Consider the following 230686-nt stretch of genomic DNA (forward strand, 5'->3'; position numbering starts at 1 on the left):
TTTTGAGGGTACGAAGTACAACTCAATTATAATCAGGTGATTATTGCGAAGAGGTCACACCCGTTCCCATACCGAACACGGCAGTTAAGCTCTTCAGCGTCGATGGTAGTTGGGGGTTTCCCCCTGTGAGAGTAGAACGTCGCCTGGTAATCAAAAACATCAGCTATTAGGCTGATGTTTTTTTGTGTTCAAATATGGAAATGTCAGTACTTATCATGACTTTACGTATCGAGAGAATAAATCTGAAGTCTAAAAGACAAACTTAAGAATCACCAACAAGTTCCGATAAAAATAAAAAGGTTACTTTACTTTTGCTAAAAATAAATAAAGTAAACAATAATATTAATGCTGGGCAAACACCCTTAAATATAAATCTACATAACCTAGATTGAATGGAGGGAAAAAGATGAGAGGAAAAATACTCAATTATTATGCAGGAGGTAATACTGCAAAAGGGTTTTATAATCTCTATGACTCAGCTTTAGAGGATTTAGATAAACTATTCATTCTAAAAGGTGGTCCAGGTACTGGGAAATCAACTTTAATGAAAACAATTGGAGAATTGATTGTAAATAAAGGAATCGATATTGAATTTTTACATTGTTCTTCAGATACCAATTCAGTTGATGGCTTAATTATCCCGAAATTTCAAATAGGTATAGTGGACGGAACAGCACCACATGTAATTAAACCAAAAGCTCCAGGCGTTATTGAGGAATATGTGAATTTAGGTGTTGCTTGGGATTCTAAGAAATTATCCGTACACAAGGAAGCAATACTATCTCTAAATGCTGAAATTTCTAAGAAGTTTCAAACAGCATATAACACATTTGCGGCTTCATTAAGGGCTCATGATGAGATTGAAGAAATTTATATTTCCAATATGGACTTTTTAGAAGCTAATAAACTGACTGACGAATTGATAGCGTTATTTTATGGTAATGACAATAATACTGAAAAAGACTCCAAAGTAAAACATAGATTTTTAGGTGCAGCAACTCCAAGTGGTGCGGTTGATTATATTCAAAATTTAACAGAAGAAATCGAAAAGCGATATTTTATTAAAGGTAGAGCTGGTTCTGGGAAATCAACAATGTTAAAGAAGATAGCAGCTGCAGGAGAAGAGAGAGGCTTTGATGTAGAGATATATCATTGTGGATTTGATCCAAACAGTCTTGACATGGTAATTATTCCAGAAAAAGGAATTGCGATCTTTGACAGTACAGCACCACATGAATATTTTCCCGATCGTGAAAATGACGAAATTATTGATATGTACGAAAGATGTATTACGCCAGGAACAGATGAGAAATACGCCACTGAAATAGAAAGAACAACTAATTCTTATAAAGATAAAATGAAAGAAGCAATATCGTATTTGGCGGAAGCTAAAGTCCTTAGAGACGAATTAGAAGCGATTTATATAAGTGCTATGGACTTTTCAAAAGTTGAAAAAATACAGTCTGAATTGATAGAGGAAATTGAAAGTATGATTAATAATTAAGGTTTTATAATTTGGAAAAGGTGTAACCACATTGGTGCGCCTTTTTTATTTTGGAAGAGATTCATTATAAAACTATTAGTACTTTCTAATCATTTTTTACTGAGGTATTCGAGAAGATGGATTAAATAAATTGAATTTTCTTTATATTTTCACAAATCAAGTTTTAAATTAATCTATTTAATAAAAAAAATTCGACGCTTTATTAGATTTTTCGTCTTATTATTTATCATTTTTACAACTAAGAATACCATTATAAAATTTTTTTGTAATTATTTGTAGAAAAAAGGCACTTCATTTCATAAGAATTTCCCCCAATTTACTTCGTTATATGTTGAATGTACATTTAAATTGTATTTTATTTTCTTACTTAATGGTAAGGGCTTAGGTTTAACCCAAATTGATCTCATTCTATATTTATTAAACTACTAACCTCTTAATCATAGTATTAAAGCAAATACATACTCGAATCAATACATTCGCAAAAAGGAGAGGAATAAATGAAATTCACTAAAATTATACCGTTTAAAGTAATGACTTCAGTGGCAATCTCATCTTTGATTTTCTCATCTTATACAGCACTTGCTGAAAATAATGATTCAACAACTCAAGCGGTTGAGGATCAAGTACCTCAATTACTAGACCAAAGTCCTAATGGTAAAGGAGACTTATATAAAGATAACCAAAAAGAAGTTTCTGAGAAAACTTATAAACCTACAGATAAAGTTCGATTTATTGTAGAAATTGAACAACCATCAACTTCCGAAACTTCTACAGTAAACAAAAAATCTCTATTTAAAGAAAAGCAAGACAAAGTAATCGAAGAAATTACAAAAAATAATAAGGATAAATCAAATTCACCTAAATTAAAACAACGCTTTTTTGAAGGGTTCAATGGATTTAGTGTGGAGACGGAATATCAAAATTTAAAAGAGATTAAATCGATTCCTGGTGTAATGAACGTAAGCGTGGCAAGAACATTCCACGAAACGATGGCTGCAAGTAAAGAGTTAGTACAAGCACAAAAAGTTTGGAATCAATATGGTTATCAAGGAGAAGGTTTACTTGTAGCAGTTGTAGACTCTGGTATCGATTATACTCATAAGGATATGACTTTGACTGAAAAGGGTAAACAAAAAGAGAAATTAACTCAAAGTGGAATTAAAGGTAAACTAGATGCTACATCTGTAAATGATGTTTGGTACACAGATAAAGTACCAACAGGCTATGATTGGGCTGATCATGATACAGATGTTATTCCTAGAGGCGATGGAAGTCCACACGGTACGCATGTAGCAGGTACGGTTGGTGCAAATGGTAACGATGCGACTGGCGGTGTTCAAGGAATCGCTCCTGGAACGCAATTATTGGCTGAGAAAGTATTCTCCGATACAGCAGGTGGTGCTTATGAGGATGACATTATCGCAGGTATAGAGCATGCAGTTACAATGGGTGCTGATGTAATCAATATGAGTTTAGGTGTTGATGCAGGTTTCGTGGGTGAGGATTTTGATCCGGTTCAAAAAGCAATTCGTTTAGCAACTGAACAAGGTACGCTTGTTGTAGTTGCAGCTGGTAACTCATCATATAGTACAAAGCATGGATTATTATATCCTTCAGCAATGCAGCCATATGCAGATAATCCGGATATTGGAACAGTAGGTGCACCCGGAGTAAGTCCATATGCTTTATCAGTTGCTTCTTATGAAAATACAAAAATGCATTTAAATACTCTAGGTGATGCTAATGGATTTAAACTACCTTTCCAAGACCAAACTATGTTTGCACCAAGTAAAAACTTTAAACTATCTAAAAACTTAACCCCAGGTCAAGAGTATGAAATGGTTTATGTAGGTGAAGGATCAAAGCTTACTGATTTTAGTACAAAAAATGTTGAAGGTAAAATTGTTGTAGCAAAAATGAATAATCAATATACATCATATTCGTTTGTTCAATTTAATGCCGCGAAATATAAAGCAAAGGCTGTTATTGTCGTTCCACCTACTAGTATGGGTGATTATCCATATATGAAATTTGCGGTTACTTCTATACCAGCTGCAACAACTGGTAAAGCTGTAGGACAAGAATTAATCGATAAGTTATCTAATAATCAAGTTGTAAAAATGAAACTTGCCGGAGATACTTGGATTGATAACCCAATTAAAGATACGATGTCTTATTTTTCATCATATGGAGCTCCAAGTACATTAGATTTTAAACCAGAAATGTCTGCTCCAGGTGGTAATATTTATTCAACTGTACCTGGAAATGATTATGAAGTAATGAGTGGTACATCAATGGCAACTCCTCATGTTGCAGGTGGTTCTGCGTTAGTATTACAGTCACTTTATGAAAAAGGATTACAACATTCAGAGAATACAGCTTTAAAAGCAAAAATTGCTTTAATGAACACATCAAAAATTGTAATGGATCCAAAAACAAATGGAGAAGTTCCGTATTCGCCTCGCGTACAAGGCTCTGGTTTAATGCAAATACAAAATGCAATCAATACCCCAGTCGTTGTTACAAGTAGAAATACACCATTAGAGCAAGCTGGTGCAGTAGCTTTAAAAGAAATTGGACAAAACACAAGCTTTAAACTAAATGTAGATGCATTTGATGCTCCTAAAGGAAAAAATAATAGTGCTGATATCGAATACAATGTATACGTAGATTTGTTAAAAGATAAAACAGAAACGAAGCAATTTGACTTAGACAGTGATGGCACACTTGATTCTAAGGATTATTTAACTTTAACTAGTGAACGCATTGACGGTGCAGCGATTACAGTAAATGATAATAAAGTAACTTATAAAGATGGCTCGTTGCTTAAAATAAAGCCAGGTCAGTCAAAGATGCTGACAATTAATGTAAATCTACCAGAATCATTAGCGAAAAATAGTTTTGTTGAAGGATTCGTGCGATTAGTTCCGGTGGCAAAAGACGAAGATAAGGCTGTACCAATTTCAGTTCCTTACATGGGCTTTTATGGAAAATGGGATGAACCAAGAAATATTGATGCTCCTGCATGGGAAAAAGATGCATTTTTAGGATACACAGCTCTTTGGGATGGAACTTCAGAACGTTATCCTAAAGGATATAATTCTACAACGGGTACATTTGATCTTAGCAAAATTGCCATATCACCAAACTTCCATTTAAATGGAATTTATTCTTCATTTACAGCATTACGGAATTTAGCAAAAACAGAAATGTATATTGAAAATCAAAATGGTAAAGTGGTTAAATATTTAGGTGATTTTAGTGAATTTAACGGAACTCCATATAAATTCAGGAAAAATGTCATGTCGTTTGGAGATACAAGTTATAATGAACTTTATGCTTGGGACATGAAAGATGAGTCAGGAGAATTTGTTCCAGACGGGGATTATAAATATGTTATCCGAACAACTTTAGATTATCCAGGTGCAAAACCTCAAGAAGTGAAAATGCCAGTAAAAGTTGATTCAGTACTACCTAAAGTCACAGATATTAAAGTTACTCCTAAAGATGGTGGTAAGTATGAAATTTCCTGGAAGGGTACAGATGATGATAGTGGATATGCTGCATCAATGGTTTGGGTCAACGGTAACTACTATACACCAGGAGCAGCGCAATCAATGATAGTTAACGTTGAACCTAAGAGCATTGTTATTGGTGGAGCTGACAACGCATTTAATCACTCATACACAACTTGGGGCGATCAAAGTTCAAAATATATGAGTGAATGGATGGTTCTTTCAAACGGTAGCGTATATCCGACTAACAATATAAGTAAAAATAGAGTAGCATCAGTCGACTTCTTTGCTCAAAACAGAGTAGATTGGAAGTTCAATGTAAAAGATGCAAGTGGAAATATAGTAGATACTTTCGAATATAAAAATGAAAAAGAAATTCATACAAAGTGGATGCCAAAATCAGACTTACCAAACGGTACGTATTACATCTCTGCTGATGTCACAACAAAAGATGGATTCAAAGTAACTTCAACTCCGACTAAAGTAACAGTTCTTCAATAAAAGTCAATAATTGAAAAAGCTATCTTTCCCAATTATTATAGGGATAGATAGTTTTTTTGTTTTTCAATGATTCATTCGTTGTAAAAATCCGAATAAGAAATAAAAACATTATAGTTGCTATCAGTAATTTAATAAAAATAGACATCATAGAATGTAAAAAACCGAGCAAAACACGAACATTAAAATATTTTTTAAGAAAAACATTCATATTTTATTGAAAAAAGAGTTATAAATTGATACTATAGAGATAGGAAATTTAGCAAACCTCATATAAGTTTGGGAATATGGCCCAAAAGTTTCTACCTAGTAACCTTAAATTACTGGACTATGAGGGGAAGTTAATCACACGTGTACGTATTTAAGTATACGCCTAAGTAGATTATCTTTCCTCACCATAGAGGGATAAATCTATTTAGGCGTTTTTTGTTTAAAATTTATGATAAACATAAAAAAATAGCGAATAAACTTGGGGGATAAGCAGATGAAACCGGTGGTTGGTGTCATTATGGGGAGTACAAGTGATTGGGAAACAATGAAACATGCTTGTGATGTGTTAGAAGAGTTGAATATCAACTATGAGAAACGAGTTGTTTCGGCACATCGTACACCAGATTTAATGTTTGAGTATGCAGAATCAGCTAGAGAACGTGGTATTAAAGTAATTATTGCAGGTGCAGGCGGGGCTGCTCACTTACCAGGAATGGTAGCAGCAAAAACGACACTTCCAGTAATTGGTGTACCAGTACAATCAAAAGCTTTAAATGGATTAGATTCATTATTATCAATTGTACAAATGCCAGGTGGAGTACCTGTTGCGACTGTTGCAATTGGTAAAGCAGGTGCGACGAATGCAGGCTTACTTGCAGCTCAAGTATTAAGTATCCAAGATCAAGAAGTTTATTTAGCATTAGAAACTCGTCGTGAAAACACTACTAAACAAGTTCTAGAAAGCAGTGAGTCACTATGAATAGCAAAGTAATTCTACCAGGACAAACAATAGGAATCATCGGTGGAGGCCAACTTGGAAGAATGATGGCGCTTTCAGCGAAAGAGATGGGCTATAAAATAGCTGTTTTAGATCCTACTCCAAACTCGCCTTGTGGGCAAGTATCTGATATAGAGATTACGGCTGAGTATTCTAATATAGAAGCAATAAAACAGCTTGCGAAAGTAAGTGATGTTATAACATATGAATTTGAAAATATAGATGTAAACGCACTTGAGTATTTAGATGAACATTCTTATTTACCTCAAGGTAGTGAGTTATTAAAGCTAACAAGAAATAGATTAACTGAAAAAACAGCTATTCAAAATTTAGGCATTAAGGTTGCTCCATTTCGACTAGTAGAAAATGAAGAGCAATTTTCTGAAGCAGTTACGAAAATAGGTTTACCAGCTGTATTGAAAACGACAACAGGTGGTTATGACGGAAAAGGGCAAGTTGTTTTAAGATCTGAAGAAGACTTTGTTGAAGCGTTAGAACTTGTTAAAAAACAGCAATGTATTCTTGAGGGCTGGGTTCCTTTTGAAAAAGAATTGTCAATAATTGTCGCAAGAAATAGTAATGGAGAGGTAAGTACGTTTCCAATAGCAGAGAATGTTCATATAAATCAAATTTTGCATACTTCATCTGTACCGGCAAATACCTCAAAATTAGTAATAGAAACAGCAGAAAGCTATGCAAAAAAAGTAGCTAGCTCATTTCATCTTGTAGGTGTTTTAGCAATTGAGTTATTTGTAACAGAAGATGAGCAAGTTTATATTAATGAATTAGCTCCGCGTCCACATAATACAGGACACTATACAATGGAGGCAGTTGAAACTTCACAATTTAAGCAGCATATTCGAGCGGTTTGTAATTTACCATTAGGGAATACGGAATTACTAAAACCAGTTGTAATGGTGAATATATTAGGTGAACATGTTGAAGAAGTATTGAAAGTAATGCAAAATGATAGTACATTAAATGTCCATCTTTATGGTAAAGAAGAAAGCAAAAATGGCCGTAAAATGGGACATATTAATATAATGGCAGCATCAACAGAACTAGCGATGCAAAAAGTACAAGAGTTAGGGATTTGGGAACAAAACCCGGTGGAGGTAAAAATATGATTGAACGTTATTCACGCCCAGAAATGGCAGCAATTTGGACAGAAGAAAACAAATTTAAAGCTTGGTTAGAAGTTGAAATCTTAGCATGTGAAGCATGGGCTGAATTAGGAGATATTCCTAAAGAAGACGTAAAGGTGTTACGAGAAAAAGCTTCTTTCGATATAAACCGAATTTATGAAATTGAAAAAGAAACACGTCATGACGTAGTTGCATTTACACGTGCAGTTTCTGAAACATTAGGCGACGAACGTAAATGGGTACATTATGGCTTAACATCAACAGATGTAGTAGACACGGCACTTTCATACTTACTACGTCAGGCAAATGATATCTTATTAAAAGATTTAGAGAATTTCATTGGAATTCTTGAAACGAAAGCTAAAGAACATAAGTACACAGTAATGATGGGACGTACTCACGGTGTACATGCAGAACCAACTACTTTTGGTTTAAAACTTGCATTATGGACTGAAGAAATGAAACGTAACTTAGAGCGATTTAAGAATGCGATTGAAACAGTTCGAGTAGGTAAAATCTCAGGCGCTGTTGGAACTTACGCAAATATTCCTCCATTTGTTGAAGAATATGTTTGTGAAAAGTTAGGAATTCAAGCAGCTCCAATTTCAACTCAAACTTTACAACGTGATCGTCATGCTCACTACATGGCAACATTATCTTTAATTGCAACTTCAATTGAAAAGTTTGCAACTGAAGTACGTGGATTACAAAAAAGTGAAACACGTGAAGTTGAAGAATTCTTTGCAAAAGGTCAAAAAGGCTCTTCTGCAATGCCACATAAACGTAATCCAATTGGATCTGAAAACATGACAGGTTTAGCTCGTGTAATTAGAGGTCACATGGTAACGGCTTATGAAAATGTATCACTTTGGCATGAAAGAGATATCTCACATTCATCTGCAGAAAGAATCATCTTACCAGATGCAACAATTCTTTTAAATTACATGTTAAATCGATTTGGAAATATAGTTAAAAACCTTACAGTATTCCCTGAGAATATGAAACGTAACATGGATCGTACTTACGGATTAATTTATTCTCAACGTGTACTTCTTGCTTTAATTGAAAAAGGAATGTCACGTGAAGAGGCTTATGATACTGTTCAACCAAAAGCAATGGAAGCTTGGGAAACTCAAGTTCAGTTTAAAGAGCTTGTAGAAGCAGAAGAAAAAATTACTTCTTTATTATCTCAAGAAGAAATTAATGATTGCTTTGACTACAGCTACCACTTAAGTCAAGTCGATACAATTTTTGAACGCTTAGGATTAAATTAATAAATATTGTTTGGCTAAGATTAGAGAAAAAAATTCTTAGCCAAACAATTCAAATAACAGATAAAGCAGAAATCTATTGGGTGTTTAAATGAGGATATGGGAGGCATTGTTAGCATGGCAGAGCAAGTAATGTTATATGAGGGAAAAGCAAAAAGAATTTTCTCAACTGAGAATCCTGAAATTGTAAGAGTTGTGTACAAAGATTCAGCAACTGCATTTAACGGTGAAAAGAAAGCAGAAATTGCCGGTAAAGGTCGCTTGAATAATGCAATTACTAGTTTACTATTTTCAAAGTTAATGGAATCAGGTATTGCATCTCATTTCGTAGAAAAAACATCAGAACTTGAACAACTTGTAAAACGAGTAACAATTGTACCAATTGAAGTAGTTGTTAGAAATATCGTTGCTGGTAGCTTATCGAAACGCATGGGTTTAGATGAAGGTGTTAAGTTAGAAAAGCCAATCATTGAGTTTTATTACAAACGTGATGACTTAGGTGATCCAATTATTAATGAAGATCACATCGCTGCACTTAAACTAGCAACAACTGAAGATCTTGAAACAATTAAAGAGATTGCTCTCCGTGTTAATGATGTACTAGTAGAACAGTTTAATGCATGTAATGTTCGATTAGTTGATTTTAAATTAGAGTTTGGCAAATTAAATGATGGAACAATTTTGTTAGCAGATGAGATTTCACCAGATACTTGCCGATTATGGGATAAAGATACAAACGCAAAATTTGATAAAGATGTATTCCGTAGAGATTTAGGTAACTTAACAGATGGATACGAAGAAATTTTAAAACGCTTAGGGGGATTATCATGTTCAAAGTAAGAGTATTCGTTACATTAAGAGAAAGTGTTTTAGATCCACAAGGAAATGCAGTTAAAAATGCACTTCATAGCATGAATTTTAGCGAAGTTCAAGATGTTCGTATCGGTAAATATATGGAATTATTAATTGATAAAAATGTTGCAGATTTAGATACTACAGTAAAAGAAATGTGTGAAAAGTTATTAGCAAACATCGTAATTGAAGATTACCGTTATGAGGTAGAGGAGGTAGTCGCACAGTGAAGTTTGCAGTAATTGTGTTCCCGGGCTCAAATTGTGATGTTGATATGTATCATGCAATCAAAGATGAGTTAGGCGAAGAAGTAGAATACGTATGGCATGATTCAACGAATTTAGATGAATTTGATGGTATCTTATTACCAGGTGGCTTCTCATATGGAGATTACTTACGCTCTGGCGCAATTGCAGGTTTTGCAAACGTGATGGATGCCGTGAAGAAAGCTGCTGCTGAAGGTAAACCAGTATTTGGCGTTTGTAATGGATTCCAAATCCTAACTGAAGCAGGTCTACTACCAGGTACTCTTAGACGTAATGAGAAATTAAAATTTATGTGTAAACAAGTTGAGCTTGTTGTTGAAAACAATGAATCAATGTTTACAACTGGTTATGAAAAAGGTCAAGTAATTACTGTGCCAATCGCACATGGTGAAGGAAATTACTATTGCGATCAAGAAACATATGAATCACTTAAAAATAATAATCAGATAATTTTCCGTTATCAAAATAATCCGAACGGTAGTTTAGATGATATCGCAGGAATTGTTAATGAAAAAGGAAATGTATTAGGTATGATGCCACACCCTGAGCGTGCAGTTGATGCATTATTAGGTAGTGCAGACGGACTTCAACTATTTCGTTCGATTGTAAGAAACTGGAGGGAAAACCATGTCGTTACTTCTTGAGCCAAATCCAATTCAAATTGAAAATGATAGAATTTATGCCACTATGGGCTTAACTGATGAAGAGTTTCAATTAGTCAAATCAATTATTGGTCGCAATCCGAACTATACAGAGCTTGGATTATTCTCAGTAATGTGGTCTGAACATTGTAGTTATAAAAACTCAAAACCTTTATTACGTAAATTCCCAATAAGCGGTGAGCATGTTTTACAAGGACCAGGTGAAGGAGCAGGTATTGTTGATATTGGCGATGAGCAAGCTGTAGTATTTAAAATCGAAAGCCATAATCATCCTTCTGCAATTGAACCATACCAAGGTGCTGCAACTGGTGTAGGTGGAATTATTCGTGATGTATTTTCAATGGGAGCACGTCCTGTTGCACTTCTAAATTCTTTACGATTTGGTGAATTAGAAACTCCAAGAGTTAAGTATTTATTTGAAGAAGTAGTTGCAGGTATTGCTGGATATGGAAACTGTATTGGTATTCCAACAGTTGGTGGAGAAGTAAACTTCGATCCATGTTACGAAGGCAATCCTTTAGTAAATGCAATGTGTGTTGGATTGATCAATCATAAAGATATTAAAAAAGGTCAAGCGCACGGTGCTGGAAATACAGTAATGTACGTTGGTGCTTCTACTGGTCGTGACGGAATTCATGGTGCAACTTTTGCTTCTGAAGAGTTATCTGATGCATCTGATGAGAAACGCCCAGCGGTACAAGTAGGCGATCCATTTATGGAAAAGTTATTACTTGAAGCATGTTTAGAAGTTGTTCAAAATGATGCTCTTGTTGGTATTCAAGATATGGGCGCAGCTGGATTAACTTCTTCATCTGCTGAGATGGCTTCAAAAGCAGGAATGGGAATTGAGATGAATCTTGATTTAGTTCCTCAACGTGAAGCGGGTATGACAGCTTACGAAATGATGCTATCTGAATCTCAAGAACGTATGTTACTAGTTGTAGAAAAAGGTAGAGAGCAAGAAATCGTAGACTTATTTGAAAAGTATGATTTACATGCTGTTTCTGTAGGACGCGTTACAGATGATAAGATGCTTCGCTTACTTCATAAAGGTGAGGTTGTAGCTGAATTACCTGTAGATGCTCTTGCTGAAGAAGCTCCAGTATATCATAAGCCATCAACTGAACCTGCATATTATGGTGAGTTCCAAGCGATGGAAAACTATATTCCTGAAATTAGTGATTCAAAAGAAACGTTAAAACAATTACTTTCTCAACCTACAATCGCAAGTAAAGAGTGGGTTTACGGTCAGTATGATTATATGGTTCGTACAAATACAGTAGTTGCTCCAGGTTCAGATGCTGCAGTAATCAGAATTCGTGATACTAAAAAAGCTCTAGCAATGACAACTGACTGTAATGCACGCTACTTATATTTAGATCCTGAAGTTGGTGGGAAAATTGCAGTAGCAGAAGCAGCTCGTAATGTAGTTTGTTCAGGAGCTCGTCCACTTGCAATTACAGATTGCTTAAACTTCGGAAATCCTGAAAAACCTGAGATTTTCTGGCAGTTAGAAAAAGCAACAGATGGTATGAGTGAAGCTTGTAATGTATTAAGTACTCCTGTAATCGGTGGTAACGTATCATTATATAACGAAACAAATGGTGAAGCAGTTTACCCAACTCCTGTAGTTGGTATGGTAGGTCTAATTGAAGACGTCGAGCATATCACGACTCAAAACTTTAAAACTGCTGGCGATTTAATTTATGTAATCGGTGGAGCAGAAGCTGAATTCGGTGGAAGTGAGCTTCAAAAATTATTAAATGGCAAAATCTTTGGTAAAGCACCAAGTATTGATTTAGCTGTTGAATCTAGTCGCCAAGAGCAAATTCTTGCTGCTATTCAAGCAGGTGTAGTTGCTTCAGCACACGATATTTCTGAAGGTGGTTTAGCTGTAGCGATTGCAGAAAGCACATTTGGTCCGTCAGAAGTTGGTGCAACGATTACGATTGAAGGAAATGAAGTAGTTTCATTATTTAGTGAAACTCAATCACGTTTCTTACTTTCAGTTAAACCTGAACATAAAGAACAATTCGAAGCATTAGTAGATGCAAAGTTAATCGGTACAGTTACAGAAGAAACATCAGTAACAGTTCGTAATGAAAACAATGAAACAGTTCTTCATGCTTCGGTTGAGGAACTGAAACAAGCTTGGAAAGAGGCGATCCCATGCTTGCTGAAATAAAAGGACTAAACGAAGAGTGTGGAATATTTGGAATTTGGGGGCATACTGATGCTGCCCAAATCTCCTACTATGGTCTTCATAGTTTGCAACATAGAGGCCAAGAAGGAGCTGGAATTGTTGTAACGAATGGAAATGAACTTGAAGGTGCAAAGGGGCTTGGCTTAATAACAGAGGTTTTCAGTAAAGGTCAATTAAATGATTTACACGGAAAAGCTGCTATTGGTCATGTTCGTTATGCAACTGCAGGCGGAGGCGGTTATGAAAATGTTCAGCCTCTATTATTCCAATCGCATACTGGAAGCATTGCTCTTGCTCATAATGGTAATTTAGTAAATGCTTCAAGATTACGTAAAGACTTAGAGATGCAAGGTAGTATTTTTCAAACTACTTCTGATACTGAAGTTCTTGCTCATTTAATTAAACGTAATGGCTCTGCTCCATTAAAAGATAGCATTAAAGCATCTTTAAATATGATCAAAGGAGCTTTCGCTTACTTAGTTCTAACAAAAGATGCAATGTATGTTGCACTAGATCCAAATGGCTTTAGACCTTTGGCGTTAGCTAAACTAGGTGACGCTTATGTTGTAGCTTCAGAGACGTGTGCATTTGATGTAGTCGGAGCAAAATATATCCGTGATATTAATCCGGGAGAATTACTGATTATTTCAGACAATGGAGTGGAAACTGATCAGTTTACTTCATCTGTTAATCACACAATTTGTAGCATGGAATATATTTATTTCTCTCGTCCTGATAGTAATATTGATAATATCAATGTTCATGCCGCACGTAAAAATATGGGGCGTGTATTAGCTAATGAAGCTCCTGTTGAAGCAGACGTAGTAATCGGTGTTCCCGATTCAAGTATTTCTGCAGCAGTTGGTTACGCAGAAGAATCTGGTATTCCATATGAACTTGGATTGATTAAAAATCGCTACGTAGCTCGTACATTTATTCAACCTTCTCAAGAACTTAGAGAGCAAGGGGTTAAGATGAAACTTTCTCCAGTTCGTTCGATCGTTGAAGGGAAACGAGTAGTAATGGTAGATGATTCAATCGTTCGTGGAACGACAAGCCGCCGAATCGTACAAATGTTACGTGATGCAGGTGCAAGTGAAGTTCATGTTCGTATTGGCGCACCACCATTGAAAAATCCTTGCTATTACGGTATTGACACTTCAACAAGAGAAGAGTTAATTGCTGCAACTAATACAATAGAAGAAATTTGCGAAGAAATTGGTGCAGATTCATTAGAATTTATTAGTTTAGAAGGATTATTAAATGCAATTGGTCGAAATCATGAGGGACCAAATAGAGGGCAATGTACTGCTTGTTTTACAGGGAAGTATCCAACAGTAATCTATGATGAAAATGAGTTAGTACATTCTCATAATTAATAGTAAAAAACAGAGGCGGTGAGCAAAGTCGCCGCCTCTTCTCAATTGAATCTTTTCATAAGGAACTGAAAGGGGAAATCATCACATGGCGAATGCATATAAACAAGCTGGAGTAAATATCGAAGCTGGCTATGAAGCAGTGAACAGAATGAAGAAACACGTTCAAAAAACAATGCGTCAAGAAGTTCTTGGTGGATTAGGAGGATTTGGAGGAATGTTTGATCTTTCCAAATTCAACTATAAAGAACCAGTTCTTGTATCAGGGACAGATGGAGTAGGAACAAAATTAAAATTAGCTTTCCAAATGGACCGTCACGATACGATTGGCATTGATGCAGTCGCGATGTGTGTGAATGATATTGTGGTTCAAGGAGCGGAGCCTTTATTTTTCCTAGATTACTTAGCAGTGGGCAAGGCTGTACCTGAACGAATTGAGCAAATTGTAAAAGGTGTATCTGATGGCTGCGTCCAAGCAGGCTGCGCTTTAGTCGGAGGAGAAACTGCAGAAATGCCTGGTATGTATCCAGAAGATGAATATGACGTTGCTGGTTTTGCAGTAGGAATTGCTGACAAGTCGAAGCTTGTAACAGGTCAAAACATTAAAGAAGGAGATATCTTATTAGGAATCTCATCAAACGGGATCCATAGTAATGGATATTCTCTAGTTCGTAAGGTTTTATTAGAAAAAGGTGGCTTAACACTTGATCAACATATTGATAAATTAGGTCATACTTTAGGCGAAGAACTACTACGTCCAACTAAAATTTATGTAAAACCAATCTTAAATGTACTAAAAAAGTTTGAAGTAAAAGGTATGGCACATATTACTGGCGGTGGGTTTATTGAAAATATCCCAAGAATGCTTCCAGAAGGAATCGGTGCAGAAATAGATTACGGTTCATGGCCAATCCAACCAATCTTTGATTTATTAGAAGAGATTGGTGAATTGAAGCGCGAAGAAATGTTTAATATTTTTAATATGGGTATTGGTATGGTTCTTGCGGTTAGTGAAGAGAACTTCCATGACACTATTAAACTATTAGAAGAAGACGGAGAAAAAGTATTTATTATCGGACGAACAAAAGCAGGTGAAGGTGTAACCTTTGGCGGAGGTTCTCTGTAATGAAGAAGATTGCCGTATTTGCGTCAGGAAATGGTAGCAACTTTCAAGCCATTCTTGATGCAACTCTAAGCGGAGAAGTGAATGCTGAAGTGAAATTACTTGTTTGTGATCGTCCAAATGCATTTTGTATCGAGCGAGCAAAGCAAGCAAATATACCATCATTTATATTTTCAGCGAAAAACTATGAATCAAAAGAGCAATATGAAGGTGAAATTATTGCCCATCTAAAAGAGTTAAATGTCGAATTTATCGTATTAGCTGGCTATATGAGATTGATTGGTCCGACAATTTTAGACTCATTTCCTGGGAAAATAGTAAATATTCATCCTTCATTTCTACCATTATTTCCTGGAAAAGACGCAATTGGACAAGCTCTCCTAGCAGGTGTCGAATCGACAGGTGTAACGGTTCATTATGTCGATGAAGGAATGGATACTGGTCCAATTATTGCGCAAGAAGAAATTCTGATTGAAAAGGGAGACTCTAAGGAGTCTCTTGAGCAGAAGGTTCATAGTGTCGAGCATGTTTTATATGTGCAAACACTAAAAAAATTGTTTAGTTAATTAGATTAGATATAGAGCATGAAATCGATTAGATAGGGGAATGTATATCATGAAAAAACGAGCTTTAGTTAGCGTTTCAGATAAACAAGGGATTATTGAATTTGTAAGTGGATTAATTAAACATGATTTTGAAGTTATTTCAACAGGTGGAACTTATAATTTATTAAAAGATGCTGGATTAAATGTAATTGGTATTTCAGAAGTAACTAACTTTCCAGAAATTATGGATGGTCGTGTAAAAACATTACATCCTTCAATTCACGGAGGTTTACTAGGTGTTCGTTCAAATGAAGAACATATGCGTCAAATGAACGAGTTAGGTATTCAGCCAATAGATTTAGTTTGTGTAAACTTATATCCGTTTAAAGAAACGATCATGAAGCCTGATGTTACATTTGAAGATGCAATTGAAAATATCGATATCGGTGGCCCTACAATGCTTCGTTCAGCAGCTAAAAATCATGAATTTGTATCTGTCGTAGTGGACCCAACAGATTATGAAGTAATTCTAGCTGAGTTAGCTGAAAATAATACGGTTTCTATTGATACGAATCGTCGATTAGCTGCTAAAGTTTTCCGTCATACTGCAGCTTATGATTCATTAATTTCTAATTATTTAACAGAGCAAGTAGGAGAAGAAAATCCTGAGAGCTATACTGTTACTTACGAATTAAAACAATCTTTACGTTATGGTGAAAATCCTCACCAAAAAGCGACATTCTATCGTGCTCCAATGCCAACAGTTTCGTCTATTGCTTATGCAGAGCAATTACATGGTAAAGAGCTTTCTTATAACAATATTAATGACGCTAATGAAGCATTAAATATTGTACGAGAATTCTCAAATCCAGCTGTTGTCGCTGTAAAACACATGAATCCTTGTGGAGTAGGCGAAGGCACTACAATTGAAGAAGCTTATGATCGTGCTTATACTGCAGATCCAGTTTCAATTTTTGGAGGAATTATTGCGACAAACCGTGAAGTTGACGCTGCAACTGCTAAGAAAATGCACGAATTATTCTTAGAAATTATTATCGCTCCTTCATTCAGTGAAGAAGCTTTAGAAATCTTAACTAGTAAAAAGAACTTACGTTTATTAACAGTAGACTTAGAGACTAAACCTACGTTTGCACCTAAATTAACGACAGTTCATGGTGGCTTATTACGTCAAGATATGGATACATTTGGATTAGATGATGCAACAATTACAGTTCCTACAAAACGTCAACCGACTGAAGAAGAGTGGGAGAATTTAAAATTAGGTTGGAAAGTTGTAAAACATGTTAAATCAAATGCAATTGTTTTAGCGAAGGATCATATGACAATCGGTGTTGGTGCAGGTCAAATGAACCGTGTTGGAGCTGCAAAAATCGCGATTGAACAAGCTGGCGAAAAATCAAATGGCGCGGCGTTAGCTTCCGATGCATTTTTCCCTATGAATGATACAGTAGAAGCAGCGGCTAAAGCTGGTATTACAGCAATTATTCAACCGGGCGGATCAATCAAGGATGAAGATTCAATTAAAAAGGCTGATGAATATGGAATTGCAATGGTCTTTACAGGGGTTCGTCACTTTAAACATTAAGAAATAAGGAGATGACAAGATGAAAGTATTAGTCATTGGTCGCGGAGGCCGTGAGCATACAATTGCTTGGAAGGTAAATCAATCGGAGAACGTAACAGACGTATTTGTTGCTCCAGGAAACGATGGAATGATTGATGTTGCAACACTTGTCAATATTGATGAAAGTGACCATGAAGCACTTATTGCATTTGCAAAAAAGGAAGAAATTGATTTAACAATCGTTGGTCCTGAAGTGCCTTTAATGAACGGAATTGTAAATGATTTTCGTGCTGCTAATTTAAAGATATTTGGTCCAACTAAAGAAGCGGCAATTATTGAAGGAAGTAAAAGCTTTACAAAGGATTTAATGAAAAAATACGCTATCCCGACTGCAGCATATGAAACATTTACTAATTTTGAAGAAGCAAAAGCATATGTTGAAAAAGTTGGTGCACCAATCGTTATTAAAGCTGACGGTTTAGCAGCTGGTAAAGGTGTAGTTGTAGCGATGACAATTGAAGAAGCAATCATAAGCCTTCATGACATGCTACTTGATGAAAAGTACGGCGATGCAAGTGCATCTGTAGTAATTGAAGAATATTTGGAGGGCGAAGAATTCTCGTTAATGTCGTTTGTTAACGGAAATAAGGTTTATCCTATGGTAATCGCTCAAGACCATAAACGTGCTTATGATGGAGACAAAGGACCTAATACGGGTGGTATGGGTGCTTATTCGCCAGTACCACAAATCTCAGAGTCAGTTGTTGAACAATCTTTAAAAGAAATAGTAGTACCAGTCGCAGAAGCAATGATTTCTGAAGGAAGGGATTTTACTGGAATACTTTATGCTGGTTTAATGTTAACAAGCCAAGGACCTAAAGTAATCGAGTTTAATGCAAGATTTGGAGATCCAGAGACTGAAGTTGTATTGCCTCGTTTAGAGAGTGAGTTAGCTGAAGTGTTATTAGGCATATTGAATGAAGAAGAAATCCATTTAGAATGGTCAGAGGAAGCTGTTGTTGGAGTTGTACTTGCTGCAAATGGATATCCTGAAGTTCCTGAAAAAGGCGCTGTAATATCTGGATTAAATAATGTAAGTAATGAAACAATGGTTTTCCACGCAGGTACAAAGCTTGAAAATAATGAATATGTTACAAATGGTGGAAGAGTATTAATTATTGCACATAAAGGAAGCTCCATTAATGAAGCTTGCGAAAATGTATATAAGCAAATTGATACGATTCAATCAACAGGTTTATTCTATCGCCACGATATAGGGCATAAAGCAATTAAAGTAAATAATTAGCAAGAAAGGGTCGTCATTTATGATTAATGACGACCCTATTTCTTGTTAAAATAAGAACTAGTGTTCTATTTTTATCTATACAATCTACTCCATTTTTGATAAACTACTTTTATGAAGGTTGAATATAATCTTCGAATGTATCTCCCTCGTCGTGTTTATCTGCCATAATCTTACATTTCTTACCTAGAGCAGTCATTGGGCAAAAACGTAATACTCCCTCTGCAACTTTCATGGCACCGATTATGATTAAAATGATGACAGAATTACTACATCTTCTGCGTGTGAGCTTTGCTGTGCCGTAAGCTAAAATTGTTAAGCCAGCAGTTATACGTATAAGTGCATTTATAATGCTAATATTTGGTCTCAAAAGAAACTCCCCTTATAATAAGTATCAGTGACTACATCACTCTTTACCATTTTTCCCTTTAATTGTTTCAATATCATAGGAAACAATTAGCATTAATTACTTAAAATGGGGACGTAGGGTTACTTTTCCTTTTTAATAAGATACAATACATTTATATTTTTGATAAAAAGTACTTAATAAAAATAGATATATTAATGTTAAAAAACAATTCCGGAGGACAAAATGTACGATTATTCACAATGGAATCACATATTTAAATTAGATCCAAACAAAGAAATCTCTGATGATGAATTAGAAAAAATTTGTGAGTCAGGAACGGATGCAATTTTAGTTGGTGGAACGGACGATGTAACGTTAGATGCTACGATATCTTTACTAGTTAGAATAAGACGCTATGCAGTACCATGTATTTTAGAGGTATCAAATCTTGAAGCCGTAACTCCAGGTTATGATTTCTATTTTATCCCGACAGTTTTAAATAGTAATGATCCAAAGTGGATTATTGGAATGCATCAACAAGCAATGAAAGAATTTGCTCATTTAGTTCATGCTGAAGAATTGGTGATGGAAGGTTATTGTATATTAAATGAAGATTGTAAAGCTGCAAAGCTGACAAGTGCAGTGACAGATCTTTCAATAGAAGATATTGTAGCTTATGCGGAAGTTTCTGAGCAATTATTAAAATTACCAATTTTTTATTTAGAATATAGTGGCACATATGGTTCACCCCAGGTGGTAGAAGAAGTATCAACAGTATTAAACAATACGAAATTATTCTATGGTGGGGGAATATCATCAGCTCAACAAGCAATTGAGATGAAGCAATTTGCTGATACGATTGTTGTTGGGAACATTATATATGATAACTTACAAGAGGCTTTACTTACTGTGAAAGCTGTGAAAGAAGGAGCGACGAAGTAATGAAAACAGCAGAAGAATTATTGCAAGGTTTAAATCCAATGCAAAAAGAAGCCGTTAAAACGGTTGATGGTCCTTTATTAATTATGGCTGGAGCAGGTTCAGGTAAGACTCGAGTACTAACTCATCGAATTGCGTATTTATTAGGCGAAAAAGGTGTTGCTCCTTGGAATATACTTGCAATCACATTTACAAATAAAGCAGCTAGAGAGATGCGAGAGCGTATATTTAATCTAGTTGGAAAAGATGCAGAAGATATTTGGGTTTCAACATTCCACTCAATGTGTGTGCGAATTCTTCGTAGAGATATTGATCGTATTGGCTTCAATAGAAGCTTTTCTATATTAGATACAACTGACCAATTAACAGTCATAAAAAATATCCTTAAAGAGAAAAACTTAGATTCAAAGAAATTTGATCCACGTAGCATTTTAGGTTCTATTAGTAGTGTAAAAAATGAACTACAAACTGCTACAGATTATTCAAGAGATGCTTTTACTCCATATGAAAAAGTTGTTGGAGAAATATATGCATCTTATCAAGATCGACTACGTAAAAACCATTCTTTAGATTTCGATGATCTAATTATGATGACAATTAATTTGTTTGAACGCGTTCCAGAAGTATTACAATATTATCAACGAAAATTTCAATATATTCACGTGGATGAGTATCAAGATACAAACCATGCCCAATATAAAATTGTAAAATTACTTGCCGAGCAATTCAAAAATATTTGCGTGGTAGGTGATTCAGACCAATCGATTTATCGCTGGCGTGGAGCAGATATTTCTAATATTCTTTCATTTGAAAAAGATTATGATAAAGCACAAGTAATTCTGTTAGAACAAAATTACCGTTCGACTCAAACCATTCTTGATGCTGCTAACGCGGTTATTACGAACAATTCAAACCGTAAAGCGAAAAAGCTTTGGACAGAAAATGGACAAGGCACACCGATACATTATTTTAGAGCTGCCTCAGAACAGGACGAAGGATATTTTGTAGCTGGAAAGCTAGCCGAGTGGAAAAAAGAAGGAGTTCATCAATATGGTGATGTTGCTATTCTTTATCGTACGAATGCGCAATCACGTGCAATGGAGGAAGTTTTAGTTAAGTCTAATATTCCTTATAAAATGGTCGGCGGAGTAAAGTTCTATGATCGTAAAGAGATTAAAGATATACTTGCTTACTTAAGATTTATTGCCAATCCAGATGACGAGATCAGTTTTTCAAGAATCATTAATGTGCCAAAACGTGGTGTAGGCGCGGCGTCTGTAGATAAAATTATTAACTATAGCATAATGAATGACTTATCTTTATCTGATACGTTAGAGCAAATTGATTTCGTTGGATTAAGTGGAAAAATTACGAAAGCAGTTGGAGATTTCCATGCTATGGCGAAAAACTGGCAGCAAATGTTGGATTATTTATCAGTTACGGAGCTTGTTGAGGAAGTTCTTGATAAAACAGGTTATATCCAAGTGTTAAAAGATGAAAATACTATTGAATCTGCTTCTAGAATCGAAAATATTGAAGAGTTTTTAACAGTTACAAATGCTTTTGAAGAAAGCAGTGAGGATAAAAGTTTAGTATCATTTTTAACTGATTTAGCATTAGTATCTGATATCGACCAAGCGGATAAAGAAGAGTCACAAGCGGATGAAGTTATCCTTATGACGCTTCACTCTGCAAAAGGATTAGAGTTCCCAGTAGTCTTTCTAATCGGATTGGAAGAAGGTATTTTCCCGCATAGTCGTTCTTTAATGGACGAAGAAGAAATGGAAGAAGAAAGAAGATTAGCATATGTAGGTATAACACGTGCGGAAAAAGATTTATATATTACGAATGCACAAACACGTACACTTTATGGTCGTACTAGTGTAAACCAAGAATCTCGCTTTATTAATGAAATTCCTGATGAACTATTAGATCGTGCTAATAAGAAAGTAGTAACAGAGCGCCGTGCAGTTTCTAGACCAGCAGTGGCAATGAAAACAACAGGTGGAGAGTCACTCGGTTGGAGAGTTGGAGATAAAGCCTCTCATGGTAAATGGGGAATTGGTACAGTTGTAAGTGTAAAAGGAGAAGGCGAAGCAATGGAGTTAGATATTGCATTCCCAAGTCCAGTTGGTATTAAGCGTTTATTAGCAAAATTTGCTCCTATTACGAAAGCATAGAAGGGATGGAGAGCTCATGGATCAAAAAATCATTGATAGAATTGAAGAACTAAGAACAAAATTAAATCAATACAACTATGAGTATTATGTATTAGATCAGCCATCAGTGCCAGATGCCGAGTATGACTTACTATTACATGAATTGATAGGATTGGAAGAACAATATCCTGAAATTTTAACACCAGATTCTCCATCTCAACGTATAGGTGGACAGGCAATTGATTTGTTCGAAAAAGTCGTTCACAGTCATCCTATGTTAAGCCTTGGAAATGCGTTTAATGAAGGAGATTTAAGAGATTTCGACCAAAGAATTAGACAGGATTCAGCGGGAGTATCTTATGTTTGTGAACTTAAAATAGACGGTTTAGCTGTTTCCTTACAATATGAAAATGGATTGTTTGTCAAAGGTGCAACTCGTGGTGATGGTACAGTTGGAGAAGATATTACGCATAATTTAAAGACGATTAAAGCCATTCCATTAAGACTTTCTGAGCCAATTACAATAGAGGCTCGTGGTGAAGCATTCATGCCAAAAGCTAGCTTCGAAAAGGTAAATGAATCGCGTGAAAAGAACGGGGAAGAATTATTTGCAAATCCAAGAAATGCAGCGGCAGGTTCATTGCGCCAACTTGACCCGAAAATTGTTGCAAAGAGAGATTTATCGTTCTTCGTTTATGGATTCCCTACAGCCGAGGAATTTTCAATTCAAAAGCATAGCGAAGCATTGGACTATCTTCACAAACTTGGATTTAAAACAAATACTTTCCGCAAAACATGCCATACAATTGAAGAAGTAATTGAATACGTTGAGGAATGGAAAGAAAAACGACCATCATTGCCTTATGAGATTGATGGAATTGTCATAAAAGTGGATGAATACAGTATTCAGAAAAAGTTAGGTTCAACAGCAAAAGTACCAAGATGGGCTATTGCATTTAAGTTCCCAGCTGAAGAGGTAGTTACAAAATTAGTAGATATCGAATTAAGTGTTGGACGTACAGGTGTAGTAACACCAACTGCAATTTTAGAACCTGTTCGTGTTGCAGGTACAGTAGTAAAACGTGCATCGCTTCATAATGAAGATTTAATTAAAGAAAAAGACATTCGAATTGGTGACTCAGTCGTTATTCGCAAGGCTGGAGATATTATTCCTGAAGTAGTAAATGTTCTACTAGATCGTCGTACTGGTGATGAACAGCCTTTTGCAATGCCAACTCACTGCCCTTCATGTGATCATGAGTTAATAAGAGTCACAGGTGAAGTAGCACTACGTTGTGTAAATCCTTTCTGCCCATCTCAAATTCGTGAAGGATTAATTCATTTTGCGTCTCGTGATGCAATGAATATCGAAGGTTTAGGCGAAAGAGTAGTAGCGCAATTATTCGATGCTAATTTGATTAAGACATTTACAGATCTTTATCTTCTAACGAAAGAACAATTATTATCACTTGAACGATTTGGAGAAAAATCTGCAGATAAATTAATTTCTGCAATACAAGCTTCTAAAGAAAATTCACTTGAAAAATTATTATTTGGTTTAGGTATTCGTCATGTTGGAGCTAAAGCAGCAAAAACATTAGCCCAGCATTTCCAAACAATTGATCGACTGATGGAAGCAGCGGTTGAGGAAATTACCGGAATTAATGAAATTGGTTCTAAAATGGCCCAGTCAATTAATGATTATTTTTCACAAGACGAAGTAAAAGAACTTATTTCAACGTTTCAAACGGTTGGAGTAAATACTGAGTATAAAGGGATTCAAGTAGAAAATATGAATATGGATTCTCTTTTTGCTGGTAAAACAGTAGTATTAACTGGTAAGCTAGAACAGATGACTAGAAGTGAGGCTAAAAAGCAATTAGAAGCACTCGGCGCAAAAGTAGCAGGAAGTGTTAGTAAGAGTACTGATTTAGTCATTGCAGGTGAGGCTGCTGGATCGAAATTAGATGCAGCACGTAAATTAAATATCGAGATTTGGGATGAAGAAAGAATGATTAAAGAGCTTCAACCACAATAATAGTTCAATCAACAAGAGGGCGGATTAATGAGGTAGTGGTTCGTTCACTTAATAAGTAGAAGGTGTGAGTTAGATGAAAAAACGTATAGGAATGCTCCTATGTTGTCTTTCGCTCATCTTATCTGGCTGTTCATTATCAATAAAGAATGAAGATAAGGTTGTACAAGAGAGCAATAATAAAAAAGGGGAAGACGCAATCATACCCCGCTATTCAATTTCAAATGACTACTACAAGACAATACTTCCATTTAAACCAAGTAAAACAAGAGGTGCTGTCGTTGCAAATATCGATAATAGACTTGATATTAGTGAATTTGAATTAGGTTTAATGCGAATTGTACAAGAGCAATATTCAACAAAAGATTACTTGTATCAAGAAGGACAATTATTAAGTAAAAAAACAGTGGAATCTTGGCTAAAAAGGAAGTATACTCCTTCACAATTTAAACAAAAACAAGATGCACTTAAGAGCGCAAATTTAAAGCCAAGTTCAATTACAAATGATGGATTGAATCCAATTCAAACGGATACAAAAAATCTTACGGAAGATCAAAAGGCTAAACAAGCTCCGATATTTTTAAATTCTATTTTAGAACAGGATTATCTAAAAAAGGACGGAAAAGAAGTTAAAGTTGAGGGTGTAGCAATTGGTTTAGCAATGAACTCTGTTTATTATTATCAAGAGGAGCACGGCTACCCAAGAGAGCTTAAAATTCCTCAAGATGAAATGATTAAACAAGGTAAAGCGATCGCTCAAGAAATTTTGACGCGAGTGCGAAAAATGGATGAATTTAAAGATATACCAATTACATTTGCTATTTTCCGTCAGCAAAGCCAATCATCTGTAGTACCTGGAAACTATGTTGCAATGACTTCAGTTTCTGGAAATGACTTCTCAATTAGCAATTGGGATAAAATAAATGAGAAATACTATTTATTCCCTTCAGCCGCTGCAACTGCAGATTACCGAGATGATGCTATGAAAATGGTTAATTTTAAATCAGATATAGAAAATTATTTTCCGAATTATACTGGTGTTGTAGGCACTGGTTTTTATAAGGATAATGAATTAATACAACTAAAAATTGATATACCTATGCAATTTTATGGTAAGGCAGAAGTCATAGCTTTTACTCAGTATGTAGCAGGACTTATGATGGACCATTTCCCTTCATACTTAAAGGTTGAGACGAATATATTCTCATCAAATGGACAGGAAGCACTCATCGTAAAAGAGGTAGATGCTAAGGAACCAAGTGTGCATATTTATAACTAAAAGGAAGAGGACTACTCTTCCTTTTTTTTAATATAAGGGAAGAATCTGTAAGCGTTTCATATTTGAAGAATATATAGGAATATTGTATTATGTATATGTGAGTTTTTTATAGAGTAGTTATTCTACTAGCAATTGACTGAAAAAACTGAATGAAAAACGGTTACAGTTGTTGCTATTTTCAAACTAAAGGGGGATTTATTCAATGGTTATACCTTACAAACATGAGCCATTTACTAACTTTGGCTTAGAGGAAAATCAAGAACAATACAATCAAGGATTAGCAAAAGTTTCATCTTATTTAGGTGAAAAATATCCACTAATCATTGGTGGAGAGCGTATCTTTACAGAAGAACAGATCGTATCTGTAAATCCTTCAAATCATAAAGAAGTTATTGGTTCTGTATCTAAAGCAAGCCGTGACTTAGCTGAAAAAGCTATGCAAATTGCTGATACAACTTTTAATACATGGAAAAAAGTTAAACCTGAAGTTCGTGCTGACATCTTATTCCGTGCGGCTGCAATTATTCGTCGTCGTAAACACGAATTCTCAGCTTTATTAACTAAAGAAGCTGGTAAACCTTGGAATGAAGCTGATGCTGATACAGCTGAAGCAATTGATTTCTTAGAGTTCTATGCTCGTCAAATGTTACAATTAAAAGACGGAATTCCTGTTGAAAGCCGTCCTGGTGAATATAACCGTTTCAACTACATTCCATTAGGAGTTGGCGTTGTAATTTCTCCTTGGAACTTCCCATTTGCAATAATGGCTGGAACAACTGTAGCTGCTGTAGTAACAGGTAACACTGTTCTATTAAAACCAGCAAGTACAACTCCAGTAGTTGCTTACAAATTCTTAGAAGTATTAGAAGAAGCTGGATTACCTGCAGGAGTAGTAAACTTCGTACCAGGTAGTGGTGCTGAAGTAGGAGATTACTTAGTTGATCACCCACGCACTCGTTTCATCAGCTTTACTGGTTCTAAAGAAGTAGGTATTCGTATCTATGAGCGTGCTGCAAAAGTAAACCCAGGTCAAATCTGGTTAAAACGTGTTATCGCTGAAATGGGCGGTAAAGACACAATGGTAGTTGATAAAGAAGCTGATTTAGAATTAGCTGCTAAATCAATCGTTTCATCTGCATTCGGATTCTCTGGTCAAAAATGTTCAGCATGTTCTCGTGCAGTAATTCACCAAGATGTGTATGATCAAGTTCTTGCTCGTGCAATCGAATTAACAAACGAATTAACTGTTGGAAACCCAGAAGACCGTTCAACTTACATGGGTCCAGTTAATGACCAAGCTGCTTTCAATAAAGTAATGAGCTACGTACAAATCGGACGTGAAGAAGGCCGTGTAGTAACAGGTGGAGAAGGAGACGACTCTACTGGTTGGTTCATCAAACCAACAATCGTTGCTGACGTTGCTGAAGATGCTCGTTTAATGAAAGAAGAAATCTTTGGACCAGTTGTAGCATTCTGCAAAGCTAAAGATTTTGATCACGCTTTAGAAATTGCTAACAATACTGAATACGGATTAACAGGTGCTGTTATCTCTAACAACCGTGCAAACATCGAAAAAGCACGTGAAGACTTCCACGCTGGTAACTTATACTTCAACCGTGGATGTACTGGTGCAATCGTTGGTTACCAACCATTTGGTGGATTCAACATGTCAGGTACTGACTCAAAAGCAGGCGGACCAGACTACCTAGTTCTTCACATGCAAGGTAAAACAACTTCAGAAATGCTTTAATAGATTAAAAAATGGCTTGTCTTATGGACAACCTATAAAAGAGTAAACCCACGAAGAAATTTCTTTGTGGGTTTCTTTTTATATTTTAAATGTTAGGAAAAAATGTATAATCGAACGTAATCAGAAACGGTTCACATTATTGGAGAAGACATAACATAAATATTTCCAAGCAAAGCCCTTCCCCATATTATTATGCTATAATTTTATATAAATGATAGTGAACAGAGAGAAGGGATATCATGCAAATTTTACAGAGAATTATTCAATTAGTAGATTCAATTCCATTAGGAACTCGTGATGATTGGGACTCTTATTTTTTAGGACAGGCATTTATAACTTCTCTTCGTTCAACTTGCGGAAGTAGAAGGGTTGGAGCAGTTATTGTAAGTGATAATAGAATAATTGCTTCTGGATATAATGGATATCCGAAAGGAGCTAAGCATTGTATCGATGGGGGATGTCCACGCTTTGCTGCTCGTCAAGAAGGGTTATTAGATAGTGGTAAATACTCAGATCAGTATCCTTGTGATGCTTTCCATGCTGAAGAAAATGCAATTTATCAACTAGTACAATCAGGAATTCAAAAAACGAAAGGTGATAATTGGACAATCTATTGTACAACTGCACCGTGTCGAGCTTGTGCAAAAATGATAAATGGAGCGGGGATTACTAGAGTTGTATATAATGTAGGGTATCCGGATGATTATTCAATTGAGTATTTTAAAAAATATGGAATTGAACTAACAAGAATCCCTGCTGAATAAACTTTAGTCCAAATTTAAACAAACGTTTGATTAATTGTATATGTAAGAATTTGATGTACAGACTGTTTGGAAGCGAATGTCTTTTGAGGTTCGTTTAGCCTAATGAGGAGCGGAGTTATCCTATACGATAATGAGCTTCAGTTAGGTGAGTAACGAAGAAAGAGACCGTTTGGCGGACAGTCTGTAATTATTTTGCTTGTATTTAAGTGGAATGTTGCCCGACACATGGGAAATTTGGTATTATCAGTATATTGTATGTTGTGCGAATAATATGGAGGTGCATATAAATGTCAAAAATTACAATGGAGCAAGTTAAGCACGTTGCTCATTTAGCGCGTTTAGCGGTGACTGAGGAAGAAGCAGAGAAGTTTTCAAAACAACTTGGAGCAATTTTAGATTTTGCTGAGCAGTTAGGTGAACTTGATACAACAAATGTGAAACCAACTACACATGTCCTAAAAATGCGTAATGTATTACGTAAAGATGAGCCAGGTAAAGGTTTACCAATTGAAGAGGTACTGAAAAATGCACCAGACCACAAAGATGGACAAGTTAAAGTACCGTCAATATTGGATTAAGGGGGGAAATTAGAATGTCATTATTTGAATATACAGTTTCAGAATTACATAGCAAATTAAAATCAAAAGAGATTAAGGTAGAAGAATTAGTAAATGAATCTTATGAGCGAATCTCTGCAGTTGATGGTGAAGTAAAATCATTTTTAACTTTAAATGAAGAGCAAGCGCGTCTACAAGCTAAAGCACTTGATGAAAAGCCTTGGGATGAGTCTCGTGGAATCCTTGCTGGTATGCCTATTGGTGTAAAAGATAATATCGTTACAAAGGGTCTTCGTACTACTTGTGCGAGTAAAATTCTTGAGAACTTCAATCCAATTTATGATGCGACAGTTGTAACGAAATTAGCTCAAGCTGAAAGCATTACGATCGGAAAATTAAATATGGATGAATTTGCAATGGGTTCATCTAATGAAAATTCTGCGTTCGGTGGTACTCGTAACCCTTGGAATACTGAATACGTACCAGGCGGAAGTAGCGGTGGGTCTGCAGCTTCAGTAGCTGCTGGAGAAGTATTATTCTCTTTAGGTTCTGATACAGGTGGATCAATCCGTCAACCAGCTTCATTTTGTGGAGTTGTTGGTTTAAAACCTACATATGGTCGTGTATCTCGTTCTGGTTTAGTAGCATTTGCTTCTTCACTAGACCAAATTGGACCAATTACTAGAAATGTAGAAGATAATGCATTGTTATTACAAGCAATTTCAGGATTAGATGCAAGTGACTCAACTTCAGCTAATGTAGAAGTTCCTTCATTTGCTAAGGCGTTAACAGGTGATGTAAAAGGTCTTCGTATCGCTGTACCTAAAGAATATTTAGGAGAAGGCGTTGGTGAAGAAGCTCGTGCATCTGTTATGGCTGCTTTAAATTTATTAGAAAGCCTAGGTGCTACTTGGGAAGAGGTTTCATTACCACATTCTAAATACGCATTAGCTACATATTATTTAATTTCTTCATCTGAAGCATCTGCTAACTTAGCTCGTTTCGATGGTATTCGCTACGGTCACCGTGCAGCTGATGTAGAAAACTTAATTGATCTTTATAAGAAAACTAGAGCTGAAGGCTTTGGAGACGAAGTAAAACGTCGTATCATGTTAGGTACTTATGCATTAAGTTCTGGTTACTATGATGCTTACTATAAAAAAGCTCAACAAGTTCGTACATTAATAAAAGAAGATTTCGAGAAAGTATTTGAAAACTATGATGTTATTATTGGCCCAACTACACCAACTCCTGCATTTAAAGTAGGCGAAAAAGTAAGTGATCCAATGACAATGTACGCAAATGATATTTTAACGATTCCTATTAACTTAGCGGGTGTACCTGCGATTTCTGTTCCTTGTGGTTTCCATAATGGTCTTCCATTAGGATTACAAATTATCGGTAAACATTTTGATGAGTCTACAATTTACAGAGTTGCCCATGCATACGAGCAAGCAACTGACTTTACAAAACAAAGACCACAACTATAAGGAGGCGCGGGAAAGATGAATTTTGAAACGATAATCGGTTTAGAAGTACACGTAGAATTAAAAACAAAATCAAAAATCTTCTCACCAAGCCCTAATGCGTTTGGTGCAGAACCAAATACAAACACTGGTGTAATTGATTTAGGTTACCCAGGTGTGTTACCAGTATTAAATGAAGAAGCTGTAAACTTTGGTATGAGGGCAGCAATGGCGTTAAATTGTGAAATTGCAACTGAAACAAAGTTTGACCGTAAAAACTACTTCTATCCTGATAATCCAAAAGCTTACCAAATCTCTCAATTTGATAAGCCGATTGGTGAAAATGGATGGATTGAAATTGAAGTTGGTGGCAAAAAGAAACGTATCGGTATTACGCGCGTTCATTTAGAAGAGGATGCTGGAAAGTTAAATCATACAGATGAAGGTTATTCATTAGTAGACTTTAACCGTCAAGGAACTCCATTAATTGAAATCGTTTCTGAGCCGGATATGAGAACTCCTGAAGAGGCTTATGCATATTTAGAAAAACTTAAGTCAATTATTCAATTCAGCGGTGTATCAGATGTAAAAATGGAAGAAGGATCACTTCGTTGTGATGCTAATATATCTTTACGTCCATTTGGACAAGAAGAATTCGGTACAAAAGCAGAATTAAAGAACTTAAACTCATTTGCTTTCGTTCAAAAAGGACTAGAGCACGAACAAGTTCGCCAAGAAAAAGTATTATTATCTGGCGGAGTAATCCAACAGGAAACGCGTCGTTACGATGAAGCTACAAAGACTACAATCTTAATGCGTGTAAAAGAAGGATCGGATGATTACCGTTACTTCCCAGAGCCAGACTTAGTTGAACTATACATTGATGATGAGTGGAAAGAACGTGTTCGCCAAAGTATTCCGGAGCTTCCAGATGCTCGTCAAAAACGCTATGTAGACCAATTAGGTTTACCAGCATACGATGCAATGGTATTAACTTTAACAAAAGAAATGTCTGATTTCTTCGATGAAACAGTAAACAATGGTGCAGATGCAAAATTAGCATCTAACTGGTTAATGGGTGAAGTTTCAGCGTACTTAAATAAATCACAAAAAGAACTACATGAAGTTGCTTTAACGCCTGAAAACTTATCTAGTATGCTTAAGTTAATTACAGACGGTACAATCTCTTCTAAGATTGCGAAAAAAGTATTCACTGAGTTAATCGAAAACGGTGGAGACGCAAATGAAATTGTAAAAGCGAAAGGTTTAGTACAATTATCTGATGAAGGCGCTCTTCGTAAAATCGTTATCGAAACTCTTGATGCTAACCCACAATCAATTGAAGACTTTAAAAATGGTAAGGACCGAGCTATTGGCTTCCTTGTTGGTCAAATGATGAAAGCGACTAAAGGCCAAGCGAATCCACCACTATTAAATAAGATCTTAATGGAAGAAATTCAAAAAAGATAAGATTTTCAATACAAAAAACTACGGACTATAAGCTCCGTAGTTTTTTTGTACATTTAAAGTCAAAATGACTCAATAATATGGTTGGCTTGTTGGTGCATACAAAAGGATATCCACTTTACTGTTGGATCGTTATATAATCCTGTTACATGAATTAATAAAGAAAAACAGCCAGCACCTAGTATATTTCCAATGTAAGTTATAAGCCACAAATTTAGCACCTCAAGCCAATTCATTCTTCCTCTTATGGCAGTATAGGCAAAATAAAATATGTTTCCTATAAATAGATCAGCTCCACCGTATGCAATAAGAAGAATGGCGACAGTAATTGTTATAGCAGCCATTGGGTAGGCAAAAGGTGTATACGTAGCATGAAAGAAATTACTTGATTTAAATGCTACGATAACCCCGAAGCCTATAAACATACTAGCCATTATTGCTCTTAATAAAAAACGCAAAACACTATCTCGATAAATTTTTAACTTTTTTAGAGCAAAATACTCTACATTCACGAACGGTTTGTTATCCATCTCATTATCAATCCTTAATTCTACTTTAATGTTTTTATCATCAATATGTACTATAATGATTAAGTTGTTCAAAACGGTAGAAAAATATAGCAAAGAAACGAATGTAATATAAATTTAATATAATATAATATTGCTTTTCAATATGGGTTTGAACATGCTTTAGAAAGGTAAAAATAGATAAGTAAATGGAAAAAGTTTACTACAAAATCTTTTTAGGTTAGGATATAAGTTAGAGAACTTAAATAAATAAGTAGGATGGTTAATGATGAAACGTGCAAGAATTATCTACAACCCTACTTCTGGTCGTGAAATTTTTAAGAAAAAGCTTCCCGATGTGTTGCAATTGTTCGAGCAAGCGGGTTATGAAACCTCTTGTCATGCAACAACTGGTGCAGGTGATGCGACAATGGCAGCAAGAGAAGCATGTGAACGAAAATTTGATTTAGTTGTAGCTTGCGGTGGAGATGGAACACTTAATGAAGTCATTAGTGGTATGGCAGAACAAGAATATCGACCAAAGTTAGGATTAATCCCAGTTGGGACAACAAATGATTTTGCTAGAGCAATTGGTGTGAATGTTTCAATTATGGAAGCGGCTGAAGTCATAACAAATGGGCAAACTGTGCCTCTTGATATTGGAAGAGTTGATGATAAATATTTTGTAAATATTTTAGCTGCCGGTAAAATTACAGAATTAACATATGAAGTACCTAGTAAACTAAAAACAATGTTAGGACAGCTAGCATATTATTTAAAAGGTATTGAAATGTTACCAAGAGTTAAGCCTACACGATTAAAAATTGAGTATGATGGAAAAGTATTTGATGAAGAAGCATTTTTGTTCTTATTATCGAATACAAATTCTGTTGGTGGATTTGAAAAAATTGCACCTGAAGCAAGTATTAATGATGGACAATTTGACTTATTAGTCTTAAAGAAATCAAATATAGCTGAAATCATCAGAGTATGTGCTCAGCTATTAAGTGGCCAGCATGTACAAAATGAACATGTTCTTTATACTAGAGCAAGCCATTTGAAAATTATGTCTGATGATAAACTACTATTAAATATTGATGGTGAGTACGGTGGAGAAACACCATGTACTGTCGATATGCTTTACAACCACCTAGAAATCTATGTACCATAATAAGTGAAATAGTAGTAAATACTAGAAAAAGTAACCACGGTAGTTAACGTGGTTATTTATTTTGTATAATGAAATGGTTTAATAAAAGGTTGAAAGGTAGGTAAGGGACTTGTCGAAAAGAGTGTTACCTGTAGAAAAGAATCAATTAATAGATGTTGAATTTATCGATTTAACTCATGAGGGACATGGAGTTGCAAAGGTGGATGGATATCCGATTTTTGTACCAAATGCACTCCCTGGTGAAAAAGCACAAATTAAGGTGCTAAAAACAAGTAAAGGCTTTGGGTTCGGTAAAATCATTGAATTCCAAAAAGAAAGTGATGTTCGAGTAGAACCGATTTGTTCGATTTACAATCAATGTGGTGGTTGTCAAACTCAACATATGAGCTATGAAGGCCAACTTGAGGCGAAACATAAACAAGTAGTAGAGGTTGTAAAAAGAATTGGAAAACTTGATGACGTAGTAATCCACCCAGTGTTAGGCATGGAAAACCCATGGAGTTATCGTAACAAAGCACAAGTTCCTGTAGGGGATCTAGAAGGTGGATTAGTTGTTGGTTTCTATCAAAAGAGAAGCCATGAAATTATTCCAATGAATGAATGCTACATTCAAGGAAAAGAAAATGATGAAATGATCCAAACTGTGAAGGATCTTTGTGAAGAATTAAAAATCGAGCCATACGATGAAGTTGGCCACAAAGGACAATTGCGTCATATTATGGCACGCTATGGTTACTATACAAATGAATCAATGCTAGTTCTTGTTACTAATAAAGTGAACTTTGCTCAAAAAGACGAATTAATAGCTAGAATTGTTGAAAAATATCCAACAATTACAAGTATTATTCAAAATGTAAATAATGAAAAAACAAATGTGATTCTTGGAAATCAAACAATTGTATTATACGGAAGTGAAACAATCAAAGATAAAATTGGTGATATCACTTTTGAAATATCAGCTCGATCATTTTATCAAGTAAACCCTACACAAACTAAGGTTTTATATGATAAAACACTCGAGTATACAAACTTAAACGGTAGTGAAACAGTTATTGATGCATACTGTGGAATCGGTTCAATATCTTTATTTTTAGCTCAAAAGGCTAAAAAGGTTTATGGTGTTGAAATTGTACCAGAGGCAATTGAAGATGCGAAACGAAATGCTATGATTAATGAGATGACAAATGTTGAATTTGAAGTAGGGAAAGCTGAAGAAGTTATACCTAATTGGTACAAGCAAGGTATTACAGCTGAAGTATTAGTTGTAGATCCTCCAAGAAAAGGTTGTGACGAGGCTTTATTAAATACAATCATTGATATGAAGCCAGGCAAAGTAGTTTATGTATCATGTAATCCTGCTACATTAGCAAGAGATTTACGAGTACTTGAAGACGGTGGTTATAAAACAGTAGAAATACAGCCAGTGGATATGTTCCCACATACTAGTCACGTGGAAGCTGTCGCAAAATTAGTACTAAATTAAGGGAACAGACACTAAGTTTTTGAACCTGATGTCCTTCTAAAGTTCTTCAGTTTTGTAGCAAAACCTTTATTAACTTGGATCACTGGATTGCTATTTGATGGCGTGGAGATAATAAGGGAATGAAGATACAAGTGTAAGCAAGGGCTTCTTGCTTTTTAATTTTGGGATAGGAGAATGGACTGGAATCCCATAATGAGAGGATTTGAAATTTAATATGAAAGATAATTTTTGGCGCGATTTACCGCGACCGTTTTTTATACTGGCACCAATGGAAGAAGTAACGGATGTTGTATTTCGTCACGTTGTAAGTGAAGCAGCCAGACCAGATGTGTTTTTCACAGAGTTTACAAATAGTGAGAGTTATTGTCACCCAGAAGGAAACAAAAGTGTGCGTGGGCGTTTGGCTTTTACAGAGGATGAACAGCCGATGGTAGCTCATATATGGGGTGATAAACCTGAATTTTTCCGACAAATGAGTATTGGTATGGCAGAACTTGGGTTTAAAGGTGTGGATATCAATATGGGCTGTCCTGTACCTAATGTGGCAGGGCACGGAAAGGGAAGCGGCCTGATTCGCCGTCCAGAAGTTGCAGCAGAATTAATACAAGCAGCAAAAGCAGGAGGATTACCTGTAAGTGTGAAGACAAGGCTTGGTTTCTCTGAGGTAGACGAATGGCGCGACTGGCTAACTCACATTTTGAAACAAGACATTGCCAATCTGTCAATCCATCTTCGTACAAGAGATGAAATGAGCAAAGTGGATGCACATTGGGAATTAATACCGGAGATAAAGAAACTTCGTGACGAAGTGGCACCAGATACACTCTTAACGATCAATGGGGATATTACTGACCGTCAAATTGGTTTAAAGCTCGCTGATCAATACGGTATTGATGGGATTATGATTGGCCGCGGTATTTTCCATAATCCGTTTGCTTTTGAAAAGGAGCCGACAGAACATAGCAGTAAGGAACTACTTGATCTCTTAAGATTGCATATGGATCTTCATGATAAATATTCACATTTAGAGCTCCGTTCGTTCAAGGCTCTTCATCGCTTTTTTAAGATATATGTCCGTGGGTTTAGAGGGGCAAGTGAATTAAGAAATCAATTAATGAGTACATCATCAACAGATGAAGTACGTGCAATGCTTGATAACTTTGAGTCAAAGTATCTTGATGGAATATTGGAACTGTAAAATTGTCAGCCCTAGTGTTGTCAATTACAGTCTGCACATATAAATACAGATAAAAAGTACTCTTTAGAGTAGACACTTAAAGGTCTAACTATAGGGTACTTTTTTTGTTTTCATTTATATAATCTCCAATTCTAAACCTTGACGAGTTGTTCACATTGAATAAGTGGTTTTTTTCCTTTACATGAAGAAAATATCCACCTAGTAAATGAGAAATGTTTATTTTACAATTAATGCAACTATACATCCATAACAAATTTGAAAAATTAAGATGAAATAAGAAACGAAGAAGAATGAATTTAAAGCTACATGTAAAAGTAGATTGGTACGATAACTTATTAGCTTAACGAAAGGGTGGATCAACACATAATGAATAGATTGATAATCGGAATGGACGGCGGAGGAACGAAAACGAGAGTGGTGGTCAAAGAACGCTTAAACGGAGAAACATTATTTGATAAAAATTTTGGAATGTCCAATTATAACAACATCGGCGTAGAAGGGCTTAGACCAGTATTTAGTGAAATATATGAATCGCTTGTTTCTTATTTTGGAGAGCGCATACAAAATGCGATTCTTGTATTAGGCTCTGCGGGGGTAGATCGACCGAAAGATATTGATATCTATTTGAATGCATTAAAAGAAAGTGGTTTTACTTGTCAGTTAGAAGTAGTGAATGATGCAGAAATTGCTCTTGTTGGTGGGAACGGAGATCGAAAAGATGCTTTGATGATTGCTGGAACAGGCTCCATTGTTATGGGAGTAGACTCAAAAGGAAATACAATACGCTCAGGCGGATGGGGCGGATTAATAAGTGATGAGGGTGGAGGTTTCCAGATTGGTTTACTTGCAATCGCGGCTGTTATGAATGAGTACGACAAAGTAATTGCTCCTACTTCATTTACCGAAAAATTGCTCGCTCATTTTAAGTTGGATTCTCCGGAAGATTTTATGGATTTATTATACTTGGAAGATACAATTCCCGTAGATAAGGTAGCTTCATGTACCCCAATCGTTTTAGAGGCATGGGTAAAAGGTGACGATGCTGCTCGTACAATTGTTGAAGGAGAACTAGATAAGTTGGTTCGTTTAGTCATTGGAATCAGCCGACAAATGGGTTCAATTAATTTTCGCCTATCTGTGGCAGGAAGTTTGCTGACGAAATCAGCTGAGTATTTCGATACACTAAAGGATAAGTTAAGTGTGGCTTTACCCCAAGTTGAACTTTCTGCACCTCTTTATGATCCAGTTTTCGGTGCCATCATTATTGGTGAGAAATACAAGTAATTCAAAATAAAAATAAAGGAATGGCGATCGAATATGCGTGAAATAGGAATTAGTGTATATCCCAACTTTTATCCTTTAGATCAAATCAAAGATTATTTAGAAAAGGCACAATCATTAGGCTTTAAAAAGGTATTTGTTTCACTGATTTTAAATAATCATGGTTTTGAAGGTGCAATAAATGTAAATGCGGACACTTGGAATGAATTATTTAGTTATTGTAATAAACTAAATATGACTGTGTCAGCTGATATGAATGATGAAGTTTTCAGTGAATTAGGTTGTACATTAACTGACCTTACAGCTTTACAGAATATGGGCATCACAAGGCTCCGCATCGATGGAGGGTTCACGAGTGAAGAAGTTGCGCTTCTTTCAAAAAATAAACAGGGAATTCAAATAGAAGTAAATGCTTCAATGTCTTCTTCTAATAATCAAAATGGAAACGCTTTACGCGAATGTCGTGAGTTTTTAGAAACAATCGAACGAGAAGGAAATATCGGACAACTAACAGCTTGTCATAATTTTTTTCCTCTACCAGATACAGCATTGTCTTTAGAAGACATACGCTCCATTAACAATATGTTTGCTTTATTCGGTGTGCCAGTCGGAGGGTTTGTTGCTTCGCAGCTTTCTCCTAAAGATTTACACCATTTAGGTCATGGAGTTTGTACAATTGAAAAACACCGCTTCTTGCCTAGTCATATTGCCATGCTAGAGTTATTTGCAAATTGTTTTAATGATGTGTTAATTGGAGACTCATTTGCAGATCTTTCAGAGCTCAATGAAATGGCTAGATGTTACAAACAAGATTATATAGAAATTCCAGTTGTTTTTAATCAGTTTGTTCCCGAACAGACAAAGGTGAAAATTAGCGAGCAGGTTCTTATTTCAAGAGTAGATCAACCAGCAAATCTCATTCGTGCAACTGATACAAGGGGAATGGAAGTACCTCATTGCTACTGTGCTCCAAGAAAGAAATATACAGTTTCTATTTTAAATAATCGAAGTGCACAATATGAGGGAGAGGTACAAATTTCATTAAAAGATTTAGGACAATCTGTTGAACATAATGTCATTGGATTTATTCATCCTTTTGCATACGATTTAATGCCTTATTTATTAGCAGGCAAAAATAAATTTCGATTAGTTGAATATAAGTAAAAAATTTTTATAGTCGAGGTATTAGAATGGTAAAAAGTGCAGTAATTCTTGCGGCAGGCAAAGGGAGTAAACTAAATCCTTTCAACGCAGTTCGCTCCAAAACAGCAATAAAAATCGCTGGTAAACCATTAATACGTTTTAATATTGAATCCATTGTAGCAATGGGGATAGAAGAGATTGTTGTTGTCGTTAATGAGGAACATCAAAGAGAGATTGAGAATCTTCTATTCGACATGGATAATGTTAAATTTGTAGTTGATCAATCAAATTTAGGAAGTGCAGAAAGCTTAGTTATGGGAGTTGAGAAACTTTCAAGTACTAAGGAGTTTCTTGTTCTTTACGGTGATACAATCGTCGAACAAAAGGATCTTGAGCAATTGGCTAATTCGAACAAACCTACTGTTTTGTTGAAAAAATTAGAAGAATCATCAAGGAATTGGATTGGTGCGAGTATAAAGGATGGATTTGTTCAGTCAATCGGTGCTCATTACCGTGGTGACAGTATTACCCATCAATTCGCGGGATTTCTTTTTGATGAGTCATTACTAGATGATGCGAGAAGAACGCCCGACTATTTTCCGAATGTCAAAGTAGGAGTGGGTGTTCCGAAAGAACGATACGTCGAAGCTGCTCTTCTAAAATCACTTGAGAAAACAAAATTACAAGCGATTGAGTGTAATGGCTATTTCTTTGATATCGATAAGCCTTGGCATATGTTAGAAGCGAATGAATATATGGTGCATCATTTTTGTAATGCAATAAAAGAAAACGAACTAGCAGAAGGCGCGACGATTTCTAAAAATGCAACCATTCATGGTCACGTAAAGCTTGGTAAGAATTCCTCAATTGGTGATCGGGTTGTTATTCACGGTAACCTAATTGTAGGTGATAATACAATCATCGATAACGGTGCAATTTTCAATGGCAATGCTGTTATTGGCGATCATACTGCCATTCGTAATTATTGTATGATTTATGATGGAGTTGCAATTGGATCACATTGTATTTTCGACCACTGTGCAGAGTTCCTTGGCGGAATGGTAATGGATAAAGTATATCTTTACCACTATGGCGAGTTTTATGGCGCAATAGGCAGTCATACGGATATTGGTGCAGCAACGGTTTGTGGGACATTACGCTTTGATGACGGTGAAACTGAGCACTCAGTAAATGGACGGAAAGAAATACCCTTACATTTTTCAAATGCAGCTTATCTTGGTGATTATTGTAGAACTGGTGTGAATACGATTATTATGCCAGGATGTAAAATAGGGGCTTATAGTGTATTAGGAGCAGGTGCAATCATCGATAAAGATATTGAACAAAATAGTCTTGTTTTCGTAAAACAAGATTTAGTTATAAAAAAATGGAGTGAAAAGAAGTACGGTTGGTAAATTTATTAAATCAAAGAAGGTATTTATTTATGGAGAATTATTTTAAGTATGTGATGGCAAATCTCGAAAAACTCTATACGACACAAAATCAAAACATTGACCATGCAGCAACTTGTATTTTTGATGCCATTCAAAATGGTGGCCGCTTTCTTGTTACTGGTTCGGGTCATTCACATATGTTTGCAGAAGAATTTTATGTAAGAGCAGGTGGATTTGCGGATGTCTCTCCAATTTTGCCGAATGAGTTTTTTTTACATGACCATCCATTAAAAAGTACTGTAATCGAACGAATAGAAGCTTATGCAAAGGTAATTTTTGATTTATACAAAATAAGCTCAAAGGATATTCTTGTGATTGCTTCCAATTCGGGGAGAAATGGAATGACGGTTGAACTTGCAAAAATGACACAGGAATGCGGTGCAAAGGTAATTGCTTTTACAAATCCAAATCATCCAGAAGGCTCAAAATCAAGACATAGTAGTGGAAAATATCTTTGCGAATTTAGTGATGTAGTTATAGATAATTGTACCGGTCTTGGGGATGCTGCCTTTTATGTAGAAGAAGCAAATACAGGTATGGGTGCAACTTCCACAATGGCTGGAGCTTTTGTTGCTCAATCCATTTCTATATTATTAGCAAAAAAATATCATCAAGCTGGATTAAAACCACCTGTGTTTAAAAGTTCGAATGTAGATGGTGGAGATGAATGGAATAAAGAGTTGTTTGCTAAGTATTATGGTGTTTAATAATTAATCGAATAGCTAAAAGATTGATCTTACTTATTAGCTCGCTTTTGCGTTCTCAGTTTATGGGAGCGCTTTTTCACGTTTGAATGGTCATAAAGTGTTAACCTCGTCTTACAGAATTTCTAATACAACGTTAAGAAATGCTTAAAACAATAAAAAGCCAAATTCCTTGATCTTAGTGCTTTTATGCTAAGATAAGGATTTTTTTTGTATACAAAAGAATTAGAAACGATTGGTGCTAGTAAAATGTTCCTGTATTTTGTAGTAGGGCTTAGGTCGTATCATAGCATTGTAAGTATATATGACATATGAACTACGCTGGTTTGTTTTAAATTGCGAACTATTTTGGAAAAATTCAAACTGTTAAATAGATTTACTGGAAAGTAAACTTAAAATACTAGATTAGGCATCTAGGGTGGTGAGGTAATGTATGCGAAGAGATTTAATTTTGCAATATTTGTATCAAAAAGGAAAATCACTAACTTCACAGGAACTTGAATCAGAATTCGCTATTTCAAATCGTACATTACGAAATGAATTGAAAGAATTAAACGCGATTGGAGAAAAGTCTGGATTTGTGATTCAGAAAAAACGTGGTGAGGGCTATTTACTTCATATAGAAAACCAAGAGTTGGTCCAAACATATATGAAAGAAATAGACGGGGCATTAGCACCAGATTTACCTCGTGTTCGAGTGAATAATATTATTATGCTTTTGCTTCAAACGACTGAGTTTCAAACGATCGATCTGTTTGCTGATAGTCTAATGATTAGCAGATCGACAGTTTTTACCGACATGATTGAAGTTGAAAAGCAAGTAAGGATTTTTGATTTAAAAGTAGAAACAAAATCACGTTATGGAATTCGTTTACTTGGGGATGAAACGAATTTTAGAAGAGCGTTTTCCTACTTTCTAAGTCAAAAAGAAACAGGGTTATTAAAGAAGTCAAATTATCAAACTTTTGAGAAAGCGTTTCCGTTTGAGGAAATTCGAGCTGTTTTGAGTGAAGAAGTACAGAATAATCAATTGAAATTAAGTTATTTTGCACTTGAGAATATTTTAGTGCATATCCAAGTACTCTCGTTTCGAGTAACTCAACACAACTTTATCTTGCCTAATCAAGAAAAAAAGTTAGATGTTTCTCTAATTAAACCGTCATTTATGAATATAGCAAAGAGAATTTGTGAAATTCTTTCTGAACTATATCATGTCGTATTACCAGGGAGTGAAATAATCTATTTAGCTGCCCATATAAGTGGTAAATCGAGTGTAGACGATATTGAGGAACATGAAAAAAATGACTTAAAACAAAAACTAAAGAATTGTTTAGAAAGATTAGATCAAACATTCTTAACTCAGTTTTCAGGTGATCAGCAACTTTTAAATACGATGATCATGCACATGTATCCACTGTTAAGAAGATTATATTTTAATTTAAAGCTTACGAATCCTTTAATAGATGATGTTTATAGTAGGTATTCGGATGTGTTTATGATTGCATTAAATTTTTCTGAAATGATAAAGGAAATATGGGGATTTGAACTTTCTAGTGACGAAATGGGTTATATTACAATGCATTTAGCAGCTCATGTGGAAAGGGAGAAGCAAAAACAATTAAGTTCTTACAAAAAAATTCTACTATCTTACGGATTAGGAGCAGGGTCGGCTGATTTAATGAAAATGAAACTTGAGACACTTTTCCAAGGGGCAAAAATTGACGTCGTTTTGTATAGTGAGCTTCAATCGTTAAAGTTAGAAGATTATGACTTATTAGTTTCATCGACTTCGATTCCATTTGATAATATTTCGATTCCGTATATTCAAGTAGCACCAATACTAACTGAAACGGATGTTCAAAGAATTCGTCGAACGCTTACTAGATACCCGGCTAATAAAGTTAAAGAAGATGTACCGACACTTTTATCTTTATTTCATCCAGATTTGTTTTATATAGAAGAAAGCAAAGAGTCGTTTGACTACAAAGCATTTATTAAAGAAAAGGCAAAAAGCGTTGTTGAACTAGGATTTGCAGCACCTAACTATCCAGCTTTAGTTGTCGACCGTGAAGAAAAAATATCGACGATACTGCAAAATGGAATTGCTGCGCCACATGCATTAAAAATGGTTGCGATACAGGATTCGATCAGTGTGGTGATTTTTAAAAATCCGCCAACAATCGATGGGAAAGTTGTACAAATCTTATTTTTGATTAATCTTCGTGCCGGAGACTTGTTTTTACACAAAGAGTTAAGTCGATTATTTTTACATTTAATGGACCACCCCGAGACGAAGCAGAAAGTATTAAAATCAAATAATTTTAACGATTTTCAGTATGAAATTTCAAAAATCTTGTTTCAATATGGTTCGTAGCAGTTTAGCGATCATTCTAACAATCAAAGTAAGTAGGATGATCGCTAATAGAAACGAATCAACTTCATGCTATCATTTGTCCTTTTTAGATAATCTTGAAAACGGTTACTTAATTAAAAAAGGTGTTCTTCGATTAGAAAATTAATTAAATAAATTATTTTGGAGGAAGATAAATGAAAAGAAATAAATGGTTTTTAGGTAGAGCACTTCCAGCTTCTGTACTAGCGGCATCAATGTTTGCAACTCCATTTAGTGGCGTTGTTGCAAAAGCTGCACCAACTATTACTACTCAATCAGTAGCGCCAATCTCAACTGGCACTAAGATTTTTATGAATACTACACAAATCACTCATGCAAAACCAAGTGGATTAGATACAACCAAGCCAGTAAAATGGACAACTTCTGATCCTTACGTTGCATATGTTGATACGATTGGTAACGCAAAAGGTGATTATAGTGGAAAGATTTTAGGTGTATCTGGTGGATCTGCAATTATCACAGGTACTGGAGTAGATTTAAGTGGTAATGCAGCAACTGTGAATATTACGGTTTCTGTAATTGAGACGCAGGCATCTACTAATCTTGAAAAGGTAGTTTACTATTACAATGCGGGAGATTCGAAAATTCCTGCTGCTCTTTCATCATCTAATTTGCAAACAACAAATATTCCAACTGCTCCATCAGGAACTAAGTTTCCGTCTAAAAACTATGTTGGCTATGTTAATGGAGAAAATGGCGTAAAATGGTTAGTTTCAAAGGATACTTTAATTAAATCAAATGGCAACGTTAATTTTGGTGAAGAAAAAGATCATCCTGTCACTACTGGTATCGTATCCGATGCAATTACACTATATGATCCAAACTTAGCTCCAGCTGATCAAATTCAATATTTACAAGGTGGAAGATATATTCCTCAAACTGGTGAAAATTCAGGTTCAGGAGTCGATAAAAACGGAAACCCGACTCAATTTAACGCCAAAGAAGTAATTACAAACATTATGTCTGATGGAAATAATGGTCTTTGGATTCTAGGCGAGAAAGGAAATGCTACTCATATTGTAAGAAAGCAAATGTCCCTAATGGGCAAATCATTAGTTCAAGAAGAAATTTCTAGAAACTACGCAGATCGATTTGGATTCCAATCTGGTTCTATGAGTTTTGCTAATAAGGATAATATGATTAAAGCTCTTATGACTGCAGATAAAGATGCTATAAGCTCAATTTCTGATACAGATAATGATGGTTTATGGACAACAATGTACGCTTCAGGTGAAATTTGGAGATACAACTACATGAAAGAAAATTTTGGTGAAAAAGATGCTAGAACAATAGATGCAAAAGCTTCTGCAATTCGTGCTGTTGAAGCCATCGTAACGCTTGGTTATGTATCTGGAACGCAGTTAAAGGTACCTTCAAAAGACAATGTTAACGATGTTGTTTATGTTGTTAACTCACTTGGTGGAAACGTAAAGACAATTGACGAAGGAAAAAAATGGCTTGCAGATAACGAAGGTAAACCAGTATTCGTTGACAATGATGGGAAGTATACGTTAGACACAACAGGAAAACCTGCTTCTGCTGGCTTCTTTGCTAGATCATATAAAGTAGAGGGCAGCAACAATGGTTCTACGACTGCAGAAAGCAAATCATGGGACCAAGCTTGGCTTCAAAAAAGTGCAGGAACTACGACTGATGTTAACGGAAATACAGTTAAATATTCTGTTCCAGGTAAAATCAGTGGAGGGACTGCTGGAATCAAAGCGTATGACACTGTTGCTGTACCAAAACGTTTAACGAATATTGTAAATGAGCAAAATCCTAATTTAGATGATGCAACAAAAGCTTTAGACTCAAACAAAGTCTATTATAAAGCAACAACGTCTACAGACGAATTGGTAGGTCATTACTTCACATTAGACCTAGCTTATAACACGTTTAAAGATAGTGATCCTGAATTAGCGGCTCTTGTGAAAAATGATTTAATTAATCATACAAATGCAATGGTTTTAAACAACTATTATCAAGTAAGTGTTACTGGGGAGAACCCAATTGAATCTCGTTTCAATGGAACAGCTCCTGGAAATGGATTAAATGCTCCTTCAGCACCAACTAAATGGGCTAATTTAAATCCAGAATTCCTTGACGGTGTATCAAATGCATGGGGTAGAAATGACTATGAAGATGGTCCATTAAATGCAACATTAGCATTACAAATGCTTGTAGCTGCAAGAGATATGGGCGGTTATACGCCAGAAGAAAAAGCTGCACTTGAAGCACAAGGTGTTGCAGTAATTTCTCCACTTGATTTTGCAAACGAATACAAAGTAATGAATGGTGTCAAAGCGTCTACAACAGCTTCAGAGCACAATGATTATGAAACAAGATATCCAAAGTCTTATAACTCAACTTCATTACTTGATATGTCATTACAGTACCACTCTAGATACTTTGGTATTTCTGCTCATAACGGAGACGATATTGGCGTAAGTGGTGTATCTTACGAGTCATACATGAACTATTCTGATGAAGAAGAAGCTGCACTATCATACTACACATTATCTCATCATGCTGAGAAAGAGAACGCTAAAGGGATCTTAGATGGTATGAACCAATGGTGGTTCAATGAAAAGAGAGAGAAAAATCCATTTATGTCAACTTTCTACGCAGCTTCTCTAGGTGCATTGAAAGAAAAAGGATTTAGTATAGGAAGTTCAACGGTTGACCTTGCAGGTTCAACATGGCAAATGACACGTATTCCAAATAACTTCATGAACTGGGATGTTCTTTCTGCAAACAGAAATGACGTAACGCACGTGACACCTGATTTAATGGTTGATCAATTAATTCCACGTGATGAAGTGATGATGTCTAAATACAATACAAATATTTTCGGAACAATGGATCGTAGAACAATTGATTCTGGTAACAGCTTATCAATGGAATCATCAACTGTAACATCTATGCCTTATTGGTTAACTCAAAACCCTGAGGATGCTGTATATGTAGAAGGTTTAGGTTCAAAAGTTACTGCGCCAGTAAATAACGGAACAGAAAGTATTAATTATCCAACGAATGTAGCAGCTATGAATCCAAATGCTAAATATAACGAAGACACACATACATTTACGATTAATGTTGGTGACTCTGTTAAATTGGATGCTAAAACAACAGGATATACTAACAATGTATCTTGGTTAACGAATTCTTGGGATTTAGCTGGATATAACAATGGATTACCAACGCAAATCAATGCTGATTCAAATGTATCTCAAGTTCTTGATTTAAGAACTTTAGCAGCTTACGGTGAAGTTGGTAATGTAAGTGCAGCAGGAATTAGTGTAGATGGTGTGCACTATGGTTCATACGCAACTGCTTTAAGACCAGGAACTAGTACAGTTACGGGCTATGTGATCGACGGATTCTTTAGAACACCGAAAAAAATCACTTACACAATCAAAGTTGTTGATCCAATGAAGTCAGCTGAAAAAATTGCTCCGACTGAGCTTGACAAGAACGCATTTGCATATCCAACTTGGTTAAAAGATGCAATGGCTGAAAAAGGGCTTAATACAGATGGAAACAAATATGTAGAAGTTAGTTACGAATCATCTTCACCAGACGATGTTGTTGTTGATGCGGATGGAAAAGTAACATACAACACTGATAAACCAGCAAACATTACTGCAACGGTTGTATACTCTGGAATGACATTGAACGGAGATCCACAATTTGCAAATGATAGCCACGTGATGACTTTTGTACGCACAGTTTCTAAAGATGCAAAACAAACAGTATCATTTGATTCACAAGGTGGGTCTGCAGTAGATCCAATCACTGCAACTTACAATGAAGCAATTACTTCTCCAACACCAACAAAAACAGGATATACATTCCTTGGTTGGTATAAAGATGCTTCATGTACTCAAGCTTGGAACTTTGCGACTGATAAAGTAACAGCATCTACTACACTTTACGCTAAATGGGGTATTGGCAAATACACAGTTACATTTAACAGTAAAGGTGGATCTAATGTAGCTACTATAACAGGAAACTATGATTCTATCATTGCGAAACCAGCTAATCCAACGAAAAAAGGATTTGTCTTTGCTGGATGGTACAAAGATGCTGGACTTAAAACTGCATGGAACTTTGCAACTGATAAGGTAAAAGAAAATACAACACTATACGCAAAATGGGATGTTGCTAAAGCAACAGGACTAAAAGCAACAAAAGCAAGTACAACTTCAATTAAAGTAAATTGGACTGGAGTAAGTGGTGTATCTGGTTATGAAATCGTTCGTGCTACTAAAAGCGATTTCTCTGACCAAATAACAAAAACAACTACAACTGGAACATTTAATGCAACAGGATTAGTTAAAGGTAAAACGTACTACTTTAAAGTTCGTGCTTTCACTCTTGATGGAAAAGTTAAAGTTTACGGTAGTTACACAACTGTTATACAATTCAAACTTTAAATCTTAAATATTAAAAAGAAATAAATTCTAAAAGGGATCTTGGTATATAGGGAATTACTGATTTACCAAGATCCTAATTCCTTAGAGAGGGGATAACGTAATGAACAGCAGCTTTTTTGAAAAAAAATTCTTACCGATCGCTTCGAAAATAGGTAATCAAAGACACTTACTTGCTTTGCGTGATGGTATTATGTTTGCAATGCCACTAATGATCATTGGTTCATTTTTCATTATCGTAGCTTGGTTAGAAGCAGATTGGTATCAAAACTTTATGTCAAAAGTATTTGGTGAAAATTGGAATGCATTTGGAGATATCGTTTATAACGGTTCAATGGGGATTATCGCATTAGTTGCAGTATTTGGCGTAGCTTATTCCTTAGCAAGTAGTTATAAGGTCGATAAAAAGAATATTGATGGAGTTCCAGCTGGGGTATTAGCATTAGCAAGTTATTTAATTGTTAATATTATGAGCACTTTCAAAGATGGTAAGGAAACTGTATCAGCATGGTCACCTGATCTTTTTGGTGCACAATACTTGTTTGTTGGATTAATCATTGCAATTATTACTGCTGAAATTTATCGTTACTTCTTACAAAAGAAGATCATCATCACTTTACCAGATACTGTGCCGCCTACAGTTTCACGTTCATTTACGGCTCTTATTCCTGGCTTTGTGATTATCCTTTTCTTCTTACTAGTTCGATACGGATTTAGTCATACTGGTTGGGGAGATTTTGCAACGTTTGTTCATAAAGTTGTGACACAGCCATTTACAATTTTAGGATCAACTTATGTTGGTACACTTGTCGCATGTTTAATGGAACACCTTTTGTGGAGTTTTGGTATCCACGGTTCATCAATCATCACGTCTGTTATGGAACCAATTTGGATTACAAATGCAGATGCAAACTTAGAAGCACTTAAAGCAGGTAAAACATTACCACATATCATTACGTATACATTCTATGAGAATGGAATTTGGATGGGTGGTTCTGGTGCTACTTTACCAGTTGCAATCTATATGACATTTTTAGCGAAGTCAAAACTTCTTAAGAAGGTAGGACGTCTAGCAATTGGGCCATCTATCTTTAACGTTAATGAGCCAATTATGTTTGGTGTTCCGATTGTTTTAAATCCATTTTTAATGATCCCTTATATTCTAGCTCCAGTAGCAGTATTAACAGTAACGTACTTTGGTACGGCAATGGGAATTTTCCCACATACAACTGGAACAATCATCCCTTGGACAACCCCATATTTCATAAGTGGTTATCTAATGACGGGTGGTAAGATTATGGGTGTAGTTATGCAATTGGTAGCTTTTGCAGTGGCTTCGATCATTTGGTTCCCATTCATTCGAATTTGGGATAAGAAAAATTTAGAAATGGAGAAAGCTAGTAAATAATTCTCCCAAGCAAATAGATAGATAATTGATTAGAAGAAGGGACTAAATCTTATGGAAAATCGACAAAAAATTATAACTTCGTTTCGATTGAAAAGAATCGGTGCCTTTGCCATTGATGCAATAATTGTTTCAATCATCTTGTCAATTGTGTATCGAATCACGGGACTTCCAAACTTTCCAGGAGTTCTAGCAAATATGATTGAACTTCAAAAATCAACTGCTAGTCAAGATGCAGCAGTAAAGGTAATGGCTCTTTTTAATGAAGCATTTCTCCAATCGCTTATAATCTATTTTTGTTATGACGTCTTAACAACCTTATTGTTAAGAGGATCGACAATTGGAAAGAAGATCTTTCGATTGAAGTTAACACGCATCAATAATAAAAAGGGAATACTTCCTTATGTATTACTAGTGATTGTTAGAAGTTTCTTTAAATTTTTGACGATGTTTATTTTTCAAGGTCTTCCGTTCTTTTTATCAGTTATTAGCATGTTTGCTAATAAAAAGTCATTAGCTGTGCACGATCGAATCGGTCGATTTATCGTTATTAATAAGAATGAAATATAAAAAAACTTACTAAAGAAAGAGGAAATCATCATGAATATCTTACTTTGCTGTGCTGCAGGCATGTCAACAAGTCTAATCGTTTCTAAAATGGAAAAAGTTGCTGAATCAAAAGGGATTTCAGCACACATTTGGGCAGTTTCAGAATCAGTTGTTCGTTCAGAAATCGATGAAGCTGATGTGTTATTGTTAGGTCCACAAGTACGTTTCCTTTTAGAAGAAATGGAAGAAATCTGTGAAGAGAAAAACATTCCAGTTGAAGTAATTAATATGATGAATTACGGCATGTGCGATGGTGAAGCGATTTTAGAGCAAGCGATCAGTTTAATTGAAAACAAGTAGTAATTGTTGAGAAACGACTTTTCTGATCTTTGCTCAAGAAAAATACGATGAATACCTTAAAGGTAAAATTAGTAACCGTGGGGTTATGACGATAAAAAATTTTATTAATAAAGAGAGGAGGGCAGTTTCATGGTAAAAAATGAAACGGAAATTTTCACACTGATTCTTCATGGGGGAAATGGTCGAAGTGCTGCTATGGAAGCGATTCAAGCAGCAAAAAAACAAGACTTCGATTTAGCTCGCAAGAAATTGAAAGAAGCAGGTGATGCATTAAATGAGGCACACCATATCCAAACAACGCTTATTCAATCAGAGATTGGTGGCACTCCAACTGAGATTTCACTTTTAATGATTCATGCTCAAGATCACTTAATGAATGCAATGACTGTAAAAGACCTGGCAAAAGAGTTCGTTGACATGTATGAAAGGGGCCAAAAATAATGTCAAAGAAATTCAAAATCGTGACAATAGGTGGGGGCTCAAGTTATACACCAGAATTGGTTGAGGGAATTATTAAGCGCTATGAACAAATTCCAGTAACTGAGCTGTGGCTTGTTGATGTCGAAGCTGGACGCGAAAAATTAGAAACAGTTGGTGCACTAGCAAAACGTATGGTCAAAAAAGCAGGCGTACCAATGGAGATTCATCTTTCGTATGATCGTCGTGAGGCCCTTAAAGATGCTGATTTTGTTACAACACAGCTTCGTGTTGGACAACTAGCTGCACGAGCACTTGATGAAAGAATTCCACTTAAACATGGCGTAATCGGACAAGAAACAAATGGTGCAGGTGGATTATTTAAAGCCTTACGTACAATTCCTATTATTTTGGATATTTGTAAAGAAGTTGAGGAGCTATGTCCAAATGCTTGGATCCTAAACTTTACAAACCCTGCTGGTATGGTTACAGAAGCAGCATTAAGATATTCAAATATTAAGAGATTCATTGGTCTTTGCAATATACCGATCGGAATGGAAATGGGTGTTGCAAAACTATTAAACGTAGATCATTCGCGTGTTCGTATTGATTTTGCAGGTCTAAATCATATGGTATATGGTACAGAGGTTTATTTAGACGGAGTTAGTGTAAAAGAGCAAGTACTTGAAATGATTATGGATCCTGCTAATGCTAGTTTTGTAAAAAATATTGATGCTGAAGAATGGGCACCTGAATTCCTAAAAGCAGTCAATGTCATTCCTTGTTCTTATCACCATTACTATTACAAAACATCTGAAATGCTTGAACGAGCATTAAAAGATTTTGAATCGAATGAAACGCGTGCAGAAGTCGTGCAAAAAATTGAAGCATCTCTTTTTGAAAAATATAAAGATGAAGCGCTAGATATAAAACCACCTGAGCTAGAAAAACGTGGTGGAGCTTACTATTCTGATGCGGCTTGTCGTTTAATTTCATCTATCTATAATGATACGAGAGATATCCAACCATTAAACACAATGAACAAGGGAGCTATTTCAGGCTTACCGTATGACGGAGCAGTAGAAGTTAGCTGTGTCATTACAAAAGATGGTCCAATTCCACTGACAATCGGGGAATTACCAGTTCCAGTTCGAGGATTAATTCAAACGATTAAATCTTTCGAACAAACGGCAATTGAGGCAGCAGTTGAAGGAAGTCGCGAAAAAGCAATTCTTGCATTGACTATTAATCCACTTGTAGCAAATGATAAAGTAGCTGTAGCGATCGTTGACGAAATGCTAGAAGCGCATAAAGAATATTTACCAAGGTTTTTTAAATAAAACAAATGTTTACGGCAGTAAATCCATTGGGATGTGCTGCCTTTTTATTTTTTTAGCTTTTTTAATATATTTTGCTGCTTTAATAGAACCATTACCTAAACTGATTATTTGTCGAACAAACACTTCAATAGACTTAGTAAAGCCTTCATTATGTTCAAAAAATTCTATGAGTATATATCTAGAAAAATATATATGTCTAGAACTTTAAATCTATAAAAAATACTCCAAAATGATAAATTTTTACATGATTTTACATATTTTTATTAAAAATACAAAAAAACTTTAAAAATTTTTAAAATATTAGGAATTTTATAAAGGGATTTTGACTCAAAAAAAGAATTATTTAATTTATCTATTATTCCTTAGAAACTTTATTAAAAAAAAATTAAAAAGTATAGGTATTAATAGGATCAATAACTGAAAGGAGATATTAAGGGGTTATCTGGAAAAGAAGATTTTCAGAGGTAATTTGACATGTTTTTGATTGAGAAGTTTTTTCAATGAATCTGTCGATATTCCTCGAATTACTATTTAAAAAACAGGGGAAGTTTTTTAAGAAAGTTTGTACTAATCTATTTTATATAAAATTTCTGGAGAGGAACTGAGAAATGACTAACAAAAAAAATCGTAAAATAACTACATATGCTTTAGCATCTGCTCTTGCTCTTTCTAATTTAGCATTTGTTTCACCAACTTCAGCTGAATCTTACCGACCAGGTGACTTAGCATCAAAGTTGGAACAAATTAAACAATCACAGGAAACAAAAGAACTACAAAATAAAAACAACTTATCTGATGCGAAAGCAAACTTAAAAGCTTCAGATAAAGTGCGTGTCATCGTAGAATTGGATGGACAATCACCAATTGAATACGCAACTAAACAAGGTAAATTGTTTAAAGACTTATCTGAAAGTCAAAAGTCTAGTCTTTATGCAAAAGTAGATAGTCAACAAAGTTCGGTAAAATCAAAGTTACAATCAAAAGGAATCAACATTAATTATAAAAAACAATTTACAACTGCATTTAATGGTTTCAGTGGTGAAGTTCAATTTGGTGATGTAGCAAAAATTGAAGCTACTTCTGGTGTCAAAAATGTCTATTTAGCAAATGAGTACAACCGCCCTACAGCTGAACCATCTACTCCAGATATGACGAAGAGTCATCAATTTATCCAGTCGAAAGAAACTTGGAAAGACACTGGATTTGATGGAAAAGGTATGGTTATCTCCATTATCGATACAGGGATTGACCCTACACACCGTGATTTTAAATTAACGGATCCTTCAAAAGAGGACTTAACAAAAGATTCAGTAGCTCAAATTGTAAAAGATAAAGCTTTACCAGGTAAATTCTACACTGATAAAGTTCCTTATGGTTATAACTATTATGACCAAAACAGTATCGTAACGGACCTTGGACCTGGTGCTTCAATGCACGGTATGCACGTAGCAGGTATTACGGCTGCTAACGGTGACGAAGCAAACGGTGGTATTAAAGGAGTTGCACCAGAAGCGCAAGTTCTTGCGATGAAAGTATTCAGTAATGACCCAAGTTATCCATCTACATGGTCTGATATTTATCTTGCAGCGATCGACGATTCTATTAAACTAGGTGCAGATGTACTAAACATGAGCCTTGGTTCTGTAGCATCTTCTTATGAGCCAAATAGCGCAGAAGATCTTGCAATTACTCGTGCAGTTGACAATGGTATTGTGTGTGCTGTTTCTTCTGGTAACTCGAACCATATTGGTTATGGATGGGGAGACCCTCTATCACAAAATCCTGATATTGGTGTAACTGGAGCTCCTGGTCTTAATAAAGACACAATCTCAGTAGCTGCTTCTGGAAATGAAGCTTATCTATATGAACATGCGATCACTGTTGATGGTAATAACGATCTTAGTGTAGTTGGTAAGGGAATAGATGTTTGGAAAGATTTATCAGATAAATTTGGTGGAAATATTCCAGTTGTAAACCTAGGTAAAAAAGCTGATGGAACATACAAATTAGGTGCACCAGATGATTATAACGGTGTAGATGTTAAAGGGAAAATCGTATTAGTAGCACGTGGTTCTTTAACTTTTGCTGATAAAACGAAATACGCTGCTCAAGCAGGCGCTGCTGGTATTATCGTATGGAATGCAACAAACGGTACTCAATACGGTGACCAAGGCGGATGGGATGTTCCTATTATGCTTGTTAACTCAAAAGCAGATGGTGAAGCATTATTTAATTCGATTCCTGATACAGGAACAATTCATGTTAACCAAACAGCTAAAAATGAAAGTCCTGAAATGGGCCGTATGACAGCCTTCACTTCATGGGGAGTTACGCCTAGCCTAGAGTTAAAGCCTGAAATTACAGCTCCTGGTGGAAATATTTATTCAACAGTTAATAACAACCAATATGAAGTAATGAGTGGTACTTCAATGGCAGCTCCACACGTAGCTGGTGGATCTGCATTAGTACAAGAGTACTTAAAAAGTGATAAACGTTTCAGTTCTTTAAGCTTAAGTCAACGTACTCACTTAGCAAAAGTATTATTAATGAATACTGCAAAGGTTATTAATGACTTAGATGGTCACCCATTCTCACCACGTCGTCAAGGTGCAGGAATGATGCAAATTGAAAATGCTGTTACAACACCAGTTTACTTCTATAGTAAGGCAACAGGTGAAGCGAAATACGAATTGAAGGATTTCCAATCTAAGCAAGTATCAATGACTTTCACTGCTAAAAATATTTCTGATAAAGATGCTGAATATAAAGTTGATACAAATGCGTTAACAGATGAATTCTATCAAACGGCTGATGTTAATCGTAATGCGTTACAAACAGGTGCTTTAGATGGTGCAAAAATAGAAGCTCCTGAAACGGTTAAAGTTCCAGCGGGTCAATCAGTTGATTTCACAGTGAAAATTGATTTAACTGATGCAAAAATTCCTGGATTCGATAAGAGTGGAAAAGAGATTTCTGTACCACTACATGACAATATTTTTGTTGAAGGTTCTGTAAATCTGATCAGTACTGATGGTCATCCAAATCTAACGACTCCATACGTAGGCTTCTACGGTAAGTGGGACAGTCTGCCAATCCTTGATGGATTCAAAGATCTTGGTGAAACTCGTTACTTTGATTTAGCAAGGGCTTATAAAGGTGCACATGACATGGCAACTGATGGCGATAGTACATTCTGGGAAGCGGCTCCTGGTAAGGATGGAGAGAAATATTACGCGTTTTCACCAAACGGAGATAACAGTGGTGATGATATCAATGCTCTTCCATCTTTCTTAAGAAATGCATCAGAAGTACAATATAATATCCTTGACCAGGGTGGTAAATTCCTTCGCCGTTTAAGTGCTCAATCTGATGTTACTAAAAATAATTATAACAACGGTAAAGGCGAAATCATGAAGGATAGTGAGTCAACTATTTGGGATGGTAAAGTAAATGGTCAAGTTATGCCAGACGGAAAATACTATTACGAGATTAAATCTGTAATTGGCTATGATAATGCAAAGTGGCAGTCTAAGAAGATTCCAGTTTATATTGATACTAAAGCTCCAAGTATTAAAGCAACTTATGACCCTGATAAGAAAATTGTATCTTGGGAAGGTTCAGATGACGCAACAGGAGTCAAAGTATATGGTATTTTCGTAAATGGTAAACTAGATGGTACAACTGATGGTACGAAGTCTTCTTATGATCTTTCTAAAGCTCCTGCTAAAGCAGTAGTAGAAGTAGTTGCTATAGACTACGCAGGTAATGCAGCAGAAGATACTGCGGCAATCGATGACGTGGATCTTCCATTAGTGTACATCACTGATGGTACATCAGATGGTGCTGGAGGATACGTTCCTAACTCACCAGAGCCATGGGGAGCTTACAGTGATAACACAGTTCCGGTTAAAGGTTTCGTAACAGATGATATCGGTATTAAAACAGTTAAGGTTAATGGAAAAGAAGTTCCAACTACTTTTGATGCTAAGACTGGACATTACAACTACTCAACAACTGTAACATTTGACCAAGATGGACCATTCACTGTTCAAGTAGAAGCAACAGATTATGCTAACAAAAACTTCTCAGTTGCGCGTCATATTTATGTTGATACTCACGCGGCAGAAATTAATGTACTAAATGCTCCTACTCGAGTGGATAAAAAGGTAGATGAAGTTACTTTTAAAGTAAACTTAAAAGATAACTATAGCTACTTAAACTTCTTCGTTGGTGAAAACCACGAATTTGAAGTACCATTAATCAGTCCAGTGGATGTTGTAAAACCACTAAACAAAGACTATGAAGTAACTGTCCCATTAAAAGAAGGACAAAATAAAATTACGTTAAGAGCGACTGACCTTGCTGGTAATGAAACAGTGAAGGAAGTAGTAATTAATCGTGCAGATGCTCCGGTTAAAACTGGATGGGTAGTAGAAAATGGTAAAAAATATTACTACATCAAAGGTGTTAAAGTAACTGGTATGCAAACAATTAGTGGTAAAAAATATTACTTCGATAATAGTGGAGTAATGAAAACTAGTTGGGTAACGTATAACGGCAAGAAGTATTACTTCGATAAGTATGGAGTAATGAAAACTAGCTGGTTAGTATTAGGAACTAAACACTATTACTTTGATAAATACGGAGTAATGAAAACTAGTTGGTTAGTATTAGGTAATAAACATTATTACTTTGATAAATATGGAGTAATGAAAACTAGTTGGTTAGTATTAGGTAATAAACATTATTACTTTGATAAATATGGAGTAATGAAAACTGGTTGGTTGGTATTAGGTTCTAAACACTACTACTTCGATCCAAACGGAGTAATGTTTAGCAATGGCTGGAAAAAGATAAGTGGTAAATATTATTACTTCAACAAATCTGGCGTAATGGCTGTAAATACTACAATTGGTAAATATAAAGTAGGTAAAGACGGAGCAAGAAAGTAAGCTTTTGAATTAATAGCTTACTAGAATTCGAGAAATTTTTTAGCATGTATTCGATTTAAGATCGGATACATGCTATTTATTTTGACAGGATTTATTGGAAATTAGGAAAGAAAGGGATACTTGTCATAACGAAAAAAACCACAAGGAAAATAATTTCCCTTGTGGCAATGGCTTTTTTAATAGTCTCTATAAATTTTAGCGGCTTAGCTTATTTTAGTTTTATTATTGTTGTTGTTCGCATTCCCAAGTACACTTCGTTTCTTACCATATAAACCATACACAACAAGTCCTATAGCCATCCAGACAATAAAACGAATAAATGTAATTCCTGGAAGACTTGCAATTAGATAAGCCGAGAATCCAATCCCGATTAATGGAATAATTGGAACTAATGGCGTTTTGAATCCTCTTTTTAAGTCAGGACGTTTTACACGTAATACAATAATAGAAGAACAAATTAAAATAAATGCTGTTAACGTTCCGATATTAACTAATTCTGCGACTTCGTTAATTGGCGTAACACCTGCTACAAATGCCGTAATTAACCCAATTAATAAAGTAGGACGATAAGGTGTTTTATATTTAGGATGTAATTTTGTAAACCATTTTGGTAATAGACCATCTCTACTCATTGAGAACCAAATACGTGATCCAGCAAGCATAAATGAGAACAATACTGATAGAATACCTGCTATAGCAGCGGCAGAAATGATGATTGTAATCCATTTCATGCCGATATTACTAAAGGCTTTTGCTACAGGAGCTGCGTTATTAAGTGTTTCATACGGAGCCATACCTGTAATAATAAGTGACATAGCAACATACAAACATAAAGCGACAGCTAATGAGATGATAACTGCAAGTGGTAAATCACGTTGCGGTCTTTTTGCTTCTTCTGCTGCTGTAGTTAATGTGTCATATCCAAATACTGCAAAGAATACTAGAGCCGCTCCACTCATTACGCCATGAAAACCAAAAGGCATGAAAGGATGCCAGTTAGCTGAATTAATATGAAAACTTCCAACTGCAATAACTAAAAGAATAATACCTAATTTGATTATAACCATTAATGAATTAAATTTAGAACCCATTTCTGTTCCTAATGTAAGTAAGCCTGCAATTCCAAGACTAACTAAAACGGCAATTAAGTCAACTTTGTGACCTGCTCCAGTACCAGGCGCGCCTTGTGCCCATACAGGAATATGAACACCCATTTGTAGTAAAAACTCTTGCATATAGCCAGACCATCCAATGGCTACTACTGCAACAACTAGGGCGTACTCGAGTAACAAATCCCACCCGATTAACCAAGCTGTACCTTCTCCTAAAACAGCATAACTGTAAGTATAGGCACTTCCGGCTACCGGTATTAAACCAGCAAACTCTGCATAACACAGTGCTGCTGCTGCGCTAGCTAAACCAGCAATAATAAACGATAAAAGAACTGCCGGACCAGCGTGTTCAGCTGCTGCTACACCAGTTAATACGAAAATACCTACACCTATAATCCCGCCTAAACCAATGGCAGTCAGTTGCCATAAACCTAGAACGCGATTAAGTCCGGTATTTTTAGCCCCATCCTGTTGAAGCTGTTCAATCGACTTTTTCCTGAAAAAAGCATTCATCCAAAGACTCCCCCTTTTTATGAATAATCTGTATTTTTAGTAAATAAATACACACTGCTTAAAAGAGTGCGTAGTAACTAATCAATTTGTAACGGGAGAGTTGTATCAATTCCCATAATTGAAAGAAAAAGACTTTTAATTCCTCGAAATTATCGTAAGCGTTTTCCAATGCGTATAAGAAATACTTTTAGTAGAAGAAAAATCCTTTTCTACAAAGATATTTTTTGTATTGTAACATAGTTCAATAATACTACGCAATAATAGTATGAATGTTTTAAATTTTATACTTTAATCTAATAAAATCTAAATTTTAATTAAATTAATGAAAGTATGTGCGAAAATACATAGATTTATCAAAGGGTTCTGTGACTTTTTTAGTAGACACTAATTATTCGTTTTTTCGGGTAAAAATTAAAATATTAACAATAAAATTATTTTTTTAAAATTAAAATTTGAATATTCTGAAATAATATAAATCTGCCCAAATCAACCTAATAATCCATTCAAAAGGACAAATAGATTGTTTATTAAAAAAAACATATCAAATATTTATCATTTTCTAAAAAATCTCCTTGAAACGCTTTTTAAAACAATAGACAATAGATATAGGAGAAGTCGTATTAAGTTTTTGGCAAGATAAGGAAGGGGCAAGAGTTTTATGGAAACGGCGAAAAGAATTGACGAAGAAAAAGAACAAGTAAAAGTAATTACGCCACGTCAGAAGAAATTTATTTTAATGGGGATCATTGTTCTTTTAATCGTTTCTGTGGTTCTTAGCGTAGCGGTAGTAGAAATTAAAAAAAGTAAATCTAAAACATTACAGTTTATCAGTCCAACGGTAAAAAGTTTTACGAAAACTGAAACTGTGTCTGGTCGTGTAGTACAAAGCCATACTGAAACTATTTACGTTAATCCAACTAAAGGTTCTATAAATGAGATATTTGTTAAAGAAGGAGATACTGTCACTAAAGGGCAAAAACTTTTTTCTTATGAAGATACAACTATAGCAGCTGAAATAGGACAAGCAGAAGTAAATAAGAAGCTAGCGGAAACAACTGTTACGCAGAAAAACGACCAAATAGCATCAATAGAGAAAGACATTCAAAATGTTATTTCAGCGTCAACACCAACACCTAATACAACAGATGCAAATAATACAGATAAAAATACAACAAATACAACAAGGACAACAAGTACTCCGGAGATTCAATCCCTGCAAGCTGAACTTAATACTGCAAAGGAAGAGCTTAATGCTGCACAGCTAAAAGTAGAACAATATACTCTAGAAGCTGAAAAGTTGAAAGCACAACAAGAATCATTAACTGTTAACAGTAATAATGATGGGGTAGTTCTTAATTTGAACAAAAGTATCGGTCAAGGTTATAAAGCTACAGATAAACAGCAAATCTCAATTATGCAAATTGCTTCAAATGAACCGTTTCAAATTGAAGGAAAGCTAACAGAAGAAGAGAAAGCAAAAGTAGAGCCAGGGCAAGCAATTAAAGTCACTTCAAAGGTTGTTACCGATAAGAACTGGAAAGGAAGCGTTTCAGAGGTAAGTAACTATCCTATGAGTGATCAATCTACCAACCAAGCTAAGAATTCCAAAAAAGAAGCTATACCATATTACACTTTTAGAGCAACTTTAGATTCACAAGAGAATCTATATCCTGGCTATGAAACAAATCTTGAAGTAGTAGTACAATCAAAGGAATTGTTAGCAATACCTGAGACGAGCGTTAAAGGATCAGGAAAATCAAAATATGTGTATGTACTTAAAAAAGGAACTATTTATAAACAAAGTGTAAAAACTGGCCAAAAACAAGGGAAATATATTGCCATTCTTAAAGGAGTAAAAGAAGGGGATAAAGTAGGGAAAAATCCATCCTGGACTGTCCGCCCTGGAACTAAAATTGATTTAGATAAGTAATAAGAATAGACGATCACTGTAGAAAATTCATTTTACTATAGTGATCGTCTATTTATTTTCTTAAATTGTTGAAAGGCGCTGCAATCAATCTAAAAATCGAGCTTTTAGTACTTTGTCTACACAAAGAGAGAGCCCATTATAAGCTCTCTCTTCCTTTTTATAAAAGCGTTTTCAAAAAATAGATTAAGCATTTATTTTTTGTGGAGGTAGGGGAACTGCGCGTAGTTCGGTTGCTTCTTCTTTTATAGAAAATAAATAAGCAATCAAACCTAAAAGAGCCGTAATGATTAACATAATAATTGAGGAAGTGAAATTACCTCCTGATGAATCACGTAACCAGCCCATAATATAGCTAGAAAAGCCACCCATTAAGTTTGTAAATCCAATTAAACCTGCTGCACGACCAGCCGTCTCTTGGGTTGAATATTTTACTAAAAACATATTACTAAGATGGAAGACACCACCTTGACATCCCATTGCAAGTCCCATACATATCCCTGCTAATACTGGATTTGGAACAAGAACCGCCGTTGTTAAAAATATAGCAGTCAGTGAAAATAATATGGATGCCATTAAACTTGGGCGTCTTGTTTTATCGGCAAGAAAACCACATACGAGAACAAACCCAAGTGCAAATAACCACGATAGAGAAGTTATGCTTGTCATTCCTTCACGATTAAACCCTTTTGCTTCAATTAAGTACGTTGGCAACCAAATGCTTATTCCGAAGAAAAGGAAAGAACAAACTAACATACCAAACCATACAATCCAGAAACGATAATCTTGAATAAAATTTTTATTCTCATTTGTACTACTTACTTGTTGTGCTACTGAGTCCACTGGACTTTGAATGAGAGCCAACTCTTCCTTGCTAACCCACGGATGGTCCTCAGGTTTATTTCTAGTAAGAAAAATAAACATTGGGATATTGATTAAAAAGTTAAATCCAGCGAGCAAAAAGAAAGCAGCTTGCCAATGAAGTGATGAGATAACAAGTACTAATATGACTGCCCCAATTGCTGGACCTAAATAATTACCCGTAAGCCAAGAAGCTTGAGCGCGTCCTAATTCTCGTTTGTTGAACCAAGCAGAAATAAATTTCCCTGAAACAGGAATCATCATCCCTTCACCAAATCCAAGAATAATTCGACTAATAATAAATGCTTCATATGTAGTGGAGAGGCCAGACGAAAACATAGTAAGAGACCAAACAAATAATCCAGCTATAGCGGTTTTTCTCGCACCAAATTTATCAATAATGAATCCCCAAAATAGATTCGAAACTCCATAAGCAATTGTAAAAACAAATGAAAGAAGACCAATTTTTGCATTTTTGTCAACGCCAGTCATTCCGAGTGCTTTCAAAAACTCTGGATCCGTTTGAATGACAGAAATTCCAACTTTATCAATTTGTCCGAAGAACCAAAAGAAAAAGATTGGTAAAGCAATTAAAATCCATCTTTTTTGTCTATGTAGCATTAAAATTCTCTCTCCTTTTAAAATCAAGTAATTGCGTTTAAAATTTGGAAGGAAAAAGCAGAAACTACGTTTACCTAATAGACATGAAGATCAAAAAAATGTTTTGATACTTCACGTTTTAATTTTGCATGAAATTGTTCGACCACTCCTTTCAAAAAAGTGTAAATGTTTTAAATATAAAACGGTGTTTCGTATTTTAACAATGAAACTCTTTTAAAGATAAAATAATTAGAAAAGTTTGTCAATTGTGATTTTACAGAAAAATTTTCCAGTTTAATGTTCAAATGCAATTATCTATATTTGTCTATCCATTGAAAAATAGAGTTGTTGACAATAAATTCTGACAAATCTATAATTCAAGTTGAAAAACTGTTTTTTATATGAAACACGATGTTTTTGAAGCATTGTGTGATAGTCAGGTTTGTAGATTTTGTGTAAAAAATAGAGTGGAGGTACTATGGATGCCAATTAGTCATTTAAAAGAGTTATCGATTCATTTTCAAGAATCTGGTGAAGGACAAGCCCTTGTTATTCTACATGGATTGGGAAACAATTCTCAGTCATGGAAGCATCAATTAAATGAATTGAAGGAACAGTATAGAGTAATCGTTTGGGATGCTCCAGGTTATGGTGGAAGTTCCGATCTAAAAGAGGAGTTTCGGGATTTTTCTGAGTTTGCTAATGTTCTTAAAGAGTTTTTAGATAGTCTAGGACTAGATTCTATCTATTTACTAGGTCATTCAATGGGATCGGCAATTGCAATTGATTTTACGAGTCGTTTTCCACATATGGTCGATGCGTTAATTATTTCAGATGCAACACGTGGAGCAGCTGGATTAAGTAGAGAAGAAAACGAGAAAAAACTTCAAAATAGATTAAACTCCATTGAAAATCTACATCCAACTGAACTAGCAAGAAAAAGAGTCAAAGCATTACTTGCTCCGAATGCATCGGCTGAGGTTATAAAAGAGGCTGAACGGATTATGTCACAAGTACGTCTATCTGGTTACCGTTCTGTTTCCTACTCATTATCGAACTTAAACCAAATGGAGATACTGTCTTCATTATCTGTTCCAACACTTGTTATGTGTGGGGAGTTAGATCAAGTAACTCCAGTAAGTGAATCCCAAATATTTCACGAGTTGATTCCAAATTCGGAATTTGTTATCGTTCCAAATACAGGGCATCTATGCTATCAAGAAGATCCTAAACTATTTAATCAATCCGTGTTAAACTTTTTAAAGAACCAACCGATAAGTCAAAAGTAGAATTGAATCTATGTATTAGGAGAGGTTTGCTCGATGGATAATGTAGAAAAAGAAAAATATAGCGCCAATTCTTTAGTTAGAGGTTTAGAAATTATTAAGCTTTTTAATGAGGAACATCCTAGTTTGTCACTTTCCGAGATTGCAAAAAAGTTAGGGGTAAGCAGAACAGTACCTTATCGATTACTTTATACATTGCAGTCGATCGGGTATTTAACACAGGATGAAAATACAAAACAATATTCGTTAACTCCGAAAGTTCTTGAATTAGGTTTTAGTTATATAAATAGCTTGAAAATACCTGAAATTGCGCAGCCTTACATGGAATCATTACGTGATGAAATAGGTGCTTCTTGTCATTTGTCAATTTTAGATGGACATGAAGTAGTTTATGTAGGGAGTGCTCCAGTTAGAGGAGTATCAGCAGTTAATGTCAATATTGGTTTAAGACTACCAGCTCATGCAACTGCAAATGGAAAGCTACTGCTTGCATACGAGCCAAAGGATAGTCTTATGCAGCTGTTCCAAGTTACAAATTTAACACCTTATACAGATAAAACGTTAACGACGCCTGGAGAGTTTTTGGATCAATTAGAAAAAATACGTCAAAATGGCTATTCAATGACTAGTGGAGAATTTCACCAAGGTATTCATTCAATCGCTGCACCTATTTATGGTAGGACAGGAAAAGTATTGGCAGCACTGAATATCGTAGCGACTGAATTATCTTATCAGGAAGACTTCATGAATAAAGTTGCATTGCCTAAACTTCTAGATGTCTCTGTTTTACTATCGAACTATATGGGTTACAATGGCAGAGTTTCAAATCAAGTAAAATAGTCTAAGTTAAAAATATGGGTTCCCAAACTAAGGGAATCCATATTTTTTTTTGCAAAAAAAAACTAGTTAGAAACCTTGAAAATACAATGATTTTTTATATTTAACTTTTATGACATATCGAAATTTTCTAAAAACTATGTTGACACAAAGAATAATCCGTCCTAGAATTATTTTATAGATAAAACACTGTTTTGTATATAAAACACATTCGATAGTAAATACAAAACCTTTTGTTTAAAAAAAGAAAACCAATACAGGGAGGATTTTTAAAATGACAAATGAAACTTTTTCAGTTAAAGAATTTGAAAAAAAATACGTGGCTCGCTTAGAAGACCGTACGCTAGATTGGAATGTATTAAAGTTTCAAGAGGAAATTGATCCGAGATATAAACGTGCTCAAATGCGTTATATTGGACGCGGTGCGACAGCGAATAATGACTCAAATGTAATTACAGCAGAACATTTTACATTAAGTACAATGGTTCTACCTCCTGGCTGTATTGGACCTTTACATCTACACGATGATGTAGAAGAAGTATTTTTTATTCTTGAGGGAGAAGTTACTGCTTTAATTCAAGAAGTTGGTAAAGATGAAGTACATGAAATTAAATTAAATGCTAGAGATTGTATCAGTTCTCCTCCTGGTGTTCATCGAGGCATTCGAAATGATGGAGATACTGAAGCACGTATGTTAGTTATGCTTGGCGCAGTGAAACCAAACCTTCCAACTTATCCAGAGGGTAGCGCGCTTGAAGAACTTCGTAAACAACGTGCGAAAGAAAGAGAAGCAATCATCAAAGGTTAATTAAAAAACATGAAAAGGGTCAGCTGCATTTTAAATAAATTGCAGCTGCCTTTTTCAATAGAGTTAATAAAAGAAAGCGCTTTAAATAGATAAGTGGGAGGGATTGTTGGTGCTAGGAATTACTCATTTAAGACATATAAGTTTGATCACACCAAACTTTGACGAACAAGTGAACTTTTACGAAAAGGTTTGGGGTTTGGATCGTGTAAATGTTTCAGATGACAATATTGCATATTTTCGAGGGGCAGGTCCGGAGCATCATATACTAAGCCTTCGAAAGGGCGATAAATGTGGTTTGCATCATATCGCATTTGGTATGGTCGATAAAAATGCAGTTGATCGTGCAGCGGAAATCCTACATTCAAAAGGTGTACATATTGTTGAAGAGCCAGGTTATTTAGATGAAGCTGGTGGAGGATATGGACTTCGATTTGTTGATCCAGAAAACCGCGTAATTGAACTTTCCGCTTGGGTAGAGGTTCAAACATCGATTTGGACTAATAAAAACGTTGATCCCGTGAAATTAAACCATGTAGTTATGAACACAAAAGATTTAGATATGATCGTGGAGTTTTATACTGATGTACTTGGATTCAAAGTGACTGATTGGAGTGAGCACCAAATGTCCTTCTTAAGATGTAATCGAAAACATCACTCGATTGCATTTAACCAAGATGTACACGCTTCAGTTAATCATATTGCTTACGAGGTTGATTCGGTGGATGAACTAATGCGAGGCATTAGTAATGTTAGGAAAGCAGGACTAAATGAGTTATGGGGTCCTGGTCGACATGGTCCTGGTAATAATATTTTTTGTTATTTTCAAGACCTCGGAGGATTTGTCATGGAATACACATGTTATCTTGAAACAATTGAAGATGAAGCTGAATGGAGAGCACGAGTTTGGAAACGTGTGCCACATCTAATGGATCAATGGGGAATTGCTGGTCCACCAAAACCAGAAGCTCGTAAAGCGATGGGCGGAGAGGCGGACATTGGCTGGGTAGATACAAGTGTTAATGTACGTTAAAAATTTTAACTAAAATTGCTTTAAGGAATACGAAACATGAAAGCTTTAATAAGGGGTGACAGGATGGATCTTGGATTAAAGGGAAAAGTTGCAGTAATTATGGGTGGTACCTCTGGTGTTGGACTGAAGACAGCTGAATTATTTTTAGGTGAAGGCGCTAAAGTAGCCATTTGCGGCAGAAGCAAGGAGCGTGCAGATAAAGCATTAAAGCATTTACTCTCATATGGCAAAAGCGAAGATCTATTTGCTGCGACCTGTGATGTTACATCAAAAGAGGAAGTTAATTCGTTTATTCAACAAACAGCAGAAAAGTTTGGTGGAATTGATACGTTAGTGAATGCAGCTGGTCAAAGTGTTATGGGGTATTTTTTCGATATTACTGATGAACAGTGGCAGGAACAAATTCAATTAAAGTATTTCGCAATTATCTATGCAGTTCGTGCAGCTCATCCTTATTTAGTGAAAAGAGGAGGGGGCCGAATTATTAATATAAATGCAACTCTAGCGAAAGAGCCTGAGCGTCATATGGTAGCAACAGCAGCAACTCGTGCAGGACTTTTAAATTTAAGCAAAACATTGTCTCAAGAATTAGCATCCGACAATATTTTAGTAAACTCAGTAAGCCTTGGACTAATTCGAACCGATCAATGGGAGCGAAGAAGATTGAAAAATGCTCCTGATATGGATCCAGAAGAATATTATAAAGATCTTGCGATAAAAAGAAATATTCCACTAGGTCGTGTAGGTGAAGCGGAGGAAGTGGCTAGTGTTATTGTTTTTCTTGCTTCGGATAAAGCGAGTTATGTAGCTGGCTCTACAATTGAAACTGCAGGTGCAATCGGTAAAGCACTTTAAATAAATTATTTGAAAAAGGTAGGATACTAAGATGAAAAATCAAGAAGAAATCGTATTTACTACTGCGGATGCCGTCGTAAAAGAGTTAGTTCAAGCAGGCGTAGAAGTCGCTTTTGGAATTGTAAGTATTCATAATATGCCCATTTATGATGCGATTTTAAGGGATGGAAATATCAAGCTAATCTGTTCACGTGGCGAAAGTGGAGCAGTCAATATGGCAGATGGTTATGCACGTGCCACAGGGAAATTAGGTGTTGTGATTACTAGTACAGGAACAGGAGCTGGAAACGCTGCTGGTTCATTAGTAGAAGCATGGGCAGCGGGAGTTCCACTACTTCATCTAACTGGAGAGGTAGCATCACCTTATCTTGGTACAGGTAAAGGGTACATACATGAATGCAAAGACCAGCTGTCAATGATGAGCGGTGCTTGTAAAAATGCTGTAAGACTTAGAAGACCAGAACAAACAGCTGGTGTAGTAAGAAAAGCAATTGAAGAAGCATTAACTGCTCCAACAGGACCAGTTAGCTTAGAAATTCCAATCGACTTTCAATCAGCAATTATTGAGGACGTTTCAATCGATAAAGTACAGGTAGATATTTTTAAACCGCAACTAACTACTGTTATACCAGATATCGCAATTTCAAAAATTTCAGAAGCACGTCGTCCAGTTATTTGGGCAGGTGGCGGTGTTATTTCTGCCAATGCCTCTAAAGAATTAACAAATTTAGCAGAAATTCTTGGTGCTGCTGTCATTACAAGTCAATCCGGAAAAGGCTCGATACCAGAGGATCATGAGCAATGTATCGGTCATTTTGCAGCCAACGAATCTACAAAAGAGTTTTTGAGAAATGCAGATTTATTGATTAGTGTAGGTGTACGATTCAGAGGAAATGAAACCTCTAACTGGAAAGTACCTGTACCAGAAGAACATATTTCAATTGATGCAGATTTTAATGCAATCAATCGTAATTATAAAGCAACAGTTGGGTTAGTCGGAGATGCAAAAGATATTTTATCGGCTCTAATTAATAAAATTGATGAAAAGTCTATTTCGGTTTTACCTTCTTATATAGAAGAAGTACGTTCATTAAGAAATGAAGTGCGAGGACAACTTCGTAAAACACTTGGTCCGTTCGAACAATTTGTAGATGGTATGAGAGAGATTTTACCGAGGGATACGATTTTAGTTCGAGATGTAACAGTACAAGCAAATGTCTGGGGTAGTAGAATATTCGACATTTATGAACCAAGAACATCAATTCACGCATCCGGTGGCGGGATCGGTCAAGGTCTTCCTACAGCTATAGGTGCTCAATTGGGTTGCCCTCACCAAACGGTCGTATTAATGGCTGGAGATGGTGGGTTTATGGTTAATGTAGGTGAAATGGTGACTGCAGCTGAAGAAAATCTTCCAATTATTGTTGTGTTATTTGATGATTCTGGCTATGGGGTTCTTCGTAATATTCAAGAAGCGGCATATGGACGCCAAGTAGCAGTGAATTTATTAAGTCCAGACTTTGTAAAATTAGCTGAGTCAATGCATTTTGAATCAGCACGTATTGGATCTGGAGATGAATTTGTTACAGAACTAAAGAAGGCAACTGAAAGAAGAAAGCCAACAATGATCGTTGTAGATATGGAAGCAGTTGGACCTATGGCAAAACCTTTTGGTGGACCTCCAGGAGCAGCTGAAAGCTTTAAGCCAAAAAAATTATAAAGGAGATTCAATATGATTTCGACATATCCAGTTGTATCAGGAAGATATCTCATAAATGGTGATTGGAAAGAAAGTAATGAAACATCAAATATTATTAATCCTGCAAATAAGTCGGAAGTAATCGGCAAAGTTGGATTATGTACTGAGGAAATCGTAAACGAAGCAATTAATGCTGCAGCCAATGCATTTAAACTTTGGTCACAGAGTGAGATTCAGGATCGTGTAGAAAGAATGAAAGCAGCGGCGTGGGAACTTTCTAAAATCATTGAAGAAAATGTTTCATTATTTGTTCGTGAAAATGGAAAAACACTAGTAGAAGCTAAAAAAGACTTATTACGCTGTGTGGAAGTAATGAATGGTGGAGCAGATGAACTACTTAAATGGTGGAATCCTGAATTACTTCAAGGAAATCAAAAAGTTCAAGTAAGAAGAAGAGCAAGAGGGGTTACTGCAGTTATTACTCCTTGGAATTCGCCTATGATCTTAACCTTTAAGCGAGTAATACCGGCTGTTTTAGCAGGAAATACAGTCGTCGTAAAACCGGCGACAAATTGTCCACTTACCATTATGACTTGTTTAAAAGTAGTGGCTGAATATTTTCCGCCTGGCGTAATCAATATTGTAACAGGATCAGGAAAAATGATTGGTGACAAGCTTTGTTCTGATTCACGTGTTCGTACAATTGCTTTTGTAGGAAGTACACAAACAGGTAAAGATATTATGAAAAAGTCTTCAGGAAATCTTCAAAAAGTATATATGGAGCTTGGTGGGAATGACCCAGCAATTATATTAGAAGATGCAAACTTAGATGAAGAAGCTATTAAGCGATTAAGAATAAGTATTTTAAAAGCGGCTGGCCAAGTATGTTCGGCGATTAAGCGCGTATATGTACAAGAATCTAGATATGTTGAATTAGTAAAAAAACTAAAGAAAGAATTTGAGCGTACTGTTGTAGGTGATGGTATTCAACCTGATGTAACAATGGGCCCATTAAATAATAAAGCTCAGTATGACTATGTTAACGGATTAATTGAGCGAACTGAAAAAGCAGGTGCAAATGTAATAACAGCTGGAATTCAACTGAATCCTGAAATGTGGGATCAAGGATATTACATCTTACCAACAATTGTAACAGGTGTTGATCAACAAAGTGAGATCGTTCGTGCAGAACAATTCGGACCAGTAATTCCTATTCTACCTTTTTCATCTATTGACGAAGCTATCAAACTAGCAAATGATAGTGAATTTGGCTTAAGGGCTTCTGTTTGGACTGAAAATGAAGAATTAGCAGTTGAAATGGCAGATCGATTAGAAGCAGGCGCAGTTTTTTATAATAATCATACCATCTTTAGTGATTTAGCATTGGATTTTCCAGGTTTAAAAGAGAGCGGTGTTTCAAGAGAAACAAGACACTGTGGATTGGAATTCTTTGCAGACTCATATGGATTTGCAAATTAAGGATGGTGAATACGTATGAAACTAGGACTAATCGGCTGCGGTAATATTGGTCAATTTCTTCTTCAAGCAATTAATAAAGATGGGATGTTACCAGGTGGAAAGATTGTTTCAATTTATACGCGTTGCGAAGAATCAGCCGTTCAGCTTGCTAAAGAATTTGAAACAGAAGCATATCAAAGTGTAGAAACGCTCCTTCTTTCTGATCTAGATTTAGTCATTGAAGCTGCAACAGTTGAAGCAGCAAAGGAGTACGCTATAAAAGTTCTTGAAGGTGGAAAAGACTTATTGCTAAGCAGCATTGGGGTCATGGCTGATTCTGCATTTGAAGAAAGAGTTCGAGAGGTATGTACAAGATATGGTATAAACATTTACTTACCTTCAGGAGCAATAGGTGGATTAGATATTTTAAAATCAGCAAAAGCTGCGAATGGTCTAGAGACTGTTTCTATTACAACTAGAAAACCACCTGGAGCATTATCGGGAGAAGGATTAGATAAAGAAACGATTTTGTTTGAAGGCTCAGCAGCTGAAGCAATCAAGCTATATCCAAGAAATATTAATGTGGCGATTGTATTATCCTTAGCTGGACTCGGTGCTAACAATACAAAAGTGAAGATTATTGCTGATCCGATTGCCGTAAAAAATAGCCATACAATTGAAGCATCTGGCTCGTTCGGGAAACTTAAACTTGAGATCGAAAATGATCCTATGCCAAATAATCCTAAAACAAGTTATTTAGCAGCGCTAAGTGTTTTGGCAAATTTACAAAACAAAGATAAATATGTACAGATTGGATAAAGAATTAAAAATATGAAGGGAGAGTGCGTGTGTGATTATAACAGAAAAAACGTTAGATGAATTGTCAAAAGAGCAACTAGTAAATTACTTAAACGAAACAGTCAAACCAGATGAAGGAATCATCCCTGCATATCTTCTAGGCGACAAGGCTGTTTACGAATTAGAGCATGAAAAAGTATTTTTAAAAACATGGGTTTTTCTTGGACATGAATCTGAAATTCCAAATCCAGGGGACTTTATGACTCGTGAGCTTGCAGGATATTCAATCATTATCTCACGCGAAAGTATGGGAGAAATTAATGCATTTTACAATATGTGTACTCACCGTGGTATGAAGCTTTGCCGTGCCGATAAAGGTAATAAAACTTTATTTACATGTCCATACCATGGATTTAACTTTAAAAATACAGGTGAGCTTGTTGGAGTACCGCTTCAAAAAGATATTTATGGGGAACGACTCGACCGAACTAAAATGGGTCTTCACAAAGTAAAGTTAGAATCATATAAAGGACTTTTATTTGGAAATTGGGACGAAAATGCAGAGCCTCTTGAAGAGTTTCTCGGTGATTTTAAGTGGTATTTAGATATCGTAGTAGGACGTGCTGAGATGGAAGTAATTGGAGCTCCGCAACGATTTATTGTTAAATCAAACTGGAAGGTTGGTTCTGATAACTTTGTAGGAGATTCATACCACACGATGGTTACTCACGGTTCAATTGCAAAATTAGGCATGGTCCCAAATGCAACATATTCGAAGCGCGGTTTTCAAATTCACACTGAAAACGGACACGGATTAAACCTTGGAACACCAAATCCAGACTTTGCTTTTCCTGAAGAATTGAAGGATGAGTATAAAAGTAATTTGTCAGAAGAACAATATGAAGTTCTATCAAACTTAAAAAATATGATTGGGAATGCTTTTCCGAATATGTCATTTTTAATATCTCACACAAAAATTAAGGGCGAATTAATTTCGAATACTTCAATTAGAATGTGGAGACCACTTAGTCATAATAAAATGGAAGTCATTGCATGGTTACTAGTAGAAAAAAATGCTTCTCAGGAATGGAAGAATCGATCAAGAGATTCCTTTATCTTAACATTTAGCCCATCTGGTATTTTTGAGCAGGATGATACTGAGGTATTTACAGACATAACGGAAGCAGCCCAAGGTCCAATGCCATTTCAAAAGAATTTAACTTATAACTATACAATGGGACTACATCGTAAACCCGTCGATTTTATCGGACCTGGGGTAGCCTATGATGATAAATTTACAGAAGCGAGTCAACGGAATTTCTATCAATACTGGCTTGAATTAATGACAAAGTAATAAAGGGGGGAGGAAGGGAAATGAACGTTGAAAAATTATTAGCGAAGTTAGAATTTGAACAGTGGTTAATTGATGAAGCAAAATTACTTGATGATATTGAGTTTGATGATTGGTTTAATTTAATGCATTCGAATTTAATCTATCAAATGCCTGTACGCGTAAATAAAGAAGGAACTGAGCGCCCAGACTATTCTACTGAAATGTTTACATTTAATGATGATATTGAATTATTAAAGCTTCGAGTAGATCGATTGAAAACCGATTATGCATGGGCTGAAATTCCTCCTTCAAGAACCCGCCGTTTTGTAAGCAATATTAGCGTAAAAGAGCTAGTTAAAGAAGAGAAGGCAGTAGTTAATAGTTATTTACTAATCTATCGTAGCCGTAGCACAGATATTCATCATGATCTAATTTCCGGAGAACGTCATGACGAGTTTACATATGAAGATGGGAAGTGGAAGCTTTCCAAGAGGGTATTTATTGTAGATCAAACAACAATTAATACTAGAAATCTTGCAATCTTTGTTTAATAGAAGAAAAAGGAGGCAAAGTGATGTTATTAAAAGATAAAGTAGTGTTAATTACAGGAGGCGCATCTGGAATAGGAGCGGCCGTTACAAGACGATTCATTCAAGAAGGAGCAAAGGTAAGTATTATAGGTCGCTCACTTGAAACACTAGAACAAATGAAAGAAGAATTTAATGACAATCTCCTTATCATTCAAGGTGACGTAAGCAAATATGAAGACAACGAGCGCGCTGTAAAAGCGACTGTTGAACAGTTTGGTAAACTAGATGTATTTATTGCGAATGCAGGCGTTTTCGATGGATTTGCAAAATTCGCTGATGTGACACCCGATGCCCTATCAGATGCATATGATTATCTTTTAAATATAAACGTAAAAGGATCATTTTTTGGTGCAAAAGCAGCTTTAGAAGAATTACAAAAAACAAATGGTAATATTATTTTTACAGTATCTGGTGCAAGCTTCTACCCAGACGGTGGTGGAGTTTGGTACACGGCTAGTAAGCATGCCCAAATCGGATTAATGCGTCAACTTGCTTTTGAACTAGCACCAACTATACGCGTAAATGCAGTAGCGCCAGGAGGGACTTTAACAGCACTAACTGTCATTCCACCTTTACGTACATTTACTAAATCCGTGGATAATGATACAAAAGCTAGCAATATAAAAAGAAGAAATCCACTTCAACTAGCACAAATGCCTGAAGATCATGTTGCAGCATATGTACTCTTAGCATCTGATCAATCACGTGCAATAACTGGTGAAGTCATTTCTAGTGATGGTGGATTATCGGTTCGAGGACTTGGTTAAGAAATTTTTGGTTAAGCATAGGGTGTCTTAAAAGGGTGACTTTTTAAGGACACTCTCTTTTTTTATTAGTGTTAATAAATTGTAAGTGGTAGGAGATCAAACAGTATATACGATAAGTTTTATAGAGACCAGTTATATGATAAGTCGTTTAGAAGAACTGCTTTACGTTTGTAATATAAAAGGATCTAAGTTATTGATTTAGTTGAATAAGGTTTGTTTTTACTGACCTGAATCATTTGGCTTACTAAACAATATTAATAAAAAGCTGATAGCAAGTAAGATAAGAGGTATTCCTTGAATCATCATGAACATAGAGTTAAACTCAGCATCCCCATGACTTCATCATACGTTGCCATAAAAAATGCAATAGGTAACGCCCCTCCATTTATTAATAAAAAAAATAGAAGAACTTTTTTTATTTTACGATTTTTCTTATATGGAGGTTGTTAATCAACAATAAGAGTCAAAAAGAATATAGGAACATTTCGAGAATGATTAAATCTGCATATTTGTTTCAATTATCCACTATTTTTTCTCTACATTAACCTAAATAACCTACTGATTCTTTTAATAAGCACCGAAAACGGTCGTTTATGGATATGAAGCACTCAGAACATAAAAAGCCCTGATTTTTCTGCTTAGCATAAGAAAATCAGCGGCTTTTCCTTCCAAAAAATGTTTTAGCGTATAATATACCAGTTTTGTCGGCGGGACCCCAATAATAGACACTTTTAAATAGATACAACTTGATGTTTTCATTTTCTTTTCCTAAGTTGTATGGGTTAACGCTATGCCCTTTTAATCAAAATATACATATTTATTAGCGATAACTTATGTATGAATTTTCAATACATTATGATTAGTCCAGCCATTTAATCGTTTTTCCTACCTCTTTAAAAAAACGATTAAAGAATGATTCATTGTATATTTGGAATAATACCTTTGTATTTCTTTAGTTAATCAAAAAGGTGGGACCCAAATGGATAATCAAAAATTAGCCGATCATGAATCATTGGATTTACATGAAGTTATTAATTTTAAAACCCTTTGTTTAGCGAAATCAAAACTAATGCAAGGATTGGTATTTGATGATGATTTGAGAGCATTAATGCAAAAAGATGTTGAACAATCCATGCAAGCACTAGGAGAATTACAGTCAATTTATCAACGTGCACCTTTTGAAGCTCCTGTTCCTCAAAACCGCCCAACACCAATAATAGATTAAAAGGAGGCAAATTCATTGAATAATGACTATTTAGACCCAATAAACTCGCTACATGTACCTGAGCTAGCAGATACCACATTTGCGATGGATTTTCTTATTCGCGCTAAAGAAGGTGTTCGCAATATTGCGGTCGCATTAACAGAGTCAGCATCACCTGATGTTAGAACGCTCTTACGAAGCCATTTAATGCAAGGGATTGCTATGCACCAAGAAATTACAGATCTAATGATTAGTAAAAAATGGTTCCATCCATACGAACTAAGTGAACAATACCAATTAGATCAGCTGTCTGCCAACAATACATTAATGATTGGCAAAATGAATCTATTTCCTGCTGATAACAATAGAAAAGGCTTGTTTGACCGAACACCTGATGAACATTAACACTGGAGGCTTGTAACCAATGAAGGCAGTAACTTATCAAGGTATTAAAAATGTAGAAGTGAAAGAAGTTCCAGATCCGAAGATTGAAAAACCAGATGACATGATTATAAAAGTAACAAGTACAGCTATTTGTGGGTCTGATCTTCACCTAATTCATGGCATGATTCCTAACCTGCAGGAAAATTATATTATAGGCCATGAACCGATGGGAATCGTAGAAGAAATAGGCCCAGGTGTGACTAACCTAAAAAAGGGAGATCGAGTAATTATCCCTTTTAATATAGCGTGCGGTGAATGCCATTACTGTAAAACAAATTTGGAAAGCCAATGTGATAATTCTAATGATAATGGTGATATGGGTGCCTATTTCGGATATTCTGGTACGACGGGTGGCTATCCAGGTGGGCAAGCCGAATATTTAAGAGTTCCATTTGCCAACTTTACCCATTTCAAAATTCCAGAGTCTTGTGAAGAACCAGATGAAAAGTTAGCAGTTATTGCCGATGCGATGACTACTGGTTTTTGGAGTGTTGACAATGCAGGCGTAAAGGGTGGAGATACAGTTATTGTTCTTGGCTGTGGTCCAGTTGGTCTTTTTGCTCAAAAATTTTGTTGGCTAAAAGGAGCGAAGCGTGTCATTGCCGTAGATTATGTAGACTATCGTTTGCAACACGCCAAACGTACCAACAAAGTGGAGATTGTAAATTTCGAACACTTTGAAAATGTAGGAATGCATTTGAAAGAAATAACAAAGGGCGGCGCTGATGTTGTCATAGATGCAGTTGGAATGGACGGTAAAATGACTGATTTAGAGTTCCTGGCAAGCGGATTGAAACTTCATGGTGGAGCATTAGGTGCGTTTATCACGGCTACACAAGCAGTTCGTAAAGGCGGGACAATTCAAGTTACTGGTGTTTACGGTGGGAAATATAATGGATTCCCAATGGGAGATATTATGAACCGAAACGTCAATATTCGATCCGGACAAGCACCTGTGATTCATTATATGCCATATATGTTTGAATTAGTGACGACCGGGAAAATTGACCCAGGTGATGTCGTAAGTCACGTACTGCCACTTAGTGAAGCAAAGCGTGGCTATGAGATTTTTGACACAAAAATGGATAATTGTATAAAAGTCCTGTTGAAACCTTGAGGAAGGAGGTATAAAAATGAACTACGCCTTACATGAAGTTCTTGAGGTCCATGAGATAGCTGCATTTAAGACCACTTGTTTAACAAAATCCAAAACGATGAAAGCGTTAGTCACAGATCAGCTATTAAAAGATATTATGCAGCAAGACATTGATCTATCTACTAGACAATTACAAGAATATGCTTCAATCCTTTCCAACGCTAAGAAGTAAATTAGGAGATGAATAAACATGAATCCAATTATTGAAACTTTAACTGGCATGGACGCAATAACGGATCAAGTGGTTGCAATGGATCTACTCATTTCAGCTAAAAGTGGTATTAGAAATTATGCCATGGCAGTTACAGAGGCAGGAACACCGGAAATTAAAGAAATTCTCACTCGCCATTTAGAAGAAGCTCTTAATATGCATGAACAAATATCCACATATATGGCAGAAAAAGGATGGTACCATGCATGGGATACAAACGAACAGATCAGCTTAGATTTAAATAATATCAATACAGCATTGAACTTACCGACATTATAAAAAGTTTCCAGGAACAGTTAAACACTTACCAAATAAACTGTTCCTATTTTTCATTTTGTGTTTATTTAGCAGAAGTAAATACAATTAATACTTCATGTTTACTCGTGCTTGTTTTACAAATTAATTCACTATTTTTATTATGAAAATGTCGGAGCAGGGAATTCATCAATTTTGATACGAAGTAAACTATAAGGTTTTTGTCGTAAGTCTTCTCCATAATGAAATCTAGGCTGTCGATGTAACTGGTTTACAATGAAATACAAATATTGATCCGGACCTATTGAAAAAGTATCTGGCCACAAAATTCTCGGATCATGTGCGATAGTTTCCATTATTCCATTTGGAAATATCTTACGGATACAGTTGTTTTCATAATCTCCAGCATAAACAGTTCCCTTTGCATCTGTGATCATTCCATCAGATGCACCTTTTTCTCCCCAATGCCTCACATGATAAGATATATCCATGTCCGGTATCGTTCTGTCTCTCAGGGTTTCTGTTGAAATCGAGAACAAGTGACGACTGGTTAGTGGAGCAAAAAATAATAAATTTCCATCTGGAGAAATGGCAAGACTATCAGACGCCAATCTAAATGGAGAAGTTGAACCGTCTTTGTTTCGATTCATTAAAATTTGACCTTCTACTTTCGGTAAAAAATTAGGATCAGGCGATGTTGAATTTGCACCATTTAATCGTCTAAACGCGTCTCCATTTGATAAATCTACGACGATAATAGCTCCTGGTCCTCTTGAAGATGAATCCGTTATATAGGCATAACCTGCTTTTCCGACACGAAAATCAAAACGGACATCATTCAGATAAGTTGTAGGCAGTACAACCTCTTCTGTAAAGGTATATACTTTACTAATTGTATTAGTTTCTAAATCTACAGCGACTAATTTTGCCCCTCCTTTAATTGGTTCAGAAAAATTGGGTGCCGCTGTATCTAATATCCAAAGTGTTCCCCTTCCATCAGCAACTACACTTTGGACACTGATGAAAGTCATTGTGATATTCTCGGGGTTAACCAAATTGGCTTGTAAATTAGGATAAGGCTGCAATTTATTTTCTACAATTTCCCCCACCGTAAATTTAACATCGTCTCCCCATTTCGGAAAGCAAATGAAAATACGACCGGTTTCTGAAACAGTAACACCTGTAGGCATAGCTCCATAAAAAGCATAAACTAGTTCTAAATTACCGAAATATTTTTCACTAGGTAACATAGGTTTCATAATATCCTCCTCAAGCATTCAAACGGGATATCACCTATATATGATTTATATTTTTTCTAGTGCATGTTTCTTAATAAGTTTTTCTATACGAAAAGATGATTGAATTGATTGTTTTCGAAATTTAATAAGTCTGTCAGAAAATTCGATTAACGACACTCGAGCTACTTTCAAACTTGGATTAATAATTTTTATTATCTAATAAATTGGTTTAATAGTTGATTAAATTTATCCCGTTCTTCCCAAAATGAACCATGACCACTGTTTTGAAATGGGACAAGTTGTGAATTTCTTATTTTTTGATTAACTTCCTGAGCTTGCGAAAATGGAATCACATTGTCGTGTATTCCGTGAACGATTAAGGTTGGAACCGATATTTTCGGCAGGTCATCATATACATTCTCATCCCTTAGCATAACTACGATTGCAGCAGTTGACCAACCTGCTGCCTGTAAACCCAATTGAAAAAACCAGTCTGAGTATGGATTTGTTATATACTGAAAGAAAAAGGTTTCTGTTATTTCCCGCATCAGCTTTGGCCGGTCATTTAATGCTTGATTAAGCATTTGATTAGCATGATCTTTATTCGCAAAACCAACGGGAGCTGCAGCGTCTATAAGAACAAGATTAGATACTCCGTAGCTGTTGTGTCGAGCCATGTATCTAATTGCTATTGCTCCTCCTGTAGAATGCCCAGCAAGTATAAAGTTATTTAATTGAAGTACGTCGATCACATTGCGAATATCGTCTGCCAGTCGGTCCAGTGTGTACCCGTGAAATGGCTTATCCGAATTACCAAAACCTCTCCAGTCTATTCCTATACAACGGTATCCAAATGAGGGCAGAACATTAAACTGATATTCAAATTGTTTATGGCTTAATGGCCAACCATGTAAAAATACTATAGTCTTGCTCCCCCCAGGATTTATATCCTCCACATATAAATTCACACCTTGATCTACATTAACGTAGTATCCCACGTGGTTACCTCCAAAATTGTTAAAGTAGTTTAAAATATAAATTACTCACTTTAGTAATTTTATATGATTAATTTTTGAGAATAAATTTTAAGTATATTTCGTCACAATCTTTCTATTGAGAACCAAACTGTTATTAAAAAATGTAGTTTGGGACAGATTAGTTATTATAATTATTGATTAAAGTTTGAGGTATAGTTTAATACTGGGGTGATTATGAATATCCAACTAACAAGGAAGAAAGCTACCTATTACTGTTTTAATCTTATTAATCACAGTAAACAGTGTTTTTGCATAACCCCACAAGACTACTAATTTATAAAGAAAAAGTATTTATTGAAACTGTAGATCAATTTTATGAAGCATTAAGGAAGGAGTTATCCTGCTCATCAGAATTTTTACAGAAAACATCTAGAGTTTTACAAAAGACATAAGAATACAAATGGAAGAAATACCTGATGCATCAGTAAATATTAGAAAAAAGTTACTGTTTAATGATGGTCGAAAGATTTAAATAGATAACTTAACTTAATAATCATTTTCAAATCAGAAAGGAAGTATTATTCCATGAATGATGTTATATCGACAATAATTGAACACCGTTCTATCCGTTATTTTGAGGATAAGCCTCTATCGGATGAACAAATAAAAACGATTGTTTCTTGTGCTCAATCAGCCGCAACTTCTAGTTATATGCAGGCATACTCAATCATCGGTGTAAAAGATAAACTCTGTAAGAAAAAGTTAGCTGAGCTAGCTGGTAACCAGGAGTATGTTGAGAAAAATGGTCACTTTTTCGTATTTTGCGCCGATCTTTACCGCCATTCCGTTATAGGAGAAAATGAAAAGAAAAATGTCCTTCCATCAATAGAAAGCACTGAGAATTTTATGGTTGCATTGATCGATGCATCTTTAGCTGCACAAAATGCTGCAATTGCAGCAGAATCCATGGGGCTGGGAATTTGTTATATTGGAGGAATCCGAAATAACCTTGAAGAAGTGAAAACATTGTTAAAAACGCCTGAGCGAGTTTTACCTTTGTTTGGAATTGCAGTGGGATATCCGAAACAAATTACAGACCACAAACCGAGATTGCCGTTCGAACATATTTACCATGAGAACGAATATCAGCAAGATAAAGAAGTCTATGTAAAGCAGTTACAAGAGTTCGATGAAGTAGTCTCAAGTTATTATGAACAAAGAACCGGCGGTAAAAGAAAAGACCGATGGACAGAACAAATGGCAGTTATGCTTGAAAGACCAAACAGAGTGTATATGAAAGACTTTGTGCAAATAAATAAACTGGATCTCAAATAGAAAAGGCAAAAAATCCTTCCTTTATGGAAGGATTTTTGCAGAGTGTTGAAATATAAAATGGTCAATAGGGAAAACGGACATTAAATGAACATTTAATAATGATGAAATTATCATTTTTTTGGATGTTCTTTTAATGGTTTTAAATGTTAATATGTTTACTCATTTAAGAAACGAAATATTAGTCACCCAATTATTTACTATTTTACTCTATCCCATCGTTCAAGCTTATGAATATTTCTAGTAAAAAGCGTTGCGATAAACTTAGGCATACCAAATTCCACGATCTTTTGTTTCACTCTAGCTTTCATTTCATCAACGGTAAGATTAGGTAAAGTGAATTCACCGTTCATGTAGCAATGACTACAATATTTTTCACTTTTCGTTCCATTTCTTTCTGTCCCACTGCCAAGCTCATCTTTTGCTAATGGCATTCCGCAGCTTTGACAATTCTTATATTTTTTCATTTTAACTTTTCCTTTCACGTATGCTAGCTTGTTCCTTTTTCAAAAGTCTCTACTCCTTTTGGAAAATTATACTTTGAATAGATTTAAAAATGAAAGAGGTAATATAATTTAAAATTTAGATTTCAAAATTCCCTTAATTGAGCAATAGCTTTATTCCAAAATATGGTCCAATTACTGAGAAAGCTAATACCGCTTATTCAACTAAATTGCCATTAGTTGAATAAAGAAACTATCGTATATTCATATTTTTGTATAAAATCATCCACACAAAGAGGCCTATAAAATTCCCCTTATTAATTCAAAAGAGGAAGCTTATAGGCCTTTTATATAAAAAATATTAAAAATTACAGTATGCAATTAATTAAAACCAAGAACGTCTTCTACTGCTTTTTATCATATTCCACATTTCTCTTTGGTGATCAGGATCTTGTGGGTTTACGTCACAATTCATTAGCCATTGAGCTGCGTTTTCGCGTTGTTCCGGAGTGATTGATACACTACAGCAATCCGATAGTCTATCAATCATATGGCATGCACCTTCTCGGCTTTTTAAATCATTTTTACGGTATGATCGAAGAATACTATAAATGCGTGGAAACTTGCGAGGATCACAAATTTTACCACAAAATTCTCTCATTAAGCTTGGGTCAAGATTTCCCATAAAGCCACTCCTTTATTGTTTAAACCATTAACTAAAATGACATGCACACAAATATTTTTTCAACAATGTATTATATGCCGTTAAAGAAAATAGGGACGAGGCGTTTAACTAGAAATCATAAATTAGTCACTTGTCTTATACTTTTTTAGATAATGACTTAATGTCAATAAGGGCCAAATATAACGGTAGCTATGGTAATTTATATAAAAATGACCTGGTAATCCTCCACCTGTCGGATAGGTCAATCGCTTATCATGGATATTTAACCAGTTTAAAATGTTTGATATTCCATCGTCAATTTCACTAGTAGGATAATCGTTGATTGAAATGAGCGTATCCACAACCCATGATGTATGAACAATTGTCGAATAAGAAAGAGGGATATACTTTCTTTCTATATCGCTTTTACAAGACTCACCCCAGCCACCATCTTCGTTTTTTATATTGAGTAACCAGTTATTAGCTTTTTGAATGCTAGGGTGATTTGAGGGGATACCGACCGATTTCATACCAGTAATAGCGGCCCATGTTCCATAAATATATGAAATCCCCCAACGACCGTACCATGAACCATCTTCGTGTTGATGATGGATTAACCAATTAACTCCATCATCAATTCTTGGATGAACTTTATTTAATTTTAATTTAGATCCTAGAAATTCGATTGTTCTTCCAGTCAAATCTGCTGTAGATGGATCAACAGCAGTATCAACAAAATTTTGGATAGGAAAGATGAGTTTTAAGTACTTGCTACTGTTTTTTTCAAATGAGGCCCATCCGCCGTCCTTATTTTGCATATCCAATAACCATTTCACCCCAGCGTTCCAAGACTTTCGATAACCATCATCTATTAAAGAGAAATCAGTTGTTGCTCTTAAGACTGCTTGTGTATCATCTACATCCGGATTTTGAGTATTACTTTCCGTAAAACCCCATCCTCCTAAACAAATCCTATGATCTTTCTCGACTACCGTATGTTGGAGGGAGACTAAGTAGTTAGAAGCGGACTCAATCACTTTATCAGTTATTGGCACACCTGCTTCCTGCAATGCATAACTAGTAAGTGCTGTATCCCATATTGTCGAAGGGGAATTTTGGATATGAAGGGAATCTTCCAATTCAAATAGGAAAGATTTTATACCTAAAATAGCATTTTGAATGACGGGAGAAGTAGCTTGATAACCTAATGAAAGAAGTGCATAAATTCCAATAAAAGTAGCGCTGGCATAACTAGATAATGTTCCATCTCCTTCAATATTTTGAAGAATATATTGCTCGGCCTTCTTAATAGCCATTTTGGATAAAGTTTTTTTGAAAGGTATTTTAAAATATGGGAAATTCCGCTTTTTGTTCATCGCTTTAAATTTATTGTTTGTAAATAAATGTTGTATAGTAGGTGTCCATTTATTTTTAATCGTAAATTTTTTATGTCCTAATATTAAAAGTGGAGCAAAGTGGAATCGAACATAAGAACTAAATTTAAAGAAGGAGAAAGGAAGAAACTTTGGTAAATTCATCAAAAGGAGAGGGACTGGAAAAAATCTAGGCCATGGATACAATTCATGTAAGGCAAGCATAAATTTAGTGGAGACGTGTACACTCTCTAATCCCCCATTTTGACGAATGAACGTTTCTGCTTTCTTCATTTTTTTATCAGTAGTTTCTATATAACCCGAGAAAAGCAATGCAGTGTAAGCTTCTACAGTTACCGATAAATTTCCTGAGTCATCATCAAAAAGTTTCCACGCCCCACTGTCGTCTTGCTTTATTAATAAACGATTTACCAGCTTCTTAATTAGTTCTTCATCATGGCATTCAATCGTTCTTAAAATAATAATCATATAGGCATCTGTCATAGGACCGCTCTCGAAGCAATATCTCCATGATCCATCATCACTCTGATCCAATTTAATTTTATCTATTAGACTATCTATCTCAGCTCTAACTTTCTCCGATAAATCCATTTTTGATCTTCACCGCCAACTGATTGTGATACATATTTTTTCTCGTTAAAAATTATAAATTGGCAGCAGGGAATCTTACTCGACGTGGTTGCCAATTTTAGGAGTTAAGTATAAGTGCAACTACGCTTCTGACTTAACCAAAAAGGATCATCAGTCGACGAGTTTTCTTTTATATAGATATGTATATGGCCATCAATTGGGGCGGGCAACTATCTGTACAAATCTTTAGTTAAGAAGTAAAAACAGCTAATTAATTTTTAGTTACAGAGATTAAGTGAAAAAAATAAAAAGGAAGTATCTCAGAAAGCAAGAATACTAAAAAATACCCTCTATTTAAATTTCCAATATTTAGTAGTGTGGCTTTTTGCGTTTTACATCAGGAAGGATGGGGATAAAAAGTGGAAAGAGATTATTTAATTAAACCATTACTTGGCCAGCATTATCCTATGATTTCTCATGGAAAGGGTGTGTACCTATATGATCAAGATGGTAATAGGTACATTGATGGTTCATCCGGAGCAATTACTGTGGGAATTGGTCATGGGGTTGAAGAAATCATTGATGTTATGACTGAACAAGCAAAACAAGTTTCTTTTGTTTATCGTTCACAGTTTACGAGTGAACCTGCTGAGAAGCTAGCAAAGAAGCTGAGTGATATCACTCAAGGTGATTTAAATTGGACGTTCTTTGTTAATAGTGGTACTGAAGCAACAGAAACTGCTATGAAACTAGCGATACAGCATTACCAAGAAAAGGGAATGAAGGGGAAGAATAAAATCCTCTCACGTTGGATGAGTTACCATGGCATAACAATTGGAGCTTTATCTATGTCTGGTCACCCTTTAAGACGTCAAAGATTTGTACCAATTCTGGAGGATTACCCTTCAGTTTCACCACCATATTGCTATCGATGTCCTTTCAACTTAGAACATCCATCTTGTGATTTAGCGTGTGCATCTGAATTAGAAACAGCCATTGATCGAATTGGCCCTGAACATATTGCTGCATTTATTGCTGAACCAATTATCGGTGCTGCAGGCGGTGCGATTGTACCATCTAAAGGTTATTACCAAAGAATTAAAGCTATTTGTGAAAAGTACGATATTTTACTGATTGCAGACGAGGTTATGACTGGTCTTGGACGTACTGGGAAAATGTTTGCAATGGAGCATTGGGGTGTTCAGCCTGATATCGTTACGCTAGGAAAAGGATTAACATCTGGCTATACACCAATGGCTGCAATGATTGCTAGTGATCGAGTTATGGAACCGATTATGCAAGGTTCAAAACTTGTTATGAGTGGACATACTTTTAGTGCTAACCCACTATCAGCTGCTGTTTCATTAGCCGTAATTGAGTATGTTGAGAAACATAATTTAGTACAAGCCGCAGAAGAAAAAGGTAATTATCTGTTGAATAAGCTCCAAGGATTAAAAGAGAAATTTCCATTCATTGGAGATGTTAGAGGAAAAGGTTTGTTAATCGGCATTGAATTTATTCACGGTATTAAATCAAGTTCCTTTATTCAAAAAGTAATGAGTAAGGGGCTACTTTTATACCCTTCTGTTGCTGGAAAAAACGGAAAAGAAGATTCAGCTTTCATGATTGCGCCACCTTTAACGATTACATATGGGGAAATGGATGAATTGCTTCAAATTCTTACAGATGGTTTAAAGGAATTGGAAATGGAACAATCCCATCTTACTTTTACAGCTAAGGGGGAAACAGTATGAATTTAGTTGAAAATACTTATAAAAAAATAGCAACTATAGAACAAATTCTTCAATTTTTTCATGATGACATGACACTAATGGTTGGAGGATTTGGAGGAGTCGGTTCACCGCCAACTTTACTTCAAGCATTATTTGATAGTGGAGTTAAGGATCTTCACTTAATTAGCAATGATACTGGATTTCCGGATATTGGTATCGGAAGGATGGTAAGGAATGAAAGAATCAAATCAATTGTGACATCTCATATAGGATCGAATCCGTTTGCCGGAAAATTAATGACGGAAGGAAAGCTCAAAGTAGAATTTTCTCCGCAGGGTACTTTAGCAGAGCGTATCCGTGCTGGAGGAATGGGACTTGGAGGAGTTTTAGTAGATGTAGGTCTTGATAGTATGACAGAAGACGGTAAAGAGAAAGTGTTTGTAAAAGGTAAACAATTTCTAGTTGAAGAAGCTCTTAAAGCAGAAGTTAGTATTATTTTTGCAAAGAAAGCTGATCCATTTGGAAACTTGGTTTTTGACAAGAGTGCAAGGAATATGAATCCTCATATGGCTATGGCAGGAGATATTACGATTGTAGAAGCGGAAGAAATCGTTCCACTTGGCTCGTTGAATCCTGAGGAAATCGTAACTCCAGGTGTGTTTGTTGATTACATAATTTCATCAGAAGGAGTGAACTGGAAATGGGCATGGGAATAGACTTTCGTCAAAAAATTGCGATGCGAGCTGCTAAGGAAATAAAAAACGGAATGATCGTAAATTTAGGAATTGGAATTCCATCCATTGTTCCCGATTACTTACCAGAAGATGTACATGTTATGTTCCATGCGGAAAATGGTGTTATGGGAATTGGACCGAGTCCCGAAAAAGGGAAAGAGGATGAAAATTTATGTAATGCAGGTGGTTTCCCAATCACTGTTTTAAAAGGTTCTAGCTATTTTGATAGTGCTACTGCTTTTGGCATTATACGAAGAGGTTTACTAGATTTAACGGTTCTAGGGGCATTACAAGTTAGTGAAAAAGGAGATTTAGCAAACTGGATTGTACCTGGAAAGCGTGTACCAGGAATAGGTGGAGCAATGGATTTAGCTCAAAAGGCTAAGAGAGTAATAGTCGTTATGAATCATACCGACAAAGCTGGGAATCCAAAAATTGTGAAAGAATGTAGTTTGCCATTAACTTCTAAGTCTTGTGTTGATTTAATCATAACGGAAATGGCTGTCATTGAAGTAGTCGATGATACTTTAGTGCTTAAAGAACTAATGAGTCCATATACTGTAGAGGATGTAATTGAAAAGACTGGTGCGAAACTAGAAATTAGTACGGATTTAAAAATGTTTATATAGAAAAGGGTGAAGAGGATGAGTCATTACAAAAAAGTTATTCAAGATTATATAAGCAATCATAAAGATAAAACAGTTGATCTTCTTAAACAGCTAGTAATGGAAAATAGTGTGTCTGGTAATGAGAGTAAGGCACAAGCAATTGTCCTTGAAAAACTAAGAGAACTTGATTTGGATTTAGACGTATGGGAACCAGATCTAAAAGAAATGAAAGAGCATCCTTATTTTATTTCAACAAGAGACAGTTTTACTGGTAGTCCTAATATTGTCGCTACGCTTAAAGGAACGAGCGGAGGAAAGTCTATGATCCTAAATGGACATATAGATGTTGTTCCAGAAGGAAATATTCAGCAATGGACATACGCTCCTTACAGTGCAACAGTTGTAGATAACAAGCTTTATGGGCGTGGAGCAACTGATATGAAGGGCGGAAATGTTGCGCTAATTTTAGCAATAGAAGCAATAAAACGAAGTGGTATTACACTAAAAGGAAATGTTTATTTTCAAAGTGTAATCGAGGAAGAGAGTGGTGGTGCTGGTACACTTGCTACTATATTGCGAGGATACTCAGCTGATGGTGTTATTATACCTGAACCAACAAATATGAAATTTTTCATTAAGCAGCAAGGATCAATGTGGTTCCGTCTCAAAGTAAAAGGTAAGGTAGCACATGGAGGTACTCGTTACGAAGGTGTAAGCGCTATTGAAAAAAGCGTACTTATCATTCAACAAATCCAAAAACTTGAGCAATTACGAAATGAACGAATAGCTGATCCGTTATATGATGGAGTACCGATTCCAATTCCAATCAATATTGGAACAATTCACGGTGGAACATGGCCATCTTCTGTATCTGATTTAGTGACTTTAGAAGGAAGATTCGGAGTTGCGCCAAATGAGAGATTAGAAGATGCGAAAATAGAATTTGAGAATTGGATAGATAATATTAAAAATCTTGATGATTGGTTCGTAGAAAATCCTGTAGAAGTAGAGTGGTTTGGAGCAAGATGGGTTCCTGGTACTGTTGAAGCTGATAGTGAATTAGTGCAAACTTTGCAACAAAACTATCTTGAAACAATGAAACAAAACCCAGTAGTTGAAGCTGCACCATGGGGAACTGATGGAGGATTATTTACACAAATTTTAAATATTCCAATGATTGTTTTTGGACCAGGAGAGACAAAAGTAGCTCACTACCCAGATGAATTTATTGATTTAGATCAAATGTTTTTAGCTGCAGAAATCATTGCCTGTACATTAATTGACTGGTGTGGAGTTGAGGGCCAACAACATGAAGGTGAGGGAGCATATGAAAACGAAAAAGTATTATGAAACAATTAAAGTTCAACAGGAAAACTATTATTTCGAAGGTGCTTTAGATTATTTTAATGAGCGAATTCGAGTTGATTTTTACTTAGGGAATGTATCACTACTAATTGAGAGAATAGAAAAATTAGCAAAAGAAAACAAATTTACTAAGCTAATTATTAAAGCAAGAAGTGAACATTTATATTCCTTCTTACAATCAGGATATATGATTGAATCTGCACTGAAAGGCTATTTTCAAGGTAGTGATGGCTTTTTCGTTACGAAATATGCTAGCCAGGATAGAAGAAATAGTCTTTATTGGGACGCTGGAGATGACATTTTAGATGCTGTTTTAAAGAGTGATCGATCAAAAGAAAAGGTAATTCCGAACGATTATGTTTTACGAAGAGCTGAAAAAAATGACTCAACTAAACTTGCTAAATTATATGGTCAAGTTTTTAAGGTATATCCTACACCTTTAAATGAATCCGCCTATGTTGAAAAGACGATGGATGAAGGGACTATTTATTGGGTTTATGAGAAAGATGGAAATATTGTAAGCGCAGCATCTGCTGAAGTGGACTTCAGTCAAAGAAATGCTGAGCTAACAAATTGTGCAACACTTGAAGAGCATCGTAAGCATGGATTGATGAAGGAGCTAATGAAGAAGTTAGAACAGGATTTAGTAAGCCAATCAGTTTATTGCTCTTATACGATCGCGCGAGCATTATCATATGGAATGAATGCAGCCTTTCATCAATTAGGGTATAAGTACACTGGAAGAATGACAAACAACTGCTATATCTTTGATAAATTAGAAGATATGAACGTATGGGTGAAAGATCTTTCAAAAATAGTCTTTTAATGTCAAACTGCCGAAAATTGAGCGTCAAATCGCCAAGTTTTCGGCAGTGAAAGGATGGTTATGAAATGAACGCAACAATTCCAACTAATGAAATGATTAGTGCCATATTAAATAGTATCGATGAATCAATTCACGCAGTCGACAAAAATGGAATGACTATATTTTATAATCAAGTTGCGGCTGACCATGACGGTGTTTCAGTTGAGGAGGTTCTGGGAAAGCATGTACTAGAAGCTTTCCCTTCTTTAACGAAAGAAACAAGTACCTTATTGAAAGTACTAGAAACAAAACAAGCGATTATTCAACAGCCTCAACGCTATGAAAATATTAAAGGCCAATTTATTGATACTGTTAACACGACAATTCCGATCATTTTGGATGATCAATTGATCGGTGCGGTTGAAATTGCAAAGGATTATTCTACAATTAAATCGCTTGGTGAGAAGGTATTAGACTTACAAGCGAGGATTAAAACGCAAGTAAAAAAAGGAAAAGCTAAACAAGTTCACTCATATACGATCACAGATATATTAACAAATGACCCTGCTTTAATGGCCGTAAAAAATCAAGTTGAAAAGGTAGCAAATGCAGACTCTGCAGTACTGGTAGTTGGTGAAACTGGAACTGGAAAAGAACTTTTTGTCCAGTCAATTCACCATAGTTCAAATAGAAGTGAAAGCCCTTTTATTGCTCAAAACTGTGCTGCTTTACCAGAATCATTACTGGAAAGTATACTATTTGGTACGACAAAAGGTAGTTATACGGGAGCGATTGATCGAGCAGGGTTATTTGAACTTGCCGATGGTGGAAGCTTGTTTTTAGATGAACTAAATTCGATGCCATTAGAGCTTCAAGCCAAGCTACTAAGAGTACTAGAGGATGGAGTTGTTCGCCGAATAGGTGATCAAAAGACTCGTAAAGTTAATGTAAGAGTAATCGCTGCAATTAATGAATCACCTTTAGATTGCGTTCAAAACGGTATTATGCGACCGGATTTGTATTATCGTTTGAATGTGTTTTCTTTGTTCATACCTCCGTTAAGAGAAAGGAATTATGATATCGAGCTGCTCACGTCTCATTTTGTTGAGCAATTCAATGAACGTTTTTCAAAGAATATCCGAAATGTAGAACATACTGTATTTGAGTTATTCCATCAGTATAATTGGCCTGGTAATGTTCGGGAACTAAAGCATACGATTGAGCATGCTATGATTATGGTAGAAGGGCATACTCTTACAGTCAAACATCTACCGATTCAACTACAACAAATTAAGAAAAGTACTGAAACAAAAGGAGTTCAGCCTTTACGTTCGGCAATGCAGGAAATGGAAATTTCACTCATTAAACAAGCTTTACTACAAACGAATTCTAATATTCAACAAGCTTCAGCACTACTTGAAATACCTAGGCAAACTCTTCAATATAAGATTCAAAAGTTAAATATCTTAGTATAAACAACAATTTAATCTTCTAAAAAATTTAGTTTTAGCACTTCATTCAATAGCCAAGCCGCCTAATTTTAGGCGGTTTTATTATGTTTGATTCATCTTGGGAAGATACCAACTTAAAATTTTAGCTTTAAAAAATAAAAAAACAGGCAAAATAGTTTGAATTTTCTATATTTGTAGCGTTTTTATTAAATAATTGTAAATTTTTGGCACGGCTCTTGCTATATATTAAAACAAACAGTTTGAAAGGGGATGTAAGTATGGTAAATGCAGTCTATGCTCCAAAAAGACATTGGAAAGAAGTTGAATTATGGAAAGATGTAACAGATGAACAATGGAATGATTGGGTTTGGCAACTTACAAATACCATCAAATCATTGGATGAGTTAAAGCAAGTAATTAATCTCACGCCAGACGAAGAAGATGGGGTACGAATTGCGACAAAAACAATTCCACTAAACATTACCCCATATTATGCATCGTTAATGAATCCGGATGACCCACGTTGTCCAGTTCGTATGCAATCAGTACCAATCTCTGCGGAGATTCATAAAACTAAGTATGATTTAGAGGACCCACTTCATGAGGATGAAGATTCTCCTGTACCAGGTTTAACACATCGTTATCCAGATCGTGTCCTATTTTTAGTAACAAATCAATGCTCAATGTACTGTCGTTACTGTACTAGACGTCGTTTCTCAGGACAAATTGGAATGGGAGTGCCAAAGAAACAGCTTGATGCTGCTATTAATTACATTAGCAAAAATCCTCAAGTACGAGATGTACTTATTTCAGGTGGAGACGGTCTTTTAATTAACGATAATATTTTAGAGTATATTTTAAAAAATTTACGTGATATTCCACATGTGGAAATTATCCGTATTGGTACAAGGGCACCTGTAGTATTCCCGCAACGTATTACTGAAAATCTTTGTAATATCTTAAAAAAATATCATCCGGTTTGGTTAAATACTCACTTTAATACTTCAATTGAAATTACAGAGGAATCGAAACGAGCTTGCGAAATGCTTGCAAATGCTGGTGTACCATTAGGAAACCAAGCCGTAATCTTAGCTGGAATTAACGACAGTGTACCAATTATGAAAAAGCTAATGCATGATTTAGTTAAAATTCGTGTTCGTCCATATTATATTTATCAATGTGATTTATCAGAAGGAATTGGTCACTTCCGTGCGCCTGTTTCAAAAGGTTTAGAAATTATGGAAGGATTACGCGGCCATACTTCTGGATATGCAGTACCAACATTTGTAGTAGACGCACCGGGTGGTGGAGGAAAAATTTCTCTTCAACCAAATTACTTAATTTCTCAAAGTGCTGATAAAGTTGTTCTTCGTAATTTTGAAGGTGTAATTACTACTTATCCAGAACCACAAAATTACGTACCAGGAAGAGCAGAAGCATACTTTAAAGAAATTTATCCTAATATGGATGAAAAACGTTCCAATGCAGGAATCGCTGGATTAATGAATGAAACAAAATTCAATCTTGTACCAGAAGGTTTACAACGTATGGAAGTTCGTAAAACATATGCAACAAATCCAGAGCATGCTTCTTTAAAAGATAAGCGCGATAAACGCGACGAATTAAAAGAAAAGAAATTCCAAGCACAGCTTACAAAAATCCAAGTTAGTGAAAAGCTAGTAGGAAGTGCGCAAGGAGACACTGAATGATGAAATGTCAGTGGTGCGAATCAGCTAACATAGTTGAATCAACAAATACAGTCTACTGGGAACTTCCTGATGGTACGAAGGCAATTGAGATTAAAGAAACACCATGTATCATTTGCTTAGATTGTAAAATAACATATCAAACAGATGATACTGTTAGTGCAATTGAAGAGCAATTATATTTAATTGACACGAAGCTGCTTGGTAAATCGACTTCATATAATGGGTTGATCGAGCAACAAAGATTATTAAAGAGGAATTATTTCGACTTTTCCAAATAAGAAATGAGAAGCGACCATTCGCTTCTCATTTTCTCTAATGTTCAAACTTTTCCTAAACCCGCCAATGGACGTTTAAAAAAAGCAGAAAATTATCGAATCCAAAAAACGACTGAAAAGGAGTATTTTAATGAAAAATACGGTAAACACAATAACAGTCATTGATTCTGAGAGTCATATTCCTTCCATGCCTCAAGAGTTGAAGCGTGGATTAAAACCTCGCCATATTACAATGATTTCACTAGGAGGAACAATTGGAACAGGTCTATTTTTGGCAAGTGGAGGAGCAATCCATAATGCAGGGCCAGGTGGTGTTCTAGCAGCTTACATAGCGATTGGAATAATGGTGTACTTTTTAATGACAAGCCTTGCTGAGATGGCTACATATATGCCAGTTGCAGGATCTTTTAGTACATACGCAACAAAATTCGTTGACCCTGCACTTGGTTTTGCACTTGGCTGGAATTACTGGTATAACTGGGCAATTACGATAGCAGCTGAATTAGCCGCAGTTACAATGGTTATGAAATTCTGGTTGCCACATACATCCTCACTCTTATGGAGTTCATTATTTTTAGCTATTATCTTTCTTTTAAACTATCTGTCTGTTAAAGGGTTTGGGGAATCTGAATACTGGTTTTCTATTATAAAAGTTGTTACAGTAATCATTTTTTTAATTTCGGGATTTTTAATGATTTTTGGAATTATTGGTGGAGATGCAGTAGGGTTTAAAAACTTTACAGTTGGTGATGCTCCGTTTCATGGAGGATTCATGGCGACACTTGGCATTTTTATGGCAGCTGGATTTTCTTTCCAAGGTACCGAGTTATTAGGGGTAGCTGCTGGGGAGAGTGAGGAACCAGAGCGAAATATTCCTCGTGCGGCTCGCCAAATCTTTTGGCGTATTTTATTATTTTACGTATTATCCATATTTGTAATAGGTCTGTTAATACCATATACAAATCATAATCTAGCAAGTGGAGATGTAGCTGTTAGTCCATTTACGCTAGTTTTTGATAAAGCTGGCATTGCATTTGCAGCGTCTGTAATGAATGCAGTAATCTTAACGGCAGTTTTATCAGCTGGAAACTCTGGAATGTATGCTTCAGCTCGAATGCTGTGGGATATGGCTCGCCAAGGGAAAGCTCCAAAAGCATTAGGTAGGTTAAATAAAAGGGGTGTACCTGTTAATGCATTAATCATTACAGCGGCAGTCGGTACATTAGCATTTTTAGCTTCTCTATTTGGCGACGGAGTTGTTTACGTTTGGTTACTTAATGCTTCAGGTATGTCTGGTTTTATTGCTTGGCTTGGAATAGCAATTTGTCATTACCGATTCCGTAAAGCATACGTAGCACAAGGAAAGGATTTAAATGACCTACCGTATAAAGCGAAATGGTTCCCGTTCGGACCAATATTTGCTTTTGTACTATGTGGGGTCGTTATTCTTGGACAAAACTATTCAGCATTTATGGGCAAAGCAATTGACTGGAACGGTGTACTTGTTTCATATATAGGGCTGCCATTATTCCTTATTTTATGGATTGGATATAAACTAATAAAAAGAACAAAAATTGTTCAGCTTAATGAGTGTGATTTGGAGAATGAAGCGTGAATGACATATTTTAATTGATAAAAAGATCTAACTTTTAATTGAATCGTAATTGTTTGGAGATGTAATTCGTATGAGAATTAGCATCTCTTTTTTTATCTGAAAATTCATTATATTTTATAATTTAAATTGCTGATATAGATTTTTTAGCAGACACCAGAGAGTACTCAGTCGTTCATCCAACTGAAGAATTTGGAATAAACTAGCAGAGCAAAATAGTAAAAAGTACACTGGTCTTTATGTATGTATAGCAATCCTATACTCTTACAGAATCAAAAAATAAAAATATCTTGTTAATAAATATGATATTTTTTATAATTATCTGTATCTTATAAGTAAAAGGATTGTTACTGCAATGCAGGCAAAACCTAGATGATTAATGTCTTAATGTTAGACATTGGTTATTTAGGTTTTTTTTACCTATAGATGTAGTAAAATTGACCTGTAAAAAAAGAAGCTTTAGTATAGAAAGAATAAATGGTATCGCAAATAATCCTTCGCAAGAGAGGTGAAATAGATGATCATCCATAAAGTGATTAATAACAATGTAGTAAGCGTTTTGAATGAGCAAAATAAAGAAATGGTTGTTATGGGGAGAGGGCTAGCCTTTAAGAAAAAACCAGGTGATCCTGTTGATGAGCAACTGATTGAAAAGGTTTTCAAGTTGGATAACAAGGATTTATCGGAGCATTTTAAGAAGCTGCTTGAAGAAATTCCTTTACAATATATGGAACTGTCAGATGAAATTATCCGCTTTGCAAAAGAGACATTGGGAAAAAAATTAAGTGAAAGTATTTATGTGTCTCTGACAGATCATATTCATTTTGCCTTATATAGACAGAAAAATGGACTCGAAATCAAGAACCCGTTACTTTGGGAAGTAAAACGACTGTATAAGGAAGAATTTTCGGTTGGTAAACATGCTTTAAATATTATTGAGCAAAAAACAGGGATCCGTTTACCTGAGGATGAAGCAGGTTTTATTGCTTTGCATGTAGTAAACGCGGAATTGAATGAGGAAATGACGAATATTGTAAATATTACAAAGTTCATTCAAGAAATATTAACTATTGTAAAATATCATTTTAAAATTGAGTTTGATGAGGAATCTTTAAACTATTATCGATTTGTCACACATCTTAAATTTTTTGCTCAAAGGATTTTTAGTAAGACATATTTAAATAATGAGGAAGATTTTCTGTTCAATACAATAAAAGAGAAATATAAAGATGCCTCAATATGTACAGAAAAAATCAAAGATTTTGTTCTAAAAAAATATGAATATGAATTAAGTACAGAAGAAAAACTTTATCTAACAATTCATATTGCTCGCGTTGTTAATAGAAATTAATTTTTTGATGAAAGCGTTGACAATGTTAATTTACAGTGATAATATCAAATTATCAATTAAATACATCCGATTTTATAGGATTGTTACTGGTCGTGCAGGCAAAACCTAAATTGTCGTCTCTTATGTTTTTTAAGAGGTTGCAGTTTAGGTTTTTTGTTTTCTTGGGACACTTTTGATCCGGACGAAGGAAGTCAAGATAGGCCAGTTTACATATCGCTGTATTTAATTAAAATTAAATAACAAAATTCAGGATTGTTACTGGTCATGCAGGCAAAACCTAAATTACAAGAGTGTATGATGATTTTTCATGCTTCTGTAGTTTAGGTTTTTTTTATTTTACTAAAATAATAACTAGGAAGATGTTTTAATTATTTTTGAAATTTTCCATAATTTGAGGAGGGGTATTTATGGATTATAAACGAACTGCTAGTGAGATTATTGATTTAGTCGGTGGGGAAAAAAATATAACCAATTTAATTCATTGTATTACTAGGCTTCGATTTAATTTGAACGATGATAGCATAGCAGATAAAAACAAAGCTAAAATCGAAGCAATTGATGGTGTTATGGGAGTAAACAGAAGTGGCACTCAATTTCAAGTAATCATTGGAAACGATGTTGTAAAAGTATTTGATGAAATAAATAAAAGTGCCAATATTAATTCTAGTAATTCAGATGGTAATAAAAAAGCTAAAGGTAAAGGGATAGGAAGTATTTTTGATGTAATATCTGGAACATTTGCACCAATATTACCTGCAATCACTGGAGCGGGTATGATCAAAGCAATTCTTGCAATTCTTTTGACATTCCACTGGATTTCAGACAAAAGTCAAGCATATATCATAATGAATGCAATCGGAGACGGTGCATTCTACTTCATACCGTTCTTAGTTGCTTTTAGTGCAGCGAAAAAATTCGGTTCCAATCAATTTGTTGCAGTTTCAATCGCTGGTGCGATTATGCATCCGTCCATTACAGCTTTATTAAGTAGTGGCAAACCAGTTCATTTTATCGGACTTCCTGTAACGGCTGTAACATATGCTTCGTCCGTTATTCCAATCTTATTGGCAATTTGGATTGCATCTTATGTAGAAAAATGGACTGATCGTGTAACTCCGAGCATGGTTAAACTAATAATTGTACCGACTATTACTCTATTGGTAATGGTTCCGATCACTTTAATTGCTGTTGGTCCACTTGGTGTATTCATTGGTACTGGTCTTTCTAAAGGTGTTACGTTCCTATATGCTCATACAGGTATTTTTGCAGGGCTTCTGCTTGGAGGTACATTCTCTTTAATCGTTATGACTGGTATGCACTACGCGTTTCTTCCAATTGTAGTTGGAAACTTAAGCACAAAAGGATACGATACAATCCTTCCAGCAATGTTCATGGCTAATATGGGGCAAGCTGGAGCGGCTTTTGCAGTATTCTTAAAATCAAAAAATAAATCATTTAAATCATTAGCACTTTCAGTTAGTATGACAGCTTTAATGGGTGTAACAGAACCAGCGATGTATGGTGTAAATATGAGACTTAAAAAGCCATTCATTGGGGCTTTAGTAGGTGGAGCAATCGGTGGAGCTTACTATGCATTGATGGCCGTAAAACTATACGTTATTCCAAGTAACGCTGGTCTACCAGGAATTCCTTTCTTTATTGGTGAAACATTTGTTTATGCGTTGATCGGTTTACCGATTGCGTTTATCGCAGGTACAGTTGCTGCATACTTTATTGGCTTCGAGGATGTAAAAGTAAAAGAAGACAAAAAGGAAGAAAAAGTAGTAAATGAAGTAAAAAACGTTGATCAAAACCGTATTCAAGAAGTAGTAAGTCCTATAAAAGGAAAAGTTGTACCTTTAACTGATGTTAAGGATGCTACATTCTCAAGTGAAGCTTTAGGTAAAGGTATTGCCATCGAACCTCAAGAGGGAAAAGTTGTTTCTCCTGTAGATGGTGTTGTTACAACTTTATTTAGAACGAAGCACGCGATTGGCATTACATCTGAAAATGGAATTGAAATTCTAATTCACGTTGGAATGGACACAGTTAAATTAGATGGTGAATTTTTCACAGCACATATTAGCCAAGGTGACGTTGTGAAAGCTGGGGACTTACTAGTTGAATTTGATTTAGTAAAAATTAAAGAAGCAGGCTACGAGGTTACAACTCCTATCGTTATTACAAATAGTACTAATTATCTAGAAATTAATGCCGTAAATAAAGAAAACGTTAAAGAAAATGAAACACTTTTAACGATTTGTGGTTAATTTAGAAAACGATTCTGACTGCCGTCTTTAAAGTCAGCAGTCAGAATATTTTAATAAAAATTGTGGAGGGGAACATTATGACAAAAAACTATTCATTTCCTAAAGGATTTTTATGGGGCGGAGCAACTGCTGCCAATCAATTAGAAGGTGCTTACCAAGAAGGTGGAAAAGGGTTAAATTTAGCAGATGTTATGCCTGGAGGAAAAGTAAGATTAAAAGTTATTCAAGAACCGGGATTTGATTTTAAAATAAATAAAGAAAAATATGTCTATCCGAATCATGATGGAATTGACTTCTATCACCGTTATAAAGAAGATATTGCACTTTTTGCAGAAATGGGATTTAAAACATATCGTATGAGTATTGCATGGAGTCGTATCTTTCCAAAAGGCGATGAATTAGAGCCAAACGAAGCAGGTTTAGCTTTCTATGATCGTGTGTTTGATGAACTAAAAAAATATAATATTGAACCAGTTGTAACAATTTCTCACTACGAAATTCCATTACACTTAATTACAGAATATGGTGGCTGGCGTAACCGTAAAGTAATCGAATTCTTTAATCGATATGCAACAACATTATTCGAATACTATAAAAACAAAGTAAAATACTGGTTAACTTTTAACGAAATTAATGGTGCAACGCATTTACCACTATTAGGTCTTGGATTTTCTCCTGAAAGTAAAGAAACACAATTGCAGGATAGCTTCCAAGGACTTCATCACCAATTTGTAGCAAGTGCATTAGCTGTAAAGGCAGGTCATGAGATCATTCCGGGTAGCCAAATTGGTTGTATGCTTGTATATGTCCCGACTTACAATTACGACTCAAACCCTGAAAATGTAATGTATGCTCTACAAGAGTCTCGCCTTTGGAATAACTACTGTGGAGATGTTCAAGTTAGAGGTGCATATCCAGCATTTGCAAAACGCTTCTGGAAAGATAATGATATCAACTTAGCTATTCAAGACGGTGACTTAGAAATTATTAAAGAAGGAACAGTTGATTTCATATCGTTAAGCTACTATATGTCTCGCACTGAGAAAAAACATAAAACGAACGAAGAAAGTAGCCAAGGTAATTTAGTTGGTGGTGTTAAAAATCCATTTTTAAAAGAAAGTGATTGGGGATGGGAAATCGATCCAACTGGTCTTCGCATTGGATTAAATCAATTATATGACCACTACCAAAAACCATTATTCATCGTAGAAAATGGTCTTGGAGCATATGATCAAATTGAAGAAGATGGTTCGATTAACGATGATTACCGTATTGATTACCTACGTAGTCATATTGAGGCTATTGGTGAGGCAATCGAGGATGGAGTTGAACTAATGGGTTACACTCCATGGGGATGCATTGACTTAGTAAGTGCGTCTACAGGTGAAATGTCTAAACGTTACGGCTTTATTTACGTAGATAAACAAGATGATGGAAGCGGAACTTTAGAGCGCAAAAAGAAAAAATCATTTTATTGGTACCAAAATGTTATTCAAACTAATGGGGAACAACTTGATTAATTATGAAAGAAAAATAGAAGAAACGTACATATTTTGAAATAAATATGTACGTTTTTTCTATTAATCTATTATTTTATAACTTCATACTTTACACATCCAAATCCTTCTCTAAATTAATACCAATTTTCCCTTCCTGTATTCTAGATCTGAATAGAGCCCAGTAAATAACAATCCCAGCAAGAAATAAATAAAGGATTACTTTAGTTGTTGGTAGGAAATCTTTTGGGAGTGTTAAAATACCAACTTCAAATACTAGCCAAATAATCGCAAGAATCGTAACAGGTAGTCGCCATTTTCCTAGCTTAAAACCATCTGTATCCGGTAAAGTTTTAATTTTAGTAGCGTATGCAATTACAGTAATTAAGTAAATTATGGCCGGAAGTGCCGCAGAAGTACCTATTAATAATGATAGTTTCCCAAAATAGAAAACAGCAATAATGCCTAATACAGAAACTAAAATTATCGCATTGTACGGTACATTATGTTTTTTATCTACCTTTTTAAACACATTTGAAGCAAAAAACACATTGTCTCTTGAAAGGGCATAAATAAGTCGAGATGCAGAAGCCATAATGATTAATCCACAAGCAAAAATTGAAACAATCACTAATGCAAGGAAGAAGTCAGCAACTGCAGTGCCCAAACGTGATTGTAAAATATCAGAAATAGGGGAAGCAGAAGCCATGATACTATTAATATCTTTAATTCCCGAAGTAACAATGATTAAGAAAACAAATCCAATTACACCTGCAAGTAACATTGAGTAAACGATGGCTTTAGGTACGGTTTTATTAGCATCAACTGTTTCTTCTGCTAGATTTGCCGCAGCTTCAAAGCCTACTAAAGTATAAGAGCCCATTACGACTGATAGTACAAATGCTGTTAAATAGCTTCCATTTGAGCCAACTTTGTGAGCAGTGTAAGTTAATAATGAAAAATCTGCTCCTTTGAAAAATAAGACAAAACTTAAAATAATAATAATGCCAATAAATCCAATTACCTCTGTATAAACAGCTGAATTATTAATAATTGTAGCAATCCTTACTCCGTAAATATTTAATAATGCTTGTATAACGATTGTAATTAATACGACTGTTGTAAGAACTGTAGTAGTACTCTTAATACCAATTAAATCAAGAAAAATCGGTGCTACACCATAATCAACAGTAGGTACAACAATAATTAAGTAACATAAAGCTGCCCAACCTGTAAACCAACCAAATCCCCGATTCGTTAAACGGCTAACCCATTGGTATACATAGCCACTTAAAGGAATTTTGCTTGATAGATCTGCAAATATTAAGGCTACAAGTAAATGTCCCACCATAACAAATGGCCAAGTCCAAATACCAGCAGGTCCGGCTGCTCCTAAAGCAAGACTATAAGAGCTAAAAATACCAGTTGTTATTGAGATAAATGAGAATGCAACTGCAAATGAACTAAAAAATTTTAATGAACGCTGTAATTCCTGTTTGTAGTTAAACGATTGTAAAGCATCTGAATCAATACCTTGTTTACTCATAAATCATCTCCTCCAAATTCGAATTTATTTACAGAATTTTCTTATAATTAAACCCATAGTTAGTCCTATTAGATTAACTAAAAGTTTTATTATCGATCGGGTAAAAAATCTACATATTTTCTTGTACCTAAAATTGGGCAGAGTGATAGTTTACCGTTAACAATGCAACTTCCGTGCCAGTCTAATAGATGTGAGTAATTTTAGAGATTCATATAAAAAGAGAAGAAAATCTTATGAGTTCTTGAATAATGTATGCAGTACTGAATAACAACTAGACCAATCATAAAAGTAGATATAAGTAAAAGGAATTTCGTTTTTTCTATTAATACTTATTAATTTCAAAGCAATAGTAGCTGTTCTTTATAACGTTTACAAAAAATTAATAATTTGGCATAAAACTTGCAGTTCTAGAAAAAGACTTATTTAAATATTCAAAAAAAGGAGGTTTCTGTCGGAAAAGTAAGAATTATAAGGAAGTAGTAATAATGGTGTAAGCGCTTAATCTAAAAAACGAAGGGGATATGATAGGTGGAAAATAAAACACAATTAAAAAGATCCTTAAAGTTATGGCAAGTAGTTATGATGGGGTTAGCCTATATGACCCCTATGGTTGTTTTCGACACATTTGGAATTGTCTCTGATGTAACTAATGGTCACGTACCAAGTGCATATATAGTAGCTCTAATAGGAATGTTATTTACAGCTGTTAGCTACGGCAAGTTAGTAAGAGTATTTCCTGAAGCTGGGTCTGCATATACGTACACCCAGAAGGCAATTAGTGGTCACTTAGGCTTCCTTGTTGGATGGTCATCTTTACTGGATTACTTGTTCCTTCCTATGGTAAATGCTTTATTAACTAAAATTTACTTAAACGCACTTTTTCCAAATGTTCCAACTTGGATATGGGTAGTTGGGTTTGTAGGGCTAGTAACTTTCTTAAACTTAAGAAGTATCAATATGCTGGCGAATTTTAATACTCTTTTTGTATTAGTTCAACTTGTGATTATGGTAGTCTTTATCATTCTAGTTATTCAAGGATTACATCACGGAGAAGGATACGGCGGATTCAGTATTAAACCACTTTTTAATGCCGGAATGCATTTTGGTACATTAGTAACTGGTGCAACAATCCTTTGCTTCTCATTTTTAGGATTTGATGCAGTTTCTACTTTATCAGAAGAAGCAATAAACCCTGCAAAAACAATTCCTAAAGCAATTCTTTATACAGCTCTTTGGGGAGGCGTAATCTTCACAGTTACATCATTTTTCATTCAATTATACTATCCGGACATATCTAGATTTAAACATCCAGATGCTGCATCACCAGAGATTGCACTCTATGTAGGTGGTAAATTATTTCAATCAATTTTCTTATGCATTACTTTTATTAACACACTTGCTTCTGCATTGGCTTCACATGCGAGTGTCTCACGTTTGTTATTTGTAATGGGTCGTGACAAAGTTTTCCCAGATAAATGGTTCGGATTTGTTCATCCGAAATGGAAAACACCAGCGTTTAACGTAATTTTTGTCGGTGTGATTTCATTATCAGCAATCTTTTTCAACTTAGTAACAGCTACTTCATTAATTAACTTTGGAGCATTAATGGCATTTACTTTTGTAAATTTATCAGTCATTAACCATTTTTACATTAGAGGAAAACATAGATCATTCAAGGGCTTCTTTTCTTACTTGCTTTTGCCTTTAATTGGAGCCGGCTCTGTAGCAATACTATGGTTTAATATTGAAAAAAGCTCGCTAATAATGGGAACAATTTGGTTCGTCGTTGGGTTATTGTATTTAATTTACTTAACTAAGGCATTCCAAATTGCACCTCCTAAATATGAAGAAGAGGCTGCTGTATAGCAGACTCACAATGAAGAAAAGTCACAAGGAAATTTACTCCTTGTGACTTTTTTGTCTACTCTGGAATATTTTGTTCGTATTTCCCTTTTCTTTGATCATGCATTTTAAGTAATTCAATTTTGAATAATGATTAATGCAAAATTGAATAATTCATGCATTCAATCATATTTTCACTAAATGATTGAATAGGTCATTGAAGGAAAAACACTAAAAAGTTTCGTTCAAAAAAATATACGAAGGTCTTGTAATTGCCTCTCTAATAAGCTTTTGTCTATTTTATCACTTCACAAAATAATGATTTGAATTCAAGTTGGCACAGGAATTGCTATTAAATTTTTAAAATAACTAATGAGGTGTGTAAAATGAGCTCAAATTTAGCTAAAGTAGAACAAAATGAAAAGAGTAGTGAACAGTTAGAAATAGATGATTCCCTTCAGGAGTTTAGAGAAACATTAAATGAAGCAATCGGAATAATGAACTATCCGAGTCAAGTATTTGAATTCCTTAAAACACCAATGCGATTTTTAGAATTTAGTATTCCCGTTCAAATGGATAATGGTGAGACAAAGGTATTTCAAGGATATCGAGCTCAACATAACGATGCATTAGGACCTACAAAAGGGGGAATCAGATTTCATCCTGATGTAACGCCAGAGGAAGTAAAAGCATTAGCTGGATGGATGAGCTTAAAGTGTAGTATTACTGATTTACCTTATGGGGGAGCAAAAGGTGGAGTTGTTTGTGACCCAAGACTATTAAGTATGAATGAGTTAGAAAAATTAAGTAGAGGTTATGTAAGAGCTGTAAGCCAAATTGTGGGACCTACTAAAGATATTCCTGCACCTGATATGTATACAAACGCACAAGTAATGGCTTGGATGCTAGATGAATATGACCATATTAGAGAGTTTGATTCACCAAGCTTTATTACTGGTAAACCTCTAACTTTAGGGGGTTCAGTAGGTCGTGAGACGGCAACTTCAAAAGGAGTATTTTATGCTCTCGAGTTAATTAGTGAAATACAGAAAATCGAGATTAAAAATATGAAGGTCATTATTCAAGGATTTGGAAATGTTGGTAGTTACCTAGCACAATACTTGCATGAAGCTGGAGCAAAAGTTGTTGGGGTTTCAGATGTACTCGGAGCAGTCTATGATCCAAAAGGCTTAGACATTCCATATCTATTAGACAATCGCGATTCATTTGGAGTTGTTTCTAACCTATTTAAAAATGCGATATCGAATCAAGAGTTATTAGAAAAAGAATGTGATGTTTTAATTCCAGCAGCAATAAGTGGAGTTATTAACAACCGTAATGCGGATAAATTGAAATGTAAGATTGTTGTTGAAGCAGCGAATGGACCGACTACTAAAGAAGCCCTAGAAATTCTTGATCAAAAAGAGATTTTAGTCGTTCCCGATATTTTAGCTAACTCAGGTGGAGTTGTTGTTTCATATTTTGAATGGTGTCAAAATATGCAAGGTTATTATTGGACTGAGAGTACTGTAGATGAGAGATTAAAAGAAAAAATGACAGATAGCTTTTTAAAAGTTTATAAAACATCACAAAAATATAATGTAAACATGAAAATAGCAGCTTATATCGAAGGAATTCGTAAAATCGCTGAAGCTTGTCGCTTGAGAGGTTGGGTAAAATACTAAAACAAAAGGAGAGATCTAGAATGATTGATATTATTTCTGAATCAACGGAAAAACAGCTTGTACACCATTATTGTTTATTAACGCAGAACAATCGATATGATTTATCAATTGCCTTTTCAAACCACTTTTATGGAAAATCAATGGTTACATCAATTCAATCTAGTAAAATGGCATTATTATGTTTAGAAGATATTCATTCTGAACATTATTGGGCTCCTAAATTAGGTATAGCTGAAGAGGATATTTCTGAAATCCAAAATTTCTTTAGCATGGTTTTACCATCAAAACACATCTGTGAGCTATAATATCAGGAATTATTTTTAAAGTAGGATCGCTGATTGGCAAGCTTAAAGACGAAGACGTGGGTGAAGTTGCAAATAATCTAAATTACTAAAATTTGTAACTAAGTCGAGACACTTTCTTCGCTACAAATATTACATTCTTAATGTGCAAAAAAAGGAGTGAGCTTTATGTATTATGGAGTCATTGTCAGTGACTACCATGGAACAGTTGAAGAGACTGCTATTCAGAAAGATTCAAGAATTTATGAATGGGAGCCTTTATTCTTTATTAAAACTACAGATGGAATTACAAAAGTTATTCATCAAGGAATAAGTGGCGAAGTTGTTTCATTGGAGGTCTCAAAAGGAGACAAAATAGTTCCTGGAATGGTTCTTGCGTATGTTAAAGAAGATTTGTTTGTTACCGCTAGCGATTGAGTAAAGTGTGATTAAGATTTCTAGGATCTACAAATAACAACTTTGATTCAATTAACGCGTTCTCTTTTCTAACAAATAAAGGGGTGTCTCTGGTCGAATAGACTTAAGAGACTGCCCTTTCTTTTTGTTTTTGTGAAATAGATTAGCAAATTATAATTTTTGATTTTTATGATAAATATAAAAATTCTGCTAAAATAGGAATGTATAATGGTTTAGACATAAGGGGGGAAAGTAATGTTATCAATAAATGAGAAACAAATAAGACCAGTCATCACAATAGATATCGATCAATTTAAAGAAAATGATGAAATTGATTTATCCAATATAAATGAACCCTTTTTATTCTTACGTAAGCAAAATCAGATTGTTGGTTATGTTCAATTAAATAATATTACTCAAAGTAGTAATAAAAAGAAAGATATAGCAATCTCAAAGATTACTAGCCTTTCTCAATCAATTACTAGTGTATATCGCTTAAGTGAGCAAATTTCATTAACGGATCTATTTCAAATTATTGGTGAACCGATCTCAATTGTAAAAGAAGATGAAGACATGCCAATAGGTTACATACTTCGCGAAGATATATTAGCGGAGCTTTTCAAACAAGAAAATAAAAGTGTGGATTTATTAAAGAGCATTTTAACATCGATACCAATGGGAACATTTGTAGTAGATAAAAATAAAGTAATTGTAAATTGCAATGATGCTGGGTTGAAAATGATTAAATCAACATCCGAAAAAGTAATTAATACAAAAGCAGAAACTATTTTTAGCGGTGAACAAGTTGAAATTGTATTTGATACAGGTAAAACAATTCTTAATCAAATCCAAATAAATGATGATATAGGTGTTCTTGTCGATTATAGCCCAATCTTCGTTGATAACGAGGTTGAAGGAGTAATTATTGTTGTACAAGATCTCCCAATGGTTGAAGAAATGGCCTCTGAAATTGAATACGTAAAGGATTTAAATAAAGATTTGAATGCTATTTTATCGAGTATTTATGATGAAATCCTTGTTGTAAACCGTAAAGGAGAACTAATTCGTTACAGTGAGAATATAATTCCTGGATTTTGGAATGTAGATTTAAAGGAATTACTTGGGAAGAGTATCTTAGAATTTGGAAACCAGGGACTTTTTACACCATCAGTTACAAAGTTAGTTTTAGAAAAGAAGAAAAAAGTATCGATCGTTCAAGAAACAATAAATGGACGTAAAGTACTTGCTGTAGGAAATCCGGTTTTTGACGAGAATATGGAGATTGAACGTATTATTATTGCATCTAGAGATATTACGGAAACTTCACGCCTTAAAACTGAATTAAAAGAAATGAAAAAGATTTCTGAGCAATATAAAAAAGAACTTGAAGATATTAAAAGCAAAGATCGTTTTGTTAAAAGACTGATTTATTGTAGCCCTAAAATGGAGCAAATTCTTAATCAAGCAAAAAAGATTGCAGATTTTTCTTCCACTGTATTACTACATGGAGAGTCCGGGGTAGGAAAGGAAGTCATTGCACAGGCGATCCATCAGTTAGGAAATCGTTCTTCAAAACCATTTCTAAAGCTAAATTGTGGTGCAATACCTGAAAATCTTCTGGAAAGTGAGCTTTTTGGCTATATTAAAGGAGCGTTTACAGGAGCAGATCAAAATAAGGACGGCTATTTTAAGCAAGCAGATGAAGGCGTTTTATTTTTAGATGAAATTGGTGAAATGCCACTACATTTACAAGTTAAATTGCTTAGAGTCCTTCAAGAGCAAGAGGTAATTCCGGTTGGAAGTACAAAACCAGTTAAAGTGAATGTTCAAATTATTGCTGCTACAAATAAAAGATTAGAAAAAATGGTTGAAGAACGTACATTTAGGGAGGATTTATATTATCGCTTAAATGTTATACCTTTAAATATTCCACCGTTAAGAGAACGAAATGAAGATATCTCATTATTAGCTTTCCATTTCTTGCAGCAATTAAATGAAAAATATAATAAGAGTTTTCATCTTACACCAGATGCAATTAACGTATTAGAATTTTATTCATGGCCAGGTAATGTCAGAGAACTTCAAAACATCATAGAAAGATTAGTTGTCTCTGCTGAAGATCAAATTATTAATGCAGAAGATGTTAATCAATTTTTACCAAATAGCTATGACTTTAATAAATCTAAACCAGTCATTAATAAAGTTATTCCTCTCCAAGAAGCGATTGATTATGTTGAGGAGCAACTTATCATGCTTGCGATGAAGCAATATAAAACAACAACGAAGGCTGCACAGGTTTTAGGTATTAGTCAGTCCTCGGTTAGTCGTAAGTATCAGAAAATAATGAATGAAAAAAATATGAATAGTGACTTTATGTCATTTAAATAAAAAAACGCACAGAGTGCGTTTTTTTATTTCTCTAAATCCCCTATATTTTCAACATTACTATCAATTACTTCAGTCATACTAACTTGATCCCTCGAGAGACTAATAGCCATGAATATGATGATGAGTCCAACTGCAATGCATGTTCCTGCAAGCAACATAATATCTTCCTCCTTTCATGGTGTTCTAGCCTATGCAATGAATTTTCTTAATATGTCGGTTTACAGAAATAGTTTTAAAAACGTTTAATGATCGCGGAATTTTAACGAGTTTCAAAGATTATGCAAAGTGTAATAGTGTTATGCAAAATTGAATAATAATCTACAGGAGATTGAAGGGAAACCCTTATAAATAGGTGTAATAAAGTTGGCACAGTTCTTGCAATCTAATAAATTGTAAAGTAATTAAGGAGGGTTTATATACAATGGTCGATGTTCAATTTAAAACAATTGATTTAAAGATGTTTATTAATGGCGAATGGAAAGATTCTAGCAATCATGAAAAACGCCCTGTTATTAACCCAGCAAATGGAGAAATCATTGCATATGCTCCAGAAGGAACGGTTGAAGATGCGAAAGAGGCAATTGATGTTGCTCGTAAAGCATTCAATGATGGAAGATGGTCTGATTTATCTGCTCAAGAAAGAGCAACTTACTTATTTAAAATTGCAGACAAAATAGAAGAGTACCAAGAAGAATTAACGAAACTTGAAACGTTAGATAATGGAAAACCAAACCGTGAAGCTGGCTACGATGTAGCTGATGCAGCAGCGTGCTTCCGTTATTATGCGGGGTTAATTACAAAGCCGGATGGGTTTACTTATCATGTAGCAGATCCTATGCAAGCGATGGTTGTTCGTGAACCAATTGGTGTATGTGGATTAATTGTTCCGTGGAACTACCCATTATTAATGAGTGTTTGGAAGCTTGCTCCAGCATTAGCGGCAGGTAATACAGTTGTTTACAAACCATCAGAAGTTACACCAGTTACGCCGAAGAAATTATTTGAGATTTTTGAAGAGGTTGGTCTTCCACACGGTGTAGCAAACATGGTGATGGGTGCAGGTCCAGTAGTTGGAAATGAAATCGCTTCAAATCCTGATGTAGATATGGTTTCATTCACAGGTGGAACAAAAACAGGTAAACATATTATGAAAACAGCTGCCGATACGATGAAAAAAGTATCGCTTGAGCTTGGCGGGAAATCTCCAAACATCATTTTTGCAGATGCAGATTTTGAAACGGCTGTAGATTATGCTCTATTCGGAATTTATGCAGGTTCAGGCCAGGTTTGCTCATCTGGATCAAGAATTTTAGTTGAAGAATCAATTTACGATCGCTTTGTTGAGCGATTTGTAGAGCGTGCTGAGAAAATTAAAGTAGGTCCTGGAGATGCTCCTGAAACAGAAATGGGTCCACTTGTAAGCAAAGAGCATTTAGAAAAAGTTTTAAGTTATATACAAATTGGTAAAGAAGAAGGCGCAAGAGTTGCTTGTGGTGGAAATCGCATTGAAAAAAATGGTTTAGAAAAAGGTTACTTTGTTGAACCGACTGTTTTTGTAGATGTTGAACAAAATATGCGTATCGTTCAAGAAGAAATTTTTGGACCTGTTGTATGTATTCAAAAGTTTAAAACCGAAGAAGAAGCAATAAAACTAGGAAATGGAACTGTTTATGGTTTAGCAGGTGCAGTATTTAGTAAAGATGGAGCGAAAGCTTTAAGAGTGATCAAAAAGTTACGTTCAGGCATTACTTGGATTAACTCATACCACCCAACATACAATGAAGCTCCATGGGGTGGCTACAAACAAAGCGGTGTTGGACGTAGTCTAGGTACATTTGGGCTAGAAGAATTCCAAGAAATTAAGCAAATTAACATTAACTTACAAGTTGAACCAATTGGATGGTTTGCAGATTAATTTTAGGCAGTTATAAGAAGAGACATATAGGAAATAAAAAAATAGATAAAACGACTATAGGAGTGAACAAAATGAGTATCAATTTAAAAAACGAATTAAAAAGTGGAGAAAAAAACGTAACTGAGTACATTAATAAGGTTTTAAGTTTAATAGAAAAAGAGACTGTTACAGAAGAAGATGCTGCATGGATTACAAAGGAAACAGTTGATGGTTTTAGAGAGCATGTAAACCCAGGTTTCCTTGCTTACCGCAAAACTGTTACAGAAGGCGGTCAATTTGCATCTGTTGAATGGTCTGATAGCGGATCTTGCTTTAAAGACGTAAATGGTAAAGAGTATATTGATTGTTTAGGCGGATTTGGAATTTATAATGTTGGGCACCGTCATCCAAAAGTTATCAAAGCAGTTACAGATCAGTTAAAAAGACAGGCACTTCATAGCCAAGATTTATTAGATCCATTACGTGCAATGCTTGCTAAAATTTTAGCAGAGATTACACCTGGTGATTTAAAATTCTCGTTCTTTACAAACAGTGGTACTGAAAGTGTAGAAGCAGCATTAAAGCTTGCAAAAATGTATAGTGAGCGCAGTACATTCATTTCAACTACACGTGCATTCCACGGAAAAAGCTTAGGTTCTTTATCTGGTACTGCAAAAGGAATGTTCCGTAAACCGTTTTTACCGTTAATTCCTGGATTCCGTCATGTTCCATTTGGTGACATTGATATGATGAGAAAAACATTTGAAACTTGCTCTTTAGTAGGCGAAGATGTTGCAGCAGTTATACTTGAGCCAATTCAAGGTGAAGGTGGAATTATTCTTCCTCCTCCAAACTACTTAAAAGAAGTTCGTGAACTATGTGATGAGTACGGAGCTCTATTAATTTTTGACGAAGTTCAAACAGGTATGGGACGTACTGGTAAAATGTTTGCTGCTGATTTATATGAAGTAGTTCCGGACATTATTTGTCTTGCTAAAGCATTTGGCGGCGGAGTTATGCCGGCTGGAGCAGTAGTTGCAAAAGAAGAAGTATTCAAAAGCTGGTTCCCAAATCCATTTATGCATACAACAACATTTGGTGGAAATCCATTAGCATGTGCAGCTGCTATTGCTACAATCAGTGTGCTTCTTGAAGAAAAATTACCTGAAAGAGCAGAAGTAGTTGGGGCTTACTTCTTAGATCAATTAAAAGAAGCAGCAAAAGGACATGAAGATAAAGTTCTAGAAATTCGTGGTCAAGGTTTAATGATTGGAATTGAGTTCCATCAAGATGAAATCGGCTATGAAGTTTCTAAAGGAATGTTTGATAAAGGAATCCTAGTTGCTGGTACATTAATTAACTCAAAAACAATTCGTATCGAGCCTTCTTTAAAAATTAGCTATGAAGAAGTTGATACTGTAGTAAATGCATTTAAAGAAATTTTATCTACTATTGAAGTTTAATACTTTTAGCATGTCATGACTTTAAAATTCATGGCATGCTTTCATTACAGACAATAATCGTTATAGATAGGATGGTGCAATTATGGCAGATCGAAAATTCGTTAAAATCCAAACTTCAATTCCAGGACCAAAATCACAAGAGTTACTTGCTAGAAGAAATATAGTGGTTCCAAAAGGGATTAGTAATAATAGTGAAGCGTTTGTAAAAAAAGCAAAGGGTGCACTTGTTGAGGATATTGATGGTAATACATTTATTGATTTTGCAGGTGCAATTGGAACGTTAAATGTAGGACATTCCCATCCTAGAGTTGTAAGAGCGCTTCAAGCTCAATCCGGTGATTATATTCATACAGGCTTTAATGTCATGATGTATGAATCTTATATTCAACTTGCAGAAAGACTAGCCGATCTTTCTCCTGGTGAGTTTGATAAACAAGTTGCATTTTTTAATAGTGGAGCAGAAGCTGTTGAAAATGCAGTGAAAATTGCAAGAAAGTATACAAAGCGTCAAGGAACCATTTCTTTTACTAGAGGATTCCATGGTCGAACTTTAATGACAATGACGATGACAAGTAAAGTTAAGCCATACAAATATGGATTTGGACCATTTGCTCCTGAAGTATATAAAGCACCATATCCATATGTTTACCGTCGTCCAGATCAAATGGATGAAAAAGAATATAGTAAATTTATCATTGAACAATTTGAACAGTTTTTGATTGCAGAGGTTGCACCAGAAACGATCGCTGCAGTCGTCATGGAACCAATCCAAGGTGAAGGTGGCTTTATTGTTCCTGATCTTGATTTTGTAAAAAGGGTTAGAGAAATCTGTACTCAATATGGAATATTATTTGTAGCAGATGAGATTCAAACTGGTTTTGCTAGAACAGGTAAATATTTTGCAATTGAGCACTTTGGAGTTGAGCCTGATCTAATTACAATTTCAAAATCAATGGGTGCAGGAGTACCTATTAGTGGCGTTATCGGTAGAAAAGAAATAATGGAAGCTTCTGATGCGGGAGAAATAGGCGGAACATACTCTGGTAGTCCACTTGGATGCCGTGCAGCATTAGCAGTACTCGATATCATTGAAGAAGAAGAATTAAATGAACGAGCTGTTGTAATTGGCGAAAAAGTTAATGAGAAAATGCGTGGGTGGGCTAAACAGTTTGAACAAATAGGTGATATTCGCGGAATTGGCGCAATGTGTGCGATGGAGATTGTAACAAATAAGAAAGATAAAACACCAGATAAAGTGACAGTTGGAAAGATTGTAAAAGAAGCTAACAATAGAGGTTTAATGTTGCTAAGCGCAGGTATCTTCGGCAATGTTATTCGTTTGTTAATGCCATTAACGATTACGGATGAACAACTTGAAGAGGGACTAGATATTTTAAGGGAGTCAATTGAAGCGGTATTACTACCAGAATTACAATTGGAGGTAAACTCATGAGCCAAATTAAAGAGAAATATGAAGTCTACCCAATGTATATAGATGGTGCATGGGTTGGGAACGATCATGAATATTATACGAAGGTTACAAATCCTGCAACTGGTGCAGTTGTAGGGGCTATTCCAACGGGTGGAACTTATGAAGCTAAATTAGCTGTTGATGCTGCTCATACAGCATTTAAAACTTGGTCAAAAAAGACAGCAGAAGAAAGATATCATTTATTAATGAATTGGTATCGTCTTATTGATGAAAAGAAAGATGAAATTGCTAAATTAATGACAATTGAGCAAGGTAAACCATTAAAAGAAGCGTTAGGTGAGACTGTTTATGCAAATGGTTTTATTTCTTGGTATGCAGAAGAAGGCAAACGTGTATATGGAGAAACAATTCCTGCATCACAACCTAATAAACGAATTCTAGTTAGGAAAGAACCTGTAGGAGTTGTAGCAGCAATTACTCCTTGGAATTTCCCGGCAGCTATGATTACAAGAAAAGTTGCTCCTGCACTTGCTGCTGGCTGTACAACGGTTATTAAACCAGCTACTCAAACACCTTTAACAGCATTAAAACTTGCGGAGCTTGCTCATGAAGCAGGAATTCCAAAAGGTGTAATTAATGTCGTTACTGGTAAGTCTTCTGAAATTGGCGATGTATGGCTAAAAGATCCGAGAGTAACAAAGATTACATTCACTGGCTCTACTGAAGTTGGCAAAACGCTAATGGTAGGAGCAGCAGAGAATGTCAAAAAGGTTTCGCTAGAGCTTGGTGGAAATGCACCATTTATTGTCATGGATGATGCTAATTTATCAAAAGCAGCGGTTGGCTTAGTTCAGTCAAAATTCCGTAATGCAGGTCAAACTTGTATTTGTACAAATCGTATTTATGTACAGGAAAGTGTAGCTGAAGAATTTACAGCGTTATTTACAAAAGAGCTAGAAAAATTAAAAGTGGGTAACGGCTTAGAAGAAGGAATTGATGTTGGTCCACTAATTGATGATGCAGCTTTAGAAAAGGTAAAAACGCTAGTTGAAGACGCTACTAATAATGGTGGAAAAATCGTATATAGTGGGAATAAACCTTCAGAGGAAAATGGATATTATTATGCACCAACTATTTTAACGGGTATTACGGATGAAATGGCGTGTATGAAGGAAGAAATATTTGGTCCGCTTGCACCAATTACTACGTTTAAAACCGAAGAAGAAGTAATTGAGAGAGCAAATAATTCAAATTACGGTCTAGCTGCATATGTGTATACGGAAAACTTAAGTCGTTCTTTCCGCGTTACAGAAGCACTTGAGTACGGAATTATTGGACTAAACGATGGCACACCTTCTGCTGTACAAGTTCCATTTGGCGGCTATAAAGAGAGCGGTCTTGGAAGAGAAGGCGGTCATTTTGGAATTGAAGAATTTTTAGAAGTTAAATATATATCAATTGGGTTAGACATCTAATAAATCTACTGTTAATACAAAGCGCAGTTGTAAGCCAGTTAAACATTCAATTCAACTATTGTGATTGATCGTTTTACTGGCTTATTAACTAGATTAATAGAGGTGGAAAAATTGCCAGGTGCATTACATGGAATAAAAATCATTGATTTAACAAGAGTACTAGCCGGACCCTTTTGTACGATGATCCTTGGGGATTTAGGAGCAGAGATTATAAAAGTAGAAAGTATAAATAATGGCGATGAAACAAGGGGATGGGGGCCACCTTTCGTTGAAGGTGAAAGCGCTTATTATTTATGTGCGAACCGCAATAAAAAAGGCATAACACTAAACTTAAAAAGTGAGCAAGGAAAAGAAATTTTAAAAAAACTAGTTTCAGAGGCTGATGTAGTTGTTCAAAATTTCAAACCTGGAACAATGACAAAACTAGGTTTTGGGTATGAGGATTTGAAAAAAGTAAAGGAAGACATAATACTGGCGTCCATTAGTGGGTTTGGTAGTGAAGGACCGAATTCAAGTTTACCAGGATATGATTATATCATCCAAGCGATGTCTGGATTAATGAGCATTACTGGTGAGAAAGAGGCAGAGCCAACAAAAGTAGGTGTAGCCATTTCGGATGTTTTAACTGGTCTATTTACATGTATTGGAATTCTTGCATCACTTCAGAATCGAGATCGTACAGGAGAAGGTCAGGAAATCGATATTTCATTGTTTGACTCTCAGCTAGCTGCTTTAGTAAATGTAGCTAGTAACTATTTATGTAGTGGAACTGTTCCTGAACGAATGGGGAATCAACACCCAAATATCGTTCCATATCAAGTCTTTACTGCTAGTGACGGTGAATTAGTCGTAGCGGTAGGTAATGATGAACAATTTAAGAGGTTTGCTTTACTAATTGATGAACCAGACTTATTAGATGAAAAATTTAAGACAAATACTGGCCGTTTACAGCATCGAAAGCAAATAGAGAAATTAATTCAAGATAAGTTGATGATGAAAAGTAAAAATGAGTGGAAACAATTATTAGATCAAATAGGAATTCCAAATGGCCCAATAAATAATGTGAGTGAAGCTCTACAGTCTGAACAAGCTAAATCAAGAGAAATGGTGTTAGATGTAAACCATCCTTTTATAAAAGATCTAAAATTAGTCGGATCACCGTTAAAATTATCAAAAACACCAATTGAAGTATTAAGACACCCACCTTTACATGGTGAGCATACAGAAGAAATAGTAAGTAGCCTAGGATATTCCCGAATTGAAATAGAAGAAATGAAACGAAATAAAACAATTTAAGGAGGAAATAGGAATGGATTTTTCATTATCAGAGGAACAAATTAGTGTAAGGAAAGTTGTCAGGTCATTTGTAGACAAAGAAATTATCCCTTTTATAAAAGAATGGGATGAAAAAGGACATTTTGAAGCTAATATACTAAAACGACTTGCAGATTTACAACTAATGGGTGTATGTATTCCAGAACAGTATGGTGGAGTAGGAATGGATTATAACACATTAGCGATTGTATGTGAGGAATTAGAACGCGGGGATACTGCTTTCCGTACTGCTGTTTCAGTACATACTGGTTTAAATAGCATGACATTACTTCAATGGGGAACTGAAGAACAAAAGAAAAAGTATCTTATTCCTCAAGCACAAGGAAAGAAAATTGGTGCGTTTGGATTAACAGAGCCAAATGCAGGATCAGATGTAGTTGCAATGGCAACAACAGCTGTAAAAGATGGAGATAGTTACATCTTAAACGGATCAAAAACATGGATTTCTTTATGTGATGTAGCTGATCATTTCTTAATTTTTGCGAAAACAAATCATGACTTAAAGCACCATGGAATTTCTTGTTTTATCGTAGAACGTACTTTTGAAGGCGTTTCCACAAAAGCGATCAAAGGAAAAATGGGAATTAGAGCAGGGAATACTGGTGAAGTATTTTTAGATGATGTAAGAGTCCCAGCTGAAAACTTACTAGGTTTTGAAGGTGAAGGGTTTAAAATTGCAATGTCTGCGCTTGATAATGGACGATTCACCGTTGCAGCTGGTGCTTGCGGATTAATCCAGGCATCACTTGAAGCGAGCGTAAAATACTGTAATGAGCGAAAAACATTCGGTAAAGAAATTGGTAAACATCAATTAGTACAACAAATGATCGCGAAAATGTCATCAAACCTTGAAATCTCACGTTTATTAGTTTATAAGGCTGGTTGGTTAAAAAATAATGGAAAGAGAAATACAAGAGAAACATCACTAGCAAAATGGATTTCTTGTAATGCTGCAAACGAAGCAGCAAATGATGCAGTTCAAATTCATGGTGCATATGGATTCTCAAACGAATTCCCGGTAGAACGATACTTAAGAAACTCAAAAGCACCTGTTATCTACGAAGGAACAAGAGAAATTCACACAATTATGCAAGCTGAATATGACCTTGGATATAGAGAAGATAAAGTGTTAAGAAAAATGCTTCCAGCTTGGCCGTTTGAAGAAGTTACGGTTGAAGCGGTAAAGTCTTAAAATTGAATTTTAGATTAAATATATACTAGTAATAAGACTGTCTTTTAAAGACAGTCTTATTTCATGCTGTTGAAAAACAACCTTGTAATTAACTTACCAAATTTTCATAAAGGAGTAGAGTGATGTTGATTTCCACTACAGGATGCTCGCTTTCCATGGGGCGAGATTCTTTAGCCTCCTCGGCAGGCCTGCGGGGTCTCAGCCTTCCCGCTTATCCCATAGGAGTCGAGCACCCCTCCGCTCCAATCAACTTAATCATCAAAAAAAGTCTGCAATAAATCCTAATCAAATAGCCTTTACTTAGAGTATCCTAATGTTGTGTATTAATAAGGTTGTAGGTCAACTAATATCGAACTTTAATTAAACTAATTAACTGAATTTGTTTTTCTAAAAATTAGCACATAATATTTTTAACTTCTGAAAAAAATCATGACTAGTGTTTATTGGAATCATGAAATTGCTCAAAATATTAACATTTAAAAACCATTAATAAATCATCCGAAAAATGAAAATGTCATCATAAAGTTCAATTTGATGCCCGTTTTCCGTATTGATCATTTTATATTTCAACACACTTAAATAAGACTGTCCTTTAAAGACAGTCTTATTTAAGTTATTTAACATAAGTACGTAACGTATTTTGTATTTGCTGTAAAACATCATCAACGTGATCTAGTTCTAAAATGATTTTATCGTATTTGTGGTTATTTAAAGTTAAAACTAAATTTCCCTTATTAGTACTTGTAGCAATAAAATAATTCACTCCGTCTTTTTTAAAATGTCCATATTTAGATGCGCCTAAGTGTGTACCGTATATTTTCCAAAGAAATTCATGTATGTCCTCAAGAGAAACATCACTGATATCACTATACGGAACTTCTATTGAATGTTTTAACCCTAATATTGTTTCGAAACTAGAAAGTGTAATAATTAATTTGTGTTCTTCAAATAATATTGTTTTCATAAAAAATCCCTCCTTAATTCTTATACGATCCGGGATTGAAAATCGTTCATTTAGTTTAATTTAATTATTAATATATCGTTGTACTTTTTACCCAAACCACTTATTTTAAAAACTAAACAAACGTTTAATTAAATAGATAATGCAACAATTATCGTGATTTTAAGTATACTGACTTATAATGGGTATGCTTAGTATTAGTAAAAATCGTAAAAAATTAAACGATAAGATAATTTTTTTTCATAGCAAGTAAATGCTAGGGAATGATATCATCTAGATAAAAGAATTATTTACTATTCTCAAAGAGGTACGTATATGGATCAACAAGTACAAACTTATTTCGAAAACCTTGAATCAACAGACAAGAATTTGCAATTCGAAGCCTTTAACTACATTATTTCCGTTACAAAAGAGAAAGTGGATTGGTCATATGAAGTATGGGATCGATTAAAATCGGATCTAACGCATAAAGGAAATCACAAAAGGTCAAGAGCTGCACAATTTCTCTCAAATTTAGCGATCAGCGATCCAGAGAAGAGAATGCTAAATGATTTTCCAGAAATTTGGCAAGTTACATATGATCCAAAATTCGTTACCGCAAGACACACTTTACAGTCAATATGGAGAGTAGGCTTAGCTGGTCCAGAACAACGAGCAATCGTCCTTGAACATCTAGAAAATCGTTATTTAAATTGCAAAGAAGAGAAGAACTATACATTAATTCGATACGATATTATTCAATGTATGAGAAACCTTTATGACGCGGTTAAGAATGAAGAGATTAAACAAAAGGCTTTAGAATTGATTGGAACAGAAGAGGATCTAAAATATCGAAAAAAGTATATGACGGTGTGGAAGTAAAGCACATTTAAAGTGAAGCGAAAAAGTTAGACAAATAGTTTTATACTGCTAAAGAGGATTGGACTCTGTACTGAACAGGGGACAATCCTTTTTGTTTTATCGTAATAGTATGGAGCGGAAACAGGAGACGTGAGTTATACACGTCTCAATTTACTTGTTAAAATAGTTTTAAATTTAAAATCTATTTTATTCTAGGGTTTCCAGTAGATCGTCGAACAATTAAATGAGGTGTGATTGTAGTTGTTACGGAATTTAATTGTTTGTTTTTATTTTCAATCAAATTAATTAGATGTTCCATAGCCAGATTTCCTAGAGACTGACTTAAATGAGTTCCCACTGTTGTTAATTGAATAGATGCATGGGCAGAAAACTCGATATTATCAATTGCACCAATGCTGATATCTTCCGGTATTTTAAAGCCTTTATTAAGTAGGAAATCTAAGCAAATTAATGCAATAGCATCCGTCGCAGCGACTATGGCTGTTGGAAATTCAATACCTGAAAATAACTCCTTACAGGCTTGGACGATGGATTCTATAGTTGTATCGGTCGTTTTTATCCAATCATCACGAACTGCTATTTTTTGTCTATTAGCCTCTTTTTTAAACCCTTCTAAACGACCGTGAAAAGTAGATGCTTGTAGCGGGCCACCTATATACGCTAGATTTTTATGACCTAATTCGATCATATGATTTGTTATTAGTTCGCCGGCTTTTACGTTATCAATCTCAAAATAGTTTGTCCCACACGAATGCTTCCGATTGAAGGTCACATATGGTTTGCCTTCCAAACTTTCTAAAACGGGAAAAATTGAATCATTCATTAAAATAGAAGACATTATGATTCCATCAACAGGGGCGCTTAATACTTGGTTATAAAGCATATTATCGTTATCTATTTTATTGAAAAATACGAGTACGTTATATCCTTTTTTTGCTGCAATCGATACAATTCCCCGAGTAGATTCTTCGTAAAAAGGATCATGAGTATGTCCTGTGATTAACGCAATCATATTGGTTTTCTTTTTTACGAGATTTCTAGCATTCAAATTCGGATGATAGTTTAATTCTTTAATGGCTCTCTCTACTTTTTCTACCGTTGATTGTCTAATATTTTTAGACCCATTTAATACACGAGAAACAGTAGCTTGAGAGACGCCGGCTAGCCTCGCAACATCGTGTGAAGAAACCAAATAAATCACTCCAAGTTCATATAATATAAAATTTAAAAATAATAGTTAAAATAATTAAAAAAACAATGAATACGGCAGATGTTCTAAATCTTGTTACTCCCAAAACAACATAATTTTTGGAATTTTCAAGTGACTATTTATATTATAACAAATAAAATCGAATTAGATTAGAAGTTTTGTGCAAATTAACGAAATTTTTGTATACGTATTCATAGGAATTTGAATAAGTGTGTAATAATTACGTAGTTTAGATACTTGTTGATAAATTTTTATAATAACTTACTAGATCCAACATATAACCATCATTAAGCACAACTCGTTAGAGAATATAGAGAAGTTTTATAGATGTTGATTAAATATTTATAAAATGCTAAAAAATAAAAATTGTTTGACAATTATTAAAAATGAAGCTTATTATTAATACGTATTCATAAGTTATGGAGGGAAACATGAAAAAGAATATTTGGATTAACGGACAAGATGTGGAAACAGAAAATTATTCAGATTTGCTTTCTCCTTATTCACAAGAAAAAATTGCAGATATTGCTATTGCGAATAAACTACAAACTCAGAATGCAATTCAAGTTGCTTATGATTCTAAAGAAGTAATGGCCAAAATGCCTGCTCATCAACGAGCAGCAATTTTAGAGAAAGTTTCGCAACTTCTTGAAGAAAATTTAGAAGAAGCTGCAAAGGTAATTTCTCTCGAGTCGGCTAAACCACTGATTTTCGCCAAAGCAGAAGTAATAAGAACGATTGAAACATACAAATTTGCATCAGAGGAAGCAAAACGAATTCATGGAGAAACAATTCCTTTTGATGCAGCGGTTGGTGGAGTTGGAAAAATAGGCTACACCATTCGTAATCCAATTGGAGTTATTGGTGCAATTACTCCATTTAATTTTCCGATGAATTTAGTGGCGCATAAAGTGGGACCAGCTATTGCTGCAGGGAATACCGTGGTATTAAAGCCAGCTTCACAAACACCACTTTCTGCATTTTTTATAGCAGATTTGTTCAAAAAAGCTGGTCTACCGGATGGCGTATTAAATGTTGTTACAGGACCAGGAAGAGTTGTAGGTGACGCCATTGTAGAAAGTGATCTAGTTAGTATGGTGACTTTTACAGGAAGTTCCTCAGTTGGAATTGCACTTCGAGCAAAAGCGGGGCTTAAGAAAACAACACTTGAACTAGGATCAAATGCGGCATTAATCATTGATGAGGATATCGATGTAACAAAGGCTATTGATCGCTGCTTAATGGGCGCATTTTCAAACCAAGGGCAAGTCTGCATCTCTTTACAACGTATATATGTACACGAAAAAATCTATGATGAATTTGTTTCGCAGTTTGCAAAAAGTGCTAGCGAACTCAAACTAGGTGATCCTTTAGATCCTGAAACTTATGTTTCATCTCTTATTTCATCGAATGACTTGGACCGTGCTTTAAGCTGGATCGAAGAAGCAAAAGCGCAGGGTGCGACCATTGCAACAGGTGGCAAAACGGTAGGGAATATTCTTGAACCTACAGTTATTTTAGATGTAACAAATAACATGAAAGTATCATGTAACGAAGTTTTTGCTCCAATTGTTTCAATTTGTAAAGTATCTTCGGTTGAAGAAGCAATTGATGCTGTAAATGATTCCCGATATGGACTGCAAGCTGGAATTTACACTAATAGTGTTGTTAATGCACTAAAAGCAGCAGACGATCTGCATGTAGGAGGCGTAGTTATTAATGATGTACCTACGTTCCGTGTTGATCAAATGCCATATGGAGGCGTAAAAGAAAGTGGTACAGGACGTGAAGGATTGAAGTATGCAATTGAAGAGATGACGGAAATGAAACTCGTTATTTGGCACAAAGGATAAATTTTAGACATCATTTAAAATTGTTTTCATTTTTATGTGTACCGTTTAGCTTTATCGGTTTTTTAGACGGTACACGTTTTTAACTGTTTATAGGTTTCTCATACTGGAAGTTGAAATGAGCAAATAGGAAGTTATACATATTACTATGATTAGCTCGTAATTAATTCAGTGATTGAAAAAACAAACATCGTAGAAAAATTTTTATAAAAACGGAGGAATCAAATAATGATTAAGCAACTATCCACAAAAGAATGGCAAGAAAAGCGAGATAAATACGTTGTAAAAGGCGTTAGCAATGGAAATCGAGCAGTTGCTGTAAAAGGCAAGGGAGCTACATTATATGATTTAGAAGGTAATAAGTTTATTGACTTCGGTGCAGCTATAGGAACCATTAACGTAGGGCATTCACACCCAAAAGTAGTAGCAGCCATACAAGAACAAGCAGAAAAAATCATTCATCCTGGCTTCAATGTCGTTATGTATCCGTCATACATTGAAATTTGTGAAAGATTGTGTGAAGCAACTCCAGGAGATTTTGCAAAAAAAGCTATTTTATTAAACAGTGGTGCTGAAGCAGTAGAGAATGCCGTGAAAATCGCAAGGAAATATACAAAACGCCAAGCAGTTGTCACATTTACTCGTGGATTTCACGGACGTACTTTAATGACGATGACAATGACGAGCAAAGTAAAACCATATAAACTTGGTTTTGGTCCTTTTGCACCTGAAGTTTATCAAGCACCATATCCATATATGTACCGTAAGCCAGACGGTATGACTGATGAGCAATACGAAGCAGATGTTATTGCACAGTTTAATCAATTTTTTATAGCAACTGTAGCACCAGAGACTGTAGCATGTATTGTCATGGAGCCGATTCAAGGAGAAGGTGGATTTGTAATACCGCCAAAATCATTTGTAAAACACGTTCGTGAATTTTGTTCAAAACATGGCATTGTAATGGTGGCAGATGAAATTCAAACTGGATTCGCAAGAACAGGAAAATTATTTGCGATGGAGCATTTCGAAGTTGCAGCTGATCTTATGACAGCTTCTAAATCTATCGCAGGTGGTATGCCACTAAGTGCTGTTATTGGAAAAGCAGAAATAATGGATATAGCAGATCCGGGTGAATTAGGTGGAACCTATTGTGGAAATCCACTTGCGTGTGAAGCCGCATTGGCAGTTTTAGAAGTCATTGAAGAAGAAAAATTGTGTGAAAAAGCAGAATGGATTGGAGAGGTACTTGAAAGCCGTGTGAGAAAGTGGCAATTAGAGTATAACTTCATTGGAGAATTCCGTCGTCTAGGAGCAATGTGTGCAGTAGAGATTGTAACGGATCAAAAATTAAAAACACCGAATAAAGATCTTACTACAAAAATTGCAAAAGCTGCAAATGAAGCTGGGCTTTTATTACTTACTGCAGGTTTAGATGGAAATATTATTCGCTTTTTAAGTCCACTAGTGATTACAGAAAATGAGTTAAACGAAGGTCTTGCTATTCTAGAAAACGTATTATCTAACTGCTAAATTTTGTTGAAACTGATCATTTAAAGATTTTCATCTGTTCAAACTTTTTAAAAGTAACGTCCAAATGTGTAGATTAATAGGACTTGCTCGAGTCTTTTACTGCAAGGTTTTTATAAATATTTTTATATTAACGAAAAAAAAGGATAGGGTGAATATGGAGAAACAACACAATGGTTTACAACAAAATCTAAAACACCGTCATATTCAAATGATTTCAATTGGTGGAATTATAGGGGCAGGTTTATTCGTAGGTAGTGGGAATGTTATTCATAGTGCGGGTCCTTCAGCAATTGTTGCTTATGTAATAGCGGGATTATTAGTTGCACTCCTTATGAGAATGTTAGGAGAAATGGCTGCTGAGAACCCAGTAAGTGGTTCGTTTTCAACGTATGCAAAAGAGTCGATTGGCCCTTGGGCAGGATACACGATTGGTTGGTTGTATTGGTTTTTCTGGTTAATTACAATTGCAATTGAAGCGATTGCAGGTGCAAATATAATGAATTCATGGTTCCCAAGTATCCCATTATGGGGATGGGCTTTAATTCTTACATTTGTACTTACACTTACCAATATTTTATCAGTGAAAACATTTGGAGAGTTTGAATATTGGTTTGCCATTACAAAGGTAGTGGCGATCTCAGCGTTTATGATATTAGGTCTTGCAATTTTATTCAAATTAATCCCTACGATTCAGTCTCCGGGATTATCAAATTTAACACAGCATGGCGGATTTTTTCCGAAAGGTATAAGCGCAATATTAGGTGGTTTTATGACAGTTATGTTTGCTTTCTTTGGGTCTGAAATTGCAGCAATTGCTGCTGGTGAATCAAAAGATCCTCAAAAATCTGTTGTTACTGCCATTAATACTGTTGTTTGGCGTGTAGCATTGTTCTACATTGGGTCAGTATCTATTTTAGTTTTATTAATGCCTTGGGACGATGCAAAATCATTAAGTAGCCCATATGTAACGTTGCTTAACAATTTAGGGATTCCAGGAGCTGGAACAATCATGAAGGTGGTTGTACTTTTTTCAGTACTCTCTTGTTTGAATTCAGCACTTTATACGAATTCTAGAATGCTTTATTCTTTGGCGCAGCAAGGAAGTGCTCCGAGAATCTTTACAAAAGTAAATAAAGGTGGATCACCGTATTGGGCAGTATGGGCAAGTTCAGCTTTCGCCTTCTTAGCTGCAATTTTTAACTTTATTTCACCTGATAAACTCTTTTCATTTCTCTTGAATGCATCAGGTTCAATTGCGCTTCTAGTGTATATTGTTATTGCAGTATCGCATGTAATAAAGCGAAGACAAGCTGAGAAAACGGGAAAAGTGTTACGATTAAAAATGTGGGGTTTCCCATATGTTACTTACATTACTATACTAGCGATGATCGTCATCTATTTTTCGATGTACTTTATGGATGATCTTCGCTCTCAGTTCTATTTAACTTCATTAATTACAGTTTTAGTGATTTCTTCCTTCTTTATTTTTAAAATTGGAAAAAAAGAAGAAGTTGATACAAACAGCAGGCGGACTAATATACCTAGTTGATGATAAAAAGAAACAAAAACTGTAATTGTTATGAAAGCGCTTCTAATTAATTACATTAGAAAATTCAAAAATTTCCTTAAAACTAACACAACACTCTTAAAAATGATGAGTCATTTTTAAGAGTGTTGTGTTTTTTGTTTTAACCTAGTAAAAATTTGCTAAATTCATCTATCGTTTCAAAATAAAACTTTGATTCATTTTTCATTTGTTGTTTAATTTCAGGAATGGCATGTGACCAACCTGCAGCTGCGAAGTCTACGTGACAGGATTTAGCCATTTCCAAACCTGGCTTAAGGTCATCTAACATCAATGCGTCTGATTCTTTTAAGTTAAAACGTCTCAATATTTCTTTAATCGGATAAGGAAATGGTTTTCTTTGATGCTCAGGCAGTTCCCATCCAAAGACTGCATCTGGGATAAAACCGCAGTGCTGCAAGTAATCTCGTTCAATTCTGCTTCTCTCAGAATGAGATACTACGGTTATAATACCGCCCCGATCTTTAAACCCCTTTATTGTTTCAGGAAATTTCTCGTAAAAGTCGGGGATTGAGGATGAAGTATAGCTTTGCCAAATTTCTTGTTGAACGATCATTTCAGCTTCATTGAATTTCATTATGTCTGTACATAAAGAATGAAACCCAGGTTCAAAGCAATATCCAACAAACTCTTCAAAAGTAATAGGTTCATCATTTGGACGAAGTTTTTTAATTGCTTCTACAAAGGATGGATAGTGAATTCCAGGTGTACTCATTACGGCAGTATCATCATGATCTAAAATGATACATTTATTTATACTTTAAATTCATATAAACCACTCTCAGTCTAATCTACATAAGTTTCCTATAGTTTAACATGAAAAAAGAGATGTTGTTTTTTAGTTCATCATCTGTTTAATTAAATCACGATTTCGTTGTTTAAATACCTCATTATGAGATGAAACCATTGCTGATCCACTAGCTTCTGGTTGAATATATTGCTTCGCTTTATTAACAGCATTTGCGGCATCTTGAAATGCACCAGCAATTAATTGCAACTTTCCTTCATGCATAAGAATATCTCCAGCTGCGTAAATCCCTTCAATCGAAGTTTCACTCGTTGTATTCCCTTTAATATAGAAATCTTGAATCATTTCTACTTTTATTTCACTGTTATTTAATAAAGAAGTATCTTGTTCATAACCGTGGTTTATGATTACTTCATCAATTGCCAAATGAGATACTTCACCAGTTTCATTATTTGTCAGTTCAACCTTTTCTATTTCTTCATGGTTTTCACCAGCAATTAGTTTCGTAATAGATGTATTGAAAAGACATTCAACTGAACTATTCATTAATTGGGAGACTTGTGCTTCATGACCTTTTAGTGCATCTTTTCGGTAAGTTAAATAAACTTTCTTAGCAATTGGCTCTAACTCATTAGCCCAATCAATTGCAGAGTTACCACCACCAGAAACGATTACAGTTTTATTTTGGAAATGTTTAAGTGATTTTACTGTATAGTTTAAATTTGAAACCTCGAATCTTTCTGCACCATCTATTTGAAGTTTTGTTGGGTTTAATATACCGCTTCCAACTGCAACAATAACTGTTTTAGAATAATGTATTTGGCCTGAAGCTGTATGTAAAACAAAAATGCCATTATCGTCACGAGTGATTGTGTCTACTTTTTCATTTAACACAACAGTCGGATCAAACGTTAATCCTTGCTGAACAATTTGTCCGATAAATCTCTCGCCAGGGATTGGTGGTTGTCCTCCAACATCCCAAATCACCTTTTCAGGATAACAATGAACTTTACCGCCTAATTCAGATTGAAATTCTATAATTTTTGTTTTCATTTCTCGTAAACCACTATAAAAGGCAGAGTAAAGTCCAGCAGGACCTCCTCCGATTACTGTTACATCATAAAGATCGTTCATATTCATTATGTTCTCACTCCAGAAGATTCTGTCATTGATTATCATTCTCAGTAAAATATAAACCATTTATGAGAATTTTTCAATGATTTCACTAAAAATTAATATTGACAATATTAGTAAATGGACTTATATTAACCTAGTAACATTAATTGATAATAATTATCATTATCATTAACAGTTTGAATATTAAATGAATGGAGGTCCGTTTATGGTTCGGTTATATACTAATGAATTGACCATTGGTTATGGTGATCGTTCTCTTGTAAAAGACCTTAATATAAAAATTCCGGATAAACAAATTACAACAATCATCGGTTCAAATGGTTGCGGTAAATCGACTCTTTTGAAGGCGGTTACAAGAATAATCTCTCATCAATCCGGAACGATTATTTTAGATGGAGAAAACATTGCTTCAAAGAATACTAAAATACTAGCTAAAAAAATGGCGATTCTTCCTCAAACACCTTAAACCTTCTTAATTTAAATGAGCCTGTTGCAATCGGGGTAGGGGTCTCATTAGAAAAGGAAAGAATTGTTTTAATGTTAGCAGCAGTTGCATTAGCAGCATCTGCTGTTTCAGTAACAGGAGGAATTGCGTTTATCGGATTAATGGCACCACATATTGCTAAGAGTTTAGTTGGCCCAAGAAATCAATTATATATACCCATTGCAATATTAATTGGTGGATTATTACTATTAGTTGCCGACATAATCGGAAGAAACTTAGTCGATCCAGAAGGAATACCAGCAGGGATTATAGTAGCCTTAATCGGTGGACCTTACTTTGTATATTTAATTTTAAAAAAGGCTTAATTAAGAGAAAAAGACATTGTGAACAACTCAAATCGTTCATACAATGTCTTTTTTATGTTTAAACAGTTAATTCTTCATTGAAGTATTTAATTTGTCCGTCTTTTAAAGATTGAATACGAGCAAGAGATTCAACTCGATAACCACGATCACGTAGAATCTTTCCGCCATCTTGGAATGATTTTTCAATTACGATTCCAAATCCAATTGTTTCTGCCTTCGCTTGTTCCATGATTGAAAGTAATCCAAGAGCTGCCTGTCCGTTTGCTAAGAAGTCGTCTATTATTAAAACTTTATCGCCTTCTTCTAACCATTTATGAGAAATTGAAATTTCATTTTCTTCTTTTTTTGTAAATGAATATACTTTAGCAGTATAAATATCTTGCTGCATTGTGATCGACTTTTTCTTACGTGCAAAAACTAGAGGGACATTTAAAGCAAGTGCTGTCATTAGCCCAGGTCCGATACCTGAAGATTCTATAGTAACTACCTTTGTTATTTTTTCTTCAGAAAATAAACGCGCAAATTCTTCTCCAATTTCTTTCATTAAAACAGGATCCATTTGATGATTTAAGAAAGCATCCACTTTTAATACATCATTTGCTAAAACGATTCCTTCTTGTTCAATTTTTTTTAGTAATAATTCCATAATGATCCCCCTTAATCTAAACAAAAAACTCAAAACATGTACTTCACTGTAAAAATGAGTGAAGTAACACATTTTGAGTCTTTGATTCGCTAGAGCTAAAATGTCTGATGTGTTACCACTCATAGTCGGTAAATTTACGGTTAACCGGTAGAAACTTGTGAGCCATATCCTCACTATTATACGAGTGAAATTTATAATTTTAATGAAACTATAACATGTTAATAGATTCTGGTCTAGCAATTAATAGGTGTAAATTATTAGCATTATTGAATACTACTTAATACAGTTTACAAATAAACTTGGTGAATTCCTTTATTAAATCCTGGTCATAAACGGTACCACTTAGTTTTTGAATTTTTTTTAACGATATTTCAATTGAACATTTTTTTCTATAAGAACGATCATGGGTTAATGCATCAAAACTATCAACTATTCTAATTATTTTCGAATTAAAATCAATTTCGTTACTATATAAGCCTTCATAGCCGGTCCCATCAATATTTTCGTGATGATAACGTACAGCATTTAAAATATCATTATGATATGATAAATTTTTTAATAAATCATGCCCATAAATTGTGTGATTCTTCATTAGATTCCACTCGAAATCAGTAAGAGGACCTCTTTTTGTAACAATTGAATTTGGTATTTTTAGCTTACCAATATCATGTACATAACCAATAAAATGTAATTGATTGGTTTGACGTAAAGTGAGATCTAAATATCTACTGAATTTATAAGATAATTCACCTACACGCATCCCGTGTAAAAAAGTATCATGATCAAGCTGCCTTAATAGTTCAACTAGCTCATTTGTGACGAATGTTGACCTTTCTTTTATCATAAAATCACCTTTGAATGCTTATTCAAAATAAAATTTATTTTAATAAATGGGCGATATGATTAATATCGCGTTGTGAAAGAGTAGAACTAATTACCGCAATTGGAACAATATCGATATCAATTTGAAAATCAGCAATGATAAAGTCCAAACGTAATTCACTAATCGTTTCAGGACTCAGTTCGCCGTTTTGGAGTTCAACAAATTGTATTTTATCTCTAAATTCTTTTATGAGTTTAGTTGTTATATACTGTCTTACACCATAACCTTCAGAACATAACAGTAGTACCCTTTTTTTCACTAATGATAATTTAATGATGATTGCTTGAATATTTAATGTGATTTTAGCAATTACTTCATTATTTACTTCTGGGTATGAAAAGTAATTGCACCAATTGTGAAATACAGTTTTTACTTTATAAAATAACTCTGGATAACGCTTTTTAACGTATTCGGAAATGAGAGAAGATCGTTCAAATCTACCGTTTAAAAAAAGAATTAGGGAAAATGCTTTAAATTGTTTTTGAAGAGTGAGAATAAAATCATTATGATCATGTAATTTTATACTAAGCTTTTTTTCGAGCATCGTAACGAGCTCGTGTAATTCTATATATTGTTTTTCTGATTTATTATGGTAGCTATTTATAATTTTATCTTGAGGTTCATTATCGCTAGAAAAAAAAGGGGATGCAGATATCATTATAGAAAGAGCGTTTAGTTCATTTAATGGAATTGATACTTTATAAATATTTTCTAGCTGTATGCAAATATCAGTTGCAACTGAAAAAAACTTTGAATCCTTAATATTATTAGAAGGATTTAAATCCAATTGTATATCTCGGTCAATTCTTTGAAGCATCGTACCAACATAATAAATATATTTATCTAGAGTAGGTGGAAATAAAAATAAATTATTTTTTTCTGCTGATTTTGTCACTACTTTTTTTATAATAGAAAACGATAGAGAATCATAAGGCCATTTATTAGTATGGGAATATAGACCATACAATACGTCACAGCATAAGATTCTTTTTTGAAACTCATTACCTACAATTTCAAGTGGTGCACGCTTCAAAATTAAATTATACGACTTCAATAAGTTGTCTACTCGTTCGAGAATTTTATAAACAGTATTGTGATGCGTATATAAGACTTTTCCTAAATCACTAATGTGTTCAATTTCTTTTATTAGAATAAACATGATTACCTGAAGCGATAAAGAATTCTTAACAAAAAGTGAACGAACTTGATCAAGCGATGAATTAATTGGATTATTTATATAAATACCTTTTCCTTTTATCGTTTCAATATGCCATCCTTCTGGGAATGTGGAATTGATAATTTGTATATCAGTTCGAATTGTTTTCTCAGTGCAATTTAAATTTTTAGCAAGCTCCTCTGTTTTGAACCATTTTTCTTGACTACTTAAAATATCGATTAAGTGTAATCTTCTTATACTCGCCTTATCCATCTCATCTCCTACTTTGATCTAAATTAATATTTTTACTAACATAAATAAACTAACTAATTTTGTGATAACAATCACAAAAAGTGTTGTTGAGATAATGTTTTCAAAATTATTTTAAACTTAGATGATGAATATGCATATGACTATTTTTACCGTTAAAAACGGTAATAAATATTTATTAATCTGCAATCTTCTTATATCTACCGAAGGGCATACATCTACTCATGAATTTTTATATATTATCTGTTTTTACCTATCAAAACGGTAAAAAAGAGTATTTGAAACGTTAATAAGCAAGGCTATAATTTATTTTGAAAAGGAATCCGTTTAATTTGTAAACGGATGTGATCATGGCTGTTCCTCTAAATGGGGAGATGAGGAGGGAATTGATGGGGATCGTGTTACTTTTTTTTATCCTAGGAAAACTTTTGCTAGTTCAGTCTATGTTACATAGCCGAATTACTTTATTAGGATTATTATTTAGTATTTTTATTGTTGTTTTGCTATATTTACTTCCAATCTTTTTAGAATTCAATAAAAGAGAACGATCTATTGGTTATAGTTTTACTTCATTAGTGGTTGGATTTATATTGTTAATCTGTACGGTTTATGAAAGATATGCTGTGTTTGTATTTTCTACTCTTGATCAAACTGAAGAAATCTCCAATACAATATTCTCGTTTTTTATGATAGGGGACTTACTTTTCATTTTTGATTTTCTATTATTACTATACCTCATACTATTCAAAGTACTTAAAATAAAGCCAGCGAAATTAATTTTTGGAAAAGAAATCAGGAGAAATAAAAAAGCAATTAAAAAGAATGTATTTTCATATTCACCCCTTAATAACATTAAACTTAATGAAGATTAAGGAATACTGATTTTAATGATGAAAAAGTATAGAAAAAAATGAAAGACGTACAAAGAACCTCACTTTTGATGTGAGGTTTTTTTGCACTTTCAATCAGTTCAAAATTTTACTAATGAGTAATAAATTGGGCAATTGAATCGGTAACAATGCCCAAGCACTCGACATATTTTGTTGTTGAGAGTCTGCGTTTTAGTAGATTCAAATTAGGGAATCGTATTTATTTTTTATAAGTACGTTATGTTTTTATTCGCTTTCAAATTTTATGTCGGAGGTTATAAAAATGTATGATTTTCAAAGAGAGCTTCAAGAATTAAACGTTGGACAGTTTCAATCAAGTCAAGTAGTTCCATGGGATTATAATCAGTATCAAACTCAAGATGTACGTATGTGCTTTGGTATTTTCCCTTTTTTTAGTTGCTTTGGATGTGGAGGTTGCTTTGGATGTGGAGGCTGTGGAGGCTGTTTCCGTTGCGGAGGCTGCGGTCACTGCGGTCGCTGTCACCGTTAATTGTAATGTTTCATAAAAACTATTTGTCCATTTAGACAATAAACCCCTACTTAATTTATGTAGGGGTTTTACTAGTTATGTTATGACATAAGGAATACATAAAATACATAGGATTATGAAGAAAGTATTTATGCTATTCAATGTACAACTCACTGGATCGAAGGGGTTGAAAAGGATGTCAAAATTGAATCCATCTACACGGCTAAAGGTTAATCGAGATACTTTTTTTGTACCTGATTCGAATGGAGGTGTCTATTTTAGGAATAATTTAAGTTCATTTCGTATGGAAGGTGCTTCTGTTTATCAGTGGATCGAAAAGTTACTTCCTATGTTTAACGGTGAACACTCAATAGGAAGTTTAACAAATGGTTTGCCAGACCAATACCGAGATCGAGTTTATGAAATTGGTGAGACTTTATATAAAAATGGTTTTGCACGAGACATAAGTAAGGATCATCCACATCAATTATCTGAAGATATTCTAAATAAGTATGCGAGTCAAATTGAGTTTTTAAATTGTTTTGGGGATTCTGGTTCCTATCGTTTTCAAACTTATCGTCAATCCAAGATATTGGCAATTGGTTCTGGAACAATTGTCACTTCGCTAGTTTCAGCATTATTAGAGTCGGGGTTAGCGAAATTCCATCTTTTAATAACGAATACTGAAAATACAGATAAAAAACGAATAAAAGAAATTGTAGACAACGCACGTAGGACAGATCATGAAGTCGAAGTTGAATTAATTAAGAGAAAGAAGCTTTCATTACAAGAGATTGTTTCTACTTTTGATTCGATTTTGTATGTATCAGAAGATGATCATGTTTATGAACTTAAAATGCTCAATGAGATTTGTAAAAGAGAGAAAAAGAGATTTATCCCAGCAATTTCTTCGCAAAAGATTTGTATGGCCGGGCCACTAGTGACATCAAGTTCTGAAGCTTGCTTCGAGTCGGCATGGAGAAGTGTGCATCAAAACATACTCTGTGAAGAAGGAACCAACCAACCATTGTCTTTGATGACATCAGCAATGTTGGCAAATATAATGGTGTTCGAGTTATTTAAGGATATTACAAAGTCACGAGAAACAGAAAAGAATAATCAGGTTTATATTATTAACCAAGAGACGTTAGAGGGCAGTTGGCACTCATTCTCACCTCATCCACTAGTGACTGGAAAAGCGAAAGCTAAAATAGTTCATAATTTTGAGGAAAAGTTAGAGCAAAACAAACCTAGAGGAGATCTAAGTAAGTTAATAACTTACTTAGGGCAGTTCAATTCACAAGAAACTGGATTATTTCACGTTTGGGATGAGGGCGAATTAAATCAACTTCCATTAGCTCAATGTCGGATACAAGTAGTAGATCCTCTGACAGAAGGTCCAGTAAAACTATTAACGAGTACGATTTGTACTGAATTAACTCATGAAGAAGCACGAAGAGAGGCGGGACTTACTGGAGTTGAAATGTATGTATCTCAAATAGCGAGTCAACTTATTAAGAATTCTGAGTCTGATGTTGTAGAGTGTATTGAACCTGGGGAATACATCGCAATCGCTACTGGTCAAACTTTTTCAGAAAGTATTTGTAGAGCACTACAAAAATATTTGTCTGAAGAGCTTAATAAACAAACGAGTGATCATAAAAATCATATTCAAGAAATTAAAGCGATAAAAATTGAAGATAATTGTGCTCAATTTTATTTACAAACATTAAATACAATACATGAATCTCCAAAAATAGCATTAGGAAAAGAGATATGTGGCTTTCCAGTAGTCTGGGTTGGTACAGAAAAAGGCTGGTATAGAAGTGTTGGATTAAATATAACAATGGCCTTACAAGATGCACTAAAACAAGTTCTAAAGGAGTCACAAAATAAGATTCAATTAATTGCATCAACAGCTATTCAAAGTTCGTTAGTTATAGTGGAAGAAAAGCAAATACCCGAAATGATTATTCCTCAATCTAATCGTGCTCAACATACTGATTTATTAATCGCGGCTATAGATATTTTAAAACAGAAAAATATGGAATTACAAACATTGGAGTTTATGCTTGAATCGATTAATGTAGATGAACTAGCGGGAGTTTATGGTGTCTTGTTAAGAGAGGTGAGCTCAACTTGAATTCAACGGTTACCATTTTTGGAGAGGGATTATTAAGTAAGTACACATCCGAAATTCTTTTAAATAAATATAAAGTAGTTCAACAGAAAGATTTAGAGTCTCCGGTTTCCGAGGATACTAGTTTAATACTTATTTTGGATGATGCATGGAACCCTAAGATTTATGAAAAAGCTGATGAAAAGTTAAGGATCGGAACAGTTCCATGGCTACGTGCTTGTGTATCATTTGGGGAGGGTGTAATCGGACCTTTAGTACATCCAGGTCAAAAAGGATGTATAAAGTGTGCCGATTTTAGACGTTTAATGGCTGGTAGAGAGCGCAGAGAAATGCTAGAAATAGATTATCAGTTAGTAGAAGGTGATGGAGTATCGGATGATGTATGGGGTACAAGAACGGGACTTTTACAAATGGCTTACTTAATTTCAGCTGAAGTAGAAAAATTTATGAATGGTAAAGAAACTCGTCTAGAGGAACGAATTTTTTTATTAAATATGAAAACACTCAAGAGCTCTAATCACTTTTTTTTACCGAATCCTTTATGTCCAATTTGTGGTGAATTAGAAGACGATACTTCTGATTCTGCTATTATCTCACTTGAGCCTAGTATGAAAGTTTCTCCAACTAGCTATCGTAGTCGCTCAATGGATGAATTAAAAAAAGTGTTAGTTAATGACTATTTAGGTCAAAAGACTGGATTTTTAAATGGAAAGGCATTTGATCTAACCACGCCATTTGCAGATGTAGTCGTAAACCTACCGTTACTCCAAGGGGATGAAGGAACAGCGGGACGTACACTTTCATATGAATCTAGTGAATTAACTGCCATTTTGGAAGGGTTAGAAAGGTATTGCGGCCTCACTCCAAGAGGGAAAAAAACGGTCGTACATGATAGTTATAATAACGTAAAAGATTATGCAATTAATCCTGAAATTGTCGGTACTCATTCGAATGAGCAATATGCTCTGCCGCGTTTTCCATTTAAGAAGTTTAATCCTAAACGGAAGATTGATTGGGTATGGGGCTATTCATTTATGAAGGAAGAGCCTATTCTTGTACCAGAGTTGCTTTCATACTATAGTCTAGGATGTGGACACGGTTTTGTGTATGAAACTTCCAATGGATGTGCATTAGGAGGCAGTTTAGAAGAAGCTATATTCTACGGTATTTTGGAAATTGTTGAACGGGATTCATTCTTAATGACTTGGTATGCTCAGTTGCCCCTTCCTCGACTTGATCCAAAATCGGCTAAGGATCAAGAACTCGATTTAATGATTGAGCGCATGCGTTTGGTTGGCGGATACGATCTTCACTTATTTAATTCGACGATGGAGAATGGGATTCCAAGTATCGTTGCTATTGCAAAAAACCGTAAAGAACATGGTTTAAATCTTATTTGTGCAGCAGGTGCTCATCTTGATCCGGTTCGGGCAGTTAAAAGCGCAGTACATGAATTAGCTGGAATGATGCTAACATTAGATAAAAAGTTTGAAGAAAATTATGCTAAAAATATGAAAATGCTTTTAGACAATAATCTCGTTAAACAAATGGATGATCATGGAATGTTATATGGGTTGCGTCAAGCAGAGGAACGTCTGAAGTTTTTATTAGATGATAACCGCCCATTAAAGACTTTTGAAGAAGAATTTAAGTGGGATACAAACCATCTGGATTTGACGAATGATCTAAAGGATATTCTACAAGTATTTAAACAATTAAATCTTGATGTGATTGTAGTCGATCAAACTACTCCTGAAATCAAAAGAAATGGATTATCTTGTGTAAAAGTCTTAATTCCAGGAATGTTGCCTATGACATTCGGCAATCATCTAAAACGATTGAATGGACTTGATCGAGTGTTAAAAGTTCCTGTTAAATTGGGCTATACGAAGAAGCCGCTAAAGCCGGAGCAGCTCAATCCATATCCGCACCCATTCCCATAAGTGGTGTTCTAGGAGGTCATTTTGGATGAGTTTACAAACATTTCTACACAATCTTCATTTTGATATTGAAAAGACAAATCAATCGGATTGGGAAGTAGATTGGGAGGATGCCCCACTAACTTATAAGCTTTATAAAGATTTACCTACTATTCCACTTTCTCTTAACGTTCCATTATCATTAAAAGAAAAAAGGGACTTAATTGAGCCGAATTTAGACGAAATAGGCTACTTTCTATGGTATGTATATGGAGTAGCACAGGTTGCTCAAACAGCAATAACTTCCGGTTCCAACGAAATGGTTAATATGATGTCTTCAAACCGAAGATTCATCCCTTCTGGTGGAGGACTGTATCCGAATGAAATATATTTATATCTTAAGTCTGACCAAATCTCTTCAGGGATTTATCATTATGATGTTGCTAGACATTGCTTAGTATTATTAAGAGAAGGAAATTTTGATTCTTATGTATCAAGAGCTTTAGGAAATAGATGTGATCTTCCAAAGTGTTTTGGTACTATTTTTATTTCAACAATGTTTTGGAAAAATTTCTTTAAATACAATAACTTTTCATATCGCCTTCAAGGGTTAGATTGCGGTGTGCTAATTGGTCAGATTATAGAGATGGCAAAACGATTTGGGTTTAAAGCGGGAGTATATTACCAGTTTCTAGATCAAGCGATCAACCATTTAATCGGCATAAACGAACGTGAGGAAAGTGTATATGGAGTCATTCCACTTTCTAATGAAGAATCTACCTTAATTTCAAAAGGTAATGTAAAAAGTAAACATTACAATTCTATCGATTTAAGTAAAGAGCTTCAAACAGTTTCTCATAAATATTTAGTAAAATCGAAAAAGATTAAAGAGTTCCCGATGCTAATTAAACTGAATAAAGTATCGATGATTGAATCGACTCAAACATTTAGAAATGTTGATGAAGCTGTTGATGATTTAGATGAAAGGAATCGAATAATATTACCTAAAGTGGGTCGTCTATCTTATGATTTAGCTACTATATGTAAAGAACGGTTTTCACCTGAACTTGACTTTGTTTTTCGACCTATTAGTCAAAAAAACCTAGCAACACTACTGAAAGAGGCAACAGCATCCTTCTCATATATAAATGATTTAGATGGATCCTTTAAAAATAATAATAACCGTCCAAAATTATATTTATGTTTGTATAACGTTGAAGGCATTAACAATGGTGCTTATTATTATGATGATCATACCCATACGCTAGTACAAACTAAATTAGGCGATCATCGTATGCAACTCCAATATGGAATGAATGCCCATACCGTTAATTTATTCCAAGTACCAATTTGTATACATGTAGTGGGAAATATGGAGCATATAAAATCGACTCATAGTTATAGAGGCTATCGAATCCAACAGATGGAAGCTGGCATAATGGTTCAACGTTTACTAATAGCTGCATCAGCATTAGGATTAGGTGGGCATCCACTACTTGGATATAATGTGAAATTATGCGATGAGCTATATCAATTAGACGAAATAGGAAAAACAAGTTTAATTCAAATTCCAATAGGTCATTATCGGAATCGGCCTTGGTTAAAAGGAAATTTGCATAGTTAATAAAACTTAAAAAGTTTAAATTAAAAACAAGAATACTTTCTGGGTATTCTTGTTTTTTTTTGTTCCAGTTTATAACATATTTATTTGACGGTGTAATTAAGCAAATTGAATCCACAAAACCCAATAGTGGCATGGGTTAAATACTCAATCGACATTTATTCGACATACAAAAGTCTCGGAAATTAGAATGAATAGTACTTTTGACTTAAAATTATATAGTATAATTAATTTTGTTGTTATTTAAATATAAAAAAACCTTCCGAAAAGAAGGTTTATTATTTTATACTTCAGTGTGTAAATTCTTAGATGAATCAGTCTTTTTAGTGAATATTCTCCTAAAGATTATACTTTATTAAATTATATTAAAAAAACTTTAAAGTTGTTTTAAATACTATTTATTAACATAACATATAATTAAAAAAAATGTCAGATTATAAAACTTTTTGTATAATTAAATCGTCTATTTTTAGTAAAACAAATTTAACTATTTTTCTCGTTAGCTTTTGTTTAATCTTAAACGTTGATTATTAGTAGTTTGATTAAAAGAATTCGTGACGATACTAGAATAAAAAATAACTTTATTAATCATCTATCAAATACTTACGACAAACAAACAATTAAAAAAACGATAAAAGGTATAGAAATTATAGGAGGAGAAAACCATTGTCCAGAGCTATGAAAAATCGTAGAAAAAAACCAATTATAGGGATCGCAATTTCCTTAGTTTTAGTAGCTGGAGTTGCAGGTACTCTTTATGAACAAAACAAAGAACCTAAAACGATTGTGATTAAAAAGGATGCTAAGGTTAAAAATGACATTGTACTAAATTTTCCAGATTATTATAAAACTACAAAAGAAGACGAATCTGGATTATTAGAAGTGTTAAACGTTGATTCAAATTTAGTTTTAGTTAATAAAGATCGAAAGTTACCAGATGGTTATGAACCTAACGATCTTATCTATCCATCAATACCACTAAATGGGGCAGTAAAAGAAAAAACTAGAATGAGAAGTGAAGCTGGACATGCATTAGAGAAGTTATTTGCTGGTGCAGCTGCGGATGGCTATACATTAACAGCAATTTCTGGATACCGTTCGTATGATCGACAAGTTGCTTTATACAATAATTATATTTCTGTACACGGTGAGGCGTGGACTAAGGCATTCAGTGCATACCCAGGAACGAGTGAACATCAAACTGGACTAGCGATAGATGTTTCATCACCGGCATTTGGTAATGCTTTAGAAGTAGGTTTTGCCAAAACACCTGAAGGAACATGGCTAGCAGAGCATGCACATGAATACGGCTTTATTATTCGTTACCCAGAAGATAAAGTAGATATAACAAAATATCACTATGAACCATGGCATATTCGATATGTTGGTAAAGATTACGCTACTTATTTATATACGAATCATCTTGCACTTGAAGAAGCGATGCCAGCTAAAAAATAATAATAACAAAAAGGCATGTCCCATTAATATGAGACATGCCTTTTACTATCTATTACTGATTGATTAAAGTATTTGCCATACCTAGTGCTTTACGGGTTTGTTTGCGTTTAAAATAATAGTTAAACAATTCTTTTTCCGAATGTTTGATTAGATAAGCGAATCCTAGTTTTTTAAAAAATGGTAATGAATGCTCCGCCAAAAATTGGTGGTATTCTTGTTCTTTTTCTAAGATTAAAAAGTCTAATAAGATGAATAAATTGATAAAAAGTTTGTCATTTTTTTTGGAAGCAATATCAAATCCTTTACCTACATACTGTAGTAATTCGCCTTTAGGTAATAGTTCTCCAAAATAGGAACTTCGTATATAGCCTTCTAGGGAAAGTAAATATGGTATAGAATTGGTATCCTTCAATTTCATAGACTCAAAATAGTATTTTTTTGCTAACTCATAATTTTTTCTTCGATAATATTCAAAGGCTAAATTATGATATACCCTTGCTTTTCGGTCTGATGATCTACAAATTTCGCAGCTTTGGATTAAGTTTTCAAATCTTTTAATCGTCTCTGAAAATTCTTCATTATCCTTAATTTGTATAAGCATAAGCATTTCGGAGTCGATAACCCGAAGATAAGAATTAATACTTTTGAAATACTGTCGGGCTTTATCAGCATAAAAGTAAGCCATAACAGGTAAATCGTTAGAATGGTAAGCAGAAGCTAAGTGATAATAATATTCCTCATTTGCATATTCTTCATTATTAATTTTCTTTAAAACTTGAATGGCAAGTAAAGGTTCATGATTTGTTAAGTGATAAATACCTTGAACATGTCTAAAAAGATTTACTTCATAAGGCGACAATTTGTGCTTTATTTTTTTTATTTCATTAATGAGTTCTTTTGCTTCATTCATTAAATTCTTCATTAATAAATATCTGATGCGAAGTAATTTATATTGATTAACATAATTTGAAATTTGAATTAACTCTTCTTGCTCAAGTTCTAAGTTGATTTCTTCTATTTCGTCATTTAGCTGCATTGCAATAGACTGCTGCCAACTATTTATACGCATTTTAATATTTTTTAATTTTAAAATCTCATTTTCGATTTTTATTCCAAGTCGAACCGATAGTAGGGCTATAATTTCATTTGCATATTCTGTTTGAGATCTTTCTATTTTACTAATATGCGTACTAGAACAAATTCCTTTCCCTAACTGTTCCTGTGTCATCTGAGATTTTTCTCGATAATATTTTATGATTTTCCCCTCATACATAACAAATTTCTCCCTTTTGTAAACCTTTTTATTAATAGTTTGAGCAGTAGAAAACCATCGATTCCCCCAAGTTTATAATAAAAATTTCTATTGAATTTTAATGGCGTTCTATTCAAACACAATCAATAATTCAATAAATTTAGTAAAATATGTGACTTTAATTCTAAAAAGTTATGATGATTAATTTCGAAATAGGATTATAAATAAAAATTTGGACTGAAATAACCCCCATTTACCACGAAAAATTGCTAAATTACAATTAAATTATTAGATTTATCTAATTATTCTAACTCTAATTTTACATCATTTTTTTAATTGGAGGAATGAATTAGAGCTAGTTTTTTAACTTAATATAGTAGAAGGAGCGCATCGAAATGAAGATTAGAAATAAGAAAATGCTAAACGTAATGGTAACAAGTGTATTAACTACAAGCTTTTTTACATCTTATTTAATGCCTCAAAAAAAATCTTATGCAACTTCGAACTCTGTTGAATCAATCTTAAAGGGACTGACAGATGAGCAAAGACAATCGATTAAGCGTTTAACTCCTCAAGAAGGTTTTGTGATCGACCCTAGTTTATTATCTTTAAAAGATAAAACTGCAAATATAATTGTTGAACTAAAAACTTCACCAATTGAAAATGGTCAAAATGGGAAATTAAAAGAGTTATCTAAAAGTAAGAAAGAAAAAATTAAAGGTGAACAAGCATTCTTTAAAAAGCGATTAACGGAATTATGGAATAAGAAAAACGAAAAAGTAGAAATAACTCAGCAAGCTAAGGAGAAAACAAATCAGTTTCATATTAAACAATCATTTGAAAATGTATTTAATGGAGTGGCAATGACTATTCCGACTGATCAAATAAATTTGCTTCTTCAAATAGGTGTTGTGAAACGAGTATGGAAGGATAATAAAGTTAGTGTACCAATCAATGAGCTTTCTGTTAATTCTTCTGCTAAAAATAAAAGCGTTCCACCAGCTTTACCACTTATGGGTGTGAATCGTTTACATAACGAGGATATAAATGGACAGGGGATTAAAGTAGGAGTTCTTGATACGGGTATTGATTACAATCATCCGGATTTAAAGGATGTTTATAAAGGTGGTTATGATTTTGTAGATAATGACTCGGATCCAATGGAGTCTACACCTGCAGATCTTGTTGCTTCTGGTGAGCCGGCAGAAATTGATGGTCGTCCATTTGTTACTGAGCATGGAACGCATGTTGCAGGTACGATTGCATCAAACCCACGAAATAATGTTGATTATGCGATGACTGGCGTTGCACCAAATGTTGATTTATATGCATATCGCGTTTTAGGGCATTATGGTTCAGGATATGATTCTTGGATTATTGCTGGTATAGAAAAGGCTGTAGAAGATGGCATGGATGTGATTAATCTTTCTTTAGGAAATAGTAATAATTATTCTTTAGATGCTACAGCAGTAGCGATTAATAATGCAGCTTTGCAAGGAGTAGTGCCCGTTGTAGCAGGAGGTAACGCAGGTCCTACGCCAGGGTCCTTAGGTTCTCCTGGTTCATCACCGTTAGCTATTACTGTTGGAGCAAGCGATGTTCCTACAGATATACCAACTGTACAGACGAGTATAGGGGATGTTTCAGTTAAAAATGAGTTAATGGCTCACGGTTTAGGAAAAGATTATTTAAGTATTCTTGATAAAGAATTGAATGTAGTAGATGTAGGAATCGGTGCAAAAGAGGATTATGTAAATAAAGATGTAAGTGGCAAAGTGGCGTTAATATCACGTGGTACTTTATCTTTTGATGAAAAAATACGCCGTGCTCATGAAAAAGGGGCAGTAGCAGTGTTAATTTATAACAATATAGAAGAAGAGATTCCTTTCTTCTTAGGTGAAAACTTTGGATATGTACCGACCTTTAAAATGAGTCAAGAGGAAGGGAAAAGCATTGTTGATGAACTCAATAAAAATCCGGAAGTTAAACTAAAAATGACAGATTTACAGTCAAATATGACATCTGGTGACGTTTTAGCAGATTTTAGTTCCAGAGGACCTGTAAGTAATAATTTTGATATTAAACCAGATGTTGTGGCACCAGGAGTTTCTATTTTCTCAACGGTGCCAGAATATATTAATAATCCTGGGGAAGAAACGGATTACACCACTAGTTACGCGAGTATGGATGGAACTTCAATGGCTACACCGCATGTTGCGGGTGTAGCTGCATTATTACTACAATCTCATCCAGAATATACTGTTGCCGATGTAAAAGCAGCACTTATGAATACAGCGGATCCATTAAAAGGAAGAACATATAATGTAAACGAAGTTGGAGCTGGACGAGTAGATGCTTATGAGGCAGTTCATAACACGACTTTAGTAGAAGTACAAAATAAAACGTACACATTAGATGAAAATGGGTTTAAAAAGCAAATTGATGATGTATCAGGTTCATTACCTTTCGGAAGTATTACACAAACAAGTGAGGAACAAAATCGAACAACATCAATTAGTATTAAAAATTTAAGTAATAATAATGAAACATATCATACAAGAGTAGAATTTTTAACGATCGATGACGTTTCAAAGGATGCTAGTAAAAATAGTGTAAAACTTGATTTACCTTCAAAAGTAACTGTTAATGGGAATGAGAGTGTCAATATAGATGCCAAAGTAACAATACCAAAATCTGCTGAGTTTGGCATATATGAAGGATATATTTATGTAGAAAATGAATCAAAAACACAAGAGTACCAAATACCATTCCACGTGAGATATACGACAAGTGGCTTTGCAAAAGTTGATTTCTTTAAAAATGCAATTACAAGTGACTTAAGTAACTTCCATCCTGATATTCTACCTTTTACACCAGTTACAATAAGATTAAACAGTGAAATGAAAAAAATCGATGTCGTTGTTAGCGATCTATCTGGCAAACCAATTGGTCTGTATGGTACTTTCGATTTAGATGGTGCAAATGTTGATACAGACTACTTAATCATGTACGGCTTTTCAGGTGATGTAAAATTATTTACAGGTGATCCAAATAAGCCATTATCTTTAGAGTATGAATCATTGGATGAGGGCAAATATATTGTTTCTTATATTGGTACAGATGCAGATGGAAAAACCTATAAAGTAGACAATGATATGGTAATTGATAATACACCTCCAAAAGTAGTATTTGATAAAAAGACAGGCATTAATGAAATTTCCGATGCAGATTTGACAACCGAAACAAACCCAATGGATGGTAAAGACTACAAAGCTTACTGGGTCCACGGGAATGTATACGACGATACAATTGATTATCTAAAAAGTAGGGGACATGATTTAACTCAGGAAGCAAACTCAGTTTATGCTTATCAGGATTCTTCATGGCCGACAGCACAATTTTTCCCAACTAAAAATGGTGACTTTAAATTTGGTGTATTACCAGAAGAGTACGCAAATTACCCTACGAACGTAGCAATTTATACTTATGATTATGCATCAGCAGGAAATCCAGTTTTCCCAGATTTTACGATTATGAATAAAGGTGACCGATATTCAACAATTAATATAGAGTCTAGGGAAGTTACTTTAGGTTCAGAGTTTACAAGTACATTTACGATTCACAATGCAAAGGACTTAACAAGTGCCAATGTGACAATAAATATACCAAACTATTATAAAGTTATGAGTGTAAAGCAATCGAAACAATTAGATGAGTTAATGAAGAAAAATAATTGGAGTATACGCATTGGAAAACCACAAATAACAGAGGATACATGGTCAAGTATTACAACATTTTCAATTGATATTAAGGATAAAAAGACGAATTTACCAGTAAAAATTAATGGGAATATTGATTTATTAGATATTAATTTAAAGGTTGTGAGCGACCTTAACTATATGAGGGAAAGCGGCTTTTATTATCAAGAGTCAACATATCAAACAAATGAAGGTAATAAGGTTACGTTACCGACATATGCTAATCGCTTTAAATTCGTCGCCCAACATTCAGTTTTAGAAGGGTATTTCCACGGTGAAGCAGTTAACTTTTATAACTACGATTTAGATTATTCGACGTTAGGTGTAAAAGCATATGTTGTAGATAAAAACGGTAAACAATATAAAGCGGATATTTCAGAAAATGGCTATATGACGATCTTTGATATTCCAGCAACTGAGGATGATTATACATTCGTAGTTAACATTCCAGGACACTATCAATATAGTAGAAAAATTAAATTAAGTAAATTAATAGATGGAAAGGTCCAAGGTATAGACTATTTCGCTTATACTGATACTGCAGCAGCAGGAGATATTAATGGTGATAATGTAATCGATATTTATGATGCAAAGCTTATTGCAAATAAAGCTCAGGAAACTGGCGATAAGTTGAAGGAAGATCTAAATAAAGATAGAGTAGTTGATATCCAGGACTTCAATTATGTTGAAAAGAACTTCATGACAACAAATCCATTTTTCCCAACATCTATTAAACCAGTTGAAAAAGCAGGTAAATTAACGTTAGAAGAATTAAAAAAGAAATTTAACTAGAGTGCAAGAACTTTTCCGATAAAAAGCCACAAGGAATTTACCTTGTGGCTTTTAGAATGTTGAAATATAAAATGGTCAATAGAGAAAACGTACATTAAATGAACATATATTAATGAAGAAGTTATCATTTTTTGGATGATCTTTTAATGTATTTAAATGTTAATATGTTTGATCAATTTTATGATTCCAATAACACTAAAAAAGATTTTTTCAGAAGTAAAAAATTAAGAGCTAATTTTTAGAAAAATAAGTTCAATTGATTTGTTTAGTTTAATTAATATTCGATATAAATCGACCTACAAACTGATTTGTAAACAACTGTTAGATAACTCTAAGTAAAGGCTTCTTGATTAGAATTTATTGCAGACTTTTTTTTATGAATAAGTTGATTGGAACGGAGGGATGCTCGACTCCTATGGGATTAGCGGGAAGGCTGAGACCCCGCAGGCTTGCCGAGGAGGCTCAGGTCTCGCCCCATGGAAAGCGAGCATCCTGTAGTGGAAATCAACATCACTCTACCCCTTTACGAAAATTTGGTAATTTAATTGAAGGTTGTTTTTCAACAGCGTGAAAGCCACAAGGAATTTACCTTGTGGCTTTTCTCTGTTTTAATTAGATTATTTAAATTTAGTTATAAAAAAATGCACCCCTAACATTCGGGGTGCACTTCAAGTTTGACTTGTGTTCTTTTACCATGTTTCTAATTCAACCGGCGTTACTTCCAAGATTCAATAGCATTTATTAGTAATGACGCAAATACTTTTGCACCATCTGGTTTTAAATGAACGCCATCCGGAGAAAAATATGAATTATGATTGGCGCTAGCACTATACCAGTCTACAACTCTAGTATTTGGGTATTTACTTGAACCTTCCCTTAAAGTTTTATTAACAAACGATTCCCAAGGTCTAGGTACTCGCGTGTTAACAAATAAAATTTTTCGATCTTTTCCAATTAACTCTATAAGAGAAGACATTTGTTTTACGGTAAACGGACCGTTTGTACCTAGCTCTATGACAACAGTACTCCCAAGCGAATTTGTGCTTTTTGCTTGTTGAATAATTGCAGATGCTTCAGTAAATTGTCTTCCAATTTTAGCATTAACCGAAAGAGATGGATATGTTTTTTTAAGTTCAGGAATTGAATTAATAACGATAGAATCTCCTATAATAAATACACTATTGTTTGAAACAACCGGCTTATTCGTTTCAGCAGGTTTATTATTATTAGTATTTGGAGTTTGATTGTTATTTACACCTAGTTTAGAATCTTCAGTTGTTTGACCATTATTATTTTGCTTATTTGTATTGTCAGTAACTGGCTTTTCATCTTTATTTTCTGTTTTTACATCTTTATTTTCTTCTGTTTTTACTTCATTATTTACTGTTTTTTCATCATCATTTTGCTGAATTGGCTTAGTTACCTGTTTATCGTGATCAACTATAGTTGTTGAAGGAGGTTTTTTAGTATCGTTTTTAACAGTTTCAGATGATTGCTTTGATACGGATTGAACTGATTCAATTTCTGAGCTTGCTTTTACATCTTTGGCATCAGGAAGAACAGATAGTCCAAAGCTTGCGATACCAGATAGTAAAATAAACGTGCTTATGATAACAATATGTTTATAAAAGAATTCTTTTAAATTAATATTTCCTGCTAGGAAGTTCTTCCAAAGTATACCTAGTTTACCTTTTCTAATTGGATCTTCAATATAGTGATAGGAAAGTGCTGCAAGAACAAATATTAATGTAATTTGACAAATTGCTCTAAAAAGTGAAATATCGCCAGTGTTAACCTTAGGGGATAATAAAATAATTACAGGGTACTGCCATAAATAGATTCCATATGAACGTAATCCGATCCATTTTAACGGTCTCATTGCTAGAAATCTACCAATCTTACTTGTAGGGTGAGCGAGTGCTGCGATTAGCATTGCAGCAGAAATAGACAATAGGAACATTCCTCCGCGATAAAGGAAACTATCATATTGATTTGTTTTACCGACCATAAGTAGAAAAATAAGTAAACCCGTAATCCCAACTAGATCAATTAAAATCTTTCCAGAGGTTGTAACATTATTTGTAAGTTTTCGGCTAGGCCATACTAATGCTAATGATGCTCCTATTAATAAAGAAAAAGCTCTCGTATCAGTACCGTAATAGACCCTACTAGGATCACTACCCGGATGGAATAATATAGCCATCAGTAATGCAGAAATGATTGCACCAACTATTGTATATAAAAATAGGCGATCTTTATTTTTAATATATTTTAAGCCTAATAAAGTAAGAATTGGCCAAATAATATAAAATTGCTCTTCAACTGCTAACGACCAAAAATGATTTAATATTGATGGATTTGCATAAGACTCAAAGTACGAAAGATGATGGAAAATATACCACCAATTACTGTAATAAAATATTGCAGCTACAGAATCTTGTTTTAAATTTCCGATCATTGATGATTTGAATAATGAAACAAATGCAATGACGATTAGTAGTAAGGTGAACATTCCTGGTAAAAGCCTTTTTGCGCGGCGGTACCAAAAACTTTTTAAGTCGATCCTTTGATTTGTACTCCACTCGGCAATTAATAAATCAGTAATCAAATAACCTGAGAGTACAAAGAATACTGTTACACCTAGGAACCCACCAGAAGCCCAAGGAAAATTTAAGTGATATGCAATGACCGATAAAACTGCTAATGCTCTAAGCCCGTCTAATCCAGCCATATAACGAAACGGTTTATTAGTATTAGACATAAGCAGAACCTCTTCGTTTAAACACCTCATAAACGATTTCTTTTTCGAACAAATGTTGAGCTTTTATAAAATTTAATTTCTTAACCGTCTGAACCGCGAAGTTCATTACTAATTTCCCCTTCCCCTAATTTAACTATTTATGTCAGCCTTCTTTATATATTTGGCTTTTTGTTAAAGTATTTTTAAAAGAGAGCCAAATCTAATCAATTAAGAGTGGCTCTTTTATTCGTTTGTTTAAAAGTTATCTAATATAATGATGCCCAACTAAAACTTTTGAAAGAACGTCAGTTGGAATTGTAAATTCAACAACACCCATATAACCAGGGGCAACTTCATATTTATCAAATGAAATAACAAGCTTATGATCTTTATTTATATAAAAATTTTGATTGTCTTTAATGCTTACGAAAGGATCGATTGAATAGTCAAGATTTGCCTCCGGTATCCAGTATACCTTACTTCCATCTTTTTTCATCTGCTCTTTCATTTGTTCTTTAATGTTTTCACTAATTATTTTTACATATGATTTATCTTTAAAAAGAATAGGTAATGACAATAAAATTTCCTTTTTCTTGTCAATTGTGTCAAATTTCATAGTTGTTGAGGAAGAAGCAGCAGTATTAACAACATATCTTTCAATCGACAATATGTCCTCATTATCTGTTTTAACTTCATAACCACTATCAATTCCTAAGTGTGCACCAGAATCTTTTTTTACAGATTCTGTTTCTTTCATAAATTGATCATATAGCTTCTTATTTTCTTCTAAGTATTTTTTGTTTAAGCTTTGCTCTAAATCTTTATTTTTTAAATTTTTAACGGCTGGGACTTTTAAATCTGCCTTATAGGTTGGCTCATCTACAGTATATTCAGTAAAAGTTAGTACATTAACAACATTTCCAAGTATTGGAACATTTGATAATGTCTTTGCAAAAGTCGAACTAGTATTAATTGATAAAACAAATAGCGCAGCAGTAAAAAAACCTGTAATTGACTTTAGAGGGAATCTTTTTTGTATGGAACGTTTAATTGCTTTTTTAACAATAATGTCCAAATTATCAGGGATAGGGACATTTTTATAGTCCGATCTTAATTTTTCTAATTTTTTATCCAACTAATTGGCCTCCCAAAAATAAATTCATTTCATTTTAATCCGGAGTATTTCTAAAGCTTTATATAAACGAGTTTTGATTGTATTTGGACTCTCCTGTAAAATTTCAGCAACTTCTTCAATCTTTAAGTCTTCGAAATATCTGAGGACAATTACAGCCCGATATTTAGTAGGTAAAGATTCTAATGATCTTTCTAAATCAATATCTGTATAATTATCATCCTGTCCTGAAGAATATAACTCAATCGTTTCTTCATCCATTACAGTTACTTTTTTTTGTTTTCTTAAAAAATCTAATGATGTATTTACTACAATTCTATAAAACCAACTTTTTAAAGATTGTTCATTTTTTAATTTATCTTTTGAGGAAATGGCTTTATGAATAGAATCTTGTAATATATCCACCGCATCTTCTGAGTTTTTAACGTAGCTATAAGCTAACCGATAAAAATCATCTTTATTATTAATAATAAAATCTACAAGTTCCTTTTCTAAGTTAGACTTCCCCTTCATTTAAAGAGCTCCTTTTTTGAGATACGTATCTAAGAAGGTACACATTATAAAAGACGTATACCTATTCGAAAAAGTTTTATAAAAAGTAAAAAATATTTAAGGAAATTTTTACTATAAAATTAGCCTAACCGTTTAATGGAAATTTGGCCTAAGTTAGTAGTATACAGATGGCATACCTATTCGTAAACAAACTATAGACAATTAATCAAAAAAAAGAGCCAAGGAGTACTTCTGTTCTAAGCAACTGGCGTTATAAAGCATAAAAAGAACCAAAACAAAAAAAGCAAAAAATCTTAAAATTTTGCTCTTTAATAGTCGGTTTATTTGAAATTGCTGATAGTACAAATGAATCAAGTGGGTAAAATAGCTATTTATTTACATATTGAGATTATAGATAATAGAAATAAGAGTCTGCAAACTGTACTAATCTTACTAACTTAGTTGGAGGATATATGATTAAAGAACACTATAGTTTTAACCCATTTCCAAAAATAAACACGAACCGATTAGTTTTAAGACAAATGAATAATGAAGATCAATATGAAATATTTGCATTACGTTCAAATAAAAAAGTGTCCCAATATATTAACAGACCGATCGCAAAAGAAGTAGATGAAGCACTTCAATATATAAAAATGATTAATGAAGGAATTGAACGTAATGATTGGGTTCTTTGGGGAATTACTTTTAAAGAAAGTGATCAATTAATCGGTACAATTTGCTTGTGGAATTTTTCGGTTGAGCAATCGAAAGGGGAAGTTGGATATGAACTTTCACCAGAGCTTCAAGGAAAAGGAATCATGCAAGAGGCATTAAAAGCAGTGTTAGCATATGGATTTAATACACTTCATTTACAAGTCATTGAAGGAATTGTTCAGTCAGAAAATCAAAAATCAATCCAAATTTTAGAGAGAAATAAATTTATTAATAAAGGCTTGGTAAATAGGGGAACAACTAATGAAGAAGATATACATTCATATACTTTTGAATTAACGAATGAAAAGTATTACTCTAAATAATAGCTTGAAAAATAGAGAAGCAAATGGTTTAAAGTTTAAACAAACGTTTGAATAAAAAAGTAGTCGCTATTAGCGACTACTTTTCTAATTTAAACTAACAATTTTTAAATTTTTTGATTGAAGATATTCAATAATTTGTGGTAAAGCATCTAAAGAAGGTTTCGTTTCGTGAAGTAGAATGATACTTCCAGATTCAGTGTGGCTTTTAACGTAATTTATAATTGTATTTGTATTGCGGTTCTTCCAATCTTCAGTATCTTTATCCCATAAAACCATTTTAAATTGATGTTTTTGCATTAATTCAATAGTTGCTTGGTTTTTTGCACCGTATGGTGGTCTGAAAAGGGTTGTTTCTTGTTTTGTAATATTTTTTATTAAGTTATTTGTTCTAACCAGATCATCTTCTTGATTTTTATAAGATAGTTTTATGAAGTCATCGTGGTGCATGGAGTGGCTTCCAACTGAGTACCCGTTAGAATATGCATATTGTACATTTTCAGGATATCTTACAACGTTATCTCCGATGTAGAAAAAAGTAGCGCCAACTTTATATTTTTTTAAAACATTTACTATTTCCTTCGAATACTTTGAGGGGCCGTCATCAAAAGTAATGGCTACACTACCTTGTGGGATACTATAGCTAACTACATTGTTTAATTTTACAGTCGGATAAATAGATTGAACGGGTTTATTAGGTTCTTGCTTAATTGCATATCTAACATCTGGTTCATTTGTGTGCACATTCGGTTGAGATACATTTTTAATAGCAGTTTTATTTGGATCTTGTTTATCCTGATTTGGTTTTATTTGTTTCGCTGGAGTTTTTATCGTTTGTGCCTTTGAAACACTTTCAGCTTTTGCTGGTTTTTTTCCGCAAAATAAAGATTCTGATTTACAAGTTTGACTCTTATAAGCTATTAAACTAATCGATAGAATACTAATAGCAGCAACAGTAAGCCAACCATAAAGTTTATAACGTTTTGAATTACTCTTTTCTTTTTTTGAACTGGATCGACTAATTGATAAATATGGTAGATCTATTAAAATCCTAAGATCTTTCATATTTTTTATGGAGTGAAGTTGAAGATGAAACTCTTCTGAACAAGGAAAGTAGATTTTTTCACTCTCATTATTGTTTGATTTAGTTACAAAACTAGTAAACTGATTTTTATCTTCATCCAAATTACTACATAAAGAAAGGCTAAACTTATAGTTATCATCAAAAATAATTTTTGATTTCATAAGATTGGCCGTTTCGTTGTCAATTTCCCAATGAAGTTCTATTTCTTGATTAAATAATAGTTTGATATGCAAAAAGGATTTATCGAATTTTTGTTCGATTGATAAAAGCTCAATTAGTTTTTCATTGTAAATTGACATAACTTCCTCCGATCTTATAAAGAAATTACTCATTTGCGTTTATTCTTAAACGTTAAAGACTGACGTAAAAATATACCTTTTGTCATACCTATTTCAACGGTTTTTCTTAAAATATATTAATCTAAAAGGAAAATAATTAGTAAAGATTATCCCTATTGAGGACAGTTTTTTTAATTCGATTAAAATGTGTCGAATATTAAATTTACCTTACATTTTAATTGTAAAGTACTGTAATAAATTGTCAATTGAAGATTTGAAATTAGTCCCTATGGAATAAGAGAATAAGGTTGAAAAGGATAGAAAGAATCAATTTAAAATTTTTAATTGATTGAAATGGCACCTTATTAGGAAAAAAGTACCTTTTAGGTGCTTTTTTTTGTAAATTAACTGTTCCAACATTTTAAATGGACGTTTTAGACATACTTTATTTTATGAATTATATAAGTATAAACAACTTAAGTTATTGATTAGTAAAATTGACATTTTGCAAACAATAACATATTATGTTTGTAAATAAATAAACATTTATAATTAATGTTTGGTAAGTAATAAACAAAAAAGGGTTGTGTTTATTAAGTGGAAAATTTAGATGTTTTTTGGAATGCCGATATAGAAGAATTAAAACAAGGATATATCGAAGAGGAAAATCATTATTTATGTTTACTATGTAGTAAAAGAATTGAAAAAGGAATTATCTATCAAGATTCAGGCATTTTATATGAAGCCGAAAAATACATGAAAGTTCATATAGATCAAAGTCATGACTCTGTTTTCGATTATTTAATCCAACTGGATAAAAAGCTAACAGGATTAACTGAGCATCAAAATCATCTTCTACGTCTTTTTTATCAAGGGAAGAGTGATACAGATATTCAAAAAGAAACTGGTATCGGAAGCGCTTCTACGATTAGGAATCATCGGTTTGTTTTAAAGGAAAAGGAAAGACAAGCAAAATTATTTCTTGTCATGATGGAGCTTTTAAAAGAAAAGGATCAGCATGCGCCAAGTTTTTTACCACTTCATAAAACAGCAAAAATGGTCGATGAACGCTATAACATTACGGAAGATGAAATGGAAAAAACCTTAAAAAAATACTTTCCAGAAGGCATAGATGGATCATTAAAAAAATTTCCTTTAAAAGAAAAGCAAAAACTTGTTGTTCTAAGAGAAATCGTTAAAAGATTTTCACCAAATAAAACTTATACAGAAAAAGAGATTAATGAAGTTCTGACAGCTATTTACCCTGATTATGTCGTGTTAAGAAGATACTTAATTGAATATGGCTTTATTGATCGAAAGTCGGATGGAAGTAGTTATTGGTTAAAAGCTTAGGAAAAGAAAGGTTGGTAAAAATGAGTAGAAAAAAAGAATTAAAAATGCAATATAAAGAAACGAAAGTTCAAGCAGGTATTTATCAAATTAAAAATATAAAAAATCAAAAAGTATTTATAGTAAGTACTAAAAATTTAAAAACAATTAATGGAAAGAAATTTGAATTAGAGGCAGGGTCTTGTACAAATAAAGCTCTGCAACAAGAATGGAATGAATATGGTAAAGAGTCATTTATATTTGAGGAATTAGAAATTTTAAAGGAAGAAGATATTAGTCCATTAGGTATAAAGGGAGATCTAAAAAGACTAGAGGAAAAATGGTTAGAAAAACTTCAACCATATGGTGAAAGAGGATATAACACATATAGTAGCAAGGGTGATCAAACTTGATTACATCAGAGATTAATCCTCAGGAGCAAAAAAAAGTAAAATTTACTTTATTACGCCCAATGATTATGTTTTTAATTCCATTACTTTTAAGTAATATTATGCAGTCTATTGGCCAGGTTTTTAGCATGATTATAGTAGGAAATTGGTTAGGGGAAAATGCTTTAGCTGCAATTTCAGCTTTCTTTCCGATCTTTTTCTTTTTAGTATCATTTATTATTGGAATTGGCTCTGGTAGTTCAATTTTAATCGGTCAGGCACATGGTGCAAAGCTTGAAGAAAAAGTAAAAGCTATTGTTGGAACGACTCTTACTTTTACTCTTATCCTCTCTGTAGTACTTGCGATAATCGGCAATATTTTTATTGAAAAACTTTTGAGTTTAATAGGAACTCCTGAAAATATTCTTCATGTAAGTACACATTATGCTTCTATTTTATTTTGGTCGATTCCCGTGCTATTTATCTATATGGTATATACAACTCTAATGAGAGGTATTGGAGATTCGAAAACACCATTTTATTTTCTTATATTAAGTACAGTTTTAAATGTTGCACTTTTACCGCCATTAGTATTTGGTTGGGTAGGTATACCGAAGTTAGGAATATATGGGGCAGCATATGCATCAGTAGGTTCAACGGTTCTGACAAGTATAGTTCTATTCATATACTTACACAAAACCAATCATCCCCTACGACTTGATACTTCAATAAGAAACTATTTGAAGATGGACCCAAAACTTTTAAAACTAATTTTAAAACTAGGTATTCCAACCAGTATTAATATGGTATTTCTTTCGATTTCTGAGATTGCCGTTATTACTTTTGTTAATCAATATGGCTCAGATGCTACTGCATCCTATGGGGTAGTAAATCAGTTAGTAAGTTATGTTCAAATGCCATCTATTTGTATTGGAATCGCAGTATCAATTTTTGCTGCTCAGTCAATAGGAGCAAATCAGGTTAATCGATTAAACCAAGTTATTAAAATAGGATTATTACTTAACTATGTGCTAGGTGGCATAGTAGTATTACTCACTTATTTTTTCTCAAAGCCTATTTTAAGTTTATTTCTAACGAATGATAGTACTGTACAAATTGCGAATAGTTTATTAATGATTACGTTATGGGGATATTTAATACTCGGACATTCATTTATTTTATCGTCTACAATGCGAGCTAGTGGAGCAGTACTGTGGCCAACTCTTATTAGTATATTTGTAATATGGTGTATTGAAGTACCTGTAGCCTATCTTTTATCTCATTACACAAGTCTCGGAATGAAAGGAATTTGGTTTGGTTACCCGGCAGCTTTTATAGTTGGGCTTGGATTAAACTTTTTATATTATAAATTTTCATGGAGAAAGAAACGTATAGTCCGTTTAGTCAATTAATTTGAAAAAACCACAAGGGAATTCCTTGTGGTTACAGTGTGTAGACAAAGTACTTTAAACTTGATTTTCAGACTGATTGCAAGCGCTTGTCTTTCGAGACGCGAAGCCTGGTGAGGAGCGGAGTTACCCTAAACGGTAATGAGCACCGCAGACAGGCGAAGTAACGAAGAAAGCGAGCGTTTGTCAACAGTCTGAAGCCACAAGGGGATTCCTTGTGGTTATTTGTTTTCCCTTCAGAAATACCGTATACCTTTATTGTTATAGGAACATACTTTTATAGATACAAATTAAAATGCAATTTTACTGATTGTGTTCATAAAATCGTAACATTATCGGTCGTTTGATTAGAATAATTAATTACATTAGACAATAAGATATTACATTATAGGGGGGATTCGTAATGGACTTGGATAATGTCACACTCAGTAGATTACTAACAAGTATGACACTAGTATTTCACATTATTTTTGCAACAATTGGTGTAGGAATACCCTTAATGATCGCAATTGCAGAAGGGTTAGGAATCTTAAAAAAGGATCCACATTACACGTTAATGGCAAGAAGATGGGCAAGAGGTTACACAATTACCGTTGCAGTTGGAGTAGTAACTGGAACATGTATTGGTCTACAACTATCCTTATTATGGCCGAGCTTTATGAGAATCGCGGGTCAAGCAATTAGTTTTCCATTGTTTATGGAAACATTCGCTTTCTTTTTTGAAGCAATATTCCTAGGGATTTATTTATACACTTGGGACCGATTTAAAAAACCTATTTACCATTGGTTGATCATTTTACCTGTTATATTAGGTTCAACTTTGTCGGCATTTTTTATCACTACGGTAAATGCGTTTATGAATACTCCACAAGGTTTTACTTTGAAAAATGGAATAATTAAAACTGTCGATCCGATTGCCGCTATGTTTAATCCAGCTGCTCCTTCTAAAACATTACATGTAATTGTTACTGCATATGTTGCATCTGCTCTTATTTTAACGTCAATTGCCGCTATTCAATTATTGAGAGGGAAGAATACGGAATACACACGAAAAGGGCTTCGATTAGCAGCAACATTAGGATTAATTTTTGCCGTTTTAACAGGTGTCACAGGAGATGTTTCAGCAAAATTCCTTGCTAAATATCAGCCAGAAAAACTAGCAGCAATTGAATGGCATTTTGAGACAGAAAGAGGGGCAGATTTTGTCTTATTCGGAACACTAGATGATAAAACACATGAAGTAAAATATGAAATTCGAATTCCTAAACTGTTAAGCTTTTTATCTTTCTCAGATTTTAATGCACCAGTAACTGGATTAAATGAATTTCCAAAAGATGAGACGCCACCTTTGTTCATACATTATTTATTTGATATTAAGATGACATTTGTCGGCTTAATTATTTCGATGACCTTCATATTTGTTGTGTTTTCTATTAAAAAGAAAAATTGGATGCATAATAAATGGCTTTTACGTGGACTAGCGCTGACTGGCCCATTAGCGATGATCAATATCGAACTTGGATGGATGATTGCTGAAATTGGCCGCCAACCATGGATATTAAGAGGATATATGAAGGTTTCAGAGGGAGCCACAACTGCCCAAGGACTAGGTAGTATGTTTTGGTTATTTTTTGTATTGTATGTTTTTTTAGGAGTCTTTTGTACAATCGTTATTCGAAAAATGTTCATCCATAATCCACCCGAAGATGAACTTCAATATCGTTTAAAAAAATAGGCTCTGATAAATTTCAATCAAAAAACTCTCGGTAAGTTACGAATAAGTAAATGTTGTAGCTTGAAAGAGTATTACTTGAATTTGAACAAAGCCATGAATTGGAGGGTGAACATTGAATATTGAGTTATTAGGAATAATCGTTTTATGGATATTTCTATATGGATATATCATTATTGCATCAATTGACTTCGGTGCTGGATTCTTTGCTTATTATGGAAAAGTAACGAAAAAAGATCACTTAATAAATAATTTGATTAGTAGATATTTATCACCTGTTTGGGAGATAACGAATGTATTTTTTGTATTTTTCTTTGTTGGCATTATAGGTTTCTTTCCAAGTGTTGCATTTTACTATGGAACGGCTCTTTTAATCCCAGGGAGTATTTCACTAGTCCTATTGGCAATTAGAGGTTCATTTTATGCATTTTCTAACTATGGATCAAAGAAAAACAAGGTTTATTTATTTTTATATGGAGCGACTGGCCTATTGATTCCCGCTTCACTTTGTACGGTTCTGACCATTTCTGGAGGAGGGTATATAGTTGAAAAAAACGGAGTCGTTCAATTTTTAGCTAAAAACTTATTAACAAGTTTATACTCTTGGAGTGTAGTAATCATTGCAATCATCTCAGTCTTATATATTAGTGCAACATTTTTAACCTATTACGCAAGTAAAGCGAAAGATGAAAGTGCGCTGGAAATATTAAGACAATATGCTTTATATTGGACCGCTCCAACAATCCTATCAAGTTTTCTTGTTTTTGTTGGATTAAGAGATAATAATAATAGGTTTTATCAAAATATAGTTAATCATTATTGGTGGATGTTTTTATTATCATTAATTTGTTTTTTAATAGCATCTTCATTAATTTTACTAAAACGAAATTACGGTACAGCCTTTATATTTGTAATGCTCCAATTCTTCTTTGCTTTTTTCGGCTACGGGGCGGCGCACTTGCCATATATATTAGATCCATATATTACGATATACAATGGATACACTAATCAAACATCCGGTACCATGCTAGTAACTGTATTTGTCTTAGGGTTACTACTATTAGTTCCATCGCTATTGTTCCTATTTAAACTATTTTTATTTGATGCGGAGTATGTTCAAGGCAAAAAGTAAAGTGGGGGAGATGAAATGCACTCTTCTAATAAACATGAAAAGCGGCTTGTGCTTTTGTGTTTTATTGTAGCTTTTATTATGGGATTATCTTTTATTAGTAAATTTTTTCATTGAATAATGAGTAGAGTGGGGGCGCCAACATTTTTTATTTAGGCGTCTTTTTCTATGTTGATATATCGCTAAATAGGCTGTTGGAAACTTTAATAAGGGAAAGGTTGCAAATAAAAAAGGTGAATCTGCAAATAACATGCTAAATTCACCTAAAATGAAGTCGATTTTACATAGTAATACGTTTGTATTATAAAGTTTTATTAGTAAAAAGGGTGAATCTAAGCAAATAGTTTAAAATATAACCTTGTTCCCGCTACATTCATGCACTTTCTAAAACTTTTCCTTCTTTTACAAGTAGCGTACGAGTTGAAACATTATTTGCGAATTCCATGTCATGAGTAATGACTAGAATGCTCATACCTTCTTTTGCTAATTTTTTCATAATCTCTGCTATTCCGTTCGTTAGTTCAGGATCTAGTGCTGAAGTAGGTTCATCAAAGCAAAGAATTTTTGGCTCTAGTGCACAAGCTCTAGCGATCGCTACACGTTGCTGCTGGCCACCGGATAACTCGTTTGGTAATGAATTTACCTTATCACTAAGACCAACTTGTTTTAATAAATCTATTGCTCTTTTTTTAGCTTCTTCTTTATTCATACCTAGTACAAGAGTAGGGGCTTCAATAATATTTTCAATTACTGTTTTATGTGGGAATAAATTATAGTTTTGAAAAACGAGTCCAACGTTTTTTCTTACTTTTAAAAGATCTTTTTTAGATTTTATCATTTGGCCATCTATTTCAATTGATCCGCCATCGAAGCTTTCTAAGCCATTTATACAACGGAGTATTGTCGTTTTACCTGCTCCTGATTGTCCTAGTAGAGTAACGATTTCTCCTTTATTAACTTCAAAAGAGACTTCATTTAATACGGTTTGTTTATTAAACTGTTTTGTTAAGTTATTTACTTTTAACATATTTAGTCTCTCCTTATTTATAATATGAATATCGATTTTCTAATCGTTTAAATAAATTTGTTAATATTGCTGTTAATAGTAGATAAATAATACCAACGAAAACAAGAGGCAGTAGTGATGCGCTTGTATTAGATGCGATTTTAGCTACACGAAGCATATCATCAAGACCAACAACATATACAAGAGCTGAATCTTTTATAAGTGTAATTACTTCGTTTGAAACAGGAGGTAATACTTTCTTTGTCATTTGAGGCAGAATAATTCTTTTAAAAGTTTGACTGCGACTCAAGCCTAAAACCTCTGCTGCTTCATATTGACCTTTATCAACTGATTGAATACCAGCTCTGAATATTTCACCAAAATAAGCTGCATAATTCAGTACAAATGCAATAATAACTGTTGTAAAACGGTCAAAGACAATTCCGACTAATGGTAAACCAAAAAAGATAAAGATTAATTGTAAAAGTAGAGGTGTACCACGCATTAATAAAATATAAGAACTAATAATTGATTTGATTGCTGTAATATTTGAAAGTCTTCCAAGTGCAATGATGATTCCAAGTGGAATTGCTAACGCTAGAGTAATTAAGAAAACCTCTAGCGTTACTTTTAATCCATCAAGCATGGAAGGTAATAAAGATGTAATTTGTTCCATGATCGTAAGCTCCTTTTTATTTCAATGTACCGAACCATTTTTTATAAATTTTGTCGTAAGTACCATCTTTTTTCATAGCACTAATTTGTTTGTTAATTTTTTTAAGTAAATCAGCATCATCTTTTCTAACGCCAATTCCATACTCTTCTTCACCAAAGTTATCTTCTAAAATTTTGTATTTGTTTTGGCCTCTTTTGTTCATGTAATATCTAGCTAATGTTTCATCCGCTACAACCACATCTACACGTTTTGATTCTAAGTCCATTAAAGCTTGGTTGTTATTTTCATATAATACTGGTTTACTACCGTTAAATGATTTTACTAAGTTTTTCTCTTTATTAACTGCATCTAATGAACTTGATCCTTCTTGAATCCCAACATTTTTACCTTTTAAATCTGATTTTGTTTTTATTTTTGAATTTGCTAGGGTGATAATAACTTGTCTATTTTTTAAATATGCATCTGAGAAGTTTACTTTTTTCTTACGCTCATCTGTAATTGAATAGCCGTTCCAAATTGCATCAATATTTCCTGATTTTAATTCAGTCTCTTTCATTGACCAATCAATTGGTTGGAAAGTTACTTTCATATTTTCACGTTTAAATACTTCTTTTGCTAAATCAATATCAAAGCCTACAACCTTACCTTTATCATCTTTAAAGCCCATAGGTACAAAAGTATCATCTAATCCAATAACTACTTCGTTTGCATTTCGTTTTTCTTTTCCACAACCAGTTACAACTAATATTGAAATCATACAAATGATAAATGCTGACATTAATTTTTTATTCATTTTACTCTCTCCCTTAAAATATTCTTGAAAAACAAAAAACTCCCGACCTCTAGCTATATGAATAGCTAGAGGACGGGAGTATTACTCACGTGGTTCCACCTCTATTTATTGATACCTCACGATACCAACCTCTTCAAGTGCAGCAATTAAGCTATACTCTAGCACGATAACGGGTGCAGGGAATCCGGAAACAGTCTACTATCAAAAAGGGTTCGGTGCTCAGCTCAGAGATGTGTTCAAAATATTGTCTTACGCCCCTCGCACCAACCGGGAACTCTCTGTTTAAGAACTTAATACTTTTACTATTTCTCATCAATGCTTTTAAAATTAAATTTTCAAATATGTTCAATGCTGTAATTTTTATAAAATCAAACTAGTTTGTTTTGCGATGAACAAATAATATTACAGATTACAAACAACTGTCAACAAATTTCATTTAAAAAAACTGGGATTTTGTCAAAACTTGGACAGGAAATTTCTCGGGAAATATGGAAAATTGTCGATAGAATGCTGATAAAACTGATTGGGATTGTAAAATATTATCAATTCACACAAATAACATATACTTTATAAATTTCGATTAAAAACTATGATAAATTATCATTAAGGACGAGTGCTGTAACACTTGTTCTAGGCAATTAAATAAGCCGAGATGGTTTTATCTATGAAATTTTCTAAGAAGTAGCCCATGCCCAGTCAAAGTATAGGGGCTATTTCTTTTTTGTTGCGTTTATAATACTAACTACTAATTGGATCAATGCAACGAAAAGCGATATAAGAATTTTCTTATATTTAACAAAAAATTCATGCGCTCAAAGTATATCTAAAGAATCGTATGATATAATAAACATATATTAAAAAAGAACGAGTGCTGTTACACCCGTTCTAGGCAACTTAATAAGCCGAGATGGTTTTATCTTGTAAGTTCTAAGAAGTAGCCCATGCCGAGCAAAAGCATAGGGGCTATTTCTTTTTTGTTGCGTTTATAATACTAACTACTAATTGGATCAATGCAACGACAAAAGTCATTGCGATGAAGATTAGAGTAAGTATTTCAAGTGTTTGCATTGGCAGCACCTCCTTTCTACAAAAATGCGTAGAAAAGAAGATAAAACCAATTCCCCTATGCTATTCAATTGCCTAGTTTAATTATAATAAAATAATTAAGATTAAACTGAATCTATAATTATAAAATTTAAACAATTTCATGAAGTTTTAGAATGATTACAATTCTGTTCGGTTGGTAAAAATTGAACAGAGTGTTGAAATATTAATATCTTAAAAATTATTGTATGATAGGATTAGAGTTTTTTTAGAACGAGATATGTGGATATAGATAAATTAAATTAGGAGAGTAGAATGAGAAAATTTAAGAAAGTTTATATAGAGATTACAAATATATGTAATTTGAAGTGTAATTTTTGTCCGAGCCCAACGTTGGAGAGACCGTTGAAGTTTTTGGATGAGAAAGCATTTACTCATGTTGTAAATTCGGTTAAACCTTATACGGATCATATTTATTTTCATTTGATGGGTGAGCCCTTTTTAAATACAAAGCTCGGTAGATTTTTGGATATTAGCCATGAAAATGGTTTGAAGGTTAACATAACAACGAATGGTACGTTAATTAATAAGGTAAAGGATTTATTAATTGAATCCAAAGGTTTAAGACAAATCAATTTTTCACTTCATAGTTTTGAGGCGAATGATTTAACGAAGGATTTGCACGATTACATTGAAAATATTACGAATTTCATTAATGAAGCGAATGAAAAAAGCGATATGATTTGTGCAATTAGGCTTTGGAATATGGATAGTGAAGAATTAAGAGCAAGTAACTCATTGAATATTGATATATTAAATTTACTTGAGGAAAAATTAAATTTAGATTTTTCTTTAAGTGAAAGACTTCAGGAAACACATAATATTAAACTGCGCGATAAAATTTATTTAAATATGGCAGAAAAGTTCCAATGGCCAGACATGGGTAATGATATCATCGATGAAAATGTATTCTGCTATGGTTTAAGAGATCAGATCGGTGTATTAGTTGATGGAACAGTAGTACCATGTTGTTTAGATAGCGAAGGGAAGATTCCATTAGGGAATATTTATGAGACATCATTAGAAGATATTTTAAATTCTGAGCGTGCACGAGCAATCTATGATGGTTTCTCAAGGCGATGTGCAGTGGAAGAATTATGCAAAAGATGCGGTTATGCAAAACGACATAAAAAGTAATTTTTGGTAAAAAGCGCTTTCTTTTTAAAAGAAAGTGCTTTCTTATTTAAAAGCGAAAAAAAGCTATATTAATCCCTAAAATTTTATAGTAGTATAGTTTAGTCTGTTTAAAATTTTAGGAGGATTTACATCAATGAAAGAACAACAAATTAAAATAACTACTGCAGATCCATCTGCAATTGGTTTATTCGGTTTAGCGATGGTAACGCTTGTTGCCTCAACACAAAAATTAGGAATTACTGATGGTGTTTCATTAGTATTACCGTGGGCGATTTTTTTAGGTGCTATTGCACAATTATTTGCGAGTATCCAGGATTTTAAACATAATAATGTATTTGGAGCAACAGCATTTGGAGCATATGCATTCTTTTGGTTAGCTGTTGGTACTACTTGGTTAATCCAATTAGGTGTTTTTGGAGAAGCATTAATGAAAGCGGCTGATGTTAAGCAACTTGGTTTTGCTTTTGTAGGATATTTAATCTTTTCAATTTTTATGACAATCGGTGCAATGGAAACTCATAAGGTATTATTTATTATTTTTGTATTAATTGATTGTTTATTTATTGGGTTATCATTAAGTACATTAGGCTTTATGGAAGAAGCTACACATACTTTTGCAGCATATAGTGAATTAGGAATAGCAATTATGTCATTTTATGGATCGGCTGCAGCTGTTTTAAATAGTCACTTTGGAAGAGAATTTTTACCTGTAGGGAAACCTTTTGGGATATTTAAAGCGAAATAATAATTCAGTTTTAAATTAAATATTTTGGACTTTGTCTAAACACAAAAACCTTTACCACTCGAGTAAAGGTTTTTTTTATAAATATTTGTATTGTTTAGTTAGAAATGACAGATGATAATATCGTGCTTTTAATAAGTTAAAGAATGAAAGGTGGAAATACGTTTGACGACACTATTGTATATCACAGCACATCCTCACGATAAGTCTACTTCGTACAGTATGGCGGTTGGTGATGCTTTTATCGAGAGTTATAAAGCTGCACATCCTAATGATCAAGTAGTACATATTGACCTTTATAATGAAACGATTCCTCATATTGATGCTGAAGTGTTTGCAGGCTGGGGGAAACTTCAATCTGGAGGATCTTTTGATACACTTTCTTCAGGAGAGCAATCAAAAGTAGGCAGACTAAATGAGATTGTTACTCAATTTGCTGAAGCAGATAAATATGTATTTGTAACACCTTTATGGAACTTTTTATTCCCTCCAATTATGAAAAACTATATTGATGCAATTTGCGTTGCTGGTAAAACTTTCAAATATACTTCTAATGGTCCTCAAGGATTATTAGGTGGTAAAAAAGCATTGCATATCCAGGCACGTGGAGGAGTTTATTCAGAAGGACCAGCTGCAGGTCTAGAAATGGGACATCGTTATATTGGAGTGATAATGGGCTTCTTAGGTGTTCAAGACTTTAATGGAATTTTTGTAGAAGGTCAAAATCAATTCCCAGACCGAGCACAAGAAATTAAAGAACAAGCAATTCAAAAAGCTAAGGAAACTGCAAAGGATTTTTAATATGAGTACAACAAAAAAACTCACTTTTTTGTGAGTTTTTTGTTCTTTTTAGTTATATTCAGGAATTATCGTCTTCTAGTATTTTAACTTATTCATGAAACTGTTATGGGTAAGTTAATTACAAATATTAGCGTTTATAAGTCCTCATGAGTCGACTACTTCAAATTTTCTTCATTCATTTTCACCTTGCCAAATAGGTAAATAAATCCGAAATATGGATCCTTCATTTTCTTTACTACTTACTTTAATTTTACCTTTAAACTTTTCGATTATATTGAAGCAAACTGTTAGCCCAATCCCTGTGCCTCTTTCTTTTAGTGAGTAGAAGGGAGTGCCGAGCTTATCAACTGTTTCTTGGGACATTCCAATTCCTGTGTCTATGATTTCAATAAGTGCATATTCATTTTCTTGTAAGAGATTGATCGTTATAAAACCGGCATCATGCATCGATTCGATTGCGTTTTTCATCAAGTTAACGAGAACTTGTTTAAATTCAATTGGATTTATTTTTGTATAAAGTATTTGGTTTAAGTTTAAATGGAAACCGATGCTTTGGCTATTTGCCATGGAGGCAAGCAAATCAGTTACCTTCAATATTTCTTTATTTACTTCTACAACTTGTAGCGTTTCAGTTTGAGGTTTTGCTAGTGATAAATAATCATTAATAATAATTTGAGCGTATTCTAATTCTTTTAGCATTGCATCTACGTAGTATTTTTCGTCTGGGTTCATTGTTTTTGTTTTTTGAAAAAGTTGTGCAAAACCTTTTACGACGGTAATTGGATTACGAATTTCATGTGCAATCGTTGCAGCTAGTTGACCAATCGAATTTAATTGTTTCGCTTGTTGTATTTCCTTGTAATTGGCTTCTAAAGCTATTACCTTCGTCTCTGTTTGCAAAAATACAAATAAGAGTATTAATTGTATGGAAAGGAATTCTAATATATTGCCGATAGGGTCTAATGCTATATAAGAATATTTTTCTTTTAGATCGGTGAATGAGATTAGTAATACAAAAGTAGGGCCAATTATTATATTTAATGCCCAACCGATATAAAATGCTATCCGATTATATAAAAAAATCGTGAAAATTGGAATGATTGCTACAAAACTATACATTGTTGATGTGTCTGGGTATGTCCAAAATTTAATATACACATATAGTGATGAAATGGTCGTAAATAATACTTTCGAAAAAGTATTATCTCTTTTAATAAAATTGAATAAAGCAAAAATAACAATGAACATTAAGATAATTTGAATAATAAGTTCAATTGGATGATCCTTAAAAGTTAAAGGAGAGAGTGTAATTCCTACTAATAATAAGGAAGTGATTGAAGCCATAAAGAAAATATAAATTCGACGGCTCCTTTTGTTGTAGTACTCTGTATTTTTCATGCTTCAATCTCCGTTCTGAAAAGAAACTTTCAATAATATTTTACACTTTTCAGAAAATTATTTATAGATAAATTATGACAAAATTAATTAAAAAAAGACCAAAAAAGTGTTTTTTTTGGTCTCTTAATTTAAATTAATTAGAAAATGAAACAGTGATCGTTACAATCTCAGAAGGGTTACCTGTTCTAATTGGAGGTCCCCAAGTTCCAAATCCTGATGAAACGACAAAGTGTGAGCGTTCTTTTTGTAAATAGCCCCAATCAATTTCATAAAGTCGACGGGTAATTAAGTGATTTGGCATAAACTGTCCGCGATGTGTATGACCAGACACTTGTAAATCTACGCCTAATTGTGTTGGAATTTCTAAATGATAGGGTTGATGATCAAGTAAGATAATTGGTTTTGTATGATCGATTCCTTCAAGTAGTTCATGTAAATCTAAGCGTTTTTTACTTGCAAGGTCTTTACGTCCAACGATATAGAAATTGTTCTCAACGAGTTCTTTTTCATCTAATAAAATATGAATTCCAGCGTCCTTTAAATGCTTGGCAAGTAAATCTAAATGTCCACCATAATAATCATGATTACCAGGTACTGCGTATGTACCAATTTTTGGCTTTAACTTTTTCAACGTTTGAATCATATTTTCCTCAACAAATGGAGTAATATCTTCATCAATAATATCTCCAGCAATTAAGACTAAATCAGGGGAAAGTTTATTAATCTTTTCAACAAGAAACGCTAATCTTTTATTGGTGACTAATGTGCTTAAATGTAAATCTGAAACTAGTACAATTGATAGTTCTTTATACTTTTCATTTGTTTTTTCAACATTGATGTCATAATGTACAATCTGTGTATCTAGCGCACTTTTTCTACCTTTTGCGATAAGGCTTGCGACAAATAATATGACAATTGTTCCAAGTATCACAGTTATACTACTTGGTTTGAAAGATGTAAATTCTCTTAAAATCAGTCCAACTAAATCAGCAACGATGACAAAGAAAATTAAATAATAAAAGATGGCTAACCAGTATGCTCCAATTTTATGGATCGGTTTAAAGAATGATGTAGGAAGCTTACTTTTTAGAACTCTTGAAAGAATGTACGCAAAAGTTATTAACAGAAATACGATCCAATAGATTACTTTTATTGTTGGATTCATCCATTTACTTAGCAAAGCATTAATATAAATCCATCCATTAATACCTATGTAAAAATTAATTAGGAAAAAGAAAATCATAACCAAAATAATATTTAATACGATTCTTTTATTCATAGTGATCCCTTTCATACGATAGTGGTAAGGTACTTCTAGTATAAATGTTTAAACTTATAAACGCACCTTTTTCACTATCTATAAATTGTAAAAATATTAATCAAATTGTAAAAATATTAATCGACAGAATATGAAAAATAGTGTGTGTTATTAGGGGAAAATAAAGGATTTTTGGAATTATTGTCGTATTATATTTATGTTAGTTATATTTCGAAAATTTCGAATCTAGTGAGGATAAAAACGTGTTAATCGAAAAACTTTTGCTACATGTTTTAATCATATTAAGTCCAATATTAATATACAGTATTATTTATGAAAGGCATGGCTATAAAGATAAAATTTATCTTTTTGGTATGTTTCAGGCTGTAGCCGGTTTTTTTTGCATGGCCTTTCCATATCCAGCATATGGGTTGTTTTGGGATTTAAGATATATCCCACTAACGATTGCGTTTCTTTATTGCGGTTATCGCTGGGGGATCGTGACTTTTTTAGCGATCTTATTAGCTAGATTAATTTTAGGTGGAGACGCTACCATATTTGGTATCATCAGTATTACCTTATCCTCACTAGGATCTTTAATTTTATTCAAATGGTTTTGGACATTTAAACCTAAACAGAGAATATTAGCAACAGCTCTTATTAGTTTATGGCCTGCTTTAGTTCAACTAGGAATCTTATTTACTTTTTTAATCGTAAATAAGATTAGTTTTAAAAGCGATTACAGACTATTTGGGTTAGTTTTGATTTTTATTGTTATAGAGTTAATCGCAATTACTTTAGGAGCAAAACTGATTGAAACACTAATTGAAAATAAAATACTTCATAAAGAAATACAAAGAGCTGAGAAACTTAATACGTTAAGTGAAATGGCAGCTTCTATTGCTCATGAAGTTAGGAATCCACTTACAGTTGTTAAAGGTTTCCTACAATTAATGCAAGAAAGCAAAGACAATCAGTCTATGGAATATTTGCCACTAGTATTAAGCGAATTAGGTAGAGCAGAAGGAATCATTAATGATTATTTAAACTTTGCAAAACCACAATTTGAAAAAGTAGAAACGTTCAATTTAAAGCAATGTGTTTCAGATGTAGTCACCTTATTAGTTCCTTTAGCATTAAAGCAAAATGTTAAATTAAAAGGGGATACAGAAGTCGAAACATTTATCAATACAGATAAAAATCAATTTAAACAAGCACTAATAAACCTAATTAAAAATGCAATTGAGGCAACTAGCTCAGGGGGATATGTACATACGAAGCTACACGAAGAAAAAGATAAAACGGTTATTACGATTAGAGATAATGGAAAAGGAATGACTAAAGAACAGCTTTCACGTATTGGTACACTTTTCTATTCAACGAAAGAAAAGGGAACTGGCGTAGGGACAACAGTTTCTGTTCGAATCATTGAAGCAATGAATGGAACAATCACTTTCGAGAGTAGCGTTGATGAAGGAACAAAAGTAACAATTAAACTACCAAAGGTTGGGCCTAAAGAACGTAAAGTGAATGGATAATTGATTATATTTTTAAAATGGTAACACTTTAATGCAAAAATGTAAAAACGCTTAGAAGTAGACTAAGCGTTTCTGTTTATATGAGTTGTGTCCATAATATTATTTCTTTCTAGCAAACAAAACTGTCCAGCAATCTTTTTCAATAATACGAGATTGATGCTGAAGCTTATTAACGATGAATTTTACTAATTGATTTAGCTCTTCATCAGTGAGTTCATGAAGAATTGATCGACCTGTTCTAAGTAATAAATCACTCCGAAGTGATTCTAGGTCAATATAAATGCGTCTTGTTTCCCAAAGTTTTACTGTATTCTCTATATGAAATCCAGATGATTCTAATGCTGTGCGCATTTCTTGTGAATCATATCTTCTTGATATTTCTTTCGTTTTCAATTTTGGATAAAGGTCAAAAAAATAACCTCGTAAATGGCTATCATCTCCAGGAAGTAAACAATCTTCTGGCGTCCGGTCTTGTACGATTAATATTCCGTTCTTTTTTAGTAAACGATTTGCCTCATTGAAACAGGTATTTAAATTATCTAAATGATGGACTAAAGCTCTTTCCAAAACTACATCATAACTTGAAGATGGAAGTTTAGTATGATATGCATCTCCTTTACGAAAAGAAATGTTACTGTAGTCTATACAGTTTTCAGCAGCTCCTTTAAGCATTTCCTCTGAAAAATCTACCGCCGTAACGTGGTTTACTTTTAACTTAGTGAGAGCTTTCGAATAGATCCCTCCACCGCAGCCTATATCAACTGCGTCTTTTCCATGCAAATCAATGTTATCCCTCATTAACTGAGTCCAAGATTGATCAGCCTCTCTAGTTGTGTAAGTCTTATTATTTTGTGCATCGTGGAAGTTGATGGCCATTTAATTACCTCCCCAAATTTGAATCAGGTGCTTCTATATACTAGTATAGACGATGATATTACACTGAATTATATCAATAAGTTATTGGCATTAATAAGATATTTTTATTAAGAAAAGCGTTAGATAAAAAGGAATGGTGAAAATGGAAGATACAATAGTAAGATTTGAAAGCCTAAGAACGGAATTAATCAATCACTATGAAGCATCAAAAGGAAGTATCTTTGGCCATAAAGGATTAAAAATTCAAGGTAAAGTTTTTGTGTTCTATAATGAACCTAATATTGTTGTAAAGTTAAAGCCAGAAGATGTTGCAACAGCTTTAAAATTAAGCGGAGCAAAAAACTTTGACCCAATGGGTGGGAAACCTATGAGAGAATGGGTTGAAATTCCATACGGGGATCAACAGTGGTTTGATTATGCAATAAAAGGTATGACATACGTTAAAAGTTTACTAAAAAATTAATAACTAAAAATTTGTTTTTGATAAGCTATGGATGGAAATTTAATTATTTCTATCGCTTTAATGTTAAGGGAGAATGATATAAGTGAACAACCGTAGAGTAGCAGTTTCTTGGAGTGGTGGGAAGGATTGTTGTTTAGCATTAGATTTACTAATTAAAAATAAATATGAAGTGGCATGTCTAGTATCAATGGTATCGAAAAAGGATGAGAGGAATCATGCGCACGGGACTCCACTTGATTTCTTGCAAATGCAAGCAGATGCAATGGGAATTCCTCTTGTCATGATTGACTCAGCAGGTAAATACGAGGAGTCAATGATTAATGGACTTAAAACAATAAAAGATCAATTTGACCTTTCTGCGATTGCATTTGGTACTTTATATGTCGAGGAAGATCGACAATGGAATGAACTAGTTGCAACTAAGGCGGGACTTGAACCGATGTTCCCGGTGTGGATTAAGAAAAGTGAAACTACTAATTTACTGGACCAATGGCTTGCGACTGGATACGATGCAATTATTTGTAGGGCAAGAGAGAATATTTTCGATTCTACAATCGTAGGTAAGAGCTTAAATAAAGATTTAAAACAACTGTTCATTAGCAAAGAAATCTGTTTAATGGGCGAGAGCGGCGAATATCATACGTTTGTAATTGATGGATCAATATTCAAAGAGCGTTTAAATATAGTAGAGGCAGATACAATTCTAAATAGTGGATTATGGTCTTTAAATATTAAGGAAATACAAACGTCTATTAAATAGATTTGTATCGAGTTTTTTATAAAGATATGATAGTTTGAGATTGATATTAACATTGCTTTAGTCGAGTGCGTAGAAAAAATCTGTAACTGCAAATAAAAGTAGTAAAAGTGCAAATAAAAATCCCAAACTGTAATTAAAATTTGTAAAAATGCAAATAAAATCCTCGAAACTGCAATTAAAAATCCTGAAACTGCAAATAAAAATGACAAAACTACAAATAAACCGCCTAGACCATCTAATCAATGGCCAAATCAGTATAAATTTACTAGATTCAAATAAGTCCAATCAAATCAAAAACAAGCTAAAATCACTTAAATACGATTAACTTAAGTGACTTTAGCTTGATTTTAGTTTGTCTTACTTTTGATCATTAATAGATAAGTACCAGTCAGCATAACGCCTAATACCCTCACTAATTGATACTTTAGGTTCATAGTTTAAATCACTTTTGATTTTTTCAATGTTTAGTGTATAGTCGTAACTTAAGAAATTAGCAATATGCTTGGAAACCTTTGGTGGCTTGTTCGTAATCCTCGCAATTATTTCTGAATTCAAGGCGATAAATGATAGTAGTTTTGGTGAGATGTTTTTTGTATTCAACTCTTTATTTAAGGCGAAGAAGAGCTGTTTAAGCACGTCAATTAAATAAATAGGTTGATCATTTGTAATATTGTAGTATTTACCATTAAAGGCATCATCTGTATTCATACAAGCGATAATCATATCGACGACATTATCGATATAAGTAAAATCCATTAGAACTTGTCCTTTATGAACTAATGGAATTCCGCCATTTTCATTTATCTGTATAAATCTTCCGAAAATCGTATGATCGAAGGGACCAAAAATTTGTCTAGGTCTTAGTGAGATTGCGGGTAGTCCTTTTTCGATTGCATCTTCAATGATTATATCTGCCATATGTTTTGTTTTAGCGTAGAAATTAGAGTGTTTTGATGGTAGCGGATCACTTTCTTTAACATCTTTACGACTCTCACTAGTAAAGTACACACTCGGGGTCGAAATATTAATAAACTTTTTTAAATCTGTTGAAAGTGAAGCTTTAACAATATTCTTTGTTCCTTCAACATTTGTTTTTTCAAATTCAGAAAAACGTCCAAAAGGTGCTGCAAGTGCAGCACAATGGATTACATAGTCTACATTCTTTATTTTTTCTTCTAATAAGACAGGGTCATTCAAATCTCCTTTAACAAAGGTGACATTTTCCATCTTATTGAAAAATTTAGCTGCTTCCTCATTTCTTCCAAAGGCTATAACGGAATAGCCCATTTCACTTAATTTTTTAGTAGTATGTTTTCCTAAAAAACCCGTGGCACCACTTATGAAAACATTCATTATTCCACCCCGAAAAGAAATTATTGTCGCTCAAAGTTTATGAATCTCGTTCCTTGGAAAGTTAGCTTTCCTGTATCATTTTCTACTAATTGACCATAAATGAATCCATCAATTTGAAATTCAATTCTGTCTCCAGATTCGACCTCAAGTGTAACATAATAATGTGTAGAGGAATGAGCGAACTGGTTCGTATTAGCACGCTGAACATAATCTATTCTTTTAGTAACTATTTTTGCTGGGACAATTAATTTGGGTTGTTTATTATTATAATTCCATTGCTTTAATCCTTTTATTAGTGCAAAAAATATACCTGCAAAAACGAAGACGAAAATGATTGGAAATACGAAAGCGATAATTTTAAAAATATCAAAACCTGCATCAAACCCTGACATGATTAAGACCCCCTTTTAATAAATTGTAAGTCTTACACTTCTTAATTCTTTTTATATCAAATCGAACTCTCTATATATAGTTTATTAAATTTTCTGAAAGTAATAAACTTATTTCTTTCAACAAGTAAATAAAATTGGTGCGGTATTGTAAACGTTCGAGTTTTTTAGTGAATTTTATTTCTATTATTATTTAGGTATAACTCTAAAAATGATCCGACTAGTAAAAAATGTAAAAAAATTACTATTAATAATCTAATAGAACTACTGCCCAAAAAGCTTTAAACCAATTGAGAATTTCGTTATTTTTCTTATATGAACATTAATTGTGACAGAATAAAAAACTAAGTAAAAAATCCTTCCATTTTAGTAAATTTTAATTGGATTAATTATTGACCAATAATATCCAGGGGAGTAGGATACTTTTAATAGAACTCTTTTTTCTCTTTATTATGTTCCATCGCCAAGGTAGTAGCTTTTAAAACTAGTATGGTGATCACAGTACTAGTAGGATTGTTATCTATTAAAAGTAAGAATTGGAATAAGGCTAGAGTGGAGATAAAGGGTTAGGTAATTAAATGTTTGGTTTAAATCTATTTCTATCTGATCGAAAAGCGGGTAGGGAATATGGAAAATTAGTTATAGGAGTGATAAGGAAATGAATGTTAAAGACTTAGTAACAGTTTACAATCAGTATTACAGTCATTCTAATTTACGCGTTTTTTTTGTATCTGGCCATACCGACGAAATCGAAGAAATTACAGACTTTGATGGAAAAGGTCACCATGCTTCACAATCATTAGGCATTTATGTGCTTTTATCTAGAACAGAGACGCAATTAATTAAATTAGTATCCTTAAACTTTGAAGATTTAGGAATCATTGAAATTTCTTTAAATGATTTAGGTGACGAAATAAAGCATGACTGGACTAGCTACTTAAAGAAAGTGATAAGTTATTTAAAACAAGCAGGGTATCGTATTAATAGGGGGATGGACATACTGATTTACAGTAATCTTCCAAATGAAGTCGGACTATCCTCAACTAAATCAGTTGAAGCTTTAACAGATACAATGTTAAAAACTTTATACGAATAGAAACGAGAAACCACATCAATATTTTCAACAAGTAAAAAACAACTAAGATTACTCCGGAAAATTAAATTCTCCTCCTGTAAATTATAATATTTCAAATTTGCTTAAATAAAACTTAATTATACGATCTTGATTTAAAGAAAATAAAATATGTAAAAAATTCTCCATATTTAATGAATAATCGTACAACCTTGAACTGTTAAAATTAAAGTAATAGTTTCGAAAACAATTCAGATTGGAAGGTTACGAGGAGAGTTGTAATGACTACAATTAAAGAAATTGCCGAAAAAGCAGGTGTATCGATTGCGACTGTGTCAAGAGTGCTTAATTATGACCCAGCACTATCAGTAAGTGACGATACAAAACAAAGAATTTTTGAAACAGCAGAAAAGCTTTCATATAAGAAAAAATCGAAAGTAAAAAAGAATATTGCAAAAATCGCACTTGTTAAAGGTGATAATGGAAATGAAGAATTAAGTGATCTCTTTTATATGCTAATTCGTTTTGGAATTGAAAATAAGTGTGAACAAAATTCCCTGCACATTTCTACTTTTTTTCGTGGGAATGAAAAGGGGATGTTAGATGAGCAAATACTTGGTGTGATTGCATTAGGTAAGTTTGATGATCAGCAAATTAGTTCATTGAAAAAAGTATCGAAAAATATCGTTTTTGTTGATTTTTCACCAGATGAAGAGAAATACGATTCTGTTGTTACAGATTATGAGAATGCTATTATAAAAGTTTTAGATCATTTTATATCGCATGGACATCAAAAAATCGGATATATTGGTGGACGCGAGTATGATAAGAAGCAAGGTCAAAAAATTAATTCTCGAGTAAAAACATATAAAAGTTATTTAGAGGAAAAGGGGCTCTTTCGAAAAGAGAATCTGTACTTAAGTGAATTTACAGCTGAAGCAGGGTTTAATTTGATGAACAAAGCAATACGAGAACAAGGTGGAGATTTGCCAACAGCATTTATAATAGGTTGTGATACGATGGCTGTCGGATGTTTAAGAGCACTTCATGAAGCAAAAATATCAGTGCCAGAGCGTGTAAATCTAATTGGGATGAATGATTTCGTGTTTTCAAAATATCTTTTTCCTAGTTTAAGTACTTTGAAGGTATACACTGAATTGATGGGTGAATCTGCAGTGGATTTATTAATGGAAAGACTTTTAGGTAGGAAAGTAGCCAAAAAAGTGATTGTTCCTACAACGTTAAAGATTCGTCAAAGTAGCCTTTAATGCAGGTGTTTGCGAAATTTGTAAGATAATTCCTAAAAATTAAACTTTTTACTTTTAATCTTAACTCTTTTTAGTATAATTAAAAATTAAAAGGAGTGGGAACGTGAAGGTTGGGTATTTAGGTCCTGAGGCGACTTTTACACATGTTGCTGTTCGGTCTGTTTTTAAGAATGATGAACATATTGCTTATTCTAGTATTCCTGTTTGTATGGATAATGTAGCTGAAGGGGAAGTTGATTTAGTGGTCGTTCCAATAGAGAATTCGGTTGAAGGATCTGTGACTACAACAATTGATTATCTTGTACATGAACAGCCATTAAAAATGGTTGGTGAAATTATTATACCGATAAGACAGCATTTATTGATGGCAAAAGGACAAGCACATCGAGTAAAAGATATTGAGGTGATTTATTCTCATTCTCATGCGTTAGCTCAGTGTCACACATTTTTGCATAATCAATATAAATATACAAAATTAGAACCAGTTACTTCTACAAGTGCTGCGGCTAAAATGGTTAGTGAGCAATCTAATGAGTGTATAGCTGCGATCGCTAACGAATTTGCTGCAAAGAAATATGGGTTAAAAATTGTTGCTTCAGATATTCATTCAAATTCATATAATCACACGAGATTTATTGTTTTACAAAGGCATGATGCTAAATTAGAAACGAATTATTTCGAACCTAAACATACTAAGGCAACTCTAGTTATTAACATGCCGGAGAATCGTGCTGGTGCGCTTCATCAAGTACTTTCTGCATTTGCTTGGAGACAGATTGACCTTTCAAAAATTGAATCCCGGCCGACGAAAACTGGATTAGGAAATTACTTTTTCATTGTTGATGTTGAGATGGGCTATGATGACGTATTATTACCTGGAGTAAAGCAAGAATTAGAGGCTTTAGGCTTTAGTGTAGAAGTTTTAGGAAGTTACTCAACAATCTCATTATAAGAAAAGAGAAGGTATAAAAACCTTCTCTTTTATATTTTTTATTTTTACATTAATAGTAGTAATAAGGGGGAGGACAATAGTAACCTGGTGGGCAATAAGAGTAAGGATAGCCATAGCCATAACCATAACCACCAAAGCCCCAAAATGGGAAAAATGGAAAAAATGGACGGAAGAACGGACGGAAAAATGGACGTCCAAATCCAAATCCGAATCCAGGTCTACCAAATCCAAATCCAGGTCTACCAAATCCGCCAAATCCTCCATGAAAACCTCCGAAGCCACCGTGTCCAAAGCCACCGCCACCAAATCCATGCGGACGATACTCATGTTCATTCGACATATAAAAAACCTCCTTTACTTTTGAGTCTTACATAACCAAAATATGCAGGACAAAAGTGGAAGGTTTGGGCAAAATGTATTTTATACTGAATTTGAAAATTAAAGTTATTTAATACAAATCTTTCCATTTATTAAAATTTAATCATTCAATAAATTAAACTTACGAATTCGATATTGTAAGTTTTGTCTACTGATGCCTAATTGTTTTGCAGCCTGTGTAATGTTGCCGTTATGTTCATTTAAAACATTCATAATATGATGTTTTTCTTTGTTCAATAAAGTATTTTTTAAATTTGATTTTTCATCTTTTGATTCTACCTGTAATGTAACGTCTCTTTGTCGTTGAACGACTGGAGTAGTACTTGTATTTCTATTTTCATTAAAAAACCTAGATGGTATATGAGTTGCAGATATAGTTGTTTCATTTTCTACTAAGTTCATTGCACCTTCAATCATATGTTCAAGTTCGCGTATATTACCTGGCCAGTTATGATTAAGGAAAAAGTTTGTTACATTTTCATCTAAGTTAGTTACCCGATGGCCAAAAAGACGATTATATTTTTGAATAAAAAAGTTTGCTAACAACAATATATCTTCGAAGCGTTCACGTAGTGGCGGTAGAAATAATGAAACGACACTTAGACGATAATATAAGTCTTTCCGTAAATGATTATTCGCGATTGCTTCGATAGGGTCTTCGTTGATCGTAGCAATAATTCGGACATCTAATTCTTTTTCGTTAATATCACCTATTCTTCTAACTTTACGTTCTTGAATAACCCTTAAAAGTTTAGCCTGTAAGTTAGGGCTAAGTGAATTAATTTCATCTAATAGTAATGTTCCACCATTTGCCTCTTCAAATAATCCAGGCTTATCAATTGCCCCAGTAAATGCTCCTTTTTTTGTCCCAAAAAGAATACTTTCAATTAAGGATTCTGGAAGTGCGGCGCAATTTTGAGATATGAATGGCTTTGTTGCTCTTTTGCTCGCATTATGAATACTTTGAGCGAATAGTTCTTTACCTGTTCCAGTTTCTCCTACAATTAATACTGATGAAGAAGTTTTGGCAGATCTTTTTGCATCTTCAATTATGTTTTTAAATGACTCGGATGTTCCGATCAATTGTTCAAATGTATAACGTGTATTTCGATTTTTAAGTATACCTTCTTGCACAGATTGCTTTAGTTCCGTCACGTCGCGAACCATTTCAATCGCTCCAATAATTTTATTTTCTTTCATTATTGGGTAAGTATCATTGATTGTCGTAACTTCTTTTCCTTTATTATTAAAATAAGATTGTTTAATATTTTTTCGTACTTTACCTTTTTGGAGGGCATCAAGTAAGGTGCTCGATTGGTTTTTTTGAAACGTGAAGACATCTAAAAGATTTTTATGTAAGACATCCTCTTCATTCATCATTTCAATTTCCATCATTTTCCGGTTATACACCATTGTATTTGCATCTTGATCAACTACATGTATACCGATATCTATTTCTTCTAATATTAATTGTAATAATTCATCAACAGCTAAAAAGTTTTGCTTATCATTTTTCATATAATTCTCTCTTTTCATAGTAACAATAGAAAAAATTTGCACTTCTAACTATTTTTGGTAAGATAAAAAGGCAGTTTTTTTCCGAATGTGCTAATTTTCTTTGTTAATCGTTTTTTTGCTGCAAATATTCTATGCATATTTTAATTAATTTTGCGCCTGAATGCAAAAATATTTTGCAGTAAATTGAAAACGGTAACATACTGAAGGATGTATAACGCTTAGAATAAGTACATTTTGTGAATTTTAATTTATTTAACATGTTTGGCACGGAAATTGCTTATTATTTTAGTAAGAAACTAAAAAAATTAATCAATAATATTGGGGGAACTCAAATGACAACTAATTCTCAAAAGATCATTGACCAAACAAATCAATATGGCGCAAATAACTATCATCCACTTCCAGTAGTAATCTCTAAAGCTGAAGGTATTTGGGTTACAGACCCAGAGGGTAACAGATATTTAGATATGTTAAGTGCATATTCTTCTGTAAACCAAGGGCATCGTCATCCAAAAATTATCCAAGCTTTAAAAGATCAAGCTGACAAAGTTACATTAACTTCTCGTGCATTCTATAGTGAAAACATGGGTGAGTGGTATGAAAAGGTAGCAAAAGTTACTAACAAAGATATGATTTTACCTATGAACACTGGTGCTGAAGCTGTTGAGACAGCTATTAAAGCTGCTAGAAGATGGGCTTATGATGTTAAGGGTGTAGAAGAAAACCAAGCTGAAATTATTGCTTGTGTTGGAAACTTCCACGGACGTACGATGGCTGCAGTTTCTTTATCATCAGAAAAAGATTATCAACGTGGATTTGGACCATTCTTACCAGGAATTAAGTTAATTCCGTATGGCGATATTGAAGCATTAAAAGCTGCAATTACGCCTAATACTGCTGCATTCTTAATCGAACCAATTCAAGGTGAAGCTGGAATTAATATCCCTAAAGAAGGGTTCTTACCTGAAGTAGCTGAAGTTTGTAAAAACGAAAACGTATTATTTATTGCAGATGAAATTCAAACAGGTTTATGTAGAACTGGTAAAACTTTTGCGTGTGATTGGGATGGAGTAACTCCTGACATGTACATTTTAGGTAAAGCACTTGGTGGCGGAGTATTCCCAATTTCATGTGTTGCTGCAAATCGTTCAATCTTAGGCGTATTTGAGCCAGGTTCTCACGGATCTACATTTGGTGGCAATCCTTTAGCTTGTGCAGTTTCTGTAGCTGCTTTAGAAGTTCTTGAAGAAGAGAAGTTAGCTGAGCGTTCAAATGAGCTTGGAAACTACTTTATGGAAAAATTAAAAGAAATCGATCATCCTCATATTAAAGAAGTTAGAGGACGTGGATTATTTATTGGTGTTGAACTTCATGTACCAGCACGTGTTTATTGTGAAGCATTAAAGAAACAAGGTTTATTATGTAAAGAAACACATGATACAGTAATTCGTTTTGCACCACCATTAATTATTTCAAAAGAAGATTTAGACTGGTCAATTCAACAAATTAACGAAGTATTTAGCCAATATAAAGCAACTGTATAAATGGAGCGATAAAAATGACAACTACAATCCCACAAAATGAAGTACAAAACAAAATCAAAGAAGAAGGCAGAGAATTAATTGAGTCTACTCAAGAAGTAATCTCAGAAGCACTTCATAAACTTGGTTATTCAAAAGAACTTTATGAGTTATTAAAAGAACCATTACGATTTTTAACAGTTCAAATACCGGTAAGAATGGATGATGGCTCAGTGAAAATTTTCACTGGCTATCGTTCACAACATAATGATGCTGTAGGTCCTACAAAGGGTGGAATTCGTTTCCATCCTGAGGTTAATGAGGACGAAGTAAAAGCTTTATCAATGTGGATGAGCTTAAAATGCGGTATCGTTGATTTACCATACGGTGGGGGAAAAGGCGGTATCATTTGTGATCCAAGAAAAATGTCAATTTATGAGTTAGAGCGTTTAAGTAGAGGATATGTTCGTGCGATTAGTCAAATCGTTGGACCAACAAAGGATATTCCTGCTCCAGACGTATACACTAACCCACAAATTATGGCTTGGATGATGGATGAATATAGTAGAATTCAAGAATTTGATTCTCCTGGATTTATTACTGGTAAACCACTTGTATTAGGTGGATCAGAAGGACGTGAAACAGCTACAGCTCAAGGTGTTACGATTTGTATCGAAGAGGCTGCTAAACGTAAGGGAATCGATTTAAAGGGTGCTAGTGTCATTGTTCAAGGATTTGGAAATGCGGGTAGCTTTTTAGCGAAGTTCATGGTTGAAGCAGGTGCAAAGGTAGTCGGTATTTCTGATGCACTTGGCGCATTATACGATCCAGACGGTTTAGATATTCATAGCTTACTAGAAAAAAGAGATAGCTTCGGAACAGTAACTAATTTATTTACTGATGTAATTTCGAATAAAGAATTACTTGAAAAACCTTGTGATATTTTAGTTCCAGCTGCAATTTCAAACCAAATTACAATTGAAAATGCTCACAATATTAAAGCATCAATCGTAGTTGAAGCTGCAAATGGTCCTACGACTCTAGAAGCTACTAAAATATTAACAGAGCGTGAAATTTTACTAGTTCCAGACGTACTAGCAAGTGCTGGTGGAGTTTCTGTTTCTTATTTTGAGTGGGTTCAAAATAACCAAGGTTACTACTGGTCAGATGAAGAAGTTGCTCAAAAACTTCGTGAAAAAATGGTGCGTTCATTTGATAGTGTTTACCAAACTTCAGTTAACCGCAAAGTTAATATGAGATTAGCTGCATATATGGTTGGTATTCGCAAAATGGCGGAAGCATCTCGTTTCCGTGGATGGGTTTAATAGACTAATAGGTTTGCTCCAGGTGGAAATTCCATCTGGAGCACTTATATTGTATTGACAGATAATAAAATCTATTTTTATAATTAAGATATTATTTCGTTACAATAAATTTGTATACGCTTACAGATATTATCTGAAAATTTAGTCTTAAAATACGTTGGTTTAGAGCGTTTTAGTGTTCGTTAACGGAAGTATGGGAACTTATATTCTGTTATATCAGAATATTTTAACTTATACGCACAATTTACATCTAGAGGAGGGACTTTCATGAAACAACAAGAACAGGGGTTAAAGAAAGAGCTTAAAAGCAGACACTTGTTTATGATTGCTCTTGGGGGAGTAATTGGGACAGGTTTGTTTATGGGATCAGGCTATACAATTAGTGAAGCTGGTCCGGGTGGAGCAATATTGGCCTACTTAGTAGGTGGATTCGTAATGTATTTAACAATGCTATGTTTAGGAGAATTAGCAGTTAATTTACCAGATGCTGGTTCTTATCAAACTTATGCAACTAAATATATCTCACCAGCGTCAGGCTATGTAGTTGGATGGATGGCATGGTTAAACTGGTCGGTAACAATCGGTTTAGAGTTAATTACAGTTAGTATGTTAATGAAGAGATGGTTTCCAGATGTACCGACTTGGATCTGGTGTGTAGTATTTGGTGTATTATTATTCGCAGTAAATGCTCTTTCAACGAAATCCTTTGCTGAAGTTGAGTTTTGGTTTGCAAGTATTAAAGTAGTAACAATTGTTCTTTTTATTATTTTAGGTGGAGCAGTAATGTTTGGCTTTGTACCAATGGAAGGGACAAAGGCTCCAATGCTTTCTAACTTTACAGACCATGGTGGACTTTTCCCGAATGGCTTTTTAGCGATTATGATTACAATGGTCGCAGTTAACTTCTCATTCCAGGGAAGTGAATTAGTAGGAATTGCAGCTGGTGAAAGTGAAGATCCAGCAAAAGCTGTACCTAAAGCGATTAATAACACTGTATGGCGAATTCTAGTATTCTTTATTTTATCAATATTTGTTTTAGCAGGCTTATTCCCTTGGGAGAAAGCTGGCTTAGTAGATAGTCCATTCGTAGTAGTATTTGATAACATCGGTATTCCATATGCAGCTGATATTATGAACTTTGTTATTATTACAGCAGTGCTATCAGTTGCTAACTCAGGTTTATATGCAACATCTCGTATGATGTATTCAATGGCTCAAAAAGGAATGGTTAGTTCGAAATTAGGAAAACTATCTAAAAGAGGTGTACCGTTAAACGCTTTAACTTTTAGTATGTTCTTTGGATGCTTATCTCTATTATGTGGTATTTATGCTGAAGACACGGTTTATCTATGGCTACTATCAATTGCAGGATTTGGTTGCTTATTCGTTTGGGCAAGCATTGCATTATCAAATCTTTTAGGTAGAAAGAAATACATTCAAGAAGGTGGAAAATTAGAGGATTTAAAATATAAAACGCCTCTTTATCCAATCGTTCCAATCGTTGCTTTTGTTTTAAATGTGGCTGTAATTATTAGCCTTGCATTTATCCCAGACCAACGTATTGCATTGTACTGTGGTGTTCCATTTATGATTGCATGTTTAATCTATTATCATTTCTCTGCTAAGCATAAGATTGAAAAACATGAGCAAGAAGTGAGTAAAAAAGTAAGTTAATAATTTTTTTGAGATTGTCTCAATAGTTTGTGAAAACTCGCTAGTAAATTACTACTAGCGAGTTTTTTACGCTGTTGAAAAAAAACCTTGTCAATTAAATTACCAAATTTTCGTAAAAGGAGTAGAGTGATGTTGATTTCCACTACAGTATGCTCGCTTTCCATGGGGCGAGATTCTTTAGCCTCCTCGGCAAGCCTGCGGGGTCTCAGCCTTCCCGCTAATCCCATAGGAGTCGAGCACCCTTTCGTTCCAATCAACTTATTCATAAAAAAAAGTCTGCAATAAACCCTAATCCAAAATCCTTTACTTAGAGTAACCTAACCGTTGTGTATTAATCAGCTTGTAGGTCAACTAATATCGAACTTTAATTAAACCAATGAACTGAATTTGTTTTCTAAAATTTGCTCATAATATTTTTAACTTCAGAAAAAAATCATTACTAGTGATTTTGAATCATAAAAATGCTTAAAATATTAACGTTTAAAACCAATGATATATCATCCAAAAAATGATTATATATAAATAAGTTCAATTTAATGTTCGTTTTCCCTATTGAACATTTTAAATTTCAACACTCTGAAAACTCGCTAGTAAGTTACTACTAGCGAGTTTTTTTTTCTTGAATTGTTGATCGGGTTTAGCGTATTGAATAAAAATTACTACTTTATTAACAAAGTTCACAATTTTATCAACAGTGTGCATATTTTCATTACTATTTTTTTGATTTTAAAGAGGAAAGCGGCTACTTATCCACTGTTTTGATAATCGTATTACTGTTTTTAACTGATCCTGCATTAAATATCAACAAATGTTGGTAGGTCTTGTTAATAACTTTTAGTAATTCAATAGAGAAAGGAAGAGGGTGGTTATTTATCCACATATTTACTGTTATGGCAATGGATTCAATATGAGTTATACACAAAAAAAGAACTGTCCCAAAAGTACATTGACATAAGGGACAGTTACATTTGTTACAGCTTATTTATTTTTTTCAGACTCTTTGCTTGTTACAGTGATGTCTTGTAAGTGACCTTGGAAGCCTTGACCAGCTGTTAAGTCGTAGCCTTTAACGCGCTTATTAACTCCATCTAAACCGAAGCGGAATAGAGTAGGGATAACTGGCACTTCGTCATTTACAAGCTCTTGCCATTTATCGTATACTTCTTGACGGTATTTTTCATCAAACGCTTTTGCTGAAATACCTTCTTTTAATAGTTTATCATTGTCGTTATTTACCCAACGAACGTAGTTGAATGGTGCATTTTTCGCCCAGATTCCAGATGGGTCTGGGTCAGAACCTGTTCCCCAAGCTGCTGCGAAAATATCGATTTTTGGATTATCTTTTTCTACCATATCGTAGAATGAGTTGAACTCATGTAAACGTCCATCTAATAATTGAACATCTAAGCCAACTTCTTTCCAAGATTGTAAGTAGAATTGTGCTAATGGTTCAGCGATATCGCCACCACTCATAGAAGCGAAGTTGATTTTAAATGGTTTTCCGTTCGGATCTTCACGTAAGCCATCTCCAGTTACATCTTTGTAACCAGCTTCGTCTAGTAATTTTTTAGCTTTTTCAGGATCATGAGTATATCCTTTTAATGCTTTATCAAAGTATTTAGGGAATGATGGTGGAATTACAGATGTTGCAGGCACTCGTAATCCTTTGTATAATTTTTCCCCAACGGATTTGTTATCAAGGGCATAAGCCATTGCTTGACGTACACGCTTATCTTGGAATTTTGGATTATCCATTACGTTTACACCATTTTTCGCATCGTAATGACCTAATTTAAATCCAATGTAAGAGTAAGCTAACTCAGTTTTACCGATTAATGAGATATTTTTTAATTTTTTAGCTTGATCATATTGGTCAGCTGAAACAGAAGCGATATCGATATCTCCGTTAGCTAGAGAAGATGTAGCAATAGTTGGATTAACAACTTTTAAAAGTACACCGTCAAGTTTTGGAGCACCGTTCCAGTAATCTTTATTCGCTTCGAACTCTACAGCTTCACCTGGAGTGATCTTTTTAATTTTAAATGGTCCAAAGCCGATAGGAGCTTTACGAATTTGGTCAGATGATGCTAATTTATCGATAGGCACATTGCCTAAATATTTTTTAGGTAGTGGGTTAGTCCATAATCCAGTAAGTACAGATGGGTTAGCTTCTTTAAATGTAATTGAAATTGTTTTAGGATCAATTACTTTAACGCCGGAAATGTTTTTTGCCTTTCCGTTATGGTAATCTTCCATACCTTCAATCATAGACATTTGTGAGTCATAACGTACACCTGTGTATTTTGGGTTACCAATTACAAGATAAGAATATTCTAAATCCTCTGCTGTAACTGGATCGCCATTCGTCCAATTTACATTATCGCGAATTTTTAATGTGATTGTCTTTTTGTCATCGCTTAATTTATATGTAGCAGCACCATCTTGGTCATAAATATAGTTTTCATCTGTTGAAAGAAGTGCTTCATCAAAGAATTGAAGAACTTGAGAATCTGGATCGCCTTCATAGAAAACTGTATTTAAGATACCTTCAAATGGCGTATCTGAAACTAAACCATATTTTAAAATGCCACCTGAAATCGATTTTTTGTTATTTGAAACTTTAATTGGAAAAGCAGCTTGATCGATTTGCTTAGTAGTAGTTGAAGTCTTTGTGTCGCCACCTTTACATGCTGAAAGAATCATCATAGATACTGCCATTGCGCTTAATACTTTAGTAAAGCTTTTTGCATTTTTCATATTTCCACTCTCCTTATTTTTTAATTAACCTCTTCTTTGTCTAGCATCAGCTGCACGCTTTAGCGCTTCACCGATGAAATTTATACTCAGCATGAGCACTAAAATCATGCACGATGCAGGTAACCATATCCACAACTTATTTTGTAAAACATCAGGATTTGTTGCATAACTAACTAGTGTTCCTAAACTTGGCGTACTTTCTGGTAAACCAAATCCAAGGAAGGTAAGACCAGATTCAATTCCAATATTTCCTGCTAGGTTTAAAGTGAATGCAACGATTATTAAAGAGCTTACATTTGGTAAAACGTGTGAGATAATGATTTTCCAATTCGGTGTGCCAATTGCTTTAGCTGCTGCCACATAATCTAATTCGCTCTCTGATAATACTTTTGAACGAATTAACCTTGCTTTACCTGTCCATAAAAAAAGACTCATAATAAGGACAAAATTTATGATTGAGAATTTAGGTACAACTGTTACGAATACAATAATTAACATTAATGTTGGTAAGGATAAGAAAAAGTCAATAATACGCATTACGACACTGTCTACCCAACCACCAAAATAACCAGCTATTAAACCTAATGCTAGGCCTAGTAGATTTGTAATAATTGTGATGAAAAATCCAATAGTAAAGGAATTTCTTGTCCCAATTATTAGTTGTCCAAATATATCGCGTCCCCCGTAGTCAGTACCTAACCAATGAGTAGAGGAAGGAGGTTGATAGATTGATAGAAAGTCTACTTTAACAATTTGATCTTGATCTAGAATAAGCGAAGTACCATACACACTTATTATTATTAGACCAAGCACGATAAGAGAACCTAAAGCTAACTTATCTCGTCTAAATTCAGCCCAAATGACACTAAATCCTGATGGACTTTTTCGTTGCTCAGTAATATGAGTTTGATTTTCGATTTTTAATTCCATAAATTTCACCTACCCTATTCAATCCGTATACGTGGATCTACGATGCTTAGAATAATATCTGAGATTAATGTCCCAAAAAGTGTTGCAAGACATGTCATTAAAACAAGCGCATTTACAACAGTAAAATCACGTAACATAACGGATTTGACGAACAGTTGCCCAATTCCTGGATAGCCAAAAATTGATTCTAAAAATACAGAACCAGCAATTAAACCAGTAATCTCATAACCTAAAAATGCAGCGATTGGTAAAAATGAATTACGTAAAATATGTCTAGAATAAACTTTAGATTCAGGAACACCTTTTGATCTAGCTGTTCTTACAAAATCTTTTACTTTTGTATCAATAATTTCACTGCGTAAATATTGTGAAATTCCAACAGTTGAAATAAGTGCACCTGATAAAGTTGGTAAAACAAGATGATCTAACTTGCTTACATAATAAGCAAAAGTTCCGTCAGCAATTTGAGGGTCTACGCTACCGCCCGTAGGGAAAAGATCAAAATAAAATCCAAAAACAAACAACATAACAATTCCAAAAATAAATAGAGGGGTAGCAAATCCTAAATAGTTATATCCGGTTATCAGCTTATCTGCCCACGTGTCGCTATAGCGTCCACTAATAATACCAAGTGGAATTGCCAGTAAATAAGTTACAAGAAACACGCAGAGAGCAAGTAATACAGTATTTCCAATACGATCGCCGATTACATCGACTACATTGATTTTGTGTGTATAGGAAACACCAAAATCTCCTTTTGCAACATTTTTAATCCAATGATAATACTGAACATAAGCTGGATCATTTAAACCCATTTCTTCACGAATTTTTTCAATTTCTTGTGGATTAGCTTTTGGGTTAATCGAACGTCCAGTTAGTGCATCACCTGGCATTGCTTTAGCTAGTGCAAAGATTAGTATACTCAAGATAAGTAGCTGAGGAATCATGATGAGTATACGGCGAATGACAAATTTTAACATATTCGTTACTCCTTTCTAAGGTAATGCTACTCGATGAGTATCAGAGATTGGTTTTAAATCAAATGGTCGACCATTTTCATCAAAGTAAGAAGAAGCATTTTGTTGATATTCTTTTCTAACTTCTTGTCTTTCTTTAATTTTTTCTTCTCTAACTTCTGGACGAATATCTGGTATTGCTGCAATTAAGCGTTTAGTGTATATATGTTGTGGGTTATTTAAAATATCTTCAGTAGTGCCTTCCTCAACAAGTCTCCCTCTATACATAACACCAATTCGATTACATAAATGGCGTATAACGCCTAAGTCATGACCGATAAATAAATAAGTTAGTTTGAACTCTTCTTGTAAATCTTGTAAGAAATTAAGTACTTGTGCTTGTACTGAAACATCCAAAGCAGAAACAGGCTCATCTGCAACTATTAACTTAGGTTGTAAAGTTAAAGCTCTAGCAATCCCAATTCGTTGACGTTGCCCACCAGAAAATTCATGTGGATACTTATATAGTGATTCTGGAGATAATCCAACTTTATCAAGGTAGTAAAGTACTCTTTCACGTTCTTCTTCAGCAGTTAACGTTTCATAGTTTCTTAGCGGTTCTGCAACTAAATCGATAATTCTCTTTTTAGGATTTAAAGAAGAGTATGGGTCTTGAAATATCATTTGAATCTCTTGGCGAAATGCTCGCATTTGCTTTTTATTTAGTGTTATTAAGTCATTGTCTAAAAACTTAATACTTCCATTAGTAGCCTGTGTCAATTGAAGTATTGCCTTACCTGCAGTAGATTTTCCACTACCTGATTCTCCAATAAGGCCATATGTTTCGCCTTCGTTTAGTTCAAATGAAATTCCATCAACAGCCCGAACATGATCTACAACTGTTCGAAAAATACCACCACGAATAGGGTAATGTACTTTTAAGTTATCAACCTTTAATAGAGACATTTATGATCGGTGCTCCTTTCTCGTTCTTGAAATGGAAATGCTTATAACAAGAACAACGTACATAATGATTTGGTGTAACTTCGTGCAAGATAGGTTGATTTTCATGTGCATAATTTTGAATCCAAGGGATACGGTGGCTGAATCGGCAGCCTGTTCTAGGTAGTTTGTCTAATGGTGGAACTGTACCTTCAATAATATGAAGTCGTTGATTTTTTGAATGAGTAGTAGGAATAGAGTTTAATAATGAGCGCGTATATGGGTGTAATGGATTATTTAGTATTTCTTCTACTGAACCAGTCTCAATAATTTGTCCAGCATACATAACTGCAACACGGTCTGCTACTTCTGCAACAACACTTAAGTCATGCGTAATTAAAATGATGCCTAGCTTCGTTTTCTTTTGTATTTCTTTTAATAAATCTAATATTTGAGCCTGTATCGTTACATCTAAAGCAGTAGTTGGCTCATCTGCAATAATAAACGAAGGGTTACATGCGATGGCAATTGAAATCATAGCACGTTGTCTCATACCACCAGATAATTCATGCGGGTACTGTTTATAAGTAACCTCTGGCTTTGGAATTCCAACTTGATCTAGTAACTCTAATGCACGCTCCTTTTTTTGTGAGCGTGATAGATCAGTATGAAAATCTAAATTTTCTTCAATTTGTTTACCGATCGTCATTAACGGATTTAGAGCGGTAAGAGGTTCTTGGAAAATCATTCCGATTTCCTTGCCTCGAATTTTATTCAACTTACTATCATTTAGCGTTAGTAAATTTGTACCCTTGTAAGAGATCGATCCATTCATTTTTGTACGATTATTTGAATGTAGTCCTAAGATTGATAGGGCTAGAGCACTTTTACCGCAGCCTGATTCACCCACAATTGCAAGAACTTCATTTTCATGGACAGTCAGTGATACATCATCCACAGCAGGATAGTATTGGTTGTTTATACGAAACGATGTCGTTAAATGTTCGATTTCCAAAAGAGGTTTTGACATTTCGTGTCTCCTTTCGAGATTTCATGAGCAAAATTGTTGATATATTTTGAATTTTCATAAGTATAATATTATTACGCGAATGTTTCAATATTAAAACATTTTCTGTAATATATAGTCCTTTTTGACTAAAATTAATTCGAAATTCGGATTAACTAGTAAATTAATAGGGAAAAAATGTCATTACGATTCGATAGAAAGGTTGATAGATTAAATAAAATAAGGGAGAGTAAGGAAAACACGGAATGAAAACGTTTACAAAATGGTAAATAGCGTAGATAAAAAGATGTGTTTGAAAATAAAGAAGAAAAAAAGAGGTTTTTGTCGGAAATTGAATTAATTTAGTGGAAAATATATTTTCGATGTACAATTTGTAGTTTTAAATTCCTAGTTCAAATTGCCTGTTTTTACACTAAAAAATAAGAAATAGATTAAAAATATATGTCTACTAAACTTTAATTTTAGATAATTCATGAAAGAAAAAAGCAGTATAAAGATAAAAGGATGAATAATCCATTTTATTTTACACTGCTTTTCTTAATTTAATCTTAAGTTTTAACTCAATTTAAGTAGGCTGTTAACATCCAAACATGCTTTGCAAGTTGCTCTCGAATGGCTAATAGTAAATCATGAGTAACTGAATCATTTTCAGACTCTGCAATTTCCATACCATCTTTTAATTCTTCAATTAAATAATGATAGTCCTTAGTAATGTCCTGGACCATTTCATCAGAAGTAATATTCTTATTTGCTTCTTTAAGGCTTGAAGTATCAAGATACTCTCTCATTGTAGCTAGTGGTTTTCCACCAATTATTAACACTCGCTCTGCTAGCTCATCAATATGTAAACTTGCCTCATTGTAAAATTCCTCAAATTTAGTGTGTAGAGTGAAAAAATTTGGACCTTTTACATACCAATGATAGTTATGTAACTTTACAAATAGGATATTCCAGTCTGCTATTTGCTTATTTAGCACATCAACAGTCGTTTTTGAGATGGATGATGTATCCATTAAAATCCCTCCTCTAAATGATGTAAAAGATTAAAAAACCATATAAACCATCTTAACTGATATTGAGTAAAAATAGTCATGGTAATATTTGATAGCTAAGACAACAATTAGTAAAATTAACGTTAAATTGTAAATAGCTTTATATTGAAATAAAAATCTCCGTCCTTGTAACTTGGATTTAAATGATTTTTAAGCATAAAGGATTCATAATTAAAATAGTAAGAAGTTGAAAAATATTTACTCATAAAGGGTTCATACTTGGCAATGATTGTATTAACACTAACTGACAACCTCACTTCTCAAAAGAAATACCCCCATCCCTAAGGATGGGGGTTATTCTATGAATGATCATTTTCTTTAGGCAGGGAAAGTTTCGGATCAATTCTAAGTGCATCATTTCTAAGTGCATCATCCTCATTTAAAGCATTTTTCAATAATAAAAATAGTGACCCAATCATACCAAGAAGAATAATTACAAAAAAGAAAAAGATGATTACATCATAGACCAATGTTAAAACCCCCTTCGAAACTTTTCTGTATTCATATATATGACTGAAGAAAAGGACAGATAACCAAAATTCACAAAGTGTTCAAAATTTAAATGCATATTTAAAATGTGGATAGAATGCTTTTACTATTTAGTTGGATTAATTTAATTAAAAGTAAGTGACATCAGCATTTGTAGCAGTTAAACCTAAAATATTAAGAAGAACAACCAAAACAAAAAACCAGTTAAAACTCAGCGTGATTACCGTTGACATAGGTAAAAAATGTCGTTGAACCATCGAAGTTAATCATGTTACATTTTTCACATATTTAACTGTAAGTTCAATAAAATAACAGTTACCTAAACTGCATGAAATTTTTTAGTCAAAATCAAAAAAAGGAGCTATCTATGAATGTACTAAAAAAATTTATGATTATTTTATTTCTAATTAATATTAATAATTTTCATGCAAGTGCAGCTGAGATGAATTTTGCCGTATCGCCTGTTATTCCAACTAATCAAATTGATCAAAGCAAAACTTATTTTGATTTGAAAATGAAGCCAGGCCAAAAACAGATCTTGAAAGTTCAAATAAAAAATAATACTGATAAAAATATAGTTGTTGAAGCAAAAGCTAATTCAGCGATTACAAATAGTAATGGAATTGCGGATTACAGTATTTCAAATCCAAAAGTAGACAATACGTTAGATATTCCTTTTACTAATATAGCTAAGGTAAAAAAAGAGACGAAAATTCAAGCAAAAAGTGAAGCAACAGTAGAGATTACGATTGAGATGCCTAAGCAGCAATTCGATGGTGTTATATTGGGTGGACTCCATTTTAGTGAGGAAGAAGACGGGGGACAAGCTAAAAAAGAAGATGGAAGCATTCAAATAAAAAATAAATATGCGTATGTTATTGGTGTTTTATTAAGAGAAACCGATAAAGTAATCAAGCCAGATTTAAAATTAAATGAAATTAAACCAACACAAATCAATGCACGCAATGTTGTAACTGCTAACTTACAAAATATAGAGCCAGCTATGCTAAAAAATTTGAGCGTAGATGCGAAAGTATATACGGAACAAGGGAAAAAAATCCTACATGAAACAAAAAAAGAGAATCTAAGGATGGCACCTAATTCAAACTTTGATTATGCAATTAGTTGGGATCGCCAAGCGTTTGAATCAGGTACTTACCGTTTAGAAATGAAAGCTACCGACGGAGAACAAACTTGGGATTGGACAAGAACATTTACCATAAGGGACAATACAGCCGAGAAACTTAACACTACTGCTGTAGACGTAGAAAGAGACTATTCAATTAGGTATCTCATTGGAGGGAGTCTATTTTTTTTACTGATTATATTTATATTCTTTTTGGTTAGACGTTCAAAGAAAAAAGATTGAAATAAATACTATATTTAAATTGGAGAGGAAGAAATAGATTGGTTAGAAAAAGAAAAATACTTTTTACAGCAACTGTTTTTGCTTCTATTTTTGGAGTGATAGTAAGTGGTATTCTACCAAAATCAGCCGAATTACAAGGGCTGTTCAAAAATAATATTGTTGAAGCAGCAACACTTCCAAATTTAGTAGAAAACCCTACATTTAATTTAGATCATCAAACCACAACTATTCCATTCTGGGCATTTACGGGGTATTTTAATGAGGGACAGCCTTCTGAACCCTATCTGTTTGATTTGGTAGAAGATAATGGTTGGTATAAAGTATCTGGTAGTCCTAAATCAAAAGCCTATGTTAAACCTTCTGGCGATGGAATTTTATTAAAACTATTGAACACTGCTTCATCTCAAGAGTATATAGCGATGAGACAACGAGTCAAAACAATTCCAGGAAAAACATATACTGTTAATTTGTCTTTTAAACTTATTGAAAATACTAATGACAAACTAAGATACGACTGGTTTGTAACTGACAGAGAAACATCTACCAATTTAACTGACAGAGGATTTAGAGAATACACAGGGCCTCAAGACGCAACCACTACTTTCACAGCGATGGGGAATGAATCTAATTTAGTTATTAGTTTCGATGATTATGCCCTAGGTCCTATTGATGGCTATTCAATCTTTAAAGTTGTAGATGTTTCTGTAACGTTATTAGATACAGAGGCACCAAAAATAACGGGTGCAAATGTGACCACTCCAGAAGGGTATACAGGTGGCACAGCATGGACCAATAAAAATACGTCGATTCATTTTACAGCAACTGACGATAATGGAATCGATCCAACAACATACGAAGTATCAACAGATAATGGTAACACATGGAGTACAAATGGTTTAAGTAATCGTACTATAACCGGAGTAGACTACACGGTTACAAACGAAGGTACAACTAATATTCAAATACGAGTAAAAGATGATTCTGGAAACCAAAGTAATCCAGGAACAGATACAGGTTCTAAGTTTACAGTTAGGATTGATAAAGAGGCACCTATTACCAACTATGTTGAAGGGGAATTATATAACAATATTACCGCAGAAAACATTACTTTTAGTGACACTCTAAGTGGGATAAACACAGCATTTTTAGATGGTATAAGTATTACTTCTGGGACAGTCAATCCACAAGATGGGGCTCATAACTTAGTGATTACTGATCATGCTGGTAATAAAAAGGATATTAGCTTTACGGTGGACAAAACAATTCTACCTCCAGAGGTGAACCCAATTAAAGATGTGAGTACAAGGATAACTGGAACTGCTGAACCGAATAGTACTGTAAATATAAAATTACAAGACAATTCGATTCTAACTACTACAGCCGGAGCAGATGGTTCATACACGGCAAATGTTACACCAAAGACATTGTATGCAGGAGATGTAGTGAGTGTAACAGCAACTGATGTAGCAGGGAATACGAGTACAGAAACAAATGTAACGGTAACAGCAGAATCAAAAATGCCAGTCGATCCAATGAATCCAACGAATCCTGTAATGCCAGTAAATCCAACAGATCCTGAAGACCCTCATGAACCAGGGACAAAGAGTGCATTAAGTATTGACTATGTATCAAACTTCCGTTTTGGCGAGCAGGAAATTTCAGGTCAAAACAAAGTTTATACTGCACAATTAGATCAAGTAAAGCAAGCTTCAAATGAATCGATTATTCAAGTACCAAATTTCATTCAAGTAACTGACCAGCGTAGAACGAATACAGGATGGAAATTAACAGTTCAACAAAATGGCCAATTAAAGAGCGGGGTTAATGAGTTAATTGGTGCGGAATTAAAATTAACGAATCCATTTTTAAATTCAACCTCAGCTGTTCAATATAAACCAGAAGCAAATACAGTCATATTAGATCCAAATGGAGCTCCACAAGATGTAGCTTTTGCAGATCAAGGTAAAGGTCTTGGAACGTGGACGATTGCATATGGACAGAATAAAACAGAAGGTACGACTAGTGTGGCACTTTTCGTACCAGGCGCGGCTTATAAAGTAGCTGGTGCACAATATAAGACGTCATTAACTTGGACATTAGCAGATACACCACTTTAAAATTATGTAAGAGGTATTTCAATTAATGGAAAAAAATAACCTAAAAACAGAAGGCTTATAAATAAACGGAAATAGAATCCACTTGCGAATTTAAAAAGAGAACCCCTTGAAGTAGGCAATAATTTCTACTTTAAGGGGTTTTCATTTCTTTTTAAATTAAGCTGCTTGATTTCGGTTCTTTTTAACATGAACAAGAACTGGTGCAGAAGAAAGTAAAATGATTAATAGAACTGCACTTATAATAAAGGAAGGAACCATGTACCAAGCATTATATACTAATGAATAAAGTGAAACTGGAGTTCCTTTTGGAGCGTAAGAACCGTAGAACACAATTCCAGCAATAAAATGGCAGATGAAACGAGCTAACGAGCCGATAAAAGTTCCTAATATGATATAAGCTGCTGCACTTTTTTTATTACCATTTGCTAAACTATTTTTGATTTGTTTATAGACAAGACCAGCTAACCCGAGACTTGTAAATGCGACAATATAGTCTAAAAATACTTGGATTGGATGAACAAAATATAACTTAGTAACGATTTGTAATGCTGCTAATAATAAGCCAGTAATTAAACCTTGTTTTAATCCCCAACGAAAAGCAATTAGAAAAACTGGAATCATTGATAATGATACAGAGCCACCTTGAGGTGCAGTAAATAATGGTAAAAAATCAAAAATGATTGCTAGTGCTGCACACATCGCTATTTCTGTCATTAATTGAATCTTTGATGTCTTCATATATATTTCCCCCTTTATCTAGTGGACAACTTATGTAGTGAAACACTTTGTAACTAATGATGATTGAGCGACTAGTCGCACACATTTTGTATTGTCTAGTTTCAGCGCTTTTCCCTTTCTGATGGCAGGGCAAAAGCGAGCCGCTTCCACATTTCGTAATAGGGAGAGATAAATAAAAAAAGCAATACTGGGTAGCATGATGATCCCGGCGTTGCTTTCATCGTGCCACATCCCTACGTTAGTACTAACTAACAGGTTCAGAGGGTAAGAATAGCTAATCTATTCACTCTCAGCCAAATGGCTCCCCTTGTGGTTTTAGCTTACATTTAGTTGTCTTTACTAAATATAGTCAAGGACATTTGAAAATACAATTAATTTATCATAAAAATTTTAAAAATTTGGGTACTGCTAATGGAATCTGTGTAAGAATCGCGAAAAACATTAACAGGTATAACTTTTTAGATAATCATTAAAATTATTTTTAAAAAATGAGTGTAATCATAGCTATTATGTAAAAAATAAGCATTATAACTTTTATCTTATTTATACTGGTTAAAATTATTCACAATGGCTTGCTTTTCATTTTAAAATTTACCGTGTAGAATGAATACGAAAGAAACAGCTAAATTTTGGCAGAAAGTGTAAATAATTTGAAGGAGACATTGAGATGATTCAAGTATTATTTGTCTGTTTAGGTAACATTTGTCGATCGCCAATGGCTGAGGCTGTTTTTCGTCATTTAGTGACAGAAAAAGGGTTAGATAAACAATTTATGATAGACTCAGCTGGTACTGGAGATTGGCATTTAGGTCACCCTCCTCATAAGGGAACACAAGGTTTATTGGGTGAAAAAGGTATAACTTGCGAAGGTATGAAAGCTCGAAAAGTGACAGAAAATGACTTTAAATATTTTAGTTATATTGTTGCTATGGATGCACAGAATAAAGAGGATTTAATGAATTTAGCAAGAAATAATTGTATAGGAGAGATTTCACTACTTTCAGATTATGTTCCAGCATCAATGTGGAAGGAAGTGCCTGATCCATATTATACGGGTAATTTTAATGAAGTATATGACATCATTACAGAAGGATGCTCTCATTTACTTCAGCATATTTTAAAGCAACACCAATTAACAGTTTAGAGGAGGATGTAGAATGTCAAAACGTAACAAAGCTTTACGCAATATTCTAGTCGGAGTCGCAATTGGTGCAGGAGTTACTCTACTTAACAAGGAAAATCGTGAGAAAATCTCACGTAAAGGAAGAAGCGTAACAAACAAATTAAATCAAATTAAAGAAGATCCAGAAATCGTAAAAGGTGCTGTTCGAAATCAATTGAGAGTAGTACAAAGCTCAGTTGAGAAATTAGAAGGCAATGTACAGCTTGTAAAAGATAAATGGATCGAAATTAAAGATTCAACATTGAATAAGTTTGATAAAGGCTCTTCTAAAGTATCAGAAAAAGCAGTTGAAGCTGTAGAAGCGAAAATTGAAGATTCAATCGATTTAGAAGAAGGCAAATCACAAATTTCAGCGACTTCACTAGAGGTAAACCATGAAAATGAATCTTCTGAAACTGACGAGCAGTTAGAAGCTACTCTTGAAGGTATTGAAGATTTAACTGATGAAAATGCAGATGAAGTACAAGAGAAAGTAGAATCAATTTTATTGGCAGGTAATACATCTAAAGAATAACAATTGAAGGTGTCAATTTGATTAAGAAAAAGAATTCTATTGTAGCATTTGTTTGGGATTTAGTGAAAAAGTGTATGGAAGACGAAATAGTATCTCGTTCAGCAGAGCTAGCATATTACTTAATGCTATCTCTTTTTCCATTTCTACTTGTTCTAACTCAAGTCGTAACCTATTTACCGCTTTCTACTGATCAAATATTGTCATTCTTGAGTCAATATGCTCCGCCAGATGCTATGGCTATTATACGAAGTAACTTGCAGTTAATAATCGGGCAATCACATGGTGGAGTTTTATCAGTAGGGTTAATTGCAACTATTTGGGCTGCATCCAATGGGATTAATGCAATCATCCGAGCACTTAACGATGCGTATGATGTAGAGGATAAACGGAATTATTTTGTTACAAGAGGAGTTTCAATTCTTTTAACAATTATTATGATTTTTGTAATTGTCTTTGCATTATTAATACCAGTGTTCGGGAAAGTAATTGCTAAGTCTGTATTTCAATTTTTAGATATATCTCAAGATTTCTTATATACATGGAGCTTAATTCGTTGGTCACTAAGCTTTGTGATTCTAATGATTGTATTTACTGTTCTATATTCGATTGGACCGAGTAAAGTAGTTCACATTAAAAAGGTGTTTTTTGGTTCACTATTTGCAACATTTGGATGGATCATTTCTTCATTTGGTTTTGCTTTTTACGTTGATAACTTTGGTAATTACACAAGTCATTACGGTAGTTTAGGTGGAATTATTGTCTTGATGATTTGGTTTTTTATTTCGGCAATGGTTGTGATTATTGGTGGAGAGCTTAATGCACTAATAAAGCAAAGACAGTATGGTAAGCACAAAGCAAAACCAAAATTAATTGACCCTAATAATCCAAATCCAAAATAATTTCTTCTATAATATAAATGGAGTTTTCTTCCATGAGTAGTCTTATTTTAGAGAGGTAAACTAAAAAAGACTTCAAAAAGGGAGGAACATTAAAATGAGTAATAATAAGAAAAACCATAATGATAAATCCAATAAGAAACAAAAAAGTAGCTCTCATCCAAAGGGCAAAACTAGCGGTTCGGCAAACGGACATAATGATTACCATTAATTTATAAACTGACTAAAATAGTTGCTTTTCCTGCTAAAAAGCTCATTACAGTTCAGTTTAGAAGAAAAAGCATCGTACAATTTTGTACGATGCTTTTTTTTAATCTCTTAATAATCTTAATGAATTAAGAATAACTAAAATTGTACTTCCTTCGTGACCGATTACTCCGTATGGTAAATCAATGATTTGTAGGAAATTCGAGCAGATCAGGAATGCGATTACGCTTAGTGAAAAGATAATATTTTGTTTTACGATCCTGTTCATGCGTTTAGATAAAGTGATTGCTTTTGATATTTTTGTTAAATCGTTTTTCATCAAAACGACATCTGCAGTTTCTAAAGCAACTCCAGTTCCTCCACCCATTGCAATTCCTACATTTGCAGTTGCTAAAGCAGGGGCATCGTTTATACCATCACCAACCATTGCAACTTGACCATAGTTGTCTTTTAGCTTTTTAACAATCGAAACTTTCTCATCAGGTAAGCAAGATGCAAAGTATTCATTGATTTCACTTTCGGCAGCAATTGCTTTGGCCGTTTGTTCAGAGTCACCTGTAATCATGACTGTCTTAACACCTAATTTATTTAAAGTAGATAAGGCTTGTTTTGATTCGTTACGAACTAAATCTTTTAATGAGAAAATCGCAACAACTTTATCTTGAGTACCTACATAAACAATTGTATTTCCTTCTTGTTCCCATTTTTGTTCAAAATGAATTAGCGGATTTTGTTTCATTGTTACGAATTCTTTTTTACCTACTCTATACTCAGATCCATTTAAAATCGCTGATACTCCGAAACCAGGATGGTCATCAATTTGTTCAAATGAAGAAGATACTGTGATTCCTTGTTTCGTAGCGTATTCAACAATTGCTGAAGCTAGAGGATGAGTTGAGTATCTTTCAATTGAAGCAACGATCGATAATAACTCTGTACGATCAAAATCTTCTATTTTCTCAAAACCAGTTACTTCTGGCTTACCAATCGTTAAAGTACCAGTTTTATCGAATGCGATTGCTTTTAATACACCTAATCGCTCTAAATGAATACCGCCTTTAACAAGAATTCCCGACTTTGCTCCATTCGAGATTGCAGATAAAACAGCTGGTGTAATCGATGCTACTAATGCACAAGGTGATGCAACAACTAGTAAAATCATTGCTCGATAAAATGTTGTTGTCCATGACCAATCTAATGCAAAATGCGGTAAAAACATCATGAATACTACGGCAATTAATACTCCTTTAACATAAACACCTTCAAATTTTTCAATGAATTGTTGAGAAGGTGTTTGTTCACTTTGAGCTGTTTGAACAAGATTAATGATTTTTTGGAAAAGAGTCTCATCACTATGTTTCGTAATTTCTACTACTAGTGTTCCTTTAATGTTGATTGTTCCTGCAAACACTTCATCATTTAAGTTTTTAACAACTGGAATTGATTCGCCTGTAAGAGCAGCTTCATCTACTAATGTTTCGCCCTTAACGATCTGACCATCAGCAGGAATACGTTCTCCAGCTTTAATTAAAATATAATCACCAATGTTTAAACTTTTAATGCTGACAACTTCTTCAACTTCATCAACTAATCGAATTGCTGTTTGTGGCTGAAGAGATAATAATGAAGAAATCTCTTTATTTGTTTTATTTAACGTATATGTTTCGAGTGCGCCGCTTAATGCAAATATGAAAATCAGTACTGCCCCTTCAGTCCAATATCCAATTGCAGCTGAACCAACTGCCGCAATAATCATTAGCATTTCAACGTTTAGTTCCTTTTCAGCAATCGTATCTTCAATACCTTCCTTTGCCTTTGCATATCCTCCAATACAAAATGCTAAAACATATAAAATGATCGACATGATTGAATTATCGTTTTTAACGAATGAAGCAATTAGAATTAATACACCAGAAACTAATGCAGCAATTAATTCTCCATGTTTTGAAAGAAATGATGTAGATTCTACATGGTCGGCTTCATAAGTAGCATGAATCGTAGTAACTTTTGGACTTGCTTCCATAATAAATACCCCTTTCTTTTTTTCAATTGAGAAAAATAATCAAATTCACTATCCTTATAAAACGACGAAAGCTGCCGTCCTAGGACAGCAGCGTACATTTTATAAGACCTTACTATTTATTTAATCTCTTAGTTGTGTAGTTCACAGATTTCTTAATTAAAATAATTCTTATTAAATATATATTACCACATTACTTTAAATGTGTAGAAAAAAATTTACTTTTAGATTAAAAATTTTTTAATGAATGTGATCGAGTTGTGAAAATAGAGGTACGGGTGGGCAGACATGACTTCAGTCCGCTTATTTAATTTTAACGGTTCTTTTGATTAATAAATTTTCTGATGTTCATTAAAGAATTTTAAGCTTCCAACCGATATTTATACAGTAAGGACATTAAATACATATTTGTTACTACATTAAATCCTAGTTTATCTATTTCAAATTCAAAAAAGTATAGCAAATATAAATAAAAATAAAAAGCTGGTGGAGATTTTGAAAAAAAAAATTATACAATCGATTGCAATTATAGGATCTGTTTCATGTATTAATTCTATGGATCTATTAGAAGCGGATGCAGAAAGTACAATTACAAATCAACCTAAAGAATTGATTTCATACGTGGATCACTATATCTCAACAGGGGACGGCGTACGTATTCGTTCAGGGGCAGGAACGAATTATCGTATTTTAGGAAGCGTAAATAAGAATGCTAAATTAGATGTCATATCTTCCTCAAATGGTTGGTACAAGATTACTTATCAAGGAAGAACCGGATATATAAGCGGCAGTTATGTTCAAAAACAAAGAAAAATTGAAGATGAAGAACCAGTATCAAATACGAGTAAATATATTGTAACTGGAGCTACAGTAAATATTCGCTCAGGAGCGGGAACGAATTACAATATAATAGGTAGTGCGATAAAAGATCAGAAATTAGACGTTATTTCAACTTCAAATGGTTGGCACAAGATCATCTTTCAAAGAAAAACCGCTTATATAAGTGCTGGATATACTAAAAAAGAAATTGATCATTCAAATGATTCGACATACAATGAGCAAAATATGATTTCTTTTGCAAAACAATTTTTAGGAGTTCCTTACAAATGGGCAGGAGTATCTCCTACGGGTTTTGATTGCAGTGGTTTTATTTATTATGTCCTTAAGGAAAATGGTAAGCCGTATGGAAGAACAAATGTATCGGGTTATTGGCATAACAATACCTTATTCCAAAAAGTAACAACTTCACAGCCCGGTGATTTGATATTTTTTCAAAATACATATACGTATGGACCATCACACATGGGCATTATGATAAATAAAAATGAATTTATTCAAGCTGGTAGCAGTACCGGCGTTACGATTTCCAATATAAATGACTCATATTGGAAAAATCATTTTTTAGGGTATAAGCGATTAAAATCATAATTTAAAATCTCATATAAAGATTTCCAACAATTGTCTTTAACTTCAGGCCAATCTTAAAATCAAACAGATAGAAGGAATGTCCTATAGATGATAGAATAAACTGTATTCTATAGAGAGAAAAAGGCTTATGGAGGGAAACAATGTCTGCAAAGAGATTTTTTACACATCCTTTGGGAGTGATTGCATCAGCGGTTATTACAACTTTTTTATGGGGAAGCGCATTTCCGTTTATTAAGCTAAGTTATGAGCACTTGCATATTGGGAAGAATGAGATTTGGAAACAAATGATTTTTGCGGGTTATCGTTTCTTTTTGGCCTCATTATTAATTTTAATATTTTTTACGATAATCGGTAGAAAGTTAACTTTTAAGCGAGATACTTTTTTTGTAGTAGGAAAAGTAGGCTTGTTTCAAACATTTTTACAATATGTGTTGTTTTATATTGGATTGAGTTTTTCAACTGGAGTCCAAGGCTCAATTATTGCTGGAACGACTTCGTTTTTTCAACTTTTAGCAGCGCATTTTATGTATAAAAATGATCGGTTAAATTTGCGTAAGATTCTTGGTGTAACAGTAGGGTTTGCTGGTGTAATTATCGTGAATATTACAAAGGGCACTCTTTCTTTACATTTAGGAATTGGCGAAATTTTATTATTGTTTGCAATGGCGTTTGGTGGCTATGGTAATGTACTTGCTAAGGAAGCTGCAAAGAAAGTCGATGTTGCCTATTTAACGGCATATCAAATGATGATCGGTTCAATTGGATTGTTATTAATTGGTGGATTAACGGCAGGGTTTTTACCGTTTCACTTTGATTTAAAAACGTTTGGCATGCTAGTTTATTTATCGGTGCTTTCATCTGTAGGTTTCATACTGTGGAACAATGTCATGAAATATAACCAGGTTGGAAAAGTATCAATGTACTTATTCTTAGTTCCTGTTTTTGGTGTTATTTTATCATCAATCATGCTGAATGAAGTGTTATCTTATCTTGTGTTTATTGGTTTAATAATGGTTACGTCAGGTATTATTATTGTGAATTATCAAAAGGATCAACGAAGCACTCATATGAAGAGTGCATCTTGACTTAGAATAGAATGCATCCCGAATAAAAGCAACTCTACTTTTTAATAATAAGGTAGAGTTGCTTTTTTTTTATAGATCGTTATGAAGGGAGGTACATAGTTGTCAAAGTTTGATAAAGCAATGAATAAAGAAGTTGAAACAGTTGTAGATGATGCTACTGACTTTAAGGTCTCCTATCGAAAGAAACGTAGAAATAGTGGAAGTTTTATCGTATTTGTTGGTCCAGCATTTCTAGTATTTGCAGCTTTAGTACTTATTCCATTTTTAATGGGTCTTTATTATTCCTTTACAAATTGGAATGGGGTAGTCGGAAATATCCATTATGTCGGTTTTGATAATTATAAGTACATATTTACGCAAGATGCAGACTTTAAACAGTCTTTTATTATTACCACAAAGTATACGTTTTTTGCAGTAATCTTAACGAATTTGATTGGCTTTGGCTTAGCCCTATTAGTTACGAAGGGGCTCAAATCAAGAAATATCCTTAGAACGATTTTCTTTTTACCTAACTTAATAGGTGGGTTATTACTCGGTTTTATTTGGCAATTCATTTTTAATAAAGGTCTCACTTCATTAGGAGCTGCGCTAGGTATCGATTCTCTAATGCAGTCATTATTAGGTACTGCAAACGGAGCGTTTTGGGCAATTATTATTGTAGCCATTTGGCAAGGTGCAGGATATATCATGATTATTTATGTAGCGGCACTCCAAGGTGTACCTCAGGAATTGATTGAAGCAGCTCAAGTTGACGGCGCAGATCGTTTTACGACTTTAAGGAAAATCATCATTCCAATGGTAGCACCAGCTGTAACTGTTTGTTTATTTTTAACAATCTCATGGTCGTTCAAAGTATTTGATCAAAATTTATCACTTACTGGTGGTGGACCATTTAAATCGACCGAAATGCTTGCGTTAAACATTTATACAGAAGCATTTGTAAACAATCGATACGGATTAGGAGAAGCAAAAGCTATTGTCTTCTTCGTCGTTGTCGCAGCTATTTCAATTCTCCAAGTTTATTTAACGAAGAAAAGGGAGGTTGAAGCATAGTGGAAAATGAACGCTATACCGGACTGACGTTTTTGCTTGAGCTATTTGGGATTATTTTAGCGATATTTTTCCTTGTACCCTTCTACTATGTATTAGGGAACTCGTTTAAATCCTTTGCAGATATTTTGCAAAATACATCATCGCTACCAAAATCCTTAGATTTTACAAATTACTCCCAAGCGATTGCCGTCATGGATTTCTGGAGGGCTTTATTGAATTCTTTAATTGTAACAGTAGCCAGTAATGTGTTGATCGTTTTATTTTGCTCAATGGCAGCTTATAAACTCGTTCGCACCAGGCACAAAATTTCAACGATTATTTTCTTTATTTTTGTTGCAACGATGGTAATTCCTTTTCAATCAATTATGATTCCACTTGTTAAAGTTGGAAGTACACTTCATTTGATGAATAGTCATTACGGACTTGTTGTTATGTATTTAGCGTTTGGCTCAGCACTTTCAATTTTTCTCTATCACGGTTTTATAAAAGGTATTCCAATTGAGCTGGAAGAAGCAGCGATTATTGATGGATGTTCACCATATATGGTGTTTTGGAAAGTGGTGTTTCCTTTATTAAAACCGATCACCGTAACAATAGTTATATTAAATACGTTATGGATTTGGAATGATTTCTTGTTACCATCTCTAGTTTTGCGTGATGAGGAGCTACGCACAATACCACTGGCTACTTTTTATTTTTTTGGCGCGTATACAAAACAATGGAATTTAGCACTTGCCGGATTAGTTTTAGGCATTACACCGTTATTAATCTTTTTCTTCGCTGCCCAAAAGCAAATTATTCGTGGTATTACAAGTGGCTCAATAAAGTAAGTTAAGGAGGATCATATGAATAAAAAATTATTTAAGTCGATTGCCGTTTTATCAACTAGTATGTTGTTGTTTACTGGATGTAATAATAAAAAAGAAGAAACAAAAAAGCCTGGTGCTAATGAAAAAATTACATTAAATATTTTTCAATTTAAAGCTGAAATTGCAAAAGATCTAGAGGCTTTAGCAAAGGAATATCAAAAGGAAAATAAAAATGTAACGGTAAAGGTTCAAACAGTGGGTGGGGGTGCCGATTATGGAGCAGCATTAAAAGCTCAATTTGCATCAGGAAATGAACCGGATATTTTCAATAATGGTGGATACCAAGAGGCTGTTACTTGGAAGGATAAACTCGAGGACCTGTCAGATCAAGATTGGGTGAAGGATTTATATCCGGAAACAGAAAAACCGATGACAGTTGATGGCAAATTACTCGGAATGCCTATGAACACGGAAGGTTATGGATTCATTTACAATAAAGACTTATTTGATAAAGCTGGAATAACCCAATTGCCAAAAACATTAACTGAATTAGATGCAACAGCAAAAAAATTAAAAGACGCTGGCATTACACCATTTTCAGTTGGCTATGGTGAGTGGTGGATTTTAGGTATTCATTTATTAAATATTCCATTCGCACAACAACCTGACCCAGATAAATTTATCGCCGATTTAAATGCAGGGAAAGTAAAAATCCCTGATAATGATAAATTTAAGGAGTTTATAAAATTATTTGATTTAACGATTAAATATGGAAATAAAAATCCATTAACAACGGATTACAATACACAAGTGACAAATTTTGCATCTGGAAAAACAGCTATGATGCAACAAGGAAACTGGACACAAGGTATGATTGATGGCATTACACCAAATATGAAACTTGGTCTTCTACCAATGCCGATTAATGATGACAAAAATGCAATGGATAAAATCCCTGTAGGTGTACCTAATAACTGGGTAGTTAACAAAAATTCAAAAAACAAAGAAGAAGCGAAGAAGTTTTTAAACTGGATGGTTTCCTCTGATACAGGCAAAAAATATATCGTTGAAAAGTTTAAATTTATTCCAGCAGTGAAAACAATTGAAGGAAAAGGCTTAGGCCCAATTGCTGATGATATTCAAAAGTACTCAGCTGAAGGCAAAGTACTTTCTTGGAACTGGTTTAAGTATCCAAACGGAGCAACAAATGAATTCGGTGCTTCAATGCAAGCATATGTTGGAGGACAAAAAAATCCACAGCAATTACTACAATCACTTCAGGATACTTGGGATAAGTTAAAGAAACAGTAGAATAGTGAAAACCAAGGCGAACCTTATTTCGAAATAATTTCGAATGAGGTTTGTCTTTTTTGTATGCATTTTTAAACCTTTTGTTTGTTGAAGATTTATCAATTGGAAGATTTTATGTGATGAACTCAATTAATTATCGTGATATAGTAGATATCGTTGCGAATATAAATGAAATTCCTGAGTTTAACCTAGATCAATAGATTAATAGTAAGGGAGAGTAATCAAATATGAAAAAATCGATTAAAAATGTTATTTTATCAACTGCGATTGTCATTTCTTTAGGAACAGTAGTTGGACCAGCTAATGCTGCTTCTGTTGTTTATAAAGTTAAAAAAGGGGACACGCTTTACAAAATTTCAAAAACATATAAAACAACTGTTACAGAGCTTAAAAAGCAGAATAAATTAAAATCGAATTCAATTCGAATTGGACAAAAATTAATTATTCCTACCAAATATAAAGTTGCTACAAAAAAGCCAGCTACAAAAACGATTAGTCCCGTGAAGCTTCCAGCAAGTGAATCAGTAAAAAAGATGGCATTAGAAATCACTTCATGGTATGAAACATCATCATCTGAAGCTGATGCATTTGGTGCAACAAGTGGTAATTTCGATGGAGCAGGATTATCTTTTGGCGCACTTCAAGAAAACTTTGGAACAGAAACTTTACAACCAATAATGAAAAATATGTTTGCAAATCATAATGATGTTGTCTTAAAAGCTTTTAATGGAGATACGGATTCTTATAATACATTTAAAGATGTCATTATGAACAAATCGACAAAAGAACAGGTAGCTTGGGGAGATTCAATAAGTGACCCTAATAATAAATACCAAGTTGTAGAGCCTTGGAAGACTTATTTTAAAAATCTAGGTACGAGTAAAGAATGTATTGATGAACAAATTAATGCTTCAAAATGGTACTTCGATCAAACAGAAAAGTATTACAAAACATTCGGATTATGGACAAAAAGAGGATATGCACTAATGTTTGATATATTTGTTCAAAGTGGTGCGATATCGGATAAAACGACAAATTTAATATTAAATGACTTTAAAAAAATTGATACAAAAAACATGACAAAAGAACAAATCGAAACGAAAAAAATGAATATTATCGTAAATCGTCGTGCTGCAGATGTAAATAAACAATGGAGAGAAACTTGGAAATCTAGAAAATCAGTAATTGCGAACGGCAGCGGAACAGTTGTTGGTTATGGAGATTTCTTTGATGTAACTCCGTATGGTGCGACGTTAACACATGTTAATAAATAAGTTATTTGATGAGGGAGTCCGAGATTTTGGACTTCCTTTTTTATTTGTTCACTGATTATCTTTCAATTTTTTTAAAAGAAATATGTGATTTGATTTTTTTATGGGAATATTAAAAAAGAAGTATACACTAGCTTTTGGATAAAATAATTTCATAGGAGAGATTAGTTGTGCAATGGTATTTAAAAGTATTAAAAAATTATGTAGGATTTCATGGTAGAGCGAGTCGAACTGAATTTTGGATGTTCTTCTTGATTAATGCAATTATTACTTTTTTACTTAGTTTATTAGATAACTTTGCAAATACAGATAACATGATTTCAGGAATTTATGGTTTGCTTACTTTGCTACCACTAATTGCAGTCGGTGTTCGCAGATTACATGATATTGGTAAAAGTGGTTGGTGGTATTTAATTAGTTTAATTCCGTTTATAGGAACAATTATTTTATTAATACTTGCTTGTTTTAAAAGTGAAGATCACGAGAATCGTTTTGGACCAGTTCCAAGATAGATTCAATTTAATAATGTTCATTGGGTATTAGGATAAGACTTAAATGTATTACTTCTTAAATAAATTGATCATTGAAATTTTATACCCAATGTATGTCCCTATCGTATTTAAAATAACATCATCTATATCTGAGGTTCTAAAAGACATCATAAATTGGACAACTTCTATGCTTACGGATAAAAATAAGCCAATCAGTATAATTTTTTTTGATCTCTTAATCGATGTCAAAATAAACCCAAATGGTACAAAAAGAATGATGTTTCCAAAGATATTAACGATAAATTGTTTAATGCTGCTAAACTCATTAAACAGTTTGATTAATGGGATTAAATTTAATCCACCCTCAGAAACACCTATTCCTAAAGAAGCGACTGGAAAAAATGTAAACCTAAAAATAAACAAAAGTGAAAAAATTAACAGTAAATATTTTATGAAAATAGGTTTCAAAATAAATCTCCCAAAAATGTTTTAATTAATAATAAGTTATTATACATTAATAATTTTAAATTTCCTCAATAAACTGTTCATTAAATGATGATCGCTTTGGCCCAGCACCGAAATAATCTAAGCTTAATACCCGCCTATTTTTAGGCGGTTTTTTGTGTTAATTCAAAATTGATTGTCCTATTATTAAAAATTAATAATGTTACATGGGTATTAAGAATAGACTTAAATGTACCGTATTTACTTCTTAGGAGGGATCCATCGTGGAATGGTATTTAAAAGTATTAAAGAATTACGTAGTATTCAGCGGAAGAGCTAGAAGAACAGAGTATTGGATGTTTTTCCTGTTTAATGCCATTATCACTATTATACTTTCGATTTTACAAAGCATTGCGGATATCGATAATATATTAACTGGAATTTACGGACTTTTGACGATATTGCCGTCTTTAGCAGTAGGGGCCCGCAGATTACATGATTCAGGTAGAAGTGGCTGGTGGCTGTTAATTGGAATCATTCCGTTTATTGGTACGATTATTCTTATAGTTTTCTTCTGTTTGGATAGTGAAGAGGGAGATAATCGATTTGGTGCGAATCCTAAGTATTAGCGATAGGTTATAAAGAGTATGACCGCCTTGTTAAAGGCGGTTTTTTAGTGTTCATAGGATTGTAAAATTTATAAAAAAAAGGTTGTTCATAAGTCAGTTACTCTGACTTATGGACAACTCTTTCTCTTTTTTCACAAGCTGTTTTGATAAGCGTATCAAACAGACGCTGCATTGTTTCGTGTTTCTCGCTCATTGATTCTGGATGCCACTGGACCGCCACCAAATATGGATCGTCACTTCCTTCGATTGCTTCAATTATCCCGTCATTTGATCGTGCGGTGATTACCAGACCGTCACCAAGTTCATCAATCGCCTGATGGTGCAGGGAGTTCACTTTGATCTCATTTGTGCCAATGATCTCATGTAACTTGCTTTCTCTAATTGATACAGTGTGAAAAGGGAGGGAGCGCGGAACTGTCTGCTCATGTCGCATCATGTGCGAGCAATGTGTTTCGATATCTTGAATGAGCGTCCCACCACATGCGACATTAATAAGTTGCAGTCCACGGCACACGCCAAAGATTGGTTTTCCTGTTTTTCGAACGGCGTGAAATAAAGTGAGCTCAAATTCATCGCGATCGGTTTTAAAAAAGCCGATTTTCGGATGTGGATCTTGCCCGAAAAAGACCGGGTCCAAGTCTTCACCCCCACTGAAAATGAACCCGTCACAAAGATTTACATAGCAATTGATTGCATCTGGGTCGCTAATTGTCGGTAGTAGAAGTGGAATGCCACCACCACGTTCAATGGCTTGGTGGTAATCCTGGTGGATATACACTCCTTCCATATTATTGTTATGTTTCACATAGGATGTTGTAATCCCGATGATTGGTTTTGTCATGTTTTTTCATCCTTTCGATTTCGTTACAACACTTTATCTAAAAATGCACGAAGTCGTTGGCTTTTCGCCCCACCAAAAATAGCTATTGGTATGTCGTCTTCTTCGATTGTACCATTATGTAAAAATAAAATTCGGTCGGCTACTTCTTTCGCAAAGCCCATTTCGTGCGTCACAATAATCATCGTCATACCTTCGTTAGCGAGTTTACGCATTACGGTTAGAACCTCTCCAACCGTTTCAGGATCAAGCGCACTCGTTGGTTCATCAAATAGCATTACTTTTGGGTTCATGGCCAGTGCCCGTGCAATAGCTACTCGTTGCTGCTGTCCACCGGATAAACTGCGTGGATAAGTATCCTTTTTCTCAACGAGATCTACTTTTGCTAAGTATTCAAGGGCCAGTCTTTCAGCTTCCGATTTATCCATTTTTTTGATGTGACAAAGTGCGAGTGTGATATTTTCAAGCACCGTTTTGTGTGGAAATAAATTAAATTGCTGAAATACCATACCCATTTGTTGGCGCGTTTTGGTCATGTCATGATTAGGAGCGGTTATTAGCTCTCCTTCAAAAAACACGTCTCCTTTTGTCGGGATTTCTAATTGATTGATACAACGGAGTAGTGTCGATTTCCCTGACCCTGACGCTCCAATTAAACACACCACTTGTCCTTTTGGAATCGTTAGATTGATGTTTCTTAACACGACGTTTTCACCAAATGCTTTTTCGATGTCTTTTAATACGATCATCATTTCAGGATTCTCCTTTCGACGGTTTCAGCGAACATATTCATCGTGGTTACCATGACCCAGTACATCAAAGAAATTACGAATAAATAGGCAAAAATCTCGAAGTTATTCGAATACTTAATTTGTGCACTGTACATGAGCTCAACGATGCTGATGACTGCTAGTAGTGAAGTATCTTTTAAGGTCGTACTAAATTGATTTAAAAAAGCTGGAATCATTCGTTTCACCGCTTGTGGCAAGATGACAAGACGAAACGTTTGTGCATTCGTAAATCCAATGGCGCGACTTGCTTCTTCTTGCCCCTTATCAATCGATTGAATCCCTGCTTTAAATACCTCGGACAAATACGCACCACCATTGACAGATAAGGCCAGTGACCCAACTACCATTGCTGGTAGTCCACCTTTAAATAAGAGCGGGAAAATCGCGAAATACAAAAAGATGACTTGTACATACAGAGGAGTTCCGCGGATGATACTTACATATACTCGTGTGATATTTGTTAACACCCTATTCCCACTAATGGCAAATACACCGAAGATTAAACCTAAAATAGTTGCGAAAAATAGCGCAATGAACGCAATCTCGATCGTATGAAGGGCACCATCTAACAAAAATGGCATGTCACCCCAAACCAATTCAAAACCTCTCATATTTTCACTCCTTATTCAATTGATGTGAAAAAAGGCGCAGGTCGTATGCGCCTTTTTTGTGAAGTTGGTTATTCACCGAAGTATTGTTTATGTAATTTGTCGTATGTACCGTCTTCTTTTAACTCTTTTAATCCTTCGTTAAAGTCTTTTAAAACTTTAGGCTCATTTTTAGCGATTGCAATTCCGTAATCTTCCCCTGTTAAGCGCTCGCCAACAATTTTCAAGCCTTTCGCAGTCCCTGATTTCATTTTATCCGCCACAAATGGATAATCATTGATCAATGCGTCACTTTGTCCATTTTGAACGTCTAAATATAGCGTTGGCTCATCTTCTAAAATCTTCACTTTCGCACCGTACTTTTTCGCAAGTTCATTTGCTTTTTCTAAGCCGGAGGTACCGTTTTTCGCGACAATGGTTTTGCCTTTTAAGTCAGATACATCTTTAATTGAACTACCATCTTTTACAACAAGCACCAATCCACTTTCAAAATAGCTATCGGTGAAGTTTGTAACAGCTTTTCGATCATCACGAATCGTAATGGCTGCAGCCGCGCCATCAATTTGTTTTGTTTTCAGTGAAGGGATAATACCATCAAACTTCATGTCTTTCCATTCGATTGTATAGCCTTCCTTTTTCGCGATGCTTTCGACAACGTCGATGTCAAATCCAGTAAACTTTCCATTTTCTAAATTTCCAAACGCTCCACCATCTGCAGTTGTAGCAAATACTAACTTATGTGTTTTTTGGCCGTCTTGACCAACTTTGATACTATCGGCTTTGCCACAACCTGTTAACGCTAGTGCAAGTACACTACTAAGTGCTACTACTTTCCAAGTGTGTTTCATGGGTTCTCCTCCTCCTAAATTTTCCATTTTGTTCTTAACACATTCTGATTTCGCTATTTTAATACAAAAACCCTTCATTTTCTGAAAAATCTAATAATTTTACTTAGTTTTGACAAAATTCTATTGAAGTTGACTAGAGATTTGTAAAAAAATCACTTAATTTAGCTGAATTTGTCTATGAATATCTAATTTAAAGATTGCTATTTTGAAAGAATGGCAATGCATCTAAAAGAATTTATATGGTTCATTTTAGAGGGAGGGTAGAATTGGAGTCTTCATGCTAAATTTTCAGTTGGTCAATATATTCCACCCTACTGTTCAAATGAATACGTTTTCACAACCCCGGAGGTATTTTATGATGATAGTGGAGGTGTTACAGATGATTGAAACGAAAAAAGTGATTGATACAAATTTAACAGATGCCAAGACAAAGAAGTCATCTAAAAAATTAAGAGATTTTTTAAATTATCTTACGTTTGTAGGACCAGCAACTATTGTTTTTGCAGCGATCGTGTTAACGCCATTTTTAATCGGCTTTTTCTATTCATTTACTCAGTGGGATGGTGTAGCTGATTCTGCTAAGTGGGTCGGACTTGAAAATTATAAATACATTTTTACGAAAGATACGGATTTTATCCATTCGTTTATATTAACTGGTAAATATACATTTTTCGCTGTAATCCTAACCAATGTGATTGGTTTTGGTTTAGCGTTAATCGTAACGCAAAGCTTAAAGACTAGCAATATTTTAAGAACGGTCTTTTTCCTTCCAAATTTAATCGGTGGATTATTATTAGGTTTCATTTGGCAGTTCATCTTTAATAAAGGTTTAATTTCAATTGGACAATTATTGCATTCAGACTTTTTACAAAGAGCACTTTTAGGTGAAGAAAAAGGTGCGTTCTGGGCAATTGTCATCGTAGCAGTTTGGCAAGGTGCAGGTTATATAATGGTTATTTATGTAGCGGCTCTGCAAGGTGTACCTCAGGAATTAATTGAAGCAGCTCAAATTGATGGTGCGAATAAATTCCAAGTGTTACGTAAAATCATTATTCCAATGGTAGCACCAGCTGTAACAGTTTGTTTATTCTTGACAATTTCATGGTCATTTAAAGTGTTTGATACAAACCTTTCATTAACAAATGGTGGACCATTTAAGTCTACTGAGATGTTGGCTTTAAACATTTACACTGAAGCTTTTGTAAATAACCGTTATGGATTAGGTGAAGCAAAAGCGATTGTATTCTTCGTAGTCGTTGCGTTAATTTCAGTAATTCAAGTTTACATTACGAAGAAGAGGGAGGTTGAGGCATAATGCTAAAAGAACGATATACAGGCTTTACTTTTATATTAGAAATAGCGGCAATTATACTTGCTCTCATCTTCTTAGTTCCTTTTTATTATGTGTTAGGTAACTCATTTAAATCATTTGCTGATATTTTACAAAATACATCTTCGCTTCCAAAAAGCTTAGATTTTACAAACTATCAACAAGCAATTGAAGTTATGAATTTCTGGAAAGCGCTAATGAACTCGTTAATCGTGACAATTGTTAGTAATGTTGTAATCGTCTTTTTCTGTTCAATGGCAGCTTATAAATTAGTTCGTTCAAAAAGTAAGATTTCAAATATCATTTTCTTTATCTTTGTAGCAACAATGGTTATTCCGTTCCAATCAATCATGATCCCATTAGTGAAAGTTGGAAGTACGCTTCATTTAATGAATAGCCATTGGGGACTAGTCATAATGTATTTAGGTTTCGGATCAGCATTATCAATCTTCCTATATCATGGATTTATTAAAACAATTCCAATTGAGTTAGAGGAAGCAGCAATTATTGATGGTTGTTCACCGACTATGGTTTTCTGGAAAGTTGTTTTCCCACTATTAAAACCAATTACGGTTACAATTGTTATCTTAAATACTTTATGGATTTGGAATGACTTCTTATTACCATCACTTGTATTAAGAGATATGGAGTTAAGAACAATTCCTCTTGCTACATTCTACTTCTTTGGAGCATATACAAAACAGTGGAACTTAGCGTTATCTGGACTTGTTTTAGGCATAACGCCACTATTAATTTTCTACTTTGCAGCACAGAAACATATTATTAAAGGTATTACGAGCGGTTCAATTAAATAATGTGATTGGGTGGAAGCTATCAATATATTCCACCCATCATGTCAATATAGGCTATCCATAGTTGTTTATTTTTAAAGGTATAATGAAAGCGTATTCAAAATATAGAATATTGAGACGGGGGTTTTTAGGATGAAAAAGATGCTAAAGGTAGCAGCAGCATTAACAACTTCAGTGATGTTATTCTCTGCTTGTTCTGGAGGATCTTCAGACAAAGGTTCAAATGATTCAAAGGATAAAAAAGTAACATTAAACGTATTCCAGTTTAAAGCTGAGATTGCGAAAGATTTAGAACAAATGGCGAAGGATTACCATAAGGAAAATCCAAATGTAACAGTTAAAATTCAAACTGTTGGTGGCGGTGCTGACTACGGTGCTGCATTAAAAGCTCAATTTGCTTCAGGTAACGAGCCTGATATCTTTAACAACGGTGGATTCCAAGAAGCAGTAACTTGGAAAGATAAATTAGAAGATCTTTCTGATCAATCATGGGTAAAAGATTTATATCCAGGAACTGAAAAACCAATGACAATTGACGGCAAACTTTACGGTATGCCAATGAATACTGAAGGTTATGGATTTATTTACAATAAAGATTTATTCGCAAAAGCTGGTATTACTGAAGCACCAAAAACGTTAAGCGAATTAACTGCTGCAGCTGAAAAGCTTCAAAAAGCAGGTATCACACCATTCTCAGTTGGATACGGTGAGTGGTGGATTCTAGGAATTCACTTATTAAATATTCCTTTCGCTCAACAACAAGATCCAGATAAATTCATGGCTGATGTAAATTCAGGTAAAGTGAAAATTCAAGACAACGAGAAATTTAAACAATTTATGAAACTATTTGATTTAACAATCAAATACGGAAATAAAAATCCTTTAACAACTGATTACAACACTCAAGTTACAAACTTTGCTCAAGGTAAAACTGCTATGATCCAACAAGGTAACTGGATTCAAGGTATGATTGATGGAATTACTCCAAACATGAACTTAGGTGTGTTACCAATTCCAATCAACGATGACAAAGCAGCTATGGACAAATTACCAATGGGAGTACCAAATAACTGGGTAGTTAACAAAAACTCTAAAAACAAAGAAGAAGCTAAGAAATTCTTAGAGTGGATGGTTACTTCTGATACAGGTAAGAAATACATTGTAGAAAAATTCAAGTTCATCCCTGCTTTAAAAACAATTCAAGGTAAAAACTTAGGACCAATCGCAGACGACTTACAAAAATACTCTGCTGAAGGTAAAACATTATCTTGGAACTGGTTCAAATACCCAGATGGCGCTACAAATGAGTTTGGTGCATCAATGCAAGCTTACGTTGGAAAGCAAAAATCTGCTGATGAAATGTTAAAATCTCTTGAAGATACTTGGATGAAATTAAAAAAATAAGTTCTTAATTTTAGGCTTCCCTGAAATACCCTATAGATTAAGGCAACCCACAAGGAATTAATTCCTTGTGGGTTTTTAATTTTTTATGCCCTGTTAAGGAATAAATTAGTATTTCGAATAAGATCGATCTAAGTACAAAAGTTAATAAATTTTTTAGACTCTTTTTTTCATTAATAGTAGTTTGTACAAGCCCTCCTTCATTTCGAACATATATTTGAAATAAAGGAGTGATTTTAAATGAAAAAGAGAAAATGTAATTGCTCTTGTGGAAATAAGGTGACAAAGGTAGATATACAACGAATGCAAGAAATACTAAATAAACTTAGAAAGCTAGATGAAGACGATATTGAAAATTTAGATCCTACTGATTGTTTTGAGTTTAGAGGTGTATTTTGTTGTCGTGTGGATGGTCGAATAATATGTATTGAATAACCAGTGTATTAATGACTAGCCAAAGACGATGGAAGGAATGTCGATGAACACAAGTCCTTAAATAATCCAAATTGGTAACATATTATTTGCAATAAGAATATCATTTCTTGCACTATCGACGTGATTAAGTTGAACAACAAGAGCAGCCATTCGGTTGCTTTTTTATTTATGTATTTGGCAGGTTAGTCAAAGAAGGAAGCGAATTATCATAAAAGCCTTGGAAAAAAAGTTTATGTTTATCTCATTTAGTAGACACGCGAAAAAGCCTTCCCATTAAAATGAACCCCTCTTGCACGTATCAAGAATAAGAGCTAACCTCCAGTTTTCTATATTTAAAATTTAAACTTTCTGATAAACTAGATAGTAGAAAGTGCAAACGTTTCCGCAAAGGATGTTATCATGAAAAACAGTATTAGAAGTAAGCTAATAATCTTATTATTAATCGCCACGATTATTCCTTTTGGATTATCAATTATCGCAAATTATTTTTATACAAAAAACACGGTAACAAAGGAATTTGTAAATACAAACCATGATTTATTGAAGCGTAGTGGGAATGATTTATTGAATTATTATAATGAGATTTACGGTATTCCATTGTCCATTTATAGTAATAGACCGTTTTTGTCTGTGTTAGAAAATGGTGCTACTGCTTACATCGAACAAAATTCTGCTGAAATTCAACGTAGTTTATTAGGACTTTATTTTTCTAGAAGAGAGTTCGTGCAGTTACATTTGTATTTAACGAAAGGTAAGGATGATTACACCGTCTACAATGCAAAGGTGAGTAGTCGTGGGAAATTGTATAATTTTAATCAAATTCCTGCATATCGAAATTTAAGTTATTCGAGGGACTCGTATTATATTCAACCGACTCATCCGATTCAAAACTATAATAATTTATCCGATTTTCGAATCGAGCCAGTTAAACAGGTTGTATCATTTCATTATTTTTTGAATAATGTTACTTCAGACCAATGGTTAGGTTTCTTATCGATTGATATTGAATTAAGTAGAATTAAAGAGATTTTCGATCGAATTTATAAAAAAGGAGAGGAACATCTTTTCGTTGTTGGTGATGGGAATGTTGTTTTGTATTCTTCTGAAAAAAGACTAATTGGTAAAAAGCTAGAAACAAAATGGTATAAAAAAATAACCTCAGATCGATCGGGTGAAGCAAGTTTTGATTGGAAGGATAAGGACTTTAGTGGTGTTTATGTGTATGACAAAATCACAAGTAATCATCAACAATGGACGGTCATTAAAAGCATTCCTTATAAGAATCTCTATCATAATTCGAATCAATTATTAAAAATTACAGTTACACTAGGAGCGATTTCAGTCTTATTAGTCATCATTTTAACAATTATCGTATCCTTTAGATTTACACGACCAATACGAATCTTAATTCGAGATATGCAGCGAATTGAGAAGGGAGAACTTGCTGTTTCCTTTGATACGTTAGGAAATGATGAGTTTGGGCAGTTAGGTAAACATTTTACTTCAATGGTCGATACGTTAAATGATTTATATATAAAAGAGTACAAGCTTCAAATAGAAAATAAAACAAATCAATTAAAAGTACTTCAGTCTCAAATTAATCCGCATTTTTTATACAACGCCTTGCAGTCAATTGGAACTCTTTCACTAAAAAATGACGGAATTAAAGTGTATCGATTAATTATGTCACTATCGAAAATCATGAGATATAGCATGAAAAATAATGAGGATTTTGTGACGCTTAAGGATGAATTAAACCATATAAAAGATTATTTATCGCTTCAAAATGAACGATATGATGGCAAATTTGTCTATAACCTGGAAGTGGATGAAGGGTTAAACAAAGTAAAAATGCCAAAAATGATTTTACAGCCAATCGTAGAAAATTTCTTTAAACACGGCTTTGAAAAGCAACAAAAGCTTGGTGAATTAAATATTTCGATTCATAGACAACAAGATAATCGTTTAAAAATAGTCATTGCTGATAATGGAGAAGGTGCAACAGAAGAGGAATTAGAAAACATCAATTCGTCGCTATCAGAAGATGGATTAAATACGAACGAGAGTATCGGGTTAAAAAATATTTCTGATCGCCTTCATTTTTATTATGGTAAAAAAGCAGAAGTAAAAATAGAAAGTGTGAAGCATGAAAACTTTGTTGTAACGATAATCTTACCGATTGAAATGACAAGAGGAGAAGTTAATCATGAAGGTTCTACTAATAGATGACGAAAAGCATGTACGAGAAGGTGTAAAACTTCTTGCAGATTGGGATGCAATTGGTGTTACTGAAATATTAGAAGCAGAAAATGGAGCGATTGCTCAAGACATCATAAGAAAGGAAAGACCGACAATTATCTTTACCGATTTAATGATGCCAGAGCTAGACGGTAGAGGATTATTAAAGTGGCTTCATTCAGAAAATATTAATTGCAAAGTAATCGTTGTAACGGGATATGATGACTATCATTATATGAGAGAAGCCATTCAGTTCGGTGCGTCTGATTACTTATTGAAACCAATTGATCCGGATATATTGAATGAAACTTTAGTAAAAGTTGTATCAGATTGGAATGAAAAAGAAAAAGAGAGAATTGATGCGTTAAATGATTTTCGTTTGCTGCAGGAAGTTTTACCTGTTTACAGAGATAAACAATTAACAAATGCAATTTACGGTAAAGAATTTAATCAGAATATGCTAAACCAATTAGGATATGAAGAAGGGCAAAACTTACATGTTTCTTTACTAAAATTACGAAATCTAGAGACATTCAAAGATATTTGGCCAGAAGATTTATGCTTTTTTGCCCTATTGAATATTGTAAATGAAGTTCTTCAAAGTCAAAATGGAGGAATTGCATTTCGTAATTTACAAGGCACAAAGGAGATTTGTTTAATATATTGGGGAGAACAAGTCACTGACAGTATCCAACATATTGCAAAAATTTTATCGACAGTAGTGCCTTTTCCGTTTCACTTTGCAATCAGTAGAAAGTTAACAATTGAATCGATCCAGTCTGGGTATGAGGAAGTTGTAAATGTTCTACAGCATGTAAATATTTTAGAAAAGCGAGATGTGCCAGTTTATTCTTATGAAGATATAAAAGAGTATCATCCGATTAATCTAGTAGAAATCATCAACTTATTTGAACAAATGGTTGAGAAACAGGATATTTATATTTACGATGAAGTCATTCAACTGTTTAGTAAACGAATCGCACAGAAGAATTATCTTCCTTTTGCACAGTTACTTTCATTACATCAGGAGTTTCTAATTTTCCTTAATCACTGGATAAATAAACTATCGCTTCAAACCATTCAGGAAGTGAATCTAGAATTGTTCTGGAATGCGAGAGGGCATTTTGAAATTGGTGATTATGTAGCGACTCAAAGGGAAAGAGTACAATCAATCATTCAAGAGAAAAATCAAACGAACCAAGAACTAAATAGTATCGAAGCAATCGCCAATTATATTCAGCTTAACTATGCCGAAGAAATTTCACTCCAGGAGTTTTCAGAGAAATTTTATTTAAGTCGTGAATATATATCCCGTAAGTTTAAACAAATTTACGGTGTGAATATTTCAGATTATATTGTTTCAATTCGGATTGAAAAGGCAAAGGAATTATTGAAGTTCCCCAATTTGAAAATTTATGAAATAGCTGGGAAAATTGGCTATCAGGATGACAAATACTTTCGAAAAGTGTTTAAGAAAATCGTTGGGATGACCCCAAACGAATACCGAAATATGAATGATTAGTAAAAAAGTTGCAGGAAATCCTTGGAAACTGAGGAATAAGTAATTAGATATTTATTCTTACGTTTCGGGGGATTAAAAAATGGAACAGGCAGTTGAGAGTGTTTTTACAAAAGAAATTTTAACGAATGCAGCAGCACAATTTGGTATTACAGTAGATGAAAAACCAGTCGGAGAATTTGAGAACTATCTATTTAAAGGTAAGCTGGCAGATGGAACGGATCGCATTTTACGATTAACGCATTCATCTCATCGCTCAAAGGAAGAAATTGAGGCAGAGCTTAAATTTTTAAAATATGCTAGAGAAAACGGAGCAAATGCAGCAGGTTCTTTAACGTCCTTAAACGGTAATTTAGTAGAAGTCCAACATGCAAGTGATGGCACGAGTTTTTATGCATCAATGTTTGAATGGGCAGACGGGCAATTAGTAGATCGTACAAACCCAGCTGTGTGGAATGATGACTTAATGTACACATGGGGAAAAACGATCGGAAAACTTCACGCGTTAACAGTGGATTACCCTGTAACAAACCTTCGTGAGCATTGGGACGAAGAAGCGTATTTAAATGAAATGTTAGCTGATGAAGAACTTGGCATTTTTACGAAGGATTTAATTGAAGAAATCCAAGCTTATGAAAGAAAGAAAGATTCATATGGATTAATTCATAGTGACTTACATCTCCACAATTTCTTCGTAAATGATAAAGGTGAAATAACGGCTTTTGATTTCGATGATTTGCAATATAATTATTTCATTTCAGATATCGCAATCGTCTTATATTATACTGCTTGGGGTAGTAAGGCATCATTTGAAGAAAAATCTAAATTCGCAAAAAGACAGTTAGAAATCTTTCGAAAAGGTTATGAAACCGAGTATGTTTTAGATGAAGAATGGTATAGCCGAATTCCTTCATTTTTAAAATGTCGTGATCTTACGCTTTATCATGTATTGAATATGAAATATGAAGAGAAAACGCAAAGGGTTATTGAACTTTGTGAAGAACTTAAAGAGAGAATTGTTAATAAGAAGACGATAATTGAACTATAAATTAAACAAAAAGCTACGATTCAAACACAATCGTAGCTTTTTTTATATTTAAATGGGGGGTAAGTAAGTTTATTTATGTCTAGCTTCTTCGATCTTATTAATATTGCTTTCATATTGATCATCTTCTAATGGGATATAACCAACTTGCTCAGCTAATATTGGAGTATTTTCATTAGCAAATTTCAAGTAGTCCAAAACGACAGGACGTTTAAGTGAGTCTATATTTACATATGTGTAGAGTTCACGTGAAAGTGGGTAAGTCCCATTTTTGATTGTCTCTTCAGTTGGTAACACTGCTTTACCTGTTTTTTGATTAATGATTGGTACGATTTTTAATTTGTCTTTGTTTTCTTCATAGTAAGCATGACCAAAGTATCCAATTGCACCTTTTTCACTAGCAACATCAACTGCAAGATTTTTGTCATCTTCAGACGTTTTTGCATCTTTCCGTTCGCCAGTTTGATTTAAGATGGTTTTATTAAAGTATTCGTAAGTTCCTGACTCAGTACCAGGGCTGAAGAATTTAATTTCTTCCTTTGGCCAAGCTGAGTTTAGTTCGTTCCATGTTTTTATTTTGCTTTTTACTGACCACAACTTTCTTAATTGTTCAACTGTTAATTGATTAACAAAATCATTGTCTTTATTTACTACGACTGATAGACCGTCGTAAGCTAATTTTAATTGAATATAATCAATGTTATTATGTTTAGCGATTGCATCTTCTTTATTTGTTATTGGGCGAGATGCGTCATTTATATCTGTTACGCCATTTGCGAATTTTTTAAAGCCATCAATTGTACCACTATTACCTAATGAAATAGTTACTTCAGGTTGTGCAGATCTATATTGTTTCGTTATTTTTTGCATAATCGGGAAAACGGTAGAAGAACCATCGATTAGTATGCTACCAGTTAATTGTTTTTCTGATGTATTTGAATTAGGATGATAGGCAATCCCACAAGCTGCTAAAGATAACATAGCTGTGATTACGACGACTAATAAAAGTATTTTTCTATGATGCATCTACAGTTTCCCCCTTCGTTGTTTTTGCTACATTTCTTACAATATCCCACAAAGATTAACTTGCTTTTAACGCAACGTAAAGAATTTGTAAAGGTATAGTGAAAGTCCCCCTTTTTTGTTAATAACCAATTAAAATGACCGTATAAACAGTAAAAAATGGGAGAGATATACGGTGGAGCAAATTGTCATCATCCAAGATCAAAACGAGATTGAACATGTGCTTCAACAAAGTAAACAATTCGGATTAATTAAAATCAGCACATATCGATATGGAGAATTTAATGAAGAAACTCATTTAGGTTTCTTAAAAGGTTGCATAGTATTAATGAAAAGCCAAGTTTTGGACGAGTTTATTCCATTAATCATGAGAATAAGACGGATAACAGAAATACCAATCATCTTATTAGTTGAAACTTACGATTCATACGAAGCAGCGATTTGCATTGAAGCGGGAGCGGATCAATATGTTAAATATCCGATTCATCCTAGAGACTTATCCGCAAGAATAAAAGCAGTAATGAGGAGGGCAGGCAACGAAAAAATTGAAGAAGACCGAGAAAAAGTTTTGAATTTTGGCGAGATTTCCTTCTATTTAAATCGAGAAGAGGTTTATAAAAACAAAATGAGGATTGAATTAAATGGAAGAGAATATGCAATTTTACTTTTTTTAATAAAAAAGGCTGGCTTTATTGTAACAAGAGAAGAATTAATGGATGTCATTTCTGTTTATAAAAATAGAAGATTAATTGATATTTATATTCATAGTTTACGACATAAAATTGAGGAACTTCCGAATTATCCTAAATATATTAAAACGATTAAGGGAAAAGGGTATCGGTTTGAAACGCTTGTTAATTGAACACGTGTGTAAAAAAGCTAGGTGCATTCTTTTTTAAGGATGTCATTTAGCTTTTTTATTTTTATATGGCAGAGCTTTGAGGAGAGTAGGGAATTCGTAATATATGTTTTTATTTAAAAGCAGTTTTTTTCTATAATAAGAGATAACTTTTTTAGTAAAATTAGAAAAAAATTTTTTTATGTATAAACCCAAATAGACCAAAAAACTAAGTTAAAAGCGGGTGGATTTATACGCTTTCGCAACTTAAACAACAAAAATACCTAATTTGTTTATTTACCATATTATGGTAATATTAAGATTTTAATATAACAAAATGATGCATCGTATATAATCTTTTTTAATTTTTTTGTCTCAATTTGAGGAATATAGTCGAAGGAGTAGGACTTTTGTTGTTTTTTGTAAATTTGAAAAAAAGAGGGTATATAAGTAATTAGACACAGCATTAACGTTCGAAAAATTGGCAAATGAAAAAGCTATGTGAATCCAAATAAGGATGTACACTTAGCTTTTTATTTTATAAGTTCAGTAAACCAAAGTTATAAAATCAACTCAGCGTGATGTAACATAAACGTATAATCTGTGTCGTAAAGGTGCTCTAAATCAGGAAAAATAAGTCCTCAGTTGAAAATCTTTTTGTTAATTCCAAAAGTTGAATCATGTTTTTACGCTCTTCTCCACTAATTATTAACAATACTCCTTTTGATTTAAATGACTGACTAATTTGTTTTCAGTCTGTTTTAATACAGTGTATTTATATGCTAATTATCGTATAACAAAAAAGTTGAAATATACTAGAGATTTTTACTGAAAAAGTAAAAAAGATAATTTAATCATTTCATTAATTATTATTCAAATTATAACGTATTAATTATTCTAGAAAAATATCTATTGTTACAATTTTCATTAATGAATGTAACAAAAATGATAGACCGGTTTACAAGGGTTTCCATAAATTAGTAAAAAAATCGACAAAAAGTTTTGTTTTATGGTAAATTTAACTAAAACTTTCTATTTATAGGTTAATTTTTACTTAACTTTTTGTTAAGTAATTGTTATACTTGGCATTGTTGAATCTGAGGGTATATTTTAATAGAATAATAAACGGATTACAGGAGTCATTAGCTATTTATTTATAACCCCAATTTATCAATCTTCAACTCAATTATTAGTTAACCAAAAAGAAACAAAAAGATTCTTTCATTTGTCAGAATAATCAAATGCATACAAATATTCAATTGATCAACATACAATGTCGTTATTAGGAGTCCATCTATTTTCGACGAAGTTATTAATCAATTAAATTTAAATTGTACAAAAGCATGAACAATATGATGAGATTCTGTTTGATGTTCCTTAATACCTTTGACAACTAGCGTCTAAGCAGATCATTACAAGTCATCACACACTTGTGAAATGATTTGAATATCAGTACGGGTTCGATGCTCTAAATCATATTTATTTTAAAAGAAAATAGAGTTTCTTCTTGTTCATTTACTCACATGAATATAGAAGTGGAAACTTTATTAATTTGGGGAAAGAAAGCAATGAAGGGAATTTGTAAATGAAAAAAGTAAGAAAAGCGATTATACCAGCAGCGGGTTTAGGGACACGCTTTTTACCTGCAACAAAAGCAATGCCGAAAGAAATGCTACCAATCGTAGACAAACCAACAATTCAATACATTGTTGAAGAAGCAATTGCATCAGGAATTGAAGATATCATTATCGTAACAGGTAAAGGAAAACGCGCAATTGAAGATCATTTTGATTATTCATTTGAGCTAGAACAAAATTTATTAGAAAAAGAAAAATATGCGTTATTAGAACAAGTTAAAGCTCCATCTAATATCGACATTCATTACATAAGACAAAAAGAACCTAAAGGATTAGGTCATGCTGTATGGTGTGCGCGTAATTTTATCGGCAACGAACCATTTGCAGTATTACTTGGTGATGACATTGTTGAAGCACAAACACCAGGTTTAAAGCAGCTAATGGACCAATATGATAATACATATTCTTCAGTAATTGGTGTTCAAACAGTACCAGAAGAAGAAACGCATCGATATGGCATTGTAGAACCGATTATGCAAGAGGGTAGAAGATACGAAGTAAAAAACTTTGTTGAAAAGCCAGCACCAGGTACAGCGCCTTCTAATTTAGCGATCATGGGTCGTTATGTATTTACACCTGAAATTTTTATGTATTTAGAAGAACAAAATATCGGTGCAGGTGGCGAAATTCAATTAACAGACGCAATTCAAAAATTAAATTCAATTCAACGTGTGTTTGCATATGATTTTGAAGGGAAACGCCATGACGTTGGAGAGAAATTAGGTTTTATTAAAACGACGATTGATTTTGCATTAAAGAATGAAGAACTTAGAGAAGATTTATTGAAGTATTTACACGATATGTTAACAGTAAATATTAAATAAGGATGGAAGATTAGTTTGAAAGCAATGAGATTTGAACAATCAGAATATGCTTCTAAAGCCACTCTTATCGAAAGAAACAATTGAAAAAAGAAGGATCTATTTATTTACTAAGCGCTTAGTGGATTTATCTGGCGCTTTTTTGGGTCTTATACTACTATTACCAGTTCATATTATTATTGCTATTATTTTAAAGTTAGAAGATCCTAAAGGCCCAATTTTCTTTTTTTAAACTCCGGTAAAAATGGAAAAGAGTTTATTCGGAATAGGATGGGAGATTTTTGACGTGACAAATTAATCTGCCCACCCATAAATAGTTAAAACATTGTATTTTTTTATTTACCCTAAAATAGGGAGTTGACTAACAAGAGGGATGAACAAAATGAAAAGACAATTTAACACTGAAAGCAATTTGGAACCATTACCAAGAGTGCATGAAAAACCATCCACTGCAAAATTGACATTGAACCGAATCTATATTTTGTTTACGATTGGATTTTGGCTGCTTTATGTAGCATCCACAATTTTTGATCAACTGCATAATGGGAATGGTAGTTTTAAACAAGTCGTTGAAGCAGGATTATATATTTTGATTGTTACGACACTATGTTTTTCCGCATTGATGTATCTTTATTCTAGACAAGGGGCATTGATTCGATTTAAAGAGCATACTCGGGTCCCACGGGAAACCTTATCTGCTTATTTTTCTGAGAATCAACCAGGAATTACTGTTTTGGTTCCTTCGTATGATGAAGAGATTGACGTTATTCGCAAAACATTACTATCAGCTGTTTTACAAGAATATCCGGAAATTAATGTACAACTTTTGATTGATGATAAGCCGAATCCAACAGATCCGCAAAAAAGGGAAAAATTGCAAGCAACTATGAATCTTGCAAAAGAAATAACAGAGCTTTTGGAAGTCCCTTATACAAAGCTAGCAAAAGCTCGTGACGATTTTGAAAATACATATAACAAAACAGGAGAAATCACTTCTTCTACTTTAAATGATTTAATAAAGCAATATAAATATGCTGCCAAATGGATTAATAAATTTGCTGATGAAGAACCTTCGGAGACTCATGTAGATGATTTCTTTAATAATCAAGTTTTAAGAGCTTTAGCTGATGAATTAGATGTAACAGCAGTAGCATTAGAGAAATCTACAAAAGAAAATTATTACATGAGCTATGAACGGATCTATCAGTTTTATTCTCGATTAGTATGGATTTTTACCGGAAAAGTAGGGTATTTCCAACGAAAACAGTTTGTTTCTTTATCTGATGAAGCCAATAAAGCGATGAATCTTAACTCTTATATTGATTTAATGGGAGGGAGCTACAAGATTCTCCAAACACCAGCTGGTAAAGTATTGCAGAGAGTATCTTCAGAGGCAGAAGCAGATTTAGTAATTCCAGATACAGAATTTTTACTAACGCTTGATGCCGATTCTATTCTGCTAAGAGAGTATTGTTTACGTCTGGTCTATCTATTGAATCAAGAAGGAAATGAAAATGTAGCTGTAACACAAACTCCTTATTCTTCTTTCCGTGGATGTCCAACTCGAATTGAACGAATTGCTGGTGCTACAACAGATATTCAACATACCTTACACCAAGGAACAACGTATTATGGCGCGACTTTTTGGGTAGGGGCGAACGCGGTTATTCGTAAACGTGCAATCGAGGAAATTGCTGAAACAGAATATGTAAATGGATTTAAAATTCGCCGTTTTATCCAAGACCGTACAGTAATTGAGGATACGGAGTCTAGTATTGATTTAGAAAAAAATGGTTGGACCTTAGCGAATTATCCGGAGCGTATGAGTTACTCAGCAACTCCACCAGATTTCGGTTCTTTAGTTATTCAACGTCGTCGTTGGGCAAATGGTGGATTAATCATTATGTCGAAACTATTTGCTACTATTCGCCAACGCCGTCAAGAAGGGAATCCAATCAAGTTAATGGAAATCTTGTTGCGAGTCAATTACATGGCATCTATTGCTTGGGCTAGTTTTGGCTTAATCTTCCTATTAGCTTATCCCTTTGACGATCGTTTATTGAGTATTTTTATTGTTGGAGCAGCTGTCCCTTACTTTACTGCTATGGCGAGTGATTTAAAATACAATCGTTATAAACGAATGGACATCTTCCGAATTTATGGTCTCAATTTAATCTTGTTGGCTGTTAATTTGGCTGGAGTACTAAAGTCAATCCAACAGTTATTAACAAGTGAAAAAATTCCTTTTGCACGAACACCGAAGGTTAATGACCGGACTGGCACGCCAACACTATATATCTTAGCGCCAATCATTATTATTGCTTATTCTATTTTTATTTGCTATCGCTCTTTCATGCTCGGAAATTGGCCAAATGCTTTATTTTCCTTTTTTAACGCCTTTACTTGTGGGTGGGCTGCATTAATATTTATCGGACCTGTCAATATGCTTGTGGATTTAGTTCATAACTTTAAAGAATGGATATTCGTAGAAGTAAAACCTAAGCAAACTGAAAAAGTTGAACAAAATCAATCAGAAATCAATTGGCAATCGGTTTTATACTATGGTGATGATAAAGGTCGAACAGAAGTCCCATTAAGTATTTCACTTGGCAAAATGGAAAATACAGAGACAACTGAAGTTGAAGATAAACTTAATTTCAGCAATAAAAAAATAGGATGATTAAAGATTATGCAAAATAAAAAGAAATTGTCTATACCGCGTTTAATGTTGGTATGTTTAGTTGTGGTAGCTGTAGGAGCAAGTTATTTTTATCGAGATAATATAGTCGTAGTTAGTAAAATAGAAAAAACAAAAAAAACAGAAAAAACAGCAGTAGAATCGAGCCCTTGGTTTGCCGCTTATGTCGATGCTACACTGACACCGCAATATGAATTTGAAAAAGTCGATGGTAATGTTGTGCTTGGTTTCATAACAGCTGAGAATAAAAATAGTGCTGTTCCTAGTTGGGGAGGCGCCTATTCGTTGGATCAGGCATCTGAGGATTTAGATATGGACCGTAGAATTGCTCGCCTACGACAAAAAGGTGGGGAAGTCATTGTTTCATTTGGTGGCTTATCCAATTCGGAATTAGGAATTACAACAACAGATGTTGGAAAAATGAAAAATGCATATGCAAAAGTAGTAAAGCGTTATGATCTGAATACGATTGATGTGGATTTAGAGCAAGAAGGATTGACAAATATGCATGCCGCTAAACTTCGTGGGGAAGCTTTGGCAAAATTGCAGCAAGAACGAAAAAAAGATAAAAAAGACTTAGCAATTTGGGTAACATTACCAGTAACCCCGCAAGGTTTGACTGAGGATGGTACGGATGCTGTAACAGCATTATTGAAAGCTGGAGTAGACTTAGCTGGCGTCAATATTATGACAATGAATTATGGAGAAAGTCGTAATTCAGCACTTTCTATGGCAGACAATTCGATTAATGCCTTGAAAAAAACTCATCGCCAACTAAGGATTATTTATCAAAAACAAGGGGTTAACTTGAGTGATAAAGCGTTATGGAGAAAACTAGGCGCAACACCAATGATTGGCCAAAATGATATCCAAGGTGAAGTTTTTAGTTTAGAAGATGCTGCTAAGCTGAATAAATTTGCCGTAGATAATGGTTTAGGACGATTGTCTATGTGGTCAGCAAACCGTGACAGGAAGTCAAGTGAGAATAGTGTTGGAATTCAAAGTGTTTCTAACTTTTACAGTGGTGTTAGACAAAACAATCAAGAGTTTGCAACGATTTTGAAAGAGAATATGAATGGTAGTGTTTCTGGTGATGCAAAACGGACAACCAAGTCAGATGTAACGAACGTAGATTTGAATAAGCCGGATGATCCGAAAACTTCCCCATATGAGATATGGAGTGAATCGACAACCTATTTAAAAGGTACTCGTGTTGTCTGGAGACACAATGTATATAGAGCAAAATGGTGGACAAAAGGAGATGCTCCTGATGCACCTATCTTGGATGAAAATACAATTCCTTGGGAACTTGTTGGTCCGGTATTGCCTGGAGAAAAACCATTGCCAATAGTTAGCTTGCCTAAAGGAACCTATCAGGAATGGGAAGAAGGACAAGTCTATAATGGTGGTGATCGGGTAATGTTTAATGGCATCCCGTATGAGGCAAAATGGTGGAACAAAGATGAAAATCCTGAAAAACCCCTGGCTAATGATGATGCAGAACCATGGAAACAGTTGACTCAAGATGAAATTAAGAAAGTGTTGAAGGAAATTAACAAATAATGATGTTTTTAGGCTTATGGCTGATACGTGCCTAATTTTTGCCTAACTAAAATGAAAAACAATGAAACAATATGAAAGTCCATATACCAGAAATGCCGATTAACCGGTATATGAACCTATTTAAAAGCTTTCCACATTTGAAGTGCACCCCAAATGTTAGACACGACTAACATTTGGAGGTGCATTTTTTATGACAAAATTTTCTATTGATCATAAATTAGCGGTAGTTAAAGGATATTTAGAAGGTAAGGAAAGATTTCATTCTATTGGTAAGTTATTTTGAACGTTCCATAGGCATGAGTTTTCGTTACAAAAACTTCTACTGCTCGCCAGTATTCCGGGTAGTACGTACTATTATTGGATGAAAAATCTAGAGCGTCCTGATCCAGACACAGAGATAAAAGTAATAATAAAAGAAATTTAAGAGGAACATGAAGGTCGTTATCGCTATCGTAAAATTCGAGACAAGCTTACTAATCGTGGTTATAAAATAAATCATAAAAAAGTTCAACGACTCATGAAAGTACTAGGGATAAAATCACTTGTAAAAGTAAAGAAATATCGCTCTTACAAAGGTGAAGTGGGTAAGGTTGCCCCGAATATTTTAGATAGAAATTTCCAAGCAGATAAACCAAATGAGAAATGGGTTACAGATATTACTGAATTTAAATTATTTGGAGAGGAGCTATATTTTTCATCTATGTTGGACTTATATAACGGTGAAATAATCGCTTATACAATTGGTTCACGTCTAACTTATTCACTTGTATCAACTGTGTTAGAGCAGCCTTTTGAACGTTTAACAGATTCCGATATACTACTAATTCATTCAGATCAAGGCTGGCACTATCAAATGAAAAAATATCGTACTACCCTAATTAAACATGGCATCACGCAGAGTATCACGAAAAGGAAACTGTTACGATAACGCAGTAATAGAAAGTTTCTTTAGTATCATGAAATCTGAACTACTTTATCTAAAAGAATTTAACAGTGTCGAACACTTTAAACAAGCACTAGCTAAATATATAGATTACTACAATAACAAACGAATTAAGGCAAAATTAAAAGGCATGAGCCCAGAATAATACCGAGTTCATGCCCAACAAGCTGCCTAATTGAAGTAACCAGTCTAACTTTATGGGGTCACTACAATTCAAATATAAAAATAGAAGATTAATCGATATTTATATTCATAGTTTACAATATAAAATAGAGGAACTGCCAAATTATCCTAAATATATTAAACGATAAAGGAAAAATGCTATCGGTTTGAAACGCTAGTTAATTGAATAAAGTGTAATTAAAAAGCTAGGTGAATTCTTTTAAAGGATGCATTTTAGCTTTTTTATTTTTATAAGGCAAAGGTTTGGATAGAGAAATACACTTTTGTTGTTTTTAATTAAAGAATAGACAATTTTTTTTATTAAAAATTAAATAAAAAAATTTTTTTTTTGTACAAACCCTATTAGACAAAATGGCTAGAAAAAAACGTACAAATTGTATACAATTTTTAGCACTAAACAACAAAAAAGGTCAATCTGTATATTTACCATATATTGGAAAAATTAAAATTTCGATATAACAAAAAGATGCATAGTAAATACTCTTTTAAAATTGTTGTATCTCAAGTTGAGGGGAATAGTCAGAGAAGTAGGAATTTTGTTGTCTTTTGTTTTAACAAAAAAAGAGGAAATATAAGTAATTGGAAACAGCATTAACGATAGAAAAATTGGCAAATGAAAAAGCTAGGTGAATCCAAATTAGGATGTTCACCTAGCTTTTTATTTTATAAGTGCAGTAAACCAAAGTTGTAAGATCTTACTCAGCGTGATGTAACATATACGTATAAGCTGTGTCGTAAAGGTGCTCTAAATCAGCATCCGTCATGAAAACTAAGTCCTCAGTTGAAAATCCTTTTGTTAATTCCAAAAATTGAACCATGTTTTTACGCTCTTCTCTACTCATCATTAACAACACTCCCTTTGATTTAAATTAATGATTAATTTGTTTTAAATCTGTGTTAATACAATGTACTTATTTGTATTTTATTATATAACAGAAAAAGCAAAATGTGCTAGTGATTTTTACTAAATAAGGAAAAAATTATTTTTATCATTTCATTGATTATTATTCAATTTATAGCTCATTAATTATTCTGAAATAATATCTAATGTTACAATTTTCATTAATGAATGTAACATAACTAGACCAGTTTGTAAGGGTTTCCATAATGTGGATAATTAATCCGACAAAATACCTTGTTTTATGGGAAATTTAACCAAATTTCCCTATATCTAGATTAATTTTTACTTAACTTTTTGTTAAGTAATTGTTATACTAGGCACTGTTGAATATGAGGGTATATTTTAATAGAATAATAAACAGTTAGATTATTAGGAGGAAATGATGGAAGAGACGATTAGTTTACAGGAATTGTTCGGCGTTATTAAGAAACGTCTAATCATGATAATTAGTATTACAGTTGTAGCCACAGTGGTTACAGGAGTCATTAGCTTTTTATTTTTAACCCCAATTTATCAATCTTCAACTCAATTATTAGTTAATCAAAAGGAAACAAAAGATTCTTCGATTTATCAGAATAATCAAGTTCAAACAAATGTTCAATTGATCAATACATACAATGTCGTAATTAAGAGTCCAGCTATTTTAGACGAAGTTATTAATCAATTAAATTTAGATTATACAGTTGCAGAACTGACTAAAAATATCACAGTTACAAGCGAAACAAACTCACAAGTTTTTACAGTTACTGTACAAGATCCTAATCCAGAGCAAGCACAAGCGATTGTAAATACGATTGCAAGTGTATTTCAGGAAAAAATTAAAACAATTATGAGTGTAAATAATGTAACTGTTTTAGCAAAAGCAGATTTAAGTGAAAATCCGATTAAACCAAATAAGAAATTAAATGTAGCAATTGGTTTTGTTGTTGGATTAATGATTTCAGTTGGTATTGCATTCTTACTTGAGTTTTTAGATAACACAGTAAAAACTGAAAAACAGCTTGAAGAATTATTGGAGTTACCGATTCTAGGTGTCATCTCTGAAGTTACAAAGGGGAAAATCACTCCTAAAATAAATTTAAAATTGGGAAAGGGTGCGTAAAATGGTTAAAAAAACGACTAAAGAAAAATTAAAAAGATTTCTTATTACATTAACAAACCCTAAATCACCATTTGCAGAACAATATCGAACAGTTCGTACGAACATTCAATTTTCTTCAATCGATCGAAAAATAAAATCAATTTTAGTGACATCTTCTGAACCATCAGAAGGTAAAACAACAACAATTGCCAATCTTGCTATTACGTATGCTCAGCAAGAAAAGAAAGTACTTTTAGTAGATGCAGATTTACGTAAACCGCAATTGCATTCAGATTTTAAATTAGAGAATTTTAAAGGTTTAACAACTGCAATTGCACAAGAAAAGTCCTTAAAGGATGTAATACAAAAAACAGATATTAGCAATCTATCAATTCTAACTTCGGGTCCTATTCCACCAAATCCATCTGAACTATTATCTTCAGAGAAAATGAAGAAATTGATTGCACAAATGTATGAACAATATGATGTGATTCTTTTTGATGCTCCTCCATTGTTAGCAGTTACAGATGCTCAAATCATCTCACAAGTATGTGATGGTACGATTTTAGTTGTCCGTAGAGGATACACGGCAAAAGAAAAAATTAAAAAAGCAAAAGAGCTATTAACACTAGTAAATGCAAATATCCTAGGTGTTGTATTAAATCGAGCGGAACAGGATAAAGACGGTTATTACGATTATTATGGTAGCGAAAAATGATTGATATTCACTGTCATATTTTACCTGGCCTAGATGACGGTCCAATAACAATGGAAGATAGTATTAATATGGCTCGAGCAGCCGTGGACAATGGAATTCATACAATTGTTGCATCACCTCATCATCAGAACGGACGATACAATACAGACAGAAAAACAATACTTGAAAAGGTAGAAGAGTTAAATCTTGTATTAAAACAAAAAGATATCCCTTTAACGATTCTACCTGGACAAGAGGTAAGGCTATATGGTGAATTGATTCAAGACCTTGAACTTAATCAAATTGTTTCAATTAATGATGGAAGAAGGTATGTATTATGTGAGCTTCCATCATCCCATATACCGCATTTTGCAAATCGGTTATTTTATGAGATGCAAGCAAACCGCATTACACCAATTCTTGTTCATCCTGAACGAAACAAGGTTCTTATAAACGAACCATATATTCTTTTTGACCTTGTCCAAAAAGGTATATTAACTCAACTAACTGCTTCTTCAATAACTGGTAATTTTAGTAAAAAAATTCAAAAGTTTGCTTTTAAATGTATTGAGGCAAATTGGGTACATACTATTGCATCAGATGCACACAACACGAAAAATCGGAATTTTGAGTTAATTGAGGCGTATGAGATCATCCGTGAAAAATTTGGGATAGATACTGAGTTCCAATTGAGAGAAAATGCTCAATCAATTGTGAATGGCGACATTCTTTATCCAGAAGAACCTCTTAAATTAAAACAGAATATTTTTGTTCGTTTACTAGGAATCTAATAAATGATCGGTGATATCTCCTTACCGTTATTAATGGGGGTACTCGGCTATATTGTGGTAGATGATGAAATTGATTAGTTTTCCATTTATCTTAA

Annotated in this window: 185 protein-coding genes, 1 rRNA gene, 3 pseudogenes, 3 riboswitches and 1 other annotated feature; of the genes and pseudogenes, 140 read left to right on the plus strand and 49 right to left on the minus strand. The window is 34.0% G+C overall.

Translation table 11 applies throughout. The features are described 5' to 3' along the window. Positions 1-32: 32 nt before the first annotated feature. From rrf to purD, 15 genes are all read left to right on the plus strand, one after another. A 5S ribosomal RNA gene (gene rrf, locus BED47_RS04615) occupies positions 33-148 on the plus strand. A gap of 258 nt (positions 149-406) precedes the next feature. Beyond that, the gene (locus BED47_RS04620) at positions 407-1504 is read left to right on the plus strand and encodes a PRK06851 family protein (protein ID WP_069032639.1); all 1098 of its coding nucleotides are present in this window, start codon (positions 407-409) and stop codon (positions 1502-1504) included. 497 nt (positions 1505-2001) lie between these two features. Then, positions 2002-5520, plus strand: a complete 3519-nt coding sequence (locus BED47_RS24325) for a S8 family serine peptidase (protein ID WP_069032640.1) — start codon at positions 2002-2004, stop codon at positions 5518-5520. Positions 5521-5766: 246 nt separating this feature from the next. Beyond that, a riboswitch (purine riboswitch) is annotated at positions 5767-5868 on the plus strand. Between the two features lie 133 nt (positions 5869-6001). After that, positions 6002-6487, plus strand: a complete 486-nt coding sequence (gene purE, locus BED47_RS04630; protein WP_069032641.1) for a 5-(carboxyamino)imidazole ribonucleotide mutase — start codon at positions 6002-6004, stop codon at positions 6485-6487. Then, positions 6484-7632, plus strand: a complete 1149-nt coding sequence (purK, locus tag BED47_RS04635) for a 5-(carboxyamino)imidazole ribonucleotide synthase (protein ID WP_069032642.1) — start codon at positions 6484-6486, stop codon at positions 7630-7632. Before purE ends, purK begins: the two co-directional genes overlap by 4 nt. Beyond that, entirely contained in the window at positions 7629-8924 is a 1296-nt protein-coding gene (gene purB / locus BED47_RS04640; RefSeq protein ID WP_069032643.1) for an adenylosuccinate lyase, read from the plus strand. The genes purK and purB overlap by 4 nt, the downstream gene beginning before the upstream one ends. 114 nt (positions 8925-9038) lie before the next feature. Then, positions 9039-9761: a phosphoribosylaminoimidazolesuccinocarboxamide synthase gene (gene purC, locus BED47_RS04645; protein WP_069032644.1), complete on the plus strand. Its 723-nt coding sequence runs from the start codon at positions 9039-9041 to the stop codon at positions 9759-9761. Continuing rightward, positions 9749-10003 (plus strand): phosphoribosylformylglycinamidine synthase subunit PurS, encoded by a 255-nt coding sequence (purS, locus tag BED47_RS04650; RefSeq protein WP_069032645.1) that lies wholly within the window; start codon positions 9749-9751, stop codon positions 10001-10003. Before purC ends, purS begins: the two co-directional genes overlap by 13 nt. Next, entirely contained in the window at positions 10000-10683 is a 684-nt protein-coding gene (gene purQ, locus BED47_RS04655) for a phosphoribosylformylglycinamidine synthase subunit PurQ (RefSeq protein ID WP_069032646.1), read from the plus strand. The genes purS and purQ overlap by 4 nt, the downstream gene beginning before the upstream one ends. Continuing rightward, positions 10667-12886: a phosphoribosylformylglycinamidine synthase subunit PurL gene (gene purL / locus BED47_RS04660; RefSeq protein ID WP_069032647.1), complete on the plus strand. Its 2220-nt coding sequence runs from the start codon at positions 10667-10669 to the stop codon at positions 12884-12886. The genes purQ and purL overlap by 17 nt, the downstream gene beginning before the upstream one ends. Further along, positions 12871-14283, plus strand: a complete 1413-nt coding sequence (gene purF / locus BED47_RS04665; RefSeq protein ID WP_069032648.1) for an amidophosphoribosyltransferase — start codon at positions 12871-12873, stop codon at positions 14281-14283. Before purL ends, purF begins: the two co-directional genes overlap by 16 nt. An 85-nt stretch (positions 14284-14368) precedes the next feature. Continuing rightward, positions 14369-15406 carry a phosphoribosylformylglycinamidine cyclo-ligase gene (purM, locus tag BED47_RS04670; protein WP_069032649.1) on the plus strand — a complete coding sequence of 346 codons (1038 nt, stop codon included), beginning with the start codon at positions 14369-14371 and terminating at the stop codon, positions 15404-15406. Continuing rightward, positions 15406-15969: a phosphoribosylglycinamide formyltransferase gene (gene purN / locus BED47_RS04675; protein ID WP_056474733.1), complete on the plus strand. Its 564-nt coding sequence runs from the start codon at positions 15406-15408 to the stop codon at positions 15967-15969. Before purM ends, purN begins: the two co-directional genes overlap by 1 nt. 49 nt (positions 15970-16018) lie before the next feature. Further along, positions 16019-17554 (plus strand): bifunctional phosphoribosylaminoimidazolecarboxamide formyltransferase/IMP cyclohydrolase, encoded by a 1536-nt coding sequence (gene purH, locus BED47_RS04680; protein WP_069032650.1) that lies wholly within the window; start codon positions 16019-16021, stop codon positions 17552-17554. 19 nt (positions 17555-17573) lie between these two features. Then, positions 17574-18839, plus strand: a complete 1266-nt coding sequence (gene purD / locus BED47_RS04685) for a phosphoribosylamine--glycine ligase (protein WP_069032651.1) — start codon at positions 17574-17576, stop codon at positions 18837-18839. 109 nt (positions 18840-18948) lie between these two features. Here purD and BED47_RS04690 read toward each other — a convergent pair whose 3' ends face one another. Continuing rightward, positions 18949-19206, minus strand: coding sequence for a YgaP family membrane protein (locus BED47_RS04690; protein ID WP_069032652.1), 258 nt, complete (start codon positions 19204-19206; stop codon positions 18949-18951). Between the two features lie 222 nt (positions 19207-19428). Here BED47_RS04690 and BED47_RS04695 point away from each other — a divergent pair, with 222 nt between their 5' ends. From BED47_RS04695 to gatB, 9 genes are all read left to right on the plus strand, one after another. Further along, positions 19429-20127: a heptaprenylglyceryl phosphate synthase gene (locus BED47_RS04695; protein WP_069032653.1), complete on the plus strand. Its 699-nt coding sequence runs from the start codon at positions 19429-19431 to the stop codon at positions 20125-20127. Beyond that, on the plus strand, positions 20127-22304 hold the full coding sequence (gene pcrA, locus BED47_RS04700; RefSeq protein ID WP_069032654.1) for a DNA helicase PcrA: 2178 nt from the start codon (positions 20127-20129) through the stop codon (positions 22302-22304). Before BED47_RS04695 ends, pcrA begins: the two co-directional genes overlap by 1 nt. 16 nt (positions 22305-22320) lie before the next feature. Continuing rightward, positions 22321-24321: an NAD-dependent DNA ligase LigA gene (ligA, locus tag BED47_RS04705; RefSeq protein ID WP_069032655.1), complete on the plus strand. Its 2001-nt coding sequence runs from the start codon at positions 22321-22323 to the stop codon at positions 24319-24321. A gap of 73 nt (positions 24322-24394) precedes the next feature. Continuing rightward, entirely contained in the window at positions 24395-25597 is a 1203-nt protein-coding gene (locus tag BED47_RS04710) for a CamS family sex pheromone protein (RefSeq protein ID WP_069032656.1), read from the plus strand. A 202-nt stretch (positions 25598-25799) separates the two neighbouring features. Continuing rightward, positions 25800-27347, plus strand: coding sequence for an L-glutamate gamma-semialdehyde dehydrogenase (gene pruA, locus BED47_RS04715; protein WP_069032657.1), 1548 nt, complete (start codon positions 25800-25802; stop codon positions 27345-27347). Positions 27348-27586: 239 nt separating this feature from the next. Next, positions 27587-28111 (plus strand): deoxycytidylate deaminase, encoded by a 525-nt coding sequence (locus BED47_RS04720; protein ID WP_069032658.1) that lies wholly within the window; start codon positions 27587-27589, stop codon positions 28109-28111. A 287-nt stretch (positions 28112-28398) separates the two neighbouring features. Next, positions 28399-28689 carry an Asp-tRNA(Asn)/Glu-tRNA(Gln) amidotransferase subunit GatC gene (gene gatC, locus BED47_RS04725; RefSeq protein ID WP_069032659.1) on the plus strand — a complete coding sequence of 97 codons (291 nt, stop codon included), beginning with the start codon at positions 28399-28401 and terminating at the stop codon, positions 28687-28689. A gap of 14 nt (positions 28690-28703) precedes the next feature. Then, positions 28704-30158 carry an Asp-tRNA(Asn)/Glu-tRNA(Gln) amidotransferase subunit GatA gene (gene gatA / locus BED47_RS04730; protein ID WP_069032660.1) on the plus strand — a complete coding sequence of 485 codons (1455 nt, stop codon included), beginning with the start codon at positions 28704-28706 and terminating at the stop codon, positions 30156-30158. A 15-nt stretch (positions 30159-30173) separates the two neighbouring features. Continuing rightward, positions 30174-31604, plus strand: a complete 1431-nt coding sequence (gatB, locus tag BED47_RS04735; RefSeq protein ID WP_069032661.1) for an Asp-tRNA(Asn)/Glu-tRNA(Gln) amidotransferase subunit GatB — start codon at positions 30174-30176, stop codon at positions 31602-31604. 59 nt (positions 31605-31663) lie between these two features. Here the strand turns inward: gatB and BED47_RS04740 are convergent, their stop codons facing one another. After that, positions 31664-32131, minus strand: coding sequence for a formate/nitrite transporter family protein (locus BED47_RS04740; RefSeq protein ID WP_025569123.1), 468 nt, complete (start codon positions 32129-32131; stop codon positions 31664-31666). 262 nt (positions 32132-32393) lie between these two features. Here BED47_RS04740 and BED47_RS04745 point away from each other — a divergent pair, with 262 nt between their 5' ends. The 15 genes from BED47_RS04745 to BED47_RS04815 all read left to right on the plus strand — a co-directional run bounded on the left by BED47_RS04745 (position 32394) and on the right by BED47_RS04815 (position 56410). After that, entirely contained in the window at positions 32394-33278 is an 885-nt protein-coding gene (locus BED47_RS04745) for a diacylglycerol kinase (protein ID WP_025569121.1), read from the plus strand. Positions 33279-33387: 109 nt separating this feature from the next. Continuing rightward, a complete protein-coding gene (gene rlmD, locus BED47_RS04750; RefSeq protein WP_069032662.1) occupies positions 33388-34761 on the plus strand; it encodes a 23S rRNA (uracil(1939)-C(5))-methyltransferase RlmD in 1374 nt (457 codons plus the stop codon). 214 nt (positions 34762-34975) lie between these two features. Beyond that, positions 34976-35959: a tRNA dihydrouridine synthase gene (locus BED47_RS04755; RefSeq protein WP_025569119.1), complete on the plus strand. Its 984-nt coding sequence runs from the start codon at positions 34976-34978 to the stop codon at positions 35957-35959. 366 nt (positions 35960-36325) lie between these two features. Beyond that, complete coding sequence (locus BED47_RS04760) at positions 36326-37243, plus strand: N-acetylglucosamine kinase (RefSeq protein ID WP_069032663.1); 918 nt, start codon at positions 36326-36328, stop codon at positions 37241-37243. A gap of 33 nt (positions 37244-37276) precedes the next feature. Further along, positions 37277-38404 (plus strand): MupG family TIM beta-alpha barrel fold protein, encoded by a 1128-nt coding sequence (locus BED47_RS04765; protein ID WP_025568876.1) that lies wholly within the window; start codon positions 37277-37279, stop codon positions 38402-38404. Between the two features lie 26 nt (positions 38405-38430). Continuing rightward, positions 38431-39798 (plus strand): sugar phosphate nucleotidyltransferase, encoded by a 1368-nt coding sequence (locus BED47_RS04770; protein ID WP_217492990.1) that lies wholly within the window; start codon positions 38431-38433, stop codon positions 39796-39798. Between the two features lie 29 nt (positions 39799-39827). Then, complete coding sequence (locus BED47_RS04775; protein WP_025568873.1) at positions 39828-40544, plus strand: SIS domain-containing protein; 717 nt, start codon at positions 39828-39830, stop codon at positions 40542-40544. Positions 40545-40974: 430 nt separating this feature from the next. Next, positions 40975-42915, plus strand: coding sequence for a BglG family transcription antiterminator (locus tag BED47_RS04780; RefSeq protein ID WP_069032664.1), 1941 nt, complete (start codon positions 40975-40977; stop codon positions 42913-42915). Positions 42916-43088: 173 nt separating this feature from the next. After that, on the plus strand, positions 43089-47390 hold the full coding sequence (locus BED47_RS04785; RefSeq protein ID WP_069032665.1) for an InlB B-repeat-containing protein: 4302 nt from the start codon (positions 43089-43091) through the stop codon (positions 47388-47390). A 100-nt stretch (positions 47391-47490) separates the two neighbouring features. Further along, positions 47491-48795 carry a PTS cellobiose transporter subunit IIC gene (gene celB, locus BED47_RS04790; protein ID WP_025568869.1) on the plus strand — a complete coding sequence of 435 codons (1305 nt, stop codon included), beginning with the start codon at positions 47491-47493 and terminating at the stop codon, positions 48793-48795. A gap of 51 nt (positions 48796-48846) precedes the next feature. After that, the gene (locus BED47_RS04795) at positions 48847-49362 is read left to right on the plus strand and encodes an RDD family protein (RefSeq protein ID WP_069032666.1); all 516 of its coding nucleotides are present in this window, start codon (positions 48847-48849) and stop codon (positions 49360-49362) included. A 30-nt stretch (positions 49363-49392) separates the two neighbouring features. Then, positions 49393-49701, plus strand: coding sequence for a PTS sugar transporter subunit IIB (locus tag BED47_RS04800; RefSeq protein WP_025568867.1), 309 nt, complete (start codon positions 49393-49395; stop codon positions 49699-49701). A 129-nt stretch (positions 49702-49830) separates the two neighbouring features. Beyond that, the gene (locus tag BED47_RS04805; RefSeq protein WP_025568866.1) at positions 49831-50142 is read left to right on the plus strand and encodes a PTS lactose/cellobiose transporter subunit IIA; all 312 of its coding nucleotides are present in this window, start codon (positions 49831-49833) and stop codon (positions 50140-50142) included. After that, positions 50142-51458 carry a 6-phospho-beta-glucosidase gene (locus BED47_RS04810; RefSeq protein ID WP_069032667.1) on the plus strand — a complete coding sequence of 439 codons (1317 nt, stop codon included), beginning with the start codon at positions 50142-50144 and terminating at the stop codon, positions 51456-51458. The genes BED47_RS04805 and BED47_RS04810 overlap by 1 nt, the downstream gene beginning before the upstream one ends. Before the next feature lie 608 nt (positions 51459-52066). Then, positions 52067-56410, plus strand: a complete 4344-nt coding sequence (locus tag BED47_RS04815; protein WP_069032668.1) for a S8 family serine peptidase — start codon at positions 52067-52069, stop codon at positions 56408-56410. A gap of 203 nt (positions 56411-56613) precedes the next feature. Here BED47_RS04815 and BED47_RS04820 read toward each other — a convergent pair whose 3' ends face one another. Next, positions 56614-58035, minus strand: a complete 1422-nt coding sequence (locus BED47_RS04820) for an amino acid permease (protein WP_069032669.1) — start codon at positions 58033-58035, stop codon at positions 56614-56616. A gap of 658 nt (positions 58036-58693) precedes the next feature. On the opposite strand from BED47_RS04820, the gene BED47_RS04825 reads away from it, so the two are divergent. After that, on the plus strand, positions 58694-59965 hold the full coding sequence (locus tag BED47_RS04825; RefSeq protein WP_069032670.1) for an efflux RND transporter periplasmic adaptor subunit: 1272 nt from the start codon (positions 58694-58696) through the stop codon (positions 59963-59965). Positions 59966-60148: 183 nt separating this feature from the next. Here BED47_RS04825 and BED47_RS04830 read toward each other — a convergent pair whose 3' ends face one another. Continuing rightward, entirely contained in the window at positions 60149-61444 is a 1296-nt protein-coding gene (locus tag BED47_RS04830) for an MFS transporter (protein ID WP_069032671.1), read from the minus strand. Between the two features lie 461 nt (positions 61445-61905). On the opposite strand from BED47_RS04830, the gene BED47_RS04835 reads away from it, so the two are divergent. The 16 genes from BED47_RS04835 to BED47_RS04910 all read left to right on the plus strand — a co-directional run bounded on the left by BED47_RS04835 (position 61906) and on the right by BED47_RS04910 (position 76178). Next, positions 61906-62712, plus strand: coding sequence for an alpha/beta fold hydrolase (locus BED47_RS04835; protein ID WP_069032672.1), 807 nt, complete (start codon positions 61906-61908; stop codon positions 62710-62712). Positions 62713-62745: 33 nt separating this feature from the next. After that, positions 62746-63549 carry an IclR family transcriptional regulator gene (locus BED47_RS04840; protein ID WP_069032673.1) on the plus strand — a complete coding sequence of 268 codons (804 nt, stop codon included), beginning with the start codon at positions 62746-62748 and terminating at the stop codon, positions 63547-63549. Positions 63550-63820: 271 nt separating this feature from the next. Next, on the plus strand, positions 63821-64354 hold the full coding sequence (locus BED47_RS04845) for a cupin domain-containing protein (RefSeq protein ID WP_069032674.1): 534 nt from the start codon (positions 63821-63823) through the stop codon (positions 64352-64354). A 109-nt stretch (positions 64355-64463) separates the two neighbouring features. Then, a complete protein-coding gene (locus tag BED47_RS04850; RefSeq protein ID WP_069032675.1) occupies positions 64464-65384 on the plus strand; it encodes a VOC family protein in 921 nt (306 codons plus the stop codon). Positions 65385-65447: 63 nt separating this feature from the next. Continuing rightward, the gene (locus BED47_RS04855; RefSeq protein WP_069032676.1) at positions 65448-66239 is read left to right on the plus strand and encodes an SDR family oxidoreductase; all 792 of its coding nucleotides are present in this window, start codon (positions 65448-65450) and stop codon (positions 66237-66239) included. 31 nt (positions 66240-66270) lie between these two features. Beyond that, complete coding sequence (locus BED47_RS04860; protein ID WP_069032677.1) at positions 66271-67959, plus strand: thiamine pyrophosphate-binding protein; 1689 nt, start codon at positions 66271-66273, stop codon at positions 67957-67959. A 12-nt stretch (positions 67960-67971) separates the two neighbouring features. Further along, positions 67972-69417: an aldehyde dehydrogenase family protein gene (locus BED47_RS04865; RefSeq protein WP_069032678.1), complete on the plus strand. Its 1446-nt coding sequence runs from the start codon at positions 67972-67974 to the stop codon at positions 69415-69417. 15 nt (positions 69418-69432) lie between these two features. Beyond that, positions 69433-70215, plus strand: coding sequence for an aspartate dehydrogenase (gene nadX, locus BED47_RS04870; RefSeq protein WP_069032679.1), 783 nt, complete (start codon positions 69433-69435; stop codon positions 70213-70215). 31 nt (positions 70216-70246) lie between these two features. After that, the gene (locus tag BED47_RS04875; RefSeq protein ID WP_084006771.1) at positions 70247-71548 is read left to right on the plus strand and encodes an aromatic ring-hydroxylating oxygenase subunit alpha; all 1302 of its coding nucleotides are present in this window, start codon (positions 70247-70249) and stop codon (positions 71546-71548) included. A gap of 20 nt (positions 71549-71568) precedes the next feature. Then, on the plus strand, positions 71569-72078 hold the full coding sequence (locus BED47_RS04880) for an aromatic-ring-hydroxylating dioxygenase subunit beta (RefSeq protein WP_069032680.1): 510 nt from the start codon (positions 71569-71571) through the stop codon (positions 72076-72078). A gap of 23 nt (positions 72079-72101) precedes the next feature. Then, the gene (locus BED47_RS04885; RefSeq protein WP_069032681.1) at positions 72102-72884 is read left to right on the plus strand and encodes an SDR family NAD(P)-dependent oxidoreductase; all 783 of its coding nucleotides are present in this window, start codon (positions 72102-72104) and stop codon (positions 72882-72884) included. A 979-nt stretch (positions 72885-73863) separates the two neighbouring features. Next, complete coding sequence (locus BED47_RS04890; RefSeq protein ID WP_069032682.1) at positions 73864-74109, plus strand: spore gernimation protein GerQ; 246 nt, start codon at positions 73864-73866, stop codon at positions 74107-74109. Between the two features lie 15 nt (positions 74110-74124). Continuing rightward, complete coding sequence (locus tag BED47_RS04895; RefSeq protein ID WP_069032683.1) at positions 74125-74493, plus strand: spore coat protein; 369 nt, start codon at positions 74125-74127, stop codon at positions 74491-74493. A gap of 19 nt (positions 74494-74512) precedes the next feature. Beyond that, positions 74513-75649: a zinc-dependent alcohol dehydrogenase gene (locus BED47_RS04900; RefSeq protein WP_069032684.1), complete on the plus strand. Its 1137-nt coding sequence runs from the start codon at positions 74513-74515 to the stop codon at positions 75647-75649. A 16-nt stretch (positions 75650-75665) separates the two neighbouring features. Beyond that, the gene (locus tag BED47_RS04905) at positions 75666-75860 is read left to right on the plus strand and encodes a hypothetical protein (RefSeq protein WP_069032685.1); all 195 of its coding nucleotides are present in this window, start codon (positions 75666-75668) and stop codon (positions 75858-75860) included. Positions 75861-75878: 18 nt separating this feature from the next. After that, the gene (locus BED47_RS04910) at positions 75879-76178 is read left to right on the plus strand and encodes a spore coat protein (protein ID WP_069032686.1); all 300 of its coding nucleotides are present in this window, start codon (positions 75879-75881) and stop codon (positions 76176-76178) included. A gap of 137 nt (positions 76179-76315) precedes the next feature. Here the strand turns inward: BED47_RS04910 and BED47_RS04915 are convergent, their stop codons facing one another. Both BED47_RS04915 and BED47_RS04920 read right to left on the minus strand, forming a co-directional pair. Further along, entirely contained in the window at positions 76316-77413 is a 1098-nt protein-coding gene (locus BED47_RS04915) for an L-dopachrome tautomerase-related protein (protein WP_069032687.1), read from the minus strand. Positions 77414-77604: 191 nt separating this feature from the next. Beyond that, entirely contained in the window at positions 77605-78390 is a 786-nt protein-coding gene (locus BED47_RS04920; RefSeq protein ID WP_069032688.1) for an alpha/beta fold hydrolase, read from the minus strand. 564 nt (positions 78391-78954) lie between these two features. Here BED47_RS04920 and nfsA point away from each other — a divergent pair. Next, on the plus strand, positions 78955-79704 hold the full coding sequence (gene nfsA / locus BED47_RS04925) for an oxygen-insensitive NADPH nitroreductase (RefSeq protein WP_069032689.1): 750 nt from the start codon (positions 78955-78957) through the stop codon (positions 79702-79704). 197 nt (positions 79705-79901) lie between these two features. Here the strand turns inward: nfsA and BED47_RS04930 are convergent, their stop codons facing one another. The 3 genes from BED47_RS04930 to BED47_RS04940 form a co-directional block, all read right to left on the minus strand. Continuing rightward, on the minus strand, positions 79902-80168 hold the full coding sequence (locus BED47_RS04930; protein WP_069032788.1) for a zinc ribbon domain-containing protein: 267 nt from the start codon (positions 80166-80168) through the stop codon (positions 79902-79904). Between the two features lie 361 nt (positions 80169-80529). Beyond that, complete coding sequence (locus tag BED47_RS04935) at positions 80530-80829, minus strand: hypothetical protein (RefSeq protein WP_069032690.1); 300 nt, start codon at positions 80827-80829, stop codon at positions 80530-80532. A 122-nt stretch (positions 80830-80951) separates the two neighbouring features. Continuing rightward, positions 80952-82793, minus strand: a complete 1842-nt coding sequence (locus BED47_RS04940; RefSeq protein WP_069032691.1) for a terpene cyclase/mutase family protein — start codon at positions 82791-82793, stop codon at positions 80952-80954. Between the two features lie 398 nt (positions 82794-83191). Here BED47_RS04940 and BED47_RS04945 point away from each other — a divergent pair, with 398 nt between their 5' ends. From BED47_RS04945 to BED47_RS05000, 12 genes are all read left to right on the plus strand, one after another. Beyond that, positions 83192-84526 carry an aspartate aminotransferase family protein gene (locus BED47_RS04945; protein WP_084006772.1) on the plus strand — a complete coding sequence of 445 codons (1335 nt, stop codon included), beginning with the start codon at positions 83192-83194 and terminating at the stop codon, positions 84524-84526. Continuing rightward, on the plus strand, positions 84523-85221 hold the full coding sequence (locus BED47_RS04950) for a CoA transferase subunit A (protein ID WP_069032692.1): 699 nt from the start codon (positions 84523-84525) through the stop codon (positions 85219-85221). Before BED47_RS04945 ends, BED47_RS04950 begins: the two co-directional genes overlap by 4 nt. Continuing rightward, complete coding sequence (locus BED47_RS04955) at positions 85206-85868, plus strand: 3-oxoacid CoA-transferase subunit B (protein ID WP_069032693.1); 663 nt, start codon at positions 85206-85208, stop codon at positions 85866-85868. The genes BED47_RS04950 and BED47_RS04955 overlap by 16 nt, the downstream gene beginning before the upstream one ends. A 15-nt stretch (positions 85869-85883) precedes the next feature. After that, positions 85884-87197 carry a peptidase gene (locus BED47_RS04960; protein WP_069032694.1) on the plus strand — a complete coding sequence of 438 codons (1314 nt, stop codon included), beginning with the start codon at positions 85884-85886 and terminating at the stop codon, positions 87195-87197. Next, positions 87175-88038 carry a putative beta-lysine N-acetyltransferase gene (ablB, locus tag BED47_RS04965; protein WP_069032695.1) on the plus strand — a complete coding sequence of 288 codons (864 nt, stop codon included), beginning with the start codon at positions 87175-87177 and terminating at the stop codon, positions 88036-88038. The genes BED47_RS04960 and ablB overlap by 23 nt, the downstream gene beginning before the upstream one ends. 65 nt (positions 88039-88103) lie before the next feature. Then, positions 88104-89492: a sigma-54 interaction domain-containing protein gene (locus tag BED47_RS04970; protein WP_069032696.1), complete on the plus strand. Its 1389-nt coding sequence runs from the start codon at positions 88104-88106 to the stop codon at positions 89490-89492. Positions 89493-89746: 254 nt separating this feature from the next. Then, positions 89747-91177, plus strand: a complete 1431-nt coding sequence (gene ablA / locus BED47_RS04975) for a lysine 2,3-aminomutase (protein ID WP_069032697.1) — start codon at positions 89747-89749, stop codon at positions 91175-91177. After that, the gene (locus BED47_RS04980; RefSeq protein ID WP_069032790.1) at positions 91177-91455 is read left to right on the plus strand and encodes a YokU family protein; all 279 of its coding nucleotides are present in this window, start codon (positions 91177-91179) and stop codon (positions 91453-91455) included. Before ablA ends, BED47_RS04980 begins: the two co-directional genes overlap by 1 nt. A 184-nt stretch (positions 91456-91639) precedes the next feature. Further along, positions 91640-93067 (plus strand): amino acid permease, encoded by a 1428-nt coding sequence (locus BED47_RS04985; RefSeq protein WP_069032791.1) that lies wholly within the window; start codon positions 91640-91642, stop codon positions 93065-93067. Between the two features lie 514 nt (positions 93068-93581). Further along, positions 93582-94415: a BglG family transcription antiterminator LicT gene (gene licT / locus BED47_RS04990; RefSeq protein ID WP_069032698.1), complete on the plus strand. Its 834-nt coding sequence runs from the start codon at positions 93582-93584 to the stop codon at positions 94413-94415. A gap of 407 nt (positions 94416-94822) precedes the next feature. Further along, a complete protein-coding gene (locus BED47_RS04995; RefSeq protein WP_069032699.1) occupies positions 94823-96685 on the plus strand; it encodes a beta-glucoside-specific PTS transporter subunit IIABC in 1863 nt (620 codons plus the stop codon). A gap of 77 nt (positions 96686-96762) precedes the next feature. Then, positions 96763-98205 (plus strand): glycoside hydrolase family 1 protein, encoded by a 1443-nt coding sequence (locus tag BED47_RS05000; protein WP_069032700.1) that lies wholly within the window; start codon positions 96763-96765, stop codon positions 98203-98205. 88 nt (positions 98206-98293) lie between these two features. On the opposite strand, the gene BED47_RS05005 is transcribed toward BED47_RS05000, so the two are convergent. Next, on the minus strand, positions 98294-99727 hold the full coding sequence (locus BED47_RS05005) for an APC family permease (protein ID WP_069032701.1): 1434 nt from the start codon (positions 99725-99727) through the stop codon (positions 98294-98296). Between the two features lie 528 nt (positions 99728-100255). Between BED47_RS05005 and BED47_RS05010 the strand changes: the two genes are divergently transcribed. From BED47_RS05010 to BED47_RS05030, 5 genes are all read left to right on the plus strand, one after another. Continuing rightward, entirely contained in the window at positions 100256-101593 is a 1338-nt protein-coding gene (locus BED47_RS05010) for an APC family permease (RefSeq protein ID WP_069032702.1), read from the plus strand. Between the two features lie 362 nt (positions 101594-101955). After that, positions 101956-103254 (plus strand): Glu/Leu/Phe/Val family dehydrogenase, encoded by a 1299-nt coding sequence (locus BED47_RS05015; protein WP_069032703.1) that lies wholly within the window; start codon positions 101956-101958, stop codon positions 103252-103254. Positions 103255-103274: 20 nt separating this feature from the next. Then, a complete protein-coding gene (locus tag BED47_RS05020) occupies positions 103275-103559 on the plus strand; it encodes an SAV0927 family protein (RefSeq protein ID WP_069032704.1) in 285 nt (94 codons plus the stop codon). 165 nt (positions 103560-103724) lie between these two features. Next, complete coding sequence (locus BED47_RS05025; RefSeq protein ID WP_069032705.1) at positions 103725-103973, plus strand: hypothetical protein; 249 nt, start codon at positions 103725-103727, stop codon at positions 103971-103973. A 234-nt stretch (positions 103974-104207) separates the two neighbouring features. Further along, complete coding sequence (locus BED47_RS05030; RefSeq protein ID WP_069032706.1) at positions 104208-106340, plus strand: sigma 54-interacting transcriptional regulator; 2133 nt, start codon at positions 104208-104210, stop codon at positions 106338-106340. Positions 106341-106363: 23 nt separating this feature from the next. On the opposite strand, the gene BED47_RS24330 is transcribed toward BED47_RS05030, so the two are convergent. Next, on the minus strand, positions 106364-106498 hold the full coding sequence (locus BED47_RS24330; RefSeq protein WP_286143741.1) for a hypothetical protein: 135 nt from the start codon (positions 106496-106498) through the stop codon (positions 106364-106366). A gap of 263 nt (positions 106499-106761) precedes the next feature. Between BED47_RS24330 and BED47_RS05035 the strand changes: the two genes are divergently transcribed. The 6 genes from BED47_RS05035 (at position 106762) to BED47_RS05060 (ending at position 115131) form a co-directional block, all read left to right on the plus strand. After that, positions 106762-108255, plus strand: coding sequence for an aldehyde dehydrogenase family protein (locus BED47_RS05035; protein ID WP_069032707.1), 1494 nt, complete (start codon positions 106762-106764; stop codon positions 108253-108255). A 71-nt stretch (positions 108256-108326) separates the two neighbouring features. Then, positions 108327-109697 carry a putrescine aminotransferase gene (locus BED47_RS05040; RefSeq protein ID WP_069032708.1) on the plus strand — a complete coding sequence of 457 codons (1371 nt, stop codon included), beginning with the start codon at positions 108327-108329 and terminating at the stop codon, positions 109695-109697. Between the two features lie 82 nt (positions 109698-109779). Beyond that, a complete protein-coding gene (gabT, locus tag BED47_RS05045) occupies positions 109780-111150 on the plus strand; it encodes a 4-aminobutyrate--2-oxoglutarate transaminase (protein WP_069032709.1) in 1371 nt (456 codons plus the stop codon). Further along, entirely contained in the window at positions 111147-112604 is a 1458-nt protein-coding gene (locus tag BED47_RS05050; protein WP_069032710.1) for an NAD-dependent succinate-semialdehyde dehydrogenase, read from the plus strand. Before gabT (BED47_RS05045) ends, BED47_RS05050 begins: the two co-directional genes overlap by 4 nt. A gap of 111 nt (positions 112605-112715) precedes the next feature. After that, positions 112716-113900 (plus strand): CaiB/BaiF CoA transferase family protein, encoded by a 1185-nt coding sequence (locus BED47_RS05055; protein WP_069032711.1) that lies wholly within the window; start codon positions 112716-112718, stop codon positions 113898-113900. A gap of 13 nt (positions 113901-113913) precedes the next feature. Then, positions 113914-115131 (plus strand): acyl-CoA dehydrogenase family protein, encoded by a 1218-nt coding sequence (locus BED47_RS05060; protein ID WP_069032712.1) that lies wholly within the window; start codon positions 113914-113916, stop codon positions 115129-115131. Between the two features lie 613 nt (positions 115132-115744). On the opposite strand, the gene BED47_RS05065 is transcribed toward BED47_RS05060, so the two are convergent. Further along, positions 115745-116095: a hypothetical protein gene (locus BED47_RS05065; RefSeq protein WP_069032713.1), complete on the minus strand. Its 351-nt coding sequence runs from the start codon at positions 116093-116095 to the stop codon at positions 115745-115747. A 312-nt stretch (positions 116096-116407) separates the two neighbouring features. On the opposite strand from BED47_RS05065, the gene BED47_RS05070 reads away from it, so the two are divergent. Continuing rightward, positions 116408-116953 carry a hypothetical protein gene (locus BED47_RS05070; RefSeq protein ID WP_069032714.1) on the plus strand — a complete coding sequence of 182 codons (546 nt, stop codon included), beginning with the start codon at positions 116408-116410 and terminating at the stop codon, positions 116951-116953. A 181-nt stretch (positions 116954-117134) separates the two neighbouring features. Here BED47_RS05070 and BED47_RS05075 read toward each other — a convergent pair whose 3' ends face one another. Next, on the minus strand, positions 117135-118145 hold the full coding sequence (locus tag BED47_RS05075; RefSeq protein ID WP_069032715.1) for a LacI family DNA-binding transcriptional regulator: 1011 nt from the start codon (positions 118143-118145) through the stop codon (positions 117135-117137). Positions 118146-118594: 449 nt separating this feature from the next. On the opposite strand from BED47_RS05075, the gene BED47_RS05080 reads away from it, so the two are divergent. From BED47_RS05080 to BED47_RS05090, 3 genes are all read left to right on the plus strand, one after another. Further along, positions 118595-120016 carry an aldehyde dehydrogenase family protein gene (locus BED47_RS05080; protein ID WP_084006775.1) on the plus strand — a complete coding sequence of 474 codons (1422 nt, stop codon included), beginning with the start codon at positions 118595-118597 and terminating at the stop codon, positions 120014-120016. A gap of 225 nt (positions 120017-120241) precedes the next feature. After that, complete coding sequence (gene gabT, locus BED47_RS05085; protein ID WP_069032717.1) at positions 120242-121546, plus strand: 4-aminobutyrate--2-oxoglutarate transaminase; 1305 nt, start codon at positions 120242-120244, stop codon at positions 121544-121546. Positions 121547-121700: 154 nt separating this feature from the next. Further along, positions 121701-123095, plus strand: a complete 1395-nt coding sequence (locus tag BED47_RS05090; RefSeq protein ID WP_069032718.1) for an amino acid permease — start codon at positions 121701-121703, stop codon at positions 123093-123095. A gap of 139 nt (positions 123096-123234) precedes the next feature. On the opposite strand, the gene BED47_RS05095 is transcribed toward BED47_RS05090, so the two are convergent. Both BED47_RS05095 and BED47_RS05100 read right to left on the minus strand, forming a co-directional pair. Next, positions 123235-123888: an HAD family hydrolase gene (locus BED47_RS05095; RefSeq protein WP_439097767.1), complete on the minus strand. Its 654-nt coding sequence runs from the start codon at positions 123886-123888 to the stop codon at positions 123235-123237. Between the two features lie 81 nt (positions 123889-123969). Beyond that, a complete protein-coding gene (locus BED47_RS05100; protein ID WP_069032720.1) occupies positions 123970-125019 on the minus strand; it encodes an NAD(P)/FAD-dependent oxidoreductase in 1050 nt (349 codons plus the stop codon). A 202-nt stretch (positions 125020-125221) separates the two neighbouring features. Between BED47_RS05100 and BED47_RS05105 the strand changes: the two are divergent. Both BED47_RS05105 and BED47_RS05110 read left to right on the plus strand, forming a co-directional pair. Beyond that, a pseudogene (locus tag BED47_RS05105) lies at positions 125222-125479 on the plus strand (ATP-binding cassette domain-containing protein); the annotation flags it as partial. Further along, positions 125470-125826: pseudogene (locus BED47_RS05110) on the plus strand (iron chelate uptake ABC transporter family permease subunit); the annotation flags it as partial. The pseudogenes BED47_RS05105 and BED47_RS05110, both read left to right, overlap by 10 nt. 58 nt (positions 125827-125884) lie before the next feature. On the opposite strand, the gene BED47_RS05115 reads toward BED47_RS05110, so the two are convergent. From BED47_RS05115 to BED47_RS05125, 3 genes are all read right to left on the minus strand, one after another. Next, complete coding sequence (locus BED47_RS05115) at positions 125885-126472, minus strand: xanthine phosphoribosyltransferase (protein ID WP_069032722.1); 588 nt, start codon at positions 126470-126472, stop codon at positions 125885-125887. A 102-nt stretch (positions 126473-126574) separates the two neighbouring features. Continuing rightward, positions 126575-126676: riboswitch (purine riboswitch) on the minus strand. 73 nt (positions 126677-126749) lie between these two features. Then, entirely contained in the window at positions 126750-127316 is a 567-nt protein-coding gene (locus BED47_RS05120) for an HD-GYP domain-containing protein (RefSeq protein ID WP_025568683.1), read from the minus strand. Positions 127317-127350: 34 nt separating this feature from the next. Beyond that, positions 127351-128784, minus strand: coding sequence for a BglG family transcription antiterminator (locus tag BED47_RS05125; RefSeq protein WP_025568684.1), 1434 nt, complete (start codon positions 128782-128784; stop codon positions 127351-127353). Positions 128785-129170: 386 nt separating this feature from the next. Here BED47_RS05125 and BED47_RS05130 point away from each other — a divergent pair, with 386 nt between their 5' ends. The 6 genes from BED47_RS05130 (at position 129171) to BED47_RS05155 (ending at position 137278) form a co-directional block, all read left to right on the plus strand. Next, positions 129171-129653, plus strand: a complete 483-nt coding sequence (locus BED47_RS05130) for a hypothetical protein (RefSeq protein WP_025568685.1) — start codon at positions 129171-129173, stop codon at positions 129651-129653. 280 nt (positions 129654-129933) lie between these two features. After that, positions 129934-130161 (plus strand): heterocycloanthracin/sonorensin family bacteriocin, encoded by a 228-nt coding sequence (locus BED47_RS05135; RefSeq protein ID WP_025568686.1) that lies wholly within the window; start codon positions 129934-129936, stop codon positions 130159-130161. Positions 130162-130336: 175 nt separating this feature from the next. Beyond that, on the plus strand, positions 130337-132283 hold the full coding sequence (locus tag BED47_RS05140) for a putative thiazole-containing bacteriocin maturation protein (protein ID WP_025568687.1): 1947 nt from the start codon (positions 130337-130339) through the stop codon (positions 132281-132283). Then, positions 132280-134223, plus strand: a complete 1944-nt coding sequence (locus BED47_RS05145; RefSeq protein ID WP_025568688.1) for a TOMM precursor leader peptide-binding protein — start codon at positions 132280-132282, stop codon at positions 134221-134223. The genes BED47_RS05140 and BED47_RS05145 overlap by 4 nt, the downstream gene beginning before the upstream one ends. 25 nt (positions 134224-134248) lie before the next feature. Continuing rightward, complete coding sequence (locus BED47_RS05150; protein WP_025568690.1) at positions 134249-135823, plus strand: SagB family peptide dehydrogenase; 1575 nt, start codon at positions 134249-134251, stop codon at positions 135821-135823. A 675-nt stretch (positions 135824-136498) separates the two neighbouring features. Beyond that, positions 136499-137278: a M15 family metallopeptidase gene (locus tag BED47_RS05155; protein ID WP_069032792.1), complete on the plus strand. Its 780-nt coding sequence runs from the start codon at positions 136499-136501 to the stop codon at positions 137276-137278. 52 nt (positions 137279-137330) lie between these two features. Here BED47_RS05155 and BED47_RS05160 read toward each other — a convergent pair whose 3' ends face one another. Continuing rightward, on the minus strand, positions 137331-138551 hold the full coding sequence (locus BED47_RS05160) for a helix-turn-helix domain-containing protein (protein ID WP_069032723.1): 1221 nt from the start codon (positions 138549-138551) through the stop codon (positions 137331-137333). Between the two features lie 374 nt (positions 138552-138925). Between BED47_RS05160 and BED47_RS24335 the strand changes: the two genes are divergently transcribed. Beyond that, positions 138926-143080 carry a S8 family serine peptidase gene (locus BED47_RS24335; protein WP_069032724.1) on the plus strand — a complete coding sequence of 1385 codons (4155 nt, stop codon included), beginning with the start codon at positions 138926-138928 and terminating at the stop codon, positions 143078-143080. Positions 143081-143795: 715 nt separating this feature from the next. Here BED47_RS24335 and BED47_RS05170 read toward each other — a convergent pair. The 3 genes from BED47_RS05170 to BED47_RS05180 form a co-directional block, all read right to left on the minus strand. Next, positions 143796-145841, minus strand: a complete 2046-nt coding sequence (locus BED47_RS05170) for an acyltransferase family protein (protein WP_069032725.1) — start codon at positions 145839-145841, stop codon at positions 143796-143798. 241 nt (positions 145842-146082) lie between these two features. Then, the gene (locus BED47_RS05175) at positions 146083-146955 is read right to left on the minus strand and encodes a DUF3298 and DUF4163 domain-containing protein (RefSeq protein ID WP_069032726.1); all 873 of its coding nucleotides are present in this window, start codon (positions 146953-146955) and stop codon (positions 146083-146085) included. A 24-nt stretch (positions 146956-146979) separates the two neighbouring features. After that, the gene (locus tag BED47_RS05180; RefSeq protein WP_029715399.1) at positions 146980-147465 is read right to left on the minus strand and encodes an RNA polymerase sigma factor; all 486 of its coding nucleotides are present in this window, start codon (positions 147463-147465) and stop codon (positions 146980-146982) included. 452 nt (positions 147466-147917) lie between these two features. Here BED47_RS05180 and BED47_RS05185 point away from each other — a divergent pair, with 452 nt between their 5' ends. Continuing rightward, positions 147918-148484, plus strand: coding sequence for a GNAT family N-acetyltransferase (locus BED47_RS05185; RefSeq protein WP_025569232.1), 567 nt, complete (start codon positions 147918-147920; stop codon positions 148482-148484). A gap of 84 nt (positions 148485-148568) precedes the next feature. Here the strand turns inward: BED47_RS05185 and BED47_RS05190 are convergent, their stop codons facing one another. Continuing rightward, the gene (locus tag BED47_RS05190) at positions 148569-149864 is read right to left on the minus strand and encodes a polysaccharide deacetylase family protein (RefSeq protein ID WP_069032727.1); all 1296 of its coding nucleotides are present in this window, start codon (positions 149862-149864) and stop codon (positions 148569-148571) included. 576 nt (positions 149865-150440) lie between these two features. Between BED47_RS05190 and BED47_RS05195 the strand changes: the two genes are divergently transcribed. The 5 genes from BED47_RS05195 (at position 150441) to BED47_RS05215 (ending at position 155834) form a co-directional block, all read left to right on the plus strand. Beyond that, positions 150441-151196: a DUF2087 domain-containing protein gene (locus tag BED47_RS05195; RefSeq protein WP_069032728.1), complete on the plus strand. Its 756-nt coding sequence runs from the start codon at positions 150441-150443 to the stop codon at positions 151194-151196. A 20-nt stretch (positions 151197-151216) separates the two neighbouring features. After that, on the plus strand, positions 151217-151585 hold the full coding sequence (locus tag BED47_RS05200; protein WP_025569229.1) for a GIY-YIG nuclease family protein: 369 nt from the start codon (positions 151217-151219) through the stop codon (positions 151583-151585). A 59-nt stretch (positions 151586-151644) separates the two neighbouring features. Then, positions 151645-152973: an MATE family efflux transporter gene (locus tag BED47_RS05205; RefSeq protein ID WP_084006785.1), complete on the plus strand. Its 1329-nt coding sequence runs from the start codon at positions 151645-151647 to the stop codon at positions 152971-152973. 400 nt (positions 152974-153373) lie between these two features. Continuing rightward, the gene (locus BED47_RS05210) at positions 153374-154705 is read left to right on the plus strand and encodes a cytochrome ubiquinol oxidase subunit I (RefSeq protein WP_069032729.1); all 1332 of its coding nucleotides are present in this window, start codon (positions 153374-153376) and stop codon (positions 154703-154705) included. 112 nt (positions 154706-154817) lie between these two features. Then, entirely contained in the window at positions 154818-155834 is a 1017-nt protein-coding gene (locus tag BED47_RS05215) for a cytochrome d ubiquinol oxidase subunit II (RefSeq protein ID WP_025569211.1), read from the plus strand. Between the two features lie 370 nt (positions 155835-156204). Here BED47_RS05215 and BED47_RS05220 read toward each other — a convergent pair whose 3' ends face one another. From BED47_RS05220 to BED47_RS05230, 3 genes are read right to left on the minus strand one after another with little or no spacing between them, the layout of a single operon-like run. Continuing rightward, positions 156205-156858 (minus strand): amino acid ABC transporter ATP-binding protein, encoded by a 654-nt coding sequence (locus BED47_RS05220; RefSeq protein WP_069032730.1) that lies wholly within the window; start codon positions 156856-156858, stop codon positions 156205-156207. A gap of 13 nt (positions 156859-156871) precedes the next feature. Next, entirely contained in the window at positions 156872-157513 is a 642-nt protein-coding gene (locus tag BED47_RS05225; RefSeq protein ID WP_069032731.1) for an amino acid ABC transporter permease, read from the minus strand. 16 nt (positions 157514-157529) lie between these two features. Further along, the gene (locus tag BED47_RS05230; RefSeq protein ID WP_069032732.1) at positions 157530-158306 is read right to left on the minus strand and encodes an amino acid ABC transporter substrate-binding protein; all 777 of its coding nucleotides are present in this window, start codon (positions 158304-158306) and stop codon (positions 157530-157532) included. A 65-nt stretch (positions 158307-158371) separates the two neighbouring features. Then, positions 158372-158631 (minus strand) — a binding site (T-box leader). Positions 158632-159665: 1034 nt separating this feature from the next. Between BED47_RS05230 and BED47_RS05235 the strand changes: the two genes are divergently transcribed. From BED47_RS05235 to BED47_RS05245, 3 genes are all read left to right on the plus strand, one after another. Next, the gene (locus tag BED47_RS05235; RefSeq protein WP_069032733.1) at positions 159666-160547 is read left to right on the plus strand and encodes a radical SAM/SPASM domain-containing protein; all 882 of its coding nucleotides are present in this window, start codon (positions 159666-159668) and stop codon (positions 160545-160547) included. Positions 160548-160680: 133 nt separating this feature from the next. Continuing rightward, a complete protein-coding gene (locus BED47_RS05240; RefSeq protein WP_069032734.1) occupies positions 160681-161292 on the plus strand; it encodes an acetate uptake transporter in 612 nt (203 codons plus the stop codon). A 162-nt stretch (positions 161293-161454) separates the two neighbouring features. Further along, entirely contained in the window at positions 161455-162090 is a 636-nt protein-coding gene (locus BED47_RS05245) for an FMN-dependent NADH-azoreductase (RefSeq protein ID WP_069032735.1), read from the plus strand. A gap of 171 nt (positions 162091-162261) precedes the next feature. On the opposite strand, the gene BED47_RS05250 is transcribed toward BED47_RS05245, so the two are convergent. Together BED47_RS05250 and BED47_RS05255 are read right to left on the minus strand one after the other, a co-directional pair. Beyond that, positions 162262-163488, minus strand: a complete 1227-nt coding sequence (locus BED47_RS05250) for a sensor histidine kinase (protein WP_069032736.1) — start codon at positions 163486-163488, stop codon at positions 162262-162264. A 133-nt stretch (positions 163489-163621) separates the two neighbouring features. Further along, positions 163622-164767, minus strand: a complete 1146-nt coding sequence (locus BED47_RS05255) for a metallophosphoesterase (protein WP_069032737.1) — start codon at positions 164765-164767, stop codon at positions 163622-163624. Positions 164768-165009: 242 nt separating this feature from the next. Between BED47_RS05255 and BED47_RS05260 the strand changes: the two genes are divergently transcribed. Next, complete coding sequence (locus BED47_RS05260; protein ID WP_069032738.1) at positions 165010-166284, plus strand: ATP-binding protein; 1275 nt, start codon at positions 165010-165012, stop codon at positions 166282-166284. A gap of 99 nt (positions 166285-166383) precedes the next feature. Here the strand turns inward: BED47_RS05260 and BED47_RS05265 are convergent, their stop codons facing one another. Further along, a complete protein-coding gene (locus BED47_RS05265; RefSeq protein WP_069032739.1) occupies positions 166384-167160 on the minus strand; it encodes a class I SAM-dependent methyltransferase in 777 nt (258 codons plus the stop codon). 142 nt (positions 167161-167302) lie between these two features. Between BED47_RS05265 and BED47_RS05270 the strand changes: the two genes are divergently transcribed. Beyond that, complete coding sequence (locus BED47_RS05270) at positions 167303-167623, plus strand: hypothetical protein (RefSeq protein ID WP_069032740.1); 321 nt, start codon at positions 167303-167305, stop codon at positions 167621-167623. A gap of 82 nt (positions 167624-167705) precedes the next feature. Next, positions 167706-168383: a diphthine--ammonia ligase gene (locus BED47_RS05275; RefSeq protein ID WP_069032741.1), complete on the plus strand. Its 678-nt coding sequence runs from the start codon at positions 167706-167708 to the stop codon at positions 168381-168383. Between the two features lie 357 nt (positions 168384-168740). On the opposite strand, the gene BED47_RS05280 is transcribed toward BED47_RS05275, so the two are convergent. Beyond that, complete coding sequence (locus BED47_RS05280) at positions 168741-169736, minus strand: NAD-dependent epimerase/dehydratase family protein (RefSeq protein WP_069032742.1); 996 nt, start codon at positions 169734-169736, stop codon at positions 168741-168743. 20 nt (positions 169737-169756) lie between these two features. After that, positions 169757-170128, minus strand: coding sequence for a DUF2500 domain-containing protein (locus tag BED47_RS05285; protein ID WP_025569142.1), 372 nt, complete (start codon positions 170126-170128; stop codon positions 169757-169759). 655 nt (positions 170129-170783) lie between these two features. On the opposite strand from BED47_RS05285, the gene BED47_RS05290 reads away from it, so the two are divergent. The 3 genes from BED47_RS05290 (at position 170784) to pheA (ending at position 173417) form a co-directional block, all read left to right on the plus strand. Further along, positions 170784-171221: a hypothetical protein gene (locus BED47_RS05290; RefSeq protein WP_025569141.1), complete on the plus strand. Its 438-nt coding sequence runs from the start codon at positions 170784-170786 to the stop codon at positions 171219-171221. 257 nt (positions 171222-171478) lie between these two features. Beyond that, positions 171479-172465 carry a LacI family DNA-binding transcriptional regulator gene (locus BED47_RS05295; protein ID WP_069032743.1) on the plus strand — a complete coding sequence of 329 codons (987 nt, stop codon included), beginning with the start codon at positions 171479-171481 and terminating at the stop codon, positions 172463-172465. Positions 172466-172568: 103 nt separating this feature from the next. Continuing rightward, positions 172569-173417, plus strand: coding sequence for a prephenate dehydratase (pheA, locus tag BED47_RS05300; protein ID WP_069032744.1), 849 nt, complete (start codon positions 172569-172571; stop codon positions 173415-173417). A 49-nt stretch (positions 173418-173466) separates the two neighbouring features. Here the strand turns inward: pheA and BED47_RS05305 are convergent, their stop codons facing one another. After that, positions 173467-173757 (minus strand): hypothetical protein, encoded by a 291-nt coding sequence (locus tag BED47_RS05305; RefSeq protein ID WP_025569077.1) that lies wholly within the window; start codon positions 173755-173757, stop codon positions 173467-173469. 137 nt (positions 173758-173894) lie between these two features. After that, the gene (locus BED47_RS05310; RefSeq protein WP_069032745.1) at positions 173895-175313 is read right to left on the minus strand and encodes a sigma-54 interaction domain-containing protein; all 1419 of its coding nucleotides are present in this window, start codon (positions 175311-175313) and stop codon (positions 173895-173897) included. Between the two features lie 332 nt (positions 175314-175645). Between BED47_RS05310 and BED47_RS05315 the strand changes: the two genes are divergently transcribed. From BED47_RS05315 to BED47_RS05325, 3 genes are all read left to right on the plus strand, one after another. After that, positions 175646-176857, plus strand: a complete 1212-nt coding sequence (locus BED47_RS05315; RefSeq protein WP_025569075.1) for an ornithine--oxo-acid transaminase — start codon at positions 175646-175648, stop codon at positions 176855-176857. A 14-nt stretch (positions 176858-176871) separates the two neighbouring features. Next, entirely contained in the window at positions 176872-178158 is a 1287-nt protein-coding gene (locus BED47_RS05320; protein WP_025569073.1) for a Glu/Leu/Phe/Val family dehydrogenase, read from the plus strand. A gap of 267 nt (positions 178159-178425) precedes the next feature. Beyond that, positions 178426-179832 (plus strand): amino acid permease, encoded by a 1407-nt coding sequence (locus BED47_RS05325; protein ID WP_025569072.1) that lies wholly within the window; start codon positions 178426-178428, stop codon positions 179830-179832. Between the two features lie 978 nt (positions 179833-180810). On the opposite strand, the gene opp4A is transcribed toward BED47_RS05325, so the two are convergent. From opp4A to BED47_RS23620, 7 genes are all read right to left on the minus strand, one after another. Then, a complete protein-coding gene (gene opp4A, locus BED47_RS05335; RefSeq protein WP_069032747.1) occupies positions 180811-182589 on the minus strand; it encodes an oligopeptide ABC transporter substrate-binding protein in 1779 nt (592 codons plus the stop codon). Between the two features lie 24 nt (positions 182590-182613). Further along, positions 182614-183519 carry an ABC transporter permease gene (locus tag BED47_RS05340; RefSeq protein WP_069032748.1) on the minus strand — a complete coding sequence of 302 codons (906 nt, stop codon included), beginning with the start codon at positions 183517-183519 and terminating at the stop codon, positions 182614-182616. 14 nt (positions 183520-183533) lie between these two features. Continuing rightward, positions 183534-184499, minus strand: a complete 966-nt coding sequence (opp4B, locus tag BED47_RS05345) for an oligopeptide ABC transporter permease (RefSeq protein WP_069032749.1) — start codon at positions 184497-184499, stop codon at positions 183534-183536. A 15-nt stretch (positions 184500-184514) separates the two neighbouring features. Next, complete coding sequence (locus BED47_RS05350) at positions 184515-185441, minus strand: ABC transporter ATP-binding protein (RefSeq protein WP_025568564.1); 927 nt, start codon at positions 185439-185441, stop codon at positions 184515-184517. Further along, the gene (locus BED47_RS05355; protein WP_025568565.1) at positions 185422-186447 is read right to left on the minus strand and encodes an ABC transporter ATP-binding protein; all 1026 of its coding nucleotides are present in this window, start codon (positions 186445-186447) and stop codon (positions 185422-185424) included. Before BED47_RS05355 ends, BED47_RS05350 begins: the two co-directional genes overlap by 20 nt. A gap of 557 nt (positions 186448-187004) precedes the next feature. Continuing rightward, positions 187005-187457, minus strand: a complete 453-nt coding sequence (locus BED47_RS05360; protein ID WP_139116340.1) for a Dps family protein — start codon at positions 187455-187457, stop codon at positions 187005-187007. Between the two features lie 338 nt (positions 187458-187795). Further along, positions 187796-187966: a hypothetical protein gene (locus tag BED47_RS23620; RefSeq protein ID WP_175403452.1), complete on the minus strand. Its 171-nt coding sequence runs from the start codon at positions 187964-187966 to the stop codon at positions 187796-187798. A gap of 386 nt (positions 187967-188352) precedes the next feature. Here BED47_RS23620 and BED47_RS05365 point away from each other — a divergent pair, with 386 nt between their 5' ends. Together BED47_RS05365 and BED47_RS23115 are read left to right on the plus strand one after the other, a co-directional pair. Further along, positions 188353-189354, plus strand: a complete 1002-nt coding sequence (locus BED47_RS05365) for a DUF916 and DUF3324 domain-containing protein (RefSeq protein WP_069032750.1) — start codon at positions 188353-188355, stop codon at positions 189352-189354. Positions 189355-189392: 38 nt separating this feature from the next. Next, complete coding sequence (locus BED47_RS23115) at positions 189393-191471, plus strand: WxL domain-containing protein (RefSeq protein WP_139116341.1); 2079 nt, start codon at positions 189393-189395, stop codon at positions 191469-191471. Between the two features lie 156 nt (positions 191472-191627). Here the strand turns inward: BED47_RS23115 and thiT are convergent, their stop codons facing one another. Beyond that, positions 191628-192209 (minus strand): energy-coupled thiamine transporter ThiT, encoded by a 582-nt coding sequence (gene thiT, locus BED47_RS05375; protein ID WP_025568568.1) that lies wholly within the window; start codon positions 192207-192209, stop codon positions 191628-191630. Positions 192210-192422: 213 nt separating this feature from the next. Further along, positions 192423-192527, minus strand: a riboswitch (TPP riboswitch). 349 nt (positions 192528-192876) lie between these two features. Here thiT and BED47_RS05380 point away from each other — a divergent pair. Genes BED47_RS05380 through BED47_RS05390 form a run of 3 tightly spaced genes read left to right on the plus strand, consistent with a single transcriptional unit; the run spans position 192877 to position 194805 of the window. Continuing rightward, positions 192877-193353: a low molecular weight protein-tyrosine-phosphatase gene (locus tag BED47_RS05380; protein WP_025568569.1), complete on the plus strand. Its 477-nt coding sequence runs from the start codon at positions 192877-192879 to the stop codon at positions 193351-193353. Between the two features lie 13 nt (positions 193354-193366). Continuing rightward, positions 193367-193906: a hypothetical protein gene (locus BED47_RS05385; RefSeq protein ID WP_069032751.1), complete on the plus strand. Its 540-nt coding sequence runs from the start codon at positions 193367-193369 to the stop codon at positions 193904-193906. Between the two features lie 17 nt (positions 193907-193923). Then, entirely contained in the window at positions 193924-194805 is an 882-nt protein-coding gene (locus BED47_RS05390; RefSeq protein ID WP_254664549.1) for a YihY/virulence factor BrkB family protein, read from the plus strand. Positions 194806-195112: 307 nt separating this feature from the next. On the opposite strand, the gene BED47_RS05395 is transcribed toward BED47_RS05390, so the two are convergent. After that, positions 195113-197032, minus strand: coding sequence for a heavy metal translocating P-type ATPase (locus BED47_RS05395; protein ID WP_069032752.1), 1920 nt, complete (start codon positions 197030-197032; stop codon positions 195113-195115). A gap of 492 nt (positions 197033-197524) precedes the next feature. Between BED47_RS05395 and BED47_RS05400 the strand changes: the two genes are divergently transcribed. From BED47_RS05400 to BED47_RS05430, 8 genes are all read left to right on the plus strand, one after another. Then, entirely contained in the window at positions 197525-198457 is a 933-nt protein-coding gene (locus tag BED47_RS05400; protein ID WP_069032753.1) for a C40 family peptidase, read from the plus strand. Between the two features lie 140 nt (positions 198458-198597). Then, positions 198598-199542 (plus strand): DMT family transporter, encoded by a 945-nt coding sequence (locus BED47_RS05405; RefSeq protein WP_025568574.1) that lies wholly within the window; start codon positions 198598-198600, stop codon positions 199540-199542. 120 nt (positions 199543-199662) lie between these two features. Next, positions 199663-200595, plus strand: a complete 933-nt coding sequence (locus BED47_RS05410; RefSeq protein WP_029715291.1) for a carbohydrate ABC transporter permease — start codon at positions 199663-199665, stop codon at positions 200593-200595. Further along, entirely contained in the window at positions 200595-201425 is an 831-nt protein-coding gene (locus BED47_RS05415; protein ID WP_069032754.1) for a carbohydrate ABC transporter permease, read from the plus strand. The genes BED47_RS05410 and BED47_RS05415 overlap by 1 nt, the downstream gene beginning before the upstream one ends. A gap of 15 nt (positions 201426-201440) precedes the next feature. Next, complete coding sequence (locus BED47_RS05420) at positions 201441-202715, plus strand: ABC transporter substrate-binding protein (RefSeq protein WP_069032755.1); 1275 nt, start codon at positions 201441-201443, stop codon at positions 202713-202715. Between the two features lie 59 nt (positions 202716-202774). After that, positions 202775-202915 (plus strand): hypothetical protein, encoded by a 141-nt coding sequence (locus BED47_RS23625; RefSeq protein ID WP_175403453.1) that lies wholly within the window; start codon positions 202775-202777, stop codon positions 202913-202915. A 27-nt stretch (positions 202916-202942) separates the two neighbouring features. Further along, positions 202943-203989 (plus strand): LysM peptidoglycan-binding domain-containing protein, encoded by a 1047-nt coding sequence (locus BED47_RS05425; RefSeq protein ID WP_069032756.1) that lies wholly within the window; start codon positions 202943-202945, stop codon positions 203987-203989. A gap of 167 nt (positions 203990-204156) precedes the next feature. Then, entirely contained in the window at positions 204157-204498 is a 342-nt protein-coding gene (locus tag BED47_RS05430; protein WP_069032757.1) for a DUF805 domain-containing protein, read from the plus strand. A gap of 48 nt (positions 204499-204546) precedes the next feature. On the opposite strand, the gene BED47_RS23120 is transcribed toward BED47_RS05430, so the two are convergent. Further along, positions 204547-204945 carry a VanZ family protein gene (locus BED47_RS23120; protein WP_175403454.1) on the minus strand — a complete coding sequence of 133 codons (399 nt, stop codon included), beginning with the start codon at positions 204943-204945 and terminating at the stop codon, positions 204547-204549. Positions 204946-205205: 260 nt separating this feature from the next. Between BED47_RS23120 and BED47_RS05440 the strand changes: the two genes are divergently transcribed. Then, positions 205206-205550, plus strand: a complete 345-nt coding sequence (locus BED47_RS05440) for a DUF805 domain-containing protein (RefSeq protein WP_069032759.1) — start codon at positions 205206-205208, stop codon at positions 205548-205550. A 97-nt stretch (positions 205551-205647) separates the two neighbouring features. On the opposite strand, the gene BED47_RS05445 is transcribed toward BED47_RS05440, so the two are convergent. From BED47_RS05445 to BED47_RS05460, 4 genes are all read right to left on the minus strand, one after another. Continuing rightward, on the minus strand, positions 205648-206391 hold the full coding sequence (locus BED47_RS05445; RefSeq protein ID WP_069032760.1) for a gamma-glutamyl-gamma-aminobutyrate hydrolase family protein: 744 nt from the start codon (positions 206389-206391) through the stop codon (positions 205648-205650). 23 nt (positions 206392-206414) lie between these two features. Continuing rightward, positions 206415-207137 (minus strand): amino acid ABC transporter ATP-binding protein, encoded by a 723-nt coding sequence (locus BED47_RS05450; RefSeq protein ID WP_069032795.1) that lies wholly within the window; start codon positions 207135-207137, stop codon positions 206415-206417. Continuing rightward, positions 207137-207790, minus strand: coding sequence for an amino acid ABC transporter permease (locus tag BED47_RS05455; RefSeq protein WP_069032761.1), 654 nt, complete (start codon positions 207788-207790; stop codon positions 207137-207139). Before BED47_RS05455 ends, BED47_RS05450 begins: the two co-directional genes overlap by 1 nt. Before the next feature lie 68 nt (positions 207791-207858). Next, complete coding sequence (locus tag BED47_RS05460) at positions 207859-208635, minus strand: transporter substrate-binding domain-containing protein (RefSeq protein WP_069032762.1); 777 nt, start codon at positions 208633-208635, stop codon at positions 207859-207861. Between the two features lie 379 nt (positions 208636-209014). Here BED47_RS05460 and BED47_RS05465 point away from each other — a divergent pair, with 379 nt between their 5' ends. The 7 genes from BED47_RS05465 (at position 209015) to BED47_RS05495 (ending at position 217418) form a co-directional block, all read left to right on the plus strand. After that, positions 209015-209950, plus strand: a complete 936-nt coding sequence (locus BED47_RS05465) for a carbohydrate ABC transporter permease (RefSeq protein WP_069032763.1) — start codon at positions 209015-209017, stop codon at positions 209948-209950. After that, a complete protein-coding gene (locus BED47_RS05470) occupies positions 209950-210780 on the plus strand; it encodes a carbohydrate ABC transporter permease (protein WP_069032764.1) in 831 nt (276 codons plus the stop codon). The genes BED47_RS05465 and BED47_RS05470 overlap by 1 nt, the downstream gene beginning before the upstream one ends. A gap of 129 nt (positions 210781-210909) precedes the next feature. Further along, the gene (locus BED47_RS05475; RefSeq protein WP_069032765.1) at positions 210910-212181 is read left to right on the plus strand and encodes an ABC transporter substrate-binding protein; all 1272 of its coding nucleotides are present in this window, start codon (positions 210910-210912) and stop codon (positions 212179-212181) included. A gap of 237 nt (positions 212182-212418) precedes the next feature. Next, positions 212419-212613 carry a hypothetical protein gene (locus BED47_RS05480; RefSeq protein WP_069032766.1) on the plus strand — a complete coding sequence of 65 codons (195 nt, stop codon included), beginning with the start codon at positions 212419-212421 and terminating at the stop codon, positions 212611-212613. A 399-nt stretch (positions 212614-213012) separates the two neighbouring features. Then, on the plus strand, positions 213013-214842 hold the full coding sequence (locus tag BED47_RS05485; RefSeq protein WP_069032767.1) for a sensor histidine kinase: 1830 nt from the start codon (positions 213013-213015) through the stop codon (positions 214840-214842). Next, complete coding sequence (locus BED47_RS05490) at positions 214820-216373, plus strand: response regulator transcription factor (RefSeq protein WP_069032768.1); 1554 nt, start codon at positions 214820-214822, stop codon at positions 216371-216373. Before BED47_RS05485 ends, BED47_RS05490 begins: the two co-directional genes overlap by 23 nt. Before the next feature lie 79 nt (positions 216374-216452). Continuing rightward, a complete protein-coding gene (locus BED47_RS05495) occupies positions 216453-217418 on the plus strand; it encodes a phosphotransferase enzyme family protein (protein ID WP_069032769.1) in 966 nt (321 codons plus the stop codon). A gap of 69 nt (positions 217419-217487) precedes the next feature. On the opposite strand, the gene BED47_RS05500 is transcribed toward BED47_RS05495, so the two are convergent. Further along, positions 217488-218441, minus strand: coding sequence for a PstS family phosphate ABC transporter substrate-binding protein (locus tag BED47_RS05500; RefSeq protein WP_069032770.1), 954 nt, complete (start codon positions 218439-218441; stop codon positions 217488-217490). A gap of 172 nt (positions 218442-218613) precedes the next feature. Between BED47_RS05500 and BED47_RS05505 the strand changes: the two genes are divergently transcribed. The 5 genes and pseudogenes from BED47_RS05505 to BED47_RS05530 all read left to right on the plus strand — a co-directional run. Further along, positions 218614-219300 carry a winged helix-turn-helix domain-containing protein gene (locus tag BED47_RS05505; protein WP_069032771.1) on the plus strand — a complete coding sequence of 229 codons (687 nt, stop codon included), beginning with the start codon at positions 218614-218616 and terminating at the stop codon, positions 219298-219300. A 1561-nt stretch (positions 219301-220861) separates the two neighbouring features. Beyond that, positions 220862-221737 (plus strand): UTP--glucose-1-phosphate uridylyltransferase GalU, encoded by an 876-nt coding sequence (galU, locus tag BED47_RS05510; protein WP_069032772.1) that lies wholly within the window; start codon positions 220862-220864, stop codon positions 221735-221737. Positions 221738-222116: 379 nt separating this feature from the next. After that, entirely contained in the window at positions 222117-224414 is a 2298-nt protein-coding gene (locus BED47_RS05520; RefSeq protein WP_091022946.1) for a glycosyltransferase family 2 protein, read from the plus strand. 63 nt (positions 224415-224477) lie between these two features. Then, entirely contained in the window at positions 224478-225995 is a 1518-nt protein-coding gene (locus BED47_RS05525) for a chitinase (RefSeq protein ID WP_254664550.1), read from the plus strand. A gap of 292 nt (positions 225996-226287) precedes the next feature. Then, positions 226288-227083: pseudogene (locus BED47_RS05530) on the plus strand (IS3 family transposase); the annotation flags it as partial. 733 nt (positions 227084-227816) lie between these two features. On the opposite strand, the gene BED47_RS05535 reads toward BED47_RS05530, so the two are convergent. Further along, the gene (locus BED47_RS05535; RefSeq protein WP_175403455.1) at positions 227817-227966 is read right to left on the minus strand and encodes a BH0509 family protein; all 150 of its coding nucleotides are present in this window, start codon (positions 227964-227966) and stop codon (positions 227817-227819) included. A gap of 438 nt (positions 227967-228404) precedes the next feature. On the opposite strand from BED47_RS05535, the gene BED47_RS05540 reads away from it, so the two are divergent. Genes BED47_RS05540 through BED47_RS05550 form a run of 3 tightly spaced genes read left to right on the plus strand, consistent with a single transcriptional unit; the run spans position 228405 to position 230591 of the window. Then, complete coding sequence (locus tag BED47_RS05540) at positions 228405-229124, plus strand: YveK family protein (protein WP_069032776.1); 720 nt, start codon at positions 228405-228407, stop codon at positions 229122-229124. A gap of 1 nt (position 229125) precedes the next feature. Continuing rightward, positions 229126-229821 carry a CpsD/CapB family tyrosine-protein kinase gene (locus BED47_RS05545; protein WP_069032777.1) on the plus strand — a complete coding sequence of 232 codons (696 nt, stop codon included), beginning with the start codon at positions 229126-229128 and terminating at the stop codon, positions 229819-229821. After that, complete coding sequence (locus tag BED47_RS05550) at positions 229818-230591, plus strand: tyrosine-protein phosphatase (RefSeq protein ID WP_069032778.1); 774 nt, start codon at positions 229818-229820, stop codon at positions 230589-230591. The genes BED47_RS05545 and BED47_RS05550 overlap by 4 nt, the downstream gene beginning before the upstream one ends. Positions 230592-230686 lie beyond the last annotated feature (95 nt).

The organism is Gottfriedia luciferensis, from assembly GCF_001712755.1.
Taxonomy (GTDB): domain Bacteria; phylum Bacillota; class Bacilli; order Bacillales; family Bacillaceae_G; genus Gottfriedia; species Gottfriedia luciferensis_B.

Excerpts from the sequence above, each read along its gene's own strand:
- BED47_RS04620 (WP_069032639.1), top strand. The coding sequence starts at position 407 with ATGAGAGGAAAAATACTCAATTATTATGCAGGAGGTAATACTGCAAAA.
- BED47_RS24325 (WP_069032640.1), top strand. The coding sequence starts at position 2,002 with ATGAAATTCACTAAAATTATACCGTTTAAAGTAATGACTTCAGTGGCA.
- purE (WP_069032641.1), top strand. The coding sequence starts at position 6,002 with ATGAAACCGGTGGTTGGTGTCATTATGGGGAGTACAAGTGATTGGGAA.
- purK (WP_069032642.1), top strand. The coding sequence starts at position 6,484 with ATGAATAGCAAAGTAATTCTACCAGGACAAACAATAGGAATCATCGGT.
- purB (WP_069032643.1), top strand. The coding sequence starts at position 7,629 with ATGATTGAACGTTATTCACGCCCAGAAATGGCAGCAATTTGGACAGAA.
- purC (WP_069032644.1), top strand. The coding sequence starts at position 9,039 with ATGGCAGAGCAAGTAATGTTATATGAGGGAAAAGCAAAAAGAATTTTC.
- purS (WP_069032645.1), top strand. The coding sequence starts at position 9,749 with ATGTTCAAAGTAAGAGTATTCGTTACATTAAGAGAAAGTGTTTTAGAT.
- purL (WP_069032647.1), top strand. The coding sequence starts at position 10,667 with ATGTCGTTACTTCTTGAGCCAAATCCAATTCAAATTGAAAATGATAGA.
- purF (WP_069032648.1), top strand. The coding sequence starts at position 12,871 with ATGCTTGCTGAAATAAAAGGACTAAACGAAGAGTGTGGAATATTTGGA.
- purM (WP_069032649.1), top strand. The coding sequence starts at position 14,369 with ATGGCGAATGCATATAAACAAGCTGGAGTAAATATCGAAGCTGGCTAT.
- purN (WP_056474733.1), top strand. The coding sequence starts at position 15,406 with ATGAAGAAGATTGCCGTATTTGCGTCAGGAAATGGTAGCAACTTTCAA.
- purH (WP_069032650.1), top strand. The coding sequence starts at position 16,019 with ATGAAAAAACGAGCTTTAGTTAGCGTTTCAGATAAACAAGGGATTATT.
- purD (WP_069032651.1), top strand. The coding sequence starts at position 17,574 with ATGAAAGTATTAGTCATTGGTCGCGGAGGCCGTGAGCATACAATTGCT.
- BED47_RS04695 (WP_069032653.1), top strand. The coding sequence starts at position 19,429 with ATGTACGATTATTCACAATGGAATCACATATTTAAATTAGATCCAAAC.
- pcrA (WP_069032654.1), top strand. The coding sequence starts at position 20,127 with ATGAAAACAGCAGAAGAATTATTGCAAGGTTTAAATCCAATGCAAAAA.
- ligA (WP_069032655.1), top strand. The coding sequence starts at position 22,321 with ATGGATCAAAAAATCATTGATAGAATTGAAGAACTAAGAACAAAATTA.
- BED47_RS04710 (WP_069032656.1), top strand. The coding sequence starts at position 24,395 with ATGAAAAAACGTATAGGAATGCTCCTATGTTGTCTTTCGCTCATCTTA.
- pruA (WP_069032657.1), top strand. The coding sequence starts at position 25,800 with ATGGTTATACCTTACAAACATGAGCCATTTACTAACTTTGGCTTAGAG.
- BED47_RS04720 (WP_069032658.1), top strand. The coding sequence starts at position 27,587 with ATGCAAATTTTACAGAGAATTATTCAATTAGTAGATTCAATTCCATTA.
- gatC (WP_069032659.1), top strand. The coding sequence starts at position 28,399 with ATGTCAAAAATTACAATGGAGCAAGTTAAGCACGTTGCTCATTTAGCG.
- gatA (WP_069032660.1), top strand. The coding sequence starts at position 28,704 with ATGTCATTATTTGAATATACAGTTTCAGAATTACATAGCAAATTAAAA.
- gatB (WP_069032661.1), top strand. The coding sequence starts at position 30,174 with ATGAATTTTGAAACGATAATCGGTTTAGAAGTACACGTAGAATTAAAA.
- BED47_RS04740 (WP_025569123.1), bottom strand. The coding sequence starts at position 32,131 with ATGGATAACAAACCGTTCGTGAATGTAGAGTATTTTGCTCTAAAAAAG.
- BED47_RS04745 (WP_025569121.1), top strand. The coding sequence starts at position 32,394 with ATGATGAAACGTGCAAGAATTATCTACAACCCTACTTCTGGTCGTGAA.
- BED47_RS04755 (WP_025569119.1), top strand. The coding sequence starts at position 34,976 with ATGAAAGATAATTTTTGGCGCGATTTACCGCGACCGTTTTTTATACTG.
- BED47_RS04760 (WP_069032663.1), top strand. The coding sequence starts at position 36,326 with ATGAATAGATTGATAATCGGAATGGACGGCGGAGGAACGAAAACGAGA.
- BED47_RS04765 (WP_025568876.1), top strand. The coding sequence starts at position 37,277 with ATGCGTGAAATAGGAATTAGTGTATATCCCAACTTTTATCCTTTAGAT.
- BED47_RS04770 (WP_217492990.1), top strand. The coding sequence starts at position 38,431 with ATGGTAAAAAGTGCAGTAATTCTTGCGGCAGGCAAAGGGAGTAAACTA.
- BED47_RS04775 (WP_025568873.1), top strand. The coding sequence starts at position 39,828 with ATGGAGAATTATTTTAAGTATGTGATGGCAAATCTCGAAAAACTCTAT.
- BED47_RS04780 (WP_069032664.1), top strand. The coding sequence starts at position 40,975 with ATGCGAAGAGATTTAATTTTGCAATATTTGTATCAAAAAGGAAAATCA.
- BED47_RS04785 (WP_069032665.1), top strand. The coding sequence starts at position 43,089 with ATGAAAAGAAATAAATGGTTTTTAGGTAGAGCACTTCCAGCTTCTGTA.
- celB (WP_025568869.1), top strand. The coding sequence starts at position 47,491 with ATGAACAGCAGCTTTTTTGAAAAAAAATTCTTACCGATCGCTTCGAAA.
- BED47_RS04795 (WP_069032666.1), top strand. The coding sequence starts at position 48,847 with ATGGAAAATCGACAAAAAATTATAACTTCGTTTCGATTGAAAAGAATC.
- BED47_RS04800 (WP_025568867.1), top strand. The coding sequence starts at position 49,393 with ATGAATATCTTACTTTGCTGTGCTGCAGGCATGTCAACAAGTCTAATC.
- BED47_RS04805 (WP_025568866.1), top strand. The coding sequence starts at position 49,831 with ATGGTAAAAAATGAAACGGAAATTTTCACACTGATTCTTCATGGGGGA.
- BED47_RS04810 (WP_069032667.1), top strand. The coding sequence starts at position 50,142 with ATGTCAAAGAAATTCAAAATCGTGACAATAGGTGGGGGCTCAAGTTAT.
- BED47_RS04815 (WP_069032668.1), top strand. The coding sequence starts at position 52,067 with ATGACTAACAAAAAAAATCGTAAAATAACTACATATGCTTTAGCATCT.
- BED47_RS04820 (WP_069032669.1), bottom strand. The coding sequence starts at position 58,035 with ATGAATGCTTTTTTCAGGAAAAAGTCGATTGAACAGCTTCAACAGGAT.
- BED47_RS04825 (WP_069032670.1), top strand. The coding sequence starts at position 58,694 with ATGGAAACGGCGAAAAGAATTGACGAAGAAAAAGAACAAGTAAAAGTA.
- BED47_RS04830 (WP_069032671.1), bottom strand. The coding sequence starts at position 61,444 with ATGCTACATAGACAAAAAAGATGGATTTTAATTGCTTTACCAATCTTT.
- BED47_RS04835 (WP_069032672.1), top strand. The coding sequence starts at position 61,906 with ATGCCAATTAGTCATTTAAAAGAGTTATCGATTCATTTTCAAGAATCT.
- BED47_RS04840 (WP_069032673.1), top strand. The coding sequence starts at position 62,746 with ATGGATAATGTAGAAAAAGAAAAATATAGCGCCAATTCTTTAGTTAGA.
- BED47_RS04845 (WP_069032674.1), top strand. The coding sequence starts at position 63,821 with ATGACAAATGAAACTTTTTCAGTTAAAGAATTTGAAAAAAAATACGTG.
- BED47_RS04855 (WP_069032676.1), top strand. The coding sequence starts at position 65,448 with ATGGATCTTGGATTAAAGGGAAAAGTTGCAGTAATTATGGGTGGTACC.
- BED47_RS04860 (WP_069032677.1), top strand. The coding sequence starts at position 66,271 with ATGAAAAATCAAGAAGAAATCGTATTTACTACTGCGGATGCCGTCGTA.
- BED47_RS04865 (WP_069032678.1), top strand. The coding sequence starts at position 67,972 with ATGATTTCGACATATCCAGTTGTATCAGGAAGATATCTCATAAATGGT.
- nadX (WP_069032679.1), top strand. The coding sequence starts at position 69,433 with ATGAAACTAGGACTAATCGGCTGCGGTAATATTGGTCAATTTCTTCTT.
- BED47_RS04880 (WP_069032680.1), top strand. The coding sequence starts at position 71,569 with ATGAACGTTGAAAAATTATTAGCGAAGTTAGAATTTGAACAGTGGTTA.
- BED47_RS04885 (WP_069032681.1), top strand. The coding sequence starts at position 72,102 with ATGTTATTAAAAGATAAAGTAGTGTTAATTACAGGAGGCGCATCTGGA.
- BED47_RS04890 (WP_069032682.1), top strand. The coding sequence starts at position 73,864 with ATGGATAATCAAAAATTAGCCGATCATGAATCATTGGATTTACATGAA.
- BED47_RS04900 (WP_069032684.1), top strand. The coding sequence starts at position 74,513 with ATGAAGGCAGTAACTTATCAAGGTATTAAAAATGTAGAAGTGAAAGAA.
- BED47_RS04905 (WP_069032685.1), top strand. The coding sequence starts at position 75,666 with ATGAACTACGCCTTACATGAAGTTCTTGAGGTCCATGAGATAGCTGCA.
- BED47_RS04910 (WP_069032686.1), top strand. The coding sequence starts at position 75,879 with ATGAATCCAATTATTGAAACTTTAACTGGCATGGACGCAATAACGGAT.
- BED47_RS04915 (WP_069032687.1), bottom strand. The coding sequence starts at position 77,413 with ATGAAACCTATGTTACCTAGTGAAAAATATTTCGGTAATTTAGAACTA.
- nfsA (WP_069032689.1), top strand. The coding sequence starts at position 78,955 with ATGAATGATGTTATATCGACAATAATTGAACACCGTTCTATCCGTTAT.
- BED47_RS04930 (WP_069032788.1), bottom strand. The coding sequence starts at position 80,168 with ATGAAAAAATATAAGAATTGTCAAAGCTGCGGAATGCCATTAGCAAAA.
- BED47_RS04935 (WP_069032690.1), bottom strand. The coding sequence starts at position 80,829 with ATGGGAAATCTTGACCCAAGCTTAATGAGAGAATTTTGTGGTAAAATT.
- BED47_RS04940 (WP_069032691.1), bottom strand. The coding sequence starts at position 82,793 with ATGGATTTATCGGAGAAAGTTAGAGCTGAGATAGATAGTCTAATAGAT.
- BED47_RS04950 (WP_069032692.1), top strand. The coding sequence starts at position 84,523 with ATGAATTTAGTTGAAAATACTTATAAAAAAATAGCAACTATAGAACAA.
- BED47_RS04955 (WP_069032693.1), top strand. The coding sequence starts at position 85,206 with ATGGGCATGGGAATAGACTTTCGTCAAAAAATTGCGATGCGAGCTGCT.
- BED47_RS04960 (WP_069032694.1), top strand. The coding sequence starts at position 85,884 with ATGAGTCATTACAAAAAAGTTATTCAAGATTATATAAGCAATCATAAA.
- ablB (WP_069032695.1), top strand. The coding sequence starts at position 87,175 with ATGAAAACGAAAAAGTATTATGAAACAATTAAAGTTCAACAGGAAAAC.
- BED47_RS04970 (WP_069032696.1), top strand. The coding sequence starts at position 88,104 with ATGAACGCAACAATTCCAACTAATGAAATGATTAGTGCCATATTAAAT.
- ablA (WP_069032697.1), top strand. The coding sequence starts at position 89,747 with ATGGTAAATGCAGTCTATGCTCCAAAAAGACATTGGAAAGAAGTTGAA.
- BED47_RS04980 (WP_069032790.1), top strand. The coding sequence starts at position 91,177 with ATGAAATGTCAGTGGTGCGAATCAGCTAACATAGTTGAATCAACAAAT.
- BED47_RS04985 (WP_069032791.1), top strand. The coding sequence starts at position 91,640 with ATGCCTCAAGAGTTGAAGCGTGGATTAAAACCTCGCCATATTACAATG.
- licT (WP_069032698.1), top strand. The coding sequence starts at position 93,582 with ATGATCATCCATAAAGTGATTAATAACAATGTAGTAAGCGTTTTGAAT.
- BED47_RS04995 (WP_069032699.1), top strand. The coding sequence starts at position 94,823 with ATGGATTATAAACGAACTGCTAGTGAGATTATTGATTTAGTCGGTGGG.
- BED47_RS05000 (WP_069032700.1), top strand. The coding sequence starts at position 96,763 with ATGACAAAAAACTATTCATTTCCTAAAGGATTTTTATGGGGCGGAGCA.
- BED47_RS05005 (WP_069032701.1), bottom strand. The coding sequence starts at position 99,727 with ATGAGTAAACAAGGTATTGATTCAGATGCTTTACAATCGTTTAACTAC.
- BED47_RS05015 (WP_069032703.1), top strand. The coding sequence starts at position 101,956 with ATGAGCTCAAATTTAGCTAAAGTAGAACAAAATGAAAAGAGTAGTGAA.
- BED47_RS05020 (WP_069032704.1), top strand. The coding sequence starts at position 103,275 with ATGATTGATATTATTTCTGAATCAACGGAAAAACAGCTTGTACACCAT.
- BED47_RS05025 (WP_069032705.1), top strand. The coding sequence starts at position 103,725 with ATGTATTATGGAGTCATTGTCAGTGACTACCATGGAACAGTTGAAGAG.
- BED47_RS05030 (WP_069032706.1), top strand. The coding sequence starts at position 104,208 with ATGTTATCAATAAATGAGAAACAAATAAGACCAGTCATCACAATAGAT.
- BED47_RS24330 (WP_286143741.1), bottom strand. The coding sequence starts at position 106,498 with ATGTTGCTTGCAGGAACATGCATTGCAGTTGGACTCATCATCATATTC.
- BED47_RS05035 (WP_069032707.1), top strand. The coding sequence starts at position 106,762 with ATGGTCGATGTTCAATTTAAAACAATTGATTTAAAGATGTTTATTAAT.
- BED47_RS05040 (WP_069032708.1), top strand. The coding sequence starts at position 108,327 with ATGAGTATCAATTTAAAAAACGAATTAAAAAGTGGAGAAAAAAACGTA.
- gabT (WP_069032709.1), top strand. The coding sequence starts at position 109,780 with ATGGCAGATCGAAAATTCGTTAAAATCCAAACTTCAATTCCAGGACCA.
- BED47_RS05050 (WP_069032710.1), top strand. The coding sequence starts at position 111,147 with ATGAGCCAAATTAAAGAGAAATATGAAGTCTACCCAATGTATATAGAT.
- BED47_RS05060 (WP_069032712.1), top strand. The coding sequence starts at position 113,914 with ATGGATTTTTCATTATCAGAGGAACAAATTAGTGTAAGGAAAGTTGTC.
- BED47_RS05065 (WP_069032713.1), bottom strand. The coding sequence starts at position 116,095 with ATGAAAACAATATTATTTGAAGAACACAAATTAATTATTACACTTTCT.
- BED47_RS05070 (WP_069032714.1), top strand. The coding sequence starts at position 116,408 with ATGGATCAACAAGTACAAACTTATTTCGAAAACCTTGAATCAACAGAC.
- BED47_RS05080 (WP_084006775.1), top strand. The coding sequence starts at position 118,595 with ATGAAAAAGAATATTTGGATTAACGGACAAGATGTGGAAACAGAAAAT.
- gabT (WP_069032717.1), top strand. The coding sequence starts at position 120,242 with ATGATTAAGCAACTATCCACAAAAGAATGGCAAGAAAAGCGAGATAAA.
- BED47_RS05090 (WP_069032718.1), top strand. The coding sequence starts at position 121,701 with ATGGAGAAACAACACAATGGTTTACAACAAAATCTAAAACACCGTCAT.
- BED47_RS05100 (WP_069032720.1), bottom strand. The coding sequence starts at position 125,019 with ATGAATATGAACGATCTTTATGATGTAACAGTAATCGGAGGAGGTCCT.
- BED47_RS05115 (WP_069032722.1), bottom strand. The coding sequence starts at position 126,472 with ATGGAATTATTACTAAAAAAAATTGAACAAGAAGGAATCGTTTTAGCA.
- BED47_RS05120 (WP_025568683.1), bottom strand. The coding sequence starts at position 127,316 with ATGATAAAAGAAAGGTCAACATTCGTCACAAATGAGCTAGTTGAACTA.
- BED47_RS05125 (WP_025568684.1), bottom strand. The coding sequence starts at position 128,784 with ATGGATAAGGCGAGTATAAGAAGATTACACTTAATCGATATTTTAAGT.
- BED47_RS05130 (WP_025568685.1), top strand. The coding sequence starts at position 129,171 with ATGGGGATCGTGTTACTTTTTTTTATCCTAGGAAAACTTTTGCTAGTT.
- BED47_RS05135 (WP_025568686.1), top strand. The coding sequence starts at position 129,934 with ATGTATGATTTTCAAAGAGAGCTTCAAGAATTAAACGTTGGACAGTTT.
- BED47_RS05140 (WP_025568687.1), top strand. The coding sequence starts at position 130,337 with ATGTCAAAATTGAATCCATCTACACGGCTAAAGGTTAATCGAGATACT.
- BED47_RS05150 (WP_025568690.1), top strand. The coding sequence starts at position 134,249 with ATGAGTTTACAAACATTTCTACACAATCTTCATTTTGATATTGAAAAG.
- BED47_RS05155 (WP_069032792.1), top strand. The coding sequence starts at position 136,499 with ATGAAAAATCGTAGAAAAAAACCAATTATAGGGATCGCAATTTCCTTA.
- BED47_RS05160 (WP_069032723.1), bottom strand. The coding sequence starts at position 138,551 with ATGTATGAGGGGAAAATCATAAAATATTATCGAGAAAAATCTCAGATG.
- BED47_RS24335 (WP_069032724.1), top strand. The coding sequence starts at position 138,926 with ATGAAGATTAGAAATAAGAAAATGCTAAACGTAATGGTAACAAGTGTA.
- BED47_RS05170 (WP_069032725.1), bottom strand. The coding sequence starts at position 145,841 with ATGTCTAATACTAATAAACCGTTTCGTTATATGGCTGGATTAGACGGG.
- BED47_RS05180 (WP_029715399.1), bottom strand. The coding sequence starts at position 147,465 with ATGAAGGGGAAGTCTAACTTAGAAAAGGAACTTGTAGATTTTATTATT.
- BED47_RS05185 (WP_025569232.1), top strand. The coding sequence starts at position 147,918 with ATGATTAAAGAACACTATAGTTTTAACCCATTTCCAAAAATAAACACG.
- BED47_RS05190 (WP_069032727.1), bottom strand. The coding sequence starts at position 149,864 with ATGTCAATTTACAATGAAAAACTAATTGAGCTTTTATCAATCGAACAA.
- BED47_RS05200 (WP_025569229.1), top strand. The coding sequence starts at position 151,217 with ATGAGTAGAAAAAAAGAATTAAAAATGCAATATAAAGAAACGAAAGTT.
- BED47_RS05205 (WP_084006785.1), top strand. The coding sequence starts at position 151,645 with ATGATTATGTTTTTAATTCCATTACTTTTAAGTAATATTATGCAGTCT.
- BED47_RS05210 (WP_069032729.1), top strand. The coding sequence starts at position 153,374 with ATGGACTTGGATAATGTCACACTCAGTAGATTACTAACAAGTATGACA.
- BED47_RS05220 (WP_069032730.1), bottom strand. The coding sequence starts at position 156,858 with ATGTTAAAAGTAAATAACTTAACAAAACAGTTTAATAAACAAACCGTA.
- BED47_RS05225 (WP_069032731.1), bottom strand. The coding sequence starts at position 157,513 with ATGGAACAAATTACATCTTTATTACCTTCCATGCTTGATGGATTAAAA.
- BED47_RS05230 (WP_069032732.1), bottom strand. The coding sequence starts at position 158,306 with ATGAATAAAAAATTAATGTCAGCATTTATCATTTGTATGATTTCAATA.
- BED47_RS05235 (WP_069032733.1), top strand. The coding sequence starts at position 159,666 with ATGAGAAAATTTAAGAAAGTTTATATAGAGATTACAAATATATGTAAT.
- BED47_RS05240 (WP_069032734.1), top strand. The coding sequence starts at position 160,681 with ATGAAAGAACAACAAATTAAAATAACTACTGCAGATCCATCTGCAATT.
- BED47_RS05250 (WP_069032736.1), bottom strand. The coding sequence starts at position 163,488 with ATGAAAAATACAGAGTACTACAACAAAAGGAGCCGTCGAATTTATATT.
- BED47_RS05255 (WP_069032737.1), bottom strand. The coding sequence starts at position 164,767 with ATGAATAAAAGAATCGTATTAAATATTATTTTGGTTATGATTTTCTTT.
- BED47_RS05265 (WP_069032739.1), bottom strand. The coding sequence starts at position 167,160 with ATGGCCATCAACTTCCACGATGCACAAAATAATAAGACTTACACAACT.
- BED47_RS05270 (WP_069032740.1), top strand. The coding sequence starts at position 167,303 with ATGGAAGATACAATAGTAAGATTTGAAAGCCTAAGAACGGAATTAATC.
- BED47_RS05280 (WP_069032742.1), bottom strand. The coding sequence starts at position 169,736 with ATGAATGTTTTCATAAGTGGTGCCACGGGTTTTTTAGGAAAACATACT.
- BED47_RS05285 (WP_025569142.1), bottom strand. The coding sequence starts at position 170,128 with ATGTCAGGGTTTGATGCAGGTTTTGATATTTTTAAAATTATCGCTTTC.
- BED47_RS05290 (WP_025569141.1), top strand. The coding sequence starts at position 170,784 with ATGAATGTTAAAGACTTAGTAACAGTTTACAATCAGTATTACAGTCAT.
- BED47_RS05295 (WP_069032743.1), top strand. The coding sequence starts at position 171,479 with ATGACTACAATTAAAGAAATTGCCGAAAAAGCAGGTGTATCGATTGCG.
- BED47_RS05305 (WP_025569077.1), bottom strand. The coding sequence starts at position 173,757 with ATGTCGAATGAACATGAGTATCGTCCGCATGGATTTGGTGGCGGTGGC.
- BED47_RS05310 (WP_069032745.1), bottom strand. The coding sequence starts at position 175,313 with ATGAAAAATGATAAGCAAAACTTTTTAGCTGTTGATGAATTATTACAA.
- BED47_RS05315 (WP_025569075.1), top strand. The coding sequence starts at position 175,646 with ATGACAACTAATTCTCAAAAGATCATTGACCAAACAAATCAATATGGC.
- BED47_RS05320 (WP_025569073.1), top strand. The coding sequence starts at position 176,872 with ATGACAACTACAATCCCACAAAATGAAGTACAAAACAAAATCAAAGAA.
- BED47_RS05325 (WP_025569072.1), top strand. The coding sequence starts at position 178,426 with ATGAAACAACAAGAACAGGGGTTAAAGAAAGAGCTTAAAAGCAGACAC.
- opp4A (WP_069032747.1), bottom strand. The coding sequence starts at position 182,589 with ATGAAAAATGCAAAAAGCTTTACTAAAGTATTAAGCGCAATGGCAGTA.
- BED47_RS05340 (WP_069032748.1), bottom strand. The coding sequence starts at position 183,519 with ATGGAATTAAAAATCGAAAATCAAACTCATATTACTGAGCAACGAAAA.
- opp4B (WP_069032749.1), bottom strand. The coding sequence starts at position 184,499 with ATGTTAAAATTTGTCATTCGCCGTATACTCATCATGATTCCTCAGCTA.
- BED47_RS05350 (WP_025568564.1), bottom strand. The coding sequence starts at position 185,441 with ATGTCTCTATTAAAGGTTGATAACTTAAAAGTACATTACCCTATTCGT.
- BED47_RS05355 (WP_025568565.1), bottom strand. The coding sequence starts at position 186,447 with ATGTCAAAACCTCTTTTGGAAATCGAACATTTAACGACATCGTTTCGT.
- BED47_RS05360 (WP_139116340.1), bottom strand. The coding sequence starts at position 187,457 with ATGGATACATCATCCATCTCAAAAACGACTGTTGATGTGCTAAATAAG.
- BED47_RS05365 (WP_069032750.1), top strand. The coding sequence starts at position 188,353 with ATGAATGTACTAAAAAAATTTATGATTATTTTATTTCTAATTAATATT.
- thiT (WP_025568568.1), bottom strand. The coding sequence starts at position 192,209 with ATGAAGACATCAAAGATTCAATTAATGACAGAAATAGCGATGTGTGCA.
- BED47_RS05380 (WP_025568569.1), top strand. The coding sequence starts at position 192,877 with ATGATTCAAGTATTATTTGTCTGTTTAGGTAACATTTGTCGATCGCCA.
- BED47_RS05385 (WP_069032751.1), top strand. The coding sequence starts at position 193,367 with ATGTCAAAACGTAACAAAGCTTTACGCAATATTCTAGTCGGAGTCGCA.
- BED47_RS05395 (WP_069032752.1), bottom strand. The coding sequence starts at position 197,032 with ATGGAAGCAAGTCCAAAAGTTACTACGATTCATGCTACTTATGAAGCC.
- BED47_RS05405 (WP_025568574.1), top strand. The coding sequence starts at position 198,598 with ATGTCTGCAAAGAGATTTTTTACACATCCTTTGGGAGTGATTGCATCA.
- BED47_RS05410 (WP_029715291.1), top strand. The coding sequence starts at position 199,663 with ATGAATAAAGAAGTTGAAACAGTTGTAGATGATGCTACTGACTTTAAG.
- BED47_RS05420 (WP_069032755.1), top strand. The coding sequence starts at position 201,441 with ATGAATAAAAAATTATTTAAGTCGATTGCCGTTTTATCAACTAGTATG.
- BED47_RS05425 (WP_069032756.1), top strand. The coding sequence starts at position 202,943 with ATGAAAAAATCGATTAAAAATGTTATTTTATCAACTGCGATTGTCATT.
- BED47_RS05445 (WP_069032760.1), bottom strand. The coding sequence starts at position 206,391 with ATGACAAAACCAATCATCGGGATTACAACATCCTATGTGAAACATAAC.
- BED47_RS05450 (WP_069032795.1), bottom strand. The coding sequence starts at position 207,137 with ATGATCGTATTAAAAGACATCGAAAAAGCATTTGGTGAAAACGTCGTG.
- BED47_RS05455 (WP_069032761.1), bottom strand. The coding sequence starts at position 207,790 with ATGAGAGGTTTTGAATTGGTTTGGGGTGACATGCCATTTTTGTTAGAT.
- BED47_RS05460 (WP_069032762.1), bottom strand. The coding sequence starts at position 208,635 with ATGAAACACACTTGGAAAGTAGTAGCACTTAGTAGTGTACTTGCACTA.
- BED47_RS05465 (WP_069032763.1), top strand. The coding sequence starts at position 209,015 with ATGATTGAAACGAAAAAAGTGATTGATACAAATTTAACAGATGCCAAG.
- BED47_RS05470 (WP_069032764.1), top strand. The coding sequence starts at position 209,950 with ATGCTAAAAGAACGATATACAGGCTTTACTTTTATATTAGAAATAGCG.
- BED47_RS05475 (WP_069032765.1), top strand. The coding sequence starts at position 210,910 with ATGAAAAAGATGCTAAAGGTAGCAGCAGCATTAACAACTTCAGTGATG.
- BED47_RS05480 (WP_069032766.1), top strand. The coding sequence starts at position 212,419 with ATGAAAAAGAGAAAATGTAATTGCTCTTGTGGAAATAAGGTGACAAAG.
- BED47_RS05485 (WP_069032767.1), top strand. The coding sequence starts at position 213,013 with ATGAAAAACAGTATTAGAAGTAAGCTAATAATCTTATTATTAATCGCC.
- BED47_RS05490 (WP_069032768.1), top strand. The coding sequence starts at position 214,820 with ATGAAGGTTCTACTAATAGATGACGAAAAGCATGTACGAGAAGGTGTA.
- BED47_RS05495 (WP_069032769.1), top strand. The coding sequence starts at position 216,453 with ATGGAACAGGCAGTTGAGAGTGTTTTTACAAAAGAAATTTTAACGAAT.
- BED47_RS05500 (WP_069032770.1), bottom strand. The coding sequence starts at position 218,441 with ATGCATCATAGAAAAATACTTTTATTAGTCGTCGTAATCACAGCTATG.
- galU (WP_069032772.1), top strand. The coding sequence starts at position 220,862 with ATGAAAAAAGTAAGAAAAGCGATTATACCAGCAGCGGGTTTAGGGACA.
- BED47_RS05520 (WP_091022946.1), top strand. The coding sequence starts at position 222,117 with ATGAAAAGACAATTTAACACTGAAAGCAATTTGGAACCATTACCAAGA.
- BED47_RS05535 (WP_175403455.1), bottom strand. The coding sequence starts at position 227,966 with ATGATGAGTAGAGAAGAGCGTAAAAACATGGTTCAATTTTTGGAATTA.
- BED47_RS05540 (WP_069032776.1), top strand. The coding sequence starts at position 228,405 with ATGGAAGAGACGATTAGTTTACAGGAATTGTTCGGCGTTATTAAGAAA.
- BED47_RS05545 (WP_069032777.1), top strand. The coding sequence starts at position 229,126 with ATGGTTAAAAAAACGACTAAAGAAAAATTAAAAAGATTTCTTATTACA.
- BED47_RS05550 (WP_069032778.1), top strand. The coding sequence starts at position 229,818 with ATGATTGATATTCACTGTCATATTTTACCTGGCCTAGATGACGGTCCA.